This window comes from Zestomonas insulae (genome assembly GCF_016901015.1).
GTDB lineage: Bacteria > Pseudomonadota > Gammaproteobacteria > Pseudomonadales > Pseudomonadaceae > Aquipseudomonas > Aquipseudomonas insulae.
In genome coordinates this window covers 447,199-670,482 of record NZ_JAFEUP010000001.1, presented here as the reverse complement: position 1 = coordinate 670,482, position 223,284 = coordinate 447,199, and the positions used below count along the sequence as shown (strand labels likewise).

Here is a 223,284-nt window from a genome sequence, read left to right as displayed (position 1 = left end):
CCTGCTAAGCTCGCGGCTTCACTCGATAGCCCTGCTCGGGCGTACGGACAAGGAAACAGCATGAGACAGCATCGTTTGGCGGCGGCGATCGCCCTGGTCGGCCTGGTTCTCGCAGGTTGCGATAAGCAAGCCAGCGTGGAACTGAAGACCCCGGCGCAGAAAGCCTCCTATGGCATCGGCCTGAACATGGGCAAGAGCCTGGCCCAGGAAGGCATGGATGATCTCGATTCCAAAGCCGTCGCCCAGGGCATCGAAGACGCCATCGGCAAGAAAGAGCAGAAGCTCAAGGACGAAGAGCTGGCTGAAGCCTTCGCTTTCCTGCAGAAGCGTGCCGAAGAGCGCATGACCAAGCTCAACGAAGAAAGCGCTGCCGCTGGCAAGAAGTTCCTCGCCGAGAACGGCAAGCGTGAAGGCGTGGTAACCACTGCCTCGGGCCTGCAGTACGAAGTGGAGAAGAAAGCCGACGGCGCGCAGCCAAAGCCGACTGACGTGGTGACTGTTCACTACGAAGGCAAGCTGACCGATGGCAAGGTGTTCGACAGCTCCGTCGAGCGCGGTAGTCCGATCGATCTGCCGGTCAGTGGCGTGATCCCGGGCTGGGTGGAAGGTCTGCAGCTGATGCACGTCGGCGAGAAGTACAAGTTCTACATTCCTAGCGAGCTGGCCTATGGCGACCAAAGCCCGAGCCCGGCGATTCCGGCTAACTCAGTGCTGGTGTTCAACATCGAGCTGATCGGCATCAAGGACCCGGCCAAGGCGGAAGCGGCACAGCAGCCGTAAAAGCCAACGCGGTCTGCGCACAACGCCCCGTCTCGACGGGGCGTTGTCGTTTCTGGAGGGTAGAAAAGGCGAACCGGCTGGCGGTTGGCGCAGTCTCAATCGCGTGCGCGGGTGTTTCCAGTGTTACGGTTATGCACATTGCACGATCGTTTCGCATTTGGTTGGACCTACCCGTTCCACTTTTTTTCATTTTTCAATAAGTAATTGATTTTATTTGTATTTTTAAGCTGAATAAAAAATGGCCGATCTGTGTGGAAGGCCCGTGGGCCGGGCGTTTGCTTCACTCATCCAGTATTTGTCTACAAGGTTATCCACAGCTTCGGTGGATAACCGAGACGAGCCCTTTAGTGTGCGGTTTGGCGAGGTTTGGCGATGAGCGCTCCGTGGAAATTCAAGCGTTACCTCCCTATAGCGGAGCGTTTCCTCAGCCGTGGGCGGCTGCCTTTTTTACTCGCGGCAGTCGCTCGAAAGAATGCTCGGCAGGGTGGCCGACTCGCCGCGGTCAAGGACGATCTGCTGCTGTTGCAGGCGCTGTGTATGGCGTGGTGGCGTGGTGAGTATCGCGCGGTCAGTCGTGGCGCATTGGTAGCGGTGGTCGCGGCGCTGGTGTACTTCCTCTCGCCGCTGGACGCGATCCCGGATGTGTTGCTGGGGGTCGGCTATCTCGACGATATCGCGGTACTCACCTGGTTGATGCGCAGCTGGCGCCGCGAGCTGGACGCCTTTCGCGCCTGGCGTGACGCACAGTCGGCCGCCAAGCAGGCCGCTTTGCTGTTGCCGGCTCCATCGGATAAGCCGCTGCCATAGCCGCTGTACACCGCGAGCAGCCTGTTAAGATGGCGCGACGTCCGGTGAGAGATCGATGATGAACGTGCAAGTGATCAAGCGTGATGGTGAGGCCGAATACGCCGTGTTGCCCTGGGCCGAGTACCAGGAGCTGCTGCGCGCAGCTGGGCGGGCTGTGCCTGAGGTTGCCGCGACGCCGGCTGCAGCGCCGAGCAATCGGCCGATGCTCGCGCAGCTGGCTGCCTTGCGCGAGCAGAAAGGGCTATCCGCCGAGCAACTGGCGCGCGCTGTCGGGATCAGTCCGCATTACTTAGCTATGATCGAAAGAGGTGAGCGTCAGCCGGATGCAGCAATCCGGCGAGCCCTGTCATGGAATCTGGGCGTGGACGGTTGGGGAGACGAGATGTGAGCTTACGTATCAGCCGCCAGCAATGGCAGGCCTTGCTTCACGAGCTCGACGAGGCGCGGCGACAGCGCCACCTGTTGACTTACCGGGCGCTGATCGAGCGTCTGGAGCTTCCGACACCCGCGATGCAGACACTTACGGCGGCCTTGGAGCACCTGGCGGCGCTCGATGCGCGGGCCGAGCGCCCGCTGCGCAGTGCGCTGGTGATCAGCCAGGGTGCCAGCCGTCTGCCGCGCACCGGCTTCTTCGATATCGTTGTCCGTCTCGGGCGGTTTCCAGGTCCTTCGGATGGAGTCGCGGCTGCCTCGTGGCATGCGGCCGAGGTGGTGCGGGTCTTCGAGTTCAGTTACCCCGAGGACGTCTGAATGTGGCTTTGGCGCCTGCGTGCGCGTCTCGGCTACCTGTGCGCGCGGCGCATGCTGCATTGGTCCTGGTGCGTGCGTCAGCCGCGTGTCTGGCACTGGATGCAGGGCCAGTTCGCGCGAATGGCAGCGCTGGGAGATCCGGCGGTGCAATGCTTCTACGGTCATTTGTTGCTGTTTCGCGGTCAGGGCCTTGGCGCGCGCGAAGAAGGCATTCGCCTGCTGCGCTTGGCAGCCACGGCCGGCGATGCCAAGGCGGGTTATCAGCTGGGCGTGCTGAGCCTGGCCGGCGACAGCCGCCAGGCGCCGGATGGACTTGAGGCGGCGCGCTGGTGGCGGCTGGCCGCCGATGCCGGGCACCCGCTGGCAAGCAGGCGTCTGGCCGAGCTGTACCGCGACGGCGGCCACGGCCAGGCGGTCGACCCGACGCTGGCCGAACGCTACGCCGCACGGGCGCGTGAGTTGGGGCTCTAGGCCGAGAGCTTCTGCGTGTCGATGATGTGCAGGCTGTAGCCCGGTAGGTTCTTGGCGTAGCGCTTGGCTTCCGAGGCCAGGCTGGCCAGCTGTCCGGCGTCCAGCTGCGCGCAGGTGTCCGGATGCAGGCGCACCACGCCGACGGACAGGGACAGCAGCGGATACTCCTGGCGCTTGCCTTGCCGGTCCAAGGCCAGGATGCAACCCGCTTCGAGGTGTTCGCTGGTGTAGAAGCGCCGCGCCTGTCCTTGGAAGTCTTCCAGCAGCAGATTGAGCCGCGCGCGCCAGTCGTCCGAACCGAGCACCAGGAGGAAGTCGTCGCCGCCGATATGGCCGACGAAGTCGCAGGCCGGGTCGACGCGTTCGCTCAGGCACTGCGCCAGGCACAGCAGCACCTCGTCGCCTTTCGCATAGCCATACAGATCGTTGAACGGCTTGAAGCTGTCCAGGTCGACATAGCAGACCACCGCCTGGCGCTGCTGCTGCAACAACCGGGTCAGGCACTGCTGGATCGGCACGTTGCCCGGCAGCAGGGTCAGTGGGTTGGCATGCCGGGCCTGCTGGACCTTCAGCTCGGTGATCAGCTTGAGCACGTCGATGACCCGCCCGAGTCCCAGATAGTTGCCGTTGTGGGTGATGACGAAATCTTCCTCGATGCGCTGGCGGGCGCGACTGGTCAGCAGTCGGCTAGCGCGTTGTAGGGACTGGCCGATTTCCACGGCGAGGAAATCGCGGCTCATGATCCGGCTGACCGGCTTGCGTGCCAGCAGGTCGGTGGCGAAGGGTTTGAGCAGGGCTTCCGACAGCGAGTGGCGATGGACGACGCCCACCGGCTGCTGCTGTTCGTCGAGTACCGCCAAGGAGTTCAGGTTTGCCTGCGAGCGAAACGCCTCCAGCACTTCGGCGACGGGGCGGTCATGCTGCACCGCAGGTTGTTCGTTGAGCAGCGCGCTGAGATCGCAACCTTCTTCACCTAGGGGCGGGCTGTTGGCCTGCAGCTTGGGCAGCAGGTTGTGGGCGTCGCGCAGCGGCGTCTCCTGCGGGCGGCTGATCAGGTAGCCCTGAACCAGGTCGATGCCCATCTCGGCGAGCACCGCCAGTTCCTCGGGGCGCTCGATGCCTTCGGCAATCACCTCGGCCCGCGAGGCCTTGGCCATCTTGCGAATCGAATCGACAAACTCGCGCTTGACCGCGTCCTGGTGGATGCCGTCGATGAAATGCCGATCGATCTTGACGAAGTCGGGGCGCAGTTCGGACCACAAGCGCAGGCTCGAGTAACCGGCGCCCAGGTCGTCGAGGGCGATCGAGAAACCCATGGCGCGGTAGTGGTGCAGGGCGTTGTCGAGCAAGTCGAAGTCCTCCGTGGGGGATTGTTCGGTCAGTTCGATCACCACGCGGCTCGGAGCGATCCCGTAGTTCTGCAGCAGCTGCAGGGTGCGCCCGGGCTGGTGGCCGGGATCCAGCAGCGATTCCGGCGAGACGTTGAGAAACAGCCGCCCCTCCAGACGTTGCTCGCTGAAGCGGCGACAGGCGCTGCGCCGGCAAGCCAGTTCCAGTTCGCTCAGGCGTCCGGCGTGGCGGGCCACGCCGAACAGGTTGATGGGGGAGTGCAGGGGGCTGTTGGAGGGGCCACGGGTCAGGGCTTCATAGCCAATGATGCGCCGTTCACCGAGGGATACGATGGGTTGAAACAGGCTGTGCAAGTCGCCGTGAGCGAGGATCGAGTCCAGGGCGCTCAACTGCTCGGTGACGGTCATGAGGGGTCTCTTTCTGCATAAAAAAAGGGTTGATCCGCAGATCAACCCTCTCATTTGACGTCAGTTGCGTGACGCTCTTATGTCAGTGCTTGGCTACCGCCGAGCTGAGACCCAGGTAGTCGAGCATGATCTGCCCGGTTTCCACGAGGTAGGCGTCGTCTTCCGGCTTGAGTTTCTCATCCTCGACCGGCAGCGCGTCCTCGTCCTCCTTCTTCAGCTCCTTGAGCTGATCCTCACCCTTGGCCTTGCGGCGCACGTTCTCCATCGCCAGTTGCTTGGCTTCGATGTCGGCGTGCTGGGCGCGGCGCTTGGCTTCGTTGAGGCTCACGGTGGTCTCGTGCATCAGTTCCTGCGCCAGCGCCAGGCGGTCGCGGGTGAACACGAAGTCCGGGTTCTGTGCGATGCGCGCGTCATGGCGGGCCTTCAGCTCGACCAGGAACGGCTTGAACGGGTCGCTGTCCGGCTTGATCGCCGGGCGGATGCTGTCCCACGGCATAGCTTCGGGCAGCGCGCTTTCGCCGATTTCCTTGGTATCGACGACCGCCGGGTACTCGATGTCCGGAATCACACCCTGATGCTGAGTGCTTTGCCCGGAGACGCGATAGAACTTGGCCAGGGTGAGTTTCAGCTCGCCGTGGTTGAGCGGCTGGATGGTTTGCACGGTGCCCTTGCCGAAGGTCTGGCCGCCGAGAATCAGCGCGCGGTGGTAGTCCTGCATGGCGCCGGCGAAGATTTCCGAGGCCGAGGCCGACAGGCGGTTGACCAGCACGGCCAGCGGACCGGTGTAGTACGCACCGGTGCTCTCGTCGGCCAGCACGTCGACGCGGCCGTCGCTGTTGCGTACCAGCACGGTCGGGCCTTCGCCAATGAACAGGCCGGTCAGTTCGGTGGCTTCCTGCAGCGAGCCGCCGCCGTTGTTGCGCAGGTCGATGACGATGCCGTCGACCTTCTCTTTCTGCAGCTCGCCGATCAGGCGTTTGACGTCGCGCGTCGTGCTCTTGTAAGTCGGATCGCCGGCGCGGAACGCCTTGAAGTCGAGGTAGAAGGCCGGCACTTCGACCACGCCGAGGGTGTACGACTTGCCCTCATGGTCGAGCTTGAGGATCGATTTCTTCGCCGCCTGCTCTTCCAGCTTGACCGCCTCGCGGGTAATCCCCACCACCTTGCTGGTCTGGTCGTTGGGCGCGTTGCTCGCCGGAATCACTTCCAGGCGCACCAGCGAGCCTTTCGGACCGCGAATCAGCTTGACCACTTCATCCAGGCGCCAGCCGACCACATCGACCATTTCGCCGTTGCCTTGGGCCACGCCGATGATCTTGTCGGCCGGAGCGACCTGCTTGCTCTTCTCGGCCGGGCCAGCCGGCACTAGGCGGACGATCTTCACGTAGTCGTTGTCGTTCTGCAGCACCGCGCCGATGCCTTCCAGCGACAGACTCATGTTGATGTCGAAGTTCTCGGCGCTATCCGGCGACAGGTAGTTGGTGTGCGGGTCGTAGGACTGCGCGAAGGCGTTGATGTAGGTCTGGAAGATGTCTTCGCCGCGGGTTTGGTCCAGGCGTGCCAGCTGATTCTTGTAGCGCTTGGTCAGCTGTTCCTGAATGGCCTTGTCGTCCTTGCCGGCGATTTTCAGGCGCAGCACTTCGTCCTTCAGACGTTTGCGCCAGAGGTCGTCGAGCTCCGCCGAATTCTTCGCCCACGGCGCCTTCTCGCGCTCGGTTTCCAGGCTTTCTTCGGTGTTGAAGTCCATCTTGTCGACGCCTTTGTTCAGCTCGGCCAGGACAAAGTCAAGGCGCTGCTTGAGGCGATCGAGATGACGCTTGTAGATGATGAAGCCGGGGTCAAGGTCGCCGCTTTTCAGCAGGTCATCGAACTTGGTCTTCCACTGGTCGAATTCGGCGATGTCCGCGGCGGTGAAAAAGCTGCGGGTCGGGTCGAGCAGCTTCAGGTAGCCGTCATAGATGATCGCCGAGCGGGCATCGTTGAGCGGTGGCTTGCTGTAGTGGTGGCGTTTGAGCAGCTCCACCACGTTGAGGCTGGCGATCACCTGCTCGCGGTCAGGCTGAAGGTTGTCCCAGGAATTCCCAGCTTTGCTGGTGGCTAGCGCCGGCAGGGCGCTGAACCCGAGGACCAAGGCGAGGGCGGAGCAGGGGAGGATGCGCTTCATGCTGCTGATTCGACGTGGTGACCGTTGATAACGCATATTAGGCCGTCTTTGAGGGCGGCGGTTCAATGGGAATCCGTCGCGTAATACAAAAAGCCCGGCGGTGCAGACCGGGCTTGGTTTGAATTCACTATGGAGGCACCGTGAAGGCATTGCAAGGCGTGGAAGGACGCGTGGAATGGGGCGATCGGCCGAGTCCGAGCTGCGATGTCGGCCAGGTTCGCATCAAGGTCGCTGCCGCTGGACTCAACCGTGCCGATCTGCTGCAGCGGGCTGGTCTGTATCCGCCGCCACCGGGGGCCAGCGACATCCTAGGCCTGGAATGTGCCGGGGTGATCAGCGAGGTGGGCGCCGGCAGTCCGTGGCGGGTCGGCGAGCGGGTGTGCACTCTGCTGGCTGGCGGTGGCATCGCCGAGGAGGTGGTGGTCGACGCGCGGCACGTCCTGCCGGTTCCGGAAGGGCTGACACTGCAGGAAGCGGCGGTGCTGCCCGAGGTATATGCCACCGCCTGGCTCAACCTGTATCAGCTGGCGGCGCTGAAGCCTGGCGAGAAGGTGTTGCTGCACGCGGGCGCGAGCGGCGTCGGTTCGGCGGCGATCCAGCTGTGCAAGGCGTTCGGCAACCCGTGCTGGGTCAGTGTCGGTTCGGCCGAGCGGCTGGCCTACTGCGAGGCGCTGGGCGCGCAGGGCGGGGTGGTGCGCGGCGAGGATCTGCAGAGCCTGCGTGACTTCGCGCCCTTCGACGTGATCCTCGATCCGGTAGGCGGCAATTACGCCGCACTCAACCTCGAGTTGCTGGCGCGCGACGGACGCTGGGTGAATATCGGCCTGATGGGTGGTCGCAAGGCGGAACTCGACCTAGCGCTGCTGCTCGGCAAGCGCGTGCAGTTGCTCGGCTCAACCTTGCGCACCCGCGACGATCAGTTCAAGGCCGACCTGCTCGGCGATCTGCTGCAGCACGTCTGGCCGCTGTTCACCGAAGGTCGGCTGTCGCCGCGCCTGGAGCGCACCTTTGCCGTCGAGGACGCCGAGGCGGCGTTTGCCGAGCTGGCTGGCAACAATGTCTCCGGCAAGCTGGTGCTGGTCATCGACCCAGCGCTGAGCTGATTCGACGTACGCCGCCCGCCCGCTGGGTGCGGGCGGCCTCACGATCAGGGCAGGTCGTGGCTCGAATAGAAGGCGGCCAGCACCTTGACCAGATGGGCGAGGTCCTGGCTGCCGGCGAGTTCGCGGATCGAGTGCATGGCAAAGGTCGGCAGGCCGATATCCACGGTGCGCACGCCGAGCTGGCTGGCGGTGATCGGACCGATGGTCGAGCCGCAACCCATGTCGCTGCGCACCACGAAGCTCTGCACCGGCACCTCGTTTTCCAGGCACAGATGGCGGAAGAAGCCCGCGGTTTCGCTGTTAGTGGCGTAGCGCTGGTTGTTGTTGATCTTGATCACCGGGCCGGCGTTGAGCTTTGGGCCGTGGTTACCGTCGTGCTTCTCGGCGTAGTTCGGGTGCACGCCGTGGGCGTTGTCGGCGGACACCAGCAGGGATTTCTGCAGGGTGCGGGTGAAGCTGTCTTCTCCCTCGGAGAGCAGGCGGCGGAGGACCTGTTCGAGGAACGGGCCATCGGCACCGCAGGCCGAGCAGGAACCGACTTCTTCATGGTCGGTGCAGACCAGCACACAAGTTTCGTCACCATCGGCATGCAGCAGGGCTTGCAGGCCCGCGTAGCAGGACAGCAGGTTGTCCAGGCGTGCGCCGGCGATGAAATCACCGGTCAGGCCGATTACTGCGGCGCCCTGGGTGTCGTAGAAGCTCAGTTCGTAGTCCAGTACGGTGTCGGCGTTGAAGCCGTGTTCGCGGGTCAGCTGTTCGGCGAGCAGGGCGCGGAAGTCGTATGGCTCGGCCGCCGGCACCTGGGCGAGGATCGGCGGCAATTCATTCTGCGCGTTGATCGGCCAGCCCTGGTTGGCTTCCCGATTCAGGTGGATGGCCAGATTGGGAATGATGGCGATCGGCTGTTGGAAGTCGATCAGCTGACTTTCCACCTTGCCGTCGCGACGGAAGGTGACCCGGCCGGCCAGTGACAGGTCGCGGTCGAACCAGGGGGCGAGCAGGGTGCCGCCGTAAACTTCCACACCGAGTTGCAGGAAGCCTTGGCGCTGCAGCTCCGGGTGCGGTTTGACGCGCAGGCATGGGCTGTCGGTGTGGGCGCCCACCAGACGCAGGCCGCCATCCAGCGGCGCGCGTTTGCCGAGGCGCACGGCGATGATCGAGGAGTCGTTGCGAGTGACGTAGTAGCGTCCACCGGCTTCGGTTCGCCAGGTCTCGCGTTCATCGAGGTGCTGGAAACCGGCCGCTTCCAGGCGCTGGGCCAGGCTCGCGGTGGCGTGGAACGGGGTGGGCGAGGCCTTGAGGAAGTCGATCAGGCCTTGGTTCAGTTCGGCAGACATAGGTGACTCCAAGCAACGATGGCCCGAGTTTACCGCATCCGCCGAATCAGAACGGTGCCGGGCAGTCGAAACGCAGGCGCTCGCCGCTCTGTGGATGGCTGAAGGTGAGCATGCTGGCGTGCAGGCACAGGCGCTCGTGGGCGGCCAGGGCGTCGGCATGCGCATACAGGCGGTCGCCGAGCAGCGGATGACCGATCGACAGCATGTGCACGCGCAATTGATGGGAGCGGCCGGTGATCGGCGTCAGTTCGACCCGGCTGTAGTTGCCGCAACGCTCCAGTACCCGCCAGAAGGTCAGCGCATGGCGGCCGTGCTCGTGGCAGACCACGTGGCGCGGCTTGGTCGGCGGGTCGTAACGCAGCGGCAGGTCGATGCGCCCGCTGTCCAGCTCCGGTTCGCCCCAGCACAGCGCGGTGTAGGCCTTTTCGGTCTCGCGGTCGTGGAACTGGCGGGACAGCTCGCGATGGCTGTCGGCGTCGCGGGCGAGCAGGATCAGGCCCGAGGTTTCCCAGTCCAGGCGATGGACGATGCGCGCCTCCGGGTAGCCATTTTCCTGCAGACGGGTGATCAGGCAGTCCTTGTTGTCATCGGCGCGGCCGGGGACGGACAGCAGCAGGGTGGGCTTGTTGATCACCAGAATGGCAGCGTCTTGATGCAGGATTTCGACGTTCGACAGGGGCATGGGCGTTCCGCAAATGAAAACGGCGGCCTGGGCCGCCGTTTTCACGCGCCGGGATCTCAGCGATCCGGCAGGGTGATGTTGAGTTCGAGGATCGAGCAGCTGCCTTGGTTTTCCAACGCGACTTGCACCTGGTCGATATCGATGTTGACGTATTTGCGGATCACTTCGACCAGCTCTTTCTGCAAGTCCGGCAGGTAGTCTGGTTTGCTGCGCTGCCCGCGTTCGTGGGCGACGATGATCTGCAGACGCTCTTTCGCGACGGAAGCAGAGGACTGCTTCTTGCGTTCACGAAAGAAGTCAAAAATATTCATTCACGACCTCCGAACAGGCGTTGCAAGAGTCCTTTCTTCTGCACGTCGAGGAAGCGGTGCGCTACCTCTTTGCCGAGCAAGCGGTCGACGGCATCGCTGTACGCCTGACCGGCGTCGCTTTGGTCGTCGAGGATCACCGGTACGCCCTGGTTGGATGCCTTGAGCACCGCCTGGGATTCCGGGATTACGCCGAGCAGGCGGATGGCGAGGATTTCCTCGACGTCTTCGACGCCAAGCATTTCACCCTTGGTAACGCGCTCAGGGTTGTAGCGGGTCAGCAGCAGGTGTTCCTTGATCGGCTCTTCGCCTTTTTCGGCGCGGCGCGACTTGCTCGCCAGCAGGCCGAGCATGCGGTCGGAGTCGCGTACCGAGGAGACTTCCGGGTTGGTCACCACCACCGCTTCGTCGGCGAAGTACATGGCCAGGTGGGCGCCTTTCTCGATGCCCGCCGGCGAGTCGCAGACGACGTACTCGAAGTTCTCGCGCAGTTCGCTGATGACTTTCTCCACGCCTTCCTGGGTCAGCGCGTCCTTGTCACGGGTCTGGCTGGCCGCGAGAACGTAGAGGTTCTCCAGGCGTTTGTCTTTGATCAGCGCCTGGGTCAGCGTTGCTTCGCCGTTGATGACGTTGACGAAGTCATACACGACGCGACGTTCGCAGCCCATGATCAGGTCGAGATTACGCAGACCGACGTCGAAGTCGACGATGACAGTCTTGTGCCCGCGCAGGGCCAGGCCGGTGCCGAGGGCGGCGCTGGTGGTGGTCTTGCCCACCCCACCCTTGCCGGAAGTGACTACGAGGATCTTGGCCAAGGTGTTTCACCCCTAATGGAAGGATTTCTGGTCCTTGAAAATGAGCGGCAGTATCCGTTAAAGCCGGGTGATCTTCAACACGTCTCCCGACAGGCTGACGTGCACTGCGTCGCCCCAGTTCGGGTCGCGGCGCAGGTCCTCGGCAACCTTGTACTGACCGGCGATGGAGAGCATTTCCGCACCCATCTGCTGGCAGAAAATACGGGCCTTGACGTTGCCCTTGACCCCGGCCAGGGCACGTCCGCGCATCGGACCGTACACATGGATGTTGCCATCGGCGAGAAGTTCCGCGCCCGGGCTCACCGGCGCCAGGACTACCAGGTCGCCGCCTTCGGCGTAGACCTGCATGCCGCCACGTACCGGCGAGGTGATCACCTTGGTCGGCTTGACCTCGGGTTTCGGCGGCTCCGGCGGCTTTTCCGCCTTGCGCCGCGCTTCGGCGCTTTCCACCGGTTCGATCAGTTTTTCCCGGGCGCTCGAGGATGGCAGCACGGCGATGTCGCGCTCGTTGGCCAGGGCGATATGCGTCTCGCTGCTCGAGCGGATGGCCATGATGCGCAGGCCGTGTCGCTTGCACAGCGCCTGCAGCTCGTCGAGGTCGAGCTCGGCGTCGGCCGGCAGTTTGTCGAGGGCCAGGACCAGCGGGATGTTGCTGAAGAAGTTCGGCGCCTGGGCGACCTTGGCCAGCAGCTGCGAGTCGAGGCGGGCGAGGTCGGTGTGCACCAGTTCCAGCACGGTGATGGCGAGCATGCTGCCCTTGAGCTGGAACACGGGGTCTTGGTCGAGGAGGTCGGCTTGGCTCATTGGGGCCTGTGTGCGGGATGGTCTGAAGTAGCCCGGACTTATAGCGAGATCGCCGCAGGGTCGCAAGCCGCGTGCGCCGTGTAGAATGCCCGGCTGTATTCCTAGTCCGGAAGCTCTGATGGATCGTCCGCAATTTCGCGCCTACTTCCTGCACCCGCGCTTCTGGGTGCTGTGGCTGGGGCTTGGCCTGCTCTGGTTGATTGTCCAGTTGCCGTATCGCGTGCTGCTGCGTTTGGGCCGGCTGCTCGGCGCGCTGATGTACAGCCTGGCGGTGTCGCGCCGGCAGATCGCTGCGCGCAACCTGGAACTGTGCTTCCCCGCGTTGAGCGAAGCCGAGCGCAAGCGCCTGCTCAAGGAGAACTTCGCCTCGACCGGCATCGCCTTCTTCGAAATGGCGATGAGCTGGTGGTGGCCGAAGAAGCGCCTGCGCCCGTTGGCGCACATCGAGGGTCTGGAACTGCTCAAGCAGGCGCAGACCGAAGGGCAGGGTGTGATTCTCATGGCGGTGCACTTCACCACCCTGGAAATCGGCGCCGCATTGCTCGGTCAGCAGCACACCATCGACGGCATGTACCGCGAGCACGACAACCCGCTGTTCGACTTCATCCAGCGCAGCGGGCGCGAGCGCCACAACCTGGACGCCACGGCGGTCGAGCGCGAGGACGTGCGCGGCATGCTCAAGCTGCTGCGCGCCGGCCGGGCGATCTGGTATGCGCCGGATCAGGACTACGGCCGCAAGCAGAGTCTGTTCGTGCCGCTGTTCGGCATCCAGGCGGCCACCGTTACCGCGACCAGCAAGTTCGCCCGCCTCGGTCGTGCCCGCGTGCTGCCGTTCACCCAGCAGCGCCTGGCCGACGGCTCCGGTTATCGGCTGGTGATTCACCCGCCGCTGAGCGACTTCCCCGGCGAGAGCGAGGACGCCGACTGCCTGCGCATCAATCAATGGGTGGAAAGCGCCATTCGCGAGTGTCCCGAGCAGTACCTGTGGGCGCATCGCCGCTTCAAGACCCGCCCTGAGGGCGAGCCGGGGCTGTACCGCAAGCGCTAGACTCGGCAGAACCGCACAAGGAAGGCCGCATGCCCCCGATCGACCGTTTGCCGCAACCGATGACTGGTTTGATTCTCTCTGGCGGCGGGGCACGGGCGGCCTACCAGGTCGGCGTGCTGGCGGCGATTGCCGAGCTGTTGCCGAACGCCGAGTACAACCCCTTCCCGGTGATCGTCGGCACCTCGGCCGGGGCGGTGAATGCGGTCGGCCTGGCCTGCGGTGCGCTGCAGTTTCGCGAGGCGATCCAGCGCCTGACCAATGTCTGGCGCGCCTTCCACAGCAACATGGTGTATCGCAGCGACTGGAGCGGGGTAGTCGGTCAGGCCAGCCGCTTCATCGCCCAGCACATGCTCGGTTTCGCCGGGAGCGCGCCGGTGGCGCTGCTCGACAACCGCCCGTTGCGCGCGCTGCTCGAGCGCGAGCTGGATTTTTCCGGGATCGCTGCGGCCGTGCGCCAGCGCCAGCTGCACGCGGTGGCGATCACCGCGTTCGGTTACGAGTCCGGCCAGGCAGTGACCTTCTACCAGGGCCGCGCGACCATCGACCCGTGGTTTCGTCACCGCCGCGTGGGCGTGCCGACGCGCCTGAAGCTCGACCACCTGTTGGCCAGCGCATCGATTCCGCTGATCTTCCCGCCGGTCAAGGTCAACCGTGAGTACTTCGGCGATGGTGCGGTGCGCCAGGCGGCACCGATCAGTCCGGCGCTGCACCTGGGGGCGAGCCGCGTGCTGGTGATCGGCGTCAGCGGCAACCTGCAGCACGAGGACGCCAACGCCGTGGTGAGCCGGGTGCGCGGCGCCCAGCCGCCGAGTCTGGCGCAGATCGGCGGGCACATGCTCAACAGCACCTTCATCGACAGCCTGGAAAGCGATATCGAGTCGCTCGAGCGGATCAACTTGCTCAGCCGCTTGCTGCCGGACGTGGCACGGGCGCGCCTGGGCATTCGTCCGGTCGACGTGCTGGTGATCTCGCCGAGTCAGCCGCTCGACCAGATCGCCGCGCGCTTTCGCCACGAGCTGCCGCGGGCGGTGCGGCCGTTTCTCTACGGCTCAGGGGCAACCCGCTCCAGCGGTGGGGCGGTGCTCAGCTACCTGCTGTTCGAGCCGGGCTACTGCAACGCACTGATCGAGCTGGGCTACCAGGATGCGCTGGCCCAGCAGGCGGCGATTCGCCGCTTTCTCAACCTCGATGGCGCGCCGCCGGCGCCCTAAGCGAAGCGCGCCGGCAAGCGCGCGGTTGGCTCAGGCGGTCAGCCGGTCGTCCCGAAAGTCGCGCAGCGCCTGCTCGATTTCCTCGCGACTGTTCATCACGAACGGGCCGTACTGCACGATCGGCTCACCCAGCGGCTTGCCGGCGACCAGCAGCACCTTGGCGCCCGCCGCGCTGCGCAGCTGCAGCTCACCCTGATCGCCGAGGCGCACCAGGCGGCTGGTGCCGACCGTCTTGCCGTTGACCTGCAGTTCGCCGTCGTAGACGTAGAGCATCACCCGGTGACCGTCCGGCAGGCGCGGAGCAATCGCGCCTTCAGCCGGCAGGTGCAGGTCGAACAACTGCGGTTCGGTGTGCGGGCGCTGTACGGCGCCATCCTGCTGCAACTGGCCGTCGTCGAAACGTCCGGCAATCACTATTGCCTCGACACCGGCGGCGGTGTGCAGGCGCGGAATCTCCTGCGGCGCGTAGTCGCGGTAGGCGGGGTCGCCGAGCTTGTCCTTGGCCGGCAGGTTGAGCCACAGCTGGAAGCCGCGCATCACGCCTTCTTCCTGCTCGGGCATCTCGCTGTGAATCACCCCGCGCGCGGCGGTCATCCACTGCACGCCGCCGTTCTGCAACAGGCCGACGTTGCCCATGTGGTCTTTGTGGCGCATGCGCCCTTCGATCATGTAGGTGATGGTTTCGAAGCCGCGGTGCGGGTGCGGCGGGAAGCCGGCGATGTAGTCGTTCGGGTTGTCCGAGCCGAATTCGTCGAGCATCAGGAACGGGTCGAAGCGCTCGAGGCCGGCGCCGCCGATCACGCGGGTCAGGCGCACGCCGGCGCCGTCGGAGGCGGGTTGGCCGGGCTGGATGGCGAGGATGGAACGCAGGGTCATGGCGACAGCTCCTGTCAGGTGGATGTGGCCATGCTAGGGCAATTAATTGGATGGATGTACGCGAGTTTTGCGTAGTTAATATCGATTACGTAGATTGGTCTGGGTCTTGTAGGAGCGGTCCATGGCCGCGAAAAAGCGGTCTTTCGCGGCCATGGGCCGCTCCTGCAAAAAGGTTTGGCTACTCGGCGATCTGCAGCTTGCGTGCCTCGGTGTAGACGTAACGGATCTTCTCGTACTCGAAGGGCGAGTTGGTCTGGCCGTAGCGGAAGTTGGTGGTGTAGCGCTTGTCCACCGCGCGCAGCAGGGTGATCTCCGGGTGATCGCTGCTGGTTTCCGGGACGTTGAGGAAGTTGATCTGGTAGTCGGCGGCGAAATCCACCACCAGCCCGCCGGTGTCGCGCACGTTGGATGGCCCGAACAGCGGCAGCATCAGGTACGGACCATCCGGCACGCCGTAGAAACCGAGGGTCTGGCCGAAGTCCTCGTTCTGCTTGGGCAGGCCCATCTTGCTCGCCGGGTCCCACAGGCCGACTACGCCCAGGGTGGTGTTGAGCAGCAGGCGCCCGGTGATTTCCAGCGAGCGCTGGCCCTTGAACTGCAGCAGGCTGTTGAGCAGGTTGGGCACATCGCCGAGGTTGCTGAAGAAATTGCTCACCCCGCTGCGCACGAAGTGCGGGGTGACGTAGCGATAGCCGTGGATCACCGGAACGAATACCCATTCGTCGAAGCGGTAGTTGAAGTGGTAGACCCGGCGGTTCCACGACTCCAGCGGGTCGTAGACGTTGATCGCGTCGAAGGTCGAGCGCTCGAACTCGCGCTGGTCGAGGCCGGGATTGAACTGCAGCTGTTCCAGCGGCGTGGTGAAGCCGTCCTGGTCGGCGCGCGGTTCACCGGATTCGCCGTGGGCCAGCGCGCTGGAGAGCAGCAGGGCAAGCAGCAGGTGTCGGTTAGCCACGGAAGAACTCCAGCATGTTGAGGGCGTTGATGCGGTAATTCAGGTTGCCGCAGTGGCCCCCGTGGGGGTACAGGGTCAGGCGCTTGCCCATGGTGCGGCGCAGGAAGCCGAGGTCGCCGGGGCCGAGGATCACGTCGTCGGCGTTGTGCATCACGGCGATCTTCGGACTGTTCTTCAGGTAGTCCTCCAGGCCGTACAGGCTGACCTGATCGATCAGTTGCAGCAGGCTGCCGCCGCCGGTGCGCTTGCGCCACATCGGCACCAGTTGTTCAGCGATGTAGCAGTCGAAGTCGCACTGCAGGGCACGCTTGAAGAACGGTGTGAGGCTGGTGCCGTCGTTGATCGGGTAGTTCGGCGGGGTGATCAGCCCGCGGCGGTTGATCAGGTCGGAGGTGAAGGCGATGTCCGCCGAGGAGAAGCGGAACGAGGTGCCGATCAGCATCGCCATCTGCTCGTTGCTGAGGTGCTGCTTGGACTCCTGGAAGTCGTAGAGCAGGGCGTCGTTGAGGTCGATGTAGCCCTTCTGCTGGAAGTAACGAGTCAGCTTGCCGAGCACCAGTTGGTAGAAGGTGGTGTCGTTGTCGACGCCCTTGACCCGGGTTTCCACCAGGCGGTCGAGGTTGGTGATCGAGGTGTACAGGTTGACCGGCGGGTTGAGCAGCAACACGCGCTTGAAATTGAAGCTGCGCCGCGTCTCGTCGAGTTTGCTGACGAAGGCGGCGTCCAGCGCGCCGAGGCTGTAGCCGGTCAGGTAGTAGTCGGTGATCGGCAGGTCCGGGTGCTGCGCGCGCACGGCCTGCATGACCCGGTACAGGTCGTCGGCGTCCTCGGTCGATACCCCCGGCGTGGCATGCCGCGAGGCGGCGGCCATGAAGTCGTAGCTGGTCGGCGAGGACAGCTGCACGACGTGGTAGCCGTCGCTGTAGAACAGCTTCTTCAGGTACTCGGCCAGGCTGCTGGAGTAGGGCGCGCCGGTGCCGGCGATGATGAACACCAGCGGCGCGGGCTTGTCCTGGCGGGCCAGGCGGTAGTGCAGTTTGGTCACCGGCCAGAAGTTGGCCGGCAGCTCGAACTCGCGCTCCGGGCGCAACTTGACGGCGTAGTCGGCCTGCTTGATGTCCTCGTCGGCGGGCAGCTTGGGGCGCAGCTCGGGCGGCGTGGTGGCGATGGTGGCTTCGAAGGGGTTGGTCAGCGGATAGCCGTAACTGGTCGCGTCCAGATCGACGGCTGCCCACAACGGGGTGCTCAACAGGAGCCCGCCAAGGAGGGCGGCAAAGCGGGACAGGCCGGACATTGCAAAATCCCTTTAGGTGAAGTGTGCTGAGTGAAACCTGCGTTGGCGGCATCCGCAAGTAATTCGCACTCGGCCTTTCGAACGGTGGCCGGGCGAGAAGTTCGCCAAGTGCCCGGTTTGCCGATGAGGCTTGCATACCGCCGCTGGCGGATTATCCTGAGCGCCGCTTTTTCACCCCCTCGGAGCGCCACATGTCCCGCCGTACGTCCCTCGTTATCTTGCTGATTGCCCTGGCGCTCTGGTTGGCCGGCTGTTACGGGCTGCGTTTCGCCCTGATGGAGGACGGTAAGTGGGTCGGCCTGTGCGTCGATGAGGCGCAGCGCTGGGAATGCCAGGTGCGTGCCGGGCTGGGGCTGCTGATCCACTTCCGGGTGATCGCCTGGACGGCGCTGCTCGGCGCGCTGCTGGCGTTCTTCCTGCCGGGGCGTGCCGGCTGGCTGCTGGCGGTGGCGGCGCTGTTCGTCGCGCTGCCGGCACTGGTGCTGTATAGCGCCAGCCTGGCGGTGTTCGCTCTGGTGATCGCCGCGCTGCGTGCGGTGCGGGCGCCCCGCGTCGCCGTCTGATCGAACTGCGGGTCAACAAAAAGGGATGCCGCGGCATCCCTTTTTTATTGCGCGGTGAGGCGCCTTCAGTGGGCCTGGGCGGCGACCGCTGGCACGGGCGCCGCGGCGGTGACCCGCAGGCTGCGCCACAGGGCAGCGACCATCAGCGTGCCGACCGCGGCCCAGCCGATCGCCTGCACGTTGGACAGGGTTTCCTGCACCAGCTGCGGGACGATGCCAGCGGCAACGAACAGCGTCAGCACTGCGATCTCACGGCGCGGCGCGGCCACTGGGCGGCACAGGTAGACCAGCGCCGGCAGCAGCAGCGCGGCGCTCGGGAAGCTGCGATAGCGCGGGTCGAACACCAGCGCGGTCATCATCACCGCGGCGGCGAAGCCGGCGGCCAGCAGCCACCAGCTGGCGCGCGCTTCGAGCCAGGCGAACAGCCGCGCGCGCCAGCCTTGGCGCTGCGCCAGGGCCAAGGCGGCGTAGGCGAGGACGATCAGGTTGAGGCCGACCAGCAGCGCGGCCCACGCCCACTCGCCGACGTAGCGGCTGGTGACGCGCGCCAGCTCGCCCCACAGACCGATGCAACCGGCCCCCAGGGCGGCGAGCAGCGGCAGCGCCAGGGCGGCACGCGACGAGGCCGGGCGGCCGGCGAGCAGCAGGGTGAGCAGGAAGATCACGCCGCCGACGGCCAGCCACTGCGGCCACAACGGCAGGTTGCTGACCGGGCCGGCGAGCACGCCTTTCTCCTGGCGGTCGGCGTCGAACAGGCCCCAGTAGCCGCCCACCGCGCCTTCGCTTTCGCGCTTCCACGGCTGGTCGAAGGCCTCGATCAAGTTGTAGCGCCAGCCGTTCTGCTCGGCCATGGCGACGAAGCCGCGGATGAACTTGGCTTCGTTGACCCGGCTGGGCAGGGCGGTCTCGCGCTGGCGGCCTTCGCTCGGCCAGCCGGTTTCGCCGATCAGGATGTCCTTCGGCGCGAACTTGTTGCCGAACACCCGGCGGATCTCGCCGACATGTTCGAGCGCCGCGTCGATGCCGGTCGGATTGTCTTCCCAATAGGGCAGCAAGTGGATGGTCAGGAAGTCTACGGCCGGCGCCACTTCCGGGTGCTTGAGCCAGAACTCCCAGACGTCGGCGTAGGTCACCGGCTGGCTGACCTTGGCCTTCACTTCGCCGATCAGCTTGGCCAGTTGCGCGCCGGTGACTTCTTTGCGCAGCAGCGCCTCGTTGCCGACGATCACCCCTTCGACCACGTCCGGGTACTCGTTGGCGGCCTTGATCAGCGCGTCGACTTCCTTGCGGGTGTCGACCGGGTTGGCATTCACCCAGGCGCCGAGCAGCAGCTTGAGGCCGTGCTTCTGGGCCAGCGCGGGGATGCCTTCGAGGCCGGTCATCGAATAGGTGCGGATGCAGTGGAAGCGCGTGGCGAGCAGCGCCAGGTCGGCGTCCATGCGCTCTGGGCGCAGGGCGAACGGCGTGTCGAACGGCGACTGGTCCTTGTCGAACGGCGTGTAGGAGGCGCACTGCAGTTTGTGCGTCGGGGTTGCCGCGTCGGGCAGGGTCACGGGTTTGCCGAGGCCATACCAGAGCCCGGCGAGGGCCAGCACGGCAAGCAGGCAGGCGAAGATGTAGGGCAGAACCGGAAAGCGTGCGTGTGCGGTCATGAGGGCTGCGCGGCATGGACGATAAGGCCGCGCATCTTAGCGGATTCGCCCGCCGCTGCGGAACGCATCAGGCGTGGTGGTGCAGCCAGGCGTGCTTGGGAATCTCCGCTTGCGGTGCCTTATTGGTTTCGAAGCGTTTCCACAGCTTCTCGTGGAAGTAGAAACCCACCGAATTGCAAAGCGGCTCGACCGCGGCGACCAGGCCGCCGACGGCAATGCTGCCGGTCAGCGCGTAGGCGACGCTGAACGCGATGCAGAAGTGCATGACGGTGAAGGTGACGGTCTTGAGCATGATGGCTTTCTCCTACCTGAGAACGCTTCTTGGTTGTGCTCAGAGTAGGTGCTCGATCGATAGGGATAAAGCAGTGCTTTCTCATGGTTCTGATAGCCATGCTCAATCGATGGATGGGTGCCGCGCAGGTGCGATTCGGCCGCCCGCAGGTCTCTACGACCTTAGTCGCGAACCCCCGGCGAATACGACTAAGGTCGTCTGTCGTGGCGCTGGCGTCGCCCTACAGTTGGTCCACCAGCAACCCGTGCTGCTGTGGAGGACAACAACAAAATGAACGACAGCATCTACAAGCGGATTGACCAGAATCCGCGCTTCAAAGACCTGGTGGCCAAGCGCGAACGCTTCGCCTGGACACTCTCCTTTCTCATGCTTGGCCTGTACGTCGCCTTCATCCTGCTGATCGCCTTCGAGCCTCAGGTACTCGGCGCGCGCATCAGCGACGGCTCGCCCGTCACCTGGGGCATCCCGATCGGCGTCGGCCTGATCCTCTCCGCCTTCGTGCTCACCGGCATCTACGTGCGGCGCGCCAACGGCGAGTTCGACGAGATGAACAAGCTGATCCTCAAGGAGGCGCAACAATGATCGGGCGCATTCTTACCAGCCTCGGCCTGCTGGCCGTGGCGCCGACTCTCTGGGCGGCAGGCGCGATCGAAGGCGAGGTGCAGCGTCAGCCGCTCAACCTCTCCGCCATCGTGATGTTCGTCGCCTTCGTCGGCCTGACCCTGGGCATCACCTATTGGGCGGCCAAGCGCAGCAAGTCGACCTCCGACTTCTATTCCGCCGGCGGCCGCATCACCGGCTTCCAGAACGGCCTGGCGATCGCCGGCGATTACATGTCGGCGGCGTCGTTCCTGGGTATTTCCGCATTGGTGTTCGCCTCCGGCTACGACGGCCTGATCTACTCGATCGGCTTTCTGGTCGGCTGGCCGATCATCCTGTTCCTGATCGCGGAACGCCTGCGCAACCTCGGCAAGTACACCTTCGCCGACGTCGCCTCCTATCGCCTCGGCCAGGTGCAGATCCGCAGCCTGTCGGCGTGCGGCACCCTGGTGGTGGTGGCCTTCTACCTGATCGCGCAGATGGTCGGTGCCGGCAAGCTGATCGAGTTGCTGTTCGGCCTCAACTACCACGTCGCGGTGGTGCTGGTCGGCGTCCTGATGGTGCTCTACGTGCTGTTCGGCGGCATGCTGGCGACCACCTGGGTGCAGATCATCAAGGCCGTGCTGCTGCTCTCCGGCGCTTCGTTCATGGCGATTATGGTGTTGGCTCACGTCAACTTCGATATCAGCGCGCTGTTCAGCGAAGCCATCAAGGTCCACCCGAAAGGCGAGGCGATCATGAGCCCCGGCGGCCTGGTCAAGGACCCGATCTCGGCGATCTCGCTCGGCCTGGCGCTGATGTTCGGCACCGCCGGCCTGCCGCACATCCTGATGCGCTTCTTCACCGTCGGCGACGCCAAGGAAGCCCGCAAATCGGTGTTCTTCGCCACCGGCTTCATCGGCTACTTCTATATCCTGACCTTCATCATTGGCTTCGGCGCGATCCTTCTGGTCAGCACCAACCCGACCTTCAAGGACGCCGCAGGCGCACTGCTGGGCGGCAACAACATGGCGGCGGTGCACCTGGCCGACGCGGTGGGCGGCAGCCTGTTCCTCGGCTTCATCTCGGCGGTGGCCTTCGCCACCATCCTCGCGGTGGTCGCCGGCCTGACCCTGTCCGGCGCCTCGGCGGTGTCCCACGACCTGTATGCCAGCGTGATCAAGAAGGGCAAGGCGGTCGAGAAGGATGAGCTGCGCGTGTCGAAGATCACCACCGTGATCCTCGGTGTGCTGGCCATCGGCCTGGGCATCCTGTTCGAGAAGCAGAACATCGCCTTCATGGTCGGCCTGGCCTTCTCCATCGCGGCGAGCTGCAACTTCCCGGTGCTGATCCTCTCGATGTACTGGAAACGCCTGACCACCCGTGGCGCGATGATCGGCGGCTGGCTCGGCCTGCTCACCGCGGTGGCGCTGATGATCCTCGGCCCAACCATCTGGGTGCAGATCCTCGGCAACGCCAAGCCGATCTACCCCTATGAGTATCCGGCGCTGTTCTCGATGATCGTCGCGTTCGTCGGCATCTGGTTCTTCTCGGTCACCGACAAGTCCACCGCCGCCAACGAAGAACGCGGGCGCTTCTTCTCCCAGTTCGTCCGTTCGCAGACCGGCCTGGGCGCCAGTGGTGCCGTGGCCCACTGATCGACAACCGCTGGAGCAACGGGGCAGCCTTCGGGCTGCCCTTTTTCATGGCGCAAGAAAAAGCCCCGTCGAGCGGGGCTTTTTGCGTGGGGCGGGGCTATATCCTGCCAAGCAGGACCAGAATCAGGATGACGACCAGTACAACGCCGAGAATACCGGACGGCCCGTAACCCCAGCTGCGCGAGTGGGGGAAGACTGGCAGGCCACCAATCAGCAGCAGGATCAAGATGATGATCAGGATAGTGCCGAGGCTCATAGTGGAACTCCTTGTTCACAACTCTGTTTGGGATTGGTTCGGCATTGCCATCCGGTGGGGCAGAGTGATGGCACGCTTACTAGGTCCGACTGCGCCGTTCGGTAAAGATTCAGCCGGGTTGGCGCGCCGGGGCGGGGCATGGACGGCGGTCTGAGCTACCGGCTGCTCGCCGATGGCGTGGTGCTGGTGCATGGCCTGTTCATTCTCTTCGTCCTCGCCGGCGGTCTGCTGGTGCTGCGCTGGCGCAGGCTGGCCTGGCTGCACCTGCCGGCGGTGGCCTGGGGCATGCTGGTCGAGTTGATGCACTGGCGCTGCCCGCTGACGCCGCTGGAGAACCGCCTGCGCCTGGCCGCCGGCGAGGCGGGCTATCCCGGCGGCTTTGTCGAGCAGTACCTGATCCCGCTGATCTATCCGGCCGGGCTCACCGTGCAGATTCAGCTATGGCTGGGCCTCGTGGTGGTGCTGGTGAATGCCGCGGTGTACCTGTTCGTGCTGCGTCGCTGGCGTGCCTGAAGGGCGCGTGGGGCGAGGCATTTTTGCTCTGATCATTCAGCATTTTGATTGTGCGGCGGCCGCGACATTACCTTCGCTACACTGCGAGCAACTTCCCCCGCACATAAGAAAGGCAGCCTCATCCATGCAAAATCGCATCATGATTACTGGTGCTGGTTCCGGTCTCGGCCGGGAAATCGCCCTGCGTTGGGCCCGTGATGGCGCCCGACTGGCGCTGGCTGACGTCAACGAGGCGGGGCTGGCGGAAACCCTCAAGCTGGTGCGCGAAGCCGGCGGTGACGGCTTCACCCAGCGCTGCGATGTCCGCGATTACAGCCAGCTGACCGCTTTGGCGCAGTCCTGCGAGCAGCAGTTCGGCGGCGTCGACGTGATCGTCAACAACGCCGGCGTGGCCTCGGGCGGCTTCTTCGAGGAGCTGTCGCTGGAGGATTGGGACTGGCAGATCGCGATCAACCTGATGGGCGTGGTCAAAGGTTGCAAGGCCTTCCTGCCGCTGCTCGAGCGTAGCAAGGGCAAGATCATCAACATCGCCTCGATGGCGGCGCTGATGCAGGGCCCGGCAATGGCCAACTACAACGTCGCCAAGGCCGGTGTGGTGGCCCTGTCGGAAAGCCTGCTGGTCGAGTTCAAGCAGCGCGAAGTGGGTGTGCACGTGGTCTGCCCGTCGTTCTTCCAGACCAACCTGCTCGACTCGTTCCGCGGCCCGCACCCGGAAATGAAGTCGCAGATCGGCAAGCTGCTCGAAGGCTCGCCGATCAGCGCCGCCGACATCGCCGACTACATCCATGCCGAAGTGGCCAAGGGCGAGTTCATGATCCTGCCGCACGAAATGGGTCGCGCCGCCTGGAAGATCAAGCAGCAGAACCCGCAGGCGCTGTACGACGAAATGGCCTCGATGGCCGTGAAGATGCGCGCCAAGGCCAAGTAACCGGCCGCTGACCACTGTCCAGGTGGTCAGGTTTTGCACCGTCGGGGTTGCCCGACGGACGGCACGAGGGGTAGGGTGGCTGCCCCTCGGTCCGGTTGGAGCTGTCGTGAAACCACTGTCCCGCGTGCTGCTGTTGCTCGCGCTGTTGCTGGCGGCGATCAACCTGCGTCCTGGCATCACCTCCCTCGCACCACTGATCGAACGGATCGCCGCCGAACTCGGCCTGAGCCGCGGTCTGGTCAGCCTGACCACCGCGTTGCCGGTTTTGTGCATGGGCCTGCTCGCGCCGCTGGCGCCGCGGATTGCCCTGCGCTTCGGCCTGGAACGCACCATTCTCGTCTGCCTCGGGCTGATCGGCGTGGCCCTGGGCGTGCGTCTGGCCGGCCATTCGAGCCTGATCCTGATCGGCAGCTCGGTGCTGGTCGGCGCCGGCATCGCGGTAGCCGGGCCGCTGCTGTCCGGCTTCATCAAGCGTCATTTCGTCGGTCAGGTCGGTCGCGTGGTCGGCCTCTATTCGTTGTGCATGACGGTCGGCGGTGCAGCCGGCGCGGTGCTGACCACCCCGGCGATGCACCTGCTCGGCGACGACTGGGCTCACGGGTTGGCGTTCTGGGCGCTTCCGGCGCTAGGTGCGATGCTGCTCTGGCTGTTCGTCCCCAACACCCGCGAGAGTGCCAGTGAGGCGACGAGCGGCGGGCTGCCCTGGCGCGAACCGCGGGCCTGGCTGGTCACCGGCTTCTTCGCCATCCAGGCGGGGCTGTTCTACGCGCTGACCACCTGGCTGGTGGCGCGCTACCACGAGGCCGGCCTGAGCGCGCTGCACAGCAACGCGCTGTTCAGCAGCTTCATGCTGGTCGGCCTGGTCAGCGCCTACCTGCTGCCCTGGCTGGCGCAGCGTTATGACAACCGTTACCTGCTGCTGATGATCTGCGGGCTGTCCTCGGCCCTGTGCCTGACGCTGATCACCTTCGTGCCGACCTTCCTGCCGGACGTCTGGGCGGCGCTGCTCGGCCTCGGCCTCAGCGGCTCGTTCGCGCTGTCGCTGGTGCTGCCTTTATATGAAGCGCACACGCCGCTGGCGGTCAGCCGCTGGACGGCGATGATGCTGTTCGCCGGCTACTGCATCGGCTGTTTTGCGCCGGTGCTCACCGGCCTTGGTCGCGACCTAGCCGGCTCCTACCAATTGCCGTTCCTGGTGCTGAGCGTGCTGGCGCTGCTGATGAGCGGTTTGGCCTGGTGCCTCAGCCCGCGTGGCAAGGCGAGCGGGGCAGGGCCGGCCTGAGTGTTGCCGGGTTTTTCCCCGGCCGGCTCTGCGGTGCGGGATTGCGCGTGAGGCGCCAGGGAATTCGCGGCCCGCGCGGTGTTGAACGTGCGCTGGGGGTTTTCCCTGCTAGCTTTACCTGCCAGCGGTTTGTGGCTTTGTTCACGGCCTTTATCTGGCATAATCCCGCCCCCTTTTGACCGGGTCTAAACAACCTTATGTTCGATCTTCTCAGCGGCCTCGATGCCTGGGTGCTCGTCAGCCTCGTGCTCGCATTGGCCTTCGTGCTGTTCTTCGAGTTCATCAATGGTTTCCACGACACCGCCAACGCGGTGGCCACGGTCATCTACACCAAAGCGATGCCGGCGCATCTGGCGGTGATTCTCTCGGGGATCTTCAACTTCCTCGGCGTGCTGCTCGGTGGCGTCGGAGTGGCCTACGCCATCGTCCACCTGCTGCCGGTCGAGCTGCTGATCAACGTCAACACCGGTCACGGTCTGGCCATGGTGTTCTCGCTGCTGACGGCGGCCATCGCCTGGAACCTCGGCACTTGGTACTTCGGCATTCCGGCCTCCAGTTCGCACACCCTGATCGGTTCGATTCTCGGCGTCGGCCTGGCCAACGCGCTGATCACCGAAATTTCCCTGGCCGATGGGGTCAACTGGCAGAAGGCGATCGACATCGGCATCTCCCTGGTGGTCTCGCCGATGGCGGGCTTCGCGGTCGCCGCATTGATCCTGCTGGGCCTGAAGTGGTGGCTGCCGGCCTCGAAGATGCACAACACCCCGGAAAGCCGCAAAGAGGTCAAGGGCAAGAAGCATCCGCCGTTCTGGAACCGTCTGGTGCTGGTTCTCTCGGCCATGGCGGTGAGCTTCGTGCACGGCTCCAACGACGGTCAGAAGGGCATCGGCCTGATCATGCTGGTGCTGATCGGTATCGTGCCTGGCCTGTTCGTGCTCGATCTGAACAGCACCACCTACCAGATCGAACGGACCCGCGACGCCACCCTGCACCTCAGCCAGTTCTATGAGCGCAACAGCGATTCGCTCAGCGAGTACCTGGCGCTGGGCAAGACCAACGGTACGACCGACCTGCCCAAGCAGTTCCGCTGCGATCCCAAGCTGACCGAACCGACCATTGCCTCGCTGCTGTCCACCCTCAAGGGCGTGACCGACTACAACGCCTTGGACGCTGAAAAGCGCATCGAGGTGCGTCGTCACCTGCTCTGCCTGGATGACACCGCGAAGAAGGTCGGCAAGCTGGAAGGGCTGGCGGCGCGCGAGAAGGCCGACCTCGACAAGCTGCGCAAGGACCTCACCGCGACCACCGAATACGCACCGTTCTGGGTGATCATCGCCGTCGCCCTGGCGCTCGGCATCGGCACCATGGTCGGCTGGAAGCGCGTGGTGCTGACCGTCGGCGAGAAGATCGGCAAGCAGGGCATGACCTACGCCCAGGGCATGTCGGCGCAGATCACCGCGGCCTGCGCCATTGGCCTGGCCAACGTGTTCAGCCTGCCGGTGTCGACCACCCACGTACTGTCCTCCGGCGTCGCCGGGACCATGGTCGCCAACAAGAGCGGCCTACAGGGCGGCACCGTGCGCACCATCCTGATGGCCTGGGTGCTGACCCTGCCGACCTCGATGTGCCTGGCCGCCGGCCTGTTCTGGCTGGCCACGCGCTTCGTCGGCTGAGCATTCAGCCGCTGAACAAAGGCGCCGTAATGGCGCCTTTGTTTTGTCCGCGCCAACCTGTGCATGGTTTGCCGCGCTGACGGTTTCCCCTGGCCCAGGCCTGTGTTAGAAGGCTGCGTTCCTGTTGTGGAGTGATTGCGTGGAATCCGAGTCCCTCGTCTATGGCTGCATCCGCGATTGGCCCTCGGCCGATGCGGACGAGCGCCGCCTGCGCCGGGCCAGCAACCGCCGCGAGCTGGACAGCTTGCCGCGCGGCGACGCCTGGCCGTTTCTCGGCCGCGAGATGTTCTCCTTCTGCGAGCAGCCGGGTCAGGGTCTGTACCAGACCCAGCTGATTCATTTCGGTGCCAGCTACCGCGCGGTGGAGTACGAGTGGAAGCTGTGGGTCGAGCGCTTCGAGGAGCTGCTACGCCGCCTGTACTGGGCCAGCGCGGTGGTGCACCTGGAGACCGAACTGAACGGTACCCACACCTTCCGCTGGGAGTCGGAAAAAGGCTTCCACAGTCCGCAGGACAGCTTGCGCGTGCGCTGTGCCTGGGAACGTGAAGGCAACCTGCACGGGTAGGACTTCCTCATGCTCAATTACCTGTGGTTCTTCCTCGCCGCGCTGTTCGAGATCGCCGGCTGCTACGCCTTCTGGATGTGGCTGCGGCTGGGTAAGAGCGCCTGGTGGATGGCCCCCGGGCTGCTCAGCCTGACGCTGTTCGCCCTGCTGCTGACGCGCGCCGAGGCGGCGTATGCGGGGCGTGCCTACGCCGCCTATGGCGGCATCTATATCGTCGCGTCACTGCTCTGGCTGATGGCCATCGAGCGCACCCGCCCGCTGGCCAGCGACTGGCTGGGCGCGGCGCTGTGCGTGCTGGGCGCCAGCATCGTGCTGTTCGGGCCGCGCTTTTCGTCGAGCTGAACCGCTCGCGCTAGTCGTCCTGCTCCAGCCATTCCTTCGGCACGTCGCGCTTCATGGCCAGCTGGCACTGGCTGCTGTCGGCATCGAAGACGATTACCGCCTCGCCCTTGTCCAGCGCCCGGCGCACGCGTTCGACGCGCGTCTGCAGCGGCGTCTCATCGCCATTGTCGGTGCCGTCGCGGGTGACGAAATCCTCGATCAGGCGGGTCAGGGTGTCGGCTTCGAGCAGGTCGTGGGGAATCAGCATGGCGGTACTCCGTCGCGGGCGCCGATGCTATCACTCATTGGTCAGCGGTTGACCGATCAGGAAGCGGTCCAGCGTGGCGTAGAGCAGACCGCTGTCGAGCGGCTTGCCGAGGAAGTCGTCCATGCCGGCGGCGAGCCCCTGCTGGCGGTGCTCGTCGAGAATGTGCGCGGTCAGGGCGATGATCGGCACCGCGCTTAGACGTTCGCGCTGCTCAAGGCGGCGGATCTGCTGGGTGGCCTCGAAGCCGTCCATTTCCGGCATTTCGCAGTCCATCAGGATCAGGTCGATGCTGTGCGGATTGGCCTGGTACTCGTTGAGCGCCGCGCGGCCGTTGCTGACCAGGCGCACCTGATAACCGCGCTTCTTGAGGAAGCCCTGCACCACCATCTGGTTCACCGGGTTGTCCTCGGCGACCAGGATGCACGGGGCTTGGCCGCTTTCGCGAAGCGGGGCGACGACGCCAGGACGAGCTGCGCTGCGACGTTCCATGAAGAGCTCCAGCAGGGTTTCCCGCAGTGGCCGAAGAGTCAAGGGCAGGGTCAGGCCGAGCAGGCGCAGGTCGCGCCGATTCGGTAAGGGATGACTGTAGTCCGGTGGGCACAGGAGGAGAACCCGCTGGCCGCTTTCCAGGCTCGGGCTGAGGGTATCCAGCCAGTGCTCGGCGCTGCCTGGCCAGGGTGACATCAGCACCAGCAGCGGCGGGGTGGCGAAATCGTCGAAGCAGTCCAGCAGGTGCTCGGGGTTGCGGCAGCGCTCGACGCGCATGCCCCAGCGCAGCAGCAGACGCTCCAGGGCGTCCAGGCCGTGGCCGTCGACCGAGCAGAGCAGCGCGGTACGCCCGCGCAGCAGCGTGCCGAGCTCGTCCTCGCTGGCCTCGCCGCGGTCCAGCGGGATGTCGAAGCTGAAGCGCGTGCCCTGCTGGCTGCTGCTCTGCACCTCGATGCAGCCGCCCATCATCTCCACCAGCTCCTTGCTGATCGCCAGGCCCAAACCGCTGCCGCCGTAGCGGCGCGTGGTGCTGGAGTCGCCCTGGGCGAAGGATTCGAACAGCTGCAGCTGCGCGTGCTCGGGAATGCCAATGCCGCTATCGCTGACACTGAACACCAGGCGCTCGGCACCGTGCGAGCCGGCGCGGCGGCAGACGTTGATCGCCACGTGGCCCTCGGCGGTGAACTTCACTGCGTTGCTCAGCAGGTTCATCAGCACCTGCTTGAGGCGCGTCGGGTCGCCGCGCAAACGTTGCGGTACGCCGCCCTCGAGGCTGACGTAGAGGCGCAGGTTCTTGGCCAGTGCCTGGGCGGTGAACAGGCTGACGGTGTCGGACAGCAGGTCTTCGAGGTCGAACTCGATGTGTTCCAGGCTGAGCTTGCCGGACTCGATGCGCGCGTAGTCGAGGATGTCGTTGATCACCGCCATCAGCGAGCTGCCGGAGCTGGAGATGGTTTCCACGTAAAAGCGCTGGTTGCGGTCCAGCGGGGTTTCCTTGAGCAGGTGCAGCATGCCCAGCACACCGTTCAGCGGGGTGCGGATCTCGTGGCTCATCTTGGCCAGGAAGCGGCTCTTGGCCTTGTTCTCGCTGTCGGCCTGGATGGCCGCCTGGTGCGAGCGGAAACCTTCTTCCTTGAGCAGGTTGATGCGGTCGGCGAGGCCAATCGACAGGGTGATCAGCTCGATGATCACCCCAGTCTTGACCACCGAGGCGCCGAAGATGCCGAACAGCTCAAGGCCCAGTGAGTCAGTGGTGATCTGGATAAATGCGAACAGCAGGATGCCCCACGCCAGCATGTAGTAGAAGCCGTAGCGCAGGCCCTTGCGCCACACGTAGCCGCCGCACAGCAGCAGGTAGAAGGACGCCAGCAGGGTGGTCAGGCTGGCCAGCACGCTCCAGTGCTCCTGGCCGATCAGCGGGCCGGACAACACGGCGGCGAACACCAGTAGCATCAGCACGCGCAGGCTCAGGTCGAGCTGCGGGGCGAAGCGCTGGGTGTGCAGGAAGTGCCGGCTGAACTGCAGTGCCGCCAGGCAATGGCTGAACATGAAGAGGTAGATGCCGATCGCTTCCAGCTCCACCTGCTGGGGCAGCAGCTGAAACAGCAAGCCGTCGAAGCTGCTGGCCAGCAGGCCGACGTTGAGGATGTACACCAGGTACCAGAAGTAGCTGCGCTCGCGCAGGGAAATGAACAGGAACAGGTTGTAGAAGAACATCGCGAACAGCACGCCATAGAACGCGCCGTTGGCGCCCATCAGCACTTCCTGGGCGGCGGCGTTGGCGGCGTAGGTGCTGAAGTACAGCGGCAGGAACACCGTACTGGTGCTGTGTACGCGGATCAGCAGGGTCGAGGCGCCGGGCTCGAGTTGCAGCGGGAACCAGAAGTTGCGCACCTGCACGGCGCGCTGATCGAAGGGCTGCAGGTCACCGCCAGCCTGGTGGCTGACCCGTCCGTCCGGGCCGAGCAGATACAGCTGCAGGTCGTCGAGCAGTGGGTAGTTGATCTCCAGGTAGCCGGCTAGCTGGTGGGCGCGCAGGTTGTTGAGGCGCACCTTGAACCACCAGGTCGAGTGGTTCTTGCCGAGGTTGGCGTGCTCACCCTTGATCGGCGCGTAGGCGTCGTCGGGCAGGGCGCGTGCCTGGTCGAGATCGAGACTGCCGTCGCGATCTTCATAAACGCTCAGATAAGGCGCCAGCGACAGGCGCAGCTCCTCACGGTCCAGCGGCGCCAGGGGTGTGGACGCGGCCCAGTTCGGGAGTGCGCAGCAGAGCAACAGCAGGGCCAGACAGAGACGAGGCATCCATGCACCTCCGCGCATTTTTTAGTGGCACTTTGCGCCTCTGCCGGCCGGCCTTCAAGTTCCCTGATCGCGTTGCCCGACCACACTTTCGACGGGCGGTACGCGGGTATCGCTTTCCAGTTGCGCGTCGTGCTCCAGCTGGTGGCTGAAACTCTCCAGCGAATCGGGTGACGGGTGGGCGTCGCTGGCGAACACCGGCGGGCTCAGCAGGTAGCGCGCGAGCAGGCGGGTGAGGGCGGCCAGACTGTCGATGTGGGTGCGTTCGTAGCCATGTGTGGCATCGCAGCCGAACGCCAGCAGCGCGGTGCGGATATCGTGGCCGGCGGTCACCGCCGACTGCGCGTCACTGTGGTAGTAGCGGAACAGATCGCGGCGCACCGGGATCTCGTACTGCGCGGCGAGTTTCAGCAGATGGCGCGACAAGTGGTAGTCATACGGGCCGCCGGAATCCTGCATGGCCACGCTGACCGTGTGTTCGCTGGACTGCTGGCCGGGGGCGACCGGGGCGATGTCGATGCCGACGAACTCGCTGACATCCCACGGCAGCGTCGCCGCCGCGCCGGAGCCGACCTCCTCGGTGATGGTGAAGATCGGGTGGCAGTCGATCAGCGGCTGCAGCTTGGCTTCGCTGAGCAGCTTCAAGGCGCAGAGCAGGGCGGCGACGCCGGCCTTGTCATCCAGGTGACGCGCGCTGATGTGGCCGCTTTCGGTGTACTCCGGGAGTGGGTCGAAGGCGACGAAATCACCCACCGAGATGCCCAGCGTTTCGCAGTCGGCGCGGGTCGTGCAGTAGGCATCGACGCGCAGCTCGACGTGATCCCAGCTGATCGGCAGGGCGTCGACCTGGGTGTTGAAGGCATGCCCGGAGGCCATCAGCGGCAACACGCTGCCGCGCAGCACGCCGTTGTCGGTGAACAGGCTGACCCGGCTGCCCTCGGCGAAGCGGCTCGACCAGCAGCCCACCGGCGCCAGGCCGAGGCGGCCGTTGTCCTTCAGCTCGCGGACGATCGCGCCGATGGTGTCGAGGTGCGCCGACACCGCGCGGTCGGGGCTGGACTGGCGGCCCTGCAGCGTCGCGCGGATGTTGCCGCGACGGGTCAGCTCGAACGGCACGCCGAGCTCCTCGAGGCGCTCGGCGACGTAGCGCACGATGGTGTCGGTGAAGCCGGTCGGGCTGGGGATGGCGAGCATCTCGAGCAGTACGCGCTTGAGGTAGTCGAGGTCGGGTTCGGGCAGTTTGGGCATGGGAAACTCCTGGTATTTGTAGGAGCGAACTCATTCCCGATCCGCGTATCACTGCTTCGCGAATGAGTTCGCTCCTACCTCGTCCGGTCAGCCGACGCCTTGGCTCAACGGAAACAGCAGATCGATGAAGCGCTCGGCGGTCGGCTGCGGGTCGTGGTTGGCCAGCCCGGCGCGTTCGTTGGCTTCGATGAACACGTACTCCGGCTGGTCGGCGGCCGGCACCAGCAGGTCGACGCCGACCACCGGGATGTCCAGCGCCCGCGCGGCGCGGATCGCCGCCTCGGCCAGGCTCGGGTGGAGGATCGCGGTGACGTCCTCGAGGCTGCCGCCGGTGTGCAGGTTGGCGGTACGCCGCACGGCCAGGCGCTCGCCGTTGGCCAGCACCTTGTCGTAGTCGTAACCGGCGGCGCGCAGCGTGCGCTGGGTTTCGGCGTCCAGCGGGATGCGGCTCTCGCCGCCGGTGGCGGCCTGACGACGGCGGCTCAGCGCCTCGATCAGCGCGCCGACGCTGTGACGACCATCGCCGACCACTTCGGGCGGGCGGCGGATCGCCGCGGCGACCACCTCGAAGCCGATCACCACGATGCGCAGGTCGGCGCCGTCGTGGCAGCTTTCCAGCAGCACCCGGCTGTCGAAGTGGCTGGCCCGCTCGATGGCGGTCTCCAGTTCCTCCTCGGTGCGCAGGTCGACGGCCACGCCCTGGCCCTGTTCGCCGTTCACCGGCTTGACCACCAGGCGGCGGTGCTGGGCGAGGAAGTCGGCGTTGGCCGCCGCGCTGCCGGCCAGCTGCTGCGCCGGCAGCGCGATGCCGACGCGCGACAGGGTGCGGTGGGTCAGCTGCTTGTCCTGGCAGAGGGTCATGCTCACCGCGCTGGTCAGGTCGCTCAGCGACTCGCGGCAGCGCAGCCGGCGGCCGCCGTGGCTGAGGGTGAACAGGCCACCCTCGGCGTCGTCGATCTGCACCTCGATGCCGCGCCGGCGTGCCTCGTCGATGATGATCCGCGCGTAGGGGTTGAGCTCGGCCTCCGGGCCGGGGCCGAGGAACAGCGCCTCGTTGATCATGTTCTTGCGCTTGACCGCGAAGGTCGGCAGCTCGCGGAAGCCGAGCTTGGCGTACAGCGCCTTGGCGTGGCGGTTGTCGTGCATCACCGAGAGGTCGAGGTAGGCCAGGCCGCGGCCGATGAAGTGCTCGACCAGGTGGCGCACCAGCACTTCGCCGACCCCCGGGCGCGTGCAGTTCGGGTCGACCGCCAGGCACCACAGGCTGCTGCCGGCTTCCGGGTCGTTGAACGCCTTGCGGTGGTCGAGGCCCATCACGCTGCCGATCACCGCGCCGCTGTCCTCGTCCTCGGCCAGCCAGTACACCGGGCCGCCCTCGTGGCGCGGGGTGAGGCGCTCGGGTTTGATCGGCAGCATGCCGCGGCTCTGGTACAGGCCGTTGATCGCCCGCCAGTCGCTGTCGTGGTGCGCGCGGCGGATGCGGAAACCGCGGAAGGTGCGGGTCGCCTGGCGGTAGTCGCTGAACCACAGGCGCAGGGTGTCCGAGGGGTCGAGGAACAGCTGCTGCGGGGCGTAGGACAGCACCTTCTGCGGCGCGGCGACGTACAGGGCGATATCCCGCTCGCCGGCCTGCTCGTTGAGCAGTTCGCCGGCCAGGCTGCGCGCGTCGGGGAAGGTGTGGCCGATCAGCAGGCGCCCCCAGCCGCAGTGCAGGGCCAGCGGCTCGCCGGGCTGCTGGGTGCCGTCCTCGGCGAAGCGCGCCTGCAGGCGGGCGTAGGACGGCGTCTGGCCGCGCAGCAGGCGTTGGTTGATTGGCGGGTGGGCGCGCATCACGAGATTCCTTGTTCGCTGAGCCACAGGTTGAGGGCGGCGAGCTGCCACAGCTTGGAGCCGCGCAGCGGAGTGAGTTGGCCATGCGGATCGCTGAGCAGCCGATCGAGCATGCTCGGGTTGAACAGCCCGCGGTCTTGGCTGGGGTCGAGCAGCAGTTCGCGCACCCAGTCCAGCGTGGCGCCCTCCAGGTGCTTGAGGCCGGGCACCGGGAAGTAGCCTTTCGGGCGGTCGATCACCGCATGCGGGATCACCTGGCGGGCGGCGGCTTTGAGCACCTGCTTGCCGCCGTCGGGGAGTTTGAAGCGTGCCGGGATGCGCGCCGAGAGCTCGACCAGCTGGTAGTCGAGGAACGGCGTGCGAGCCTCCAGGCCCCAGGCCATGGTCATGTTGTCGACCCGTTTGACCGGGTCGTCGACCAGCATCACCGTGCTGTCCAGGCGCAGCGCCTTGTCCACCGCGGCGGACGCGCCGGGGCGGGCGAAGTGCTCGCGGACGAACGCCCCAGCGTGGTCGTCGGTCAGCCAGGCCTGCTGCACGCAGGCCGCGTAGTCGGTGTGCTCGCGGTCGAAGAACGCGCTGCGGTAGGCACTGAAGGCGTCGTCGGCGCCGTCCACCAGCGGGTACCAGTGGTAGCCGGCGAACAGTTCGTCGGCGCCCTGGCCGCTCTGCACCACCTTGCAGTGCTTGGCGACTTCGCGCGACAGCAGGTAGAAGGCGATGCAGTCGTGGCTGACCATCGGCTCGCTCATGGCGCGGAACGCTGCCGGCAGCTGGGTGAGGATTTCGCTCTCGGCGATGCGCAGCTGGTGGTGGCGGGTGGCGTAGTGCTCGGCGATCAGGTCGGAGTAGTGGAACTCGTCGCCGCGCTCGCCGCCGGCGTCCTCGAAGCCGATCGAGAAGGTCGACAGGCCTTGCACGCCGACCTCGCGCAGCAGGCCGACCAGCAGGCTTGAGTCCACCCCGCCGGACAGCAGCACGCCGACATCTACGGCGGCGCGCTGACGGATCGCCACCGCCTGGCGCAGGGCGTCGAGGGTCAGGTCGCGCCAGTCGTCCAGGCCGAAGCCGTGCTCGTCGGCGCGTGGGCCGTAGTCAAGCTGCCACCAGGTCTGCTGTTCGCGGCGGCCCTGGGCGTCGATGCGCAGCCAGCTGGCCGGCGGCAGCTTCTCGACGCCGGCGAGCAGGGTGCGTGGCGCCGGCACCACGGCGTGGAAGTTCAGGTAGTGGTTGAGGGCCACCGGGTCGAGGCAGGTGTCGACCCCGCCGCCTTGCAGCAGCGCCGGCAGGCTCGAGGCGAAGCGCAGGCGCTCGGCGGTCTGCGTCAGATACAGCGGCTTGACGCCAAGGCGGTCGCGGGCGAGGAACAGCTGTTGGGTGTCGCGTTCCCAGATGGCGAAGGCGAACATGCCGTTGAGCTTGGGCAGCAGCTCGGTGCCCCAGGCGTGATAGCCCTTGAGCAGCACCTCGGTGTCGCCGTCGGAGTGGAAGCGGTAGCCCAGTGCCTGCAGCTCGCTGCGCAGTTCCGGGTAGTTGTAGATCGCGCCGTTGAAGGCCAGTGCCAGGCCGTGGTCGCTGTCGATCATCGGCTGCGCCGAGGCATCGGACAGCTCCATGATCTTCAGCCGGCGATGCCCCAGGCCGATCGGCCCCTGGCTGTGAAAACCCCAGGCGTCGGGGCCGCGCGGCGCCATGTGGTGGGTGATGCGTTCAAGGGCGGCCAGGTCGGCCGGTTGATGGTCGAAACGTAACTCTCCAGCGATTCCGCACATAAGTCCTTACCGGTTTTGCCGTTGGGGAAAGCTGCCCGACAGGCAGGCAGTAAGTTTCCGACAGGCGATCAACCGGATCGTTTAGACCGATGAGTTATATGCGGCGAGGGTGGGGTGGGCGGCGCCGGTCAGGCGCCGCCGAACAGTTTCTGCGCGGCCAGTGACAGGCTGGTGGCCACCAGCAGCACGGCGAAGATGCGTTGCAGCACCGGGCCGCCGAGGCGGTGCGCCAGCTGGTTGCCGAGCAGCACGCCGAGCCCGCCGCCGAGGGCCAGGCCGCCGAGCAGCAGCGGTGACGGCTGCGCGGCACTCAGATAAAGCAGGAAGCCGCCGCCGGAGACCACCGCGATTACCGCCATCGACGTGGCTGTCGCGGCCAGCATGGACAGCGGGGTGAACCACAGCAGCGCCGGCACCACCAGGAAGCCGCCGCCCACGCCCATCAGCCCGGACAACAGGCCGACGCCGAGGCCGATGCCAACCAGCGGCAGGCTGCGCAACGGGCCCTGGCCGCCGCGCGGCAACGCGGCGCTGCGCCACATGCGCCAGGCCGACCAGAGCACCAGCAGGCAGAAACCGATGATCAGCAGCGCCTCGGGGACAAAGTGGCCGAGCCACTGCCCACAGGCGTTGCCCGGCAGGCCGCTGACGCTGAGCAGCAGCACCGAACGCCAGTGCACCTGGCCCTGACGGGCGCGCGGCACGGCGCCGATCAGTGCGGTGAGAGCGACCGCGGCGAGGCTGACGCCAATCGCGTCGCGCAGCGGCAGGTGCAGGCTGAGCAGCAGCGGCAGGGCGACCAGCGAACCGCCGGCGCCAGTCAGGCCGAGCAGCACGCCGAGCAGGGCGCCAATCGCCAGGGCTTCGACAATCAGTGGCGGCATCAGCGTGGCCGCCGCGGGGGTACAGCGTGGAATCGGGGCATGGAAACTCGCAGGTAAACGGTGCGCACCGTATGGCGGTCGCGCTGTCGTGGGCGACAGCCTGCCGGGGTCGCCGGCGCAGATCAATGCTTGCGGCGCGACTCTGCGACTGCGCTGGCGCCATTCAACTGCAGTGGTGGCCGGGCGTGCTGATCTCGATCAATGGCGCGTCACTCGGCGCGCGAGCGTTCGCCGCGAATCAGCCGGCGCAGCAGGAAGCGGTTCGGGTGGCAGGCTTCGGCGACTTCGCGTGGCAGCGGCAGCGGTTCGTCGTTGAGCCAGGCGGCGAGCAATTCGCCGGACAGCGGTGCGGTGATCAGCCCGCGCGAGCCGTGGCCGCTGTTGACGTACAGGCCGTCGAGCCAGGGGCAGGGGGTATCCGGGGTTTGCCGCGCATCCTTGGCCAGCGCGGCGTAGCGGTCGGCGAACGCTTCGGCATCGGCCAGCGGGCCGACGATTGGCAGGTAGTCGGGGCTGGTGCAGCGGAACGCGGCGCGCCCGGCCAGCTGTGCGCTGCTGAGCTGCTCGACCTGCAGGCGTGCGGCCAGGTCGGGGGATATTTCGGCGAGCAGGGCGAGGTTGCTCTGGTGCTCGGCGAGGGTCGGGGTCAGGTCGCTGCTGTGGAAGTCGAAGCTGGCGCCGAGGGTGTGTTCGCCGTCGCGCGCCGGGGCGACATAGCCCTCGGCGCAGACCACCGTGCGCAGCGCGGCGCTGGCGCTGGTCTTCGGCAGACGGGTGATCTGCCCGCGAATGCGCTTGAGCGGCAGCGCCGCCGCGGCGGCGAAGCGCTGCACCTCGGCGGCGCCGGCCAGCACCACCACCGGGGCGCTGGCGAGCAGCTGCGCGCCGTTCCAGGCCTGCCAGTCGGCGCCGTCACGGCGCAGCTCCAGCGCATCGCGATGGGTCAGCAGGCGGATGTTCGGGTGGTCGGCGAGGGCGCGGCACAGCGCCGGCGGGTGCACCCAGCCGGCGTCCGGATAGAACAGCCCGCCGCTGGGCAGGGCGACTCCGGCCTGGAGCTCGGCCTCGGCCTGCTCAAGCGGCTGCAGCAAGTCGGCGGGGAAGGCCGCGGCCAGCTTCGCCTGGCGCGCCTGCTCCTGGGCGTCGAAGGCCAATTGCAGCACGCCGCAGGCGTCCCAGGCGTCGCCGCGCGGCAGCGCTTCGAGCAGCCGACGGGTGTGGCCGAAGCCGCTGACGATCAACCGCGACAGCGCCGTGCCGTGCGCCGACAGCTTGAGGTAGAGCACGCCCTGCGGGTTGCCGGAGGCTTCTTGGGCCAGCTCGGCGTGGCGCTCCAGCAGGCTCACCTGCCAGCCGCGCGCCGCCAGGCTGGCCGCCGTGGCGCAGCCGGCCAGGCCGGCGCCGATCACCAGCGCGTGGCGCGGCGTAGCAGGGCGCAACGGGCGGGCGAACCAGGGCTTGCCTGGTGCCGGCGCGGCACCCTGGAACCAGCCGCGCGCCACTTCCCATTTCTTGCCGAGGCCGGGCATGCGTTTGATCTTGAAGCCGGCAGCGATCAAGCCACGCCGGACGAAGCCGGCGCTGGTGAAGGTGCCTAGCGTGGCGCCCGGAGCCGACAGCCGCGCCACTTCGGCGTACAGCGCGTCGTTCCACATCTGTGGATTCTTCGCCGGGGCGAAGCCGTCGAGAAACCAGGCATCGACCTGCGCGTCGAGCTGCGGCAGGCATTCAAGCGCTTCACCTATCAGCAGCGTCAGCACCACCCGGCCGCCGGCCAGGATCAGGCGCTGGAAGCCCGGATGGATGGCCCGGTACTGCGCCAGCAGCGGCTCGGAATAGGCGGCGAACTCCGGCCACAGGGCCAGGGCGCGCTGCAGATCGGCGTGGGTCAGCGGGTATTTCTCGACGCTGACGAAGTGCAGTTGCGCGCCCGGCGGCGCCACCTGGTCGAACAGCTGCCAGGCGCAGAGGAAGTTCAGGCCGGTGCCGAAGCCGGTTTCACCGATCACCAGGCGGCCGTCCGCCGGCAGCGCGGCGAAACGCGCCGGCAGGTCGTTGTTGGCGAGGAACACGTAACGGGTTTCGGCGAGGCCGTCGAGGCTGGAGAAGTACACGTCGTCGAACGCCGGCGAGTGCGGCAGGCCCTGGTCGTCCCAGGTGATCTGGGCGTGGCTGAAATTCTCGGACATGGTCGCTCTGACGGTTCTCGCGGGCGTGGGTGGCGCATTCTAGCCGATCCGCCGCACGCAGCCGGACGGCTTATCCGCTAGGCTGATCGGGTCCAGTCAGGGAGTGTCATATGTTCGAATCCGCAGAAATCGGTCATGCCATCGACAAGGAAACCTACGAGGCGGCGGTCGTCGCGCTGCGCGAGGCGTTGCTCGAGGCGCAGCTGGAGCTCAAGCAGCAGGCGCGCTTCCCGGTGCTGTTGCTGATCAACGGCATCGAGGGCGCCGGCAAGGGCGAGACGGTCAAGCTGCTCAACGAGTGGCTCGACCCGCGCCTGGTGCAGGTCGAGAGCTTCCTGCTGCCGACCGACGAGGAGCTGGCGCGGCCGCCGCAGTGGCGCTACTGGCGCAAGCTGCCGCCGAAGGGGCGGATCGGCATCCTGTTCGGCAACTGGTACAGCCAGATGCTGCTCGGCCGGGTCAACGGCCAGCTCAAGGACAGCGAGCTGGAGCAGGTCATCGAGGAGTCGGTACGCACCGAGCGAATGTTCAGCGACGAGGGCGCGTTGATCCTCAAGTTCTGGTTCCACCTGTCCAAGAAGCAGCTGAAGAAACGCCAGAAGGAATTGGAGGACGATCCGCGTCACAAGTGGCAGGTCAGCGTGCTGGATTGGAAGCAGGCCAAGGTCTACGACAAGATCGTCGACGCCGCCGAGCTGATCCTGCGCCGCACCAACCGCGACTTCGCGCCCTGGTACGTGATCGAGGGCGTCGATGCCTATTACCGCAGCCTGAGCGTCGGGCGCATCCTCCTGGAAAGCCTGCAGGCGGCGCTGAAGAGCAAGCGCGCCCGTGAGCCGAGTCCGCATGCGGCGCCGCTGGTGTCCAGCCTGGACAATCGCGGCCTGCTCGACAGCCTCGACCTGAGCCTCAGCCTGAGCAAGGACGACTACCAGCGGCAGCTGGCCAGCGAACAGGCGCGGCTGGCCAAGCTGATCGCCGACAAGCGCTTCCGCCGCCATGCGCTGGTCGCGGTGTTCGAGGGCAACGATGCGGCCGGCAAGGGCGGTGCGATCCGCCGTGTCACCGGGGCGCTCGATCCACGTCAGTACCACATTGTGCCGATCGCCGCGCCGACTGAAGAAGAGCGCGCGCAGCCCTACCTGTGGCGTTTCTGGCGACATGTGCCGGGCAAGCGGCAGTTCACCATCTTCGACCGTTCCTGGTACGGCCGGGTGCTGGTCGAGCGGGTCGAGGGCTTCTGCTCCGAGGCTGACTGGCTGCGCGCCTATGGCGAGATCAACGACTTCGAGGAGCAGCTGCGCGACTACGGCGTGGTGGTGGTGAAGTTCTGGCTGTCGATTGACCAGGAGACCCAGATGGCACGCTTCTCCGAGCGCGAGCAGATCGCCTTCAAGCGCTACAAAATCACCGAGGAAGACTGGCGCAACCGCGAAAAATGGGACCAGTACGTCGACGCCGTGGGCGACATGGTCGACCGTACCAGCACCGCGATCGCGCCGTGGACGCTGGTCGAGGCGAACGACAAGCGCTATGCGCGGGTCAAGGTGCTGCGCACCATCAACGACGCCCTGGAAGCGGCGTTCGAGCGCGGCTGAGCGCCCCTCGGATGGCTGCGCATATGCGTTATGAATGATCGTCGCAGGAATTCCGGCGTCGCGCTTATGATCGCCGTCGGTTTCCATTCATTGGCTCAAGAAGACAACAACGAGGTGTGCCATGCGTGAAGTGGTGATAGTCGACAGCGTGCGGACTGGCCTGGCCAAGTCCTTCCGTGGCAAGTTCAACATGACCCGTCCTGACGACATGGCGGCACACTGCGTCAACGCGCTGCTGGCGCGCACCGGCATCGATCCGGCGCTGGTCGACGACTGCGTGGTTGGCGCCGGCTCCAACGAGGGCGCCCAGGGCCACAACATTGGCCGCAACGTCGCGGTGCTGTCTGGTCTGGGCATCGGCGTGGCCGGCATGACCCTCAACCGCTACTGCTCCTCGGGCCTGCAGGCCATCGCCATCGCCGCCAACCAGGTGGCTTCCGGCTGCAGCGACATCATCGTCGCCGGCGGCGTGGAGTCGATCACCCTGACCGCGAAGAGCCAGAACCGCGACAACTTCGTCAACCCGCGCCTGCAACTCGAACACCCCGGCATCTACTACCCGATGGGCCAGACCGCCGAGATTGTCGCCCGTCGCTACAACGTGACCCGCGAGCAGCAGGACCTGTACGCCCTGCAGAGCCAGCAGCGCACCGCGCAGGCCCAGGCCGCCGGGCTGTTCAACGACGAAATCGTGCCGATGAACGTCAAGTATCAGGTTGAAGACAAGGCCACCGGCGAGAAGTCGATCCTCGACGGCGTGGTCGACCGTGACGATTGCAACCGTCCGGACACCACCATCGAAAGCCTCAATTCGCTGAAGCCGGTGTTCGCCGAAGACGGTTCGGTCACCGCCGGCAACGCCTCGCAGCTGTCCGACGGCGCCTCGATGACCCTGGTGATGAGTCTGGAGAAAGCCCTGGAACTGGGCCTCAAGCCCAAGGCGTTCTTCCGCGGCTTCACCGTCGCCGGCTGCGAGCCGGACGAAATGGGCATCGGCCCGGTGTTCTCGGTGCCGAAACTGCTCAAGGCCAAGGGTCTGCAGATCGCCGACATCGACCTGTGGGAGCTCAACGAAGCCTTCGCCTCGCAGTGCCTGTATGCCCGCGATCGCCTGGGCATCGACAACGCGAAGTACAACGTCAACGGCGGCTCGATCTCCATCGGCCACCCGTTCGGCATGACCGGCTCGCGCCAGGTCGGCCACATCGTCCGCGAACTGCAGCGCCGCAACCTGCGCTACGGCATCGTGACCATGTGTGTCGGCGGCGGCATGGGCGCCACCGGCCTGTTCGAGGCGGTGCGCTGAGTTAGCGCCGGCCACAAAAAACCGCGCCTCGGCGCGGTTTTTTTATGCCTGCGGGAGCGGCTCAGAAGCTGCGGCTTTCGATCAGCCCGGCGGCCTGCTGATAGCGCTGGATGTAGCGCTGAATCTCGCGCTCGACGTCGCCGCGATTGAAGTACGGGCCTTCCAGGGTGCCCTCGCGGGTGGCGAAGAAGAACTGGCCGTTGATCGAGCTGACGCGATCGCTGCGGTAATGCGTGGCGGCATTGAGGTCTGCTTCGCGTTGCCCGTACATGAGCGTTACTCCCGTGGAATGCTGCAAATCACTCTTGTTTGGAGTCTAACCGGGGTTGGCCGATTTGCCGGGTCTGGCGACAAGTGGCTGATTTTTAGTGGCTTATTGGTATCGAAAAACGCCGGTTTACGCCGATTTTCTGACGCGACCCGTACAGTTGCCTGCAACAGTACCGGCAACTGTCCCTGTGTCGATCTCCGGCAGCCGCCTAGAATGCGGCTTTACCGGATTTCCGGACCCGCCTGCTTCGAGACTGCCATGCACATTTCCTCCGGCCGTTGGCTTTACGGCTTCCTGCTCGCCCTGGTCACCGCCGTGCTCTGGGGCATCCTGCCGATCAAACTCAAGGAAGTGCTGCAGGTGATGGACCCGGTCACCGTCACCTGGTATCGCCTGCTCGTCGCCGGTTCGATCCTGCTCGGCTACCTCGCCGCGACGCGGCGCCTGCCGAGTTTCGCCGCGCTGGGTCGTAACGGCCGACGCCTGCTGGTGCTGGCGATCGCCGGGCTGACCGGCAACTACGTGCTCTATCTGTTCGGCCTCGAGCTGCTCAGCCCGGGCACCACGCAGCTGGTGATCCAGCTCGCCCCGGTGCTGTTTCTGATCAGCAGCCTGTTCATCTTTCGTGAGTCGTTCAGCGTCGGCCAGGCGATCGGTCTGCTGGTGATGCTGCTGGGCTTCGGCTTGTTCTTCAATCAGCGCCTGGATGAGCTGCTGTCGTCGCTGACCGCCTACACCACCGGGGTGCTGGTGGTGCTCGCAGCGGCGTTCGTCTGGACCTTCTACGGCCTGGCGCAGAAGCAGCTGCTGACGGTGTGGAACTCGGTGCAGGTGATGATGGTGATCTACCTGGCCTGCGCCGCCTTGCTGACGCCCTGGGCGCATCCGCAACAGGTGCTGGAGCTCAGTCCGCTGCAGGGCTGGCTGCTGCTGGCCTGCTGCCTGAACACCCTGGTCGCCTACGGCGCCTTCGCCGAGGCGCTGGCGCATTGGGAAGCGTCGCGGGTCAGTGCGACGCTGGCGATTACCCCGCTGGTGACCTTCGCCTCGGTGGCGCTGGCCGCCAGCCTGTGGCCGGAGCATGTGCAGCCGGAACTGATCAACACGCTGGCGTACATCGGGGCGGTGCTGGTGGTGCTCGGCTCGGCGTTCACCGCCATGGGCCCGTCGCTGCTCGCCGGGCTGCGCGCGCGGCGTGCAGCGACCGCCGGCTAGGCGCGACTGCCGAGCGCCTCGGCCTTGCGCAGCCAGTTCTGCCGCTGGGTTTCCGAGGAGGTGCGCACCGGCGAGAAGCTGGTCAGGCGCTGGGTCTTGATCCCGCAGGAGCCCAGCACCACGCGGACCATCTGCCGGTGCGCCGGCGCGCCGTACAGCCAGCGGAAGTACCAGCGCGGGGTGTCCAGGGTCACCAGCAGGTCGGCGGTGCGGCCGCTCAGCAGTTTCTCCCAGTGCGGCGAGCGCCCGCGGTACTTGAAGGCGAAACCGGGCATGAATACCCGGTCGAAGAAGCCCTGCAGCAGCGCCGGCAGGCCGCCCCACCAGACCGGGTAGACGATTACCAGATGCTCGGCCCAGTGGATCTGCCGCTGCGCTTCGAGCAAGTCGGCTTCAAGGTTCTGGTTGTGGTCGTAGCCACCGCGCAGCACCGGGTCGAAGTGCAGCTCGCCGAGCTTCAGCTGGCGCACCACGTGGCCTTCGCGCCGCGCGCCCAGCGCGTAGGCTTCGCCCAGCGCATGACAGAGCCCCTCGGCCTTGGGCGTGCCGAAGATCATCAGAATACGTTTGCCGTCGCCTTCCAGCGGCGTGGCGCCATGCTTCGCGGCTTCAGCCATGTTGACCGCTCTCCAGCATGTTCTCCGGGCGCACCCAGGCATCGAATTGCGCATCGTCGAGGTAGCCCAGCGCCAGCGCCGCGGCGCGCAGGGTGATGCCCTCGGTGTAGGCCTTCTTGGCGATCTCGGCGGCCTTGTCGTAGCCAATGTGCGGGTTCAGCGCGGTGACCAGCATCAGCCCGCGCTCGAGGTGCTCGGCCATCTGCCGGGCATCGGGCTCCAGGCCGGCGATGCAGTGCTGCTGGAAGTTGCGGCAGCCGTCGCCGAGCAGGCGGATCGACTGCAGCAGGTTGTGCACGATCACCGGCTTGAACACGTTGAGCTGCAGGTGGCCCTGGCTCGCCGCAAAGCCGATGCAGGCGTCGTTGCCCATCACCTGGCAGGCGATCATCGACAGCGCCTCGCACTGGGTCGGGTTGACCTTGCCGGGCATGATCGAGCTGCCCGGCTCGTTGGCCGGCAGCCTGACCTCGGCGAAGCCGGCGCGCGGCCCGGAGCCGAGCAGGCGCAGGTCGTTGGCGATCTTCATCAGCGCCACGGCGAGGGTCTTCAGCGCGCCGGCGAGGGTCACCAGCGGCTCGTGGCCGGCGAGGGCGGCGAACTTGTTCGGCGCGCTGACCAGCGGCAGGCCGGACAGCGCGGCCAGCTCGCCGGCCATGGCTTCGGCGAAACCGTGCGGGGCGTTGAGCCCGGTGCCCACCGCGGTGCCGCCCTGGGCCAGCTCGCTGACCGCGGGGAGGGCGGCGCGCAGGGCGCGCTCGGCGTAGTTGAGCTGGGCGACGAACGCCGACAGCTCCTGGCCGAAGGTCACCGGCGTGGCATCCATCATGTGCGTGCGGCCGGTCTTCACCAGCTGCGAGTGGCGCGCCGCCTGCTCGGCGAGGCCGCCGGACAGCTCGGCGATGGCCGGCAGCAGGTGGTGCTGCACCGCCTGCACGGCGGCGATGTGCATGGCGGTGGGGAAGCAGTCGTTGGAACTCTGCGAGCGATTGACGTGGTCGTTGGGGTGTACCGGGCTCTTGCCGCCGCGGCCCTTGCCGGCCAGCTCGTTGGCGCGCCCGGCGATCACCTCGTTGACGTTCATGTTGCTCTGCGTGCCGCTGCCGGTCTGCCAGACCATCAGCGGGAACTGTGCGTCATGCTCGCCGGCCAGTACCTCGTCGGCGGCCTGTTCGATCAGCCGGGCGACGTCCGCCGGCAGGTCACCGTTGCGGTTGTTGACCCGCGCGGCGGCTTTCTTGATCAGCGCCAGGGCGTGCAGCACGGCGAGCGGCATGCGCTCCTGGCCGATGGCGAAGTTGATCAGGGATCGTTGCGTCTGGGCGCCCCAGTACACGTCTTCGGCAACCTCGACGGGGCCGATGCTGTCGGTTTCGATGCGGCTCATGCTGATTCTCCGGATAGTCTTCCGGCAGTTTAGGCCGCCTGTTCCGCCGCGGGTTCCGGAGTGACGGAATTACCAGCGCGCGTCGGTGTGGCCGAGCCAGCCGAGCGCCCGATTGACCGGCACACGCTCGTCGTCCGGGCCACGCAACACGCCGTCGAAATGCCCGAACCACTGGCCGGTCGAGGCATGGAACGGCCCAAAGCTCGGGCGCGCCAGGTGGTGTTGGCGCGGGGTGAACTCCAGGTCGACGCGGCCGTCGTCGGTGCTCAGCTGCCAGGGTGCCAGCGGGCCGTGCGGCGCCTGCTCCAGGCGTATGGCGCTTTCCAGGTGCATCAGGTTGCCGCCGAACCACAGGGCGTTTTCCGAGAGGCCGCTGGCATCCGTCCAGCCCGAACCGAAGTTGCCGGCCACGCCACCCGGGGCGGCGAAGGCGGCACGCGTCCAGTTGCTGTGGAATGGCCAGATGCCGCGGCCGAAGTCCAGCGAGGCGAAGCTCTGCCCGGCCTCGCAGGTGTACTGCCGGTTGCCCAGCTGTACGCTGCCGGCGGTGGGCAGGCCGAGATGCCGCGAGGTGGCGTGAAAGCCCTTACCCTCGAACGGCACCACCAGGTTGACCGAGTCGAGGTGCGCCGGGCGCTGAATATCCAGCGCCACGTTCAGCGCCTGGCCACCGATATCCGGCGCCTGCACGATCAGGCGCAGGCGCCCGGGTTGCGCATCGGCGCGCAGTTGCAGGCGCGGATGGCAGAACGCATGGCTGGCCAGCGGTGTATCGGGCAGCTCGCAGCCACGGCCGAGGGCGCGCAATTGGGTGTGGGCGACCGCCTCACCGCTGCTCATGTCGAGGAAGTAGGCGGCGCCGTAGCTCAGGTAGTCGAGGTCGGCGACGGTCAGCGACAGCATCCAGCCCGGTGTGGTGATGCACCAGTGGTTCCAGCGCTTGCGCCGACCGAAGTGGCCGGGCAGGGCGCATTGCACGCGAGGGCGCGGCGACCAGCCGATCGCTTCGCGCAGCAGGTCGCCGTTGGCGTCACAAAGAGGCAGCAAGGGAGTAGCCGTGGGCGGGGTGAGAATACTGTTCATCGAGCACGTCCATGTGTGCGGTTTGCAGCCGGCGTTCATGCAACTTGACCATCATTGCGCGGTCGACTCATACGGGCGGCTAGCGCGATTGCACCAAAGCATGCCGCCCCGACCAAAGGATGGGCAAGTAATGGCCATTTGACAACGTAGGATTTTCAGGCGCCAAGCGCCTGGCGCCTGGCCTCCCGAGCGCACCGCTTGAGCGACACCCGGCGACGGCGCAGAATGGCTTCCCGCAAGACTTGTCCGCCATCCGCTTCTCCAATCACTAGGGAAATTACATGACTCCGATCCGCGCGTTCTGCACCGCCGTTCTTCTCGTCGGCTTGAGTGGCCAGGTTCTGGCGGACGCGGCCAGCCACGCCGCCAACGCCGAGCGCTTCCTCAAGCTGGCCCACGCCGACAAGCTGACCGTGCCGGTGTACGCCCAAGTGCAACAGATGTTCGCCCAGCGCTTCGCCCAGACCAAAGCGCCGGAAGCCAAGAAGCCGCTGCTCGAGAGCTACCAGGCCAAGGCCAACGCCGCCCTGGACAATGCGGTGGGCTGGGACAAGATCAAGCCGGACATGGTCAAGCTGTACACCGGCGCGTTCACCGAACAGGAGCTGAAGGACCTGCTGGCCTTCTACGACTCGCCGTTGGGCAAGAAGATGCTGGAGAAGATGCCGGGCCTGACCCAGCAGTCCGCCCAGCTGACCCAGTCCAAGCTGGAAGCCGCCGTACCGCAGGTCAACAAGCTGCTGTCCGACATGACCGCCGAGCTGGAGCCAAAAGCGGCACCGGCGAAGAAGAAGTAAGCGGAGTCCTGCATGTCCATGCGTGAACGTATCCAGACTGCGCTGGCCGCGCTCGAGCCCCAGCACCTCGAGGTGCAGGACGAGAGCCACATGCACAGCCGTGGCCTGGAAACCCACTTCAAGGCGGTGGTGGTCAGCCCGGTGTTTGCCGGGCTGAACGCGGTCAAGCGCCACCAGAAGGTCTACGCCAGCCTCGGCGAGCTGATGGGCCAGTTCCATGCCCTGGCGCTGCACACCTACACCCCAGAGGAATGGGCGGTGCAGGGGCAGGCGCCTGACTCGCCGACCTGTCGCGGCGGCAGCCAGCACGACCACTAGCCGTTTTGCCCGTGCGGCTCCCTGGGGTAGAATCCGCCAACGCCGGCTCGCAGCCGGCGTTGTCGTTTAACCGGTCCGCCCTTTGCGAGGGTGACCACTGGAAGGAAGTACCCGCATGACTCCGAACATAGTCGTGGCGGCGCTGTATAAGTTCGTCTCTCTGCCGGACTACCTCGCGCTGCGCGAACCCCTGCTGCAAACCCTGCTCGACCACGATATCAAGGGCACCCTGCTGCTCGCCGAAGAAGGCATCAACGGCACCGTTTCCGGCACCCGCGCGGGGATCGACGCGCTGCTGGCCTGGTTCAAGCTCGACGCACGCTTCGCTGATATCGACCACAAAGAATCCTATTGCGACGAGCAGCCGTTCTATCGCACCAAGGTCAAGCTGAAGAAGGAAATCGTCACCCTCGGCGTGCCGGGCGTCGATCCCAACCAGCAGGTCGGCACCTACATCGAGCCGCAGGACTGGAACGCGCTGATCAGCGATCCGGAAGTACTGCTGATCGATACTCGCAACGACTACGAAGTGGCGATCGGCACCTTCGACGGCGCCATCGACCCGCGCACCAAGTCGTTCCGCGAGTTCCCCGAGTACATCAAGGCCCACTTCGACCCGAGCAAGCACAAGAAAGTGGCGATGTTCTGCACCGGTGGCATCCGTTGCGAGAAGGCTTCCAGCTACATGCTCGGTCAGGGCTTCGAAGAGGTCTATCACCTCAAGGGCGGCATCCTCAAATACCTCGAGGAAGTGCCGCAGGCCGAGACCAAGTGGCGTGGTGACTGCTTCGTGTTCGACAACCGGGTCACCGTGCGCCACGACCTCAGCGAAGGCGACTACGACCAGTGCCACGCCTGCCGCAACCCGATCTCCATCGAGGACCGTCAGTCCGAGCACTACGCGGCTGGGATCAGTTGCCCGCACTGCTGGGATACCCTGTCGGAGAAGACCCGGACCAGCGCGCGCGAGCGCCAGCGGCAGATCGAGATCGCCAAGGCGCGTAACCTGCCGCACCCGATCGGGTACAACTACAAGGCTCTCGAAAGCTAAGGACTGAAGCGTGCGCGAAGCCCGTCTGCTGTATGTGATGGACCCCATGTGCTCCTGGTGCTGGGGCTTCGCCCCGGTGGTCGAGGCGCTCGCCGCGCAGGCAGCGGCGGCCGGCGTCGGCATCCAGCTGATCGCGGGCGGCTTGCGCACCGGCGGCGGCGCGGCGCTGGACCCGACCACCCGGCGCTACATTCTCGAACACTGGCACGAGGTGCTGCGCACCACCGGCCAGCCGTTCCGCTTCGAGGGCGCGCTGCCCGACGGCTTCGTCTACGACACCGAGCCGGCCTGCCGCGCGCTGGTCGCCGCGCGCAGCCTGGATGCGCAAAGCGTCTGGCCGCTGGTCAAACAGATCCAGCAGGCCTTCTACATCGAAGGTCGCGACGTCGGCCAACCCGGTGTGCTGGCGGAACTGGCGGAAGCGGCCGGATTGCCGCGCATGGTGTTCGTCGAGGCCTTCGACAGCGCCGAGCAGCGCGCGGCGACGGTCGCCGACTTCAGCTGGGTGCAGGACCTTGGCATCGCCGGCTTCCCCACGCTGCTGGCCGAGCGCGACGGGCAACTGGCCCTGCTCACCAACGGTTATCAGCCGCTGGACCAACTGGCGCCGTTGCTGGCGCGCTGGCTGGAGCGCGGCACCCATGTCTGATCGTCTGAGTTGGGCGGAAATCCGCCGTCTGGCCCTGCGCCACAAGCAGGCGCTGATCCTCGCCAACCTGGTCGCGGTGCTGGCCACCCTGTGCAGCGTGCCGATTCCCTTGTTGCTGCCCTTGCTGGTCGACGAAGTGCTGCTCAAGCAGGGCGACGCCGCGCTCAAGGTCATGGACCATTTCCTGCCCACCGCATGGCAGGGTGCGTTCGGCTACATCGGCCTGATGGTCGCGTTGACCCTGCTGCTGCGCAGCATGGCGCTGGTCTTCAACGTGCTGCAGGCGCGGCTGTTCGCGCGCCTGTCGAAGGACATCGTCTACCGCATCCGCATTCGCCTGATCGAGCGGCTCAAGCGCATCTCGCTCGGCGAGTACGAAAGCCTTGGCAGCGGCACGGTGACCACCCACCTGGTCACCGATCTGGACACCCTCGACAAGTTCGTCGGCGAAACCCTCAGTCGTTTCCTCGTCGCCGTACTGACCCTCACCGGCACCGCCGCCATCCTGATGTGGATGCACTGGCAGCTGGCGCTGCTGATCCTGCTGTTCAATCCGCTGGTGATCTACGCCACGGTGCAGCTGGGCAAGCGCGTCAAACACCTGAAGAAGCTGGAGAACGACAGCACCTCGCGCTTCACCCAGGCGCTCACCGAGACCCTCGAAGCAATCCAGGAAGTGCGCGCCGGCAACCGTCAGGGCTTCTTCCTCGGCCGCCTGGGCCTGCGCGCCCGTGAAGTGCGCGACTTCTCCGTCGCCTCGATGTGGAAGAGCGACGCCGCCGGGCGCGCCAGCGGCCTGCTGTTCCAGTTCGGCATCGACGTGTTTCGCGCCGCGGCGATGCTCACCGTGCTGCTCTCCGACCTGTCGATCGGGCAAATGCTCGCGGTGTTCAGTTACCTCTGGTACATGATCGGCCCGGTCGAGCAGCTGCTCAGCCTGCAGTACGCCTTCTACGCCGCGGGCGGCGCGCTGTTCCGCATCAACGAGCTGCTGGCCCGCGCCGACGAGCCGCAGCACGAGGGGCGCGTCGATCCGTTCAAGGGTCGCGAGACGGTTGGCGTCGAAGTGCGCGGGCTGACCTTCGCCTACCGCGACGAGCCAGTGCTGGCTGACCTGAACCTGTCCATCGCGCCCGGCGAGAAAGTCGCCATCGTCGGCGCCAGCGGCGGCGGCAAGAGCACTCTGGTGCAGCTGCTGCTCGGCCTGTACACGGCGCAGGCCGGTAACATCCGCTTCGGCGGCAGCAGCTTGGAGGAGATCGGCCTGGAACGGGTGCGCGACAACGTCGCGGTGGTGCTGCAGCATCCGGCACTGTTCAACGACAGCGTGCGCGCCAACCTGACCCTCGGCCGCGAGCGCGACGACGAGGCCTGCTGGCGGGCGCTGGAAATCGCCCAGTTGGCCGAGACCATTCGTGGCCTGCCGCAAGGCCTGGACAGCGTGGTCGGACGCTCCGGCGTGCGCCTCTCCGGTGGTCAGCGCCAGCGCCTGGCGATCGCCCGCATGGTCCTCGCCGAACCCAAGGTGGTGATCCTCGACGAAGCCACCTCGGCCCTCGATGCGGCCACCGAATATGCCCTGCACCAGGCGCTCGGGCGCTTCCTCAATGGCCGCACCACGCTGATCATCGCCCACCGCCTGAGTGCGGTGAAGCAGGCCGATCGCGTGCTGGTGTTCGATGGCGGGCACATCGCCGAGGATGGCGACCACCAACAGCTGATCGCCGACGGCGGCCTGTACGCCAAGTTGTACGGTCACCTGCAGCACTGATCCAGGCATAAAAAAACCGCCTCACTGAGGCGGCTTTTTTCGGCGACAACTAAGCCGTTACAGCGCCGGCCCGATCTGGCCGTCCTGCCAGCGCGTCTCGCTGTCGTTGAGCGATTGCGCGATGGTCTTCAGCTCGGTGGACGGCAGCTCGCCCGGCAGCGGGTCGAGGCCGACGCTGGCGAACAGCTGACCATAGCTGTTGCGCAGCTCGGCATAGGCCAGGTCGCGGCGCAGGTCGGCCTGCAGCGCGTTGAGTTCGCCCTGAATCAGGTCCAGTTCACCGATGCCCTGGGCCTCGCGGCGGTTGCGCAGCTGGCCGGCGATCTGGTTGTCGAGATCGGCCAGCTCCTGGCTGGTGGCGAACTGGCGCTTGGCTTCGTTGTAGTTGGCGTTGGCCACGTACAGCTGGGCCAGCACGGCCATCGACATGGCCTGGCGGCGCGCCGCAGCGACCTGCTCGCCGGCCTTGGCGACGTCGATCGCCGCCGGTGCGGAGAGCACGTTGAACAGGTTCCAGGTGACCTTCACGCCGTAGTCCGCCCAGCTCTGGTTGACCAGGAAGCTGTTGCTGTCGTAGTGCCCGCCGGCGGAGAACTCCAGGCCGGGGAGCAGGCGCAGCATGGCTTTGCGCGTCTCGGCGGCGCTGATGCGCGACTGGTAGTCCTGCTCGCGCAGTTCCGGGCGACTGGCCAGCGCCTGCTGTTCCATCTGGCTCATTTCGACCTTCAGCTCGGGCACCGCGTAGTCGCTCGGCGTGGCCAGGCTGAATTGCGTGCCGATCGGCAGATTGATCAGGGTGGCCAGCTCGGTCTTGGCCAGCGACAGGGCGCGGCGCTGCTCCTCCAGCTGGCGGCTGGCCTCGATCAGCGCGCGCTGATAGCCGAGCGCCTGCACCGGGTCGCCGATGCGCTGCTGGCTCATCTGCTGGCTGTCGCCACGCGCACGATCGACGCGCGCCATCAGGCCGTCGATCTGGCCGAGCAGGCGTTCGGCGGCGACGGCGCGCCAGTAGGCCGAGCGCACGTCCTGGATGATGGTCTGCACCACCTTGCGGCGGCGTTCCTGGATAATCAGGCGCTGATCGCCCTGCTGCTTGGCGCTGATGTAGCTGACGCCGAAGTCGAGCACGTTCCACACCATGGTCAGGTCGGCGACACCGCGGTCGCGATCCTGCGAGGTGGACGGTTCCAGAGACTGGGTGCCGGTCTCGACGCTCTGGCTGCTCGAGGCGCTGACGTTGTTGCGCCCGGCGTAGCCGGCTTCCAGGGCCATGCGCGGCAGCATGTCGAAGGTGGCGAGGTCGACCTGACGCTTGGCCAGTGCCTCCTCCATGACCTTGAGGCGCGCCTCGAGGTTGTACTTCACCGCGCGGGCCATGGCTTCGTGGAGGGTCAGCGGGCCGCTGAGCGGCTCCTGATCCTTGAACATCAACTGCAGGTCGTCACGCGCGCGTTGTTCGCTGGCGCTGCGCTCGATCGGCTGGCTGGTCACCGCGCAGCCGCTGATCGCCAGCGCGAGCAGGCTCACGCCGAGCAAAGTCGTCTTCTTGTTCATCCTTGGCCGCCCCCTGGTTACGGCTCCGTGCTGGTCTCAGTGCTAAGTGTGGTGGTGTCAGGACGGTGTTTGAGCTTGCGCGAGCTGCCCCAAAGCCCATGCCAGTTCGCGCAGCGGTTGTTGTTCCGTCTCGTGGATTTGCTGAAGTTGCTGGGTCAGGCTCGGCGCCCCGAAGATGCCGCGCAGACCTTGATCAATGTCGCCACTGCGCTGGTTGAACGCCTTCAGCGGTGCGGCGTCCTCGAAGCCATTGCTATCGAAGATGTTCGCCAGGCTGCTGCTGCCGAACACGCCGCCATCGCCGCCGCCGAAGCCGAGGAAGCCGGCTCCGCTGCCATCGCCGAAGCCATCACCGGCACCGCTGGCGAACACTTGGGCGATGAAGCTCGGTGCCGTGGCGCCGTTGTGGATGAAGATGCTGCTCACGCTCGGCAGGCCACTGCCCAGCGTCCGCTGCTCGAACAGTGGCGTTGGCAGCAGCGGCGAGTTGGTCGGTGGCAGTGGCAGTTCCGGCACGGCCGGTTGAAGCGGCGCGATGGCCGGCGGCGCCGGAAGAGGCGGCGGGTTGGCCTTGAACTGCGGATCGCCGTCGTTCAGCAAACCGAGGGTGTAGCTGCCGCCACTGAACGAGCCGCTCAGCGCATTGCCGGCGCTGTCGACGATGCCGCTGCCGGCGGCGTTCAGGGTGATGCCCAGGGAGCCTTGGCCGGTGACATTGCCAACTACTACCTGATAGGTCCGCGCATCGAGCTGGACCACCGACTGCACGCGGCCTCCGGCGCTGCCACTGGTGATCAGTGCGAAGTCGCCGGCATCCACACCGCTCACCGCTTCGTCGAAGGTCAGGGTGAAGTTCAGCGTGGTGTCAGCGGTCGGCGACGTGCCCGTCGGGACAAGGCTGATGGCGCTCGGCGCGACTGCATCAATCTGCACACCAGCGGTGCCGGCGACACTGTTGAGGGTGGTCACGACGTTGTTGCCGACGCCGTCGCGCAGGGTGCCACCGTTGTTTTCGATGCTGCTGCCGAGGCCGATCCCATTGCTGTCGAGCTGACCGTTGGCAACCGTCAGGCGGAACACCAAGGCGCCCGTTCCCGAGCCAGACAGGTAGTCGGCATACACGGTGCCGCCGGTATCCAGGGTGATGGCGATACGCGGTGTACCACCGGTGGTATCGACGTTGACGGCGTCGTCGAAAGTGACCGTGAAATCGAGGTTCTGCCCGGCGACGTAGGTGCCATTGGCGGGCACCGCGACCGAACTTACCGAGGGCGCCAGGGTGTCGATGGCGTAATTGTTCGAGTCGGTAGTGCCGGTGCCGGCGTTGCCTGCCAGGTCGGCGACGCCGGTGTTGTCCAGGCTGATCAGGTTCGCTGTGTCGTCGACATTGACGTCTGGGGTCAGCGTGGCGGTCCAGGTGATGCCGCCATCCCCGCTCGCCAATCCGCTAAGCGTGCCGTTGGCGACAGTAAAGTCGGTTGTGGTCAAGCCTGATACGGCTTCGCTGAAAGTGATGGTGACGGTGGAGGTCTCGCCGGCGGACAGCGCCGCATCGGCCACCACTATGCTGGCGGTGGGCCGCAGGGTGTCGATGGCGTAATTGTTGGAGTCGGTAGTGCCGGTGCCGGCGTTGCCTGCCAGGTCGGCGACCCCGGTATTGTCCAGGGTGATCAGGTTGCTGGTGTCTTCAACATTGGTGTCAGTAGTGAGGATGGCGATCCAGGTGATGCCGCCATCCCCGCTCGCCAACCCACTGAGTGTGCCGTTGGCGACGGTAAAGTCGGTTGTGGTCAAGCCTGATACGGCTTCGTTGAATGTGATGGTGACGGTGGTGGTTTCGCCGGCTGCCAAGGCAGTATCGGCCACGCTGACCGTTGCCGTCGGGCGCAGGGTATCAATGGCGTAGTTATTGGAGTCGGTGCTGCCGCTGCCGGCGTTGCCTGCCAGGTCGGTGACGCCGGTATTGTCCAGGGTGATCAGGTTGCTGGCGTCTTCGGTATTGACGGCCGGGGTCAGCGTGGCGGTCCAGGTGATGCCGCCATCCCCGCTCGACAAGCCGCTGAGTGCGCCATTGGCAACGGTAAAGTCGGCGGTAGTCAGGCCGGTGACAGCTTCGTTGAAGGTGATGGTGACGGTGGTGGTTTCGCCGACGGTCAGGGCTGTATCGGCGACCACGATGCCGGCAGTCGGGCGTATGCCATCGATGACCAGCGCCTTGTTGGCGCCCAATGAGCCGGCCGTGCCTGGAGTAGGCAGGGTCAGCACCGCGTCGGTGTCTGAACCATCGCGAATGGTGCCACCGTTGAGCGCGAGGGCTGTGCTGGAGAAATAGTCGAGGTCGGCAGAGCTATCCCCGGCCTGGATCGTGTAGCTGAACGTCAGCGTGTTGGTGCCCGAGCCAGACACGAAGTCGAGCGTACGGTCGGTCGTGCCGGTTTCCAATTGCAGAGTGGGAGTGCCGGTGACGAACACCGAAGTATCGAAGGTGACGGTGATCGTGACTGTATCGCCGATCTTGTAGGTGCCATTGGCGGTGCTGGACGACACAGCAGTCACCGTCGGCGCAATGGGCGCGGTCAGGGTGAGGTCGTTGCCGGTGCCGCCGATGTAGCTAGCGGTCAGCTCAGTACCGTTACCGCCTGCGGTCGTGGTGCCGCCCTCGGCGAGGCCGGAGAAGGTGCCAGTGACGCTGTCTGCGAGGTTATTGTTGATCAGCGTGTAGGTATCGCCCAACCCCGGGGTGTAGCCATGGTTCACGGCCAGCGTCGCACCCGAAACGTCGACGGCGCCGTTCACCACTACCTGGTCGTAGTCAGTGCCAGCCGTAGCGCCGTTGATGTCGATGGCGAGCGTACTGCCCGATGCCATGGTCAGGTTGCCGTTGACAGTCAGGGTACCAACTCCATTGGCACCAGGTGCGAGGGTGCCACCGCTGTTGACCGTGAGATTGGTTACGCTGCCTGTGCCGATGAGGGTTGCGCCAGACTCAACAGTGACCAATGAAGTACCGTTTAGCGCACCGGTGACCGACAGGGTGCCGACTGATACGGCAGTTGCACCGCCATAGGTATTCGTTCCAGACAGCGTAAGCGCACTGCTGCCGGTTTTGGTGAGACTGCCGCTACCGTTGATGGCACCCGACAGGATGGCTGCGGCAATGTTATTGATCGTGGCGCTACTGGTAAGGGATACGCTGTTATCAATCGTGGTGGTGCCGGTAATTGTCAGGATGCCGTTGTTTAGGCTCAGCGTGCCGGAGCCCAGATTGTCATCACTGGCCACACTCAGGGCGCCGCCCCCCGATATGGTTATGCCCCCCGTGAAGGTACCGCTGTTGCTCCCCGACAGCGTCAAGGTACCGCTGCCAGTTTTCGTGAAGCCGCCAGTGCCGCTGAGGGCGCCGGAGAAGGTGGTACTGTTGTTGTCACCGCCGGAAGTCAGCGTCGAGCTGCCTAAAATGACGTTACCTGAACCGGCCAAAGAGCCCAGGCTTTCGCTTGCGCTCAGTGAGAGCGTTGCGCCACTCGCTACGATGGTGGCACTGGAGTCGCTGATGGCGGCTCCACCGTTGAGCGTTAAGGTTCCGGCACTCACCGACGTGCTGCCGGTATAGGTATTGGCGCCTGACAGAGTGAAGGTGCCGCTGCCGGTCTTGGTAATCCCGTTACCGCTTCCGGAAATGACACCCGAGAAGGTTGTGCTGGTGTTGTTGCCGCCGGTGGTCAGCCCGGCGTTGAGCACCACGCTGCCGGTGCCGGCCAGTGAGCCGATGAACTCGGTGGTGGAGACGGTCAGCGTGGTGCTGGCCGACAGCGTCAACGCACTGTTGTTGCCGATGGCCGAACCACCGGTCAGGGTCAGCCCGCCGGCGGTGAGGTTGACACTGCCAACGTGGGTGTTGTTGCCGGACAGGGTCAGGGTGCTGGCACCGGTCTTGGTCAGGCTGCCGCCGCCACCCAGGCTGCCACTTAGCGTAGCGGTGGCGCCGTTGCTGATGGTCGAGGCAGAGGTCAGCCAGATCGCGTTATCGACTGTGGTAGCGCCGCTGATGCCCAGGGTGCCGCCGTCCAGCGTGATCAGGCCGGAACCCAGCTGATCGTCGTTGGAGATCGATAAGGTTCCGCCGGTGACGGTAGTGCCGCCGGTGAAACCGGCTTCGTTGCCGCTGTTGGAAAGGACCAGGGTGCCGCTGTCGGTCTTGTTCAGACTGGACGTACCACTCAGCGCACCGCTGATCGTCAGGGTACTGCCCGAGGCCGCGCTGATATTGGCGTCACTGCTCAGCATGACGGTGCCGCTGAGAGTCGAGGAGCCGGAAACCAGATGGATGGCGCCGTAGTTGACGCTGCTCACCTGCGTGCCGGTGCCGTTGACCAGAAGGTTCTCGGCGACGGTGAGGCCACCCGCCACGCGCAAAGTCGCACCGTTCCAGACCATAGTGCTGCCAGCAGTGGTACCCAGCGCATTGGCGTGGCCAAGGATCAGCGTTCCCGCCATGACGCTGGTGCCGTCGGTGTAGGTATTGTTGCCGTCGAGCTGGAGGATTCCCTGGCCGAACTTCAGCAAGGTGCCGCCGTCGCTGCCAGAAATTATGCCGCTCAAGGTCAATTGCGTAGCAGCGGTGCCCCCCACATCAATGATGCCGCCAATGCCGAGATTGATGGCGTTATCCACGGTAAAGGAGGCGTTATTGTTGGACAGGGTGCCACCGCTCAATACCAACGTGCCGGACGAGAGATTGTCATCGTCACTGATTTGCAAGGTGCCGTTGAAAGCTCGGATACCGCCGGACATATTGGCTTCGTTGTCAGTGCTGGTGAGGGCCAACGTTCCGGCACCTTGCTTAAGCAGCGTGCCACTGCCGGCCAGCGTGCTGCCGAGGGTGACTGTGCCGCTAGCGTGGGTGACGGTCTGGAAGGTCCCGCCACCGAGCGTAATGGTGCTGCCGGTAATGGTCAGGCCAGCGGCAGCATCGGCGTTGAAGGTCAGGCTCTCGCCGAGGCTGAGCCCGCTGCCGAGGTTGAGGGTCTGGTTGGCCAGATTGCTGCTGAAAATGATCGTCTGGCCACCGGTGGCGTCATTCGCGGCGATGGCGATGGCTTCACGGAGGCCGACGCCGTCACTCGCGTTGATCGTGGCGGTGTCGCTGGTGTTGGTGACGTAGATGGAATCGCTGGTCACCGTGATGTTGGCAGTGGTGCTGCTGGTGCCGTCGCTGAGGGTGAAGCGCATGTTCGCATCACCGGCCGGCGTGTCGTTGCGGTAGGTGATGTGCCGCGCCACGTCATTGACCAGCGCCGTAGTGGCGGCGGTGGCGCTACTGGTGAAGATCACCGTGAGCACGCCACCGCTATTGGTATAGGTGGCGAAGGTTTGTCCGTCCGATTGCAGGTTGCCGCTGGCGCTAGTGCCGCTGACGGTAAAGAGGCCGGAGGAAGCAAAACCCAAGATATCTGCGGGAACGGCTGTACTGCGTTGTACGGTCAGGCTTGCTCCGTTCCAGTCACCGTTGCCGCCGTTGAGCGCGCCAAGCTCGGCATCGGTGAGCGAGGCGTTGCCTCCGTTGTCGAGCGTCACCGTATTGCCTGGGCCGGCCCAGGCGACGCTCTCGCCGTTAAGGTTGGCGATCATCGGTGCCGAGTTAATGACATTGCTGACGGTAATGCCATTGCCAGTCAGATCGGCAACGGTCACCGCGGCATCTGCCCCCGCAGCCCAATCTTCCGCGGCAGCCAGGTTGTACGCGGTGCCGCCGATGGAGCTACCACCATTCTTGTTGAGCAGTAGGCCGATGGCGGTCTTGTCCGTGGCATTCAGCGTGATGGTGAAGCTGGTGCCGCTGGTTATTTCGACGTTGCTACTGGTCAGGGTATAGGGGCTGCCACCCTGTCCCACAATGCTGAGTTTGGATGCGACGATGTCGTTACTTGCCCCGGATCGCATGACCAAATTGCTACCGCTGACGACCAGCGTGCCCGTTGTAGCGTCGTAGGTCGCGCTGGTGATGCTGGGCGCGGCGACGTTGCTGGTGGTGATGGCGTTGGACGAGTCGGCGGGGGAGTAGCGAGAGGCGTTCCAATTATCCGAGGCGAACAGATTGAACGCTGTACCGCCGGTAGAGCTGGTGCCATTCTTGTTGAAGATCAGGTTGATAGCGGCCCTGTCCGTAGCATTCAGCGTGATGGAAAAGGCCGAGTCGCTGGTCAGGGTCACGTTCGCAGACGTCAGGGTGTAGGTGGCGCCGCCTTCGCCGCTCAGCGTTAAGCGCGAGACATCGATGCTGTTACCGGTGAACAGGTTGGTGCCGACGCCCTGGAGCACACCGGTGCTGGCGTCATAGGTCGCGCTGGTGATCGTCGAAGGTATAGGGGCTGCTGCGTTGGCGATGGAGAAGCTGTCGAAGAGGATGTTGGCTACGCCATACATGCTTTCAGCGTTCTGGAACTGAATATCGAACTTGGTGATGCCGGTAAAGCTTGTGTAGGTGCCTTGTGAGAAGGCGCCTGCGCTGGTGTCTTTGGTAAAACTCGTGGTGACGGTGCTGCCATCGGCTTTGTAACCGGTGATGGTGAACGAGTAACTACCGAAGCCGTTGAACTTGCTGAAGCCTATGGCTGTCAGGTCGAAGGTGCCAACAGTGCTGTTGTCAGCACTGACGGTAAAGTGTCCGACGAAACCAGGGTTGCCGCTGACGTTTAGGTACAGGCCTCCGGGCGTATCGGTTCCCACTGCATTGTTGGTCGACAGGGTAAAGCCTGGAATGAAATTACCCGGCGTGGTCGACGAAGTAACGTCCTGCATCCCGTTGGGTAACGCCAGCAACGTGTCTGCCTCAGGCTGAAGGGCGCGCGCCTCGATTGCTCCAACGCTTTGCTCCAACTCCCAATCGCCACCACGGGCGCTGCTGCCGGTTGCGTCGCTGGAAGCCGACACGTCTGCCCGCGTCGCGCGAGCCAGCCCATCGAGCAGGTCTCGACCACTCTGGTCGGCCGCGATATCACAGCCGTAGAGCAGAATATCTCCGTCGTTGCTCAGGGCGTTGCCGACCTCACTCAGTAACTGGCTATGTTGTTCGAGGTTGCCGGTGTTCAGGGTCAGGCTGCCCAAGTGCAGGGTGCCAGCACTGCCGTGCGAGAGCACGTGGATGGCGTCGATATCCTGACGGCCCTGCAGGTAGTCGGCGATCTGTTGCAGGCCATCTTTGCTGCCATCGATCAGCACAACTTCACTGCCGGGCTTCAGGCCGTCGGCCAGTTGCTGATAGTTCTGCACCTGACTGTCGATGAACACGATTTCATGGCGCTGATCGGCCGTCGCGGCCGGCGGGGTGGCGTCGTGGCTGTCCGTCGTGTGGCTATCGGTCGGCGCGTCAGTCGGGGCCTTGGCGGCTTCCGGCTGTGCGGCGTCGGTCACCGTGGCGGCGGCCGCGCCGTCGAACAGCATGCGCGGTTCGAGGGCCATGGCGAGGGGGGGGCGTTGGGCAGTGAAGCTATCGGTCTTACTGCGGAATAGGTCGAAGAACTTCACAGCGAACCTCCTTGTTACGGCTAAGGGCCAGGCGCTGATGGCGAAACGATATGTAAGGCGCGCAGTATTCCTGCAACGGGTACGTCAGTACAACTACCGTCTGACTGGCCGAGCCGTCAGAAACCGCTCTCCCGCACGCCAAGCGCGGCGACGCGCCGCCAGATGGCGCTGAGCAGCGATTCGCTGCGCGCCGCCAGCACCACTTCGCCGCGCAGCGGCTGGTCGAGTGTCAGGTCATCGTCCAGCACCGCCAGGCGTACCCCGTACTGCGCCTGTACCGGCTGCGCGCGGCCGTCGGCATTGCGTTGCACGGCGATCGGGCCTTGCCGGTCGGAGGCCAGGGCTTCCAGGTCGAGGTGCGCGGCGCCGGTGGCGTCCACCGAGTCGAGGCGCACCGCCAGGGCGGGGCGATTGGCGTCGTCGGCGATGAAGCGGCCGCTGTCTCCGGCCTGCACCCGCCACAGCGCCTGCTCGGCGAGGTAGCCGCGGGCTTTCACCCCCGGCTCGACGACCCGCGCCAGCACCGCGGTCGGCGACAACCAGCGGCCCGGTGCCAGTTCCGGCAGCAGGTCGCGCACCACACCGCTCTGCGGCGCACGGATCTGCAGGCGCTCGCGCTGGGCGGCGAGGCCGCGGTATTCGGCCACCGCCTCGGCCAGTTGCTGTTCGAGCACGCCGACGTCGGCAACTGTCTCGCTGCGCCCGGCCTGGCGGCGCAGTTGCAGTTGCAGGATCTCGATCTGCCGGCGGGCGATCTGCTGACGGGCGTCGAGGTCGGGCGATTCGAGGTCGAGCAGCACGTCGCCAGCGGCCACCGTTTGCCCGTCTTGCACCCGCAGCTGCTTGACCCGTGCGGCCAGCGGCGCATGCAGAGCAGTGACCCGCGAGGCCTCGATCATCGCCGGAATCTCGACACTGGTGCTCCACGGCACGCACAGCGCAATCAGCAGCAGCGCCAGGCCGCTGGCAGTCAGCAGCAGCCGACCGGGATGCGCCTGGTCGCGGCGCTTCCACCACTCCTTGGCTTCGTTCCAGATCGGCAGGCCGATGAACCAGACCAGTTCGACCAGCATCAGGAAGATGCCCAGCACCTTGAAGAACAGGTGGTAGACGGTCAACGCGATGCCGAGGAACAGCGCGGCACGCCACAGCCAGGAACCGTAGCCCCACGCCAGCAGGCGCCGGCGCAGGCCTTGCGGCCAGGGCTCGGGCATCGGGTCGCCATAGCCGAACAGCGCCTCGCGCAGGCGCCAGCGGCACAGGGCGAAGGCGCGGCCCTGCAGGTTGTCGACGCCCCACAGGTCGCTGAGCAGAAAGTAACCGTCGAAGCGCATGAACGGGTTGAGGTTGATCAGCAGCGTGGTGATCCAGGTGGCGCTGGCCAGCATGAAGGCGGCGGTGCGCGCCGGGCCGTCCGGCAGCAGCGACCAGGCGAGCAGGGCGATGCACGCCAGCAGCAGCTCGGCGAGCACACCGCCGGCGCCGATCAGCAGGCGCGAGCGGCGGTCGTTGACTCGCCAGGCATCGCTGACGTCGGTGTAGAACAGCGGCAGCATGACCATGAACGCCACGCCCATGCTCTGCACCCGGCAGCCGGCGCGCTTGGCCATGAACGCATGGCCGAATTCGTGGCAGAGCTTGGCGAACAGCAGCGCCGAGCCGAAGGCGAGGGCGCCACCGAGACTGAACAGGTGCGGGAAGGTGGCGAGGAAGCGGTCCCAGTCGCGCGCCACCAACAGCAGGCCGAGGCCCAGCGTCAGTGGCAGGCCGAAACCGAGCAGGCGCCGGCCATGCCGGGCCAGCCAGGGCCAGGTGCGATTGAGGAAGGCATCCGGTCGCCACAGCGGAATGCGGAAGAACAGGTACTGGTGCAGCAGACCTTTCCACAGCCCGTGGCGCTGCAGCGCGGCCTTTTGCGCATAGCTGTCGCGCTGCTCGCGGTCGGCGGGGCTGATCAGGTCCTGATTGCGCAGGAAGCCGAGCATCTGCAGCAGCTCGTTCTCGCCGAGCGGCTCACCCCCTTCGCGGTTGGCGGCCTGCAGCACCTGCGCGGCATCGCCCTGCGCCCAGTGGCGCAGCAGGCGCATGGCATCCTGGCCGAGCTTGAAGTAGCGACCGCGCAGCGGATCGGCCAGCGTCCACTGCGGCGCGCCATCCAGGGCGGGGGCGGCGGGCGACAGCTGCAGGTCGGCGCGCAGCGCCGGCAGCTGCATTTACAGGCCTACCGTCTGGCGCAGCGCCGCCAGTGGCCGGCGCAGCAGATAGAGGATCAGCGGGGCGCGGTCGCCGAACAGCTTGGCTGTGCCGCGCAGACCAATGCGTGGCGGTGCCTCGCTGAAGCGGGCGTCGAGCCGATAGGCCAGCTGGCCGCCGGCCACCGGCTGCGCCTCGTAGGCGGAGCGCAGCAGGCGGGCCGGGTGGCGGTGCAGCGGATCGCTGTCGAGGAACAGCAGCACCTCGGCGTCCGGCTCCAGGTGGATCACATTGTTCACCGCGAGGTCGATGCGCAGCTCGGCCTGCTGCGGGTCGGCGATCTCCATCAGTCGCTCGCCGGTCTGTACCGGCTTGCCGGTCCAGCGCTCGGCATCGGCGAACACCGCAATGCCGTCGCGCTCGGCGCGCACTTCGCTGCGCGCCAGCAGGTTGCGTGCATAGTCGCGCTCGGCGCGCTTTTGCTCGACGCGCGCGGCCAGCAGGTCGATGCGCGAGTTGGATTCGGCGTCGGAGAAGGCGCGCTGCGAGTTGGCCTTCAGCTCGGCTTCGGCGACGCCCAGGGTGCGCTCGGCGACATCGGCCTGCGCCTGCTGGGTGGTGGCGTCGAAGCGCAGCAGCAGCTCGCCGGCCTTGACCGCCTGGTTGGGCTTGACCAGGAACTCCTTGAGCACCCCGTCGAGCGGGGCGGCGACCACGCGTCCGCCGAGCGGCACCACTTCGGCGGGCGCCAGCACCGATTGGCGGATCGGCACCAGCAGCAACGCCAGCAGCCCGGCGCCGACCATCAGCAGGCGGCGTTTCGGCCAGCGCAGGCGCCACGGTGCGCGCGGCTGCAGGGCCAGCCAGGCGTGACCGTAGCTGTCCGCCAACTGGCTGAGCAGTGCTTGCTCGGCTTCGTTCCAGGCTTGTTCGCGGGCCAGCCAGAGGCCGCCGAACAGCTGCTGTTGGCGGTCGAGCAGTGGCAGCCAGAGGACCTGTCCGGCCGACAGCTGCTGCCAGTCGGCCTGCTGTTGCGGGCCCAGCTGGGCGATGTCGACCAGCTGCGCAGTGTTCAGGCCGTCGCCACGCTGCAACTGCGCGCAGGCCTGCTCGACGAAGGCGACGAACGGAGCATTCGGCTCGACCACGCTGACGCCGCTGAGAGCGCGGACCTTGCCGGCGATCAGCAGTGCGGCATGCCGGTAGCCGAACAGCGCCTGCGCGTCGTTGACCAGGTGGTAGGCGAGCTGCTCGAGCGTCTGCGCTGCGCGCGCCTGGCGTTCGAGGGCGAGGAATTGGGCGAAGACGCGCTCGGCGAGGCCGACCTGCGGGGCGTTCATGGTTGCGCCGCGAAGCGCGCGGTACCGCTCATTCCGGCCAGCAGGCCCTTGGCGTCGGCCGGCAGGTTGCCGATCAGCAGCAGGGTCTGACTGCCTTCATCGATGCGCGCGCCGAGGCGCTTGACCTCGACCTGCAGCGCCTGGCCGGTTTCGTCGGGGACGAAATCGAAGTGCTGGCCGGGTTTCAACCAGCTCAGCCAGGCCGAGGGCACCAGCAGGTGCACTTCGAGGGTGCTGTTGTCGACCACTTCCAGCAGTGGCGCGCCGCCGGCGACGCTTTCGTGCGGCTGCACCTTGCGTTGCACCACGCGCCCGGTGAATGGCGCCGGCACGCTGCAGCGCTTGACCTGCACCTGATACACCTGGGTTTCCGCGGCGGCCTTGGCCTGGCGGGCTTCGGCCAGGGCGACCTCGAAACGACCGACCGAGTTGAGCGCGGCCAGCTGCTTGTTGTGCACCAGTTCTTCGCGGGCGGCCTGGGCAGCAGCCTGGGCGGCATTCAGCTGCGCCTGGTAGGCGCTGCAGTCGAAGCGCACCAGCACGTCACCCTTCTTGAAGTCCTGGCCATCGGCGAACGGCATTTCGGTGATGCGTCCGGCCAGCTCGCTGGACAGCACCGCCTGGTTGCGCGCGCGCAGCACACCGCGCGCCTGGCGTTCGGCGCTCGCCGAGGTCGGGGTGTCGAGCAGCGGATCGCTGTCTGGAGTCACCGCTTGCGCCTGACCGAGGCACAACAGCGAGGCCGCGCAGGCCAAGCCGAGAATTCGCCACATTGGAACCACCCCTTTCCCCTGGAATCCGCGCAGTGTACGGAAGAAGGTGCACGGCGCAAATCACTGCTGGGCGGGCGCTCAGCCGTAGCGCAGCGCTTCGAGAAAGGCGATGCGATGGCCGATGTCATGCACCACGCGCGCGCTGGCGATCTCGTTGTAGTCGACGCCGAGGAGCAGATCGAGCAGCTGTTCATCGCGTCGGTAGTGCGGGCGCCAGTCGAGCAGACCCTCGAGATAGCCAATGTCAGCGATGCCTTTGCGCATGCCGCCGAGCAGCAGGCGGCCGCCGCGCCGGGTGGCCTTGAACAGCTGGCTGGCGAGCGTCACGCAGCTGGTGTCGTCGAGGTGATCGCACAGGCCACTGGAGTACACCAGGTCGTAACCGGCGAACGGTAACTGGCCGTCGAGCAGCTGCTCGAGGCTGCCGGTGCAGGTGCTGACGCCCTGCGCGGCATAGTCCGTGGCGACGACCCGCAGGTGCTCGGCATGGCTATCGAACACGCGCATTTCCGCGAAGCGGCCATGGCGGATCGCCTGGGACAGCTCGGCTTCACGGAAGTGGCCGCCGCTGATGCACAGGATGCGTGCCTGCGGGCCGACGCGCAGGCAGGTGTCGTCGATCGCCCGGGCGATCATCCGTCGCCGGCAGCGCAGGGCGCGGGCCGCTGGTGAGTTGACGGCGTAGTCGAACAGGCGCTGCAGGCGGCCGTCGGCGGCGGCGTCCAGCGCCGCGGTGTTGATGCCGAATAGATAGTCGAGCAGCACCGCATTGCCCAACGGGCGCTGCTCCGGGGGCTGGCGGCGGCGAAAGGGGAGGACGTTGCCGGTCTGCTCCGGCGCGGCTTCAGCCTGGATTTGCGGGGGCATGGTCTTGTCCATGACGGGTACCTGTCGCACTGACGTGAACTGCCTGGTCGGCACCAAGAGACACGCTAGAGCGTTGCGCCCGCTTTGCCATCATTCAGATGAATGAAGTGTCAGCTTTCCAGGCGCAGGAACAGGCTGACCAGCTCGGTCTGCCGTTCGGTACCGGTCTTGCGGAACAGCGCGCGCAACTGGCTGCGCACCGTGTTGATGCTGACGTTCAGCCGCGCGGCGCAGGTTTCCGGCGCCAGACCCTGGGCGAGCAGTTCGGCCAGCCGGCGTTCGGCGGCGGTGAGCTGGAACAGCTCGGCCAACAGCGCCCCGCGCGGCTGATTGCGCAGCAGGGCGACCAGCGCCAGCGGGCGCAGGCGCACATGGCGCTGGGCGACGTGCTCGGGCACCGGGGTGATCAGCAGCTCGGTCGGACTCGCCCCCGGCAGGCGCAGCCAGCCGGCGCGCGCCACGTTGCGCACGTCGGTGGCGCGGCGCAGCAGCGGCGTGAGCGGCTGGCTCTTGCAGCGCAACACGCCGTGGCTGGCCTGCAGCGGGCTGTCGGGTTCGCCCAGGCAGCGCTCGGCGGCGGCGTTCTGATGGACCACGCGGCCGTCGCCGTCGACCAGCCATTGCGGGGTGCGCTGTTGATCGAGGAGCAGGTCGCGGTGCTGGCGGTCGAGGAGCAGGCGATTGATCTGGCTGGCCATCTGGCCGACGCGCACCAGATGCGGGGTCAGGCGCTGCAGCAGTTGCAGTTGCTCGGCACTGGGCAGTTGCGCATCGCGCTGGGTCAGCAGGCTGAGGTAGCTGCCGAACTGGCCCTGCTCATGCAGCTTGAGGCAGGCGGTGCTGTGCAGGTTGAAGGGCCGATACAGCTCCTGGTAGTAGACGTCGCGGCGCATGCGCTCCGCGCCCAGGTCGCGCAGGTCGTGGTACCAGTGGCCCACGGGGCTGTCGGCGGTGAACACCAGGCCGGGATCGAGGCTGCAGTAATAGTTGTTGTAGGCGTCGACGCTGGCGGGATCGAGCAGGTTCACGCCGGTCAGCTGCGGGCCGGTCTGCTGCTGGTCCCAGAACATCAGGGTGCCTTGCTGATGACCGGTGGCGGCCATCAGCCGCTCCAGCAGCGGTTGCCAGCTGCCTTCATCCAGTACGCACTGATAACTCAGGCCGACCAACTCGTCATAGAGCTTTTCCTGGCGACTCATGGGGTCCCTCCGACTGCTGCCTACGCCGCGTCCACCTGGCTGACGGCCATCATTGCCAATGCCGGGCCGCTCTGCAATCTCCTGTCGGCGCGTGCAGGCCGCACTTTAGCGCGGCGGAGCGGATACCCGCCGGCAAGGGTTCGTACCACTGTGTAAGAAAATCGTTACGGGGTGGAGTGGCGCAGATGGCCTCGGCTGGCGCGCCGGGTTGCTGTAAGGAAAACCTGCCACTGCGTTCGGACGTCGACTCTTGAGCGGCGGCCCGGCCGCTTGTCGGCCCTGCGCGGCTCGGTTGTCATGAGGTCATGCTCATCGCCCTGCACGCTGCGGGCGCTGACCGAGCCGATAACGACAATCAGGAGGCTGAATGAACGCCGTGGCCAAGATCGAGCAGCACAATCCCATCGGTACCGACGGCTTCGAGTTCGTCGAATTCACCGCCCCGGACGCCACCGGCATCCAGCAGCTGCGTGAGCTGTTCAGCAGCATGGGCTTCACCGAGACCGCCAAGCACCGCTCCAAGGAAGTCTTCCTGTTCCAGCAGAACGACATCAACATCGTGCTCAACGGCAGCCCGACCGGCCACGTCCGCGAGTTCGCCAAGAAGCACGGGCCGAGCGCCTGCGCCATGGCGTTTCGGGTCAAGAATGCCGCGCAAGCGGCGGCCTACGTCGAGGCGCAGGGCGCCACCCTGGTCGGCAGCCACGCCAACTTCGGCGAGCTGAACATCCCCTGCGTCGAAGGCATCGGTGGTTCGCTGCTGTACCTGGTCGACCGCTTTGGCGACAAGAGCATTTACGACGTCGATTTCGAGTTCATTCCCGGCCGTTCGGCGCAAGATAACGCCGTGGGCCTGACCGCCATCGACCACCTGACGCACAACGTCAAACGCGGGCAGATGGACGTCTGGTCGGGCTTCTACGAGCGCATCGCCAACTTCCGCGAGATTCGCTACTTCGACATCGAAGGCAAGCTCACCGGCCTGTTCTCCCGGGCGATGACCGCGCCGTGCGGCAAGATCCGCATCCCGATCAACGAATCGGCGGACGAGAGTTCGCAGATCGAGGAGTTCATCCGCGAGTACCACGGCGAGGGTATCCAGCACATCGCGCTGACCACCGACGACATCTACGCCACCGTGCGCAAGCTGCGCGCCAACGGCGTGGATTTCATGGTGACCCCGGAGACCTACTACGAGAAGGTCGACAGCCGGGTTGCCGGGCATGGCGAGCCACTCGACGCGTTGCGCGAGCTGAACATCCTGATCGATGGGGCCCCTGGCGACGACGGCATCCTCCTGCAGATCTTCACCAACACGGTGATCGGCCCGATCTTCTTCGAGATCATCCAGCGCAAGGGCAATCAGGGCTTCGGCGAAGGCAACTTCAAGGCGTTGTTCGAATCGATCGAGGAAGATCAGATTCGCCGTGGGGTGCTCAAGGCCGACTAAGCTTTCTGCACAAGCCGGGGGCGAGGGAGCGCCCCGGCAGCGGAGACCGAGCCAATGCTGACCCTCTATTCCTACTGGCGCTCCAGCGCCGCCTACCGGGTGCGCATCGCACTCAACCTCAAGGGCCTGGGTTACAAACAGGTGCCGGTGCACCTGGTTCGCGATGGCGGCCAGCAGCATGCGCCGGAGTACCGCGCGCTCAATCCCCAGGGCCTGGTGCCGCTGCTGGTGGACAGCGGCAGCGGTGCCAGCGAGGTGCGCATCGCCCAGTCGCTGGCGATCCTCGAATACCTCGACGAAGTCTTCCCGGTGCCGGCGCTGTTGCCCGCCGAGCCGCCGCTGCGCGCCCAGGTGCGGGCGCTGGCGCTGCATGTCGCCTGCGACATCCACCCGCTGAACAACACCCGCGTGCTCAAGTACCTGACCGCCGAAGTGGGCGCCAGCGACGCCATCAAGGACGCCTGGTACCGCCACTGGGTCGAGCTCGGCCTGGGCGCCGTCGAGCAGGGCCTGGGGCGACTGCCCAGTCGTCTATCGCTTGGCCAGCGTCCAGGTTATCTGGAAGCCTGCCTGATTCCGCAGGTGTACAATGCGCGGCGTTTTAACTGTGACCTCTCGCCATACCCCCGCATCCTCGACCTCGTCGCCCGCTGTGAACCGCTGGACGCCTTCCGCAATGCGGCGCCAGAAGCCCAGCCCGACGCCGAATAGGTGCCAGGCTCATCCGCCTGATTGAATTCCGCCGCGTCACGAGCGCGGCGGGTCCCATTCGTCACAGCTAAGAACAACAAAGGGAAGCTGACGCAATGACCCAACAAGTCCTGCACCAGGGCGAACTCAAACGCGGCCTGAAGAACCGCCATATCCAGCTGATCGCCCTGGGCGGCGCGATCGGCACCGGGCTGTTCCTCGGCTCGGCGGGGGTACTCAAATCGGCCGGGCCGTCGATGATCCTCGGCTACGCGATCGCCGGTTTCATCGCCTTCCTGATCATGCGCCAGCTTGGCGAGATGATCGTCGAGGAGCCGGTCGCCGGCTCGTTCAGCCATTTCGCGCACAAGTACTGGGGCGGCTACGCCGGCTTCCTGTCGGGCTGGAACTACTGGGTGCTCTATGTGCTGGTCGGCATGGCCGAACTCACCGCGGTGGGCAAGTACGTCGAATTCTGGTGGCCGGATGTGCCGACCTGGGTCAGCGCGGCGGTGTTCTTCGTGCTCATCAACGCGATCAACCTGACCAACGTCAAAGTCTTCGGCGAGACCGAATTCTGGTTCGCGATCATCAAGGTGGTGGCGATCATCGGCATGATTTTGCTCGGCTGCTGGCTGCTGTTCAGCGGCACCGGCGGTCCGCAGGCGTCGGTCAGTAACCTGTGGAGTCATGGCGGCTTCTTCCCCAACGGCCTGACCGGCCTGGTCATGGCGCTGTGCTTCATCATGTTCTCGTTCGGCGGTCTGGAGCTGGTCGGCATCACCGCCGCCGAGGCCAGCGAGCCGAAGACGGTGATCCCCAAGGCGATCAATCAGGTGGTCTACCGCATCCTGATCTTCTACGTTGGCGCCCTGGCCGTGCTGCTCGCCCTGTACCCCTGGGACCAGCTACTGGCAACCCTTAACGCCTCCGGCGACGCCTACAGCGGCAGCCCGTTCGTGCAGATCTTCTCGCTGATCGGCAGCGACGTGGCCGCGCACATTCTCAACTTCGTGGTGCTCACCGCGGCGCTGTCGGTCTACAACAGTGGCGTGTACAGCAACAGCCGCATGCTCTACGGCCTGGCCGAGCAGGGCGACGCGCCGAAAGCGCTGCTGAAGGTCGACAAGCGCGGCGTGCCGGTGCGCGCGATCGCACTGTCGGCGGCAATCACCCTGCTGTGCGTGGTGGTCAACTATGTGGCGCCGGCCAAGGCGCTGGAGCTGCTGATGTCGCTGGTGGTCGCTGCGCTGGTGATCAACTGGGCAATGATCAGCTACTCGCACCTGAAATTCCGCCAGGCCATGCAGGCCCAGGGCACCGAGCCGTCGTTCAAGGCCTTCTGGTACCCGTTCAGCAACTACCTGTGCCTGGCCTGGGTGGCGCTGATCCTCGGCGTGATGCTGCTGATTCCGGGCATCCGCATCTCGGTCTACGCGATTCCGGTGTGGCTGCTGGTGATCTGGGCCTGCTACCGCCTGCGCGTGGCCCACGGCCCGGTGCGCCTCAGCGAGCGTTCGGCGGTCGAGTAAACCGCCCGCGCTAGGGGGCGCGTCGCCCCCCCTAGCGCTGCTCCAGTTCCCGCGCCCACTGCGCCAGCGGCACCGTCTGCCGCTCATCCCAAATCCGCGTCCACAGCAGGCGCAGCTGCGCCAGGTCGCCACGTTCGCTGGGCCAGCGGTTGACCACCGGCGCCAGCTGCCAGCCACCGCCGCGCCATTCGGCCATGACGAAGCGGAACGGGTGGTACCCGGTCATGCCCAGGCGCAGGTCGGTGACCACCAGCGCGGCGCCCAGTCGGTCATAGCGCAACACATCGCCGGTGAACCAGCGCAGCCGCTGCCACTGCGGCGAATCCGTCAGCGGCGCGGCCAGCGCAGTGCCCCTCGGTATGCGCTCGAGACGCGGCGGCTGCTCATCGAACCAGCTCACCAGCGCCTCGTGGTAGTCGTTGCCGTCGATCACCACCACGCGCCAGAGCAGGCTGTTGAACGGTGTCGGCGCGCTGAACAGCGCCTGCAGGCGGATGCCCTGCTGCGCCAGCAGCGGCTCCACGCGCGCCTCGGCCATCACCTTGCCGGCCACGGTAAACGCCAGGTACAGACAGGACAGGCCCAGCGCGGTCAGCGGCCAGACCGACGCGCGCCCGCGCAGCCCTTGCAGCAGGCCGATCGCGATCGCTGCCAACAGCGGCAGGGTGTACAGCGGATCGATGATGAACACTGTCGACCAGGCCACCGGCGGGCTGTTCAGCGGCCAGAAGAACTGCGTGCCGTAGCTGGTGAAGCAGTCCAGCAGCGGGTGGGTGACCAGCACCAGCCAGAGGGTCAGCAGCAGCCGTTGGGTGGAATAGCCGGCGTGCGGATAGCGCCGGCGCACCAGCCAGGTGAGCAGCGCCGCCAGGCCGCTGAGGAACAGCAGCGAGTGGCTGAAGCCGCGGTGATGGGTCATCCAGTCCACCGCGTCGCGGTAGTCGATCAGCACGTCGAGGTCGGGCAGGGTGCCGAGCAGCGCGCCGTAGAGCAGCGCCTTGCGGCCCTGCCAGCGGCCGAGCAGGGCGCCCTGCAGCGTGGCGCCGAGCGCCATTTGGGTGATCGAATCCATCGCGCGTCCCTCTGCCCATGCCGTCGGCAAGGTTAGGTCAGCACGCCGCTGCAGGCCGCCGGGAAATCGTCGCCGCAGATGTCCGTCGGCGGCTATGGGCGCCTGCGCGGGGCGGGGCTAGCATCAAGCTTTCTACCCGAGGAGCCCGAACATGCTTGCATACGACTTCCAGGTGGCCTGGGCCGACCTGGACTCCAACGCCCACGTGAAGAACTCGCGGTATCTGGACTACGTCTCGCAGGCGCGCTTCCTGTTCCTCGCCGAGTTCGGCTTCACCCCGCAGGCGTTCGCCGAGGCACGCCTGGGACCGGTGGTGCTCGAGGACCGCGTGCAGTACCGCCGCGAGATGCGCCTGCTGCAGAAATTCAAGGTGCAGATGAGCATCGGCGGGCTCTCCGAGGACGGCGCCAAGTTCATCATGGTCAACGAAGTGCTCAACGAGAAGGGCGAGTTGTGCGCCAAGGTGACCACCCAGGCCGCCTGGTTCAGCCTGGCGAGCCGCAAGATCACGCCGCCGCCGGCGGAGCTCAAGCAGGTCATGGAGGGCGCGCCGCGCACCGAGGATTTCCACTGGCTGTAAGCCGCCGGGCGGAGCGTCGGGTATCCTGCAGCTTTCCGCACTCAGGCGCGCCGCCATGCTGGTCATCTCCAACAGCGTTCATCTGCCCGACGACGAGGTCGAGCTGACCGCCATCCGCGCCCAGGGTGCCGGAGGGCAGAACGTCAACAAGGTCTCCAGCGCGGTGCACCTGCGCTTCGACAGCCAGGCCTCGTCGTTGCCGCCGTTCTACAAGGAACGCTTGCTGGCGCTGCGCGACAGCCGCATCACCGCCGACGGGGTGATCATCATCAAGGCCCAGCAGTACCGCACCCAGGAGCAGAACCGCGCCGATGCCCTGGAGCGCCTTGCCGAACTGATCCGCAACGCCGGCAAGACCGAGAAGGCGCGGCGCCCGACCAAGCCGACCTTCGGCTCCAAGCAGCGTCGCCTGGAAGGCAAGAGCAAGCGCGGCAACATCAAGGCCGGACGCGGCAAGGTCGACTACTAGTCACCGCCAGTCGGCTGCCGGTCGCGGCGCCGGGCCGCGCTTCTAGACTCTAGGCAAGCTCCGCTATGCGGCTCGTGCCATGTCCCGCCTCGTTTTCGCTCCGGCGATTCAGCGTCATGTCGCAGTCCCCGATCAAGAGATCGAGGCGCCGACAGTGCGCGCCGCGCTGGAGCAGGTGTTCGACGAGAAACCCGAGCTGCGTGGCTACCTGCTCGACGACCAGGGTCAGCTGCGCCGGCACATCGCCGTATTCGTCGATGGCGTGGCGGTGCGCGACCGCCTTCTCCTGAGTGACCGCCTTGCGCCCAGTGCCGACGTCTATGTGGTGCAGGCGCTGAGCGGCGGCTGAGCAACCTGCCGATGAACGATCGAGTGCTGGTGGCGACACGCAAGGGGCTGTTCATCCTGCAGCGCAGTGCGGCAGGGCAGTGGGAGCTGGCGCAGACCCATTTCCTCGGCGAGCCGGTGAGCATGGTGCTGGTCGATCCCCGCGACTGGACCCTGTACGCCGCGCTCAACCTCGGCCACTTCGGCGTCAAGCTGTGGCGCCGCGCGCTCGGCCAGGCCGACTGGCAGGCCTGTGGAGTGCCGGTCTATCCGCCGCAACCGGAGCCGCTGCCCGCGGCAACTGAGGGTCAGCCGGCGCCCGCACCTTGGAGCGTGCAGCAGATCTGGTCGCTGGAGGCCGGCGGCGTCGACGAGCCGGGCGTGCTGTGGGCGGGCACCATTCCCGGCGGGCTGTTCCGCTCCAGCGACGCCGGCGACAGCTGGGCGCTCAACCGGCCGCTGTGGGACGAGCCGGCGCGCGAGCAGTGGCTCGGCGGCGGTTACGACTACCCGGGCATCCATTCGATCTGCGTCGATCCGCGCGACAGTCGGCACCTGAGCGTGGCCATCTCCTGTGGCGGGGTATGGCAGAGCGCCGACGGTGGCGGCAGTTGGCGCTGCACCACGCAAGGCATGTACGCCGAGTACATGCCGCCGGAGCGGCGTGAAGAAGGCGCCATCCAGGACCCGCACCGGCTGGTGCAGTGCCCGGCGCAGCCTGCCTCCATGTGGGTGCAGCACCACAACGGCATCTTCCGCTCCAGCGATGGTGGCGAGCGCTGGCAGGCCGTCAGCGCGCAGCCGTCCAGCTTCGGCTTCGCCGTGGCGGTGCATCCGCGCCTGCCGGACACCGCCTGGTTCGTGCCAGCGATCAAGGACGAGTGCCGCGTGCCGGTCGACGCGCGCCTGCTGGTCAACCGCACCCGCGACGGCGGGCAGAGCTTCGAGGCGCTCACCGAGGGATTGCCGGCCACCCCGAGCTTCGACCTGATCTACCGCCACGGCCTGGACATCGATGCCAGCGGCGAGCGCCTGGTGATGGGCTCGACCACCGGTGGCCTGTGGTTGTCCGAGGATGGCGGCGAGCGCTGGCAGTGCGTGTCGGCGCGCTTGCCGCCGATCTATTGCGTGCGCTTCGGCTGATGACGGTAGGAGCGAATTCATTCGCGATAACGAGTGAGTGGCCGGCCAATCGCGAATGAATTCGCTCCTACAAAAGCTTGTCGAGCGCAGCGCAACCCATCAAGCGCGCGGCACCGCCTTACATCCGCACCCAGCGCTGGCGCACCCAGTTGCTCAACGCATCGACGCCGAACACCAGCACCAGCATGGCGAGGATCACCGTGCTGGCCTGGGCTTCCTGGAACAGGCTGAGGCTGACGTAGAGCATCTGCCCGAGGCCGCCGGCGCCGACGAAGCCGAGCACGGCGGCCATGCGGATGTTGTTCTCCCAGCGGTACAGGCTGTAGGCGAGCAGTTGCGGCCACAGGTTCGGCAGGCTGCCGTAGACGAACGCGGCGATCTGCCCGCCGCCGCCCAGGCGGATCGCCTCGGCTGGCTCGCGCGGGGTGTTCTCCAGCGCCTCGGCGAACAGCCGGCCGAGCACGCCGGCGGTGTGCAGCGCCAGCGCCAGGGTGCCGGCATTCGGGCCGAGGCCGGCGGCGAGCACCATCAGCGCCGCCCAGACCAGTTCGGGAATCGCCCGCAGCGCATTGAGCAGCAGCCGCGCCGCAGCCTGGGCGAGCGCACCGAAGCGCGCGGCGGCCGGCAGGGCGAGCAGCAGGCCGAGCAGCGCCGCGAGCAGCGTGCCGAGCGCCGACATCGCCAGGGTCTCTAGCGCGCCGCGCAGGATCGCCTGCAGGTGCTCGGCGCTGAGGTCGGGGTGGAGGAAGCGCACCGCGTAGGTGCTCATCTGCGTCAGGCTGTCGTGGCTGAACACGCCGGGCAGGTCGATCGCCAGGTAGGCGAACGAGGCCAGTACCGCAGCCACGCAGGCCAGCACCAGCAGCAGATCGACCAGGCGCTTCATCGCAGTCGCGCCCGCAGTAGGCGGCTGAGCTGGTCGGCGAGCAGCACCAGGGCCAGGAAGGTCAGCAGGATGCTGACCACCTCGCCGCCGGCGAACATGCGGATCGACAGGTCGATCTGCTGGCCCAGCCCGCCGGCGCCAACGAAGCCCATCACCACCGAGGCGCGGATCGCGCATTCCCAGCGGTACACGGTGTACGACAGCAGCTCCGCCGCGGCGTTGGGCAGGATGCCGTAGCCGAACGCGCCGAGCCGCCCCGCGCCGGCGAGCATCAGCGCGTGGGCCGGGCGCTGGTCGACCGATTCGAAGATTTCCGCGTAGACCTTGCCGAGCATGCCGCTGTAGGTGATGGCGATGGCCAACACCCCGGCAGTCGGGCCGAGGCCGACGGCGCGGACGAACAGCAGCGCCCAGACGATCTCCGGCACGCTGCGCAGGAAGATCAGCAGGGCGCGCACCGGCCAGCGCAACAAGCGCGCCCACCACACCGGCAGGCCGCCTCGCGGCAGCGCCGACAGCGACAGCGCGCGGCTCACCAACAACGCGGCGGGCAGCGCCAGGAGCAGGGCAAGGGCCATGCCGGCGGTGGCGATGGCCAGGGTCTGCAGGGTGGCGTCCGCCAGCAGGGCGAGGAACTCGTGGTCGTGCGCCGGTGGCCAGAAGCCGTCGAGGAAGCTGCGCATGGTCGCCGCGTTCTGCCCGTCGAACAGCACGCCGAGGTCCAGTTCGCTGAGGTGGATGCCCGGCCACAGCAGGGCCAGCGCCACCAGGGTCAGCAGCAGGCGCGACAGCGCCGCCGGATCGCGCCTGGCGCCACTCAGCATCGCGGCAGCTGCACCGCCACGGGTGCCGGCAGCGGCGGAGAGATCAGTTGCTCGTTGGCGTACAGCGCGTCGAGCAGCGTCGGGCTGATCTCGGCAGGCGCACGGTCGAAGACGATGCGTCCGTCGCGCAGGCCGATGATGCGCGGGAAGTGCGCCAGCGCCAGTTCCACCGCATGCAGGCTGGCGAGCAGGGTGATGCGTTGCTCGGCAGCATGCCGGCAGAGCACTGACAGGGTGTGCTCGGCGAGCACCGGGTCCATCGCCGAGACTGGTTCATCGGCCAGTAGCAGGTGCGGCGCCTGGTACAGCACGCGGGCGATGCCGACCCGCTGCAACTGGCCGCCGGACAGTTCATGGCACTGGGCGAAGAGTTTGTCGCCGAGGTCGAGCTTGTGCAGCGCCTGCTCGGCGCCGGCGATATCCAGCGGATGCAGCAGGTTGAGCAACGCCGTGGCCAGGTTCCATTCACCGATGCGTCCGGCCAGCACCGCGGTGACCACGCGCTGGCGCGCCGGCAGCGGCGGTGCCTGGTGGATCAGGCCGATGCGCGCGCGCAGGCGCTGGCGCTGGCGGCTGGACAGTCGCCACGGCTGCGCGTCGAGCACTTCGACGCTGCCGGTGGTGGGCCGCAGGCCGGTGGCGAGGAGGTTGAGCAGGCTGGATTTGCCGGCGCCGGACGGGCCGATGATCGCCACCCGTTCGCCCTGCTCGATGCGTAGATCGACATCGTGCAGGGCGCTGGTGCCATTGGCGTGGCGCAGGCTGGCCTGGCTCAGGCGCAGGGTCATTTCAACAGGCCGGCTTCACGCGCTGCCTGTTCGGTGCCCTGGTAGTTTTCCGGCTTGGTTTCGATGAAGCGGCTGGCCGTCTGCAGGTCGAGGATCGCCTTGTGCTCTGGATTGGCCGGGTCGAGGTCGAGGAAGGCCTTCTTGATCTTCGCCGTGAGCGCTGGGTCCAGGGTGCCGCGCACCGTCCAGTTGTAGTCGTAGTAGGTCGGCGTGGTCGCGAATACGTGAACCTTGCTGGTGTCGACCTTCTTGGCGTCGACCAGCTTCTGCCACACCGCGGCATTCAGCACCCCGCCGTCGACCTTGCCGGCCTGCACCCAGGCCACCGTGGCGTCGTGCGCGCCGGAGTAGGCCACGCGGCTGAAGAATTTCTCCGGGACGATGCCGTCCTTGGTCATGAAGTAGCGCGGCATCAGGCTGCCCGAGGTCGAGGAGATCGAACCGAAGGCGAAGCTCTTGCCCTTCAGGTCCTGCAGGCTCTTGATGTTGGGATCGGCGCTGATGAACTTGCTGGTGAACTTCTCGTCCTGCTCGCGCTGCACCAGCGGAATCGCGTTGCCGGTTTTCATGCGTACCTGGACGAAGGTGAAGCCGCCCAGCCAGGCCAGGTCGAGGCGGTCGGTGGCCAGCGCTTCGACCACCGCCGGGTAGTCGGCCACCGGAATGAACTGGACCTGCATGCCCAACTGTTTCTCGAGGTATTCGCCGAGCGGTTTGAACTTGCGCAGCAACTCGGTGGGTGCTTCGTCGGGAATGGCGGAAACCTTGAGCACGTCGGCGGCATGAGCGAGTACGGCGGAAGCGGTCAATGCAAGGCCGGCAGCAAGCGCCAGGGCACGTTTGAGCATGATGGAGTCTCCGTCCATTCGGTTATCAGGCACGCTGAGTATAGGAAGCAGTTTTTTCGCCTGCGCGACGCCGGCGTGCGAATTGGCGTTAACTAGACTTCGCAGTCAGTTCCCGGCCACGAGGTGCCTTCCGATGAGCGAACCGATTCGCCTGACCCAGTACAGCCATGGCGCCGGTTGCGGCTGCAAGATTTCCCCCAAGGTGCTCGACGTGATCCTCGCCGGCAGCGGCGCGCAGAGCCTCGACCCGCGGCTCTGGGTCGGCAACGCGTCGCGTGACGATGCGGCGGTCTACGCGCTGGACGAGGCGCGCGGCGTGGTATCGACCACCGACTTCTTCATGCCCATCGTCGACGACCCGTTCGACTTCGGCCGCATCGCTGCCACCAACGCGATCAGCGACATCTACGCCATGGGCGGCCAGCCGCTGCTGGCCATCGCCATCCTCGGCTGGCCGGTCAACGTGCTGGCCCCGGAGGTGGCCCGCGAGGTGGTCGCCGGCGGTCGCGCGGCCTGCGAGGCGGCGGGCATCCCGCTGGCCGGCGGGCATTCGATCGACGCGCCCGAGCCGATCTTCGGCCTGGCAGTCACCGGGGTGGTCGACAAGGTCCACCTGAAGCGCAACGACACCGCACGACTCGGCGACCGGCTGTACCTGACCAAGCCGCTCGGCATCGGCATCCTCACCACCGCCGAGAAGCAGGCCAAGCTGCGTCCGGAGGACGTCGGCCTGGCGCGCGACTGGATGTGCACGCTGAACACGCCGGGCACGCGCTTCGGCCGGCTCGCCGGGGTCAGTGCGATGACCGATGTCACCGGCTTCGGCCTGCTCGGCCACCTGATCGAGATGGCCGACGGCAGCGGCCTCACCGCGCGCCTGCAGTACGCGCGCGTGCCGCGGCTGCCCGGCGTCGAGCATTACCTGGCCGCCGGTTGCGTGCCGGGCGGCACGCACCGCAATTTCGACAGCTACGGCGACAAGCTGGCGCCGCTCGACGAGGCGCACAAGCTGCTGCTCTGCGACCCGCAGACCAGCGGCGGGCTGCTGGTGGCGGTGACGGCGGCGGGCGAGGCGGAGTTTCTTGGCGTGGCGACCGAGCTGGGCCTGGCGCTGCAGCCGATCGGCGAGTTGGTCGAGCGCCAGCGTTACGCGGTCGAGGTGGTCTGATGCGCACTGACACCGCCGACTACCGCGCCATCTTCCTCGGCGACCTGCCGATGATGGATGCCCGCGCACCGGTGGAGTTTCACAAGGGGGCCTTTCCCAGCGCCAGCAACCTGCCGCTGATGAACGACGCGGAACGCCAGCGGGTCGGCACCTGTTTCAAGAATCACGGTCAGCAGGCAGCCATCGAACTCGGCCACCAACTGGTCTGCGGCGCGACCAAGGCAGCGCGCCTGGACGCCTGGGCGGCCTTCGCCACGGCGCATCCGGACGGCTACCTGTACTGCTTTCGCGGTGGCCTGCGCTCGCAGATCGTCCAGCAGTGGCTGCGCGACGAGCGAGGCATCGACTATCCGCGGGTGACCGGCGGCTACAAGGCGATGCGCGGATTTCTCCTGCACAGCACCGAACAGGCCGTGGCGCAGTGCGACTTCGTCCTGCTCGGCGGGCTGACCGGTACCGGCAAGACCGACGTGCTGCACCAGCTCGCCAACAGCCTGGACCTCGAGGGTTTGGCCAACCACCGCGGCTCTAGTTTCGGTAAGCGCGCCAGCGGCCAGCCGGGGCAGATCGACTTCGAGAATCGCCTGGCCATCGACCTGCTCAAGCAGCGCGCGGCGGGGCGCGAGCGCTTCGTGGTCGAGGATGAAGGGCGCATGATCGGCAGCTGCGCGCTGCCGCTGCCGCTGTTCCAGGGCATGCGCGAGTTTCCCCTGGTGTGGCTGGAGGACAGTTTCGACGGGCGCGTCGAGCGCATCCTGCGTGATTACGTGGTGGGCCTGTGCGCCGAGTTCGTCGCCGTGCATGGCGATGAACCGGGTTTTGCGCTGTTCGCCGAGCGCATGCGGCAGAGCCTGGCGAATATCGTCAAACGCCTTGGCGGCGAACGCTACCAGCGCCTCGCTGCGCTGCTGCAACAGGCGCTCGATGAGCAGCAGCGCAGCGGGGCAATTGAACTGCACCGTGCGTGGATCGCCGGATTGCTCGGCGAATACTACGACCCGATGTACGCCTTCCAGCGCGACGCCAAGGCCGAGCGCATCGAGTTCAGTGGGACCCAGGCCGAGGTGCTGGCGTACCTGCGCGAGCGCGCGTTGCGCTGAGCTTGTGTGGGCGCTGCGGGTCGATTGGATCCCCGCCTGCGCGGGGATGACGGTGATCCCATGCAGAGCTCAGGGTGGTGCCGGCGCGTCGATCCCAAGCGGAGCTGACGGCGATGCTGCACTCTGCGTGTTGGCCTGGAGCGGCACGGCGACCAGCACGTCGTGGTACACCGGCACCTGCGCCACGTTGTTGCGGACAATGCTGATCGCGCGGTGTTTCCCTTTACCCCGTCATTCCCGCGAAGGCGGGAATCCAGCGCCGCCGCGCCGAAGCATCACGCTCACTGCTGCGCTGGCTGCTCACCCGCAAAATGCGCCACCTGCAGTGGATAGTCCGTGCCCATCAGCTTGCCGGCGCCGTACCAGAGCACCCCATGCTGATGCAGCAGCAGGCCATCGGCGCCGTATTCGAAGCGCACCTCCCGCGCGCCGGTGAAGGCGAATCCTTCGGCATCCAGGCGGGTCAGACGGTAGTTCGCAGCCTTGCCCGGCATCTGCTGTTTGACTCGCTGCAGATAGGTCGGCGCCAGGCGCGCGAACAGCTGGCTGGCCTGCTGGCGATACTCGTGAACGCTCAGCCCCGGCCGGCGCTGCAGGTCCACGGCAATCTGCGCGAAGATCTCCGCATTGGCCCGCGCCTCGGCGATTTTGATCGGCAGCACCTGGGCGAGGCGCGGCGCACTGGCTGGCTGGTCGGCTGCTGACGGCGCGGCGACGCTGGCGAGGAAGCTGTCGACCGCCACCGGCAACAGCGGCGCGGTGGCGAGGAACGCGGCGCAGGCAGTGGTCTGCGCCGCCTTGTCACCATTCACCAGCAAGGCCAGCGGATCACCGGAGTGGGGCAGCTGGGCCGGATCGACGCCCTGTTGGGCGAGCAGCGTGTTGACGTCCTGCTGGCTGATCTCGCCGGCGGCCAGCTGGCACACCTGCTCCATCACCGCGGTATTGCGCTGGCCATTGAACAGCGGCGACAGCGAGAACACCGCGTCCTGAATGATCGGCAGCGCCGGGGTGGCGATCCAGCCGTGCAGGCCGGCGGCGCCGGGCTGCTCGCTGCGGCAGCCGGCCACTGCCAGCAGGCCACAGAGCAGGACAATGGAGAGGGTTTTGCTGTTCATCTATACCGCCTGGAGCGGCGGTGCCGCTCGTGTCTGAAAGTCTTGCATGACTGGCTGCTTTACCACTGATAACCGATGCCGACCGACACGCCGGTTTCACCTTTCTCGCTGGCCGTGCCTTGCAGCTTGGTGACCCATTTGCCGTCGGCGGAGATGTGCGAGGCGCCCACCGCCAGTGCGGATTGGCCGCGGAAGTTGCCGACCCCCACTGAGGTCATGCTCGCGCCCGGCACATGCGGTTGCGGCAGGCTGGCCATGGCCATGGCGCCGGCAATCCCGGCGCTCAGCTCGTCGTCGAGCTCCTTGATGTCGTGGCGCAGCGTGTTGAACACCGAGTTGGTGTAGCCGTAGGCATCGGCGGCGACATCGGCGACGCTTTTGTTCAGTTGGGCGAGGTTCACCGCGTCGGTGTCCTGGGTGCCGGCGGCGACATTGGTGATCTGCCGCTCGTTGCCGGCCGCACCGACCGAGACACTGTTGGCGCGCTCGGCGACCGAGTTGGCGCCGAGTGCAACCGAGTTCTGTGCCGTTGCGCTGGCGCCGTGGCCGAGGGCGACGGCGTGTTCGGCCGAGGCCTTGGCGTGGGTGCCGATCGCCGTGCTGTTCGCCGCGGAAGCCACCGCGCCGACCCCACCGGCCACCGCATTGCTGCCGCTGGCCACGGGCTTGGCGCCGACCGCGCTGGTTTGGAACATGCCGTCCTGGCCGGTCTTGAGCTTGCCCACGTCACCTTCGACGTTGGTGACGCGGTTGCCCATGTTCTGCACATCGCCGTTGAGGGTGGTGACGGTGCTGTCGGTGTACTGCTTGGCGTCCGCCACCGCGCCGTCGAGCTGGCCCTTGTTCACCGCGTCGGTGGCGGCGGTGCCGGCGGCGACATTGGTGATCTGCCGTTCGTTGCCGGCCGAACCGACCGACACGCTGTTGTCGCGGTCGGCAACTGAACCGTCGCCCAGCGCCACGGCGTTGTTCCCCGTCGCCGAGGCCTGATTGCCAATCGCCGTGCTGTTGCTGCCGCTGGCACTCGCCTGACTGCCGACCGCGGTGCTATTGGCGCCGCTGGCGCTGGCCTGGTTACCCATCGCCAACGCGTTGCTGCCGCTCGCCTGCGCGGCGTTGCCGACTGCCGTGCTCTGCGCGCCGCTGGCCTGCGCTGCGGGACCGGCGGCGAGCGAGTCCGCGCCGCTGGCGACCGCATCGACTTTGCTCGAGGAAGCGTGGAAATACTTGATGCCGCCGCCGCTGGCGATGCTGCCGATGCTGGTTTCGATGGTCGTTACCCGGCCGTCGATGCTGTCCACGTCCTGGCCGAGTTCGAACAGCTGGGCGCCGTTCACGGCGTCGCTGGAAGTGGCGCTCACATCGCCGCGGGCCACGCCGGTGATCTTCGTCGCGTTGCCGTTGCGGCTGGCCTTGTAGGCACCCAGCGCGCTGTCCCAGAGCAGGGCATCGCTGCGTAGGCTGGCGAGATCCTGATTGGTGGCGTTCAGCTGCCGGCCGTTGACCGCCTGCTTGCTGGTGGTGCTGACCTCGCCATCGGCGACGTTGCCCAAGACGGTGCCGCTGGCGCCCTGCAGGGTCACCGAGGTCTTGCCGGCGTTGTCGTATTGCACGGCATTGGCGGTCGCCGCGGCAGTCACCGAGTTCAGCTGACTGAGGTTGACCGCGTCGGTGCTCTGTGTGCCGGCTTTCACGTTGGTGATCTGCCGCTCGCTGCCGGCCTTGCCCACCGATACGCTGTTGGTCCGGTCGGTGGTCGCGCCGTAACCCAGCGCGACGCTGCCCTGATGGTTGGCCTGCGCCTCGCGGCCGAGGGCCGTGCTGTTGGTGGCGGCGGCCTGCGCCTTGTAGCCGGTCGCGGTGCTGCCCACGGCCTTGGCGCTGGAATCCGCACCGAGCGCGGTGCTCCAGTCGGCGGCGGTACCGGCGCGGGTGCCGAGGGCGATGCTGTCGTAGCCGCGCGCCCAGGTTTCCGCACCGAGGGCGATGCTCGAGTCGCCATTGGCGTGCGCCTTGTAGCCGAAGGCCATGGCGTACTCGCGGTCGCTCTTGGCCAGATTGCCCAGCGCCAGGTTGCGGCCCAGTTTGTCCTGGCTGGCGGTGTCGATCAGGGTGCTGGCGCCGTTACCCATGGCGATGCTGTCTTTGGACTCGGCCTTGGCGTTGGGGCCGACGGCCAGGGAGTCGCTGCCGTTGGCGACGGAGCCAGTCCCGCTGGATTTGGCCTGGAAGTATTTGCTGCCGGCGGTGTTGAGCTTGCCGAGCGCGCTGTCGACTTTGGTGAAGCCGCTGGCCACGTTGTTCGCCGCGCCAGATGTGCCGGCGAGGGTGTTGGCATTGCTCAGCAGATAAGCCGGCGCCGCTACCGATTGAGTGCTGCTGTTGTAGCTGCTGCCCAGCGCGCTTGCGGTGCTGCTGCCGAGATTGTTGAGCTGGGCCAGGTTGACCGCGTCGGTGCCCGCAGAACCGGCTTTCACATTGGTTATCTGACGTTCGCTGCCAACGCCACCCACCGAAACGCTTTGCGCCCGATCGGCGACCGAGCCGCTGCCTAAGGCAACGCTATCAGTGGCGGTCGCAGACGCGCCGGCGCCGAGGGCTACGGCATTTGGCGCAGTGGTCGAAGTAGAAGCTCCCGTACCGATTACAACGCTGTCCTGGCCCTGCGCATCGGTGGCCGTTCCTACTGCAACAGTATCGCCGCCAGCCGCCGAAGCCTGAGCGCCGATTGCAACGCTCCACGAGCCGGACGCTTGAGCGGCATAGCCTGCCGCTAACGCGTTGGCGCCGCTGGCCACCGCACCCGTCCAGGTCGAATTGACCCGGAAGTACTTGGTGCCGAGGTTGTTGAGTTTGCCCAACGCGCTATCGACCTTGCTAAAGCCGGTGGCGACATCGGTCGCCGCACCAGTCGTGCCCCCAATGCCATTGGCATTGGTCAGCAGATAGGCCGGCGCGGCCACCGATTGAGTGCTGCTGTTATAGCTGCTGCCCAACGCGCTTGCGGCGCTACTGCCGAGCGCATTGAGTTGGCCCAGGGTGACCGCGTCGCTGTCCGTGGTGCCAGCCGCGACATTGGTGATCTGCCGTTTTGACCAAGTCGAGCCTACCGAGACGCTGTTGGTGCGGTCGGTCGAACTGTTGGCGCCGAGCGCGACGCTGTTGGAATGGCTGGCCAGCGCGTGCTGCCCGAGGGCCATGCCGTTGGAGGTGTTGCTCAGCACACGGGCGTAGGTGCCGAGGCTGATGCCGTAATCGGCGTTGTCGGCGATCTCGGCCCCGTAGCCGATGGCCACGCTGTCCCAGGAATTCTTGCCGACATGGCTACGGTCGCCGAAGGCGATGCTGCTGCTCGACTGCTCGCCGTCCACCAGCGCGTCGGCGCCGATGGCGATGCTCTTGTAGCTGTTATCGACCACTTGGGCGTTGCGGCCGATGGCGATGGAGTCATAGCTCGCCAAGTCGACCCGTGCGGCACTGCCGATGGCCACTGAGCCGCTGCCATTCGCCGCTCCTCCGCCGGCCTCGTAGGCATTCAAGCCGGCGCCGAGTAGCGTGGCCTGCAACAGTACCGGGCTGGGCGGCACGACCAGCAGTGTCGGTGCCGGCTCGTTCTTGTCCTCGTCGTCGATTGCCTCTGCTGCAATGGCTGCTGCCGGATCACTGAGCGCCGCCAGGGTCAACGCGACGCTGGCGGCGATGCCGCGGGTCGCACAGCCGGACTTGCCGGCCGATCGGGCAAACTCACTGGCGACGGCCCACGCCCGGCGGGCTTGGTTCCAGATCACACGGTACAGCTTGTTCATGGCGGATTTCCCAGAGACGCATCGGCGTCGCAATGGATGGCGAAAATCCGTAGGGGAGGCGTCGGCCTGCGGCGGCGATGGTGTCGTGCTGACGGGGCTGATCACCACCCTGCGGTGATGGTCAGGAGCCTATGCGCAGGCCTGGGCGGCAGGCTGTAGTGCGAATCTGCAGTTGCTGTAGTGGGGCTCTGACAGGGCTGGGCGGTCAGGGGGGCGAGTAGGCGGCGAGGCGGGTGTTGGGGAAGCGGGGCGCTTGGCGCCCCGGCGAGATCGATGCTGTGTGGTCAGTCGAGCACGTTGTGCAGCACTTCGTAGATCAGCCCTGTGGCGATCGCCACCAGCACCACGTCGGTGCCGACTTGCTGCCATTCGTAGCCGTCGTAGCGCGGCAGCTTGCCAAGCAGGCGGCTGTCGAAGCGCTTGGCGATGCCCGGCGGCAGCGGCTTGCCGCGGGCCAGGTTCTTCTGGATGCCTGGCGGCAGGCCCTTGACCGGGCCAATCAGCTCGCGGTTGTCGCCGAGGATGATGCGCACCTGGCCGATGTCGATGCTGGGCCCGCGCGGGTCGATGCGCACCGCATCGTCGGAATAGTTCTGACCGCCGCCCTTGTGCCCGGAATTGCCGTGCTCGCCCTTGGGCGCGGCCAGGGCCGGGGCGATGGCCGCGGACAGGGTGAGGGCGAGAAGGGTCGAAAGACACTGGCGCATACAGGCACTCCTTGGGGTGTTCCTTGAGATGCCTCCAGCCTAGCCCGGTTCCGTGCTGGCGGTCATGGCTGGCGGTGCGCCGCTGTGCGCTGCGTCAAGGCCGTCGGCGACTACTTGCGGCCTTCGGCACTGGCAGCGGCCACGTCTGTGCGGGCGGCGAGGATGAAGTCGTTGCGATGCAGGCCCTTCATCTCGTGGCTCCACCAGGTCACGGTGACCTTGCCCCACTCGGTGAGCAGCGCCGGGTGGTGGCCGGCTTCCTCGGCGATGGCGCCGATCGCGTTGGTGAAGGCCAGCGCGTGGCGGAAGTTCTTGAACAGGAACACCCGCTCCAGCTCCATGTGGCCGTCGCGTACTTCGATGTTCCAGTCGGGGATCTCACGGATCAGCTCGGCCAGCTCGGCTTCGCTCACATGGGGGGCGTCGGCGCGGCAGGCTTCGCATTGGGCTTGGGCGAGGGACATGGAGGTTCTCCCAGATATTCATGGTGTGAGTGTAGGAGCGGATTCATCCGCGATGGCCGGCGCCGCCGAGGTTGCACAGGAGACGAATCGCGAATGAATTCGCTCCTACGTGCTCAGTCTGGTTCAGGCCGCTTTGGGCGGAAACTTCGGCGTATGCAGGCCGAGCTGCATGGCCTGGTGGACCAGCGCCATGATGTCCTGATGGGCCAGCTCGAACAGCTGCTTGAGCTCGGGCAGCACGAAATAAAGCGGCTGCAGGATGTCGATGCGGTACGGCGTGCGCATCGCTTCCAGCGGGCTGAACGGCTGGTGTTCGGGTTGCTCGGACAGGCAGTACACGGTCTCCTTCGGCGAAGAGAGGATGCCGCCGCCGTAGATGCGCCGGCCCTGGGCGGTGTCGACCAGGCCGAACTCGATGGTCATCCAGTACAGCCGCGCCAGGTACACGCGCTCTTCCTTGCTGGCCTTGAGGCCGAGCTTGCCGTAGGTGTGGGTGAATTCGGCGAACCAGGGGTTGGTCAGCAGCGGGCAGTGGCCGAACACTTCGTGGAAGATGTCCGGCTCCTGCAGGTAGTCCAGTTCTTCCGGGCGGCGGATGAAGGTCGCGACCGGAAAGCGCTTGCTGGCCAGCAGCTCGAAGAAGGTCTGGAACGGAATCAGCGCCGGCACCCGCGCGACGTTCCAGCCGGTGGTGCGCTCCAGCACCCGATTGAGTTCGCCGAGCTGCGGGATGCGGTCGTGGGGCAGGGCGAGCTGCTCGATGCCATCCAGGTATTCCTGGCAGGCGCGGCCTTCGATCACCTTGAGCTGGCGGCTGATCAGCGTGTGCCAGACCTGATGCTCGGCCTCAGGGTAATGAATGAAACCGTCGGCATCGGGTTCCCGGGCGACATACAGCGAACTCTTCATCGCGACTCCTCAACGACCGGCGTTGTCATTGTTTGACCCACAGATACCGCGAATAGCGGGCCTGCGGGCGGCGCGAGGGGTGGTTTGCGGTGTCGGTACGGCGGCAAAATCGTAAAGAAAGGATTACGAGTGCCGGCGGGTCGCGCGAAATCGGCTTGGCGTCGAATGGCGTTGGCACATATTCTTTACGAAAATTGGCCCGGAAAACCAAAAAGTCGGCCGATACGCCCCCTTCTCGCGCCGCCGGGCGAGGGGATACAGCCACGTCGAGGAGCCTGCCCATGCGCATCAAAGTCCACTGCCAGAACCGCGTCGGCATCCTCCGCGACATTCTCAACCTGCTGGTCGAGTACGGCATCAACGTGCTGCGCGGCGAAGTCGGTGGCGACCAGGGCAACGCCATCTACCTGCACTGCCCGAACCTGATCAATCTGCAGTTCCAGGCGCTGCGACCGAAGCTGGAAACCGTACCTGGGGTGTTCGGCGTCAAGCGCGTCGGCCTGATGCCCAGCGAGCGGCGCCACCTGGAGCTCAACGCGCTGCTCGGCGCGCTGGACTTCCCGGTGCTGTCGATCGACATGGCCGGCAGCATCGTCGCCGCCAACCGCGCCGCCGCCCAGCTGCTCGGGGTGCGCGTCGACGAGGTGCCGGGCATTCCGCTGGCGCGCTACGCCGAGGACTTCGACCTGCCGGAGCTGGTGCGCGCCAACAAGGCGCGGATCAACGGCCTGCGGGTGAAAGTGAAGGGTGACATCTTCCTCGCCGACATTGCCCCGCTGCAGACCGAGCACGACGAGAGCGACGCGTTGGCCGGCGCGGTGCTCACCCTGCACCGCGCCGACCGCGTCGGCGAGCGCATCTACCACGTGCGCAAGCAGGAGTTGCGCGGCTTCGACAGCATCTTCCAGAGCTCGCGGGTGATGGCCGCGGTGGTCCGCGAGGCGCGGCGCATGGCGCCGCTGGATGCGCCGCTGCTGATCGAGGGTGAGACCGGCACCGGCAAGGAACTGCTGGCCCGTGCCTGCCACCTGGCCAGCCCGCGCGGCCAGTCGCCGTTCATGGCGCTGAACTGCGCCGGGCTGCCGGAATCCATGGCCGAGACCGAGCTGTTCGGCTACGGCCCCGGCGCCTTCGAGGGCGCGCGGCCGGAAGGCAAGCTCGGCCTGCTCGAGCTGACCGCCGGCGGCACGCTGTTCCTCGACGGGGTCGGCGAGATGAGCCCGCGCCTGCAGGCCAAGCTGCTGCGCTTCCTGCAGGACGGCTGCTTCCGCCGGGTCGGCAGCGACGAGGAGGTGTACCTCGACGTGCGGGTGATCTGCGCGACCCAGGTCGACCTCTCCGAACTCTGCGCGCGCGGCGAATTCCGCCAGGATCTCTATCACCGTCTGAACGTGCTCTCGCTGCACATTCCGCCGCTGCGCGAATGCCTGGATGGCCTGGCGCCGCTGGCCGAACACTTCCTCGATTCGGCCAGCCGGCAGATCGGCTGCCCGTTGCCCAAGCTGGCGCCGCAGGCCTTCGAACGGCTCAGCCGCTACCACTGGCCGGGCAACGTGCGGCAACTGGAGAACGTGCTGTTCCAGGCGGTTTCGCTGTGCGACGGCGGCACGGTCAAGGCCGAGCACATCCGCCTGCCAGACTACGGCGCGCCGCAGCCGCTCGGCGATTTCTCCCTCGACGGCAGCCTCGACGACATTGCCGGGCGCTTCGAGAAGGCGGTGCTGGAACGCCTCTACGCCGAGCACCCGAGCAGCCGCCAGCTGGGCAAGCGGCTTGGCGTGTCGCACACCACCATCGCCAACAAGCTGCGCCAGCACGGGCTGGGCAAGGAGTAGCGATCTACGACCTTGGTTGAATGGGCAGGCACCTGGCCCAGGCGTACAAAGGCGTTATCCAACCCTGCGTGGTTTGTGGATGTAGTGGATTCCATTCCTCTCCCCGGAATGATTTTGGGCGGCCGCCGAGGCCGCTTTTTTTTGCCTGCCGGAAAGCGCGGCACGGGTAGGTGAGGGCGGCACACGGCGTTAGACCATAGTCTGCTCGTGGTAAGACGATGGTCGAATGGTTGGGCAGACTGGGGCTGGCTACAAATGTCCCCACTCACAAGAACAACTGTCACCGAGGTCCCAACCATGAGTGCCGCTTCCCTGTATCCCGTGCGTCCCGAGGTCGCCGCCCACACGCTGACCGACGAGGCCACCTACAAGGCCATGTATCAACAGTCGGTGATCAACCCCGACGGATTCTGGCGCGAGCAGGCGCAGCGCATCGACTGGATCAAGCCGTTCACCAAGGTCAAGCAGACCTCGTTCGACGACCACCACGTCGATATCAAGTGGTTCGCCGACGGCAGCCTCAACGTCTCCGCCAATTGCCTGGACCGTCATCTGGCCGAGCGTGGTGACCAGGTGGCGATCATCTGGGAAGGCGACGACCCGTCCGAGCACAAGGAAATCACCTACCGCGAACTGCACGCGCAGGTGTGCAAGTTCGCCAACGCCCTGCGTGGCCAGGACGTGCACCGTGGCGACGTGGTGACCATCTATATGCCGATGATTCCCGAGGCGGTGGTGGCGATGCTCGCCTGCACGCGCATCGGTGCGATCCATTCCGTGGTGTTCGGCGGCTTCTCGCCGGAAGCGCTGGCCGGGCGGATCATCGACTGTAAATCCAAGGTGGTGATCACCGCCGACGAAGGCGTGCGCGCCGGCAAGAAGACGCCGCTGAAAGCCAACGTCGACGACGCGCTGACCAACCCGGAAACCAGCAGCATCCAGAAGGTCATCGTGTGCAAGCGCACCGGCGCGGACATCAAGTGGAACCAGCACCGCGACATCTGGTTCGAGGACCTGATGAAGGTCGCCAGCAGCACCTGCGCGCCGAAGGAAATGGGCGCCGAGGAGCCGCTGTTTATCCTCTACACCTCCGGCTCTACCGGTAAGCCCAAGGGCGTGTTGCACACCACTGGCGGCTACCTGGTGTACGCCGCGCTGACCCACGAGCGGGTGTTCGACTACCGTCCCGGCGAAATCTACTGGTGCACCGCCGACGTCGGCTGGGTCACCGGCCACACCTACATCGTCTACGGCCCGCTGGCCAACGGCGCGACCACCCTGCTGTTCGAGGGCGTGCCGAACTATCCGGACGTGACCCGCGTGGCGAAGATCGTCGACAAGCACAAGGTCAACATCCTCTACACCGCGCCGACTGCGATCCGCTCGATGATGGCCCAGGGCAAGGCCGCCGTGGAAGGCGCCGATGGCTCCAGCCTGCGCCTGCTCGGCTCGGTCGGCGAACCGATCAACCCGGAAGCCTGGCAGTGGTACTACGAGACTGTCGGCCAGTCGCGCTGCCCGATCGTCGACACCTGGTGGCAGACCGAAACCGGCGCCACGCTGATGAGCCCGCTGCCGGGCGCCCATGCGCTCAAGCCGGGTTCGGCGGCGCGGCCGTTCTTCGGCGTGCAGCCGGCGCTGGTCGACAACCTCGGCAACATTCTCGAGGGCGCGACCGAAGGCAACCTGGTGATCATCGATTCCTGGCCGGGCCAGGCGCGCACCCTGTACGGCGATCACGACCGCTTCGTCGACACCTACTTCAAGACCTTCCGCGGCATGTATTTCACCGGTGACGGTGCGCGGCGCGACGAGGACGGCTATTGGTGGATCACCGGCCGGGTTGACGACGTGCTCAACGTCTCCGGCCACCGCATGGGCACCGCCGAAGTGGAAAGCGCGATGGTCGCCCACCCGAAAGTCGCCGAGGCCGCCGTGGTCGGCGTGCCGCACGACATCAAGGGGCAGGGCATCTACGTCTACGTCACCCTCAACGCCGATGTGGAGTTCTCCGAGCAGCTGCGTCAGGAACTGAAGAACTGGGTCCGCAAGGAGATCGGTCCGATCGCCACCCCGGACGTTATCCAGTGGGCCCCGGGGCTGCCGAAGACCCGATCGGGCAAGATCATGCGCCGCATCCTGCGCAAGATCGCCACCGCCGAGTACGGCGCACTCGGCGACATCTCCACGCTGGCCGATCCTGGCGTGGTGCAGCACCTCATCGACACTCACCGCGACATGCAGGCCGCCTGACCGGCGCCTGTAGACAACGCCCCGTCCGGCCACAAGCCGGGCGGGGCGTTGTCGTTTCTGCGCGAGCAGAAGTGCTGGCGCGCGGCGTTACGGGCGAGCCGCACCCGAAGGTGGGCGCGCGGGTAACAAAGCGGTGCGCAGGTGGGGTGCGCGGGAACGCCGTGGTGCAGAATCTGCAACACTTGGCTGCGGGGTTTTTACGGGAATTCCCGTAATTGCGCGGTTTTGCCAGTGGTGGCGCGCTAATTGCGTTAAGTATCTGTTTGATTTATTGATCGCTGGCCCAGCTTTTTCCCCGCCTGTCAATGCTCGCACCCCTCGCTTCCGGTGCTTTTGTAATTAGTTGTCGCATTGAGGAAATAACGGCATTTGGCCTGTCGCTAGAATGCCGCTCACTCGGCCTGAACCCCTTGCAGTCCTGCAAAGGCGGAGAGTCTCTCTACAATTTCATGGCACGTATCGGGCGAATTTCCCCGCCGCCCGCCGAACCCGATCCCAGGAGTCACAAGATGAAGAAGATTGCACTTCTCGGCGCAATGGCGCTTTCCGTTCTGTCGGTATTCGCCATCGCGGACGATGCCAAGCCGCTGCGCATCGGCATCGAGGCGGCCTACCCACCCTTCGCCTCCAAGGCCCCGGACGGCAGCATCGTCGGCTTCGACTACGACATCGGCAACGCGCTGTGCGAAGAGATGAAGGTTCAGTGCAAGTGGATCGAGCAGGAGTTCGACGGCCTGATCCCGGCGCTGAAAGTGCGCAAGTTCGACGCCGTGCTGTCGTCGATGTCGATCACCGAGGAGCGCAAGCGCTCGGTCGACTTCACCGGCAAGTACTACGCGACCCCTGCCAAGCTGGCGATGAAGGCCGGCAGCAGCATGAACGACGTGGCCACCGACCTGAAAGGCAAGAAGATCGGCGTGCAGCGCTCCTCGGTGTATGACCGCTACGCCACCGACGTCTTCGCCCCGGCTGGTGCCGAGATCGTGCGCTACAGCTCGCAGAACGAAGTGTTCCTCGACCTCGCTTCCGGTCGCCTGGACGCCACCCTGGCCGACTCGGTGAACATCGACGACGGCTTCCTGAAAACCGACGCCGGCAAGGGCTTCGCCTTCGTCGGTCCGGACTTCACCGACGAGAAGTACTTTGGCGAAGGCCAGGGCATCGCGGTGCGCAAGGGTGACAAGGCGCTGCAAGAGAAGATCAGCGCGGCGATTCTGGCGATCCGTGCCAACGGCAAGTACAAGGCCATCCAGGACAAGTACTTCACCTTCGACGTCTACGGCAAGTGAGCCGCATGCCCTCTCCCGTGTGAGAGGGCTGGGTAGAGAGGCGGGCTGCGCCTCTCTCCATTCCTCCCCGGCGCAGCTTCCTTAACGCGAGGACTGACTCATGCTCCATGGCTACGGCTCGACCATCCTCGATGGTGCCTGGCTCACCCTGATGCTGGCGCTGCTGTCCATGGGCATGGCCATCGTCCTCGGCCTGCTGGGCGCGGCGTTCCGCCTGTCGCCGGTGCGCTGGCTGGCAATCCTTGGCGAAACCTACGCCACGGTGATTCGCGGAATTCCCGACCTGGTGCTGATTCTGCTGCTGTTCTACGGCGGCCAGGACATTCTCAACCGTGTCGCCCCGATGCTCGGCTATGAGGACTACATCGACCTCAACCCGTTCGCCGCCGGGGTGTTCACCCTGGGCTTCATCTTCGGCGCCTACCTCTCGGAAACCTTCCGCGGCGCCTTCATGGCGATCCCCAAAGGGCAGGGCGAGGCGGGTGCCGCCTATGGCATGAGCGGCGTGCAGGTGTTCTTCCGCATCCTCGTGCCGCAGATGATCCGTCTGGCGATTCCCGGCTTCACCAACAACTGGCTGGTGCTGACCAAGGCCACCGCGCTGATCTCGGTGGTCGGCCTGCAGGACATGATGTTCAAGGCGAAGAACGCCGCCGACGCCACGCGTGAACCGTTCACCTTCTACCTGGCCGTGGCCGCGCTGTATCTGGTGCTGACCACGGTTTCGCTGTTGGCCCTGCGCTACCTCGAGAAGCGCTACTCGGCCGGCATCAAAGTCGCCGACCTCTGATCCGGGAGAAACCGCATGATTCTCGACTTCTCCGTGATCTGGGACAGCCTGCCGTTGTACTTCGGCGGCGTGCTGGTGACCCTCAAGCTGCTCGCCATTTCCCTGGCCCTGGGCCTGCTCTCGGCGATTCCGCTGGCGCTGATGCGGGTCTCCAAGCAGCCGGCGATCAACTTCCCGGCCTGGCTGTACACCTACGTGATCCGCGGCACGCCGATGCTGGTGCAACTGTTCCTCATCTATTACGGCCTGGCGCAGTTCCCGGCGGTGCGCGAGAGCTGGCTGTGGCCGTACCTGTCCAACGCCACCTTCTGCGCCTGCCTGGCGTTCGCCATCAACACCAGCGCCTACACCGCGGAAATCCTCGCCGGTAGCCTCAAGGCCACCCCGCACGGCGAGATCGAGGCGGCCAAGGCGGTCGGCATGTCGCGCTTCAAGCTGTATCGGCGCATCCTGTTGCCTTCGGCGCTGCGTCGCGCGCTACCGCAGTACAGCAACGAAGTGATCATGATGCTGCACACCACCAGCCTGGCGTCGATCGTCACCCTGATCGACATCACCGGCGCGGCGCGCACGGTCAACTCGCAGTTCTATCTGCCGTTCGAGGCCTTCATCACCGCCGGCGCGTTCTACCTCTGCCTGACTTTCATCCTGGTGCGCCTGTTCAAGCTGGCCGAGCGCCGTTGGCTGGCCTATCTGGCCCCCCGCAAGCACTGAGCGAGAGCTGATCCATGAACAAACTCGAAGTCCAAGACCTGCACAAGCGCTACGGCGACCATGAAGTGCTCAAGGGCGTGTCGCTGGCGGCCAAGGCCGGCGACGTGATCAGCATCATCGGCTCCAGCGGCTCCGGCAAAAGCACCTTCCTGCGCTGCATCAACCTGCTCGAGCAACCCTACAGCGGCAAGATCCTGCTCAACGGCGAAGAGCTCAAGCTGGTCGCCAACAAGCACGGCGGACTCAAGGCCGCCGACGCCAAGCAGTTGCAGCGCATGCGCTCGCGGCTGTCGATGGTGTTCCAGCATTTCAATCTGTGGTCGCACATGAGCGCCCTGGACAACGTCGTCGAAGCGCCGGTGCACGTGCTCGGCGTACCGAAGAAGGAAGCCATCGAGAAGGCCGAGCATTACCTGGCCAAGGTCGGCGTCGCGCACCGCAAGGACGCCTACCCGGCGCACATGTCCGGCGGTGAGCAGCAGCGCGTGGCGATCGCCCGCGCGCTGGCGATGGAGCCGGAAGTGATGCTGTTCGATGAGCCTACTTCGGCGCTCGACCCCGAGCTGGTCGGCGAAGTGCTCAAGGTCATGCAGGACCTGGCCGTCGAAGGCCGCACCATGGTGGTGGTCACCCACGAGATGGGTTTCGCCCGCGAGGTGTCCAACCAGCTGATGTTCCTGCACAAGGGTGTGGTAGAAGAGCGCGGTTGCCCCAAGGAAGTACTGGCCAATCCGCAATCCGAGCGGCTCAAGCAGTTCCTTTCCGGCAGCTTGAAGTGAATCGGAACGACTAGACTGCTCGCCATGACTGCCCATCGAATCGCGTTTCTGGTTTGGCCTGGTACCAAGGCAATGACCCTGGCCCTGGCGGAGGAAGCGCTGCGTGTCGCCCAGCGTCTGCACCCCGACGTGGTCTACGACCTGCTGTTCCTCCAGGCCGAGCCGGCCGCCGAAGGTGCCTGGCGCCTGCCCGGCGAACCCTGGGCCGGCAAGCTGGAGGGTTGCCAGAAACTGTTCCTGGTCGCCGACGAGCCGCCGGCGGCCCTCGCGCCACCGCTCGGCAATGCACTCAAGCAGCTGGCGCGCAGCGGTTGCGTGCTTGGCGGACTGTCCGCCGGGGTCTACCCGTTGGCTCAGCTGGGTCTGCTCGACAGCTACCGCGCCGCAGTGCACTGGCGCTGGCAGGATGATTTCGGCGAGCGCTTCCCCAAGGTCATCGTCACCAGCCACCTGTTCGACTGGGATCGCGATCGCCTGACCGCCTGTGGCGGCCTGGCCGTGCTCGACCTGCTGCTCGCCGTGCTCGCCCGTGACCACGGCGCCGAACTGGCCGGCGCGGTCAGCGAGGAACTGGTGGTCGAGCGCATCCGCGAAGGCGGCGAGCGCCAGCGCATTCCGCTGCAGAACCGCCTCGGTTCCAGCCACCCGAAGCTCACCCAGGCGGTGCTGCTGATGGAGGCGAACATCGAGGAGCCGCTGACCACCGACGAGATCGCCCAGCATGTGTGCGTCTCGCGACGTCAGCTGGAGCGCATCTTCAAGCAGTACCTCAATCGTGTGCCGAGCCAGTACTACCTGGAGCTGCGCCTGAACAAGGCGCGTCAGCTGCTGATGCAGACCAGCAAGTCGATCATCCAGATCGGCCTGTCCTGCGGCTTCTCCTCCGGCCCGCACTTCTCCAGCGCCTACCGCAACTTCTTCGGCGCCACCCCGCGCGAAGACCGCAACCAGCGCCGCAGCGCCAGCCCCTTCGAGCTCAGCCCGGCAGTGGTCGAGCGCGGCTAGACGTCGTTTCCCTTCACAGCTTGAACTGCGCGGTCAGCGTGGTGCCCTGGCCGGGCACCGAGCTGACATGGAAGTGCCCGCCAAGCGCCTCGACCCGGTAGCGCATGCCGGCCAGGCCGAGGCGCGTGTTGCCCAAGCACTCGGCGAGCATATCGGCCTTGGCGATGCCCGGTCCGGCGTCGGCGACTTCCACGGTCAGCTGGCCGTTGCGGTACTGCGCGCTGACCCGCTGGCCCTGGCCGCCGGCGTGGCGATAGGCGTTGGTCAGGCCTTCCTGGACGAAGCGGTAGATGCAGAACTTCAGCGGCAGCGGCGCGTGGGCGGGCAGGCTGCCGAGCTCCAGGCGCACCTGGGTGCTGGTGCGCTGCTCGTGGCGCTGGGCGACCAGGTGCAGTTCCTCGTCGAGGGTCAGGTCGCCGATTTCCGGCAACACCAGGCCGCGGGAGATCGCGCGAATCTCGCGCAGGGCATCCGCAGCGGCGCTGCGCATCACCTCGTAGGTGCTGTCCTGGCTGTCGGTGACCGGCTCGCCGCGCTCCTTCTGCTGTTCGGCGAAGTCATCGAGCATCACCAGGATCAGGGTCAGCAGCTGCGCCGGGCCGTCGTGCAGGTCCGCGCCGATGCGCCGCATGGTCAACTCGTTGACCCGTGAGAACTCGTGGTTGGCGGTGTTGATGCGACGTTGCAGCACGGTGTTGCGCGCGTGCAGGCGGGCCTGTTCGCGTACCCGCTGGTGCAGCGCGGTTTGCTGCTGGTCGATGATCCGGTCGCCGCGCCGCACGATGACGAACAGCAGGATCAGCATGGCCAGGGTCGCCGCGCCGACCACCGCCCAGACCTGCCGGCGCACGTTGCTGATTTCCCGTTCGAGGGCCTCGGCCTGTTCATAGAACTCGCCCACGGCAAGAATCCGGCCGGTACCGAATTCGCGCAGCGGGGCGTAGATCTCGTACAGCGGGGTGTTGAGGCGGCGCTCGAACTGGTTTTCGTCCTCGTCGAGTTCCTCCAGGCCGGTGACGATGCGTCCGCGCAGCGCCTCGGCGATCTCGTCGGTGGCGAAGGTCTTGCCGACCATGGATTTATCGGTGCTGTAGAGCACCTTGCCGTCGGCGCGCCAGACCTTCACCGAGACCACGTGGCGGTTCAGCGAGCCGTTGACCATCAGCCGGTCGATCGCCTCGATGCTCTGCCGCGACAGTTCATTGGCGACCACCAATTCCTGCACGAACGGTTCGAGGAACGCCTCCATATACACCGCACCGGCTTCCGCGGCGCTTTGCACCGCGGCGCGCTCGACCGTGGTGCTGACCACCTGGCCGACCAGGGTCATGGTCAGGCCGAGGATGATGCTGGCGGCCAGGACGAACTGCGTCGAGCGGCTGATGCGGCGACGGGGCGGGCGCTGCCCGGGCTGCTGCGCGGGCGCTTCGGGTTCCGAGGTCATGGGCGCGCTGCCGGACCCTGGGGGCGGGGGCGATTCGCTGTGAGTGTCGAGGGGCATCCGCGCAACTCCTGTAAACGCCAGGCTGGGCCTGGGCGGTGTCCGAACCAGAAATGCGGATTACCTGATTGCGTATCGTGAATTAAAGCGCTTCGGCGCGTGGCGAATCCTATGATTTCGTTCTACCGGCAGGCCGTTTTCCTATCATTCGGATCGACCCGATCGTGGGGGGCAGAGCGTCTAGCGCCTGGCTTCGTCACCGCAGCCGGGCAAGGAAATTTCCCCGGCAAATACCGCTTGCCGCCCGCTCAGCGTTTAAACTGCGCAATTCCGACGCTTTTCGTCGCATCGACGCAAAGCCCGGAAATTCACGGGTGGGCGCTGTAAGAAGTTGTCGCATCGCGGCAAGGTCCATCCGGGATCAGTCCCTACAATCCTTTTCAGTACTCGCCAGTCAAGGCAGTGCGCTTCTTACCAGGAGAGCTTCGATGTCCGTTCAGCACGAGCCGGTGCAACGCGCCGATTTCGACCAGTACATGGTGCCCAACTACGCCCCCGCCGCCTTTATTCCGGTGCGTGGCCAGGGTTCGCGAGTCTGGGACCAGAGCGGTCGAGAGCTGATCGACTTCGCTGGCGGCATCGCCGTGAACTCCCTGGGCCATGCGCACCCGGCGCTGGTGCAGGCGCTGACCGAGCAGGCCAACGCGATCTGGCACGTGTCCAACGTGTTCACCAACGAGCCGGCCCTGCGCCTGGCCAAGAAGCTGGTCGAGGCGACCTTCGCCGAGCGCGTGTTCCTCGCCAACTCCGGCGCCGAGGCCAACGAGGCGGCGTTCAAGCTGGCCCGCCGCTACGCCCATGACGTTCATGGTCCGGAGAAATTCGAGATCATCGCGGCAAGCAACAGCTTCCACGGTCGCACCCTGTTCACCGTCAGCGTCGGCGGCCAGCCGAAGTATTCCGACGGTTTCGGGCCGAAGATCGAGGGCATCACCCATGTCCCGTTCAACGACCTCGACGCGCTGAAGGCGGCGATTTCCGACAAGACCTGCGCGGTGGTGCTCGAGCCGGTGCAAGGCGAGGGCGGCGTACTGCCGGCCGACCAGGCCTACCTGGAAGGCGCCCGTGCGCTGTGCGACCAGCACAAGGCGCTGCTGGTGTTCGACGAAGTGCAGAGCGGCATGGGCCGCAGCGGCGAGCTGTTCGCCTACCAGCACTACGGCGTGGTCCCGGACATCCTCTCCAGTGCCAAGAGCCTGGGCGGCGGCTTCCCGATCGGCGCGATGCTGACCACCAGCGAAATCGCCAAGCACCTGGCGGTCGGCACCCACGGCACCACCTACGGCGGCAACCCGCTGGCCAGTGCGGTTGCTGGTGCAGTGCTGGACGTGATCAACACCCCGGAAGTGCTCGGCGGCATCAAGACCAAGCACGAGCGCTTCAAGGCGCGTCTGCTGGCGCTGGGCGCCAAGTACGGCATCTTCACCGAAGTGCGTGGCCTCGGCCTGCTGATCGGTGCGCAACTGGCCGACGCCTGGAAAGGCAAGGCCAAGGACGTGCTCAACGCGGCCGAGAAGGAAGCGGTGATGGTCCTGCAGGCCGGCCCGGACGTGGTGCGTTTCGCGCCCAGCCTGGTGATTCCGGATGCCGACATCGACGAAGGCCTGGATCGCCTGGAACACGCCATCGTCAAGCTGACTCAGCAGTAATCGCAGTGGGCACTTGGACGTGCCCCTGCCTCAGTTCTGTGTGCACCGTGGCAAACCCTCGCCACGGTTTTCTCTGAGCGGTTCAGCGCGAACGGCTCGGAGCTTTTCTTCAGAGGAGTGACACCCATGCTGGTGATGCGTCCCGCGCAAATGGCCGATCTGGCGGAAGTACAGCGCCTCGCTGCGGACAGCCCGGTGGGTGTGACCTCGCTACCCGATGATGCGGCACGACTGAGCGAGAAGATCGCTTACTCGGAAGCCTCGTTTTCGGCGGAAGTCAGTTTCAACGGCGAGGAAAGCTACTTCTTCGTCCTCGAGGACAGCGCCACCGGCCGCCTGGTCGGCTGCTCGGCGATCGTCGCCTCGGCCGGCTACTCCGAGCCGTTCTACAGTTTTCGCAACGAGACCTTCGTGCACGCCTCGCGCGAGCTGAAGATCCACAACAAGATTCACGCCCTGTCGCTGTGCCACGACCTGACCGGCAACAGCCTGCTGACCAGCTTCTACGTCGAGCGGCCGCTGGTCGACAGCGTGTTCGCCGAGCTCAATTCGCGGGCCCGCCTGCTGTTCGTCGCGAGCCACCCTGAGCGCTTCGCCGATGCGGTGGTGGTGGAGATCGTCGGCTACAGCGACGAGCACGGCGACTCGCCGTTCTGGGATGCGGTGGGGCGCAACTTCTTCGACATGAACTACACCGAAGCCGAGCGCCTCAGTGGCCTGAAGAGCCGCACCTTCCTCGCCGAGCTGATGCCGCATTACCCGATCTACGTACCGTTGCTGCCGGACGCCGCCCAGGAAGCCATGGGCCAGGTGCATCCGCGCGCGCAGATCACCTTCGACATCCTCATGCGCGAAGGCTTCGAGACCGACCACTACATCGACATCTTCGACGGTGGGCCGACCCTGCATGCGCGCACTTCGGGCATCCGTTCGATCGCCCAGAGCCGCATGGTGCCGGTACGCGTCGACGACAGCGTGACCAGCCTGCGTGGCGGCCGCCAGTACCTGGTGTGCAATGGCCAGCTGCAGGATTTCCGCGCCGCGGTGGTCGAGCTCGACTGGGTTCCCGGCAAGCCGGTCAGCCTGACCGCGGCGGTCGCCGAAGCGCTGGGCGTCGGCGAAGGCGCCAGCGTGCGTCTGGTCGCGGTCTGAATTTCGATCCTTCTCCCGCAGGGAGGAGGTGGCCCGTCAGGGCCGGATGAGGGAAGGCCCTCACCGCCAGCCCGTTCCCCGTGGAGGGAAGGGTGACTTTTGGAGGATCTATGATCGTTCGTCCCGTCCGCAGCGCCGATTTGCCGGCTCTGCTTGAGCTCGCCCGCAGTACCGGCGCCGGCCTGACCACGCTGCCGGCCAACGAGGAGCGCCTGGCGCACCGGGTCGGCTGGGCGGAGAAGACCTTCCGCGGTGAGGCCGAGCGTGCCGATGCCGATTACCTGTTCGTGCTGGAAAGCGACGACGGCCAGGTGGTGGGGATTTCCGCGGTGGCCGGCGCGGTCGGTCTGCGTGAGCCCTGGTACAACTACCGGGTCGGCCTGACGGTCAGCGCCTCGCAGGAGCTGAAGATCCACCGCGAGATTCCCACCCTGTTCCTCGCCAACGACCTGACCGGCAACTCCGAGCTGTGCTCGTTGTTCCTCCACGCCGGGCACCGCAGCGGCCTCAACGGTCGTCTGCTGTCGAAGGCGCGCATGCTGTTTATCGCCGAGTTCCGTTCGCTGTTCAGCGACAAGGTGATCGCCGAGATGCGTGGCCTGTCCGACGAGGACGGTCGCTCGCCGTTCTGGGAAAGCCTCGGCCGGCACTTCTTCAAGATGGAATTCAGCCAGGCCGACTACCTGACCGGGGTCGGCAACAAGGCCTTCATCGCCGAGCTGATGCCCAAGTTCCCGCTGTACACCTGCTTCCTCTCCGAGGCGGCGCGCAACACCATCGGCCGCGTTCACCCGAACACCGAACCGGCGCTGGCCATGCTCAAGGCCGAGGGCTTCGGTTATCAGGGCTACGTCGACATCTTCGACGCCGGTCCGGCCATCGAGGCGGAAACCGACAAGATTCGTGCAGTGCGCGACAGCCAGGTGCTGGTGCTGGCCATCGGCACGCCCGGCGAGGACGCCGCGCAGTACCTGGTGCACAACCGCAAGCTGCAGGACTGCCGTATCACCGCCGCGCCGGCGCGCCTCGCCGCCGGCACCCTGGTGGTCGACGCGCAGGCCGCCAAGCGTCTCAATCTGCGCGCGGGCGACCAGGTTCGTGCGGTGCCGCTGTCGGCCAAGGAGAGCAACTGATGAGTCTGTACATCGCCGGCCGCTGGCTGGACGGTCAGGGCGAGGCCCTGGAATCGCTCAATCCGGTCACTCAGGCGGTGATCTGGAACGGTCGCGCCGCCAGCGCCGCGCAAGTCGCTGCCGCTGTGGCCAGCGCCCGCAGCGCCTTTCCGGCCTGGGCGCGGCGTCCGCTGGAAGAGCGCATCGCCATTCTCGAACGCTTCGCCGAGGCCCTGAAGGCGCGCAGCGACGAGCTGGCGCGCTGCATCGGCGAGGAAACCGGCAAGCCGCTGTGGGAGTCGGCCACCGAGGTGACCAGCATGGTCAACAAGGTCGCCATCTCGGTGCAGGCGCACCGCGAGCGTACCGGCGAGAAGAGCGGCCCGCTGGGCGACGCCAACGCCGTGCTGCGCCACAAGCCGCATGGCGTGGTGGCGGTGTTCGGCCCGTACAATTTCCCCGGTCACCTGCCCAACGGGCATATCGTCCCGGCGCTGCTGGCCGGCAATACGGTGATCTTCAAACCCAGCGAGCTGACCCCCAAGGTCGCCGAGCTGACCGTGCAGTGCTGGGCCGCTGCGGGTCTGCCGGACGGCGTACTCAACCTGCTGCAGGGCGCGCGCGATACCGGCGTGGCGCTGGCCGGGCATGCCGACATCGACGGCCTGTTCTTTACCGGCTCGAGCCGCACCGGCAATCTGCTGCACAGCCAATTCGCTGGCCGTCCGGACAAGATCCTCGCCCTGGAAATGGGGGGCAACAACCCGCTGGTGGTCGATGAGCTGCAGGACGTCGACGCGGCGGTCTACACCATCATCCAGTCCGCGTTCATCTCCGCCGGACAGCGCTGCACCTGCGCGCGCCGTCTGCTGATGCCGCAGGGCGCCTGGGGCGATGCGCTGCTGGCGCGTCTGGTGGCGGTCAGCGCGACCATCAAGGTCGGCGCGTTCGACGAGCAGCCGGCGCCGTTCATGGGCTCGGTGATTTCCCTGGCGGCCGCCGAGCACCTGCTCAAGGCGCAGCGCCAGCTGATCGCCCACGGCGCCGTGCCGCTCCTGGAAATGACCCAGCCGCTGGCCACCGCCGCGCTGCTCACCCCGGGCATCCTGGATGTCAGCAAGGTCGCCGAGCGCCCGGACGAGGAGTTCTTCGGTCCGCTGCTGCAAGTGGTGCGCTATGCCGATTTCGATGCCGCCATCGCCGAGGCCAACGCCACGCAATACGGCCTGGCCGCCGGGCTGCTGTCGGATTCGCGCGAACGCTTCGAACAGTTCTGGCTGGAAAGCCGCGCCGGCATCGTCAACTGGAACAAGCAGCTCACCGGAGCCGCCAGCTCGGCGCCGTTCGGCGGCGTCGGCGCGTCCGGCAACCACCGGCCGAGTGCCTACTACGCGGCCGATTACTGCGCCTATCCGGTCGCTTCGCTGGAGAGCGATAGCCTGAGCCTGCCTGCCACCCTGACTCCGGGAGTGTCTCTGTGATGTCCGCCTATGAAATGAACTTCGACGGCCTGGTCGGCCCGACCCATAACTATGGCGGTCTGTCGTACGGCAACGTCGCCTCGCAGAGCAACAGCCAGGCGGTCTCCAGCCCGCGTGAGGCGGCGCTGCAGGGCCTGACCAAGATGAAGGCGCTGCTCGACATGGGCTTCAAGCAGGGCGTGCTGGCCCCGCAGGAGCGTCCAGACGTCGCTGCGCTGCGCGCCCTGGGTTTCTCCGGCAGCGACGCGCAGGTGGTCGAGAAGGCCGCCAAACAGGCGCCGGCGCTGCTCACTGCGTGCAGTTCGGCGTCCAGCATGTGGGTCGCCAACGCTTGCACGGTCAGCCCGAGTGCCGACACCGCCGATGGCCGCGTGCACTTCACCGCCGCCAACCTCAACTGCAAGTTCCACCGCAGCATCGAGCACCCGACCACCAGTCGCGTGCTCGCCGCGATGTTCAACAACGAACAGCATTTCGCCCACCACCCGGCCTTGCCGCCGGTGGCGCAGTTCGGCGACGAAGGCGCGGCCAACCACACGCGCTTCTGCAAGAGCTACGGCGAGGCCGGCGTGGAGTTCTTCGTGTTCGGTCGCAGCGCCTTCGATAGCTGTTTCCCGGCGCCGCAGCGCTACCCGGCGCGGCAGACCCTGGAAGCCTGCCAGGCGGTCGCCCGTCTGCACGGCCTGGATGACGCCGGGGTGGTCTACGCCCAGCAGAATCCGGCGGTGATCGATCAGGGCGTGTTCCACAACGACGTGATCGCGGTCGGCAACGGCGAAGTGCTGTTCCACCACCAGGACGCCTTCCTCGACACCGAGCAGGTGCTCGCCGAGTTGCACGACAAGCTGGGCCGCCGCGGCGGACGCTTCCGCGCTGTGTGCGTGCCGCGCGATGCGGTTGGCGTCGAGGACGCGGTGCAGTCCTACTTGTTCAACAGCCAGTTGCTGACCCGCGCCGACGGCAGCATGCTGCTGATCGTGCCGGACGAGTGCCGGCAGAACGAGCGCGTCTGGCAGTACCTGTCGCAGCTCACCGCCGAAGACGGGCCGATCCGCGAAGTGAAGGTCTTCGACCTCAAGCAGAGCATGCAGAACGGCGGCGGCCCGGCGTGCCTGCGCCTGCGCGTGGCCCTCAAGGACAACGAGTTCCAGGCGGTCAATCCGGGCGTGGTGATGAGCGCCACGCTGCATGACACGCTGGTCGCCTGGGTCAACAAGCACTACCGCGACCGCCTCACCGAGAGCGATCTCGGCGACCCGCAACTGTTGACCGAATGCCGCACGGCCTTGGATGAGCTGACCGGCATCCTTAAACTGGGCTCGGTCTACCCTTTCCAAATCGATTGAGAGCACCCACATCATGTCCGACGCCCTGCAACTCGTTCTAGAAGACACCGACGGCACCCAGCTGGAAACCTCGTGCACCCGCTTCGCCGTGATCTGGCAAGGCAAGGAAGTGTGGGTTCAGGCGGTCGGCGGCCAACTGCTAATCGGCGTGGACGTGGAGGAGGGCGATACCGAGTACGCCAACCTGCTGCTGCGCCCGCAGGCGACCAACCTGGTCAGCCTGGAGCTGGAGATGGAACCGATCGAAGCCGATGACGACGATCACGTGCATGGCCCGGATTGCAACCACGATCATTGAGGTAACGCGATGCTAGCCCTCGGCAAGTTGCTTGAAATGACCCTGGCCGACCACGAGCCGGCGGCCAAGATCCAGCTGACTGCCGAGGGTGCCCGCCTGCGCTGGCTGGCGCCCGGTGCGCTTGAAGTGACGCCGCCGGCCGAGCTGGATAGCGGCCTCGACCTGCTCCTCTCCGCCGGCATTCACGGCAACGAGACCGCGCCGATCGAACTGCTCGACCGGCTGCTGCACGACATCGCCCGCGGCACGCTCAAGCCGCACGCCCGCCTGCTGTTCCTGTTCGGCAACCCCGAAGCGATGCGCCGCGGCGAGCGCTACATCGAGCAGGACATCAACCGCCTGTTCAATGGCCGCCACGAGCAGAGCAGCGGACCGGAAGCGCTGCGCGCCGGCGAGCTGGAGCGGCTGGCGGCCAACTTCTTCGCCCAGGCGCAACGCACGCGCCTGCACTATGACCTGCATACCGCGATTCGCGGCTCGAAGATCGAGCAGTTCGCCCTCTATCCCTGGGCCGAAGGCCGCCAGCACTCCGCCCGCGAACTGGCGCGCCTGCGTGCCGCCGGCATCGACGCGGTATTGCTGCAGAGCAAGGCGTCGATCACTTTCAGTTCCTACACCTACGCCAAGCTCGGCGCCGAGGCGTTCACCCTCGAACTGGGCAAGGCGCGGCCGTTCGGCCATAACCAGGCGGTCAACCTCGACCTGCTGGAGGCGCGCCTGCGCGCCTTGATCGACGGCAGCGAACCGGCGGTGGCGGTCGGCGAGCTGGACGGCTTGCAGCTGTTCGCCGTGTCCCGCGAGGTGATCAAGCGCAGCGACGCGTTCCGTCTACACCTGCCGATGGATGTCGAGAACTTCAGCGAGCTGGCGCAAGGCTATCTGCTCGCGGAAGACATCGCCGGCACGCGCTGGGTGGTGGACGAGGCGGGGGCGCGGATCATCTTCCCCAACCCGAAAGTGCAGAACGGCCTGCGCGCGGCAATCATCGTCGTGCCCGCCGATCGCCAGGCGTTGCTCGCCCAGAGCTGACCGCATGCTGCGCTTATGCCGCAAATAGCGGCGTTTCCGCGGCGTATAGTGGCTTTCTATCGTACAAACACTCTGTACCCGCGGCGCAGGGCCGATATAATGCGGCCCTTTGCCGGCGAACCGTGCGGCGGTTGCGAAACCCTGCGTTCGTCGTGGTCGAGCGAATAGAAAAGGTCGGTCCAGGCCTGTCGCTCCGGGGCAGTCAGCTGTTTTCCTCCTGCACCCGTCTGACCGCGGCTTCGCCCGTGACGTTTTGCAATCGCCTAAATGGCCGCAGTTTCCTGAGAAAAGCCTATGAAAAGCGCAGAAATCCGTGAAGCCTTCCTCCGCTTCTTCGAAGAGAAGGGACATACCCGCGTCGCCTCCAGCTCGCTGATCCCGGCGAACGACCCGACCCTGCTGTTCACCAACGCCGGGATGAACCAGTTCAAGGACTGCTTCCTCGGTCTGGAAAAGCGCGCCTACACCCGCGCCACCACCAGCCAGAAGTGCGTACGGGCCGGCGGCAAGCACAACGATCTGGAAAACGTCGGCTACACCGCGCGTCACCACACCTTCTTCGAAATGCTGGGTAACTTCAGCTTTGGCGACTATTTCAAGCGCGATGCCATCCATTTCGCCTGGGAGTTCCTCACTTCGGACAAGTGGCTGAACCTGCCGCAAGAGAAGCTGTGGGTCACCGTCTACGCCACCGACGACGAGGCCTATGACATCTGGAACAAGGAAGTCGGTGTGCCGGCCGAGCGGATGATCCGCATCGGCGACAACAAGGGCGCGCCGTACGCTTCCGACAACTTCTGGGCGATGGGCGACACCGGCCCGTGCGGCCCGTGCACCGAGATTTTCTTCGATCACGGCGAGCACATCTGGGGCGGCCCACCCGGCTCGCCGGAAGAGGATGGCGACCGCTACATCGAGATCTGGAACAACGTGTTCATGCAGTTCAACCGCACCGCGGACGGCGTACTGCACGCCTTGCCGGCGCCGAGCGTGGACACCGGCATGGGCCTCGAGCGCATCAGCGCGGTGCTGCAGCACGTCAACTCGAACTACGAGATTGACCTGTTCCAGAGCCTGCTGGCCGCTTCGGCCAAGGCCATCGGCTGCAGCAACGACGGCCAGGCGTCGCTGAAAGTGGTCGCCGACCACATCCGTTCCTGCGGCTTCCTGATCGCCGACGGCGTCACCCCGTCCAACGAAGGCCGTGGTTACGTGCTGCGCCGCATCATTCGCCGCGCCTGCCGTCACGGCAACAAGCTGGGTGCCAAGGGCAGCTTCTTCTACCAGATCGTCGCCGCGCTGGTCGCCGAGATGGGTGAAGCCTTCCCTGAGCTGAAACAACAGCAGGCGCACATCGAGCGCGTACTGAAGACCGAAGAAGAGCAGTTCGCCAAGACCCTCGAGCAGGGCCTGAAGATCCTCGAGCAGGACCTGGCCGGCCTGCAGGGCAAGGTGATCCCGGGCGACGTGGTGTTCAAGCTGTATGATACCTACGGCTTCCCGGTCGACCTGACTGGCGACATCGCCCGCGAGCGCGAGCTGAGCATCGACGAGGAAGGCTTCGAGCGCGAAATGGAGGCGCAGCGTGAGCGCGCCCGTTCCGCCAGTGCCTTCGGTCTGGACTACAACAGCCTGGTCAAGGTCGACAGCGATACGCGCTTCCTCGGTTACGAAGGCACCTCGGGCAGCGGCAAGATCGTCGCGCTGTTCAAGGCCGGCGCGGCAGTCGATTCGCTGGGCGAAGGCGAGGAGGGCGTGGTCGTCCTCGACCAGACGCCGTTCTACGCCGAATCCGGCGGCCAGGTCGGTGATGGCGGTTACCTGGAAGGCGCCGGCGTGCGTTTCGACGTGCGCGACACCACCAAGGCCGGCGGTGCGCACCTGCACCACGGCGTGGTTGCCAAGGGCAGCCTCAGCGTGGGTGCTTCGGTCAAGGCCGAGGTGGACGCCTCGGTACGTCAGGCCACCGCACTCAACCACTCCGCCACCCACCTGCTGCACGCCGCGCTGCGCCAGGTGCTCGGCGAGCACGTGCAGCAGAAGGGTTCGCTGGTCGACAGCCAGCGCCTGCGCTTCGACTTCAGTCACTTCGAGGCGATCAAGCCGGAACAGCTGAAGGCCCTGGAAGAGCTGGTCAACGCCGAGATTCGCAAGAACAGCGAAGTCGAGACCGAAGAGACCGACATCGAAACTGCGAAGCGCAAAGGCGCGATGGCACTGTTCGGTGAGAAGTATGGCGACGAAGTGCGCGTGCTGAGCATGGGCGGCAGCTTCTCCGTCGAGCTGTGCGGCGGTACCCACGTGGCACGTACCGGCGACATCGCCCTGTTCAAGATCACCAGTGAAGGCGGCGTGGCTGCTGGCGTGCGCCGTATCGAGGGCGTCACCGGCGCCGCAGCGCTGGCCTATCTGAACGCTGCGGAAGAGCAACTGAAAGAAGCCGCGGCGCTGGTCAAGGGCAGTCGCGACAACCTGATCGACAAGCTCGGCGCGGTGCTCGAACGCAACCGCCAGCTGGAAAAGGAGCTCGAGCAGCTCAAGGCCAAGGCCGCCAGCGTCGCGGGCAACGATCTGGCCGGCTCGGCCGTCGAGGTCAAGGGCGCCAAGGTGCTTGCTGCGCGCCTGGATGGTGTGGACGGCAAGGGCCTGCTGGCGCTGGTCGACCAGTTGAAGAACAAGCTGGGCAGCGCAGTGATCCTGCTCGGCGGCGTGCAAGACGATAAGGTGGTGCTGGTCGCCGGTGTGACCCAGGATCTGACCGGCAAGCTCAAGGCTGGCGACCTGATGAAGCAGGCGGCTGCGGCGGTTGGCGGCAAGGGCGGCGGTCGTCCGGACATGGCGCAGGGGGGCGGCACCGATGCTGCCGCGGTCGAGACTGCGCTGGCGCTGGCGGTGCCTTTCGCCGAGCAGCAGCTGTAATCGAAAGCCCGGCCCGCCGCGCGCCCGGCGGGCCTTGGCAGTCTTTCGCGTTAACTGTTTAATGGGCGCCCTTCGCGGGCTGAGGCAGTTTTGAAATGGCTTTGATCGTACAGAAATTTGGGGGCACTTCCGTCGGCACCGTCGAGCGTATCGAGCAGGTGGCCGAGAAGGTGAAGAAGTTCCGCGAGGCGGGCGACGACATCGTCGTCGTGGTCTCGGCGATGAGTGGCGAAACCAACCGCCTGATCGACCTGGCCAAGCAGATCAGTGATCAGCCGGTGCCGCGTGAACTGGATGTGATGGTGTCGACCGGCGAGCAGGTGACCATCGCCCTGCTGGCCATGGCGCTGATCAAGCGCGGCGTGCCGGCGGTGTCCTATACCGGCAACCAGGTGCGCATCCTCACCGACAGTGCGCACAACAAGGCGCGAATCCTGCAGATCGACGATCAGAAGCTGCGCACCGACCTCAAGGCCGGTCGTGTGGTCGTGGTGGCTGGTTTCCAGGGCGTCGACGAGCACGGCAACATCACCACCCTCGGCCGCGGCGGCTCCGATACCACCGGTGTGGCGCTGGCCGCAGCGCTGAAAGCCGACGAGTGCCAGATCTACACCGACGTCGACGGGGTCTACACCACCGACCCGCGTGTGGTGCCGCGTGCGCAGCGTCTGGACAAGATCACCTTCGAAGAAATGCTGGAAATGGCCAGCCTCGGTTCGAAAGTGCTGCAGATTCGCTCGGTGGAGTTCGCCGGCAAGTACAACGTCCCGCTGCGCGTGCTGCACAGCTTTCAGGAGGGGCCGGGCACCCTCATTACCCTTGATGAAGAGGAATCCATGGAACAGCCGATCATTTCCGGCATCGCCTTCAATCGCGACGAAGCCAAGCTGACCATCCGTGGCGTGCCGGACACCCCCGGCGTGGCCTTCAAGATCCTCGGCCCGATCAGTGCCGCGAACATCGAAGTGGACATGATCGTGCAGAACGTGGCGCACGATAACACCACCGACTTCACCTTCACCGTGCACCGCAACGACTACCAGAATGCCCTGCGCATCCTCGAGCAGACCGCGCGGGAAATCGGCGCGCGCGAAGCGGGCGGCGATATCGATATTGCCAAGGTGTCGATCGTCGGTGTCGGCATGCGCTCGCACGCCGGTGTCGCCAGCCGCATGTTCGAGGCGCTGGCCAAGGAAAGCATCAACATCCAGATGATCTCGACGTCGGAAATCAAGGTCTCCGTGGTCATCGAGGAGAAGTACCTGGAGCTCGCCGTGCGGGCTCTGCATACGGCCTTCGAGCTGGATGCGCCTTCGCCGCAAGGCGAGTAGGTTGGAAGGTAAAAGGCGCGGACTACCGCGCCTTTTATCGTTTGGGCCGTCGGGGCGGAACTTTCTTTCTGCTCGCGCTAGTCAATACTCTGGTGAAGGCGCCTAGCCCTTGATAAGTGTGAACGCAGTCACCATTTTAATTTTGCAGACTGATTTGCTGTTCTGAACTGTTATCCGTGAGGAGAAAGGAATGCTGATTCTGACTCGACGGGTCGGAGAGACCCTGATGGTGGGTGACGATGTCACCGTCACCGTGCTGGGAGTGAAGGGTAACCAAGTGCGCATCGGGGTCAACGCTCCGAAGGAAGTTGCCGTGCACCGGGAAGAGATTTACCAGCGCATCCAAAAAGAGAAAGACCAAGAACCAAGCCACTAATTTTTCTGAGATTTTTGGCTTTGCAAACGGGGAAAACATGGTTATCATGCGCCCCGTGTTGCGGAGAGGTGGCCGAGTGGCCGAAGGCGCTCCCCTGCTAAGGGAGTACACCTCACAAGGGTGTCGGGGGTTCGAATCCCCCCTTCTCCGCCATGTTTTGTGTTGTAGGGTTGATGTTCGTTAGTCCGATAAGTTGTTGAAAATAATCGGATTGGCACTTGAACAAAGCAATTCACTCCCTATAATGCGCACGCTCAGCGCACTCATAGCTCAGCTGGATAGAGTACTCGGCTACGAACCGAGCGGTCGGAGGTTCGAATCCTCCTGAGTGCGCCATATAAAAGTTGGTTTTTAGCGATAAAGATCGACACGTTTCAACCAGTGGTGATCTGGTCTATCAAGCGCCGACACGCACTCATAGCTCAGCTGGATAGAGTACTCGGCTACGAACCGAGCGGTCGGAGGTTCGAATCCTCCTGAGTGCGCCATATCGAAAAGGGCCTGCAGCAATGCAGGCCCTTTTTCTTTGTCCGCTATTTGGCTTTATTGCCGCGCACGCAGCCATTTTCGTCGAAGCTCACGCTGCGGCTGCGGCCTTTGGTGTCGCGGTACTGATAACGGGTCTGACCGTTCTGGCTGCTGACCTTGCCCGGCTTACCGAGCGCGTTTTCGACATCCGCACGCGTCATGCCGGTGTGCATTTCCTGTTGGATGATCGCCTTGCGGCGTGCGCTGGCGGCGAGCTGGCTGCCGCAGGCGTCCTGTGGTTCAGCGATGCCGGTCACCTTCTGTTCGGAGTGTCCTCGCGCATCCGATTTCTCTTTATGTTTACCGACTTTTGCCATCGGCACGGGTTTGCCGCTGCCTGGCGTCGGATTGTCTGCGCTTTGCAGTAGCTGCTGCTGTTCCGTGGGGCAGCCATGTAACGTGAAGGTGACTTTGCCGTTGCGGTCTTCGCAACGAAACACTGTGGCAGCCTGTGCGACTTGCTGGAAGGTGAGGGTGTGCAGCAGGCATGCGCATAGGCATGCCGGGATAGGTTTGAGCATGGCGACGTCCTCCTTGACGGTCGCGGGCGAGCTTAATCGGCGATTTGCCGGCTGCGCCACTTGTGTCCTTTTTATTGTGCTTCGCGTCGCAGTCAGTGGGCGTGGATTACGCTCAACTTTGCTGTGCAACTGCTTGTTCTTGCCAAGATTTTGTCGCGTGTGATGAGGCGGTCGGTGGTATTATCTTGGCCGTCTGCCCCGCCGGGGCTTGTTGGGCACCATCATGGACTTACCCAGTAGTTACTCGAACCCTCGATTGTCTGATTACAACCTGACCGTCTGAATCCCCTATGGTGTGCGCCGCCGCTGGGGGTGGAGCGCGCCATGACTGAAGTAGAAGCCAAGAAGCCGCAAGAAAGCCTGCAAGATCGCCTCGCCCAGGTGGTCGAGCTATTGCATCGTCACAAGCTGGTCGAGGACCTCGCGCACCGCCAGGAAGGCGAGAATCGCGAGCGAGTCGAAAATCTCGTCCATCGCCAGAATCTGGCGGAGCTGCAGCGCAAGCTCGATGAGCTGCACTCGGCTGACGTCGCCCACATCCTCGAAGCGCTTCCCCTCGATGACCGCCTGACCGTCTGGCAGCTGGTCAAGGCCGAGCGCGACGGCGACATTCTCCTCGAAGTTTCCGACGCAGTTCGAGAAACGCTGATCGCCGACATGGACGATCACGAGATTCTCGCGGCCACCAAGGACATGGACGCCGACGAGCTGGCCGACCTTGCGCCAGAACTGCCGCGCGACGTTGTTCATGAGCTGATGGAATCGCTCGACGCCCAGCAGCGCGAACGCGTGCGTTCGGCCCTGTCCTACGAAGAGGACGAAGTCGGCGCGCTGATGGACTTCGAGATGGTCACCATCCGCGAAGACGTCACGCTTGAGGTGGTGCTGCGCTACCTGCGCCGCCTGAAAGAGTTGCCGGGGCATACCGACAAGCTATTCGTGGTCGACTACGACGGCATCCTCAAGGGTGTGCTACCAATCAAGCGCCTGCTGGTCAACGATCCGGACAAACAAGTCGCCGAAGTGATGGCCAGCGATCCGGTGAGCTTCCATCCCGACGAGAACGGCTATGACGCGGCGCAGGCATTCGAGCGCTACGACCTTATTTCCGCGCCGGTAGTGGACAAGAGCGGCAAGTTGATCGGTCGTCTGACCATCGACGAGATGGTCGACCTCATTCGTGAGGAGAGCGAAAGCGAAGTGCTGAGCATGGCGGGTCTGCGCGAGGAAGAAGACATCTTCGCCTCGGTATGGAAGTCGGTTCGCAACCGCTGGTCCTGGCTGGCCATCAACCTGGTGACGGCGTTCATCGCTTCCCGGGTGATCGGCGTGTTCGAAGGCTCCATCGAGAAGCTGGTGGCGCTCGCTGCACTCATGCCGATTGTGGCGGGTATTGGCGGAAACTCGGGCAACCAGACCATCACCATGATCGTGCGCGCCATCGCGCTGGATCAGGTGGGTACCGGCAATACCAGCCGGCTACTGCGCAAGGAACTCGGCGTTTCGCTGATCAACGGCCTGCTGTGGGGCGGGGTGATTGGTGGGGTCGCCTGGTGGCTGTATGGCAGCTGGTCGCTGGGTGCGGTGATGACCGGGGCGATGACCCTGAACCTGCTTCTCGCGGCATTGATGGGCGTGCTGATTCCCATGACCCTGCTGCGCACTGGGCGTGATCCGGCGATGGGCGCCAGTGTGATGATCACCGCCATGACCGACAGTGGCGGCTTCTTCATCTTCCTCGGATTGGCGACCTTGTTCCTACTATGAAGTAGGGCGCAATAAAAAAGCCGGTCGCGAGACCGGCTTTTTTATTGATGCTGCGTGCGGAGATCAGGCCTCTTCGGCGTTCATCTCGACGTCGTGGGCAATCAGAGAAATCAGAGCGTTCTGCTGACGGCGGGAAAGCTGGCGGAATCGCTGCAGCAGTTCGCGCTCATGCAGGGATAGCTCCGGGCGGTCGTGGTTCAGGCTCAGATCATCATCGAGGGCGCCTTCTTGCAGCATGCTTTGCTCAAGACGGGCGATGATTTCCGAGTTCATGCTGCGATGATGGTTGCGCGCGATATCAGCGATACGCTCGCGCATACCTTCAGGTAAGCGGACCACGAATTTGTCAGCCGTGCGGCTGGAGTAAATAGCCTGTTTCATAGGGCGCATACGTTAAACCGGTTAGTTCAAGGGAGCGATACTGGCATTAAGCAGCCAGATTGTCATTATTCGACAGTCTATGGCGCTGGCCGGTTCCACCGATGTCTCAATTTGTCGTCGGCACTGCACTCAGATATTTGACGCCAATTACGTGTCACATTTTGGCTGGTAAGCAGGCGTTTTGCCAGTACCGGATGTCTGAAATGCGTCGTACTGGGCAAAACACAGGTAATTCCGTATTTCGATAGCGGCGACAGCCCACTAAAGTCGTTTGCGGTTCTTCGAGGAAACCAAGCACTTCTATGGCCGGCAGACTGCTCTATCTCATGGGCGCCTCAGGTGTGGGCAAGGATAGCCTGTTGTTGGCGGCGCGCGATTTTCTACTGGCGCGTGGCTGCCATATCGTGCGGCGGGTGGTGACACGTTCCGGCGAGGCGGCGGGCGAGGATGCCATCGCCGTCAGTCATGCGCAGTTCGCCGAGATGGAGCAGCAGGGCGCGTTCGCCTTGAGCTGGCGCGCGCATGGCCTGGCCTACGGCATTCCGGCGGAGATCGACGGTTGGTTGGCGCAGGGCGACGATGTCGTGGTTAACGGCTCACGCGGCCACTGGGCCAAGGTGCGCCAGCGCTATCCAGATGCCTGCGGAATACTGCTGCAAGTCGCCCCGGACGAGTTGCGCCGTCGGCTGCTGGCGCGTGGGCGTGAGAGCGCAGCGGAAATCGAGAAGCGCCTGGCGCGCAACCGGCTGTTCGAAGCCGGATTCGATGATGTGCTGCGACTGGACAACTCCGGGCCGCTGGAGCAGACGGTACAGCGCCTGCTGGCGCTGCTCGCCGACCGCGGCATGACAAACGACGCTCCGCTCGCTAACATGCCGGCCGGTTCGCAATGAACCAAATGTCCCAGTAGCTCAATTGGATAGAGCATCCCCCTCCTAAGGGGAAGGTTGGAGGTTCGACCCCTCTCTGGGACACCAAGCTCCCCCTGTTTTTCACCGCTCCCCCGACAACTGCTTTGGTGCTCGACCCTGTGCGCTGGTCTTGCTGTGCGTGCTCGACGCGCAATCTGGCGTCCCTGCGCATGCGATCTGGCGCCCTAGAGCACCTGCGCGGAAACGCGCACGGCTACCCTGCGGACGACTGCAAGCGAGCCGCAGGTGCTCGCCTGGCCCCAATCCTTCGCAAGGTGAGTTGACGATGTCCAAGGCTGCGCTGACGCTCAAGTGGTTCGCTGTTTACCTGGCCCTGCTCGGGCTGATTCTGGTGCTGGTGCCCAACCTCCCGCTGCAGCTGATGGGCATGACACTGACGCACGAGGTGTGGATTCGCGTGGTCGGCGTGCTGGCGTTCAACATCGGCCTCTACTACTGGTTCGCGGCCGGCAGCGAGTCGCGCGCGTTCTTCCTCGCCACCGTGTATTCGCGAGCGCTGGTGTTGGCCGCCTTCGCCGGGTTCGTGGCGTTTCAGCTGGGCGAGCCGCTGCTGATCCTGTTCGGCGCCATCGATTGCCTGGGCGGGCTGTGGACGTTGCGCGCAGTGCGCCAGGACGACCAGACGCGCCTCGCCCTGGCGCGCTAAGCAGGGGTGTTTGGCGCCTCTGCGCATGGCAAATGGCGCCCGCCAGCAGGCCGGGCTTCCTGTGCCTGGCTAACCTGCCAGCCATTCAAATAACAACAGAGGTACAGCTGGCAATGAACAATGATCTGCTTGGACGGGTAATTGCGGTGACGGGCGCGTTCGGCAGCCTGGGGCGGGCGATTGCCGCCGCGGCACTGGCGCGCGGCGCGAGCGTGGTGATGCTCGATCGCGCCACAGCACCGACGGAAGCGCTACTGGATGCCCCGGAGCGCGTGCTGCTGCTAGGTGGAACCGACCTTACCGATGGTGACGCCACGCAGCGGGCCATGGCGCAGATCCACCGGCACTTCGGCCGCCTGGATAGCCTGGTCAATGCGGCCGGCGGCTTTCGCTGGGAAACCCTGGAGGAGGGCGACCTGCTGAGCTGGGACTTCCTCTACCAGATCAACCTGCGCACCACGGTGACTGCCTGCAAGGCGGCGTTGCCGGCGCTGCGCCAGTCGCCCGCCGGACGCATCGTCAACATCGGCGCGGCGGCTGCCAGCAAGGCGGGTTGCGGCATGGGTGCCTATGCCGCGTCCAAGGCCGGGGTCGCGCGCCTCACGGAAAGCCTCGCCGATGAACTGAAGGACGCTGGCATCACGGTGAATGCGGTGCTGCCGAGCATTCTCGATACGCCGCCCAATCGCCAGGACATGCCGGACGCCGACTTCAGCCGCTGGGTGACGCCGGCGGCCCTCGCCGCGGTGGTGATGTTCCTGCTCTCGGATGCGGCCAGCGCGGTGACTGGCGCCTGCCTGCCGGTGGTCGGGCGCGTCTGAGCGGAGCGGTGGCTGGTCAGTTTCGCGGCGGCTTTGTTAGATTCCGCGTAGACAAGAAAGGACCGGTTCAGGCCCTTCACCGAATTTGAGACCGCCCCGCAATGCACCCTGCCACCGTCAGTGCCGCCTTTATCTCGCATATCCTCGATGTCGCCGAACGGCACGGCTGCAACGCGGCGCAACTGTTGGCGGAGATCGGCCTGGACGCCGAGCAGCTCAGCGACCCGATCCGGCGGATTCCCATGCAGCGCATGCGCGAGCTGCTCGCCGCGGCCTGCCGCGCCAGCGGTATCGCGCATTTCGGCCTGCTGGTGGGCGCCGCGGTACGGCCGGGCAGTTACGGCGGGCTGGGCTACGTGACCATGACCAGCCCGACGATTCGCGACTCGATGTCGATGATCCGCCGCTTTGGCAAGATCGTCTTCGACAGCCCGTCGAGCCGCACCTTCATCACCGTGGCCGATGGCCTGGTGACCCTCGAAGATCGGCGCATCACCGACCTCGAGCCCTACTGCATCAGCCAGGTGGAACTGGTGCTGGCCGGTTGGACCGCCTACGGGCGCTGGCTGGCCGGCTTCGACGGGCCGCTGGTCGAGGTGTGGATGATGCACGCCGACCCTGGGACCGCCGAGGCGTGCGAGCGCTTCTTCGGCTGCCCGGTGCACTTCAACCAGCCGACCAATGCGGTGCGGTTTGCCGAGTCGATTCTCGATCTGCCGATTCAGGGCGCTGACCTGCGTGCGCACAAGAGCATGTTGCTCGAGGCGGAGCAGCAGCTGGGGCATTCCTACGCGCCGTTCTCCACCATCGGCCGGGTGCGTTCCTTTCTCATCGAGCAGTTGCCCGAAGGCGAGGTTTCCCTGGAGGCGGTGGCCAGCAAGCTGGCCATGTCGACCCGCACCCTGCAGCGCAAGCTGGCGGCCGAAGGAGAGAGCTTCTCCACGGTGCTGGATGCGGTGCGCATGGAGCTGGCCGACTACTACCTGCGTTCCACCGACCTGAGCATCATGAACATCGCGCTGACCCTGGGCTTCTCCCATTCCAGCGCGTTCAGCCACGCCTTCCGCCAGCTGCGCAGCGTTTCGCCGGCGGACTATCGCAAGGCCGAGCGCGACAAGCTCACCACCTGACACGCCAGATTGGCGCCATGCCGCACCAAGTGTGGCGCCAAACAGCACGCCGCCTGCGGCGGGGAAAAGTAGCCTCCTGACAACAAAAAGAGGAGCTGCTACATGCCCAATGCCATCGTCTACGCCATCCCCATTTTCATCCTGTTGCTATTGCTCGAACTGGCCTGGAGCGGATGGCGGCGTCGGCAGACCTTCGCCCTGAGCGACTCGCTGTCGAGCATCTCGCTCGGCCTCAGCGGCCAGGTGTTCAACGTCTTCGTCAAATTCCTCAACCTCGGTATCTACCTGCTGGCCTACGAGCACCTGGCGTTCTTCGACCTGTCGGCTTCGGTCTGGTGGGTGTGGGTGATCGGCCTGATGGGCTACGACTTCTGCTACTACTGGCACCACCGGATGGGCCACGAGGTGAACCTGATGTGGGCCTCCCACGTGGTTCACCACTCCAGCGAGGAGTTCAACTACTCGACGGCGATGCGCCAGACCAGCACCGGCTTCCTCACCAACTGGATGTTCTACTGGCCGTTGGCGCTGCTCGGCGTGCCGCCGAGCGTGTTCATCGTCAGCGGCGCGGTGGTGCTCGGCTACCAGTTCTGGATTCACACCCGCCACATCGGCCGGCTCGGCTGGTTCGACCACTGCTTCGCGTCGCCGTCCAACCATCGTGTGCATCACGGCCAGAACGAATACTGCGTGGACCGCAACTACGGTGGCGTGCTGATGCTCTGGGACCACCTGTTCGGCAGCTACGCCACCGAGCGACCGGAGCATGAGGAACCGATCATCTATGGCATCCACGGGCAGCTGAAGACCTTCGATCCCGTGCGCAGCAACCTGCACAAGTTCCAGGACCTGTGGCACGACTTCCGCCTCGCCGATACCTGGACGGATCGCCTGCGGGTGTGGGTCTCGCCGCCCGGCTGGCGGCCGCGCGCGGCGCTGGAGCGGGCGCCGAAGCCGGCCCACGACATCAGCAAGTTCCGCATCTATCGGCCGCAGATTTCGCCGGTTACCGCCGCCTATTGCACGCTGCAGATGCTCCTTGTGATGGTCTTCGGGCTGGGCTTCATCGGTTTCTCCTATGCCTGGCCGCTGGCCTGGAAGCTGCTTGGCGCCGTCTGGGTGTGGGGCTCGTTCTGGGTGCTGGGGCGGACCCTGGAAAACGGCCGCGGTGTGCGCGGCTGGCAGCTTGCCTGGCTGGCTTCGCTGGCGGTGCCGGCGTTCGTCGCCCATCAGCAGTGGGGCCTGCCGCTGACCTGGATGGTTGTGCCGGTGCTGGGCGTGGCGGCGGCGCTGCTGTTCCTGCTGCGCGACAGCGCGCGCCGTCAGCTCGCCTCGGAGGTCTGAGATGCCGCTGAACGTGCTCTGCGAACTGCTGCTCTGCACGGCCTGCCTATGGGCCGCGTACGGCGCGCTGCGCGCCAGCCAGACCTGGCGGCTGCTCGGTTTCCTGCTGATCGGCGCGGCGGCGCTGCTCGGCGCCGTGCACTACGCCGGCGTGGAACAGGTCGCCACCGCCCACCAGCAGCTTTCCGCAGTTTCCGGACGCCTGAGCCTGCTGTTGATCGCCCTCGGCGCGGTGCGTGGCGTGCGCCGTCAGGCGCTGGTGCTGGCCCTCGGCGCGCTGATGCTCGGCCTGCCCGAGCAGGCGGCGCTGTTCGGCAACCTGCTGGCGCTACTGGCGATCGGCTGGCCCGGTCGCTCGCAACGCTGGGCCCTGGCCTGCACCGGTTGCCTGCTGTTTCTCTGCGCCGGCCTGGCGGTCGGCACCCGGGGGGAGTGGCTGGGCATCGCGCGCCTGGATCTGTTCCACCTCACGCTGCTGGCTGCCGTGCTGTGCTGGTCGTTCGCCGGACTGTGCGGCACCCGCTGGGCCTGGCCCTGGCGGCCGCTGCCGGCCAACTGAACCCACGGCCCGGCGAGGAGGACGGGCCGTTTATTGCGTTACCGCTGCACCGAGTGCTTCCAGCCACCGGCCCCCTTTGCCGCATTGCGGCCCCCACTGCCCGGGGAGCGGGGCTGGGTTGGCTGGGCAATACCAACAATAAGAATTCGCTGTCGGAGTAACCCTCAATGCAACTCAACTTCCGCACGCCTGGCCTGCCAGCCCGGTCCGCGTTCGCCTGCCTCTTTCCGTTGATGATCGCCGCCCAGTCCGAGGCGGTCGAATTCAGCCTCGCTGACAACCAGATCACCGGCTCGCTGGACACCACCCTGTCGTACGGCCGGCTCTGGCGGGTGCAGTCCCAGGACGGCAGCAACAACGACGTCAACAGCAATGACGGCAACCGCAACTTCAGCCCGGGCCTGGTCTCGGAGGTCTACAAGATCACCTCGGACCTTGAGGCCACCTACCAGAACTACGGGGCCTTCGTGCGCGGCTCGGGGTTCTACGACACGCAGATCATGGACAAGCGCAACGACTACTACGACAACAACCAGCCGTTGCAGCCGAGCCAGAACTACCCGCAGAACGACCGCTTCACCCAAGGCACCCGCGACACCGCCGGGCACCACGCGGAGCTGCTCGATGCCTACCTGTACGGCAACTGGGATGTCGCCGAGCGGCCGCTGACCGTGCGCGTGGGCCGCCAGGTGTTCAACTGGGGCGAGGGGCTGTTCTACCGGGGCGGGGTCAACACCACCAACCCGGTCGACTCGGCGCGCTTTCGCCTGCCCGGCGCCGAGCTCAAGGAAGTCCTGCTGCCGGTCGAGGCACTGAACTTCAACATCGGCCTGACCGACAACCTGTCGATGGACGCCTTCTACCAGTGGAACTGGAAGGAAACCCGTCTCGACCCGGTGGGCACCTTCTTCTCGGAAACCGACCTGTTCGCCGAGGGCGGCAGCACCGGCTACACGCGGGTCGCAGGGTTCGCCAACCCGCAGTTCCAAACCCTCTACCCGCAGCTGTCGGCGACCCATTTCGCCGGTCTGCAGGGCACCCAGTACCTCGACCAGAGCGGCATGTTCAAGGTTTCCGACATCGGCCAGGACATCAACGCCCGCGACGATGGCCAGTTCGGCGTGGCGTTCCGCTACATCGCCGAGGAGCTGAACGCCACCGAGTTCGGCTTCTACTTCGTCAACTACCACAGCAAGGACCCGGTGATCTTCTCGGAGATTGCCTCCAGCTACGCCGGCCTGAACATCGACCAGCTCGCCGGCCTGGGCGGCGCGCCGAACTACGACGCGCTGGTGGCCGCCGCGCGGGGTGGCAACGCTGCGGCGGCGCAGGCGCTGGGCCTGGTGAACGGCGCGGCGGCGGTGGACCTGGCCAACCAGGTGACCGCGCGCCGCGAGTACGGCGAGGACATTCGCATGTACGGGCTGAGCTTCAACACCACGCTCGGCGATGCCTCGGTGTTCGGTGAGCTGGCCTACCGGCCGAACCTGCCGATCGGCGTCGCCACCACCAACGACCTGCTCGGCGACATGCTCGCCCAGGCCGCGGCGTTGGCCGGTGGCCGGCCAGTCCTGATCGGTGGCCAGCAGGTCTCGCTGGGCGGCCAGATCCACGACTACGAGCGGGTCGAGGCGTACAACAGCTCGCTGGGCACGCTGTACAACTTCGGCCCTCGGCTGTCCTTCGACGCCCTGATGGGGGTGGCCGAACTGGCTTCCGAGCACGTGCGCGGCAGCAGCCTGACCTACACCGTCTATGACGGCTCGGTACGCCACTACGCGGGCCGCTCCAACGGCGCCTACGTGTCCGGCTTCGACCGCAGCGATCAGCTGACCCGCGATGCCTACGGCTACACGCTGCTGCTCAGCGGTACCTGGAACGACGTGTTCGCCGGGGTCAACCTGTCGCCGTACGGGGTCTACAAGGAAGACTTCTCCGGCAACTCGCACCAGTCGGGCAACTTCATCGCCGGGCGCCGCGCCTACACCGTGGGCCTCAAGGCCAGCTACCTGAACAGCCTGGAAGCCGAGTTGCAGTACACCGAGTTCTCCGGCGCGGGACAGGAAAACGCCGCCCGCGACCGCGACAACATCGGTTTCAACGTCAAGTACTCCTTCTAATGCCTGCGCGCCGGCCCGCCCGTTGCGCGGCCGGCGCCCGATTGTCCCGGAGAGTTTCCATGCGCAACTTGCGATCGCTTGTCGGCCTGACCGTGGCCCTGACCCTCACCTGTGGCCATGCCCTGGCCGCTGTCTCCGCCCAGGAGGCCGCCCGCCTGCAGAGCGAACTGACCCCGCTGGGCGGTGAACGCGCCGGCAACGCCGCCGGCAGCATTCCCGCCTGGAGCGGCGGCATCACCCAGCCGCCGGCCGGCTACCGGCCGGGCTTGCACCACGTCGATCCGTTCGCCGCGGACCAGCCGCTGTTCACCATCACCAAGGCCAATCTCGAGCAGTACAAGGCCAATCTCACGCCCGGGCAGATCGCCCTGTTCAACAATTACCCGGACAGCTACCAGATGCCGGTCTACCCCAGCCGGCGCAGCGCCTCGGCGCCGCAGTGGGTGTACGACAACACCGCGAAGAACGCGGTCAGCGCCAAGCTGGTGGAGGGCGGCAACGGCTTCGCCGACGCCTACGGCGGCATTCCCTTCCCGATTCCGCAGAGCGGCGTGGAGGCGGTGTGGAACCACATCGCCCGCTACCGCGGCACCTTCATCGTGAGGCGCGCCGCCGAGGCCGCGGTGCAGCGCAACGGCGATTACTCGCTGGTGGTGGCGCAGCAGGAGGCGCTGTTCAAGTTCTACCGCCAGGGCGGCAGCGCCGCCGAACTGGGCAACGTGCTGTTCTACTTCATGAACCTGACCCGCAGCCCGGCGCGCCTGGCCGGTGGCGCGGCGCTGGTCCACGAGACCCTCGACCAGGTGCAGCAGCCGCGTCAGGCCTGGGCCTACAACGCCGGACAACGCCGGGTGCGTCGCGCGCCGAGCTTGGCCTACGACACGCCGATCGCCTCGTCCGATGGCCTGCGCACGGCCGACGACACCGACATGTACAACGGCGCGCCGGATCGCTACGACTGGAAGCTGCTCGGCAAGCGCGAGGTGTACATCCCCTACAACAGCTACAAGCTGTCCAGCGGCGAGTTGACCTACAAACAGCTGCTCACCCCGAACCACCTCAACCCGGCGTTCACCCGCTACGAGCTGCACCGCGTCTGGGTGGTGGAGGGCACGCTGAAGGCCAGCGCGCGGCACATCTATTCCAAGCGCACGCTGTTCCTCGACGAGGACAGCTGGGGCGCCGCCGAAGTCGATCAGTACGACGGCCGCGGCGAGCTGTGGCGGGTGTCGCTGGCCTACCTGAAGAACTACTACGAGCTGCCGACCACCTGGACTTCGCTCGATGTGTTCCACGACCTGCAGGCGCGTCGCTACGACGTGATGAACCTCGACAACGAGGAAGCCACCAGCATCGACTTCGCCCAGCCGTTGCCGGACAACGACTACTTCAGCCCCTCCGCACTGCGCCGCCGCGGCACCCGCTGAGGCCGCGCACAGCCAGGCCGGTGCTTCGCGTCAGTCGACAAGAATCACCGGCGGTTTGTTGGCGTCCTTGAGCAGGAACACCAGGAACTTGGCCGGCTTCTCCTGGCTGGCGTTGCGGCCCACCGTGTGCAGGTCCTGCGGGCCTTCGTGGAAGCTCTGTCCGGGCGTCAGGGTGACCTCCTTGCCGCCGGCCACGCCCATCACGATGGTGCCCTCGAGCACATAGATGAAGCCATGCGCATCGTGGCGATGCACGGGGTCGGCGCCGCCGGGCGGGTACTCCACGGTGATCATTAGTACTTCCTTGCCGGGGTATTCGGGCAACGCCTGGACCATCACCGGCGTCACCGTCGGTGGTGGGGCGGCGGGCGGCTTGTCCGCGGCCAGGGCGGCCGCGCTGCTCAACAGGCCAAGCGAGACGAACAGGGGAGCGATGTGCATGGGGCAGTCCTCAACGGGAGTTCGCGGTAGCCAATCGGCGGCGCCGCGCGGCCGTCAGCGGTCGCTGGCAACGGCGTGCGGCGGCGGGTCAGCGCGGCGGCGCGGCGTTCTTCAGCCAGGTCGCGAAGTGCGTCGCGCCGAGGGTCGGATCGTCGCCGGGAGTCAGTGAGCGATCGTCGATGACCGCACCGAAGTAGCCGGCCTGCGGATCGCCGATCACCTCGCGTGGGTCGCCGTTGTGCTGCAGGTAGGTTCTGGCGAACTCGACCAGCGGCTGGCGATCGGGGCCGGCGACTTCGGTGATGCGATTGTGCGGGTCCTGCTCGGCGACCTTGGCCAGGGCCGCAGCGACGTCGGCCGAGGCGATCGGCTGCAGCGCCGCCGTCGACAGGCGGATGCGTTCGCCGTCGGCGCCGGATTGCGCGATGGCGCCGATGAACTCGAAGAACTGCGTGGCGCGCAGGATCGAGTAGGGCACGCCGGAGGACTTGATCAGCTTCTCCTGGGCCATCTTGGCGCGGAAGTAGCCGCTTTCCAGCATCCGCTCGGTGCCGACTACCGAGAGCGCGACGTGATGGCTGACCCCGGCGGCTTTCTCCGCGGCGGCCAGGTTGCGCCCGGCGCTCTCGAAGAAGGCCAGGGCGGCGGCGTCTTCGAACGACGGCGAGTTGGCGACGTCGACCACCACCTGGGCGCCCTGCAGCGCCTCCTGCAGTCCTTCGCCGGTGACCGCGTTGACCCCGGTGTTCGGCGAGGCGGCGATCACCTCGTGGCCGCGCAAGCGCAGGTTGTTGCACACCTGGGTACCGATCAGCCCGGTACCGCCAATCACGACAATCTTCATGGAAAAACCTCCACGTGCAGGGTGCACCGCGAGGTGCACCTGTCGGTTGGTGACGAGCGACCGGCCACGCCGGCCTAAACTCGCGGATGGCTGCGGCAGATTGGGCACTGCCGCTGCGCAGGACTGTCACGTTAGGTCCGGCGCCCACTGCGGCCAAGGACATAGATCGTGGGATTTCCGCCATGCACCGTCATATCGGTTTTCTGGTCTACCCAGGCTTCGTGCTGCTGGATCTGAGCGGGCCGCTCGAGGCGTTTTCCAACGTCCGCCACTACTCAACCGGTGGTTATCGGCTCAGCGTCGTCTCGATGACCGGCGGCGAGGTGCGCAGCGCCTGCGGGCTGTCGGTGATCACCGAGGTGTTGCGCGCCGAGGCGTTCGACACCCTGCTGGTGGTCGGTGCCCCCGAGCCGCCGGAGGGCGCCTGGGTGATGGAGCTGGCCACGGCGATCCGCCGCCTGGTCGGCGACACCCGGCGCACCGCCAGCGTGTGCACCGGCGCCTTTCTGCTGGCGGCCAGCGGCCTGCTCGACGGCCGCACGGCGACCACCCACTGGTACTACGCGGCGCAGTTGCAGGCGCGCTACCCGGCGGTGCGTGTCGATGGCGACCGGATGTGGAGCGAGGACCAGGGCATCTGGACCTCGGCAGGCATGTCCGCCGGCATCGACATGAGCCTGGCGATGATCGAGCAGGACCTCGGCAAGCAGGTGGCGCTGGCGGTGGCGCGCATGCTGGTGGTGTATTACCGGCGCCCGGGCGGGCAGTACCAGTTCTCCTCGCTGCTGGATTGCGACCCGGGCTCGGATCGCATCCGCAGCACCCTGAGCTTCGCCCGCGAGCACCTGCGCGACAAACTGTCGGTTGAGCGCCTGGCCGAAGTGGCCAACCTCAGCGTGCGCCAGTTCGGCCGCGCGTTCGCCTCGTCGACCGGGATGACCCCTGCGCGCGCGGTCGAGCGCCTACGCGTGGAGGCGGCGCGCCCGCAGATCGAGGGCGGCCGGCAGACGTTCGAGGAGATCGCCCGGCTGAACGGCTTCATCGATGCCGGACGCATGTGCCAGAGCTTCCTGCGGGTGATCGGCCGGACGCCGCAGGAACTGCGCCGCGGCGCCCGTGAGGTGGACGCGCTGCCGCTCCCGGCGCGGCTGGAGCCGGCGCCGCGCGCCCCGTATCGCAAAGCGGGGCGCTGAGCGCGCTCAGATATGCAGGGCGTGCCCCAGCGCGCGCAGGGCGGTTTCCTGCACCGCTTCGCCGAGGGTCGGGTGGGCGTGGATGGTGCCGGCGATGTCTTCCAGGCAGGCATTCATCTCCAGCGACTGGACGAACGCCGTGGACAGCTCCGAGACCGCCTTGCCCACCGCCTGCCAGCCGAGGATCAGGTGGTTGTCGCGGCGCGCCACCACGCGGACGAAGCCGTCGCTGGACTCCAGAGTCATCGCCCGGCCGTTGGCGGCGAACGGGAAGCTCGCCACGATGCAGTCCAGCCCGGCGGCCTTGGCCTGTTCCGGGGTCTGGCCGACCACCACCACTTCCGGGTCGGTGAAGCACACCGCGGGGATCGCCGTCGGCGCGAATTCGCGGCGCTTGCCGGCGATCAGTTCGGCGACCATCTCGCCCTGGGCCATGGCGCGGTGCGCCAGCATCGGTTCTCCGGCCAGGTCGCCTATCGCCCAGACGTTGCGCATCGAGGTACGGCACTGCGCGTCGACCTTCACCGCGCGGCCGTGCATGTCCAGGTGCAGGGCTTCCATGTTCCAGCCGCTGGCATTGGGGTGGCGGCCGACGGCGAGCAGCACCTGGTCGGTCTCGATCACCCGCTGCGCGCCTTGGTCGTCGCGTACGCGCAGGCCGTGGCCGCCCGGTTCCAGGCCCATCACGCTATGGCCGAGGTAGAGCTCGATGCCCAGTTTGCGCAGCGCGGCGGCGACCGGCTTGGTCAGCTCCTCGTCGTAGCTGGGCAGGATGCGCGGCTGCGCTTCCACCACCGTGACCTCGACGCCCAGCTTGCGGTAGGCGGTGCCGAGCTCCAAGCCGATGTAGCCGCCACCGACCACCGCCAGGCGCTTGGGCAGCGACTTGGGCGCCAGCGCCTCGGTGGAGGAGATGACGTTGCCGCCGACCGGCAGGAACGGCAGCTCCACCGACTTCGAACCGGTGGCCAGCAGCATGTGTTCGCAGTGGATCTGCTGCGTGCCGCCCGCGGCGAGATCGACTTCCACGGTCTTGCCGTCGACGATCTTCGCCCAGCCCTCCACCACGCTGACGCCGTGCTTCTTCAGCAGCGCGGCGACGCCGGTGGTCAGGCGGTCGACAATGCCGTCCTTCCATTCCACGGTGCGCTGGATGTCGATGCTCGGCGCCTGCACGCTGATGCCCAGCGCCGAGTGGCCGGCGAATTCGCGGGCCTTGAGGTATTCCTCGGCGGCGTGGATCAGTGCCTTGGACGGGATGCAGCCGATGTTCAGGCAGGTGCCGCCGAGGGCGGCGCCTTCCACCAGCACGGTGCGGATGCCGAGCTGGCCGGCGCGGATCGCGGCGACGTAGCCGCCGGGGCCGCCGCCGACGATCAGTAGCGTGGTTTCAGTGACGTGAGCCATCGACGCTTACTCCAGGAACAAGGTGGCGGGGTGTTCGAGCAGGCCGCGCACGGCCTGGATGAAGGCTGCCGCGTCCATGCCGTCGACCACCCGGTGATCGAAGGAGGAGGACAGGTTCATCATCTTGCGCACCACGATCTGGCCATTGACCACCATAGGCCGCTCGACCATGCGGTTGACCCCGACGATCGCCACTTCCGGGTGGTTGATCACCGGCGTGCTGGCGATGCCGCCCAGCGCGCCGAGGCTGCTCAGGGTGATGGTCGAGCCGGACAGCTCCTCGCGGCTGGCCTTGCCACTGCGCGCGGCCTCGGCCAGGCGCGCCACTTCCGCGGAATTGCCCCATAGGTCGCGGGATTCGGCGTTGCGCAGCACCGGCACCATCAGGCCGTTGTCGCTCTGCGTGGCGACGCCCAGGTGTACCGCGCCGTAGCGGGTGACCACGTCGGCCTCGTCGTCGTAGCGGGCGTTGAGCTGCGGGAACTCGCGCAGGGCGACCACCATCGCGCGGGCAATGAAGGGCAGCAGGGTCAGCTTGCCGCGCGCCGCGCCGTACTTGGCGTTGAGGTGCTGGCGCAGGGCCTCGAGGTCGGTGACGTCGATTTCCTCGACATAGCTGAAGTGCGGAATGCGCCGCTTGGCCTCGGCCATCTTCTGCGCGATCTTGCGGCGCAGGCCGATCACCGGAATCTTCTGCTCGTCGTGGCGCGCGGCGTAGCCGGAGGCCACGGTGGCGCCGCCGTGGGTCAGGTAGTGCTCCAGGTCGTCGGGGAGGATGCGCCCGGCGGGGCCGCTGCCCTGCACGAACTGCAGCTCGACGCCCAGGTCGCGGGCGCGCTGGCGGATCGCCGGGGAGGCCAGCGGCTTTTCTCCCGGCGCACGGCGCACCGCCGGCGTCGCCGCCGGGCGGGCTGCCGGGGCGACCACCTTGAGTTCGACGCGGGGCTGCTCGGGCTTGGTTGGTTGCGGGGCGGCTTGCGCGGCGGTTGCGGGCTTGGCTGCCGGCTGGGCCGGCGCGGCCTCCTCGGCCTGCGTCGGCGCGGCTTCCTTGAGGTTGCCCTGGCCTGCCACTTCCAGGCGGATCAGTTCACCGCCGACCGCCAGCACCTGGCCTGGCACCCCGCCCAAGGCGAGGATCTTGCCGGCCACCGGCGAGGGGATTTCGACCGTGGCTTTGTCGGTCATGACTTCGGCCAGCACCTGGTCCTCATGCACCTCGTCGCCGACCTGCACGTGCCACTCCACCAGCTCGACTTCGGCGATGCCTTCGCCGATATCCGGCATCTTGATGACGTGAATGCCCATTCAGACCTCCATGGCACGCTTGAATGCGGCGCCGACGCGCGCCGGCCCGGGGAAGTAGTCCCATTCCTGAGCGTGCGGGTAGGGGGTGTCCCAGCCGGTCACGCGCGCGATGGGCGATTCGAGGTGGTGGAAGCAGTTCTCCTGGACCAGCGACATCAGCTCGGCGCCGTAGCCGCAGGTGCGGGTGGCCTCGTGAACGATGACGCAGCGGCCGGTCTTCTTCACCGACGCGACGATGGTGTCCAGGTCCAGCGGCCAGAGGCTGCGTAGGTCGATGATCTCGGCGTCGATACCGGTCTCCGCGGCCGCGGTCTGCGCCACGTAGACGGTGGTGCCGTAGGTCAGCACGGTGAGTTCGCTGCCTTCGCGGGCGATCACCGCCTTGTCCAGCGGCACGCTGTAGTAGCCATCCGGCACCTGGCTGGCCGGGTGCTTGGACCAGGGCGTCACCGGGCGGTCGTGGTGGCCGTCGAACGGGCCGTTATACAGGCGCTTCGGTTCGAGGAAGATCACCGGGTCGTCGTTCTCGATGCAGGCGATCAGCAGGCCCTTGGCGTCGTAGGGGTTGGACGGCATCACCGTGCGCAGGCCGCAGACCTGGGTGAACATCGCCTCCGGGCTCTGGCTGTGCGTCTGCCCGCCGTAGATGCCGCCACCGCAGGGCATGCGCACCACCATCGGCACGATGAAGTCGTTCACCGAGCGGTAGCGGATGCGCGCGGCCTCGGAGACCAGCTGGTCGGTGGCCGGGTAGACGTAGTCGGCGAACTGGATTTCCACCACCGGGCGCAGGCCGTAGGCGCCCATGCCGACGGCGGCACCGATGATGCCGCTCTCCGAGATCGGCGCGTCGAACACCCGCGAGCTGCCGTACTTCTTCTGCAGGCCCTCGGTGCAGCGGAACACGCCGCCGAAGTAGCCGACGTCCTGGCCGAACACCACGACGTTGTCGTCGCGCTCGAGCATGACGTCCATCGCCGAGCGCAGCGCCTGGATCATGGTCATGCTGGTTACTGCCTGGGCGTTTTCCGTTTGCGGGTTCATGGCATTCATACCCCGAGCTCCTGACGCTGCCGGCGCAGATGCTCCGGCAGGTCCTTGTAGACGTCCTCGAACATGCTGGCGGCGCTGAACACGTGGCCGTCGACCAGCGAACCGTGGCGTTCGGCTTCCTTCTGCGCGGCGATCACTTCCGCCTCCAGTTCCTTGTGCAGCGCCTCGTGCTGCTCCTCCGACCAGATGCCGAGGGCGACCATGTGCTGCTTCAGGCGGGCGATCGGGTCGCCGAGCGGAAAGTTGGTGTAGTCGTCGGCCGGGCGGTATTTCGACGGATCGTCGGAGGTGGAGTGTGGGCCGGCGCGGTAGGTGACCCATTCGATCAGGCTCGGGCCGAGGTTGCGCCGCGCGCGTTCGGCGGCCCATTGCGAGGCGGCGAACACGGCGAGGAAGTCGTTGCCGTCGACGCGCAGCGAGGCGATGCCGCAGCCGACGCCACGGTTGGCGAAGGTGGTGCCTTCACCGCCGGCAATGGCCTGGAAGGTGGAGATCGCCCACTGGTTGTTGACGACGTTGAGGATCACCGGCGCGCGGTAGACGTGGGCGAAGGTCAGGGCGGTGTGGAAGTCCGCTTCCGCGGTGGCGCCGTCGCCGATCCACGCCGAGGCGATCTTGGTATCGCCCTTGATCGCCGAGGCCATGCCCCAGCCGACCGCCTGGATGAACTGGGTGGCGAGGTTGCCGGAAATCGAGAAGAACCCGTACTCGCGGCTGGAATACATGATCGGCAGCTGGCGGCCCTTGAGCGGGTCGGCCTCGTTGGAGAGCAGCTGGCAGATCATGTCCTTCAGCGGGTAGTTGCGCGTGATCAGGATGCCCTGCTGGCGATAGGTCGGGAAACACATGTCGCCGTCCTTCAGCGCCATGGTGTGGGCGGTGGCGATGGCCTCTTCGCCCAGGCACTGCATGTAGAAGGACATCTTCTTCTGCCGCTGCGCGGTGGTCATGCGCGCGTCGAAGATGCGCGTCTTGAGCATGGCGCGCAGGCCGGTTTCCAGCTGCTCGTGGCTCAGCTGCGGGTTCCAGTCGCCGCATGCCTGGCCGTCGTCGTCGAGCACCCGCACCAGGCTGTAGGCGAGGTCGCTGGTCTGCGCCGGCTCCACGTCGATGGCCGGCTTGCGCACGGTGCCGGCGGGAGACAGGTGCAGGTAGGAGAAATCGGTCTTGCAGCCAGGACGCCCGGTGGGTTCCGGGACGTGCAAGCGCAGCGGAGCGTAATCGGTCATGGCGTGCCTCCGGCCTTTGCGGCCCAAGGAAGGGGTCGGAAAGGGCTCAGCGAACAGGCGCGGCGGCGAACGGACTGGGCGGGTGCAACCCGGGTTGGGCAGCGGCGAAAAAATGGCGCGCGCGGACGCGGCGGAGGAGCGGGGTGTGCGTGACGTCACTCATGGTGAGGTCCTCGTCGTTTGTTCTTGTGAATTCAGTATATGCCTCGGTAGATGGTTTTTTGCTCCAAATTGACTCGCTTAAGCGACAGTGATTAGTATGTTTGAACTAACAAAAACCAAAACAGTAGAACAGCTCACCATGGCCGAACTCGATCGCATCGACCTCAAGATTCTCCGCGCCCTGGCCGAGGATGGCCGCCTGAGCTGGCGCGACCTGGCCCTCAAGGTGGGCCTGTCGCTGACCCCGACGCTGCGTCGGGTGCGCCGCCTGGAGGAGGAGCACTACATCCAGGGCTACTTTGCGCGCCTCGACGAGGAGCGTCTGTCCGGGGCGATGAGCGTGTTCGTCTCCGTCTCCTTAGAAAAGCAGACCGGCGATTACCTCGCCCGGTTCGAGGAGCGCATCGTCGACGCACCGCAGGTGATGAGCTGCTTCCAGATGACCGGCGATGCCGACTACATGCTGCGGGTGGTGGTCAAGGACCTCGCCGCCTACCAGGCCTTCCTCACCAACACCCTGACCTGCATCCCCGGGGTTGCCGGCATCAAGTCGGCGTTCGCCCTGAAGTCGGTGATGCTGCGTTCCGCACCACCGATCTGAGTCGCTGACAGCGCGGGCGTTGGCGCGGAAAAAATGCGATCTTTGCCGCGATCGGTGGCCCGTGCGCGTCTGCGCGCACCGGTTCGGCTAGGCTGAATATCGGGTCGCCGTCGTCCCATCGCATTAAGGAGAAATCGATGTTGGAACAACGTCCCATTGAGCGACCGGTCTCGCGGGAACTACTGGATGTACTGATCCGTGCCGGCTTGGTGGCCGCGCTGGTGGTCACCTGCTACACGATTTTCCATCCCTTCCTGAACCTGATGCTGTGGTCGCTGATCATGGCGGTGACCCTGTATCCGCTGAATTCGCTGCTCGCCGCGCGCCTTGGTGAGCGGCGCGGACGTGCGGCGTTCGTCATCGTGCTGCTCGGCCTGCTGCTGTTGATGATGCCGCTGGCCTTGCTCGGCGGCTCGATCGTCGATTCGGTGCAGGTCGGCAAGCAGATGCTTGAGCAGGGTGGTGGCCTGCGTATTCCGCCGCCGCTGCCGTCGGTGGCGACCTGGCCGATCATTGGCGAGCCGCTGTTCAAGTTCTGGGAGCACGCCTCCAGCGACATGAGCTGGTTGTTGCATCAGGTCGGCCCGCACATCCAGGGCACGCTCAAGTTGATCCTCGGCAAGCTGGCCGGTGCCGGCATGGGCTTGATGATCTTCATCTTCGCGCTGGTGATCGCCGGCATCATCATGGCCAATGGCGAGGCGGGCACCCGCTCGGCATACGCCATCGCCACGCGCATCTCCGGCCCGGAGCGTGGCCCGCAGATCGCCGAGCTGTGCACCTCGACCATTCGTGCGGTGGCTCAGGGGGTGGTGGGGATCGCTTTCATCCAGATGCTCCTGGTCGGCGTCGGCCTGGTACTGATGGGCATCCCCGGTGCCGGTTTGCTGGCGCTGGCGGTGCTGCTGCTCGGCATCATGCAGCTGCCGATCGCACTGATCACCCTACCGGTGATCGCCTATGCGTTCGCGGTGCATGGCGTCTCGGTGGCCAGCGTGGTGTTTGCCGTGTGGACCTTCGTCGCCGGTCTGGTCGACAACTTCCTCAAGCCGCTGCTGCTCGGCCGTGGCGTCGCGGTGCCGATGCCGGTGGTGCTGATCGGCGCGCTGGGCGGGATGGTTGCCAACGGCATCATCGGCCTGTTCATCGGCCCGGTGCTGTTGGCGGTCGGCTACAAGCTGTTCATGTCCTGGGTCTATCAGTCCCCGGGCGGGGCACCGGTAGCTGCGCCGGGGCCGGTGGAGCAGCTACCCCCCGGCCCGACGAGCTGACGTCGGTTCAGCCTTGCAGCTGGGTGTCGATGCGAATCTCGCCGCTCAGCAGCTTGTGGATCGGGCAGGCGTTGGCGATTTCCAGCAGACGCTGACGCTGCGCCGCGTCGAGTTCGCCGTGTAGGGTCACGCGCCGCTCGATCTGCGTCAGCGCCGGCGGCGTCAGCTGTTCGGCGCTGATGAACAGCTCGACGTCGAGGCCGGTCAGCGGCAGTTCCTTGCGCCGCGCGTACATGCTCACGGTGATCGCCGTGCAGGCGCCCAGCGCGGAGAGCAGCAGCTGGTGCGGCGAGGGGCCGCTTTCACCGCCGCCGAGGCTCTGTGGCGCATCGCCGAACCACTGGTGGGCGCCTTCGGACAGCGTGACGCGATAAGGTATGGCGCCGATGCTGGCGCTGACGATTTCCTGGCTCATGCGATGTATTCCCCCGGGGATGTGAAGCGCTAACGGTAGCAGGCCGAGCGGCGCGCTGGCACGGCACGCTCAGCATTCGATGATGTTGACGGCCAGGCCGCCACGGGCGGTTTCCTTGTACTTGCTCTTCATGTCGGCGCCGGTCTGGCGCATGGTGCGGATCACCTTGTCCAGCGAGACATAGTGTTTGCCGTCACCGCGCAGGGCCATGCGCGCGGCGTTGATCGCCTTCACCGAGCCCATCGCATTGCGCTCGATGCACGGCACCTGGACCAGGCCGCCAATCGGGTCGCAAGTCAGCCCGAGGTTGTGCTCCATGCCGATCTCGGCGGCGTTCTCCACCTGTTGCGCGGTGCCGCCGAGCACTTCGCAGAGCGCCCCGGCGGCCATCGAACAGGCCACGCCTACCTCGCCCTGGCAGCCGACTTCGGCGCCGGAGATCGAGGCGTTCTCCTTGTACAGGATGCCGATGGCCGCCGCGGTGAGCAGGAAGCGTTCGACGCCGTCGGCATTGGCTCCGACGATGAAGCGCGTGTAGTAGTGCAGCACAGCGGGAATGATCCCGGCGGCGCCATTGGTGGGCGCGGTCACCACGCGGCCACCGCTGGCGTTCTCCTCGTTGACTGCCAGGGCGTACAGGTTGACCCAGTCGAGCACAATGAGGTTGTCGCGCAGGTTGGCTTCCGGGTGTTCGCTGAGCTGGCGGTACAGCGCCGCGGCGCGGCGTTTGACCTTCAGGCCGCCGGGCAGGATGCCCTCGCTGTGGCAGCCATTGGTCACGCACTCCTGCATGACGCTCCAGATTTCCTGCAGCTTCGCCGAGGTCTCCTTGGCCGGGCGCCAGGCCTTTTCGTTCTCGCGCATCAGGTCGCTGATCGCCAGCTCGTGCTGCGCGCAGTGTTCGAGCAGCTGCTTGGCGGTGGTGAAGGGGTAGGGCAGTTCGGTGCGGTCGGCGACGATGCGATCCAGTCCGGCGGCATTCTCATCGACGACGAAGCCGCCGCCGACCGAGTAGTACTCGCGGCTGCGCAGCTGCAAGCCGGCGCTGTCGAAGGCGCGGAAAATCATGCCGTTGGGGTGGAAGGACAGCGGCTTGCGGATGAACGCCAGGTGCTCCTTCTCGTTGAAGGCCACGGCCTTACGTCCCAGCAGTTGCAGCTCGCCGCTGCTGCGGATGGTCTCCAGTCGTGCCGGGATGCCCTGGGTGTCGACGCGGTCCGGTTGCTCGCCTTCCAGACCGAGGAGCACCGCCTTGTCGCTGCCGTGGCCCTTGCCGGTGGCGCCCAGCGAGCCGTACAGCTCGACCTTGACGCTGGTGGTGGCCTGTAATAGGTCGTCGCGCTGCAGGCCTTCGGCGAAGCGCAGCGCGGCGCGCATCGGCCCCACGGTGTGCGAGCTGGACGGGCCAATACCAATCTTGAACAGGTCGAAGACGCTGAGTGCCATGGCGCAGGATGTCTGGCGGAGGGTTCTCTCAGCTTAGCTGGGTGCGCGTCGGGGCAGCACTGGTCGGACAAGGTGCGGGGCGGGCAGCGCGTTGCCGGGCGAAACGGCAAGGACGGTTTCAGATCTCGTCGCGGCGGGCTTCGCGCTGCAGCTGATAGACGAAGCGCTCGATCTGCCGCTGCTCCAGGCCGCTCATGCGGTGGAAGCGGGTGCCGGCGAAGCTGATGTCGAGCTTCTCGTCGTAGATCACGTGGCGCAGCTCGACCGAGGTAGTCATCGCGCCGAACGGCAGGTGTGCGGTGAAGCGCTCGTAGACCTGACCGCTTTGCAGCTGCTTGCTGACGTCGCCAGGGAAGCGCAGCTTGCAGCCGGTGGCGGAGATGTCCAGCAATTGGCCCTTCAGGCCGGCTTTCAGGCGCTCGCCTGCCAGCTCGACGCTGACCAGCTGGGCCTGCTTCAAGGGCGCACGGAAGGCATTGCGACGCTGGTGGTAGAGCACTTCGGTGGGCAGCAGGCTCCAGTAGCAGCGGTGCCCTTCGAACTCGCCGATCTGCACCGGTTGATGGCATTCCCAGGCGATGCGTACACCGTCGTGGAAGCCTTCGACCTTGAAGCTTTCACCGCCCACCAGGAAGCGCTCGCCGTCGTTGGGCACCAGCTCGTCGAACGCCAGGTAGCCGCGTTCGCGGTTGATTTCGATCAGGTAGCTTTGAAAGCGCTGGCTGCGTTCGTGGAACGTGATCACCAGCGGGTCGTGATGTTGGTGCAGTTGGCGCAGGTTGGCGAAGATCTCTAGCGGCGCTTTGAGGGTCTTGGGTGGCTGCGGGCCATTATCCGCGTTGAAGGGGTTGGACACGGTCCACAAATCTCCGAGCTAACTCTGGCGCTAGCATACTGGCGTTCTGCCGGCATGTCCGTTGCCTTTCTTGTTCTGATCTTGCCCCGATCTCGCTGGCGACGTGCCTGGGTGGGCGGTTTCGTCGAGCGGGCCGGGCGTCAGGCCTGGCTCAAGGGGCGCTGCGAGGCGATTTTAGCGGCGCCGCCACGGCTGTCATAGAGGTTCGGAGTATCACTGCCGCCGCGCAGGATGCCCAGCACGCTGCGTACCGAGGCCTGGCTGGTGTGCACGACGCGGCCGTTGCGCAGGTTGGCGTTCTGGCATTGTTCCAGCAGGGCGGTGAGTTCGTCGCTACGTGCTAGCAGGTCTGCGCCATGCACCGAGCGCTCGGCGAGCGCCTCGAGCCCACTGCGATCGGGGCTGAGCTGCAGTTTGAGCATGATCTGGCTGCGTTCGCTGCCGTGCTGGGAGAGTTGTGCGAGCAGCGGCTGCTTTTCGCCGAGCAGCTGCTCGAGGCGTGGCAGGTCGCGGTCGCTCAGGGCTTGGAATTCCGCATCGATCAGCTCAAGCAGACGCTGCATGGTGCCGATATCGTCAGTGAGAAGGCGCAGCAAGGTAACGTCGAGCATGGCAGGCCCTGGGAGTTAGCAGGCACGAGGCCTGGGTTGCGTCCAACGCCCCAGCGCAGCCAGTGGACTAGCGCTGGGACTCGAAGTCGAGCAGTTTGCCGGCGACGCGCTGGCTGTCGACCTGGTAACTGCCGTCGGCAATCGCTTGTTTGAGGCGCTCAACACGCGCCTTGTCGACAACTGGCTGGTCGCCCAGCTTTTCGGTGATCTTCTGCAACTGCTGGGCCTCCTGGCTGAGCTGCACGGATTCACCCGCTTTCGGAGCCGGCGCGGGAGTAGCTGGCGCTGGCGTCGAAGTGGTCTGGTTGGCGCCGACGGCATCGCCACGAGCACCAGACTGAGTGCCGGCAGCCCGCCCAGTGGTGCTGGGGGTAGCGGCATTGTTGGGCCGGTTGAAGTCGATGACCATGATGCAAAAACCTCTGAAGGTGTTGGACGCTTGCCTAGCTTTTCGGCCATGCCTGAGAAAACTTTAGAAGAAAATCTCGCCTTTCTTCTTTCAGCTTCGAGTGGCCGGACCTCGCCATGTTCCTTGGCGCTCGGCAAATCCATCGATCAGAGCAGTTTAGGGATATTGGGCGCGTCGGCGCCACCAGAAAAATGCCGCTACATGGCAACCTCGACCACCCCGGGAGCGGCCACGCGGGCCTTGATCACGCGCTGCGAACTGAGGTTGCGCACGCGAATCTGTTCGCCTTCGGTGCCGTCGGACAGCGCTTCGCCGTTCATATGTACGTTGATCTTGTTGCTGCGCACGTTGATCTGCACCTGGTCGCCTTTGCGCACCATCTCCGCCTGCTGCAGGAAGGTCGGGGTGAGGATCTGGTCCGGCTGCACGGGGCGGGTGACTTTCTTGCCTAGCGCCTGCTCGGGTTCGGTGAGGTAGCCCTGGCTGAGCAGGCCGACGTCGCGTTCGACCAGGCTGATGTCGCCTTCCCCGAGCACCGTGCTGCGCTTCAGCGGTCGGCTGGCGATCAGTACCTCGCGGTACAGCTTGACCTGAGCCGGAATGAAAATGGTCCACGGCGTCGCGCCTTCGCAGCGCACCCGCACGGTGACGCGCCCGAGCGGCTTGGCCGGACTTTCCAGTGAGGCCGTCAATTCCCTGTCGCACTGCGGCATGCGCAAGCGCGAGTCGAGGTCGTTGACCTGGATTTCGTAGCGGCCGGGAATCGCGCTCTGCTGCAAATAGTCTTCGACGGTGAACTCAAGAAATCCCTGGGTCACGCCGATAAGTTGCTCAGGCGGGGTGATGTCGGCGAGGCTGGCAGCGCTATAGCCAAAACATGGCAGAATCAGGCAGAAGGCCTGGCATTGTGCCAGTAGGCGCCGAGAATATGTCGTTAGCAGTTTCATGACGGCTTGAGTAGCAAGGCCCGTGCCGCCTTCAGGCAACGGCGCTAATAGAGAGGAGGCAGGGCATGGCCGGTGTGATGGATTCAGTTAACCAGCGGACGCAACTGGTCGGGCAGAACCGGCTGGAGCTGCTGCTGTTTCGCCTGGATGGCCGACAGCTGTACGGAATCAACGTGTTCAAGGTGAAGGAGGTGCTGCAGTGCCCCAAGCTCACCCTGATGCCGAAATCGAGCCCGGTGGTGCGCGGTGTCGCCAACATCCGTGGCGGCACCATCCCGATCATCGATCTGGCGCTGGCCACCGGCCGGCGCGGTCTCGAAGACCTGACCAACAGCTTCGTGATCATCACCGAGTACAACACCAAGGTGCAGGGCTTCCTGGTGCGTTCGGTGGAGCGCATCGTCAACATGAATTGGGAAGAAATCCTGCCGCCGCCAAAGGGCACCGGCCGTGAGCACTACCTGACCGCGGTCGCGCAACTCGACCAGCAGCTGGTGGAAATCATCGACGTGGAGAAGATCCTCGCCGAAGTGGCGCCGACCTCCGAAGTGATTTCCGAAGGCGTGATCGACGCCGTCACCCAGAGCAAGGCGGTGCACAAGCACGTGCTGATCGTCGACGACTCGTCGGTGGCGCGTAAGCAGGTGGTGCGTTGCCTGCAGACCGTTGGCGTGGAAGTCACCGCGCTGAACGACGGCCGCGAGGCGCTGGAATACCTGCGCAACATGGTTGATTCGGGCAAGAACCTCGACGAGGAACTGCTGATGCTGATTTCCGACATCGAGATGCCGGAAATGGATGGCTATACCCTGACTGCCGAGATTCGCCACGATCCGCGCATGCAGAAGCTGCATATCCTCCTGCATACTTCGCTCTCCGGCGTATTCAATCAGGCTATGGTGAAGAAAGTCGGCGCTGACGACTTCCTCGCCAAATTCCGTCCTGACGATTTGGCGTCGCGCGTGGTCGAACGCATCAGAGTGGCAGACGGGGGCTGATCCTTGGCCTTTGAAGAATTTCCCAGTTGGGTGAGGCGGTCCTAGTGTCTTCAGGTGATTTGGGTTTCGAGCAATTCCGGACATTCCTGGAAAAGGCCTGTGGCATCCTGCTGGGCACCAACAAGCAGTACCTGGTCTCCAGCCGGTTGAACAAGCTGATGGACCAGAACAGCATCAAGAGCCTCGGGGAGCTGGTTCAGCGCATGGAATCGATGCCGCGCAGCGGGCTGCGCGAGCAGGTGGTCGATGCCATGACCACCAACGAAACCCTGTGGTTTCGCGATACCTATCCGTTCGAGGTGCTGAAGAGCCGCGTCCTGCCGGAACTGCTCAAGGAAACGCCGAACCAGCGCATCCGCATCTGGTCGGCGGCGGCCTCGTCCGGCCAGGAGCCGTTCTCGCTGTCGATGGCCATCGACGAATACGAGCGCAGCAACCCGGGCATGTTGCGCGGTGGCGCGCAGATTCTCGGCACCGACCTTTCCAGTTCGATGCTGCAGGCCTGCCGCGCCGGCGAGTACGACAGCCTGGCAATCGGCCGTGGTCTGTCGCAGGAGCGCCTGCAGCGCTTCTTCGACAACAAGGCGCCGGGCCGCTGGGGCGTCAAACCGGCGATCAAGAGCCGCGTCGAGTTCCGCGCGCTGAACCTGCTGGACAGCTACGCCACGCTGGGCAAGTTCGACATCGTGTTCTGCCGCAACGTGCTGATCTATTTCTCCGCCGAAGTGAAGCGCGACATCCTGCTGCGCATTCATGCCACGCTGCGCCCGGGCGGCTACCTGTTCCTCGGCGCTTCCGAAGCGCTGAACGGCCTGCCCGATCACTATCAGATGGTCCAGTGCAGCCCAGGGATCATCTACAAGGTGAAGTGAGCCAAGGGGTGACGAGAAGGGAGGCGCAAGCCTCCCTTTTTTATTGCCTGCCAGTTTGCCGGCGCCGGCAAAAGCGGCGGCGTTTTGGCGGCAAGCACGACGGTCGCCATTGCCTTAGGGCGGAAAGGGCTTGCCGCTGGCGGCGGCAATTTGGCGCTGACAAATAGTTAAGTCATTGAAATTAAACGAAATAAAAATATGGCATGTGCTTTGCTTTATGGCTGACAGGCAAATCAGACCGGCAAGGTTCGTTGACCATGAGCATCAACTTCGACTCCGCCCTCGGCATCCACGAAAAAGCACTCAGCTTCCGCGCGCAGCGTTCTGAGGTGTTGGCCAACAACATCGCCAACGCCGACACGCCGAACTACAAGGCCCGTGACCTGGACTTCGCTTCGGTGCTGGCGCAGCAGAGCGAGAAGACTCAGCGCGGCACCTTCCAGATCAGCCGCACCAACAGCCAGCACATTGCCGTCGATGGCCTCGACATCGGCGACGCCACGCTGCAGTACCGCAACCCGAACCAGGCCTCGATCGACAAGAACACCGTCGATCCGCAACTCGAGCAGGCCAGCTTCGCGGAGAACTCGGTGCAGTTCCAGGCCAGCTTCACGCTGCTCAACAGCAAGTTCAAAGGGCTGATCAGCGCCCTGCGCGGCGAATAACGGAGAACCCCAGCCATGTCCCTGTCCAGTGTCTTCAACATTGCCGGAACCGGCATGAGTGCCCAGACCACCCGTCTGAACACCATCTCCAGCAACATCGCCAACGCCGAGAGCGTGTCGTCGAGCGTCGACCAGACCTACCGTGCGCGGCATCCGGTGTTCGCCACCATGATGGCCAACGCGCAGAGCGAAACCGGCGACCGCGGTTCGCTGTTCGCCGATCAGGATCAGGCCGGTGTCGGCGTGCAGGTGCTCGGCGTGGTCGAGGACCGGAGCACCCTGACCCCGCGCTACGAGCCGAACCATCCGGCGGCCGACGAGAACGGCTACGTCTACTACCCGAACGTCAACGTGGTCGAGGAAATGGCGGACATGATCTCCGCCAGCCGTGCCTTCCAGACCAACACCGAAATGATGAACACCGCCAAGCAGATGATGCAGAAAGTGCTGACCCTGGGTCAGTAAGGCAAGGATGAGGACTCACCATGGCCATCGATAGCACCAGCTCCACCAGCTCCGTTCTTGATCAGTACCAGATCAAGAACCAGACCGGCACCACGAAGAAGGAAGAGCTGGGCAAAGACGCCTTCCTCAACCTGCTGGTCGCGCAGATGAACAACCAGAACCCGCTGGAGCCGCAGGGCAACAGCGAGTTCGTTGCCCAGCTGGCGCAGTTCAGCCAGGTCGAGGGCGTGCAGCAGCTGAACGACAGCATGAGCACGCTGCTCTCCGGCTATCAGTCCTCGCAGGCGCTGCAGGCCTCGTCGCTGGTCGGTCGCAAGGTCATCGTGCCGACCGAGAAGGCGGTGGTCGACACCAGCGAAACCTTCAAGGCCAGCCTGGTCCTGCCGGTCTCCAGCAGCAACGTGTACGTCAACGTCTACGACAGCAACGGCGCCACGGTGAACCGCATCAACCTCGGCACCCAGGCGGCTGGCAACGTCAGCTTCATGTGGGACGGCAAGGACGCGTCCGGCAACCTGATGCCGCCGGGCACCTACAAGTTCGAGGCGCAGGCGAGCTACGCCGACGGCACCAAGGGTCTCTACACCCTGCTGCCGGCCAACGTCGACAGCGTCACCCTTGGGCAGAGCGGCAGCGAGCTGCAGCTCAACCTGGCGGGCATCGGCAGCGTGCCGCTGTCGCAAGTGCAGATCATCGGTCAGTAACCCACCGGACAACTACCGCCGGTTGTCCCGGCAAAGGAGACTTCCATGTCGTTCAACATCGGTCTCAGCGGCCTGCGTGCCGCGACCAAGGATCTCAACGTTACCGGCAACAACATTGCCAACGCCGGTACCGCAGGCTTCAAGCAATCGCGTGCCGAGTTCGCCGACGTGTACGCCGCCTCGGTGGTGGGCTCCGGCTCCAACCCGACCGGCAGCGGCGTGCTGCTGTCCAACGTGTCGCAGATGTTCAACCAGGGCAACATCAACTACACGCAGAACTCGCTGGACCTGGCGATCAACGGCAACGGTTTCTTCGTCACCAGCAACAACGGCGACATCAGCTACACCCGTGCGGGCTATTTCGGCACCGATCGCGAAGGCAACCTGGTCAACAACTTCGGCTACAAGCTGCAGGGCTACCCAGTCGACGGCAACGGCAACCTGCAGAACGGCGTGGTCAGTGACCTGACCATCTCGACCAGCAACCAGGCGCCGAAGTCCACCACGCAGATCGCCCAGAAGTTCAACCTGAACTCGGCGACCAAGGCTCCGACCAACACCCCGTTCAACCCGAGCGACCCGACCACCTACACCTCGTCGACCTCGGTCAACATCTACGACTCGCAGGGCAACGCCCATGTGATGACCCAGTACTTCATCAACAACTCCGACCCGACGGCCACTCCGGCGGTGACCAACAACTGGACGATGAACGTGCTGATCGACGGGCGTAACCCGGCCAATCCGGTAGCCGATCCAGGTGACCCGGCCGCAACTCCGCCCGTTCCGCCGACCACCGGCACCGAGCCGTACAGCATCAACCTGATGTTCAACTCCGACGGTTCGCTGAACACTACTGGCATGGCTGCCGGTGGCGACCTCAACTTCGATCCGGACACCGGCCTGATGACTCTCGACGACTGGGTGCCGGCCACCTCCGACGGCGGCACGCCAGCGACCTGGGCACCGAACGGGGCGAACAACCCGGTGGTGCCGATGCAGATCGACCTGCGCGGTTCGACCCAGTACGCCAGCGCGTTCGCGGTCAACAGCGTCAGTCAGGATGGCTACACGACTGGCCAGTTGTCCGGTCTGGAAATCGACGACACCGGGGTGATCTTCGCCCGCTACACCAACGGTCAGTCCAAGGTGCAGGGCCAAGTAGTGCTGGCCAACTTCGCCAACGTGCAGGGCCTGACGCCGATGGGCAAGACCGCCTGGACGCAGTCCTTCGATTCCGGCGAGCCGGTGATCGGCACGCCGAGTTCCGGCACCCTCGGCGCCCTGCAGTCCGGCGCGCTGGAGGATTCCAACGTCGACCTGTCCGACCAGCTGGTCAACCTGATCGTCGCCCAGCGCAACTACCAGGCGAACGCCAAGACCATCGAAACCGAAAGCGCCATCACCCAGACCATCATCAACCTGCGTTGACGGTCGGGGCGGGAGGGCTGGCGCCAGCGTCAGCTTTCCCGCAGCGGCGCTTGCCGCAAGCGGCAATCTTCCGCCGCCAGCTTTTCGCAAAGGCCCCGCTTGGGGCCTTTTTGTTTTATAAAGTCTTTATATATCAGTCTCTTGCGTGAATTTTTCGGAAGTGGCACGGGCTTTGCTGCATGACTGGCAACAGAGCAGCGGGCCGTCGCCCATCCTCGGAGAGAATCATGGACAAGATGCTGTACGTCGCCATGAGCGGAGCCAGCCAGACCACGCTGGCGCAGCGCGCGCATGCCAACAACCTGGCGAACATCTCGACCAGCGGCTTCCGTCGCGATTTTGAACAGGCGCGGGCCATGCCGGTGTTCGGTGACGGATTTCCGTCGCGGGTCTACGCCATGAGCGAGCGCCCGGCCACCGACTTCACGCCCGGCACCCTGCAGGAAACCGGCAACAACCTGGACGTCGCGGTGAGCGGTGACGGTTGGCTGGCGGTGCAGGCTCCAGACGGCAGCGAGGCCTACGTGCGTACCGCCAGCCTGAAGATCGATGCGCTCGGCCAGCTGCGTACCGGCAACGGCATGCCGGTGATGGGCAATGGTGGGCCGATCGCCATTCCGCCGGAGCAGAAGGTCGAGATCGGTCAGGACGGCACCATCAGCATCCGTGCCCTCGGCGAAGCGCCCAACGTGGTCGCCGAGGTGGACCGCCTGAAGCTGGTCAATCCGGATCTCAAGCAGATGGAGAAGGGCACCGACGGCCTGATTCGCTACAAGGGCGCCGGCCCGGTACAGGCCGACAACACCGTGCAGGTGACCTCCGGCTTCCTCGAGGCGAGCAACGTCAACGCTGTCGAGGAGATGACCTCGATCCTCTCGCTGTCTCGCCAGTTCGAACTGCAAGTCAAGATGATGCGTACCGCCGAAGACGATGCCGCAGCCGTGGCACGGGTCATGCAACTCAGCTAATCACCAAGTGCGAGGTGCCGTAAAACCGGCGCCCGAGGAGAACGAATATGCTTCCGGCTCTGTGGGTCAGCAAGACGGGCTTGACCGCCCAGGACATGAACCTGACCACCATTTCCAACAACCTGGCCAACGTCTCGACCACCGGCTTCAAGCGCGATCGCGCCGAATTCGAAGACCTGCTGTACCAGATCCGTCGTCAGCCCGGCGGCCAGAACAGCCAGGACAGCCAACTGCCGTCCGGCCTGCAGCTGGGTACCGGTGTGCGCGTCGTCGGTACCCAGAAGGTGTTCACCGCCGGCAGCCTGCAGACCACCGACCAGCCGCTGGACATGGCCATCAACGGCCGCGGTTTCTTCCAGGTGATGATGCCCGACGGCACCATCGGCTATACCCGTGACGGCACCTTCCACCTCAACTCCGACGGCCAACTGGTCACCGCCAACGGCTTCTCGCTCGAGCCGGCGATCACCCTGCCGACCGAAGTGAAGACCTTCACCGTGGGCGAAGACGGCACCGTCTCCGTGACCACCGCCGGCAATCCGCAACCGCAGGTGCTGGGCAGCATCCAGACCGCCGACTTCATCAACCCGGGCGGCCTGGAAGCGATCGGCAACAACCTGTTCATGGAAACCGCCGCCAGCGGCGCGCCGCAGGTCGGCACCCCGGGCCTCACCGGTCTCGGCACCGTGCAGCAGAACACCCTGGAGAACTCCAACGTCAGCGTGGTCGAGGAGCTGGTGAACATGATCACCACCCAGCGGGCGTACGAGATGAACTCCAAGGTGATCTCCACCGCCGACCAGATGCTTGGTTTCGTCACCCAGAACCTTTGATTTTGTAGGTGGGCTCGGCCGCGTCGCGGCATGAGCCGCCAGCGTCGCCTGAAACACCGCGAGGTACGTGCAATGAATCGGCTGTCTCTTCTCCCGCTGCTTGGCGTCGTCGTCCTGGCCGGCTGCATGTCGCCGCCGCCGAAGCCGAACGACCCCTATTACGCGCCGGTGCTGCCGCGCACGCCGCTGCCGACCGCGCAGAACAACGGGGCGATCTTCCAGCCGGGTTTCGAGAACAACCTGTACACCGATCGCAAGGCCTTCCGCGTGGGTGACATCATCACCATCACCCTCAACGAGCGCACCCAGGCGAGCAAGAACGCCAACTCGCAACTGCAGAAGGACAGCAGCGCGAATATCGGCCTGACCTCGCTGTTCGGCGCCACGCCGTCGACCAACAACCCGCTCGGCAGCGGCCAGCTGGACCTCAGCGCCGAATACAGCGCCAGCCGCGACACCAAGGGCGACGCTCAGGCGGGGCAGAGCAACAGCCTGTCCGGCTCGATCACCGTCACCGTCTCGGAAGTGCTGCCCAACGGCATCCTCGCTGTGCGCGGCGAGAAGTGGATGACCCTGAACACCGGCGACGAACTGGTGCGTATCGCCGGCATGGTACGCGCCGACGACATCGCCACCGACAACACCGTGGCCTCGACCCGCGTCGCCGATGCGCGCATCACCTACTCCGGAACCGGTTCGTTCGCCGATGCCAGCCAGCCGGGTTGGTTCGATCGCTTCTTCATGAGCCCGCTGTTCCCGTTCTGATGAGGCCGACCATGAAACGACTGATTTCCGCCCTCTGTCTGCTGCTTGTCGCCGGCGCCGTCCAGGCCGAGCGCCTCAAGGACCTGGCCAGCATCCAGGGCGTGCGTTCCAACCAGCTGATCGGCTACGGCCTGGTGGTCGGCCTGAATGGCAGCGGCGACCAGACCACGCAGACGCCGTTCACCCTGCAGACCTTCAACAACATGCTCGCCCAGTTCGGCATCAAGGTGCCGGCCAGCGTCGGCAACGTGCAGCTGAAGAACGTCGCCGCGGTGTCCATCCATGCCGACCTGCCGGCGTTCGCCAAGCCGGGGCAGACCATCGACATCACCGTGTCGTCGATCGGCAACGCCAAGAGCCTGCGCGGCGGCAGCCTGCTGATGACCCCGCTGAAAGGCATCGACGGCAACGTCTATGCGGTCGCCCAGGGCAACCTGGTGGTCGGCGGCTTCGACGCCGAAGGCAGCGACGGCTCGAAGATCACCGTCAACGTCCCGTCGAGCGGGCGGATTCCTGCCGGCGCCACGGTCGAGCGCCCGGTGCCGAGCGGTTTCGACCAGGGCAACAGCCTGACCCTCAACCTCAATCGCCCGGACTTCACCACGGCGAAGAACATCGTCGACCACATCAACCAGCTGCTCGGCCCAGGCGTCGCCCAGGCCATCGACGGCGGGTCGGTGCGGGTCAGCGCGCCGCTCGATCCGAACCAGCGCGTCGACTACCTGTCGGTGCTCGAGAACCTCGAGATCGAAGCCGGCCAGGCGGTCGCCAAAGTGATCATCAACTCGCGCACCGGGACCATCGTGATCGGCCAGAACGTGCGCGTGCAGCCGGCCGCGGTGACCCACGGCAGCCTCACCGTGAGCATCACCGAGGACCCGATCGTCAGTCAGCCGAACGCCTTCTCCGGCGGCCAGACCGCCGTGGTGCCGCGCTCCAAGGTTGACGCCACGCAAGAAACCAAGCCGATGTTCAAGTTCGCGCCGGGCACCAGCCTCGACGAGATCGTCCGTGCGGTGAATCAGGTCGGCGCTTCGCCGTCGGACCTGATGGCCATCCTCGAAGCCCTCAAGCAGGCCGGCGCGTTGCAGGCCGAGCTGATCGTGATCTGAGGACGCGGCCATGGATACTCGACTCGGAGTTGGGGGCGGCACCGTGGACAGCGGCGCCTATACCGATCTCAACCGCCTCAACCAGTTCAAGGTCGGTGGCGATAGCGAAGGCAACCTGCACAAGGTCGCTAAGGAATTCGAGTCGCTGTTCCTCAACCAGATGCTCAAGGCCATGCGCTCGGCGAACGACGTGTTCGCCGAAGGCAACTTCACCAGCAGCAACGAAACCAAGATGTACCAGGACATGTACGACCAGCAGCTGGCCGTGAGCATGTCCAAGGACAAGGGTATGGGCCTGGCCGACGTGCTGGTGCGCCAGCTGTCGCAGCTGAAGAAGGGCAGCCAGCGGCCCAACCCGTTCGCCCAGACCGGTGCCGAAGCGGCTGGCAGCATCACCGCCAGCGCCGGGCAGAGCAGTGCCAGCGACAGCGCGCGTGACGACTCCAAGCTGATCAACCAGCGTCGCCTGTCGCTGCCCGGCAAGCTTACCGACCGTCTGCTGGCCGGCATCGTGCCGACCGCCGCGAGCAGCGCCGCCGAAGGCCAGCCGCTGGCGCAGAACGACTGGCTGCCGGCGCAGAGCTACCCGGCGCCGGAAAGCAAACTCGGCGAGACGCCGGCCGTCGATGCCTTCAAGGGCCGCCGTCTGGCGCAGCCGCCGCTGGCGCCGGGCAAGTCCGAGTTCGCCTCGGCCGACGAATTTATCGCCACCATGATGCCGATGGCCAAGGAAGCCGCGGACAAGATTGGCATCGACCCGCGCTACCTAGTGGCCCAGGCCGCCCTGGAGACCGGCTGGGGCAAGTCGATCATCCGTCAGCAGGACGGCTCCAGCAGCCACAACCTGTTCGGCATCAAGGCCCACGGCTGGGGAGGCGACTCGGCGCGCGTGCTGACCACCGAGTACGAGAACGGCAAGGCGGTCAAGGAAACCGCGTCGTTCCGCGCGTACTCCTCCTACCAGCAGAGCTTCCACGACTACGTGGATTTCCTGCAGAACAACGACCGTTACGACGACGCGCTGGATGTCACCGCGACGCCGGAGCGCTACGTCAAGGAACTGCAACAGGCCGGCTACGCCACCGACCCGAACTACGCGCGCAAGGTGGCGCAGATCGCCAAGCAGATGCAGACCTACCAAACCATCGCCGCCGCTGGCAGCGTGCCTTCGAGCTGATGAGACCACGTCATGGCTGATCTTCTTAACATCGGATTGTCGGGACTCTCGGCGAGCAAGACGCAACTCAGCGTCACCGGCCACAACATCACCAACGTCAACACCGCGGGCTATAGCCGGCAGAGCGTGGTGCAGGGCACCCGCACGCCGCAATTCAGCGGCGCCGGCTACATCGGCGCGGGCGCCCAGGTGGTCGACGTGCGCCGTCTGGCGAGCAGCTTCATGACCGAGCAGCTGCGCAGCGCGACCAGCCAGAACATGGAGCTGAACACCTTCAAGAGCCAGATCGAGCAGCTCGATTCGCTGCTCTCGGACAGCACCACCGGGATCACCCCGGCGCTGCAGAGCTTCTTCGCCTCGCTGCAGACTGCCGCGCAGAACCCGTCTGGCAGCGAAGGCCGCGAGGCGCTGCTGGCTCAGGCGCAGGGCCTGTCGAAGACCTTCAACACGCTCTACGATCAGCTCGACAAGCAGAACACCCTGATCAACCAGCAGCTCGGCTCGCTGGCCACCCAGGTCAACAACCTGGCCAGCAGCGTCGCCAGCTACAACGACGCGATCGCCAAGGGTCGCGCCTCCGGCGTCGAGCCGAATGACCTGATCGACGCGCGCGAAGAAACCGTGCGGCAGATTTCCGAGCTGATCGGCGTGCAGGCGGTGAGCCAGGACGACGGCAGCATGAGCCTGTTCATCGGCACCGGCCAACCGCTGGTGGTCGGCACCACCGTATCGACCCTGCGGGCGATGCCGGGCGCCAACGACCCAGGCCGCTATCAGATGGAGCTGGTCAGCGGCAACTCGGTGCAGAACGTCACCGCGCAGATCAGCGGCGGCCAGGTCGGCGGTTTGCTGGCGTACCGCGACACCGCGCTGGACAACAGCTACAACCGGCTTGGCCAGCTGGCGCTGACCTTTGCCGATACCGTCAACCAGCAACTGGGCCAGGGTCTGGACCTGTCGGGCAAGGCGGGCAGCAACCTGTTCGGCGACATCAATGATCCGAGCATCACCGCCTTGCGTGTGCTCGGGCGGCTCGGCAACAGCAGTGCGGTGAGCAGCGCCAACCTCAACATCACCGACACCAGCAAGCTGAACACTAGCGACTACCGCCTGGATTTCGACGGCACCACCTTCACTGCGCGGCGCCTGAATGACAACGCGCCACTGACTATTAACGTTAGCGGCGCAGGGCCGTACACCCTGAGTTTTGCCTACGCAGATACATCTACCACGCCAGCGACGATGATCGACCAGGGCTTCGAGCTGACCCTCGACGCGCTGCCGAGCGCCGGCGACAGCTTCACCCTGCAGCCAACTCGGCGCGGCTCGGCAGACATCAGCACCACGCTGACCCACGCCGACCAACTGGCCTTCGCCGGCACCGCGCGCGCCGAAGCCACCCTGAACAACCGCGGCACCGGCAGCATCGGCCAGCCGGCGCTGGTCTCCGGGCCGTCTCCCGTCGACGTCAACGTGCTGAAGGCTGCCTTCGGCAGTGGCCTGTCGCTCAGCGCGACGGTCACCGGCAGTACCTACACACTGACCTCGCCACTGCCGGCTGGCTGGAGTTATGTCGATGCCAATGGCAATGCGCTCGGCGGTAGTCCGACTCTGAACAGCGGCGAGACGAACTCGGTGCGTCTGGCCTATACCGGCGCTGGTCAGACTTACACCTACGAAATGACCATGAGCGGTGCGCCGCAGCAGTCCGACAGCTTCACCGTCGCCTTCAACGACAAGGGCATTTCCGACAACCGCAACGCGCTGGCGCTTTCCGGCCTGCAAACCAAGGGCACGGTCGGCAACGGCGCGTCCGGGGTGACCTACAACGAGGCCTACAGCGGCCTGGTCGAGCGGGTCGGCAGCCTGACCGCGCAGGTGCGCACCAACAGCGAAGCGGCCACCTCCGTGCTCAAGCAGGCGCAGGACAACCGCGACTCGCTGTCCGGGGTCAACCTCGACGAAGAGGCGGCCAACCTGATCCAGTTCCAGCAGTACTACAGTGCCTCGGCGCAGGTGATTCAAGTTGCCCGCACCTTGTTCGATACCCTGATTGGCGCGTTCCGCTAAGAGAGAGCCCGAGCATGCGAATTTCCACCATCCAGGCCTACAACAACTCCGTCAGCGGCTTGCAGCGCAACTACTCCAACGTCACCACGACCCAGGAGCAGATCAGCACCGGCAAACGCCTGCTCACCCCGGCCGACGACCCGGTCGCCTCGGTGCGCCTGCTGCAGCTCAGCCAGGAACAGGCGCTCAACGACCAGTACAAGAGCAACATCACCGCGGCGAAGAACAGCTTGAACTCCGAGGAGTCGATTCTCGACTCGGTCGGTACGGTCATTCATCGCATCCGCGAAATCGCCGTGCAAGCTGGCAACGGCGCCCTCGACTCCTCCGACAAGAACGCCCTGGCCACCGAACTGGCTCAGCGCGAGGACGAGCTGCTCAGCCTGCTCAACAGCAAGGACGCCAGCGGTAAGTACCTGTTCTCCGGTTCGCAGGGCGAGAAGCAACCGTTCGTGCGTAACGCGGACGGCAGCTACACCTATCAGGGTGACGAAGGCCAGCGGCAGCTGCAGATTTCCAGCAGCACGCTCGTGCCGATTAGCGACAGCGGCAAGGAGTTGTTCGAGAACGTCTTCAACGCCAACCGGGTAACGACCGTGCAGCCGGCGACCAATACCGGCAGCGGGCGTATTTCCGTGGGCCAGGTGGAAGACAAGGCTGCCTACGATTCGACCTTCCCATCCAGCTCGCCGCCGGCCGCCACTGATGGGATTGGTATCCGCTTCCTCGACAATAAGAACTACGAGGTCTACGAGCTCAGTGATCCGGCGCTGCCTGGGTCGTACACGCCGCGGGCGAGCGGCGCGATCGACGAGAACACGCAGACCAATGACTTCATCCGCTATGGCGGGGTCAAGGTGCAGCTCGACGGTACGCCGGCAACGGGCGACACCTTCACCATCAATCGCGATCCGAGCCAAGAGAAGAAAGGTTTGCTCAATGTGGTTGCTGACCTGCGCGTGGCGCTGAGCACCGCAGCCGATGATCAGGAAGGCAGCTATGCAATCCGCGACGCCACGGGCGTGGCGCTGAGCAATCTCGACGCAGTCAGTACCCAGATGCTGACGGGCCAAGGGCGCGTCGGTGCACGACTGAACACCCTCGAGTCCACGGAGACCTTCATCGACGACGTCAAATTGGTCAACATCGGCGTGATGTCGGACCTGGAAGACCTTGACTATGCAGAGGCCCTGTCGCGTTTGTCGCTGCAGTCAACCGTGCTGCAGGCGGCACAGCAAAGTTATGTGAAGATCAGCGGCCTCAATCTGTTCAGCCTGATGCGCTAACGGTTTGCAGAGCGGCTTAGCAAATGGCCCACGTTGGTCGCCTATGTACATACGTCACGGATTCTGAGAATTGATGAAATTGGGCACGCAGGAAAATACCGAGTGGGTGGTTGATCTCTTCCGTGGGCAGGCGCGACTGGCCTTCGAGGAAGGCGATTACACCCGCATCCAGCAGTGCTGCGATCAGCTGCTGACCTATGTGCCGGACGACCTCGAGGCTTGGCAGTTGCTCGGCGAAGCGGCGCTTGCCAGCCAGGACTACGCCACTGCAGTACGCAGCTACGAGCAGCTGCTCGACCTTCAGCCACAGGAACCGGCCTATGCCGTGCAGCTGGGCAAGGTGTTTGTCCAGCTCAAAGCTTGGGACGCGGCGGCCGCGGCCCTGCGCCAAGCGCTGCAGTTGGCTCCCGGTGACGAGCAGGCGGTCCATTTTCTCGCCCTGGTCGAACGCATGCGGGCGATTCGTGACCTGCTCGACCAGAGCGCGCCACCGGTCCCGGGGCGTAACGACCCGTGCAGCTGTGGCAGCGGCCAGAAGTACAAGAAGTGCTGCCTGCAAAAGAGCACCGACGACACCTGGCGCCAGCTACTCGCCGAGGCCGCACAGGCCGAGGACTGGCTGGGCGTGTTGGCGGCTGTCGGTCAGCAACAGACGGTGACCGCGGAAAGCCGTCGTGCCGAGGCCGTGGCGCAATTTCACCTGGGCCGCCGGCACCTGGCACGGCCGCTGATTGAGGCCAGCCTGGAAGGCTTCGCTACGGACACCGAGCTGCTAGCCATGTACGGCGACCTGCTGCTCGATGACAACAACCTAGTCAAGAGCGAAGCGCTGGCCCGCCAGGCACTGGGCCTGGACTCGCGGCACTGGCGCGCCCGTCTATTGCTTGCGGTCTGTCAGATACGCCGTAGCGAGCATGCCCAGGCCGAGCAGACTCTGCGCGAACTAGTTGAGCTGGTGCCCGAATGCCGGCCTGGCTGGGAGCGTCTCAGCGACCTGCTGTGGACCCAGGGCCGCGGCGAAGAGGCGGTGGAGGAACTGGAACGCTGGACCCGCCGTGAGCCAGGGAATCCCGATGCCTGGTTCCGCCTCGGCTTTCTCAAAATCCGCCAGGAGCGCAGTGCGCAGGAGGCCGCGCTGGCCTTCGAGCAGGCCTTGGCTCTCAAGCCCGATCACCACGAGGCGTTGTGCTGGCTGGGCCACTGCCGGCGTTTCGGCGGCGATCTGCAGGGAGGGCAGCAACTGATCCTGCAGGGCCTGCAGCTCAAGTCCGACTACGCCATGGGCTGGGATCTGCTCGGTCAGCTGTACCATCAGCATGGCCAGCAGTACGAGGCGAAGAGTTGCTTCAACCGCATGCTAGCGGTCAATCCGTACCGCTCCGAAGCCTGGGATAATCTCGGCAACGTGTTCATGACCCTGGCCCAGATGGACGTGGCAGAGCGCTACGAGCGCCAGGCGCTACGCCTGAACGGCCGTAACGTATCCGCCTGGAACAACCTCGGTGGCATCCTCAATGCCGCGCGGCGCATCAGTGAGGCCATGGAGTGTTTTCAGACTGCCAGTCGCTTGGATCCACGAGCCATTGATCCCAAGGTCAACTACGGGACCGTGCTGTCCAGCTTCGCCCGTTTCGACGAAGCGATCGAAATGCTTGAGCCGCTATGCGAGCATAATCAGACCGCTCGCTCGAACGTCCTGTTCGTGGTCAACTGTCACCCCGACTGGTCCGGTGAGCGCATCTACCGCTTCTACCGCGAACAGATCGCTCCGCATTTCCCGGCGCGCCAGTATTTCGCCTACGCCAACGAGCGCAGTCCGGCCCGCCGCCTGCGGGTGGGCTACATCTCGCCGGATTTCCGCGATCATGTGGTCAGTCACTTCTTCCGTCCGCTGCTGAACAACCACGATGCCAGCCAGGTCGAGCTGTTCGCCTACTCAGAGGTGCGCCGCGAAGATGGCATCACCGCGCAGATCAAGGAACGCTTCGATCATTGGCGCTCCACCGTCGGTTTGAGCGATCAGCAGCTCGCCGAACAGATCCGCGCCGATGGCATCGACATCCTCGTCGACCTCGCCGGTTATACCGAGCACAACCGCATGGCCACCTTTGCCCTGAAGCCGGCACCGGTGCAGGTGATGTACTGGATCGGCATCGGTTACACCTCCGGGCTCGACAGCATGGATTACTTCCTCGCCGACGACGAACTGGCGCCGGAAGGCAGCGAGGCGGTGTTCGCCGAAACGCCCTGGCGCCTGCCGTGCCCGTCGATCGCCTACCAGGCGCGGTCAGACATGCCGGAAATCAACGCACTGCCGGCGCGGCGCAATGGTTACATCACCTTCGGCTCGCTGACCCGTTCGATCCGCCTCAACCACAAGGTGGTGCGTGCTTGGGCCGAACTGCTGAATCGGGTGCCCGATTCACGCCTGCTGCTCAACAGTGCGCAGTTCGACGATGCCGGCGTGCGCGAGCACTTCGCCGCCGAGTTCGCCCGTCACGGCATCGCCCGCGAGCGCCTGGAGATGGCCTACACCTCGCCGCCCTGGTCGGTGCTGGCGCAGACCGACGTCACCCTCGACTGCTTCCCGCACAACTCCGGGACCACCTTGTTCGAGAGCCTGTGGATGGGCTTGCCCTACGTCACCCTGCGCGATCGTCCCTCCATGGGCCGCATCGGTTCTGAGATCCTCCGCGGCCTGGGCCGAGAGGAGTGGATTGCCGACTCCGAAGCGGAGTACATCGACAAGCTGGTGGCCCTGGCCAGTGACATCGGCGCGCTGGAGCGGATTCGCCTCGGCCTGCGTGAGGAAATGCGCCAGTCGGACCTGTGCAACGGGCCGTTGCTCGCCGGGCGCGTCGAAGCCGCCTACCGCGGCATGTGGCAACGCTATTGCGAACAAGGAAACGAGGCATGAAAGCAGTCATCCTGGCCGGCGGCCTGGGTACCCGGATCAGCGAGGAGTCGCACCTCAAGCCCAAGCCGATGATCGAGATCGGCGGCAAGCCGATCCTCTGGCACATCATGAAGAGCTACTCGGCCCATGGCATCCACGACTTCGTGATCTGTCTGGGCTACAAGGGCTACGCGATCAAGGACTTCTTCGCCAACTACTTCCTACACACCTCGGATGTCACCTTCGACATGCAGAAGAACCGCATGGAAGTGCACCAGAACTACAGCGACCCCTGGCGGGTGACCCTGGTCGATACCGGCGAGGAGACCATGACCGGCGGCCGCCTGAAGCGCGTCGGTCGCTACCTGGAAGACGAGGAAGCCTTCTGCTTCACCTATGGCGACGGCGTCTCCGACCTCAACATCGGCGCCCTGGTCGACTTCCACCGTCAGCACGGCAAGCTCGCCACGGTCACCGCGGTGCAGCCGCCGGGCCGTTACGGCGCGCTCGACCGGGTCGGTGACCGGGTGGCGGGCTTCGTCGAGAAGCCGCGCGGTGACGGTGGCTGGATCAATGGCGGCTTCTTCGTGCTGTCGCCCAAGGTGCTGCCCTACATCGCCGAGGACAGCACGCCCTGGGAAGTCCAACCGCTGACCCGTTTGGCCCATGAAGAGCAGCTGATGGCCTTCGAGCACAACGGCTTCTGGCATCCGATGGATACCCTGCGCGACAAGAACTACCTCGAGCAGCTGTGGCAGACCGGGGAGGCGCCGTGGAAGCAGTGGCGCTGAACCCTGAGTTCTGGCGCGGCAAGCGCATACTGCTGACCGGCCACAGCGGCTTCAAGGGTGGCTGGCTGACGCTGTGGCTACAAAGCTGGGGCGCACAGGTCAGCGGCTTCGCATTGGCCCCTGCAACCTCGCCCAGCCTGTTCGACTTGGCTCGAGTGGGCAAGGGCATCGATAGCCACATTGGTGATTTGTGCGACTTGTCGGCTGTGCAGCGCGTGATGGCGGAGGTACGTCCCGAGATCGTCCTGCACCTGGCGGCGCAGCCGCTGGTGCGCGAAGGCTATCGCGATCCAATTGGCACCTATGCCAGCAATGTGATGGGCACCTTGCATGTGCTGGAAACGATCCGCCAAGTCGGTGGGGTGCGCGCCTGCGTAGTGGTGACCACCGACAAGGTCTACGCCAATCAGGAATGGCAGTGGCCCTATCGTGAGAACGAAGCCCTTGGCGGCCACGATCCTTACAGCAGCAGCAAGGCTTGCTGCGAGCTGGTTGCCCAGTCCTTTGCCGCATCCTATTTCCCGGCGACGCGCTATGCCGAACACGGCCTGGCGCTGGCTACCGCGCGCGCGGGCAATGTGCTCGGTGGTGGCGATTTTGCGGCTGATCGGCTGGTCCCCGATGTGTTGGCCGCCTGGTCGCGCGGCGAGCCGGTGACCCTGCGCTATCCGCAAGCCGTGCGGCCTTGGCAGCATGCTCTGGAGCCGTTGGCGGGTTATCTGCAACTGGCCCAGGGCCTGTATGAGCAGGGCACTGCGGTGGCCGGGGCGTGGAATTTCGGTCCCGCTGATACCGACATGTGCAGCGTCGGCGAAGTGGTCGAGCGCCTCGCGGCGCGTTGGCCGCAAGCGCCGGGTTTACAGATCGAACCGAGCGAACTGCATGAGGCCGGCCTGCTGCGCCTGGACAGCAGTCGCGCCCGTCAGCTGTTGGGCTGGCGGCCGTGCTGGTCGCTGGACCAATGCCTGCAACAGACCCTGGATTGGCACCTGGCCTGGCAGCGCGGCGAAGACATGCGCGCGGTGACCCAGGCGCAGCTCGCGGCCTACTGGAGCCGTGCATGAGCGATCTGCGTTTGCATGAGCTGCCGCTGGTCGGCCTGTTCGCCCTTGAGCACAAAGTGCATGGCGATGAACGCGGTCGTTTTGCCCGGCTGTTCTGCGCCGGCAGCCTGGCGGCGTGCGGCCAGCCCTTGGCGATCCGCCAGATCAATCATTCCATCAGCCGCCAGCGCGGCACGGTGCGCGGCCTGCATTTCCAGCGTCCACCGCACAGCGAAGCCAAGTTGATCACCTGCCTGCGCGGCGCCGTTTGGGATGTCGCGGTGGATGTGCGTGCCGGCTCGCCGACCTTCCTACACTGGCATGCCGAGCACCTGGAAGCTGGCGACGGGCGCAGTCTGTTGCTGCCACCGGGCTTCGCCCACGGCTTCCAGGCGCTCAGCGACGACGCCGAACTGCTCTACCTGCACAGCGCCGACTACAGCCCCGAATACGAGGCGGGTTTGTCCGTGCACGATCCGCGCTTGGCCATCGCCTGGCCGCTGCCGATCGAGAATCTATCGCCGCGCGATGCCAGCCATCCGCTGCTGAGTGACCAGTTTCAAGGAGTGCGTCTATGAATTGCCGAGGCTGCGGCTCGCCGTTGCATTTGCCGCTGATCGACCTAGGCACGGCGCCGCCTTCCAACGCCTACCTGACTGCCCAGCAACTCGATCAAGCCGAGCAGTGGGTACCGCTGCGGGTACTGGTGTGCGACAGCTGCTGGTTGGTGCAGACCGAGGATTACCGCGCAGCAGAAAGCCTGTTCGACGCCGAGTACGCCTACTTCAGTTCCTACTCCAGCAGTTGGCTAAGCCATGCCGAGCGCTACGTAGCGCAGATGGTCGAGCGCTTCGATCTGGGCGCGCAGAGCCGTGTGGTGGAAATCGCCGCCAACGATGGTTACCTGCTGCAATACGTCGCTCGTCGCGCCATTCCATGCCTGGGCATCGAGCCCACCGCCAGTACCGCAAGAGCGGCCCGCGAGAAAGGGCTGGAGATTCGCGAGGTGTTTTTCGGCGAGGCTAGTGCCAGGGTGCTGGTCGAGGAGGGCTGGAGCGCCGACCTGATGGCCGCCAACAACGTGTTGGCCCATGTGCCGGACATTAATGATTTTCTCAAGGGCTTCGCCGCACTACTCAAGCCGACTGGCGTGGCGACCTTCGAGTTTCCGCATCTGTTGCGGTTGATGGCCGAGCATCAGTTCGACACGCTCTATCACGAGCACTATTCCTACCTGTCGTTGATTGCCGTGCAGAGTCTCTGCACGCGTAACGGCTTGGCCATTTTCGATGTCGAGGAGCTGCCGACCCACGGTGGTTCGTTGCGTGTCTTTGTCCAGCGTACGGATGGCGCACGTGCGGTTACTCCGGCAGTCCCCGCGTTGTTGGCCAGCGAGAAGGCGGCAGGTGTCGAAACCGCTGCCTATTACGCCAGCCTGGCGCCGGCCGCCGAGCGCATCAGGCATGAGCTGCTGCGTTTCCTGCTGCAGGCCAAGGCCGAAGGCAAGCGTGTGGTGGCCTATGGCGCAGCAGCCAAGGGCAACACCTTGCTGAACTTTGCCGGTGTGCGGTCCGACTTGCTGGCCTGGGTGGCCGACGCCAACCCGCACAAGCAGGGCAAGTTCTTGCCGGGCAGCCGCATTCCCATCGTCGCGCCGGCGCGGATCGCCGAGGAACGTCCCGATTATCTGCTCGTGCTGCCGTGGAACCTGCTCACCGAGGTGCGTCAGCAGCAGGCGCGGATCAGCGCCTGGGGTGGCCGTTTCGTAGTCGCCGTGCCGACGCTGCAAGTGCTCTGAGGAGATCACCATGACCCTGGCCTTGCACCCCGACGCGCGCATTTCCGCGCTGGCCGACATCGAGGACTCCATGCGGGGCAGCCTGATTCAGGTCGGCGCCGGCTCGCTGATCGACAGCTTCGTCAAGATCAAGCCGGCCGGCGGCAGCGGCGATCTGTTGATCGGCGAGCGCACCGTTATCAATTCCTGCTGCGTGCTCTATACCGGCAACGGCATCCGCATCGGCAATGACGTGGCGATTGCCGCCAACTGCGTGTTCGCCCCTGTCAATCATGAGTACCGCTCGCGCGACCAGCTGATCCGCGAGCAGCGATTCCGGCCGAGCAAGGGCGGCATCTTCATCGAGGATGACGTGTGGATCGGTGCCGGCTGCGTGATTCTCGACGGAGCCATCCTGCGCAAGGGCTGCGTGATCGGCGCTATGTCGCTGGTGCGCGGTGAGGTGCCGGCCTACAGCGTCAACGCCGGCAACCCGTTGCAGCTAATGGGCTGGCGCGAGTGAGCCGCTTCACCGTGCTCGGCGCCGGCGGTTTCGTCGGCGCCCATCTGGTCGAGCATTTGCGTCGCCAGGGGCACGAGGTGTACGCGCCGGACCGGCATGATGACAGCTGGCTGGAGCAAGACCTCGGCCTGGTCTGCTACTGCATCGGCCTGACCAACGACTATTACGCGCGCCCCTTTGCCACCGTCGAGGCGCACGTGTCGTTGCTGGCCCGGCTGCTGCAACAGGGCCGCTTCCAGCGCCTGGTCTACCTATCGTCGACTCGCCTGTACGATTCGCTGCTGGCAGCGGTGGGCGAGGAGGCGGCCAGCCTCCAGCTCGACCCGGTCAGCCCGCGCCATCTCTACGACCTGTCCAAGGCGCTGGGCGAGAACCTTTGCCTGACCCAAGCGGGTGGCCGTGCCTGTGTGGCGCGGTTGTCGTGCGTGTACAGCGACACGCTGGAGGAGGGCGGCTTCCTCGCCCAGGTGCTGCCGCCGGCCGCCGCCGGGCAGGACCTGACCCTCGACAGCTCGCCGCATTTCGCCCGTGACTATGTGCATATCGAGGATGTGGTGAGCCTGCTGCAGGCCCTTCTGCAAGGCGCAGAGCCGGCGATCTACAACCTCGCGGCCGGCAGCAACACCAGCAACGGCGAACTGTTCGCCGCGCTGCAGGCGCTCACCGGCGTGCACGTCAGTTGCACGCGGCAAGAGTGTCAGCCTGCGCCGCGCATCTCGATCGACAAGGCCGCGCAGGCCTTCGGCTTCCAGCCGAAGTCGCTGCTGGAGCGCTTGCCGATCATCCTCGAGACATTGAAAGCGAGGCACCATGGAGCTTAAAGCAACCGATCGCAGCGGCCTGCTGACCTACCTGTGTCGGCAACTGGAGGCCTTCTTCCCCGATGGCCAGGACGTGCGCGGGGAACTCGATCGTTATCTCGACCAGGGCCTTGCCCGCGTGCGCCACTGCATCAACGGTGTGCGAATCTGGCGGCCGGAGTCGTTCGACTACCTGCACTCGAGCCAGTACACGCTGTTTCTCTATTACCTGGCCAACTCGATCTGGCGCGACGGCGGCGATCTGCGGCTGTGCACCAAGCTGTTCTATCTGAACAAGACGCTCAATGGCATCGACCTGTTCTACGAGATCGCCATGCCCAAGGTGTTCTTTATCGGCCATTCGGTGGGCATCGTGCTGGCCAAGGCCACCTACGGCGAATACCTGGTGCTCTACCAGAACTCCACGGTCGGCAAGAACCATGGCGTTGCCCCGGTACTGGGTGATGGCGTCATCCTCTATCCGAACACCGCGGTGATCGGTCGCTCGACCCTCGGCCCGCGCAGCTACATCTCGCAGGGCGTCAGCGTCATCAACAGCGACACGCCCGGTGACTGCTATGTCTACCAGGGCGAGGCCGGTGGCCTGGTGATCAAGCCGCCCAAGCACGACATCCTCAGCGACTTCTTCCGCCTGTAAGTAAGCCCTGCGCGCGGTCCCGCTGACTGCGCCATGCCCCGACGGTTTTGCCGTTTCTTTCGTAAAGCTCATTTTTTTGCGCCGACTGTCGACAAAATGATGGCCAGGAGCATCTCAGTGCGCTTGGTCGGGATTCACTAGTTGTTTGATTTAAAAGAAAAAATAGCGCTACAAAAAACTTGAAAAAAGTTGCCTAAAGTTGCGCGGGCCGGCGCCGATACAGAAATCGAATGCGAACTTTAAGGGTGCCTGGGCACTGCCCACCCAAGGTCGCAAGCTCAGGCAAATACGCTAGTCCTCGGAGGACACCATCATGGCCTTGACTGTCAATACCAACATTGCGTCCCTCAATACCCAACGCAACATGACCAACACGTCCAACGCGCTGAGCACCTCTCTGGAGCGACTGTCGACTGGTTCGCGCATCAACAGCGCTAAAGATGACGCTGCAGGTTTGCAGATTTCCAATCGCCTGAGCAGCCAGATCAGCGGCCTCAATGTGGCGACCCGCAACGCCAACGACGGTATCTCCCTGGCGCAGACCGCTGAAGGTGCGCTGCAGCAGTCCACCAGTATCCTGCAGCGTATGCGTGACCTGGCTCTGCAAGCAGCTAACGGCAGCAACGACGCTACTGACCGCACTGCCCTTCAAAAGGAAGTGGGCGCCCTGCAGAGCGAATTGACCCGTATCGCTGATACCACCACTTTTGGTGGTCGCAAGCTGCTTGACGGCTCCTTCGGCTCCACCGCGTTCCAGGTCGGCGCCAACGCCAACGAGACCATCGATGTGTCGCTGGGCAACGCCAAGGCCAGCAGCATCGGTGCCTTCATCTCCGACAAGGCTGGTACTGCCAGTAGCGGCTTCGGTACCGCTAGTTCGGCTGCTGCCACCGCCGCGATGACTGACCTAAAAGTTTCCGCCAACGGTAAGCAGTACAGTGTGGGTTCGATCGGTGCGAACGACACCGCCTCGGAAATCGTCAAGAAGGTCAATTCTGCCGGCTCGCCGGTCAAGGCCAGTGCTCGCACTGATGCGGTCATCACCAACACTGCGACAGTGGGTCGCTTCGACCTGAAGATCGAAGTGTCCGGCAGCAGCAGCGGCACCGTTGATTCGACTATCGATCTGAAGACTTTGACCGATTTCGACCAGGCCGTAGATGCCATCAACTCCAGCGGTGCCGGCATCTCCGCCAAGAAGAATACCGACGGTACCCTGGAGATCAGCTCTACCAGCGGTGCGACTCTGAAGATCACCGGCGCAGCCTATGACAGTGCTGGCGCCACCGTCGCCGGTACTAACATGACCATGCAGGTACGTACCGCAGAAGACGCCAACAACGACAACGTTGGCGACCTCAGCGCTGCGATCAATATCGGTGGTAGCGGCTCCACCGTTGGTTTTGCCAACGGCTCCATTAAGTTTAGCTCATCGGCCGCCTTCTCCATGTCTTCGGCGACTTCCGCCGCCAGCCTGGCCAAGGTCACCGGAGAAGCCGCGGGCGTGAAGACCACCGTCAGCGACGTCGACGTTTCCACCGCTTACGGCGCTCAGGATGCCATCAGCGTGATCGACGCCGCGATCGCCTACATCGACTCCCAGCGCTCGGATCTCGGTGCGGTACAGAACCGTTTCGACAACACCATCAACAACCTGCAGAACATTTCGGAGAACGCTTCGGCTGCTCGCAGCCGGATCAAGGACACCGATTACGCTGCAGAAACTGCCAATCTGTCGAAGCAGCAAGTACTGCAGCAAGCCGGTACTGCGATCCTCGCTCAGGCCAAGCAACTGCCGCAGGCTGTGCTGTCCCTCCTGCAGTAATCAGGCAGTATTGAGGTAACAACAAGGAGGAAGGGGTGACCCTTCCTCCTTTTCCTCTTGGGAGGTAGAAGATCATGGACATTTCAAAGTTGTCTTTGGGCTCGGCTCCGGTGTTTTCTGGACGAGAGTCCGCGCGTGCGAATGTTGTCGGGGGGGGGGGTGCTGAAGCGTCGTCTGCTTCGAAGTCTGTCCAGGATGCCGTTGATCCGGGCATGAAGGACAGCCTTGGCGCGGCGGTGGCGAATATGTCGTCCTTTGCCCAGAGCGTGCAGCGCAATCTCAACTTCAGCATCGATGATGCGAGTGGTGAGGTTGTGATCAAGGTAATGGATCGCGACTCTGGCGAGATGGTTCGGCAGATTCCCTCGGAGGACGCTTTGCGCTTGGCCGAGCAGCTGGAAGAATTGCGCAGTTTAATGTTCGAGGCGCGTGCGTGATGGCACGCTTCTTGTTGTAGTGCTGGTTATGCGCTGAACTGCGGTCGTTTAAGACGAATTATTGACGGGGGGTGGGCAATGGCAGGTATTACCGGTATCGGTTCCGGCATGAATATCGATAGCATGGTGACGGCCATGGTAACTGCCGAGCAAACCCCAAAGCAGAATCAGCTGAAGACGCTGGAAAACAAGACCACTACACAATTGACCAGCCTGGGGCAGCTCAAGGGGGCGATCAGTAGCCTGCAAACTGCGCTGGCTGAGTTAAACAGCCCGTCGAAGTTCCTCGCCCGTACCGCTGGGTCGTCGGACACTAAAGTCCTCACCGCCACGGCGAGCCAGAGTGCTCCTGCAGGGGCTTATCAGCTCAACGTGACTCAGTTGGCCGCCAGTAGCAAGGTTGCGCTGGCTGCTGTGCCATCGGGCGATGACAAGAAATTGTCTACCGGCACGCTGACGATCAACGTGGGCTCCACCAAGGCGGTGGAGGTCAAGGTCGACTCGACCAACAATACCCTCGCTGGTGTTCGAGATGCGATCAATAAAGCCGGCGGCGGGGTAACCGCCAGTATCGTTACCGACAACCAGGGCTCCCGCTTGGTGCTCGCCAGCAGCAAGGCGGGCGATGGTAACGACATTACCGTCGCAACCACTGTCGATGTTGCTGGCGGCGACATCTCGCTGGAGGAACTCGAGTTTTCTGGTGGTCTGACACCGCCCAATGTCGATGACTACTCCGGCGGGGCCGCAAGTGATGACTACAAGGCTGCTTTGCAAGCTTTCAATGACAGTGCCGATGGCAAGGCCATCACTAAAGCGCAAAGCGCAAAACTGACCATCGACGGCCTGAGCATTACCCGGGACTCGAACAGCATCACCGGGGCGATCGATGGACTCAGCATCGATCTGAAGAGCGTGGGTTCCAGCACGCTCACAGTTGCCAAGGACGAAGCGGGCGTCAAAGCCAATATACAAAAATTTGCGGATGCCTATAACACGCTGATTAGCTTCATTAATACCGAAACCAAGGTGACGGTGGTGAATGACACCAGTGCTCCAGTTGCCGGTGCGCTGGTTGGTGACAGTTCGGTGCGTTCGCTGGTTAACACGGTGCGCAACGAGCTGGTTGCGGTGCAAGGGGAAGGCACAGTGCGTGTTCTGGCAGATCTCGGCTTGACCTCGCAGAAAGACGGCACTTTGAGTGTCGATTCGACCAAGCTGGATAAGGCAGTCAAGAGCGACTTCGAGGGGGTCGCGGCGTACTTCACTGGTGACAAAGGCCTGGCTGCTCGTCTGGGTGATAAGCTGAAGGTATATACCGTCGGCGACGGCATTTTGGAGCAGCGAACCGACGCGCTCCAGGCGACGCTTGATAAGGTCGATAAGCAGAACGAAGACTTGGCAACACGCATGGCTGCACTCAGCGAGCGACTGTACAAGCAGTTCAACGCGATGGACGCTTTGGTTGGTCAGCTGAAAAGTACTAGCGATAGCCTGACCTCGTTGTTCGACAACATGCCGGGCTTCGTCAGCAGCAAGGACTGAACACGGCGAGCTTGAGCTTCCGTACCAAAATTCCCGTAAAGTTGCGCTCTTCGTTGCCGATACAAGTATCAGTAGCGATTAACGAGGAGCCCTGTCATGAACGCGATGCTGGCCATGAAGCAGTACCAACGAGTGAGTGTCCAAAGCGAAGTGTTCGAGGCCAGCCCGCACCGTCTGATCCAGATGTTGATGCAAGGTGGTCTTGAGCGTATCGCCCAGGCTCGTGGGGCCATCGAGCGCAATCTGGTGGCGGAAAAGGGCGAGCTGATCGGCAAGGCCATTTCCATTATCGGTGGTCTGCGCGAGCCGCTCGATCACGCAGTGGGTGGCGAGCTGTCGCAGAATCTCGACAAGCTATACGAGTACATGGTCATGCGCCTGCTCGAAGCCAATCGTCAGAGCGATATCGCTTGCCTCGACGAGGTCAGCGGGCTGCTGCGCGAAGTCAAATCGTCCTGGGACGCCATTGCGCCGGCGGCGTAATCCGAGGAGATATCCATGAGTGCCTCCATGCAGTTCCTCGAAGAGACCGGTAGCGCATTGCGTAACGCGTTGGCCAATCAGGACTGGGCCGCCATCGGCGAGTTGGACCTGCAATGCCGCCAGGCTGTGGAAGATGCCATGGTCGAGCCAGTGCGTGATGAAGAGCAGTTGCGCGCACGCATGGGCGAGCTGCTGGAGCTGTACCGTGAGTTGGTCGCCGTGTGCCAGGGCGAGCAGTCGCGTCTGGCCGGTGAATTGCTCCAGTTGAACCAGTCCCGACAAGGCGCCAAGGTCTATCAGCTGTTCGGTTGAAGGCCTCCCCAAGGCGACCCTCGAGGGTCGCCTTGGTCGTTTTTATTCCCTTATTTACGCATTGCCCCTTGGCGTTACTCGTCGGGATGTTCAGAATAATCACGCCATAAATTTGACTCTTCGGCGATTTTTGACTTTACTAGTGGCTAAATGATGGCGCTTTCCGGGGATTTCACCGGCGTGCTTGTTCCTTTCCTTCGCGAAAAAAGATCAGAGAACGATGTGGCGTGAAACCAAAATCCTGCTGATTGACGACAATAGCGAGCGCCGCCGGGACCTGGCGGTCATCCTGAATTTCCTGGGGGAAGAGCACATAGCCTGTGATTGCCGCGATTGGCGATCGGCGGTGCAGGATTTTTCCTCGTCGCGGGAAGTGCTCAGCGTGTTGCTGGGGGATGTGGACGCCAAGGGCGGCGTGCTGGAGCTTCTCAAACAACTGGCCACCTGGGACGACCAGCTGCCGATCCTGCTGATCGGTGAGTCGGCCGCACAGGATTGGCCGGAAGACCTGCGCCGCCGCGTACTGGCCAGCCTGGAAATGCCGCCCAGCTACAACAAGCTGCTCGATTCGCTGCACCGTGCCCAGGTCTATCGCGAGATGTACGACCAGGCTCGCGAGCGCGGTCGTTCACGCGAACCCAACCTGTTCCGCAGCCTGGTCGGCACCAGCCGAGCCATCGGCAACGTGCGGCAGATGATGCAGCAGGTCGCCGACACCGACGCCAGCGTGCTGATCCTCGGCGAGTCGGGGACCGGCAAGGAAGTGGTCGCGCGCAACCTGCACTACCACTCCAAGCGTCGCGATGCGCCATTCGTGCCGGTCAACTGCGGGGCGATTCCCGCGGAGCTGCTGGAGAGCGAACTGTTCGGCCACGAGAAGGGCGCTTTCACCGGGGCCATCACCAGCCGTGCCGGACGTTTCGAGCTGGCCAACGGCGGCACGCTGTTCCTCGACGAGATCGGCGACATGCCGCTGCCGATGCAGGTCAAGTTGCTGCGCGTGCTGCAGGAGCGCACCTTCGAGCGGGTCGGCAGCAACAAGACGCAGAGCGTCGACGTGCGCATCATCGCCGCCACGCACAAGAACCTCGAGCAGATGATCGAGACCGGGACCTTCCGCGAGGACCTGTACTACCGACTCAACGTGTTCCCCATCGAGATGGCGCCGCTGCGCGATCGCGTCGAGGACATCCCGCTGCTGCTCAACGAGCTGATTTCGCGGCTGGAAGTGGAGAAGCGCGGCTCGATCCGCTTCAACTCCGCAGCGATCATGTCGCTGTGCCGGCACGACTGGCCGGGCAACGTGCGCGAGCTGGCCAACCTGGTGGAGCGCATGGCGATCATGCATCCCTATGGGGTGATTGGCGTGTCCGAGTTGCCAAAGAAGTTCCGTCATGTCGACGACGAGGACGAGCAACTGGTCAGCATGCGCGACGAGTTGGAAGAGCGCTCGGTCATCGTTGCCGGTTCGCTGCCAGGGCTCAACGGCTCGGCGATGCTGCCGCCTGAGGGGCTCGACCTCAAGGACTACCTGGGTAACCTGGAGCAGGGCCTGATCCAGCAGGCACTCGATGACGCCAGTGGCGTGGTCGCGCGTGCCGCCGAGCGCCTGCGCATTCGTCGCACCACCCTGGTGGAGAAGATGCGCAAGTACGGCATGAGCCGCCGCGAAGACGAGCTCGAGCAGGACTGAGTGATACGGCTCAGCGGGTTGTCGGCGGCAAGCGCCGCAACCCGCTGACATAAAGCCGAAGTTTTGACGCCCAATCTCTAACCTACTGTTATTTAAGCCTAAAATTTTTAGGCACGGTGCTTGCTATGTCTCCGTCGACTCAACCGTTTCCTGACGGTTCGCGACAGAGAGAAGAGCATGAGCCACGTCGTCCGCCATCCCGCCGTATCCCTCGCTGGTGAATCCGCAGGCCCAGCCTCCGCGGAAGCGGGCAGCCGTGCCGGCTTGGAGCAGACCTTCGCGCTGTTCAGCCAGATGTCCAGCCAGATCAGCGAGTCGTACAACCTGATGGAGGCGCGGGTCGCCGAGCTGAAAGGGCAGCTGGCCCTGGTCAGCGCGCAGCGCATGCAGGAGCTGGCGGAGAAGGAGCGCCTCGCCCATCGCCTGCAGAGCCTGCTCGACCTGCTGCCCGGCGGCGTCATCGTCATCGACGGGCAGGGCGTGGTGCGCGAAGCCAACCCGGTGGCCGTGGGCCTGCTCGGCAAGCCGCTGGTGGGCATGCTCTGGCGCCAGGTGATCGCCCGTTGCTTCGCCCCGCGCGAAGACGACGGCCACGAAATCTCCCTCAAGGATGGCCGTCGGCTGTCCATCGCCACCCGTTCGCTGTCCGGCGAACCGGGTCAGTTGGTGTTGCTCAATGACCTGACGGAAACCCGCCGTCTGCAGGATCAGCTGGCGCGCAACGAGCGTCTGTCCGCGCTGGGGCGCATGGTCGCCTCGTTGGCTCACCAGATCCGCACGCCGCTGTCGGCGGCCATGCTGTATGCCGGCCACCTCAGCGAGCAGGTGCTGGAAGTCGAGCAGCAGCAGCGCTTCGCCGGACGCCTCAAGGAGCGCCTGCACGAGCTGGAACACCAGGTGCGCGACATGCTGGTGTTCGCCCGTGGCGACTTGCCGCTGCCGGATCGGCTGGCGCCGAAGGCGTTGCTCGACGCCGTGCGCGCCGCCGCCGAGCCGCACCTGGCCGGCATGCAGGTGCGCTGGCAGCTCGACGCCCATGATGGTGAGCTGCTGTGCAACCGCGACACCCTGGTCGGCACCGTGCTCAACCTGATCGACAACGCCATCCAGGCCGGCGGCCGCGAGGCGTCGCTGAAGGTGCATCTGTATCGCCGCGGCGACACGCTGCGCCTGTGCATCAGCGACAACGGTCCGGGCATCGACGCGGCGACTCTCGCGCGCCTTGGCGAACCGTTCTTCACCACCAAGACCACCGGAACCGGGCTCGGCCTGGCCGTGGTCAAGGCCGTGGCGCGTGCGCACCGCGGCGAGCTGCAGCTGCGCTCGCGGCCGGGGCGCGGCACCTGCGCCAGCCTGCTGCTGCCGCTGCTTCCCGCGGCGCGATTGATTCAGGAGTAACGCCGATGACCGCCAAGATTCTGCTGGTCGAAGACGACCGCGCGCTGCGCGAGGCGCTGGCCGACACCCTGTCGCTCGGCGGCCATCCCTACCTGGCAGTCGACTGCGCCGAGGCGGCGCTGGTCGCGCTGGAGCGCGAGTCGTTTGGACTGGTGGTCAGCGACGTCAACATGCCGGGCCTGGACGGCCATCAGCTGCTGGCCTGCATCCGCAAGCGTCAGCCGCAGCTGCCGATGCTGCTGATGACCGCGTTCGGCACCGTGGCCCGTGCGGTCGACGCGATTCGCCAGGGCGCCGCGGACTACCTGGTCAAACCCTTCGAACCCAAGGCGCTGCTCGACCTGGTCGCCCGCCATGCCCTCGGGCGCGTGGCAGCCAGCGAAGGCGACGGCCCGGTGGCGCGCGAAGCGGCCAGCTTGCAGTTGCTCGAACTGGCCGCCCGCGTGGCGCGCAGCGACTCGACTGTGTTGATCACCGGCGAGTCCGGCACCGGCAAGGAAGTGCTGGCGCGCTATATCCACCAGCAGTCGCCGCGCGCCGCGCAGCCGTTCATTGCGATCAATTGCGCGGCGATCCCCGACAACATGCTCGAGGCCACCCTGTTCGGCCACGAGAAGGGTGCCTTCACCGGCGCCATCAGCGCGCAGCCGGGCAAGTTCGAGTTGGCCGAGGGGGGCACCATCCTCCTCGACGAAGTCTCGGAAATGCCGCTGGGCCTGCAGGCCAAACTGCTGCGCGTGCTGCAGGAGCGCGAAGTCGAGCGCGTCGGCGCACGCAAGCCGATCAATCTGGATATCCGCGTGCTGGCCACCAGCAACCGCGACCTGGCCGGAGAAGTCGCCGCCGGGCGTTTCCGCGAAGACCTCTACTATCGCCTGTCGGTATTCCCGCTGGCCTGGCGTCCGCTGCGCGAGCGGCCCGCCGACATTCTGCCGCTGGCCGAGCGCCTGCTCGCCAAGCACGCCAAAAAAATGAATCAGAGTGGCGTGCGCTTGTCCGTCGAGGCGCAGCACTGCCTGGTCAGCCACGCCTGGCCGGGCAACGTGCGCGAGCTGGACAACGCCATCCAGCGCGCGCTGATCCTCCAGCAGGGTGGGCAGATTCAGGCGCTAGACCTGTGCCTCACCGCGCCGATCGGCCTGGCGCCGCTCAGTGTGGCGCCGGCGCCGGCAATGCCTGTGGCGGCGCAGTTCAGTGCGCCGGCGGAAGCTTCGGTCGGGGAGGAGAGCGGTCTCGGCGAAGACATGCGTCGCCTCGAGTACCAGAAGATCATCGACACCCTGCGTGCCGAGCGTGGTCGGCGCAAGGAAGCCGCCGAGCGCCTGGGCATCAGCCCGCGCACCCTGCGATACAAGCTGGCGCAGATGCGTGATGCCGGCATGGATGTCGAGGCCTACCTGTTCGCCAGCTGAGGCGAGGGCAGGGCGCGGCATTAACGAAAAAGCCCCGGCGTCGGTCCGGGGCTTTTTGCATTTGTGCGCGGCTTAAGGCTTTCCCTTCGCCGGTCGCTTCTACTTGGCACCCTAGTTGCAGATACCCCTTCAAAGCGCCACGCGGTGTCAAAAAACCGCTCGCGGGAGGAAGTATGAGCCAGGGTATCGAATTCAATCGTCTGATGTTGGAAATGCGCTCCATGCAGATGGAGGCGATGGCGCGCAACAAGCCCGCCGCCGTGGCGCCGGTCGCCGGCGCGCCGAGCTTTTCCGACATGCTCGGCCAGGCGGTCAACAAAGTGAACGAGACCCAGCAGGCCTCCAATCAGTTGGCCACCGCCTTTGAAATCGGCAAGAGCGGCGTCGATCTGACCGACGTAATGATCGCTCAGCAGAAAGCCAGCGTTTCCTTCCAGGCCATGACCCAGGTGCGGAACAAGCTGGTTCAGGCCTACCAAGACATCATGCAAATGCCGGTTTGAGACAGGACTGATCCATGTCTGACGCAGTGATCGCCACCGTCCCCGCCAAGGCGGACGCCCCGGAAAAGAAGCCGTTGTTCGGCCTGTCGTTCCTGGAAAACCTCTCGCAGATGAGCATGCTGCGGCAGATCGGCCTGCTGGTCGGCCTGGCCGCCAGTGTCGCCGTCGGTTTTGCCGTGGTGCTGTGGTCGCAACAGCCGGATTACCGCCCGCTGTTCAGCAGCCTGTCGGGCATCGACGCCAATCAGGTCACCGAGACGCTGGCGGCGGCTGACATCAAGTACACCATCGAGCCGAATTCCGGCGCCCTGCTGGTCAAGGCCGACGACCTGGCCCGTGCGCGGATGAAGATGGCCAGCTCCGGCATCGCCCCGCAGGACAGCAACATCGGCTTCGAGATCCTCGACAAGGATCAGGGCCTAGGCACCAGCCAGTTCATGGAAACCACCCGCTACCGTCGCGGCCTGGAAGGCGAGCTGGGGCGCACCGTGGCCAGCCTCAACAACGTCAAGGGTGCACGCGTGCACCTGGCGATTCCGAAGAGCTCGGTGTTCGTCCGCGACGAGCGCAAGCCGACCGCCTCGGTGCTGGTCGAGTTGTACCCGGGCCGTTCGCTGGAGCCGAGCCAGGTCATGGCGATCGTCAATCTGGTCGCCACCAGCGTGCCGGAACTCGACAAGTCGCAGGTCACCGTGGTCGACCAGAAGGGCAACCTGCTGTCCGATCAGCAGGAACTGTCCGAGCTGACCATGGCCGGCAAGCAGCTCGATTACACCCGCCGTCTGGAAGGCACGCTCGGCCAGCGCGTCGACAATATCCTGCGCCCGGTACTGGGCAGCGACCGCTACAAGGCCGAGGTCTCCGCCGACGTCGACTTCAGCGCGGTGGAATCCACCTCGGAGATGTTCAACCCGGACCAGCCGGCCCTGCGCAGCGAGCAACGGGTCAACGAAGAACGCCAGAGCAGCCTACCGCCGCAAGGCGTGCCTGGCGCGCTGTCCAACCAGCCGCCGGCCGCCGGCGCCGCGCCGGAAAAGGCCACCGCCGCCGCGCCGAGCCCGTCCGGCCCGATCGCCGCCGGCCAGCCGCTGCTCGACGCCAATGGCCAGCAGATCATGGACCCGGCCACCGGCCAGCCCAAGCTGGCGCCGTACCCGGCGGACAAGCGCGAGCAATCGACGCGCAACTTCGAGCTGGACCGCTCGGTGAGCTACACCAAGCAGCAGTCCGGCCGTGTGCGTCGGCTTTCTGTCGCGGTGGTGGTCGATGACCAGGTCAAGGTCGACGCCAAGACCGGCGAAACCACCCATGTGCCGTGGAATGCCGCGGAGATCGCCCGTCTGACCCGCCTGGTGCAGGACGCGGTGGGCTTCGACGCCAGCCGCGGTGACAGCGTCAGCGTGATCAACACGCCGTTCACCGCGCACCAGGGCGAGGAAGTCATCGACATCCCGTTCTACACCCAGCCGTGGTTCTGGGACATCGTCAAGCAAGTGCTCGGCGTGCTGTTCATCCTGGTCCTGGTGTTCGGCGTGCTGCGTCCGGTGCTGAACAACATCAGCGGCAGCAAGAGCCGCGAGCTGGCGGTCGGCGGTGCCGGCGGCGATCTGGAGATGGGCGACATGGCCGGCCTGGACGGCGAATTGTCGGCCGACCGGGTGAGCCTGGGCGGGCCGCAGCGTATCCTGCTGCCGAGCCCGACCGAGGGTTATGAAGCGCAACTGAACGCGATCAAGAGCCTGGTCGCCGATGACCCGGGCCGCGTGGCCCAAGTCGTGAAAGAGTGGATTAACGCCGATGAGTGAGAATCGCGTCGCCCCCAAACTGAACAAGGTCGACAAGGCCGCCGTACTGCTGCTGTCGCTCGGCGAGACCGACGCCGCGCAGGTGCTGCGCCACCTCGGCCCGAAGGAAGTGCAGCGCGTCGGCGTGGCGATGGCGCAGATGCGCAACATCCAGCGCGAGCAGGTCGAGCAGGTGATGGGCGAGTTCGTCGACATCGTCGGCGACCAGACCAGCCTCGGCGTCGGCGCCGACAGCTACATCCGCCGCATGCTCACCCAGGCGCTCGGCGAGGACAAAGCCGGCAACCTGATCGACCGCATCCTGCTCGGTGGCAGCACCAGCGGCCTGGACAGCCTGAAATGGATGGAGCCGCGCGCCGTGGCCGACGTGATCCGCTACGAGCACCCGCAGATCCAGGCCATCGTGGTCGCCTACCTTGATCCCGACCAGGCCGGCGAAGTGCTCGGCCACTTCGACCACAAGGTGCGCCTCGACATCGTCCTGCGCGTCTCCTCGCTGAATACCGTGCAGCCGGCGGCGCTCAAGGAACTCAACCTGATCCTCGAGAAACAGTTCTCCGGCAACGCCAACACCTCGCGGGCGACCATGGGTGGGGTCAAGCGCGCGGCGGACATCATGAACTTCCTCGACAGCTCGATCGAAGGCCAGTTGATGGACTCGATCCGCGAGATGGACGCCGATTTGTCGACGCAGATCGAAGACCTGATGTTCGTCTTCGACAACCTCGCCGACGTCGACGACCGCGGCATCCAGGCGCTGATGCGCGAAGTCTCCTCCGACGTGCTGGTGCTGGCCCTCAAGGGCTCGGACGATGCGGTCAAGGAGAAGGTGTTCAAGAACATGTCCAAACGCGCCGCCGAACTGCTGCGCGACGACCTGGAGGCGCGCGGCCCGGTGCGGGTCAGCGAAGTCGAGGCGGCGCAGAAGGAAATCCTCACCATTGCCCGGCGCATGGCCGAAGCCGGCGAGATCGTGCTCGGCGGCAAGGGTGGCGAGGAAATGCTCTAGGCCGCGCCACCGCTCGCCCGCAGCGGCCGCACCACGCGGCCGGTTCCCTCTCCACCGGGAGAAGGGTAGGGTGAGGGCCGTTTCATCCGCCTATCCAGATTCGAGCGAAGCCAGTCATGTCGAGCAAAGACAATCCCAGCGAACTGATCCGCGCCAAGGACGTCAGCGTCTTTGACCGTTGGGCCTTGCCGAGCTTCGACGCCGGCGGCGCGCTGCTCGGCGACGCAGAGCCGCTCAGCGAGCCGGCCCCGGCACCCGAGCCCGAGCCGCAGCCGAGCGAAGAAGTGCCGGTCGAGACCGTCATGCCGTTCACCCTCGAGGAACTCGAGGCGATTCGCCAGGAGGCCTACAACGAAGGCTTCGCCACTGGCGAGAAGGACGGTTTCCACGCCGGCCAGCTGAAGGCCAAGCAGGAATCCGACCAGGCCCTGGCGCTCAAGCTGGACAGCCTCGAGCGGGTGCTCGGCCAGCTGATGGAACCGATAGCCGAGCAGGATCGCCAGCTCGAACACGCCATGGTCACCCTGGTCGGCCACGTCACCCGCGAGGTGATCCAGCGCGAGCTGGCGCTGGATTCCAGCCAGGTGCGTCACGTGCTGCGCGAATCGCTCAAGCTGCTGCCGATGGGCAGTGCCAACGTGCGCATCCACGTCAATCCGCAGGACTTCGCAGTGGTCAAGGCGCTGCGCGAACGCCACGAAGAGAACTGGCGCATCCTCGAAGACGAAGCCCTGCTGCCCGGCGGTTGCCGAGTGGAAACCGAACACAGCCGCATCGACGCCAGTGTCGAGACGCGCCTGAGCCAGGCGATCAAGCAACTGTTCGAGCAGCAGCGCGAACAGGCGGTGCATCCGCTCGGCAGCGACATCAGCATCGACCTCGACCCGCCGAGCGCGCCCCATGCGTCTTGAGCGCACCAGCTTCGCCAAGCGCCTGGCCGGCTACACCGAGGCGGTACACCTCCCCGAGCAGCCGGTGGTGGAAGGCCGCCTGCTGCGCATGGTCGGCCTGACTCTGGAGGCCGAAGGTCTGCGCGCCGCGGTCGGCAGTCGCTGCCTAGTGATCAACGACGGGGAATACCACCCGGTGCAGGTCGAGGCCGAGGTGATGGGCTTCTCCGGCAGCAAGATTTTCCTCATGCCGGTCGGCAGCCTGGCCGGCATCGCCCCAGGTGCGCGTGTGGTGCCGCTGCCGGACACCGGGCGCCTGCCGATGGGCATGAGCATGCTCGGCCGGGTGCTCGACGGCGCCGGCAACGCGCTGGACGGCAAGGGCCGCATGCGGGCCGAAGACTGGGTGCCAATGGACGGACCGACCATCAACCCGCTCAACCGCGACCCGATCAGCCAGCCGCTGGATGTCGGCATTCGCTGCATCAACGGATTGTTGACGGTCGGCCGCGGCCAGCGTCTCGGTCTGTTCGCCGGTACCGGCGTCGGTAAGTCGGTGCTGCTTGGCATGATGACGCGCTTCACCGAGGCGGAAATCATCGTCGTCGGCCTGATCGGCGAACGGGGTCGCGAGGTCAAGGAATTCATCGACCACATCCTTGGCGAGGAAGGCCTGAAGCGCGCCGTGGTGGTCGCCTCGCCGGCCGACGATGCGCCGCTGATGCGCCTGCGCGCGGCGATGTACTGCACGCGCATCGCCGAATACTTCCGCGACAAGGGCAAGAACGTCCTGCTGCTGATGGACTCGCTGACCCGTTACGCCCAGGCCCAGCGCGAAATCGCCCTGGCCATCGGTGAGCCGCCGGCGACCAAGGGCTATCCGCCGTCGGTGTTCGCCAAGCTGCCCAAGCTGGTCGAACGTGCCGGCAATGCCGAGGCCGGCGGCGGCTCGATCACTGCCTTCTACACCGTGCTCTCGGAAGGCGACGACCAGCAGGACCCGATCGCCGACTCGGCGCGCGGCGTGCTCGACGGCCACTTCGTGCTGTCGCGGCGCCTGGCCGAGGAGGGCCATTACCCGGCCATCGACATCGAACAGTCGATCAGCCGGGTCATGCCGCAGGTGGTCAGCGAAGAACACATGCGCCAGGCGCAGCGCTTCAAGCAGCTGTGGTCGCGCTACCAGCAGAGCCGCGACCTGATCAGCGTCGGCGCCTACGTGGCCGGCGGTGACCCGGATACTGACCTGGCGATCGCCAAGCTGCCGGCCATGCAGCAGTACCTGCGCCAAGCCCTGCGTGCCAGCGAGGGGCTGACCCAGAGTTCGGCGCAGCTGGCCACGGTGTTCGGTCAGTGACGGCGACGGATAAGCGCCGATGACCCTCAGTCGCGCCAAACGCCTGGCCCCGGTAATCGATATGGCGGAGAAGGCCGAGCGCGAGGCGGCGCGTCAGCTCGGGCATTTCCAGGGCCTGGTCGGCCAGGCCGAAGGTAAGCTCGGCGAACTCGAGCGCTATCGCTCGGACTACCAGCAGCAGTGGCTCACCGAAGGCCGCAACGGCGTGTCCGGGCAATGGCTGATGAACTACCAGCGCTTCCTCTCGCAACTGGAGGGCGCCATCGGCCAGCAGATGCGCAGCGTCGCCTGGCACCGCCAGAATCTCGACAAGGCGCGCGCCGTCTGGCAGGAGCGCTATGCGCGCCTCGAAGGCCTGCGCAAGCTGGTGCAGCGTTACCAGGATGAAGCGCGGCTGGCCGCCGACAAGCGCGAGCAGCGCCTGCTCGACGAGTTGTCGCAGCGGCTGCGGCAACAGGAGTCGTAGCGCGAGTTTTTCTGGCACGAAGCCATCTCCGCCTGTTGCCGCTGCCGACGGCGGGTGCTACATCTTCACCTTTCGCAGCAAGACGTACTTTAAGGAGCAGGGCATGGCGATCACCGCGCAACCGTCGGCCGATGGTCAGGAACTCACCATTTCGATTCAGGGACGATTCGATTTCGGCGCGCACCAGGAATTTCGCGACGCCTACGAGCGCGTCGGCAGCTCGCCGAAGCGCTACGTGATCGATCTCGACGGCACCACCTACCTCGACAGCTCGGCACTTGGCATGCTTCTGCTGCTGCGCGATCACGCCGGCGGCGACCATGCGCAGATCAGCCTGGTCAACTGCAACCCCGACGTGCGCAAGATCCTCGCGATTTCCAACTTCGGGCAGCTGTTCCAGATCGCCTGACGGCCATGCCCAATAGACTTTCCGTGCTGATCGCCGAGGACAACCCGGCCGATCGCATGCTGCTGTCGACCATCGTCAACCGCCAGGGCCATCGCGTGCTGACTGCCAGCAATGGCCTGGAGGCCGTGGCGCTGTTCGAGCAGGAACGCCCGCACTTGGTGTTGATGGATGCGCTGATGCCGGTGATGGACGGCTTCGAGGCCGCGCGCCGCATCAAGCAGGTGGCCGGCGAGGAGTTGGTGCCAATCATCTTCCTCACCTCGCTGACCGAGAGCGAAGCGCTGGTGCGCTGCCTCGAGGCCGGCGGCGACGACTTCCTCGCCAAGCCCTACAACCGGGTGATCCTTGAGGCCAAGATCAAGGCCATGGACCGCCTGCGTCGCCTGCAGGCGACCATCCTCGAACAGCGCGACCTGATCGCCCGGCACAACGAGCACCTGCTGACCGAGCAGCGCGTGGCCAAGGCGGTGTTCGACAAGGTCGCGCATTCCGGCTGCCTCGACGCGCCGAACATCCGCTACCTGCAATCGCCCTACGCGCTGTTCAACGGCGACCTGCTGCTGGCCGCCTACAAGCCGTCCGGCGGCATGCACGTGTTGCTCGGCGACTTCACCGGCCACGGCTTGCCGGCGGCGATCGGCGCCATGCCGCTGGCCGAAGTGTTCTATGGCATGACCGCCAAAGGGCACTCGATGACCGAAATCCTTCGCGAGATGAACGCCAAGCTCAAGCGCATCCTGCCGCTCGGGGTGTTCTGCTGCGCCACGCTGGTCAACATCAGCTTCCAGCGCCGCACGCTCAAGGTATGGAACGGCGGTCTGCCCGACGGCTACCTGCTACGCGGCGGTGAGCGGGAGCCGCTGGTGTCGCGCCATCTGCCGCTCGGCGTGCAGGAGCCGGAGCTGTTCAACGACACCTGTGAAGTCTTCCCGCTGAGCCCCGGCGATCGGCTGTTCCTGCTTTCCGACGGCGTGCTCGAGGCGAAGAATGCCGAGCAGCAGCTGTTCGGCGAACAGCGCCTGCTTAAGGTGTTCGACGCCAATCGTCAGCCGGAGCGGCTGTTCGAAGAGATCCAGCAGGCGCTCGGGCGCTTCCGCGGCGCCGCGCAGGACGACGTGAGCATGATCGAGATCGACATGGTCGAGGAGGACGCGCTGCCGCATCCGCCGCTGGCCTTCGTCGACAGCGGACAGAACAGTCCGCTGGACTGGTCGGCCAGCTACGAATTCCGCGGCGACACGCTGCGCGACTTCAACCCGCTGCCGTTCCTCTTGCAGCTGCTGCTCGAGGTGCGCGGCCTGCGCGCCCAGGGCGGCGCGCTGTACAGCGTGCTGGCCGAGCTGTACTCGAACGCCCTGGAACACGGGGTGATGGGCCTGGATTCGGCGCTCAAGCGCGACGCCATCGGCTTCGGCGACTACTACCGCGAACGCAGCGAACGGTTGGCCCAGCTCGACAGTGGCTTCGTGCGCTTTCACCTGCAGGTGCAGGGCGACGGGCATGGCGGGCGCCTGCAGATCAAGGTCGAGGACAGTGGCGGCGGTTTCGACGTCGAGCGGGTGCTTGCCGAACAGGCGGCGCTGGACTGTTTCAGCGGCCGTGGCCTGAGCCTGGTCCGCGAGCTGAGCGAGCGCTGCGCCTGGCAGGACGGCGGGCGCCTGGCCTGCGTCGAGTTCGCCTGGCCCGCCTAGCTCCGGCCCACGCGGCAAAAAACCGGCGCGGGGCTGCCGTTCAGGCATAATCCAGCGACTACCTTCAGGGAGAACAACGGTGGTCGAAGAGCATCTGGACAGCGCCGTGCTGCTGGCCTTGCAAGACGTCATGGAGGACGAGTATCCGCTGCTGCTGGATACCTTCCTGGCGGACTCCGACGAGCGCCTGCGCTCGCTGCAGGGCGCGCTGCAACAGGCGGATGCCCAGGCCGTGCGCCTGGCCGCGCACAGCTTCAAGGGCAGCTGCAGCAACATGGGCGCCACGCGCCTGGCGGTACTCTGCCGCCAGCTCGAGGAACTCGGCCGCCACGAGCAGTTGCAGCCGGCGCCGGAGCTGCTGGCGCGCATCGAGGCCGAGTTCGCCATCGTCCGCATCCTGCTCAAGAGCGAGCGGCAGCGCTACCTGTTCCGCACCTGAACGGACTTTCTCCAGCACTTGCCGCAAAACTGGCCCGCGCCTTGCTATGTCTCCGGCACGATCCAGCCAGAACGGAGAGAGTCCATGGCCATTGCCACCGACCCCTTGCTCAACTCGGCGCCCGAGCTGAAGCCCCGGGCGCCTGCGGCCAAAGCCCCGAGCGCTGCCGCCGAGCCGCGCAAGAACGAGGCCTCCAGCTTTGCCAATGTGTATGCCCGCGAGCGTCAGGCGAAAGCCGCCGAGCGTCAGGATGCCGTCGCGAAGAACCGTCAGGAGCAACGCCCCGACGAAACCGCGCGACCCACTGACGGCGACACCGCGGTTGCCGCCAAGGACGCCGAGGTTGCCGATAGCGGCAAAGCCTTGCCGGACGACGAAGCCGATCCGGGTACCCCCGATCCGGCGCTGCTGCTGGCGATGAGCGGGCAATTGCCGGCCGCCGAGGGCGAAACCGATGCAGCCCAGCTGACCGCGCAGGACGCCGATCCGGCGCTGCTGCTCGGCTTCTCCGGGGTCAGCCTGAGCGGTTCGGGGCCGGCCAGCCTGACCGAGGCGAGTCACGACCCGCAGGTCGATGCGCTGAACGAGGCGAACAACCTCGGCCTGACCCTGGGTCTCGACGGCAAGCCGCAGCTCGGCCCGTCGGCGCAGGCCAACGCGGCCGCCGCGCAGCAGGCCGGCAGCGGCAAGGCGCCGGACTTCGCGGCGGCCATGGCCGCCCTCGGCGAGCCGGGCAAGTCGCAGGATCAGCTGCAACTTGAGGCGGAGCTGCCCGGCAGTGACCTCGGTGAGGGGCTTGGCGAAGGCCAGGACAGCGCGGTCGGCGAGGTGCGCAACGACGCCCTGGTCAGTCGCCTGACTACCCTCAATCACGCCATCCAACAAGTCCAGCCGGCGCCGCGCGCCGCCGAGATTCCCGGCCAGCCGTTGTCGCTGCAGCAGGGCAATATCAGCGAGGCGCTGGTCGACAAGGTCATGTGGCTGTCCAGTCAGAACCTCAAGTCGGCGGAGATCCAGCTGCACCCGGCCGATCTCGGTCGTCTCGACGTGCGCATCAACATGGTCGACGACCAGGCCCAGGTAACCTTCAGCAGCCCGCATGCCGGCGTGCGCGATGCGCTGGAAGGGCAAATGCACCGCCTGCGCGAAATGTTCACCCAGCAGGGCATGAACATGGACGCCAACGTCTCCGACCAGTCGCTCAACCGTGGCTGGCAGGGTCAGCAGCAGGGCCAGAGCGACAGCGGTCGTGGCGCTTCGCCGTTCCGCGGCGGCACTGAGCGCTTTGGCGGCGACGAGGAAGTGACCCTCGGCGTCAGCGAAATTCGCTCCAACGCCGGCGGCGGTGGACGCAGTCTGGTCGATTATTACGCCTGACGATTCCTGCGTTTGCGTCGACGCCCGGCCGGGTCGAACCGGCCGGGCGTTGTCGTTTCAGATGACAAGTGCCGGCAGGCCTGATATATCCGCTGGCCTCCGGGAACGAGCTGGCATAACACTTGCTCAAGCCCTTGCAGTTTCCGCACAGACCTCGAATAACGACGGATTATTGGCATGGCGAAGAATCAACCGGCACCTCCTTCCGGGCTCCCCGGCGAAGAGAGCAAGCCGGCAGGCAAACTCAAGCTCATCATCGTGATCGTCGTGGCGCTGCTGCTGGCGATCGGCTCGTCCGTTGCCGGCACCTGGTTCGTCTTGCACAAGAGCAGCGGTGCGGATGAAAAGCCCGCCGAAGCCGCCGCCGAAGCCGGCGCGCCGGTCAAGCAACCGGCCATCTACGAGGTGCTGGCGCCGGCCTTCGTGGTCAATTTCAGCGAGGGCGGCCGGCAGCGTTACATGCAGGTCAGCATCGCCCTGATGGCCCGCGACCAGGCCAAGCTCGACGCCCTCAAGGTGCACATGCCGGTGCTGCGCAACCGCCTGGTGATGCTGTTCTCCGGGCAGGACTTCAATAACCTGGTGACTCCGGTTGGCAAGGAAATGCTCCGCCAGCAGGCCACCGCCAGCGTCCAGGAATTGGCGCAGAAAGAAGTCGGCAATACCGTGGTCGAACAGGTGCTGTTCACCAATCTCGTGATGCAGTAGGAACAGGGGGCACCCATGGCTGTACAGGATCTGCTCTCCCAGGACGAAATCGACGCGCTGTTGCACGGCGTCGACGACGGCCTGGTCGAAGCCGATGACGTCGGCGAAGTCGGCGGCATCAAGAGCTACGACCTCTCCAGTCAAGATCGCATCGTCCGCGGACGCATGCCGACCCTGGAGATGATCAACGAGCGTTTCGCCCGCTACACCCGCATCAGCATGTTCAACCTGCTGCGCCGCTCGGCCGACGTCGCGGTCGGTGGCGTGCAGGTGATGAAGTTCGGTGAGTACGTGCATTCGCTGTACGTGCCGACCAGCCTCAACCTGGTGAAGATGAAGCCGCTGCGCGGCACCGGGCTGTTCATCCTCGACGCCAAGCTGGTGTTCAAGCTGGTCGACAACTTCTTCGGCGGCGACGGTCGTCACGCCAAGATCGAGGGTCGCGAATTCACCCCTACCGAGCTGCGGGTGGTGCGCATGGTCATCGACCAGGCGTTCGTCGACCTCAAGGAAGCCTGGCACGCGGTGATGGACGTCAACTTCGAGTACATCAACTCGGAAGTGAACCCGGCGCTGGCCAACATTGTCAGCCCCAGTGAGGTGGTGGTGGTGTCCACCTTCCACATCGAGCTGGACGGCGGCGGCGGCGACCTGCACATCACCTTGCCGTATTCGATGATCGAGCCGATCCGCGACATGCTCGACGCCGGCGTGCAGTCCGACGTCGACGATCAGGACGAACGCTGGGTCAAGGCGCTGCGCGAGGACATCCTCGACGTGCGCGTGCCGCTGGCCACCACCGTGGCGCGTCGTCAGCTCAAGCTGCGCGACATCCTGCACATGCAGCCGGGTGACGTGATTCCGGTGGAGTTCGCCGACGACATGGTGATGCGCGCCAACGGCGTACCGACCTTCAAGGTCAAGCTCGGCGCGCACAAGGGCAACCTGGCCCTGCAAGTGCTCGATCCGATCGAGCGTCAACGCTAATTTCCGTTCAGAGCCAGCCGAGGACATCCCATGGCAGAAGAAAATACCACCCCCGAGGAACAGGCGCTGGCCGACGAGTGGGCCGCGGCGCTGGCCGAATCGGGCGACGACGCCAACCAGGACGACATCGACGCCATGCTGGCGCAGAGCGAGGCCCGGCCCGCTGCGCCGCGCGCACCGATGGAAGAGTTCCCCGGCGCGCCGAAGAACAACGTGCCGGTCAGCCTCGACGGGCCGAACCTCGACGTGATTCTCGACATCCCGGTGTCGATCTCGATGGAAGTCGGCAACACCGAAATCTCCATCCGCAATCTGCTGCAGCTCAACCAGGGCTCGGTGATCGAGCTCGATCGCCTGGCCGGCGAACCGCTCGACGTGCTGGTCAACGGCACGCTGATCGCCCACGGCGAAGTGGTGGTGGTCAACGAGAAGTTCGGTATCCGCCTGACTGACGTGATCAGCCAGAGCGAACGCATCAAGAAGTTGCGCTGATATGCGGGCCCTGTTCTTCGTCCTGTGCGGCTTGCCGCTGAGCGTGCTGGCCGCCGAGCCGGCGAAGACCGTCGCCCCGGTGGCGCCGATGGCCAGCACCGGGATGGCCGGTCAGCTCGGTCAGCTGCTGTTCGGCCTGCTGCTGGTGGTCGGCCTGATCTTCCTGCTTGCCTGGCTGCTGCGCCGCGTGCAGCAGATCACCCCGCGCGGCAACCAGGCGATTCGCATCATCGCCAGCCAGGCTCTCGGTCCGCGCGACCGCCTGGTGCTGGTCGAGGTCGGCCATGAGCAGGTGTTGCTTGGCGTCAGCGCCGGACGCATCAACACCCTGCATGTGCTGAACGAGCCGGTGGAAACCGCCAGCGGCGAGTCGGCCACCCCGGAATTCGCCCAGCGCCTGATGGAGCTGCTGGGGCGCGACCACAAGGGCAAGTCCTGATGAACCCATTGCGTCTTGGCTTGGCGCTCCTGCTAGTGCTGGCCGCTCCGTTGGCGCTGGGCGCCGACAACCCGCTGTCGATCCCGGCGATCACCTTGAGCACCAACCCGGAAGGGCAGCAGGAGTACTCGGTCAGCCTGCAGATCCTGCTGATCATGACGGCGCTGAGCTTCATCCCGGCGTTCGTCATGCTGATGACCAGCTTCACGCGGATCATCATCGTGTTCTCCATCCTGCGTCAGGCGCTCGGCCTGCAGCAGACGCCGTCGAACCAGATCCTGATCGGCATGGCCTTGTTTTTGACTCTGTTCATCATGGCGCCGGTGTTCGAACGGATTAACAACGACGCGCTGCAGCCGTATCTCAATGAGCAGATTCCGGCGCAGGAGGCGATCGCCAAGGCCGAGGTGCCGCTCAAGGACTTCATGCTGGCGCAGACGCGCAGTTCCGACCTCGAGCTGTTCATGCGCCTGTCCAAGCGCACCGACATCGCCAGCCCGGATCAGGCGCCGCTGACCATCGTCGTCCCGGCGTTCATCACCTCCGAGCTGAAGACCGCGTTCCAGATCGGTTTCATGATCTTCATCCCGTTCCTGGTGATCGACCTGGTGGTGTCCAGCATCCTCATGGCGATGGGTATGATGATGCTCTCGCCGCTGATCATTTCCCTGCCGTTCAAGATCATGCTGTTCGTCCTGATCGATGGCTGGGCGCTGATCATCGGCACCCTGGCCGGCAGTTTCGGCGGCGTATAGCGAGGTTCGCAGCATGACTCCCGAAGTAGCGGTGGACATCTTTCGCGAAGCGCTGTGGCTGACCTCGGTGATGGTCGCCATCCTGGTGGTGCCCGGCCTGCTGGTCGGCCTGGTGGTGGCGATGTTCCAGGCGGCGACGCAGATCAACGAACAGACCCTGAGCTTCCTGCCGCGTCTGCTGGTGATGCTGGTGACCCTGATCGTCCTCGGTCCGTGGATGATCCAGAAGCTCATGGAGTACACCACCACGCTGATCCAGAACATCCCGCAGGTGATCGGCTAGCCGTGCTCGAGCTGACCAACGCACAGATCGGCGGCTGGGTCGGCGGCTTCCTGCTGCCGCTGTTCCGCGTCTCCGCACTGCTCATGGTGATGCCGATCTTTGGTACCCAGCTGGTGCCGATGCGCGTGCGCCTGTACCTGGCGCTGGCCATCGTGGTGGTGATCCTGCCCGGCCTGCCACCGGCACCGCAGGTCGAGGGCATCAGCCTGCAGGCGGTGTTGCTGATCGCCCAGGAAGTGCTGATCGGCGCCATGCTCGGCTTCGCCCTGCAGCTGTTCTTCCATGCCTTCGTGGTCGCCGGGCAGATCATCGCTACGCAGATGGGCCTCGGCTTCGCCTCGATGATCGACCCCACCAACGGCATCTCCACGGCGGTGATCGGCCAGTTCTTCACCATGCTGGTGACCCTGCTGTTCCTCGCCATGAACGGCCATCTGGTGGTCATCGAGGTGCTCACCGAGAGCTTCGTGACCCTGCCGATCGGCGGCGGATTCCTGACGGATCAATACTGGGAGCTGGCCAACAAGCTCGGCTGGGTGCTCGGCGCCGGGCTGATGCTGGTGCTGCCGGCGGTCACCGCGCTGCTGGTGGTCAACCTGGCGTTCGGCGTGATGACCCGCGCGGCGCCGCAGCTGAACATCTTCTCGATCGGTTTTCCGCTGACCCTGGTGGTCGGCATGGTCATCGTCTGGATCGGCATGGCCGATATCCTGGCGCTCTACCAAGCGCTGGCCAGCGAGGCGCTGCAGTGGCTGCGCGACCTGGCGGAGGTGCGCTGACGTGGCAGAGAGCGAAAGCGGCGCTGACAAAAGCGAGGAACCCACAGAGAAACGCTTGCGCGAGTCCCGCGAGCAGGGACAGATCGCGCGATCCCGCGAGCTCAATACCCTGGCCATCCTGCTGGCCGGCATCGGCGGCCTGCTAGCCACCGGCGGCAAGCTGGCGGAAGCGATGATGCAGATCATGCGCATGAACTTCAGCCTGCCGCGCGAGGCGCTGTTCAGCGAACAGAACATGGCCGTGTGGCTGCTGGCCTCGGGGCGCATCGCCCTGGATGCGCTGGTGCCGCTGTTCATCACCCTGTTGATCGCCGCCATCGTCGGGCCCATCGCGCTCGGTGGCTGGCTGTTCTCCGCCGGGGCCATGGCGCCCAAGTTCAGCCGCATGAACCCGCTGGCCGGGCTCAAGCGGATGTTCTCCACCAAGGCGCTGGTCGAGCTGCTCAAGGCCCTGGCCAAGTTCCTGGTGGTCCTGCTGGTGGCGCTGGCGGTGCTCTCCAGCGACCGCGACGATTTGCTGGCGATGGCCCACGAACCACTGGAAATGGCCATGCTGCACAGCGTCCAGCTAGTCGGCTGGAGCGCCCTGTGGATTTCCTGCGGGATCATCCTGATCGCGGCGGTCGATGTGCCGTTCCAGCTCTGGGACAACAAGCAGAAGCTGATGATGACCAAGCAGGAGGTCAAGGACGAGTACAAGGACAGCGAGGGCAAGCCCGAGGTCAAGGCGCGCATCCGCCAGATGCAGCGCGAGATATCCGAGCGGCGGATGATGGCCGCGGTGCCGCAGGCCGATGTGGTGATCACCAACCCGACGCACTTCGCCGTGGCGCTGAAATACGACCCGGACAAGGGCGGGGCGCCGATGCTGCTGGCCAAGGGTGGCGACTTCGTGGCGCTGAAGATTCGCGAGATCGCCAGCGAGCACAAGGTCATGCTGCTCGAATCGCCGGCCCTGGCGCGGGCGGTGTACTACTCCACCGAGCTTGACCAGGAAATTCCCGCCGGCCTGTACCTGGCGGTCGCCCAGGTGCTGGCCCACGTCTACCAGCTGCGCCAGTTCCAGTCCGGCAAGGGCAAGCGCCCGGCGCCGCTCAACGACCTGCCGATTCCGCCGGATTTGCGCCGCGACGAGTAAACCCGGCAGCCTTCCTGCTGAGTAGAACTCGGCGCCGTCAGCGCTCTCCAGGCGTCCGCTGCGCTAGGCGTTGCGCCCTCGCGCAGGCCGTCTAGTTCGCCGCCGCCACAAAGTTGGAATGCTTCTTGCCACTACCCCGGTAAAGCGCCTCTAGGCGTCAAAAGATTGGACCATCGGGGTAGGGAAGTGGCAGTAGATCGCTCTCAGTTGATCGGCAACATGCGCAACGGGCTGCTCGGCCTGCGGCAGGGCAGCCTCGGCGTGCCACTGTTGCTGCTCGCGATGCTCGGCATGATGATGTTGCCGGTGCCGCCGTTCCTCCTCGACGTACTGTTCACCTTCAACATCGCCCTGTCCATCGTCGTCCTGCTGGTCAGCATCTACGCGCTGCGGCCGCTCGACTTCGCCGTATTCCCGACCATCCTGCTGGTCGCCACGCTGCTGCGCCTGGCGCTCAACGTCGCTTCCACCCGTGTCGTGCTGCTGCACGGCCAGGATGGACACGACGCCGCCGGTAAGGTGATCCAGGCGTTCGGTGAGGTGGTGATCGGCGGCAACTACGTGGTCGGTATCGTGGTGTTCGCGATCTTGATGATCATCAACTTCGTGGTGGTCACCAAGGGTGCCGGGCGTATCTCCGAAGTCAGCGCGCGTTTCACCCTCGACGCCATGCCCGGCAAGCAGATGGCCATCGACGCCGACCTCAACGCTGGCCTGATCGACCAGCCGGAAGCCAAGCGTCGGCGCAGCGAAGTGGCCCAGGAGGCCGACTTCTACGGCTCGATGGACGGTGCCTCGAAGTTCGTCCGCGGTGACGCCGTCGCCGGCCTGCTGATCCTGTTCATCAACCTGATCGGTGGCGTGGCCATCGGCATCCTCCAGCACCAGATGAGCTTCGCTGACGCCGGCAAGGTCTATGCCCTGCTGACCATCGGTGACGGTCTGGTCGCGCAGATTCCCTCGCTGCTGCTGTCCACCGCCGCGGCGATCATGGTGACCCGCGTGTCCAGCTCCGAGGACATGGGTCAGCAGGTCAGCCGGCAGATGTTCGCCTCGCCCAAGGCGTTGGCAGTGTCCGCGGCGATCATCATCGCCATGGGCCTGGTGCCCGGCATGCCGCACGTGTCGTTCCTCAGCCTCGGCCTGCTGGCCGCCGGCGGCGCTTACTGGATCATGCACCGGCAGAAGCAAGCCAAGCAGCAGGCCGAACAGGAAGTGGTCCGCCAGCAGGAACTGCTGCCGGCACAGCGTGCCCAGGAAGTCAAAGAGCTTGGTTGGGACGACGTCACTCCGGTGGACATGGTTGGCCTGGAAGTTGGCTACCGGCTGATTCCGCTGGTCGACCGCAACCAGGGTGGTCAGTTGCTCGCGCGGATCAAGGGGGTGCGCAAGAAGCTCTCTCAGGAACTCGGTTTCCTCATGCCCTCGGTGCACATCCGCGACAACCTCGACCTGTTGCCCAACGCCTACCGCTTGACGCTGATGGGCGTCAGCGTCGCCGAAGCCGAGGTCTACCCGGACCGCGAGCTGGCGATCAACCCGGGGCAGGTGTTCGGCAGCCTCAACGGCGTTGCCGCCAAAGATCCGGCGTTCGGTCTCGAGGCGGTGTGGATCGAAGTCAGTCAGCGCGACCAGGCGCAGTCGCTCGGCTACACCGTGGTGGATGCCAGTACGGTGGTCGCCACGCACCTCAACCAGGTGCTGCACAAGCATGCCCACGAGCTGATCGGCCACGAAGAAGTCCAGCAACTCCTGCAATTGCTGGCGAAATCCTCGCCGAAGCTCGCCGAAGAGTTGGTTCCCGGCACCGTCTCGCTGTCGACCCTGCTCAAGGTGCTGCAGGCGCTGTTGCAGGAGCAGGTACCGGTGCGCGACATCCGCAGCATCGCCGAAGCCATCTCCAACGTCGCCGCCAAGAGTCAAGATCCCGCCGCCATGGTTGCCGCGGTACGCGTCGCGTTGGCCCGCGCAATCGTGCAAAGCATTGTGGGGCTTGAGTCTGAGCTGCCTGTGATCACTCTGGAATCAAGGTTGGAACAGTTATTGCTCAATAGCCTGCAGAAGGCCGGACAAGGTAGCGAGGAGGGCATCCTCCTCGAGCCGGGAATGGCCGAAAAGCTGCAGCGCTCTCTGGTGGAAGCGGCGCAGCGCCAGGAAATGCTTGGCAAGCCGGCGATTCTGCTGGTGGCCGGTCCGGTTCGAGCGATGATGTCGCGCTTCGCCCGGTTGGCCGTACCGAACATGCATGTCCTGGCGTACCAGGAAATTCCAGACAACAAGCAGGTGACCATCGTTTCGACGGTGGGCCAGAACTGAGGTCCATAGGCCATGCAAGTCAAACGCTTTTTCGCTGCCGATATGCGTCAAGCCATGAAGCTGGTCCGCGACGAGCTGGGCGCCGATGCCTCGATCATCGGCACTCGCCGGGTCGCCGGTGGCGTCGAGCTGACCGCCGCGCTGGACTATCAGGCGCCGGCCGCGCCGGTGCAGGCCAATCCGGCGCTGGAAGCCGAGCTGCGCAAGACCCAGGCGAAGATCGCTTCGGCCCAGGCCGACCTGGCCTACCGCGAAGAAGGCGAGAAGAACCGTCAATTGTTCGCCAACGAATCGCTGGTCGCCCCTGAGCTGCCGGCGTCTACCGTGCAGGCGACCCGCCCGGTCGCTCCGGTGGCCGCCAAACCGGTCGCCGAGCCAGGCGTCGATCCGCGCGCCCTGGAAGCCATGCGCTCCGAGCTGCACGGTCTGCGTGAGCTGATCGAAGGCCAGCTGGGCTCGATGGCCTGGGGCCAACTGCAGAGCCGCCGTCCGCAACAGGCCAACCTGTGGCGCCGCCTGCAGCGCATGGGCCTGCCGGCCGAGCTGTCGAGCAGCCTGCTGGAGAAGGTCGCCAACATCAATGAACCCCGCCAGGCCTGGCGCATGCTGCTGGCGCACCTGGCCCAGGCGATCCGTACGCCGAAGGAAGAGCCGCTGGAGCAGGGCGGGGTGATTGCCCTGGTCGGTCCTGCCGGCATGGGCAAGACCACCACGCTGGCCAAGCTCGCCGCTCGCTATGTGCTTAAGTACGGCGCGCAGAATGTCGCTCTGGTGAGCATGGACAGCTTCCGTATTGGTGCTCAGGAACAACTGAAAACGCTGGGTCGGATTCTTGACGTGGCGGTGGTGCAGGTTGCGCCGGACCAGCCGCTGACCCAAGCGCTGGCGCCGCTGCTGCGCAAACGCGTGGTGCTGGTCGATACCGCTGGTCTGCCGGCCAACGATCCGGCCCTGCGTGTACAGCTCGAAGCGCTGGCCAGTCGCGCCATCCAGGCCAAGAATTACCTGGTCATGGCGGCAACTAGCCAGAGCCAGGTGCTCAAGGCGGCCTACCATAGTTACAAGCGCTGCGGCCTGTCCGGCTGCATCATCACCAAAGCGGACGAAGCCGCGAGTCTGGGTGAGGCGCTGGGGCTGGCTATCGGCCAGCATCTGCCGGTAGCCTATCTCACCGATGGGCCGCGCATTCCGGACGATCTGCAGGTGCCGCGGGGCCATCAACTGGTCAGCCGCGCGGTCAGTCTGCAAGCGCCGGAAGACCCGAGCGAAGAGGCGATGGCCGAGATGTTTGCCGGTCTGTATCAGGGCTCCACACGGCGTGCCGGTTGATCGGCGCACCTGCGAGCAAGCTGCCAAATGAATGACAAGGTTGAATGACATGGGAATGCACCCTGTACAGGTGATCGCGGTAACCGGTGGCAAGGGCGGAGTCGGGAAGACCAACGTATCGGTCAACCTGTCGCTGGCTCTCGCCGACCTCGGCCGCCGGGTAATGCTGATGGACGCCGACCTTGGCCTGGCCAACGTCGACGTGCTGCTCGGGCTGACGCCCAAGCGCACGCTGGCCGATGTGATCGCCGGCGATTGCGACCTGCGTGACGTGATCATCCAGGGACCCGGCGGCATCCGCGTGGTCCCCGCGGCGTCCGGCACGCAGAGCATGGTGCAGCTGACGCCCATGCAGCACGCCGGCCTGATTCAGGCGTTCAGCGACATCAGCGAAAGCATCGACGTGCTGATCGTCGACACCGCGGCGGGCATCAGCGATGCGGTGGTCAGCTTCGTACGCGCCTCGCAGGAAGTGCTGGTGGTGGTCTGCGACGAGCCGACCTCGATCACCGACGCCTATGCGCTGATCAAGCTGCTCAACCGCGACTACGGCATCAGCCGCTTCCGCGTGCTGGCGAACATGGCCCACACCCCGCAGGAAGGCCGCAACCTGTTCGCCAAGCTGACCAAGGTCACCGACCGCTTCCTCGACGTGGCGCTGCAGTATGTCGGCGCCGTGCCGTACGACGAGGCGGTACGCAAGGCCGTGCAGAAACAGCGCGCGGTGTACGACGCCTTCCCCCGTTCGAAGTGCGCCCTGGCGTTCAAGGGAATTGCCCAGAAAGTCGATGGATGGCCGCTGCCGGCCAACCCGCGCGGCCACCTGGAGTTTTTCGTCGAACGCCTGGTCAAACAACCTACCGCCGACTCGGCCGTATGACAGCGGCCACTGGACTTCGTATGTACACCAAGGCACAGCCGCGTGATGCCCAGCACCAGTTGATCGAGCGCTATGCCCCGTTGGTCAAGCGCATCGCTTACCACTTGCTTGGCCGCTTGCCGGCCAGCGTGCAGGTCGAGGATCTGATTCAGGCCGGGATGATCGGCCTGCTCGAAGCCGCGAAGAAATACGATTCCAGTAAAGGCGCCAGTTTCGAGACATTCGCCGGCATTCGCATCCGCGGATCGATGCTCGACGAGGTCCGCAAGGGCGACTGGGCACCGCGTTCGGTGCACCGCAACAGTCGCATGGTCAGCGACGCAATTCGGAAAATTGAAGCGCGAACGGGTCGTGACGCTAAAGATCACGAGGTTGCGGCCGAACTCCAATTGAGTCTGGAAGATTACTACGGCATTCTTGGCGACACTTTGGGCAGCCGCCTGTTCAGCTTCGACGACCTGTTGCAGGACGGCGAGCATGGTGGTCTGGCTGAAGACGCCGAGCATTCCCATTCCCCTGCACACGAACTGGAAGACCAGCGCTTCCAGGGGGCACTGGCGGACGCCATTGCCAACTTGCCGGAGCGTGAGAAGTTGGTGCTGTCGCTGTATTACGACGAAGAGCTGAACCTCAAGGAGATCGGCGAAGTGCTGGGGGTCAGCGAATCGCGGGTCAGCCAGTTGCATAGCCAATGTGCCGCGCGCCTGCGAGCACGCTTGGGTGAGTGGCGCGCGCACTGAAACGCTACGGCTAGTAGTTGCAGATTATTTGAGCGCTTCCCCGGGGCGGGGAGTGTTTTCGGACTGACCGGAGGTCGATTTGGACAAAAACATGAAAATCCTCATCGTTGACGACTTTTCGACGATGCGACGGATCATCAAGAACCTCTTGCGTGACCTGGGCTTCACCAATACCGCAGAAGCCGACGACGGCACCTCGGCACTGCCGATGCTGCAGAGCGGCAACTTCGATTTTCTCGTGACGGACTGGAACATGCCGGGCATGACGGGCATCGACCTGCTGCGCGCGGTGCGTGCCGATGAGCGCCTGAAGACCCTGCCGGTGCTGATGGTGACTGCCGAAGCCAAGCGTGACCAGATCATCGAGGCCGCGCAGGCCGGGGTGAATGGCTACGTCGTCAAACCGTTCACCGCTCAGGTGTTGAAGGAAAAGATCGAGAAGATCTTCGAGCGCGTCAACGGCTGATCTCCGCCGCGAGGGCACTATGGATCACAACGATTCCCTGCTGGGTGACCTCGAGTCGACCCTGAAAAACAACGCCCGCGAACTGGTCGATAGCCTGGAAAAAGGCAACTTCGGCGAGGCCGTGCAGCTTATCCACGAGCTCAACAAGGCCCGCGATCGCGGCCTGTACCACGAGATCGGCAAGCTGACCCGCGAGCTGCACACCGCCATCGTCAACTTCCAGATCGATCCGCGTACGCCGATCGCCGAGGAGGTCTCGCAGATCACCGACGCCACCGAGCGGTTGAACTACGTGGTGACGATGACCGAGAAGGCGGCCAACCGGACCATGGATCTGGTTGAGCAGAGCGCGCCGCTGGTCAACGACCTGAGCGACGAGGCACAGCAGCTGAAAGGCGACTGGGCCCGCTTCATGCGCCGCGAGCTGGGCGCCGATGCGTTCCGCGAGCTGGCCAAACGCATCGAGCTGTTCCTGGCGCGCAGCGAGCGCGACACGCAGAAGCTCTCCGGCCACCTCAACGACATTTTGCTGGCGCAGGACTACCAGGACCTCACTGGTCAGGTGATCAAGCGTGTGACCCAGCTGGTAACCGAAGTCGAGCGCGATCTGGTCAAGCTGATGCTGATGGCCAGCAGCGTCGACCGCTTCGCAGGCATCGAGCACAACCTCGACGACCTCCGTTCGGAACAAAAACAACAAAAAGAACCATCCCGGGGTGAAGGTCCGCAGATTCATGCCGATAAGCGTGAAGACGTCGTATCCGGTCAGGATGATGTCGACGATCTGCTATCCAGCCTGGGTTTTTAGGGAGCACACGAATGAGCTTCGGCGCCGATGAAGAAATCCTCCAGGACTTCCTGGTAGAGGCCGGCGAGATTCTCGAGCAACTGTCCGAGCAACTGGTCGAGCTGGAAAGCCGGCCGGACGACGCGGACCTGCTCAATGCGATCTTTCGAGGGTTCCACACCGTCAAGGGTGGGGCCGGCTTCCTGCAGCTCAACGAGCTGGTGGAGTGCTGCCACATTGCCGAGAACGTCTTCGACATCCTGCGCAAGGGTGAGCGCAAGGTCGATGCCGAACTGATGGATGTGGTGCTTGCTGCGCTGGATGCGGTGAACGGCATGTTCACCGAAGTGCGCGAGCGCACCGACCTGACGCCAGCCTCGCCGGAGCTGCTCGCCGCGCTGTCGCGCCTGGCCGAGCCGCAAGGCGCCGACGAGGCTCCGCAGGCTGCTGCCGTTGCAACGGCGAGCGTCGCGGAAGCCGCCGACGGTGACATCACCGATAGCGAATTCGAACAACTGCTGCAGGCCCTGGGCGACGAGCCCGCGGCCAGCCCGGAACCGTCTGCGGGCGGCGAGGGCGATGAAATTTCCGACGACGAATTCGAGTCACTGCTCGACCAGTTGCACGGCAAGGGCCAGTTCAGCGCCGGTGCGATGGCGGCGGCGAGTTCCAGCGCTGCGGCTGCCGAGGCGGAGGACAGCGATGTCGCCGTGGCGGACAGCGACGAGATCAGCGACGACGAGTTCGAAGCGTTGCTCGATCAGCTGCACGGCAAGGGCCAGTTCAAAGGCACCGCCGAGGCTGCTCCGGCCGCCGTCGAACCTGTCGCCGAGGCGGCGGTTGCCGCATCGGCTGGCGCTGGTGAACTGATCACCGACGACGAATTCGAAGCGCTGCTCGATCAACTGCACGGCAAGGGCAAGTTCGTTGCCGAGGCGGCTCCGGCTGCCGACGCCGCACCGGTAGCCGCGCCTGCGCCGGCCAAGGCGGTCGCCAAGCCGGCGGCCAAGCCCGAGCCGATCGCCGAAGCCAAGCCGGTCGCACCGCGTGCTGCACCGGCCGCCGACAAACCGGCCGCCGCCGCCGATGCGGAAACCACGGTGCGTGTCGATACCGCGCGCCTGGACGAGATCATGAACATGGTCGGCGAACTGGTGCTGGTGCGTAACCGCCTGGTGCGTCTGGGCGCCAACAGCGCCGACGAGGCGATGGCCAAGGCGGTGTCCAACCTCGACGTGGTGACCGCCGACCTGCAGACCGCGGTGATGAAGACCCGCATGCAGCCGATCAAGAAGGTCTTTGGGCGCTTCCCGCGCCTGGTCCGCGATCTGGCGCGCAACCTGAAGAAAGAGATCAACCTCGAGCTGGTGGGCGAGGAAACCGACCTCGACAAGAACCTCGTCGAGGCGCTTGCCGATCCGCTGGTCCACCTGGTGCGCAACTCGGTCGACCACGGCATCGAGATGCCCAACGTGCGCGAAGCCAATGGCAAGAACCGCACCGGACGCATCGTGCTGTCGGCCCAGCAGGAAGGCGACCACATCCTGCTGTCGATCACCGACGACGGCAACGGCATGGACCCCGACGTGCTGCGCGCCAAGGCGGTGGAGAAAGGGCTGCTGGACAAGGATGCCGCCGACCGCCTGAGCGAGTCGGAGTGCTACAACCTGATTTTCGCCCCGGGCTTCTCGACCAAGACCGAGATTTCCGACGTGTCCGGCCGCGGCGTCGGCATGGACGTGGTGAAGACCAAGATTTCCCAGCTCAACGGCACCATCGACATCCGCTCGAGCAAGGGCCAGGGCACCGTGATCGCGATCAAGGTGCCGCTGACCCTGGCGATCATGCCGACGCTGATGGTCATGCTCGGCGAGCAGGCGTTCGCCTTCCCGCTGGTCAACGTTAACGAGATCTTCCACCTCGACTTGTCGCGCACCAACGTGGTCGACGGCCAGGAGGTGGTGATCGTCCGCGACAAGGCCTTGCCGCTGTTCTACCTCAAGCGCTGGCTGGTCAAGGACGCCGCTTACGACACGCCCCGCGAAGGGCATGTGGTGATCCTCTCGGTCGGCACCCAGCGCATCGGCTTCGTGGTCGACCAGCTGGTCGGTCAGGAAGAGGTGGTGATCAAGCCGCTGGGCAAGATGCTGCAGGGCACGCCGGGCATGTCCGGTGCGACCATCACCGGCGACGGCCGGATCGCCTTGATTCTCGATGTGCCGAGCATGCTCAAGCGCTACGCGCGGCGCGGTTGATTGATCGGACGCCGGCTGATGTCGCCGGCGATCCGCAGGAGTGTTTATGGCAATCAAGGTCCTGGTGGTCGATGACTCCGGCTTCTTCCGCCGGCGGGTCTCGGAGATTCTCTCGTCCGATCCCAGCATCCAGGTAGTCGGCACCGCCACCAACGGTCGCGAAGCGATCGATCAGGCCCTGGCACTGCGCCCGGACGTAATCACCATGGATTACGAGATGCCGATGATGGATGGCATCACCGCGGTGCGGAACATCATGCAGCGTTGTCCGACGCCGGTCCTGATGTTCTCCTCGCTGACCCATGAAGGCGCGCGCGTCACCCTCGACGCGCTCGACGCCGGGGCCACGGATTTCCTGCCGAAGAATTTCGAGGACATCTCGCGCAACCCCGACAAGGTCAAGCAGCTGCTCTGCGAGAAGGTCCACAGCATCGCGCGCAGCAACCGGCGCTACAGCCATTTCAGTGCACCGGCGGCCACCCCGGCGCCGCAACCGGCTACGGTCAGCAGTCACCGCCCGCTCGCGCACAGCCCCGAGCGCGCCGCGGCGACGCCTGCCGCCCCGGCGGCGTCGAGCCCGAACAGCCCTGCGCCCCGACGCAAACCCTACAAGCTGGTGGCGATCGGCACCTCGACTGGCGGTCCGGTGGCGCTGCAGCGCGTGCTGAGCAAACTGCCAGCGAGTTTTCCGGCGCCGCTGGTGCTGATCCAGCACATGCCGGCGGCCTTCACCAAGGCTTTCGCCGAGCGCCTCGACAAGCTCTGCCAGATTCGCGTCAAGGAAGCCGAGGACGGCGACCTGCTGCGCCCCGGCCTGGCCCTGCTGGCCCCAGGCGGCAAGCAGATGATGGTCGACGGGCGCGGCGCGGTGAAGATTCTCCCCGGTGATGAACGCCTCAACTACAAGCCCTGCGTGGACGTCACCTTCGGCTCGGCGGCCAAGTCGTTCGGCGACAAGGTGCTCGCCGTGGTGCTCACCGGCATGGGCGCCGACGGCCGCGAAGGCGCACGCATGCTCAAGCAGGGCGGCAGCCAGGTGTGGGCCCAGGACGAGGCCAGCTGTGTGATCTACGGCATGCCGATGGCGGTGGTGAAAGCCAACCTCGCCGATGCGGTGTACAGCCTCGACGACATCGGTGCGCACATCGTGGAGGCCTGCAGCTGATGGATGTGCTGAGCCTCATCGGGGTCATCCTTGCGTTCGTCGCCATCCTCGGCGGCAACTACCTGGAAGGCGGCAGCGCCAGTGCGCTGCTCAATGGCCCGGCGGCTCTGATCGTCATCGGCGGCACCCTTGGCGCGTCGTTCCTGCAGACGCCGGTGACCATCTTCAAGCGCGCTTTGGTGATGGTGCGCTGGATCATTTTTCCGCCGCGGGTCGACCTGATTGGCGGCATCAATCGGGTGGTTGGCTGGAGCATGACCGCGCGCAAGGAAGGCCTGCTCGGCCTCGAGGCGGTGGCTGACGTCGAGCCCGATGCCTATGCGCGCAAGGGCCTGCAGCTGCTGGTCGACGGCGCCGAGCCGGAAACTATCCGCAGCATTCTCGAAGTCGATTTGTACACCCAGGAAGGCCGCGACCTGCAGGCCGCCAAGGTGTTCGAAAGCATGGGCGGCTACGCGCCGACCATCGGAATCATCGGCGCGGTAATGGGCCTGATCCATGTGATGGGCAACCTTGCCGACCCGGCCATGCTCGGCAGCGGCATCGCCGTGGCATTCGTCGCCACCATCTACGGCGTCGGCTTCGCCAACCTGCTGCTGCTGCCGGTGGGCAGCAAGCTCAAGGCCGTGGTGCAGCGCCATTCGCGTTACCGGGAAATGCTGTTGGAAGGCATCCTGTCCATTGCCGAGGGGGAAAACCCGCGGTCCATCGAATTGAAGCTGCAAGGCTTCATGGACTGACGGAGCAGCCCCGTGGCACGCAGACGCCATCCCGAGGAGCACGAGAACCACGAGCGTTGGCTGGTCTCCTATGCCGACTTCATCACCCTGCTGTTCGCGTTCTTCGTGGTGATGTACTCGATTTCCTCGATCAACGAGGGCAAGTACAAGATCCTCTCGGAAACCCTGGTCGGCGTGTTCAACCAGCCGGACCGCGCGATCAAACCGATCCCGGTCGGCGACGAACGCCCGCTGACCACCGCTCCCGAGCGTCAGCCGGACCAGGACGAACCTGCAGGCAAAGATCCCAGCGCGCAGGCGCTGCAGGACATCGCCGAGAGCATGCGCGCGGCACTGGGCGACCTGATCAAGACCGGCCAGGTGACGGTACGTGGCAACGAGCTGTGGGTGGAGATCGAACTGAGCTCCGCGCTGCTGTTCCCGAGTGGCGACGCCTTGCCGCATAACCAGGCGTTCGCCATCGTCGAGAAAGTCGCCAAGGTTCTGGCGCCGTATCGCAACCCGGTACACATTGAAGGTTTCACCGACAACCAGCCGATCCGCACCGCGCAGTTCCCGACTAACTGGGAGCTGTCCTCGGCGCGCGCTGCCAGCGTGGTGCGCATGCTGGCGATGGACGGGGTGGACGCCTCGCGGCTGGCGGCGGTCGGCTATGGCGAGTTTCAGCCGGTGGCCGACAACGCCACCGTCGAGGGCCGGGCGCGCAATCGCCGGGTGGTGCTGGTGGTGTCGCGCAATCTCGACGTGCGCCGCAGCGTGACCGGTATGGGCAGCGGCAAGGCGCAGCCCGATGCGACCCTGCAGCGCGCTGGCATGCAAACTGCACCTCCGCCGACAGCGCTGGCTCCTGTTGCAGGGGTCGTCAATTCTCCGTCGCTGGCCCAATGAGGCCGGCACCTGATCTCGGTAAGGCGCACCGCACGCCGGGAGGACGTACGCAATGAGAGTTTGGGCAATCGCCAATCAGAAAGGTGGTGTCGGCAAGACCACCACCACCGTCAGTCTGGCCGGCCTGCTGGCCGACGCCGGCAAGCGCGTGGTGGTCGTCGACCTCGACCCGCACGGCTCGATGACCAGCTATTTCGGCCATGACCCGGATGCCCTGGAGCGCAGCTGCTTCGATCTGTTCCTGCATCAGGGCAGCGTGCCGCAAGGCCTGCCGCGCGAGCTGCTGCTGCCGACCAGCCACGAGAAGATCGCCTTGCTGCCGTCGAGCACCGCACTGGCCACCCTCGAGCGCCAGTCGCCGGGCCAGAACGGCCTCGGCCTGGTGGTCTCCAAAGCGCTCAGCCAACTCTGGGAAGACTTCGATTTCGCCCTGATCGACAGCCCGCCGCTGCTCGGTGTGCTGATGGTCAATGCGCTGGCGGCCAGCCAGCAGCTGGCGGTGCCGGTGCAGACCGAGTTCCTCGCGGTGAAAGGCCTGGAGCGCATGGTCAGCACGCTCGGCATGATCAACCGTTCGCGCAAACAGGCGTTGCCCTACAGCATCGTGCCGACCCTGTTCGATCGTCGTACCCAGGCCTCGCTGAGCACCCTGCGCTTGCTGCGCGACAGCTATCCAGAACAGCTGTGGCCAGCCTACATTCCGGTCGATACGCGCCTGCGCGATGCCAGCCGGGCCGGCCTCACGCCGTCGCAGTTCGATGACAACAGCCGCGGCGTAATCGCCTACCGGGCGTTGCTCAAGCACATGCTGGCGCTGGTGCCGGCGAGCCAGGTAGCGTGATGCGCCGGCGCTCAAGTCCTGCCACCGTCCTGCCGATAGCTAGGTCAGTGCCTCTTTTCAGGTTTTCGTCATGAGTCGAACCGTCGCCACCGCTACCCGCCCTCAGCTGGCCCTGCAGTCCTATCTGGACGGCCTGCTGCAGGAGGCTGCGAACGAACTGGCCGAATCGGTCAGCCTCGAGGAGTTCGAGGCTGCAGTGCTGGAAGAGCAGGTCCGCGATGCGCGCTCGGTGATTGTGCCGCTGCCGGCCGAGGTTGTAGTGCCGGTGGCGCCGGTCGTCGTTGAAGTGGCCGCGGTCGAGCCACCGCCCGCGCCGGTCGTGGCGCCGGTGGTCGATGCGATCACCGTGCCGCCGGTGGCGGAGCTGCAAGGCGCTGATGCGCCGGCGCCGCTGCTGACGCTGACTGCCGACGGTCGACCGAGCTGGGCTGAAGAGCCGTTCGAGTGCCTGCTGTTCGACGTCGCCGGGCTGACCCTGGCGGTGCCGCTGGTGTGCCTCGGCTCGATTTACCCGTTGGGCGAGCAGGAGCTGACTCCGCTGTTCGGTCAGCCTGATTGGTTCCTTGGCTTGCTGCCGAGCCAGGCGGGCAACCTCAAGGTGCTGGATACCGCGCGCTGGCTGATTCCCGATCGTTATCGCGACGATTTCCGCCAGGGCCTGCAGTACGTGATTTCGGTGAACGGCTACGAGTGGGGACTGGCGGTGCATCAGGTCAGCCGCTCGATCCGTCTCGATCCGGCCGAGGTCAAGTGGCGCGGCCAGCGTGCCCAGCGCCCGTGGCTGGCCGGCACCGTGATCGAACACATGTGCGCCTTGCTGGATGTCGCGGCGCTCGCCGAGCTGATCGCCAGTGGCGGCGCCAAGCGCCTGGCCGAAGGCCGGCTGAACTGATTGAAAGCGTCTCGCCGTGGGGCGGGACTCTGTGTTAATAACAGCGGGCTGACCCGCGCGTACCGCCGCTAGCGGGTTTGGATGAGGCTAGGAAATGAAGAAAACGGCGATGCAAGGCTCCGAAGATCCCATTCTGCAGTGGGTCACCTTCCGTCTGGACAATGAGACCTACGGCATCAACGTGATGCAGGTCCAGGAAGTACTGCGCTACACCGAAATCGCGCCGGTCCCGGGTGCGCCGAGCTACGTGCTGGGCATCATCAACCTGCGCGGCAACGTGGTGACGGTGATCGACACCCGTCAGCGCTTCGGCCTGGCCCCGGCGCCGGTCAGCGACAACACCCGCATCGTGATCATCGAGGCGGACAAGCAAGTGGTCGGCATCCTCGTCGACAGCGTCGCCGAAGTGGTTTACCTGCGGCAGTCCGAGGTGGAAACCGCACCGAACGTCGGTAACGACGAGTCGGCCAAGTTCATCCAGGGCGTCTGCAACAAGAACGGCGAACTGCTGATCCTGGTCGAGCTGGACAAGATGATGACCGAGGAAGAGTGGTCGGAGCTGGAGGCCATCTGAGTTGTTGATCGAGGTCGCGCTGCTCGTTCTTGCCCTGGCCTGCATCGGCCTGGCGGCCACCTGCGTGCGGCTGGCTGGCCGGCTGCGCACGCAGGCGGCGGAGCAGGCCAAGCGCGACGCGCAACGCGACCAGCGCATCAAGGAGCTGGGCAAGCGCCTGGACACCTACCTGGCCGGCAGCATTCGCATGGGCGAGGAACTCTACGAGCTGCGCCGCACCGTGGCGCCGCTGCCGGACAAACTGCAACAGATCGAACAGCGCGATCCTACCAGCCTGTCGTTCACCCAGGCCGCGCGCCTGGTCGGCCTGGGCGCCAGCGTCGATGACCTGACCCAGTCCTGCGGCCTCAGTCGCGCCGAAGCCGAGCTGGTCAGCAAGCTCAATCAGGGCCGGCCGAAGGCCTGAGATTCTCCACCGTCAGACTCCTGCATCGGCGTGCCCGCGACACTTCGCGCGGCGCGGGCGACACGTCGTGTCAGGCCGATTTCGGTCCTTCGAGCAGCGGCAGCTCGGCGCCGCCGCGCGCATGCGGGTCGAAGCCACTCGGGTACTTGCCCTTGAGATGCCAGGCGAAGGCAATGATTTCGGCGATGCAGCGGTACAGCGCCTCGGGGATCGCCTCGCCAAGTTCCAGGCGCGCCAGCAGGCCGACCAGTTCGGCGTTCTCGTAGATCGGCACTTCGTACTCGCGGGCGAGGGCGAGGATCGCCTCGGCCAGTTCGTCGTCGCCCTTGGCGCTGAGGGTTGGCGCGCTCTGCCCGTCGTAGGTGAGGGCAATGGCCTGGCGGGGGGCTTGGCGTGTCATGCGGTTTCGTCGACCCAGCGTTGTTCGAGGTTGGTGCGCGGGCCTTGCGGCGGAATGCCCTGGCGACAAGCCAGGTCGCCGACGGTCAGACCGGCGTCGAGCAGGCGCTGGCGCAGGTTGGTCAGCTCGCTGTCGATCAATCGCGCGGTATCCAGGCGCTCGGCCCACATCTGGCTGGATAGGCTGCCATAGGCGAGTTGCGCTTGGACCTGCAGCGGACCCAGCGGCGCCAGGTCGAAGGCCAGCTCGATGCGCCAGAGCGTTTCCGCCTGTTCCTGCTTGCCGCGCTTGGCCTGTTCCTCGCGTTGCACCTTGAGCTGCAACGGTACCAGCTCCTGCTGGTTGCGCATCGGCAGTTCCAGTTGCCAGGTGGTCAGCAGGTGGCCTTCGGGCGTGGTCTGGCTCTGCGCCAGGCTGGCGAGCTGATGGGTCTGCAGGCGCGAGACCGCAGCGGCGGCCAGCTTGAGCAGGGTTTCCAGATCGGCTTCGCCTTCCTCGAAGGCCTGCTGCAGGCGTGGCGGCAACGGGAAGCCGAGCGCCTGCTGGCGGCCGCCGCTCTGTCCGAGCGCGCCAAGGGTGTTGCGCGCGAAGGTCGGCAGGGCTTGCGCCAGGGTACCGACCACCGCGGCGGTCAGCGGCGTGGCATTCGGCAGCTGCGGCGACAGTTGGGCGATCAGGCGCAACAGGTTGGCCTTCAGGTCCTGCGGCAAGGCGCCGGCCTGGCCGCCGAGCAGGCGTGCCTCGAGCAGCATGCCGCTGTTTTCCAGGGCCTTGGCCAGGCCCTTGGCGTCGCTGAGCTGGGCGAGGTCGGGCAGGCCGGCCAGCAGCTTGTCGATGCTGCCGCGCAGCCCGTCGGGCAGGTCGGCGCCGGCCAGACCCTGCAGGGCGCCAAGCAGGGCGTCGAGCGAGCCCTGACGGCTGCCCTGCGCCTGCAATTGCTGGCCGATGGCCAATTGATCGAGGCGCCCGCTCAGCGGCAGGAAACTCAATGCCTGGCCGCCCTGTACCTGGGCGGTGAGCAAGCTGCCGACGGGCAGCGCCATGTGCGTTTCCACGTTCAGCTTGCTGCCGGCCAGCGGCGTGTTGAGCAGGTTGACAACCACCCGATAGAGCGTCTGCTGCGCCTTGAGCTGGGCGATCTGTTCACGGGCTTCGACCTTGCCCTGGATCAGCGTGCCGACCGGCAGCAGGCTCAGGTCCAGCTTGCTCAGCGCCCGTTCGCCGACATTCTGCAGGCTCAGCGCCAGGCGCGTGTCGGACAGCGCGGTGACGTTCAGCAGGTTGCCCTGGGCCAGCGGCTGGCTGCTGGTGGCTTGCACGGTGGTCTGCGCACCGCTGGCCAGGGTCAGGCGCAGCAGCACCTGGAAGCTCTGCGCCACCGCTTCGCGCACGGCGATCACTTCGGCCTTGGCGGTTTCTCCGGTCGCCAGCGCGCCGTCCAGCGGCTGCAGCAGCTTGAGGGCCTGGTCGATGGCCTGGCTGGTGCGTGTCGGTGGGGGAGTGGCGGGGAGCGGGCGAGAGCCGCTGATTTCGGTCATGGACGGGTTACAACCTGTTGAAAATGGCCGCTGCGGCTTGCCGAGCCGGGTATGTATAATGCCGCCCGTTTCCCGCTCTCGCGCTATCCGCTCTGGCCGGCCGGACAGCCGGCGTATGCCAGTATAGCGGCCGACCCCCTGCCGACTTGAATGCCTGTGGACCCGCATGCCGTGACCAGTCCAGTACTCGAAACCGTGGCACTCGCCTGTGAGCGTGATTGGCGCCTGCTGTTCGAGGGGCTCGACCTGAGTTTGCACGGCGGCGACATGCTGCAGGTCAGCGGGCCGAACGGCAGCGGCAAGACCAGCCTGCTGCGCCTGTTGTCCGGGCTGATGCGCCCGACCTCCGGCGAGGTGCGCCTGAACGCCCAGCCGCTGGACAAGCTGCGTGGCGAGCTGGCGCGCAACCTGTTGTGGATCGGTCATGCCGCCGGGATCAAGGGCCTGCTCACCGCCGAGGAGAACCTCGCCTGGCTGTGCGCCCTGCACGAGCCGGCCGAGCGCGCGGCGATCTGGCAGGCGCTGGAGGCGGTCGGTCTGCGCGGCTTCGAAGACGTGCCGTGCCACACACTGTCCGCCGGCCAGCAGCGCCGTGTCGCGCTGGCACGCCTGTACCTCGACGCGCCGCCGCTGTGGATTCTCGACGAGCCCTTCACCGCCCTCGACAAGCAGGGCGTCGCCCAACTCGAGGCGCACCTGGCCCGCCACTGCGAGCAGGGCGGCCTGGTGGTGCTGACCACCCACCACACGCTGGCCCTGACGCCGAGCGGCTATCGCGATCTTGACCTGGGGCGCCGCGCGGCATGAGCAACGTCTTTACCCTGCTGGTCGCCCGCGAAGCTCGTCTGCTGTTCCGCCGTCCGGCGGAATTGGCCAACCCGCTGGTGTTCTTCGCTATCGTGGTGGCGCTGTTCCCGCTCGCCGTTGGCCCGGAAACTCAATTGTTGCAGACCTTGTCACCGGGCCTGGTCTGGGTAGCGGCGCTGCTGGCCGTGCTGCTGTCGCTGGACGGCCTGTTCCGCAGTGATTTCGAGGACGGCTCGCTGGAGCAGTGGGTCCTTTCGTCGCACCCGTTGCCCCTTCTGGTGTTGGCCAAGGTGCTGGCACACTGGCTGTTTTCCGGGCTGGCGCTGGTGGTGCTGGCGCCGGTGCTGGCGCTGATGCTGGGCCTGCCGGCGCGCTGCCTGCCGGTGCTGCTGCTGTCGCTGCTGCTCGGCACGCCGGTGCTGAGCCTGCTCGGCGCGGTCGGTGCGGCGCTGACGGTCGGCCTGAAGCGCGGCGGCCTGCTGCTGGCGCTGCTGATTCTGCCGCTGTACATCCCGGTGCTGATTCTCGGCAGCGGTGCGTTGCAAGCTTCCCTGCAAGGACTGCCGGCGCTCGGCCACCTGTTGTGGCTGGCCAGCCTCACCGCCCTGGCGGTGACCCTGACACCCTTTGCCATCGCCGCCGGCCTGACTATCAGCGTCGGCGAATAACTAGAGTCACCGTGATGAATTGGTCCTGGTTTCACAAATGGGGTTCGCCCAAGTGGTTCTACGAAAAGAGCGGGCGCTGGCTGCCCTGGCTGGCGATTGCCGCCGCGCTGCTGCTCGCCGTTGGTCTGGTCTGGGGCCTGGCGTTCGCGCCGCCGGACTACCAGCAGGGCAATAGCTTCCGGATCATTTACATCCACGTGCCGGCGGCGATCCTCGCCCAGTCCTGCTACATCATGCTGGCGGTGGCCGGGGTGGTCGGGCTGGTGTGGAAGATGAAGCTGGCCGATGTATTCCTCCAGCAGGCCGCGCCGTTCGGGGCCTGGATGACAGTGATCGCACTGCTCACTGGGGCCATCTGGGGCAAGCCGACCTGGGGTTCGTGGTGGGTCTGGGATGCCCGACTGACCTCGATGCTGATCCTGCTGTTCCTGTATTTCGGTGTGATCGCCCTCGGCCAGGCGATCAGCAACCGCGACAGCGCCGCCAAGGCCTGCGCGGTGCTGGCCATCGTCGGGGTGATCAACATCCCGATCATCAAGTACTCGGTGGAGTGGTGGAACACCCTGCACCAGCCGGCCACTTTCAAGCTCACCGAGAAACCGGCGATGCCGGTGGAAATGTGGCTGCCGCTGCTGGTCATGGTGCTCGGCTTCTACTGCTTCTTCGGCGCCGTACTGCTCATGCGCATGCGCCTCGAAGTGCTCAAGCGCGAGGCGCGTAGCAGCTGGGTCAAGGCCGAGATCGGCAAGCAGCTGGGAGGCGTAAAATGAGCTTCGCATCCTTCGCCGATTTCCTCGCCATGGGCCACCACGGCCTGTACGTGTGGACCGCCTACGGCATCAGCCTGAGCGTGCTGCTCCTCAACGTCGCGCTGCCCTGGCTGGCGCGGCGTCGTTATCTGCAAGAAGAGGCGCGTCGTCTGCGCCGGGAGAACAAGTCGTGAATCCGCTGCGCAAGAAGCGTCTGATCATCATCCTCGGCATCCTCGCCGGTTTCGGCGTGGCCGTGGCCCTGGCGCTGAGCGCCCTGCAGCAGAACATCAACCTGTTCTACACGCCGACCCAGATCGCCAACGGTGAAGTGCCGCACGACACCCGCATCCGTGCCGGCGGCATGGTCAAGAAGGGCTCGCTGGAGCGCTCGCCGGATTCTCTGGTGGTGCGCTTCGTGGTCACCGACTTCGCAAAGGACGTGACCATCCAGTACCAGGGCATCCTCCCCGACCTGTTCCGCGAAGGGCAGGGCATCGTCGCGCTCGGCAAGCTGGACGCCGAGGGTGTGCTGATCGCCGATGAAGTCCTCGCCAAGCACGACGAGAAGTACATGCCGCCGGAAGTCACCAAGGCGCTGAAGGACAGCGGCAAGCTGCCCGACGGCAGCACGCCGCCCGCGAAGAAGGAGGGTTGAGCATGAATGCCATGCTGCTGGTGCCCGAACTGGGCCACCTGGCGATGATTCTCGCCCTGTGCTTCGCCATCGTGCAGGCCAGTTTGCCGCTGATCGGCGCCTGGCGCGGTGATCGGCACTGGATGGGTCTGGCGCAGCCGGCCGCCTGGGGCCAGTTCGCCTTCCTGGTGTTCGCCTTCGCCTGCCTGACCTGGGCGTTCATGGTCGACGATTTCTCGGTGCGCTATGTGGCGAGCAACTCCAACAGCGCGCTGCCCTGGTACTACAAGTTCAGCGCCGTGTGGGGCGCCCACGAAGGCTCGCTGCTGCTCTGGGCACTGATCCTCGGTGGCTGGACCTTCGCGGTGTCGATCTTCTCCCGTCAGCTGCCTCAAGCCATGCTGGCCCGCGTGCTGGCGGTAATGGGCATGATCAGCATCGGCTTCCTGCTGTTCCTGATCGTTACCTCCAACCCCTTCGAGCGCCTGCTGCCCAACACCCCGGCGGACGGCAACGACCTCAACCCGCTGCTGCAGGACATCGGCCTGATCATCCACCCGCCGATGCTGTACATGGGCTACGTGGGCTTCTCGGTGGCCTTTGCCTTCGCCATCGCCGCCTTGCTCGGCGGGCGCCTGGACGCCGCCTGGGCGCGCTGGTCGCGGCCGTGGACCATGGTCGCCTGGGCGTTCCTCGGCATCGGCATCACCCTCGGCTCCTGGTGGGCCTATTACGAACTGGGCTGGGGCGGCTGGTGGTTCTGGGACCCGGTGGAAAATGCCTCGTTCATGCCCTGGCTGGTCGGCACCGCGCTGATCCATTCGCTGGCAGTGACCGAGAAGCGCGGCGTGTTCAAGAGCTGGACCGTGCTGCTGGCCATCGCAGCGTTCTCGCTGTCGCTGCTCGGGACCTTCCTGGTGCGTTCCGGGGTACTGACGTCGGTGCACGCGTTCGCCTCCGACCCGGCGCGTGGCGTGTTCATCCTCGCCTTCCTGCTGCTGGTGGTCGGCGGTTCGCTGACCCTGTTCGCCATCCGTGCGCCGGTGGTCAAGAGCCAGGTCGGCTTCGGCCTGTGGTCGCGTGAGACCCTGCTGCTGGTCAACAACTTGGTGCTGGTGGTGGCTGCTTCGATGATCCTGCTCGGCACCCTGTATCCGCTGGTGCTCGACGCACTGACCGGCGCCAAGCTGTCGGTCGGCCCGCCGTACTTCAATGCGCTGTTCCTGCCGCTGATGGCGATCCTCATGCTGGTGCTGGCGGTCGGCGTGATCGTGCGCTGGAAGGACACCCCGCTGAACTGGCTGCTCGGTATGCTCGGCCCGGTGCTGATTGCCAGCGTGGTGCTCGGTGGCGTGGCCAGCTTCCTGCTCGGCGACTTCCACTGGGGTGTGCTGGCAGCCTGCCTGCTGGCCGCTTGGGTGGTGTTCGCCGGAGTGCGCGACCTGCTCGACAAGACCCGCCACACCGGCCTGCTCAAGGGTATGCGCAAGCTCAACAGCAGCTACTGGGGCATGCAACTGGCGCACTTCGGCATCGCCGTCTGCGCCCTCGGCGTGGTGCTGTCCAGCCAGGGCAGCGCCGAGCGCGACCTGCGCCTGGCACCCGGCGAGTCGGTCGAACTGGCCGGCTACCGCTTCGTCTTCGAGGGCGCCGCGCACTTCGAGGGGCCCAACTTCACCTCCGACAAGGGCACCGTCCGCGTCCTGCAGGGCGACCGTGAAGTGACCGTGCTGCACCCGGAGAAGCGCCTCTACTCCGTGCAGCAATCGGTGATGACCGAGGCCGGCATCGATGCCGGTTTCAGCCGCGACCTCTACGTGGCCCTCGGCGAGCCGCTGGGCAATGGCGCCTGGGCGGTCCGCGTGCACGTCAAACCCTATGTGCGCTGGATCTGGTTCGGCGGCCTGCTGACCGGTTTCGGCGGCCTGCTCGCGGCGCTCGACCGGCGCTATCGGGTCAAGGTAACCACCCGCGTGCGTGAAGCGCTCGGTCTGGCTGGAGCGCAAGCATGAAGCGGTTGGTGCTGTTGATTCCCCTGGCGATCTTCCTCGGCGTCGCCGTGTTCCTTTACAGCGGCCTGTTCAAGGACCCGTCGCTGCTGCCGTCGGCGCTGATCGGCAAGCCGGTGCCGGCCTTCTCGCTGCCCAGCGTGCAGGGCGACAAGACCCTCACCCAGGCCGACCTGCAGGGTCAGCCGGCGCTGCTCAACGTCTGGGCGACCTGGTGCATCTCCTGCCGCGTGGAGCACCCGGTGCTCAACAAGCTGGCCGGGCAGGGCGTGCGCATCGTCGGGGTCAACTACAAGGACGACAACGCCGCCGCGCTGAAATGGCTGCAGGAGTTCCACAACCCCTACCAACTCAACATCAATGACGCGCAGGGCAGCCTCGGCCTCGACCTCGGCGTGTACGGCGCACCGGAAACCTACCTGGTCGACCGCAAGGGCGTGATCCGCGACAAGTACGTCGGAGTGATCGACGAAACGGTCTGGCGCGAGAAGCTCGCCCCGGCCTACCAGGCCCTGGTGGACGAACAATGAAGCGCCTGCTCGCCGCCGCGGCGCTGACCCTTGGCCTCTACGGCATCGCGCAGGCCGCCATCGACACCTACGAGTTTGCCAACGACGCGCAGCGCGAGCGCTTCACCCAGCTGACCAAGGAACTGCGCTGCCCGAAGTGCCAGAACCAGGACATCGCCGACTCCAACGCGCCGATCGCCGCCGACCTGCGCCGCGAGATCCATCGCATGCTCGGCGAAGGGCAGAGCAACCAGCAGATCGTCGAGTTCATGGTCGACCGCTACGGCGATTTCGTGCGCTACAAGCCGCCGGTCAATGCACGCACCTGGCTGCTCTGGTACGGCCCGTACGTGCTGCTCGGCGGCGGCCTGCTGGTGCTCGGGGTGATCGTCCTGCGCCGGCGCCGGGTGGAGAACGCCGCGGTTGCCGACGTCCAGCTTTCCGAGCAGGAGCGCGCCCGTCTCGACGCCCTGCTGAATTCCACCTCCGCGGAAAAAACCTCGAATGATTGATTTCTGGCTCGCCGCCGGCCTGTTGTTGCTGGTGGCCCTGGCATTCCTGCTGATTCCGGTGCTGCGTGGTCGTCGCGTACAGCGCGAAGAAGACCGCACGGCGCTCAACGTGGCGCTCTACGAAGAGCGCTTGGACGAGCTGACTGGCCAGCACGCGGCCGGCGTGCTGACTGCCGAGCAACTTGAAGGCGGCCGCGCCGAAGCCGCGCGCGAACTGCTCGCCGATACCGAAGGCACCGAGGCCGCACGCAGTTCGCGGCTCGGTCGCGCGGTGCCGCTGGTTGCCGCGCTGCTGGTGCCGGTGCTCGCGCTGGGCCTGTACCTGCACTGGGGCGCCAGCGACAAGGTCGAACTGACCCGCGAATTCAGCCAGATGCCGCGCAGCATCGAAGACATGACTGCGCGCCTGGAACAGACCGTCAAGGCCCAGCCGGACTCCGCTGAGGCCTGGTACTTCCTCGGTCGCACCTACATGGCCCAGCAGCGCGCGGCGGACGCGGCCAAGGCTTTCGAGCATGCCGCGCTGCTCTCCGAGCACCAGCCGGAAGTGCTCGGCCAGTGGGCGCAGGCGCTGTATTTCGCCGGCGAACGCAAGTTCTCGCCGCAGATCCAGGCGCTGACCGACGAGGCGCTGAAGAAGGACGCCGAGGAAGTCACTAGCCTTGGCCTGCTCGGCATCGCCGCCTTCGAGGACCAGCGCTTCAAGGACGCGATCGGCTACTGGGAGCGGCTGATCGCCGTGCTGCCGGCCGAGGACCCTTCGCGGGCCGCGATCCAGGGTGGCGTGGAGCGCGCCCGCGCGCGTCAGCAGCAGGTCGGCGGCGTCGAGCCCGCACCGCCGCAAGTGGCGCAGCCATCGCCGCCGGCGGTTGCCGCGAGCACTGACGGCGCTACGCTGAAAGTACGGGTCAACCTGGCGGCCAGCCTCAAGGACAAGGTCCAGCCGGGCGACAGCGTGTTCGTCTTCGCGCGTGCCAGCAACGGTCCGCCGATGCCGCTGGCGGTCAAGCGCATGACGGTTGCCGACCTACCGGCCGAGGTGGAACTCAGCGATGCCGACGCGATGATGCCGCAGCTGAAACTTTCCGCCTTCCCGCAGGTTCAATTGGTGGCGCGCGTCTCGCGCTCCGGCAAGGCCACCGACGGCGAATGGATCGGCCGCAGCCAGCCGCTGGCCAGCAGCACGCGTGACCTGCAGCAGCTGAGCATCGACAGCCCCGACCAGTAACGGAGCAACGCCATGAAACCGACCGTGCAATTTCTCGCTGTAGGGCTGCTGGTCGGTCTGGCCGGCTGCACCTCGCAACGCCCCGCGCCGGACTATCCGGCGCCGCTGCCGCAAACGCCGGCACCGGCGCCGAGCACCCAGACCCCGACGCCGCGGCCGCCGATGCCGACCATTCCGTCGACGCCGAAACCGCCGACCACCATGAAGGCGCACCCGCGCTACGCGCCGCCGCCGGGCGGCAACTGCCACTGGGACACCGGCCTCGGCGTCTACGTGCTGGAGAAGGTGCCGGACGTTTATTACCGCGAGCGCACCTACTACCGCTGGGACGGCGGCTGGTTCTGGTCGAACGGCCCGCAGGGGCCCTGGCAGGAAACCGACAGCAGCGGCGTGCCGCCGGGCCTGTCGCGGCGCTACGCGCAGTAAGGCTCAGTGGAAATCGCGGCTGCGCACGTCGAGGCTGTTCGTTTAGCGCATCCTGCGTGAGCAGCACTCCGATCCGGCTTGCCAATCCAGAATAATTTGGAGCTTCTGCTCGCGGGCTGCCATTAACATCCGGGCTTGAGTGCTTGTTCCTCATTCCTTTGGGCGTCGCTTTTCCGCGGTGACAGGTCGCAGCAGCTTCTGGTCAGCGAAAGTTTATAGGGCTTGCCGAAGATGATTTGCGGGTATATACACCTATCCATGCTGACCACTCATTGCCTCTGCACCAAACTGCGCCGCGCGGCGCGGACGGTGACCAAACTGTACGACGACGCGCTCGCCGAGGTCGGCCTCAACGCGGCGCAGTACTCGTTGCTGCGCCACCTGGAGCGGCTCGACCAGCCGAGCATTTCCGACCTGGCCGAGGCCATGGGCCTGGATCGCAGTACCCTCGGTCGCAACCTGCGCGTGCTCGAAACGGCGGGGCTGCTCAGCCTCGACGGCGGCACCGATCAGCGTCATCGCCTGGTGCATCTCACGCCGCACGGCGCGCAGACTTTCGCCCGCGCCAAGCTGGCCTGGGCGCAGGCGCAGACGCAGATGAGCCAGCGCCTCGGCGAGTCGAAGCGCGAAGCGCTGATGCTGCTGCTCGACGATCTGGAAACCATCGACTGATTTTTTCGCGATAAAACGGGTACCTACCCGGAAAGGAAGATTCTTATGACTTCGCTCTGGCGTGCTAGCGGTTGGGTTCTCTTGGGGGCGGCGCTGATCCTCGCGCTGTCGCTCGGCATTCGCCATGGATTCGGTTTGTTCCTCGCACCGATGAGCGCCGACTTCGGCTGGGGCCGCGAGGTGTTCGCCTTCGCCATCGCCCTGCAGAACCTGATCTGGGGCCTCGCCCAGCCGTTCGCCGGGGCGCTGGCCGACCGCTTTGGGGCGACCCGCACGGTGATCGTCGGCGGTGTGCTGTATGCCCTGGGACTGGCGCTGATGGGCTCTGCCGATTCGGCCTGGTCGCTGTCGCTGAGCGCCGGGCTGTTGATCGGCATCGGCCTGTCCGGCACCTCGTTCTCGGTGCTGCTCGGCGTGGTCGGCCGCGCGGTGCCGATCGAGAAGCGCAGCATGGCCATGGGTATCGCCGCGGCCGCCGGCTCGTTCGGCCAGTTCGCCATGCTGCCCGGCACCCTGGGTCTGATCAGCTGGCTCGGCTGGTCGGCGGCACTGCTCGCGCTCGGCTTGCTGGTAGCGCTGATCGTGCCGCTGGCTGGTCTATTGAAGGACCAGCCAATGCCCGCCGTGGCCGGCGAGCAGACCCTCGGCGAGGCGCTGCGCGAGGCGGTCGGCCATTCCGGCTTCTGGCTGCTGGCGCTGGGCTTCTTCGTCTGCGGCTTCCAGGTGGTGTTCATCGGCGTGCACCTGCCGGCCTACCTGGTCGACCAGCACCTGCCGGCCTCGGTCGGCACCACGGTGCTGGCGCTGGTCGGCCTATTCAATATCTTCGGCACCTACCTGGCCGGTTGGCTCGGCGGGCGGATGTCCAAGCCGCGCCTGCTCACCGCGCTATACCTGCTGCGCGGGGTGGTGATCGTCGCCTTCCTCGCCGTGCCGCTGAGCGTGTGGAGCGCCTATGCGTTCGGCATCGCCATGGGCCTGCTGTGGCTGTCCACCGTGCCGCTGACCAACGGCACGGTGGCCACCCTGTTCGGCGTGCGCAACCTGTCGATGCTCGGTGGCATCGTGTTCCTCTTCCACCAGCTGGGTGCCTTCCTCGGCGGCTGGCTGGGCGGCTACCTGTATGACCACACCGGCAGCTACGACCTGGTCTGGCAGATTTCCATCGGCCTCAGCCTGATGGCCGCGGTGCTCAACTGGCCGGTGCGCGAGCGGCCGGTGGCGCGTCTGCAGATGGCCGGCGGTGTCGCATGATCGCCAAGCACGGAGGCCTGCTCGCCGTGCTGCTGGTCGGCCTAGTGGTGCTGGCGCTGATCTGGTGGGGCTGGCAGCGCGGCGGCCTGGCGCTGATGCAGTTGGGCATGGGCGCCTGCTGATTGCCGTGACGGGTGACTGCGCGTAGCGTTAGTCGATCATCATCTGCACAGGATTTGCGCCATGAAGTCGTCCCGTCTGTTCGCCGCGTTGCTGCTCGCCGCCGTTGCCGGCCCGGTGTTGGCGGAGTGTCCCGCCTTGCTGCAGGGCGAGCTGCCCAAGCTGCGCGCCAAGGAAAGCGTCGACCTGTGCGAGCGCTTTGCCGGCAAGCCGCTGCTGATCGTCAACACTGCCAGCCACTGCGGTTTCGCCCCGCAGTTCAAGGGCCTCGAGACGCTGTACAAGCAGTACCAGGGGCAGGGCCTCGAAGTGCTGGGCGTGCCGTCCAACGACTTCAAGCAGGAAGCCGCCGACACCGCCGAGACCGCCAAGGTCTGCTACGCCAACTACGGCGTAACCTTCACCATGACCGAACCGCAGGTGGTCACCGGCGAGCAGGCGATTCCGCTGTTCAAGCAGCTCGCCGAACAGAGCGGTGCGCCGCGCTGGAACTTCTACAAGTATGTGGTCGACCGCCAGGGCAAGGTGGTGGCGAGCTTTTCCAGCCTGACCAAGCCGGACAGCGACAGCCTGCGCGAAGCCCTGGAGCAGGCGATCGCCTCGCAACCCTGACTGCCGCGCCACCCGTTCGGGGTTAGTGGGGGTGGCGGTGCTGTGGCAGGCTCGGGCGCTATCGCTGCTGCCATGACGAGGCCCGCATGTCCCTTTCCGACCGCGTTTTGCTGGGTGGTGCGCTGGTCCTGGCCGGTGCCTGTATCGCCGTAACGCTGCTGCTGCGCTGGCCGGATGTGCAACCCGCAGTTCAGGTCAGCGCGGCGGCGAACGGCGTGGCCCCCGCACCGCTGCGTCCCGCGGCGGCGGTCGCGGCGGCGGTCGCGGCGGCGCCCGCCACGCCCACAACCAAGCAGACCGCGTCAGCCAATCAGGGGGACGCGCCGCGCACCGATGCCCAAGGCAATCTGCTGATCGAGCGCGGCCTGCGCGACTACTTCGATGGCTATCTGGCCAAGACCGAAGAGCAGGGGCTGGATGCCAGCGTGCGGGCCTTGGTCAGCGATGCCGGCACGCGCCTCAAGGAGCCGGCGCTCGGTCAGCTGTCGCAACTGCTCAGCGGCTACCTCGCCTACCTGCAGGCGACCTTGCAGGAGCCGGCGCCAGCGGTGCCGCTGGACGGCGCGCCGGATCACCAGCTGCAAGTGTTGCGCGATGGTCTGGAACGCAAGGTCAGCCTGCGCCGTGAACGGTTGGGGCCGCTGGCGGCCGCGGCGTTCTTCGCCGCGGAAGAGGCGCAGGAACGCTTCACCCTCGACAACCTGTCCCTGGAGTTGCGCGATGATCTTTCGCCGGAGGCGCGCGCGGCTGCCGCACAGGCCTTGCGCGAGGGTTTGCCGGCGGCCGAACAGGCGCGCCTGCAGGAGGCGCAAGCCGAGCGCGAGGAGCAGGATGAGCTGCGCCGGCTGCTCAGCGACGGGGCTGACGAGGTGCAGGTGCGCGAGTTGCTGGCGCGTCGGCATGACGCCGGCGAGGTCGAGCGCCAGCTTGCCGAACAGCGCGAGGCGCGCGTCTGGCAGCAGCAATACGCGGACTATCGTCAGGAGCTGCAGTCGTTGCTCGGCAGCGGCTTGCCCACTGCGCAGCAACAGACGGAAATTCTGGCGTTGCGCGAGCGCCGCTTCGCCGCCGCCGAGCAGTTCAAGGTGCAGGCCCTCGACGCCCGCGCCGACTTCCTCGAGCAGCGTGGCGCGAGCCGCTGAGCGGCGCTAGAAACGCCACGGGCCAGCGCAAGGCTGGCCCGTGGTGCATAACGCAGAAGCTTAGAAGCGGTAGGTCAGCTGTGCGCCGAGGCCGTGTGCGCTGTTCTCGTAGGTCGCACGGTAGGCGCCCTTGCCAGCTTTCACGTCGTTGATCTTGGCGTCGTCCTCTTGCAGGTAGGAGTAGGCCAGGTCGACGGTGATGTCCTCGTTCGGGCTCCACGCCGCGCCCAGGCTGAACGCCTTGCGGTCGTTGCTGGGAATGCGTGGCGAGCGATCCTGGTTGTTGACCGGCGACTGGTCGAAGGCCAGACCGGCGCGCAGCACCCACTCGGGGTTCAGCTTGTAGGCCGCGCCCACGGCGTAGGACCAGGTGTCGTGCCAGTTCTGCTCTTCGGTGATGGTGCCGAAGGTTGCCGAGGCCGGGCCGGCGCGCACGCCTTCGTTCTCGACGGTGATGTCCTTCAGGCGGCTCCAGCGGGTGAAGGTGCTGCCGGCATACACGGTCCAGCGCTCGTCGATGTCGTGGGTCAGCGACAGGTCGACCGATTCCGGGGTGGTCAGGTCCAGCGAGGCGTCGTACTTGCCGTAGGCGCCGATGCCGAAGTTGCCTAGCGCCGGGTTGTTGCCGCTGATCTTGGTGTCGCCTTCCAGGGTGTAGTCGACCTTGGAGTGGTAGGTCAGGCCGGCGCGGGTCTGCGGGGTGAACTCGTAGAGCACGCCGATGTTGTAGCCGACCGCCGTGTCGTCGCCCTTGATCTTCACACGGCTTTCCGCGCCACCGGGGATCGGCGAGGCGACCGCGCTTTCCAGCTTGCCATCGATGCGGTTGATGGTCAGGCCGAGGCCCAGCGACAACTGGTCGTTGAAGCGGTAGCTGACGGTCGGCTGGGTGGTGATCACCCGCACTTCGCTGTAGTCGCCGTAGAAGCGGCCCTGGAAGCCGCCTTCGTAGTCGGTGATCAGGCCGAACGGCACGTATACGCCGAGGCCGAAGGCCCACTGGTCGTCGATCGGCTTGACGTAGTAGCCCATCGGCACGGCGGTGAACGGCACCATGTCGCCGTCGTTGCTGCCGGCAAACGTGCCGCTGGCGTGGTCGATGTCGGTCTTGGCGATGATCGCCGCGGCGCCGAAGCTGACCTGCTCGCGCTTCAGACGCGACATCCCGGCCGGGTTGCCGAACACGGTGGAAGCATCGTCAGCAGACGACGAACGGCCGGCGTAGGAAGTGCCCATGCCGCTGATGCTTTGTTCGTTGATGGCAAAGCCACCCGCCAGGCTATAGGTGGAGAGAGCGCTGATGGTCAGGGCGAGGGTGGACTTGAACCAAACTTGTTTCATGAAGGACTCCAGGGACGGAAAGCGGGGCGAAAACTAGCAGGATTCAGAGGGGCTTTCCACAATTGATATTGCTGGATTGTCTGACAAATAACGGCACTTTGATGGCATCTTGCGGGGAATTTGCGAATGTCTTTCGCCCCGAAACAGCCCCTCTAGGCGACGTGGCTGAGGTGGCCGATGCAATGCCGCCAGGCGTTCAGAAAATCGCGCACCTGGCCCTGCGGCTGGAACACCTGACGCCAGATCTGCGCCAGGCCGATCAGGTCGTCGGGCGGCGGCAGCGGTGTTTCCTCGACCTGCACCAGCAACCAGGCGATAGCGGTGGCATAGCGCAGGTTGACGGTCAATTCGAGGTGCGGCGCCGAAAGGAAGGCGTGCTGACTGGCTAGACCGCGCACTCGGCTGGCGAGTTCCGGGTCGAGCGCGAGGTGATGGTCCCAAAGCAAACGGTGGCGAACGTCGCCGATCCGGTAGAGGCCGTGGCCTTGCGAGTCGTCGAGGGCGGAGCCGAGCGCCGACTGACAGGCGGCGGTGCCGAGCAGCAGGGCTTCCGCGCTCGCGGAATGACAGCCCAGGTAGAGGAGGGTAGGGCGGATCACGTGTTGGGTAAGTTCACTGGCTGCGATGCCCATACCGACCTCGTGGAAAGGGTGCCGGTGAGGCCGGGGCGCATGGCAGCTTTTTTTACTGTTCTCGGAAAGGCCCCACCGGAAGCGGGGTTAGCCGCTCATGTTGAAGTGTAGTGGGATGTTTTTACTGTAAAGGCCTGTTTTTAAATCAATTACACATTTAAGGCATAACCCATATAGCCCTGAATGCTTAAAGAGCGGCTGTTCAGTCGACGTGCAGCCGGCGCCAGAGACCGCGTAGCAACGGCGTCAGCAGCCCAGCCGTTGTCGCCGGCATGGCTCAGTGGCGGCCAGCCGGCTGCCAATAGGGGGATGGTCGAGATGCCGAAGCCACCGCGCGGCGACTCGGGCCGCGCGGAGGTGCTAGTGAGCCGCCGTCGCTCAATCGCCGGTGGCGACGGGCCGCGCCGGATCGGTGATCCACTCGCTCCACGAGCCGGCGTACAGCGGCGCCAGCGGGTAGCCGGCGAGGCTCAGGGCGAACAGGTTGTGGCAGGCCGTGACGCCGGAGCCGCAGTAGGCCACCAGCTGCTCGGCCGGCTGGCCAGCGAGCAACCCGGCGAAGCGCTGCTGCAGTTGCGCGGCGGGGAGGAAGCGCCCGTCGCTGCCGAGGTTGTCGGTGAAGGCGGCGCAGCGCGCGCCGGGAATATGCCCGGCAACCGGGTCGATCGGTTCGACTTCGCCGCGAAAGCGCGGCAGGCCGCGGGCGTCCAGCAAGGTCAGCGCCGGCTGGCCGAGGCGTGCCTGCAGCTCGGCGGCGCTGAGCACCAGGCCGGCATCCGGGCTGCCCTGGAAGCTGCCGCGCGGCGCGGCCAGGACGTCATGTGTCAGCGGCAGGCCGGCGGCGCGCCAGGCGTTCAGCCCGCCATCGAGAAGGAACACGCCGTCGCGCTTGCCGAGCCACGCCAGCAGCCACCAGGCACGGGCGGCGAAAGCGCCGGGGCCGTCGTCGTAGAGGACGATGTCGCTGGTGTTGTCGATGCCCCAGTCACGCAGCCGCTCGATCAGGCGAGCCGGCTCCGGCAGTGGGTGGCGGCCGCTCACGCCTTTGCGCACTGGCCCGGAGAGGTCGTGTTCCAGGTCGGCGAACTGCGCGCCGGGGATATGCGCTTCGGCATAGCTGCGCTGCCCGTAACTGATGTCTTCCAGCGCGAAGCGGCAGTCCAGCAGCACCAGCCCGGGTTGCTGCAGGCGGGCGGCGAGTTGCTCCGGGGTGATCAGTTGCGCGAGCGGCATGACGAACTCCTGTGTCGTTTGAAAGTCAGTGGGCATCATAGTCTCGACGATAAGAAGAGAGGGGAGCATTCGATGCTGCGCCTGCAACCTGTCACCGAAACCGCCACCCTGGCCCGCCGTCTCGGCGTGGTGCTGGGTTCGCTGCTGGTGACGCTGTATTACTGCCTGAAAGTCATTGGCCGGGCCGTGGTCGGCCGCCTGCGTCGCCAGGACGTCGATGGCTACACGCGGCGCTGGTCGGCCGCATTGCTGCGCCTGGTGCGCATGCAACTGAGCGTGGACGGCAGCCTGCCGGACTTCAACGACGGCCGCCGCTACCTGATCCTCTGCAGCCATTCCAGCCACTACGACATCCCGGCCACGTTCGTTGCGCTGCCCGGGTCGATCCGCATGCTGGCGAAGAAGGAGCTGTTCCGCATTCCGTTCCTCGGCCGGGCCATGCGCGCCGCCGAATTCCCATCGCTCGACCGCCACAACCGCCAGCAGGCCCTGCTTGACTTGGCCCGCGCCCGGCAGATGATGGAAAGCGGCATCGTGCTGTGGGCCGCGCCGGAGGGCACGCGTTCGGCGGATGGCCAGTTGCTGCCGTTCAAGAAGGGCTGCTTCCACCTGGCCGTGGACACCGGCGCGGTGATCATTCCGGTGGCCATCAGCGGCATCCACAACGTGCTGCCGGCGCGCACCTGGCGCTTCAACCTGGGCCAGCCGGTGCACCTGTGGGTCGGCGAGGCGCTGGATGCTAGCCGCTACGACGTCGAGCAACTCGAGGCGCTGATGGGCGAGACCCGCGTGCGCATGCAGGCGCTGCTCGACAGTGCGCCACAACCCGCGCCAGTCGGCGAGCCGTTGCCGCACGCCGGTTGCGCCTGAGCCGTTCGGCCAAGAAAAAGCCCGCCGATTGGCGGGCTTCTTTGTGCGTGCAGCGCTTAGTTGATCTTCAGCTTGCCGATCCGGTCGTTCTCCAGACTGCCGAGGTACAGGTAGTCACCCACCGGCTTGACCGAGGTGATCATGCGTAGGTGGCTGCCGCTGGTGTCATGCAGGCTGCGTACGATCTTGCCGTTCTCGTCGATGGCGATGGCCAGGCCGTAGGGAATCGCCTTCGGCCACAGCGCGCGCGGCAGCTTGGCGATCTGCGCCTTGAGCCACGGATGGCGGTGCAGGAAGTCGGCGTCGGACTTGCGCGGCGAGGGCAGGGCGACCCAGAAGGTGCCGGCGTGGTCGCCTTGCAGGTTGTCCGGCAGGCCGGGCAGGTTGTCGATGAAGATGTCGTGCTGGCCGGCCTTGTCGCCCTTCAGCCAGTAGCGGGTGATGCGGTAGCGGTAGGTTTCGTTGATCAGCACGAAGTCTTCGTTGGCCGACAGCGCCACGCCGTTGCCGAAGTACAGGTCCTTGAGCAGGGTTTCGGTCTTGCCGGTGGCCGGGTCGTAGCGCAGCAGGCGGCCGTGCGGGCGCGCTTCGAGCAGGTCGAGCAGGTAGTCCGGTTGCTCGAAGGTCGAGGCGTCGCTGAAGTAGATGCGCCCGTCGCGGGCGATGTCCAGGTCGTCGGTGAAGCGGAACGGCACACCGTCCGCCTCGTGGCTGAGCACGCTGATGTTGCCCTGCGGGTCGATGCGCAGCAGGCCTTTATAGGAGTCGGCGACGATCAGGTTGCCCTGCGCGTCGAACTCCATGCCCAGCGGGCGGCCACCGGTGTCGGCGAAGGTTTCCGCCTTGCCGTCGGCGCCGATGCGCACCACCTTGCCGTTGTGCAGGCCGGCGTAGACGCGGCCCTGGCTGTCCACCGCGGTGTCTTCCGGGCCGTGGATCTGCCCCTGGCCGAGCAGTTCGGCCTTCATCAGCGTGTCGTTGGGTTCCATGACGCCGGTCATCGGCGGGGCGGCGGGCGCTTCCCAGGCCAGCGGGTCGATCGGACTGGGGATCAGCAACAGATAGCCGGCGAGCGCGGCCAGGACCAGGACAACGAGTCCAAGAAGCTTTTTCATGACATTCCTTTATTCTGATTTTTGTCGGACAAGCGCGAGCAGCATAGGAATACCGGCCTGGGCGAACAAGCCGTGAATATCCGTGCATTGCCGGGGTGGATATACTGCGCGCCTTCGCAAAGGAGAGCCCTGTGGCTATCGATATCACCTGGATCCGCGACGATGCCAGCCTGGCGCAGCATTGCGCCGCCTGGCAGCAGTTGCCGTACGTCGTACTGGACACCGAGTTCGTGCGGGTCGACACCTTCTTCCCGCAGGCCGGTCTGGTGCAGGTCGGCGACGGCCGCGCCGCCTTCCTGATCGACCCGTTGCTGATCGGCGACTGGCAGCCGTTCGCCGCGCTGCTGGAGAACCCGGCGGTGGTCAAGGTGCTGCACGCCTGCAGCGAGGACCTCGAGGTGTTCCTGCGCCTGACCGGCGCCTTGCCGGCGCCGCTATTCGACACCCAGCTGGCCGCCGCCTACCTCAACCTGGGCTTTTCCATGGGCTACTCGCGCCTGGTCCAGGAAGTGCTCGGCGTCGAACTACCCAAGGGCGAGACGCGCTCCGACTGGCTGCAGCGGCCGCTGTCGCCGACTCAGGTCAGCTACGCCGCGGAAGACGTGCTGCACCTCGCGGAAGTCTACGAAGCGCTGCTGGCCAAGTTGTCCGCCGAGAAACTCGCCTGGCTGCTGGAAGATGGCGATGAACTGGTCGCCAACCAGCGCCGCGTGACGCCGGCCGAAGAGGCCTACCGCGACGCCAAGCTGGCCTGGAAACTGGCCCCGGCGCAGCTCGCGGTGATGCGCGCGCTGTGCACCTGGCGCGAGCAGCAGGCCCGCGAGCGCGACCTGCCGCGCAACCGCGTGCTGCGCGAGGCCTCGCTGTGGCCGCTGGCGCGTTTCCAGCCGAGCGACCTGGTCAGCCTGGCGCGCATCGAGGACATGCATCCGCGCACCGTGCGCCAGGATGGCGAGTTCATCCTGCAGCTGGTCAGGGACGCCGCCGCGCTGCCCAAGCAGGACTGGCCCGAGGCCCTGCCCGAGCCGCTGCCCTTGGAGGCCTCCGCGCTGCTGAAGAAGCTGCGCAGCGTCGGTCAGCGTGAAGCCGAACGCCTGGCAATGGCGCCCGAGCTGATGCTGCGCAAGAAAACCCTCGAAGCCCTGCTGAAAACCGGCTTCCCCAACGGTCCCTACCATCTGCCCGAGTCGCTGCGCGGCTGGCGGCGCGAGCGCATGGGCCAGGCCCTGCTCGATACCTTGGCCGGCGCTGTGCCGGGAGAACAGGCATGAAACGTATCTGCTCCATCTACAAGAGCACCCGCAAGAACGAAATGTACCTCTACGTGCTCAAGGCCGACGCCCTGAAGCGCGTACCGCCGGCGCTGCTCAGCGCGTTCGGCACGCCGCAGCACGCCTTCGACCTGGTCCTCAGCCCGGAGCGCCAGCTGGCCCGCGAGGACATCCACCAGGTGCTGGACAACCTCGACAAGCAAGGCTTCCACCTGCAGATGCCGCCGGCGGAAGAAGAATACATCGAGCACCTGCCGGACGAGCTGCTGCGCCGCAACGACCCCGTCTGACCTAGCCTTTCCCTGTCGATTCCACGCCCGGCCGCGCTCAGCGCGCCCGGGCCGAGCTGTGCCATGCCGATTTTGATTGCCGAACACGACCACGCCCGCTATGCCGCGCTGCTGCGCGCCGCGCAGCCCGATCTGGAGCTGATCGCCACCGATGACCCCGCCGAACTGGCGCAGGCGGCCGGCGCCTGCGCGATCTGGCTGGGCCAGCCGGACCTGGTCGCCACCCTGTTGCGCCAGGGCCTCAAACCGCAGTGGCTGCAGTCGACCTGGGCCGGCATCACCCCGCTGCTGGCCCCGAGCCTGCCGCGCGACTACCGGCTGAGTCGCGCGGTGGGCATCTTCGGCCAGGTGATGGCCGAGTACGTGCTCACCTATGTGCTCAACCACGAGCGCGAGGTGCTGGCGCGGCTGACCAGCCAGGTGGTGCGCGAATGGCACAATCAGCCGCCGCACAGCCTGGCCGGGCGCCGTGTGCTGATCGTCGGCTGCGGTGACATCGGCCAGAGCGTGGCGCGCTTCCTCGCGCCGTTCGGCATGCAGTTGTTCGGTATCGCCCGCGAGCCGCGCGAGCTGGCGCCTTTCCAACGGGTGGCGGGGCTCGAGGCGCTCGGCGAGTGGGTCGGCGAGGCCGACTACGTGGTCAACCTGCTGCCCGACACGCCGGCCACCGAGGACATCTACGACGCGGCGCTGTTCGCCCGCTTCAATCCCCATGCGCTGTTTATCAATGCCGGGCGCGGCAGTGCGGTGGTCGATGCCGACCTGGTCGCCGCGCTGCGCGACGGCGAGCTGGCCGGCGCGGTGATCGATGTGTGCCGCCAGGAGCCGCTGCCATCGCGTCATCCGTTCTGGACCGCCTACGGGCTGTTGCTCACCGGGCACAGTTCGGCGCCGACCCAGCCGCCGCTGATGGCCGAGCTGTTCCTCGGCAACCTGCGGCGCTTCGCGAACGGCGAACGGCTGCACGGCGAAGTGGATTTCGCCCGCGGCTACTGAGCCGCGCGCCGCGCCATTCGGCGCGCCAGCCTTGGCCGGCGGGTCGTGCGGCGCTAGACTGCCGCCCTTTTCCGAGACCGTCCTCCACGCACCATGGCCGCTAAAGTCCAACCCTTCTGGAAACGCAAAACCCTCGCCGAACTCGACCGCGACGAGTGGGAGTCGCTGTGCGACGGGTGCGGCCTGTGCTGCCTGCAGAAGCTCGAGGACGAGGAGGACGGCAGCGTCTACTACACGCGCATCGCCTGCAAATTGCTTGACCTGAACACCTGCCGCTGCAGCGACTACGCCAACCGCCGCCAGTTCGTCCCCGACTGCATCCAGCTCACCCCCGGCCAGGCCAGCGAATTTCGCTGGCTGCCGCCGACCTGCGGCTACCGCCTGGTCGCCGAAGGCCTCGACCTGCCGCCCTGGCACCCGCTGGTCTGCGGCGATCCGCAAGCGGTGCACAAGGCGGCGATTTCCCAGGTCGGCAACATGCTCAGCGAGAACGCCGTCGCCGAGGATGACTGGGAAGAGCACATGATCTTCCGCGCGGGCTAGCCAGTTCCCGTCTAATTTCTGGATGCGGGTTGGGAGCAGGGCTGCGTCTCTCATCCGTTGTAGGAGCGAATTTATTCGCGATCCGTGCAAGCGCGGGCTAATCGCGGATGAATCCGCTCCTGCAGGTGAGATGATTGCTTCGTGCAGAAAACTCACCGACAACTTGCTTGTCCAAGCGGCTCTGGCATTAGGTCCGGTCCCGCGCGGCGGGCGTATGGACAGAACATTTCAAGGAGCCGTCAGCGTGCAAGCCTTCCGCACATCCCTCGCCTTTGCCCTCGCAGCCTCGCTGTGTGCCCCGGTCTGGGCGGCGAAGAAGATCGACCTCGACTACCAGGTGCGCTTCGTCCCGGAGGCCGACCAGGCCGAAGTCAGCCTGACCCTGGAAGACGGCAAGGCGGTGCGCAGCCTGCGCTTCGACCTTGGCGACAAGGGTTACTACAGCGACTTCAAGGCCGACGGCCACTGGCAGCAGGACACCGACGGCCTGCATGGCACGTGGAATCCGGCCGACGGCAAGAGCCGCCTGAGCTACCGGGTGAAGGTCAGCCACCCGCGTGACAACGGCCGTTTCGATGCGCGGATGACGCCGGACTGGGCGCTGCTGCGTGGCGACGACCTGGTGCCGAGCGCCGAGTTGGATCAGGCGCAGGGCACCGAACTGGTGTCGCGCCTGCAGTTCGAGCTGCCGAAAGGCTGGAAGAGCGTGGAAACCGGCTGGCCGCGGGTCGGCAAGAACCGCTTCCGCATCGACAACCCGTCGCGCCTGCTCGACCGGCCGACCGGCTGGATTCTCGCCGGCCAGCTCGGCACGCGTCGCGCACGCCTCGGCGAAACCGAGGTCACCGTCGCCGCGCCGGTCGGCGAGGGGCTGCGGCGCATGGACGTGCTGACCCTGCTGACCTTCGTCTGGCCGGAAGTGCAGGCGGTGTTCCCGCGCGATCCTGGCAAGTTGCTGGTGGTCGGCGCGGGCAACCCGATGTGGCGTGGTGGGCTGTCCGGGCCCAACTCGCTGTTCATGCACGCCGACCGGCCGCTGGTCAGCGAGAACGGCACCAGTTCGCTGGTGCACGAGCTGGTCCACGTGTTCAGCGGTATCCGCGATACCGACGGCAGCGACTGGGTCAGCGAGGGTATCGCCGAGTACTACGCCATCGAGCTGCTGCGCCGCGCCGGCGGGATGAGCGAGGACCGCTACCAGCAGGTGCGCGAATCGCTCGGCAAATGGAGCCGCAAGGTCACCAGCCTGCGCGGCGAACAGGCCAGCGGCCCGGTCACTGCGCGCGCGGTGCTGCTGTTGCAGGACCTCGACCGGGAGATTCGCCAGCGCAGCCAGAAGCGCTATTCGCTGGACGACGTCGCCCGTGGCCTGATGCGCCTGGACAAGGTGTCGACCAAGGAATTCATCGAGATCAGCGAAGACCTGATGGGCGGGCCGTCGAAGGTGCTCGACACGCCGCTGCTGAAGTAGCGATGCGCCGCCTGCCGTCCCTCACTGCCCTGCGTACCTTCGAGTGCGCCGCGCGGCACGCGCATTTCGGCCGCGCCGACTTCGGCGAGCGCCACCTGCAGATCACCCTGCACCTTTACGAGCAGCCGGTGCTCGGTGCTCGGCGAGGAGATCGACCTGGCGATCAGCTACGGCACCGAGCCACTGTGCTGACCGCCAACTCCAGGCTTGCTGCGATCTGACGGTAAGTCTGGCGTGTCTGTCATAGGGCGATGATGTGCTCGATGACTGTTTGCGCCATGGCATGGGGGGCAATGAGCGGGGCGCTAGGAGCGATCCATCAGGCCAGGCTTGCCTTCTTCCCGGAAACACTTGAGCCATTTGTAGACGGTTCGAACGCTCACACCATCGGCCTGGGCCACGCAAGCCACATTGGATGCGTTCGATCAAAAGGGTTCGACCACGTGGGGTAAGGCGGACATTTTTATGCAGGTTCATCCGGGGCTCCTGGAAGGCTTGGTTGGTCGCACTTCCAGAATTCCGGGGATGCCCGGATGAACAACCTACTGAGAGATCACCGCTAGACCAGCTGCCAGCACGTCGTCGTGCTCACGGATCAGTTCGTGGGGGGGGGGGCATGGCAACCATGCCGCCGCTCTGGCCATTGCCAGGCTGTCGGCGGTACTTGAATTGCGATTCCTGCAGGCCGATGGCCAGCTAATATCACCTCAGCCTGCAGGCTTTCCATGCGCGCAGGTAACAACAGGAACGCAGGCCCGATGGCCCGCTCTCGGTTTCAGAGAGGGTCATGGGATTCTCCAGGCATGGCTCTATATCGATATGCGGGGTCGTTCTCAGCGTGATATCAATGCCGTATCATTCGGCACGCCAGTACAGGCAGCACGGACTAATAAAAATAAGCCAATCAAGGAATGTCATGACAAGTAACTTCAAATCTTCAGTAGTTGCCAACGAGCAACTTCTGCCTGCGATTCATGGGCTCAGAGGGCTTGCTGCAGTAGCAGTTGTCTTGTATCACCTTCCTCGACTTGTCGATATACAAACTCCGGAAAGATTTTTATTTATTTATCATTATTTTGGATATTCGGTCCACCTGTTTTTTGTTCTCAGTGCGTTTTCACTAATGCACACGACAGAGAAGAGGATAACCGAGAAAGGCTGGTGTCATGACTATGCGATAAAGAGGTTCTTTAGGATTGCCCCGCTATTTTACTCATTCCTAGCGTTCGAGATCATTAGGCAGGTGATGACTTGGAAACTCATTGCCAGCACAAACGACATACTTCTGAACTTGTCTTTCACTTTCGGATTCGTGCCTTTCTCTGGAATAGTGTGGGGAGGCTGGTCAGTTGGTGTTGAGATGATATTCTATGCGTTACTCCCAGGCTTGATGCTCCTCACAAGTACACATCGATCTGCACTTCTCTTGATGATAGCCAGTATCGTCGTATGCTACTCTATTCGATATAGCCTGCAGGATGCATATTTAAGCGCTTCGTCCAGGCCGCAATGGAGTTGGTCATATTTTTCTTTCGCCTCCAATTTCTGCTACTTCGCAATGGGGATTTATGCGTATCGTGCCAGCAAGTTTTTCAAGAAAGGCACAAATATCTGTAGGGTGATAATACCTCTGGCAACTTCTGCGCTACTGGTATCACTATGCTTCTTCAAGCTTGGTGAGCTTGTAATCGATAACGGGAGGTTGGATATAATCCTATGGGGAATAGGATTCACAGGGCTGGTGATATGGCAAACGCACTACCCAAGCAGAGTGCTTGCCAACAAAGCATTCGAATTCCTGGGGGAAAGAAGCTTCAGCATCTATCTAAGTCATCCCGTCATAATCGAATGCCTGAAGGGACCACTTCTCTCCATGTATGGCGCTGTAGCTGCGTATGTCGGAACTTACGCATTCTTCCCATGTGCAGCATTTCTGCTCATCACTGTACTTCTTGTCTCCGAGGTCACCTATCGGCTAATTGAGGTTCCTGGGATCCGACTTGGGCGCAGTCTGATAAATAGACGGAAGTCCGCACAAGCCGCAGTGACGGTCGCTTAGTGATGGACGGTCACTCCGGCCACCCATCATCGAGCATCACTGCGGTATAGGCCAACGCATAAACGACGTATTGTCGATCCGCCTCAGCGAAATTCGGATAAGGGGGCGTTCGTGCAGAAGAGGACCAAGGCCAAGTTGGTAGTGACTATGACGCCGGATCTTGAGCAGGTCATAGCTAATGCAAAGGCTTTGCCGAGGAGAATACGCAGATGATCCTGTTCTGCTCCCGAGCAGGGAAGCCGGTCAGCCACGATACGGTCAAGGTCGCGTTCAATAAGCTCAGAAAGAAAACTGGGATCGAGGACGTGACAATTCACGATATCCTCGCGAAGTCCCTTACCGACGCAGACGCCGAAGGGCAAGAGTGCTCAAGCCTTGGGCAGTCACTCCGATCTCAGGATGACCGCACGATACCTCAGGGGGCGGTTGCCGAAGATCGCCCTGCCCCCGAAATGCCGATTCAGGCACGCTGAGTATTAGACAGACCACCCCATGTCAAATAGACAGACCTTCCTGGAACCAAGCGAAATCACGCTTTCGGTTCACACCCCGATGATGCCGCAGTACTGGAAGCTGGCAGGGAACGTAGGATGGGGCGAGGAGCGTAGCAACGATACCCATCGAGCGATGCTGCCGGGCAGCACTTCGCTCGACCCAGCCTACGCCTTGGCGGTCTTGCCCAGTTCCGCCAGACGCCTGCCGGCGGCATCCAGTTCGCTGCGGATCTGTTCCAGTTCGGCGCGGGTTTCCGCCAGGTAGCGTTTGGCCGGGCACTGCCCGGTGATGCCGCGGAACAGGCTGACGCCGCCGATGGCGAGCTCCAGAGCGCCGATCAGGCCGCCGCGGCGCAAACCCTTGCCGATCAACAGGGCGCCGCTGCCGAGGCAGGCGGCGCGTTCCCAGCCGTGCACGTTGGGCGCGTGGTCGGTGGCCAGGCGGTTCAGGGGGGGGGCGGCGTCGCTCATGGTGGAATCTCCGGATAGTCCTTGTCTTATCAGGGACCGCGCCGCCGCGCCGGCGTTCAGCCGATGTCGTCCTTGCCCTTGAGCAGGTCGGCGAGGCTGCCGAAGGCCTTGTAGGTGGTCTTCGGCGCCAGCGGGCTGGCGGTCGAGCCTTCGGCGAAATACTGCTGGTCGGTGTAGCGGGCGTGCTCGTTGTCGTGGCAGTAGAGGCACAGCAGCTCCCAGTTGGAACCGTCCTCGGGGTTGTTGTCGTGGTTGTGGTCGCGGTGGTGCACGGTCAGCTGGCTGAGGTTCTTGCCGGAGAACTCGCGCGCGCAGCGGCCGCAGACCCAGGGGTACATCTTCAGCGCTTTCTCGCGGTAACCCTCCTCGCGGCGGCGTTGGGTGCCGGAGGAGGTCTTCGGGTTGTTCATGGCGTACCTGGCGATCATCGGTTGGCTGGTGTGGACAGTTTAGCCCGCGGGTCGGCTCGGGCGCCCGGCCGCGCGGGGTGGGATAAGCTGGTGGTGGGTTTCCTGTCGGGAGAAGGCTCATGCGCATGCGTCACGTGGCACTGCTCCTCGCCCTCGCGGGCCTGCCGGCCCTGGCCGCGCCGCCCGGCTCGCCGGGCACGCCGACACCGACACCCTTCGGCCAGCCGGTGCCGTACCAGGCGCCGCAGGGCATCTCGCCCAGCCATCCGCCGCTGCTCAACAACGGCAACACCCGCCTGCCGACCAGCGTCACCCCCAACCCGCGCGACCAGGACCTGCCGTTGCTCAAGGAACAGCTGCGGCGCAACAGCCAGGGCGAGGAACCGGAGCGACCGAAGAAGCGCGAGGAGTAGTTGGGGTAGGGTGGAAAATCGCGCAGCGGAGCGCCGTCCGGTGTTTTCCGCCAAGAGCAGTGGGTAGGATGGTTCGAGGTCCAGGTTAATTCCGCCCCTCACCCCAGCCCTCTCCCGGAGGGAGTCATCGAGGTTCGTTCCTGGCAGTGAGCGTTGACACAGCCCGTAGGGTGGATAACCGCGAAGCGTTATCCACCACAGCGCGGTGGCTGTGCAAGGCGCCATCCCCCCTACGCCGGGCTGTTCAGCACCTTGAGCAGAAACGCATACTCCAGCGCCACATCCTTGAGCGCCTGATAGCGCCCGCTCATGCCGCCATGCCCGGCGCCGAGGTCGGTCTTGAGCAGCAGCAGGTGCGCATCGGTCTTGCTGGCGCGCAGCTTGGCCACCCACTTGGCCGCTTCCCAGTACTGCACGCGGCTGTCGTTGTAGCCGGCCACGGCGAGGATCGCCGGGTAGGCCTGGGCGCGCACGTTCTCGTAGGGCGCGTAGCCCTGGATGCGGGCGAACACCTCGGGGTCGTTGGGATCGCCCCATTCGTCGTACTCGGTGACGGTCAGCGGCAGGTCGGGGTTCTGCATGGTGTTGAGCACGTCGACGAAC

General features: G+C 65.5%; 215 protein-coding genes and 4 tRNA genes (1 of these 219 only partly in view). 153 read left to right on the top strand and 66 right to left on the bottom strand.

Going from position 1 to position 223,284, the window contains the following annotated elements; translation table 11 throughout:
* Window positions 1-60 precede the first annotated feature (60 nt).
* From bamJ to JQX08_RS03200, 5 genes are all read left to right on the top strand, one after another.
* Complete coding sequence (bamJ, locus tag JQX08_RS03220) at window positions 61-780, top strand: BamJ family beta-barrel-assembly machinery protein (RefSeq protein WP_204914673.1); 720 nt, start codon at window positions 61-63, stop codon at window positions 778-780.
* 372 nt (window positions 781-1,152) lie between these two features.
* A complete protein-coding gene (locus tag JQX08_RS03215; RefSeq protein ID WP_204914672.1) occupies window positions 1,153-1,587 on the top strand; it encodes a YkvA family protein in 435 nt (144 codons plus the stop codon).
* A 58-nt stretch (window positions 1,588-1,645) separates the two neighbouring features.
* Window positions 1,646-1,975 carry a helix-turn-helix domain-containing protein gene (locus tag JQX08_RS03210; protein WP_204915320.1) on the top strand — a complete coding sequence of 110 codons (330 nt, stop codon included), beginning with the start codon at window positions 1,646-1,648 and terminating at the stop codon, window positions 1,973-1,975.
* Window positions 1,972-2,337 (top strand): hypothetical protein, encoded by a 366-nt coding sequence (locus JQX08_RS03205; protein ID WP_204914671.1) that lies wholly within the window; start codon window positions 1,972-1,974, stop codon window positions 2,335-2,337. The genes JQX08_RS03210 and JQX08_RS03205 overlap by 4 nt, the downstream gene beginning before the upstream one ends.
* Complete coding sequence (locus tag JQX08_RS03200; RefSeq protein WP_204914669.1) at window positions 2,338-2,808, top strand: tetratricopeptide repeat protein; 471 nt, start codon at window positions 2,338-2,340, stop codon at window positions 2,806-2,808.
* Here JQX08_RS03200 and JQX08_RS03195 read toward each other — a convergent pair.
* Together JQX08_RS03195 and JQX08_RS03190 are read right to left on the bottom strand one after the other, a co-directional pair.
* On the bottom strand, window positions 2,805-4,565 hold the full coding sequence (locus JQX08_RS03195) for a bifunctional diguanylate cyclase/phosphodiesterase (protein ID WP_204914667.1): 1,761 nt from the start codon (window positions 4,563-4,565) through the stop codon (window positions 2,805-2,807). The two genes, JQX08_RS03200 and JQX08_RS03195, sit on opposite strands and share 4 nt — an antisense overlap.
* Window positions 4,566-4,647: 82 nt before the next feature.
* Entirely contained in the window at window positions 4,648-6,729 is a 2,082-nt protein-coding gene (locus JQX08_RS03190; RefSeq protein ID WP_204914665.1) for a carboxy terminal-processing peptidase, read from the bottom strand.
* Window positions 6,730-6,869: 140 nt separating this feature from the next.
* Here JQX08_RS03190 and JQX08_RS03185 point away from each other — a divergent pair, with 140 nt between their 5' ends.
* Window positions 6,870-7,832 carry a zinc-binding dehydrogenase gene (locus tag JQX08_RS03185; protein ID WP_204914663.1) on the top strand — a complete coding sequence of 321 codons (963 nt, stop codon included), beginning with the start codon at window positions 6,870-6,872 and terminating at the stop codon, window positions 7,830-7,832.
* A 44-nt stretch (window positions 7,833-7,876) separates the two neighbouring features.
* Here the strand turns inward: JQX08_RS03185 and JQX08_RS03180 are convergent, their stop codons facing one another.
* Genes JQX08_RS03180 through minC form a run of 5 tightly spaced genes read right to left on the bottom strand, consistent with a single transcriptional unit; the run spans window position 7,877 to window position 11,778 of the window.
* The gene (locus JQX08_RS03180; protein WP_204914661.1) at window positions 7,877-9,169 is read right to left on the bottom strand and encodes a M18 family aminopeptidase; all 1,293 of its coding nucleotides are present in this window, start codon (window positions 9,167-9,169) and stop codon (window positions 7,877-7,879) included.
* Window positions 9,170-9,215: 46 nt separating this feature from the next.
* Window positions 9,216-9,851, bottom strand: coding sequence for an RluA family pseudouridine synthase (locus JQX08_RS03175; RefSeq protein ID WP_204914659.1), 636 nt, complete (start codon window positions 9,849-9,851; stop codon window positions 9,216-9,218).
* Between the two features lie 56 nt (window positions 9,852-9,907).
* Window positions 9,908-10,162 carry a cell division topological specificity factor MinE gene (gene minE / locus JQX08_RS03170; RefSeq protein WP_204914658.1) on the bottom strand — a complete coding sequence of 85 codons (255 nt, stop codon included), beginning with the start codon at window positions 10,160-10,162 and terminating at the stop codon, window positions 9,908-9,910.
* The gene (gene minD, locus JQX08_RS03165) at window positions 10,159-10,974 is read right to left on the bottom strand and encodes a septum site-determining protein MinD (protein ID WP_204914656.1); all 816 of its coding nucleotides are present in this window, start codon (window positions 10,972-10,974) and stop codon (window positions 10,159-10,161) included. The genes minE and minD overlap by 4 nt, the downstream gene beginning before the upstream one ends.
* Window positions 10,975-11,031: 57 nt before the next feature.
* Window positions 11,032-11,778 (bottom strand): septum site-determining protein MinC, encoded by a 747-nt coding sequence (gene minC / locus JQX08_RS03160; RefSeq protein ID WP_204914654.1) that lies wholly within the window; start codon window positions 11,776-11,778, stop codon window positions 11,032-11,034.
* Between the two features lie 118 nt (window positions 11,779-11,896).
* On the opposite strand from minC, the gene JQX08_RS03155 reads away from it, so the two are divergent.
* Complete coding sequence (locus JQX08_RS03155; protein WP_204914653.1) at window positions 11,897-12,826, top strand: lipid A biosynthesis lauroyl acyltransferase; 930 nt, start codon at window positions 11,897-11,899, stop codon at window positions 12,824-12,826.
* 29 nt (window positions 12,827-12,855) lie between these two features.
* Window positions 12,856-14,037: a patatin-like phospholipase family protein gene (locus JQX08_RS03150; protein ID WP_204914651.1), complete on the top strand. Its 1,182-nt coding sequence runs from the start codon at window positions 12,856-12,858 to the stop codon at window positions 14,035-14,037.
* Between the two features lie 30 nt (window positions 14,038-14,067).
* On the opposite strand, the gene JQX08_RS03145 is transcribed toward JQX08_RS03150, so the two are convergent.
* The 3 genes from JQX08_RS03145 to JQX08_RS03135 form a co-directional block, all read right to left on the bottom strand.
* The gene (locus JQX08_RS03145; RefSeq protein ID WP_204914650.1) at window positions 14,068-14,913 is read right to left on the bottom strand and encodes a pirin family protein; all 846 of its coding nucleotides are present in this window, start codon (window positions 14,911-14,913) and stop codon (window positions 14,068-14,070) included.
* A gap of 178 nt (window positions 14,914-15,091) precedes the next feature.
* Entirely contained in the window at window positions 15,092-15,850 is a 759-nt protein-coding gene (locus JQX08_RS03140) for an MlaA family lipoprotein (RefSeq protein ID WP_430472506.1), read from the bottom strand.
* A 10-nt stretch (window positions 15,851-15,860) separates the two neighbouring features.
* Window positions 15,861-17,162, bottom strand: a complete 1,302-nt coding sequence (locus tag JQX08_RS03135) for an alpha/beta fold hydrolase (protein ID WP_204914648.1) — start codon at window positions 17,160-17,162, stop codon at window positions 15,861-15,863.
* Between the two features lie 191 nt (window positions 17,163-17,353).
* On the opposite strand from JQX08_RS03135, the gene JQX08_RS03130 reads away from it, so the two are divergent.
* Entirely contained in the window at window positions 17,354-17,725 is a 372-nt protein-coding gene (locus tag JQX08_RS03130; protein WP_204914647.1) for a hypothetical protein, read from the top strand.
* Between the two features lie 65 nt (window positions 17,726-17,790).
* Here JQX08_RS03130 and JQX08_RS03125 read toward each other — a convergent pair whose 3' ends face one another.
* Together JQX08_RS03125 and JQX08_RS03120 are read right to left on the bottom strand one after the other, a co-directional pair.
* Window positions 17,791-19,377 (bottom strand): glycoside hydrolase family 17 protein, encoded by a 1,587-nt coding sequence (locus tag JQX08_RS03125; protein WP_204914646.1) that lies wholly within the window; start codon window positions 19,375-19,377, stop codon window positions 17,791-17,793.
* Between the two features lie 67 nt (window positions 19,378-19,444).
* Window positions 19,445-19,669 (bottom strand): DUF2061 domain-containing protein, encoded by a 225-nt coding sequence (locus tag JQX08_RS03120; protein WP_204914644.1) that lies wholly within the window; start codon window positions 19,667-19,669, stop codon window positions 19,445-19,447.
* A gap of 270 nt (window positions 19,670-19,939) precedes the next feature.
* Here JQX08_RS03120 and JQX08_RS03115 point away from each other — a divergent pair, with 270 nt between their 5' ends.
* Both JQX08_RS03115 and JQX08_RS03110 read left to right on the top strand, forming a co-directional pair.
* Entirely contained in the window at window positions 19,940-20,251 is a 312-nt protein-coding gene (locus JQX08_RS03115; protein WP_204914642.1) for a DUF485 domain-containing protein, read from the top strand.
* A complete protein-coding gene (locus JQX08_RS03110) occupies window positions 20,248-21,906 on the top strand; it encodes a cation acetate symporter (protein ID WP_204914640.1) in 1,659 nt (552 codons plus the stop codon). The genes JQX08_RS03115 and JQX08_RS03110 overlap by 4 nt, the downstream gene beginning before the upstream one ends.
* A 97-nt stretch (window positions 21,907-22,003) precedes the next feature.
* Here the strand turns inward: JQX08_RS03110 and JQX08_RS03105 are convergent, their stop codons facing one another.
* The gene (locus tag JQX08_RS03105; protein ID WP_204914638.1) at window positions 22,004-22,162 is read right to left on the bottom strand and encodes a DUF3309 family protein; all 159 of its coding nucleotides are present in this window, start codon (window positions 22,160-22,162) and stop codon (window positions 22,004-22,006) included.
* A gap of 150 nt (window positions 22,163-22,312) precedes the next feature.
* On the opposite strand from JQX08_RS03105, the gene JQX08_RS03100 reads away from it, so the two are divergent.
* From JQX08_RS03100 to JQX08_RS03075, 6 genes are all read left to right on the top strand, one after another.
* Complete coding sequence (locus JQX08_RS03100; protein ID WP_204915319.1) at window positions 22,313-22,675, top strand: DUF2784 domain-containing protein; 363 nt, start codon at window positions 22,313-22,315, stop codon at window positions 22,673-22,675.
* Window positions 22,676-22,799: 124 nt separating this feature from the next.
* Window positions 22,800-23,603, top strand: a complete 804-nt coding sequence (locus tag JQX08_RS03095; RefSeq protein ID WP_204914636.1) for an SDR family oxidoreductase — start codon at window positions 22,800-22,802, stop codon at window positions 23,601-23,603.
* Window positions 23,604-23,709: 106 nt separating this feature from the next.
* Entirely contained in the window at window positions 23,710-24,885 is a 1,176-nt protein-coding gene (locus JQX08_RS03090) for an MFS transporter (RefSeq protein ID WP_204914635.1), read from the top strand.
* A gap of 197 nt (window positions 24,886-25,082) precedes the next feature.
* Window positions 25,083-26,558 carry an inorganic phosphate transporter gene (locus JQX08_RS03085; protein WP_204914634.1) on the top strand — a complete coding sequence of 492 codons (1,476 nt, stop codon included), beginning with the start codon at window positions 25,083-25,085 and terminating at the stop codon, window positions 26,556-26,558.
* A 139-nt stretch (window positions 26,559-26,697) separates the two neighbouring features.
* Entirely contained in the window at window positions 26,698-27,123 is a 426-nt protein-coding gene (locus tag JQX08_RS03080) for a hypothetical protein (protein ID WP_204914633.1), read from the top strand.
* 9 nt (window positions 27,124-27,132) lie between these two features.
* Complete coding sequence (locus JQX08_RS03075; RefSeq protein WP_204914632.1) at window positions 27,133-27,465, top strand: YnfA family protein; 333 nt, start codon at window positions 27,133-27,135, stop codon at window positions 27,463-27,465.
* A gap of 10 nt (window positions 27,466-27,475) precedes the next feature.
* Here JQX08_RS03075 and JQX08_RS03070 read toward each other — a convergent pair whose 3' ends face one another.
* From JQX08_RS03070 to mnmC, 7 genes are all read right to left on the bottom strand, one after another.
* Window positions 27,476-27,712, bottom strand: a complete 237-nt coding sequence (locus JQX08_RS03070; protein ID WP_204914631.1) for a YheU family protein — start codon at window positions 27,710-27,712, stop codon at window positions 27,476-27,478.
* Between the two features lie 30 nt (window positions 27,713-27,742).
* A complete protein-coding gene (locus JQX08_RS03065) occupies window positions 27,743-30,502 on the bottom strand; it encodes a hybrid sensor histidine kinase/response regulator (protein ID WP_204914630.1) in 2,760 nt (919 codons plus the stop codon).
* A gap of 54 nt (window positions 30,503-30,556) precedes the next feature.
* Window positions 30,557-31,747, bottom strand: a complete 1,191-nt coding sequence (locus tag JQX08_RS03060; protein WP_204914629.1) for an osmoprotectant NAGGN system M42 family peptidase — start codon at window positions 31,745-31,747, stop codon at window positions 30,557-30,559.
* A gap of 87 nt (window positions 31,748-31,834) precedes the next feature.
* Window positions 31,835-33,577 carry an N-acetylglutaminylglutamine synthetase gene (gene ngg, locus JQX08_RS03055; RefSeq protein ID WP_204914627.1) on the bottom strand — a complete coding sequence of 581 codons (1,743 nt, stop codon included), beginning with the start codon at window positions 33,575-33,577 and terminating at the stop codon, window positions 31,835-31,837.
* Entirely contained in the window at window positions 33,577-35,349 is a 1,773-nt protein-coding gene (locus tag JQX08_RS03050) for an N-acetylglutaminylglutamine amidotransferase (RefSeq protein ID WP_204914626.1), read from the bottom strand. Before JQX08_RS03050 ends, ngg begins: the two co-directional genes overlap by 1 nt.
* 128 nt (window positions 35,350-35,477) lie before the next feature.
* Window positions 35,478-36,233, bottom strand: a complete 756-nt coding sequence (locus JQX08_RS03045) for a sulfite exporter TauE/SafE family protein (RefSeq protein WP_204914625.1) — start codon at window positions 36,231-36,233, stop codon at window positions 35,478-35,480.
* Window positions 36,234-36,442: 209 nt separating this feature from the next.
* Window positions 36,443-38,422, bottom strand: a complete 1,980-nt coding sequence (gene mnmC / locus JQX08_RS03040; RefSeq protein ID WP_204914624.1) for a bifunctional tRNA (5-methylaminomethyl-2-thiouridine)(34)-methyltransferase MnmC2/FAD-dependent 5-carboxymethylaminomethyl-2-thiouridine(34) oxidoreductase MnmC1 — start codon at window positions 38,420-38,422, stop codon at window positions 36,443-36,445.
* Between the two features lie 110 nt (window positions 38,423-38,532).
* Between mnmC and pap the strand changes: the two genes are divergently transcribed.
* Both pap and JQX08_RS03030 read left to right on the top strand, forming a co-directional pair.
* Complete coding sequence (gene pap, locus JQX08_RS03035; protein ID WP_204914623.1) at window positions 38,533-40,020, top strand: polyphosphate:AMP phosphotransferase; 1,488 nt, start codon at window positions 38,533-38,535, stop codon at window positions 40,018-40,020.
* Between the two features lie 121 nt (window positions 40,021-40,141).
* On the top strand, window positions 40,142-41,326 hold the full coding sequence (locus JQX08_RS03030; RefSeq protein WP_204914622.1) for a thiolase family protein: 1,185 nt from the start codon (window positions 40,142-40,144) through the stop codon (window positions 41,324-41,326).
* Between the two features lie 61 nt (window positions 41,327-41,387).
* Here the strand turns inward: JQX08_RS03030 and JQX08_RS03025 are convergent, their stop codons facing one another.
* The gene (locus JQX08_RS03025; protein ID WP_204914621.1) at window positions 41,388-41,597 is read right to left on the bottom strand and encodes a DUF6316 family protein; all 210 of its coding nucleotides are present in this window, start codon (window positions 41,595-41,597) and stop codon (window positions 41,388-41,390) included.
* 258 nt (window positions 41,598-41,855) lie between these two features.
* On the opposite strand from JQX08_RS03025, the gene JQX08_RS03020 reads away from it, so the two are divergent.
* Window positions 41,856-42,812 (top strand): DMT family transporter, encoded by a 957-nt coding sequence (locus JQX08_RS03020; RefSeq protein WP_204914620.1) that lies wholly within the window; start codon window positions 41,856-41,858, stop codon window positions 42,810-42,812.
* Here JQX08_RS03020 and JQX08_RS03015 read toward each other — a convergent pair.
* The 3 genes from JQX08_RS03015 to JQX08_RS03005 all read right to left on the bottom strand — a co-directional run bounded on the left by JQX08_RS03015 (window position 42,809) and on the right by JQX08_RS03005 (window position 45,899).
* A complete protein-coding gene (locus JQX08_RS03015) occupies window positions 42,809-43,429 on the bottom strand; it encodes an NAD(P)H-dependent oxidoreductase (protein WP_204914618.1) in 621 nt (206 codons plus the stop codon). The genes JQX08_RS03020 and JQX08_RS03015 overlap by 4 nt on opposite strands.
* On the bottom strand, window positions 43,422-44,816 hold the full coding sequence (locus JQX08_RS03010; protein WP_204914617.1) for a class II fumarate hydratase: 1,395 nt from the start codon (window positions 44,814-44,816) through the stop codon (window positions 43,422-43,424). Before JQX08_RS03010 ends, JQX08_RS03015 begins: the two co-directional genes overlap by 8 nt.
* 69 nt (window positions 44,817-44,885) lie before the next feature.
* Window positions 44,886-45,899: a DUF2804 domain-containing protein gene (locus JQX08_RS03005; protein ID WP_204914616.1), complete on the bottom strand. Its 1,014-nt coding sequence runs from the start codon at window positions 45,897-45,899 to the stop codon at window positions 44,886-44,888.
* A gap of 281 nt (window positions 45,900-46,180) precedes the next feature.
* On the opposite strand from JQX08_RS03005, the gene JQX08_RS03000 reads away from it, so the two are divergent.
* The 5 genes from JQX08_RS03000 to JQX08_RS02980 all read left to right on the top strand — a co-directional run bounded on the left by JQX08_RS03000 (window position 46,181) and on the right by JQX08_RS02980 (window position 50,485).
* Window positions 46,181-46,696 carry a DUF2059 domain-containing protein gene (locus JQX08_RS03000; protein ID WP_204914615.1) on the top strand — a complete coding sequence of 172 codons (516 nt, stop codon included), beginning with the start codon at window positions 46,181-46,183 and terminating at the stop codon, window positions 46,694-46,696.
* A 12-nt stretch (window positions 46,697-46,708) separates the two neighbouring features.
* Window positions 46,709-47,014, top strand: a complete 306-nt coding sequence (locus JQX08_RS02995; RefSeq protein WP_204914614.1) for a BolA family protein — start codon at window positions 46,709-46,711, stop codon at window positions 47,012-47,014.
* Window positions 47,015-47,129: 115 nt separating this feature from the next.
* A complete protein-coding gene (gene trhO, locus JQX08_RS02990) occupies window positions 47,130-48,065 on the top strand; it encodes an oxygen-dependent tRNA uridine(34) hydroxylase TrhO (protein ID WP_204914613.1) in 936 nt (311 codons plus the stop codon).
* A 10-nt stretch (window positions 48,066-48,075) separates the two neighbouring features.
* Window positions 48,076-48,714: a DsbA family protein gene (locus tag JQX08_RS02985; protein ID WP_430472493.1), complete on the top strand. Its 639-nt coding sequence runs from the start codon at window positions 48,076-48,078 to the stop codon at window positions 48,712-48,714.
* Complete coding sequence (locus JQX08_RS02980; protein ID WP_204914612.1) at window positions 48,707-50,485, top strand: ABC transporter ATP-binding protein; 1,779 nt, start codon at window positions 48,707-48,709, stop codon at window positions 50,483-50,485. The genes JQX08_RS02985 and JQX08_RS02980 overlap by 8 nt, the downstream gene beginning before the upstream one ends.
* Before the next feature lie 57 nt (window positions 50,486-50,542).
* Here JQX08_RS02980 and JQX08_RS02975 read toward each other — a convergent pair whose 3' ends face one another.
* The 7 genes from JQX08_RS02975 to JQX08_RS02945 all read right to left on the bottom strand — a co-directional run bounded on the left by JQX08_RS02975 (window position 50,543) and on the right by JQX08_RS02945 (window position 65,938).
* Window positions 50,543-52,039 (bottom strand): TolC family protein, encoded by a 1,497-nt coding sequence (locus JQX08_RS02975; RefSeq protein ID WP_204914611.1) that lies wholly within the window; start codon window positions 52,037-52,039, stop codon window positions 50,543-50,545.
* 57 nt (window positions 52,040-52,096) lie between these two features.
* Entirely contained in the window at window positions 52,097-59,566 is a 7,470-nt protein-coding gene (locus JQX08_RS02970) for an Ig-like domain-containing protein (RefSeq protein WP_346727572.1), read from the bottom strand.
* Between the two features lie 116 nt (window positions 59,567-59,682).
* The gene (locus tag JQX08_RS02965; protein ID WP_204914610.1) at window positions 59,683-61,779 is read right to left on the bottom strand and encodes a site-2 protease family protein; all 2,097 of its coding nucleotides are present in this window, start codon (window positions 61,777-61,779) and stop codon (window positions 59,683-59,685) included.
* Window positions 61,780-63,099: an efflux RND transporter periplasmic adaptor subunit gene (locus JQX08_RS02960; protein ID WP_204914609.1), complete on the bottom strand. Its 1,320-nt coding sequence runs from the start codon at window positions 63,097-63,099 to the stop codon at window positions 61,780-61,782.
* On the bottom strand, window positions 63,096-63,872 hold the full coding sequence (locus JQX08_RS02955) for an efflux RND transporter periplasmic adaptor subunit (RefSeq protein WP_204914608.1): 777 nt from the start codon (window positions 63,870-63,872) through the stop codon (window positions 63,096-63,098). The genes JQX08_RS02960 and JQX08_RS02955 overlap by 4 nt, the downstream gene beginning before the upstream one ends.
* A gap of 78 nt (window positions 63,873-63,950) precedes the next feature.
* Window positions 63,951-64,739: a class I SAM-dependent methyltransferase gene (locus JQX08_RS02950; protein WP_204914607.1), complete on the bottom strand. Its 789-nt coding sequence runs from the start codon at window positions 64,737-64,739 to the stop codon at window positions 63,951-63,953.
* Between the two features lie 110 nt (window positions 64,740-64,849).
* A complete protein-coding gene (locus JQX08_RS02945; RefSeq protein WP_204914606.1) occupies window positions 64,850-65,938 on the bottom strand; it encodes a helix-turn-helix transcriptional regulator in 1,089 nt (362 codons plus the stop codon).
* Between the two features lie 367 nt (window positions 65,939-66,305).
* Here JQX08_RS02945 and hppD point away from each other — a divergent pair, with 367 nt between their 5' ends.
* From hppD to JQX08_RS02930, 3 genes are all read left to right on the top strand, one after another.
* Entirely contained in the window at window positions 66,306-67,388 is a 1,083-nt protein-coding gene (hppD, locus tag JQX08_RS02940; RefSeq protein ID WP_204914604.1) for a 4-hydroxyphenylpyruvate dioxygenase, read from the top strand.
* 54 nt (window positions 67,389-67,442) lie between these two features.
* Window positions 67,443-68,099 (top strand): maleylacetoacetate isomerase, encoded by a 657-nt coding sequence (maiA, locus tag JQX08_RS02935; RefSeq protein ID WP_204914602.1) that lies wholly within the window; start codon window positions 67,443-67,445, stop codon window positions 68,097-68,099.
* Between the two features lie 95 nt (window positions 68,100-68,194).
* The gene (locus JQX08_RS02930) at window positions 68,195-69,610 is read left to right on the top strand and encodes an amino acid permease (RefSeq protein ID WP_204914600.1); all 1,416 of its coding nucleotides are present in this window, start codon (window positions 68,195-68,197) and stop codon (window positions 69,608-69,610) included.
* A 31-nt stretch (window positions 69,611-69,641) separates the two neighbouring features.
* Here JQX08_RS02930 and JQX08_RS02925 read toward each other — a convergent pair whose 3' ends face one another.
* Window positions 69,642-70,682 carry a metal-dependent hydrolase gene (locus JQX08_RS02925; RefSeq protein WP_204914598.1) on the bottom strand — a complete coding sequence of 347 codons (1,041 nt, stop codon included), beginning with the start codon at window positions 70,680-70,682 and terminating at the stop codon, window positions 69,642-69,644.
* A gap of 151 nt (window positions 70,683-70,833) precedes the next feature.
* On the opposite strand from JQX08_RS02925, the gene JQX08_RS02920 reads away from it, so the two are divergent.
* The 4 genes from JQX08_RS02920 to JQX08_RS02905 all read left to right on the top strand — a co-directional run bounded on the left by JQX08_RS02920 (window position 70,834) and on the right by JQX08_RS02905 (window position 73,201).
* Window positions 70,834-71,262, top strand: coding sequence for an acyl-CoA thioesterase (locus tag JQX08_RS02920; RefSeq protein WP_204914596.1), 429 nt, complete (start codon window positions 70,834-70,836; stop codon window positions 71,260-71,262).
* Between the two features lie 55 nt (window positions 71,263-71,317).
* Window positions 71,318-71,731: an alternative ribosome rescue aminoacyl-tRNA hydrolase ArfB gene (arfB, locus tag JQX08_RS02915; RefSeq protein WP_204914594.1), complete on the top strand. Its 414-nt coding sequence runs from the start codon at window positions 71,318-71,320 to the stop codon at window positions 71,729-71,731.
* 79 nt (window positions 71,732-71,810) lie between these two features.
* Window positions 71,811-72,080, top strand: a complete 270-nt coding sequence (locus JQX08_RS02910) for a MoaD/ThiS family protein (RefSeq protein WP_204914593.1) — start codon at window positions 71,811-71,813, stop codon at window positions 72,078-72,080.
* A gap of 11 nt (window positions 72,081-72,091) precedes the next feature.
* Complete coding sequence (locus JQX08_RS02905; protein WP_204914591.1) at window positions 72,092-73,201, top strand: WD40/YVTN/BNR-like repeat-containing protein; 1,110 nt, start codon at window positions 72,092-72,094, stop codon at window positions 73,199-73,201.
* A 118-nt stretch (window positions 73,202-73,319) separates the two neighbouring features.
* On the opposite strand, the gene phnE is transcribed toward JQX08_RS02905, so the two are convergent.
* From phnE to JQX08_RS02885, 4 genes are read right to left on the bottom strand one after another with little or no spacing between them, the layout of a single operon-like run.
* The gene (gene phnE, locus JQX08_RS02900) at window positions 73,320-74,087 is read right to left on the bottom strand and encodes a phosphonate ABC transporter, permease protein PhnE (RefSeq protein WP_204914589.1); all 768 of its coding nucleotides are present in this window, start codon (window positions 74,085-74,087) and stop codon (window positions 73,320-73,322) included.
* Window positions 74,084-74,911, bottom strand: coding sequence for a PhnE/PtxC family ABC transporter permease (locus JQX08_RS02895; RefSeq protein ID WP_204914587.1), 828 nt, complete (start codon window positions 74,909-74,911; stop codon window positions 74,084-74,086). The genes phnE and JQX08_RS02895 overlap by 4 nt, the downstream gene beginning before the upstream one ends.
* Window positions 74,905-75,699, bottom strand: a complete 795-nt coding sequence (locus tag JQX08_RS02890) for a phosphonate ABC transporter ATP-binding protein (RefSeq protein ID WP_204914585.1) — start codon at window positions 75,697-75,699, stop codon at window positions 74,905-74,907. The genes JQX08_RS02895 and JQX08_RS02890 overlap by 7 nt, the downstream gene beginning before the upstream one ends.
* Window positions 75,696-76,547, bottom strand: coding sequence for a putative selenate ABC transporter substrate-binding protein (locus tag JQX08_RS02885; RefSeq protein ID WP_204914583.1), 852 nt, complete (start codon window positions 76,545-76,547; stop codon window positions 75,696-75,698). The genes JQX08_RS02890 and JQX08_RS02885 overlap by 4 nt, the downstream gene beginning before the upstream one ends.
* 133 nt (window positions 76,548-76,680) lie before the next feature.
* Between JQX08_RS02885 and selD the strand changes: the two genes are divergently transcribed.
* A complete protein-coding gene (gene selD, locus JQX08_RS02880) occupies window positions 76,681-77,715 on the top strand; it encodes a selenide, water dikinase SelD (protein WP_204914581.1) in 1,035 nt (344 codons plus the stop codon).
* Window positions 77,715-78,815: a tRNA 2-selenouridine(34) synthase MnmH gene (gene mnmH / locus JQX08_RS02875; protein ID WP_204914579.1), complete on the top strand. Its 1,101-nt coding sequence runs from the start codon at window positions 77,715-77,717 to the stop codon at window positions 78,813-78,815. The genes selD and mnmH overlap by 1 nt, the downstream gene beginning before the upstream one ends.
* A gap of 281 nt (window positions 78,816-79,096) precedes the next feature.
* Here mnmH and JQX08_RS02870 read toward each other — a convergent pair whose 3' ends face one another.
* The 5 genes from JQX08_RS02870 to phhA form a co-directional block, all read right to left on the bottom strand.
* Window positions 79,097-79,933: a hypothetical protein gene (locus JQX08_RS02870; RefSeq protein WP_204914577.1), complete on the bottom strand. Its 837-nt coding sequence runs from the start codon at window positions 79,931-79,933 to the stop codon at window positions 79,097-79,099.
* 59 nt (window positions 79,934-79,992) lie between these two features.
* Window positions 79,993-83,739, bottom strand: coding sequence for a YadA-like family protein (locus JQX08_RS02865; protein ID WP_204914575.1), 3,747 nt, complete (start codon window positions 83,737-83,739; stop codon window positions 79,993-79,995).
* A 284-nt stretch (window positions 83,740-84,023) separates the two neighbouring features.
* Window positions 84,024-84,446: an anti-virulence regulator CigR family protein gene (locus JQX08_RS02860; protein WP_204914573.1), complete on the bottom strand. Its 423-nt coding sequence runs from the start codon at window positions 84,444-84,446 to the stop codon at window positions 84,024-84,026.
* Window positions 84,447-84,556: 110 nt separating this feature from the next.
* On the bottom strand, window positions 84,557-84,910 hold the full coding sequence (locus tag JQX08_RS02855) for a 4a-hydroxytetrahydrobiopterin dehydratase (RefSeq protein ID WP_204914572.1): 354 nt from the start codon (window positions 84,908-84,910) through the stop codon (window positions 84,557-84,559).
* 123 nt (window positions 84,911-85,033) lie between these two features.
* Window positions 85,034-85,819, bottom strand: a complete 786-nt coding sequence (phhA, locus tag JQX08_RS02850; RefSeq protein ID WP_204914571.1) for a phenylalanine 4-monooxygenase — start codon at window positions 85,817-85,819, stop codon at window positions 85,034-85,036.
* Between the two features lie 281 nt (window positions 85,820-86,100).
* On the opposite strand from phhA, the gene JQX08_RS02845 reads away from it, so the two are divergent.
* The 7 genes from JQX08_RS02845 (at window position 86,101) to argR (ending at window position 94,484) form a co-directional block, all read left to right on the top strand.
* Entirely contained in the window at window positions 86,101-87,654 is a 1,554-nt protein-coding gene (locus tag JQX08_RS02845) for a sigma-54-dependent transcriptional regulator (protein ID WP_204914570.1), read from the top strand.
* A 297-nt stretch (window positions 87,655-87,951) separates the two neighbouring features.
* Entirely contained in the window at window positions 87,952-89,907 is a 1,956-nt protein-coding gene (gene acs / locus JQX08_RS02840; RefSeq protein ID WP_204914569.1) for an acetate--CoA ligase, read from the top strand.
* 509 nt (window positions 89,908-90,416) lie between these two features.
* Window positions 90,417-91,196 carry an ABC transporter substrate-binding protein gene (locus JQX08_RS02835; protein WP_204914568.1) on the top strand — a complete coding sequence of 260 codons (780 nt, stop codon included), beginning with the start codon at window positions 90,417-90,419 and terminating at the stop codon, window positions 91,194-91,196.
* Window positions 91,197-91,296: 100 nt separating this feature from the next.
* On the top strand, window positions 91,297-91,986 hold the full coding sequence (locus JQX08_RS02830; RefSeq protein ID WP_204914566.1) for an ABC transporter permease: 690 nt from the start codon (window positions 91,297-91,299) through the stop codon (window positions 91,984-91,986).
* A 15-nt stretch (window positions 91,987-92,001) separates the two neighbouring features.
* Window positions 92,002-92,700, top strand: coding sequence for an ABC transporter permease (locus tag JQX08_RS02825; protein WP_204914564.1), 699 nt, complete (start codon window positions 92,002-92,004; stop codon window positions 92,698-92,700).
* 14 nt (window positions 92,701-92,714) lie between these two features.
* Complete coding sequence (locus JQX08_RS02820) at window positions 92,715-93,479, top strand: ABC transporter ATP-binding protein (protein WP_204914562.1); 765 nt, start codon at window positions 92,715-92,717, stop codon at window positions 93,477-93,479.
* A gap of 24 nt (window positions 93,480-93,503) precedes the next feature.
* Window positions 93,504-94,484, top strand: coding sequence for a transcriptional regulator ArgR (gene argR / locus JQX08_RS02815; protein WP_204914560.1), 981 nt, complete (start codon window positions 93,504-93,506; stop codon window positions 94,482-94,484).
* A gap of 13 nt (window positions 94,485-94,497) precedes the next feature.
* Here the strand turns inward: argR and JQX08_RS02810 are convergent, their stop codons facing one another.
* Entirely contained in the window at window positions 94,498-95,928 is a 1,431-nt protein-coding gene (locus JQX08_RS02810; RefSeq protein WP_239481954.1) for a sensor histidine kinase, read from the bottom strand.
* A gap of 485 nt (window positions 95,929-96,413) precedes the next feature.
* On the opposite strand from JQX08_RS02810, the gene JQX08_RS02805 reads away from it, so the two are divergent.
* The 13 genes from JQX08_RS02805 to JQX08_RS02745 all read left to right on the top strand — a co-directional run bounded on the left by JQX08_RS02805 (window position 96,414) and on the right by JQX08_RS02745 (window position 109,166).
* Window positions 96,414-97,634: an aspartate aminotransferase family protein gene (locus JQX08_RS02805; RefSeq protein WP_204914557.1), complete on the top strand. Its 1,221-nt coding sequence runs from the start codon at window positions 96,414-96,416 to the stop codon at window positions 97,632-97,634.
* Between the two features lie 126 nt (window positions 97,635-97,760).
* The gene (aruF, locus tag JQX08_RS02800) at window positions 97,761-98,786 is read left to right on the top strand and encodes an arginine/ornithine succinyltransferase subunit alpha (RefSeq protein WP_204914555.1); all 1,026 of its coding nucleotides are present in this window, start codon (window positions 97,761-97,763) and stop codon (window positions 98,784-98,786) included.
* Between the two features lie 110 nt (window positions 98,787-98,896).
* Window positions 98,897-99,919 carry an arginine N-succinyltransferase gene (gene astA / locus JQX08_RS02795; RefSeq protein WP_204914553.1) on the top strand — a complete coding sequence of 341 codons (1,023 nt, stop codon included), beginning with the start codon at window positions 98,897-98,899 and terminating at the stop codon, window positions 99,917-99,919.
* Complete coding sequence (gene astD / locus JQX08_RS02790) at window positions 99,919-101,379, top strand: succinylglutamate-semialdehyde dehydrogenase (protein ID WP_204914551.1); 1,461 nt, start codon at window positions 99,919-99,921, stop codon at window positions 101,377-101,379. Before astA ends, astD begins: the two co-directional genes overlap by 1 nt.
* Window positions 101,379-102,725, top strand: coding sequence for an N-succinylarginine dihydrolase (gene astB, locus JQX08_RS02785; protein ID WP_204914549.1), 1,347 nt, complete (start codon window positions 101,379-101,381; stop codon window positions 102,723-102,725). Before astD ends, astB begins: the two co-directional genes overlap by 1 nt.
* A 13-nt stretch (window positions 102,726-102,738) precedes the next feature.
* Window positions 102,739-103,023, top strand: a complete 285-nt coding sequence (locus tag JQX08_RS02780; RefSeq protein WP_204914547.1) for a topoisomerase II — start codon at window positions 102,739-102,741, stop codon at window positions 103,021-103,023.
* A gap of 9 nt (window positions 103,024-103,032) precedes the next feature.
* Window positions 103,033-104,052, top strand: coding sequence for a succinylglutamate desuccinylase (astE, locus tag JQX08_RS02775; protein WP_204914545.1), 1,020 nt, complete (start codon window positions 103,033-103,035; stop codon window positions 104,050-104,052).
* Window positions 104,053-104,346: 294 nt separating this feature from the next.
* Window positions 104,347-106,971, top strand: coding sequence for an alanine--tRNA ligase (gene alaS, locus JQX08_RS02770; protein WP_204914543.1), 2,625 nt, complete (start codon window positions 104,347-104,349; stop codon window positions 106,969-106,971).
* Window positions 106,972-107,066: 95 nt separating this feature from the next.
* Window positions 107,067-108,302, top strand: coding sequence for an aspartate kinase (locus JQX08_RS02765; protein ID WP_204914542.1), 1,236 nt, complete (start codon window positions 107,067-107,069; stop codon window positions 108,300-108,302).
* Between the two features lie 190 nt (window positions 108,303-108,492).
* A complete protein-coding gene (gene csrA / locus JQX08_RS02760; protein WP_003283978.1) occupies window positions 108,493-108,678 on the top strand; it encodes a carbon storage regulator CsrA in 186 nt (61 codons plus the stop codon).
* Window positions 108,679-108,740: 62 nt separating this feature from the next.
* Window positions 108,741-108,831 (top strand) — tRNA-Ser (locus JQX08_RS02755).
* 106 nt (window positions 108,832-108,937) lie between these two features.
* Window positions 108,938-109,014, top strand: a tRNA-Arg gene (locus JQX08_RS02750).
* Window positions 109,015-109,089: 75 nt separating this feature from the next.
* Window positions 109,090-109,166: transfer RNA gene (locus JQX08_RS02745), tRNA-Arg, on the top strand.
* Between the two features lie 45 nt (window positions 109,167-109,211).
* Here JQX08_RS02745 and JQX08_RS02740 read toward each other — a convergent pair.
* On the bottom strand, window positions 109,212-109,727 hold the full coding sequence (locus JQX08_RS02740) for a DUF4124 domain-containing protein (protein WP_204914541.1): 516 nt from the start codon (window positions 109,725-109,727) through the stop codon (window positions 109,212-109,214).
* A 324-nt stretch (window positions 109,728-110,051) separates the two neighbouring features.
* On the opposite strand from JQX08_RS02740, the gene mgtE reads away from it, so the two are divergent.
* The gene (gene mgtE, locus JQX08_RS02735; protein WP_204914540.1) at window positions 110,052-111,494 is read left to right on the top strand and encodes a magnesium transporter; all 1,443 of its coding nucleotides are present in this window, start codon (window positions 110,052-110,054) and stop codon (window positions 111,492-111,494) included.
* Window positions 111,495-111,557: 63 nt separating this feature from the next.
* Here mgtE and JQX08_RS02730 read toward each other — a convergent pair whose 3' ends face one another.
* A complete protein-coding gene (locus tag JQX08_RS02730; RefSeq protein ID WP_204914539.1) occupies window positions 111,558-111,884 on the bottom strand; it encodes an Arc family DNA-binding protein in 327 nt (108 codons plus the stop codon).
* A 293-nt stretch (window positions 111,885-112,177) separates the two neighbouring features.
* Between JQX08_RS02730 and phnN the strand changes: the two genes are divergently transcribed.
* From phnN to JQX08_RS02685, 9 genes are all read left to right on the top strand, one after another.
* Complete coding sequence (phnN, locus tag JQX08_RS02725) at window positions 112,178-112,768, top strand: phosphonate metabolism protein/1,5-bisphosphokinase (PRPP-forming) PhnN (protein ID WP_204914538.1); 591 nt, start codon at window positions 112,178-112,180, stop codon at window positions 112,766-112,768.
* Window positions 112,769-112,775: 7 nt separating this feature from the next.
* Window positions 112,776-112,852 (top strand) — tRNA-Arg (locus tag JQX08_RS02720).
* A 220-nt stretch (window positions 112,853-113,072) separates the two neighbouring features.
* Entirely contained in the window at window positions 113,073-113,453 is a 381-nt protein-coding gene (locus JQX08_RS02715) for a hypothetical protein (protein WP_204914537.1), read from the top strand.
* A 113-nt stretch (window positions 113,454-113,566) separates the two neighbouring features.
* Window positions 113,567-114,274, top strand: a complete 708-nt coding sequence (locus tag JQX08_RS02710) for an SDR family NAD(P)-dependent oxidoreductase (RefSeq protein WP_204914536.1) — start codon at window positions 113,567-113,569, stop codon at window positions 114,272-114,274.
* 101 nt (window positions 114,275-114,375) lie between these two features.
* A complete protein-coding gene (locus JQX08_RS02705; RefSeq protein ID WP_204914534.1) occupies window positions 114,376-115,404 on the top strand; it encodes an AraC family transcriptional regulator in 1,029 nt (342 codons plus the stop codon).
* 102 nt (window positions 115,405-115,506) lie between these two features.
* Window positions 115,507-116,748, top strand: coding sequence for a sterol desaturase family protein (locus JQX08_RS02700; RefSeq protein ID WP_204914532.1), 1,242 nt, complete (start codon window positions 115,507-115,509; stop codon window positions 116,746-116,748).
* A gap of 1 nt (window position 116,749) precedes the next feature.
* Window positions 116,750-117,307 carry a hypothetical protein gene (locus tag JQX08_RS02695; protein ID WP_204914530.1) on the top strand — a complete coding sequence of 186 codons (558 nt, stop codon included), beginning with the start codon at window positions 116,750-116,752 and terminating at the stop codon, window positions 117,305-117,307.
* Window positions 117,308-117,474: 167 nt separating this feature from the next.
* The gene (locus JQX08_RS02690) at window positions 117,475-119,427 is read left to right on the top strand and encodes a DUF1302 domain-containing protein (protein WP_204914528.1); all 1,953 of its coding nucleotides are present in this window, start codon (window positions 117,475-117,477) and stop codon (window positions 119,425-119,427) included.
* Window positions 119,428-119,486: 59 nt separating this feature from the next.
* Window positions 119,487-120,854, top strand: a complete 1,368-nt coding sequence (locus tag JQX08_RS02685) for a DUF1329 domain-containing protein (RefSeq protein ID WP_204914526.1) — start codon at window positions 119,487-119,489, stop codon at window positions 120,852-120,854.
* A 30-nt stretch (window positions 120,855-120,884) separates the two neighbouring features.
* Here the strand turns inward: JQX08_RS02685 and JQX08_RS02680 are convergent, their stop codons facing one another.
* Together JQX08_RS02680 and JQX08_RS02675 are read right to left on the bottom strand one after the other, a co-directional pair.
* Entirely contained in the window at window positions 120,885-121,295 is a 411-nt protein-coding gene (locus JQX08_RS02680) for a cupin domain-containing protein (protein WP_204914524.1), read from the bottom strand.
* Window positions 121,296-121,383: 88 nt separating this feature from the next.
* On the bottom strand, window positions 121,384-122,139 hold the full coding sequence (locus JQX08_RS02675) for an SDR family oxidoreductase (RefSeq protein WP_204914522.1): 756 nt from the start codon (window positions 122,137-122,139) through the stop codon (window positions 121,384-121,386).
* Between the two features lie 182 nt (window positions 122,140-122,321).
* Here JQX08_RS02675 and JQX08_RS02670 point away from each other — a divergent pair, with 182 nt between their 5' ends.
* Window positions 122,322-123,332, top strand: a complete 1,011-nt coding sequence (locus JQX08_RS02670) for a GlxA family transcriptional regulator (RefSeq protein WP_204914520.1) — start codon at window positions 122,322-122,324, stop codon at window positions 123,330-123,332.
* A gap of 6 nt (window positions 123,333-123,338) precedes the next feature.
* Here the strand turns inward: JQX08_RS02670 and lpdA are convergent, their stop codons facing one another.
* The 4 genes from lpdA to JQX08_RS02650 are packed head-to-tail and all read right to left on the bottom strand — an operon-like array spanning window position 123,339 to window position 128,326.
* The gene (gene lpdA / locus JQX08_RS02665) at window positions 123,339-124,739 is read right to left on the bottom strand and encodes a dihydrolipoyl dehydrogenase (protein WP_204914518.1); all 1,401 of its coding nucleotides are present in this window, start codon (window positions 124,737-124,739) and stop codon (window positions 123,339-123,341) included.
* A 6-nt stretch (window positions 124,740-124,745) separates the two neighbouring features.
* A complete protein-coding gene (locus JQX08_RS02660; RefSeq protein ID WP_204914515.1) occupies window positions 124,746-126,044 on the bottom strand; it encodes a dihydrolipoamide acetyltransferase family protein in 1,299 nt (432 codons plus the stop codon).
* Window positions 126,045-127,097, bottom strand: a complete 1,053-nt coding sequence (locus JQX08_RS02655; RefSeq protein ID WP_204914514.1) for an alpha-ketoacid dehydrogenase subunit beta — start codon at window positions 127,095-127,097, stop codon at window positions 126,045-126,047. It abuts the gene before it with no gap.
* Entirely contained in the window at window positions 127,094-128,326 is a 1,233-nt protein-coding gene (locus tag JQX08_RS02650; RefSeq protein WP_204914511.1) for a 3-methyl-2-oxobutanoate dehydrogenase (2-methylpropanoyl-transferring) subunit alpha, read from the bottom strand. The genes JQX08_RS02655 and JQX08_RS02650 overlap by 4 nt, the downstream gene beginning before the upstream one ends.
* A gap of 301 nt (window positions 128,327-128,627) precedes the next feature.
* Between JQX08_RS02650 and JQX08_RS02645 the strand changes: the two genes are divergently transcribed.
* Window positions 128,628-129,089, top strand: coding sequence for an Lrp/AsnC family transcriptional regulator (locus JQX08_RS02645; protein ID WP_204914509.1), 462 nt, complete (start codon window positions 128,628-128,630; stop codon window positions 129,087-129,089).
* 137 nt (window positions 129,090-129,226) lie between these two features.
* Complete coding sequence (locus JQX08_RS02640) at window positions 129,227-130,360, top strand: AI-2E family transporter (RefSeq protein WP_204914507.1); 1,134 nt, start codon at window positions 129,227-129,229, stop codon at window positions 130,358-130,360.
* A gap of 7 nt (window positions 130,361-130,367) precedes the next feature.
* Here the strand turns inward: JQX08_RS02640 and JQX08_RS02635 are convergent, their stop codons facing one another.
* From JQX08_RS02635 to flgA, 6 genes are all read right to left on the bottom strand, one after another.
* Window positions 130,368-130,775, bottom strand: coding sequence for an OsmC family protein (locus tag JQX08_RS02635; protein WP_204914505.1), 408 nt, complete (start codon window positions 130,773-130,775; stop codon window positions 130,368-130,370).
* A gap of 69 nt (window positions 130,776-130,844) precedes the next feature.
* Window positions 130,845-132,221, bottom strand: a complete 1,377-nt coding sequence (locus JQX08_RS02630) for an L-serine ammonia-lyase (RefSeq protein WP_204914503.1) — start codon at window positions 132,219-132,221, stop codon at window positions 130,845-130,847.
* A 118-nt stretch (window positions 132,222-132,339) separates the two neighbouring features.
* A complete protein-coding gene (locus JQX08_RS02625) occupies window positions 132,340-133,077 on the bottom strand; it encodes a flagellar regulator YcgR PilZN domain-containing protein (RefSeq protein ID WP_204914501.1) in 738 nt (245 codons plus the stop codon).
* A gap of 140 nt (window positions 133,078-133,217) precedes the next feature.
* The gene (locus tag JQX08_RS02620) at window positions 133,218-133,688 is read right to left on the bottom strand and encodes a flagella synthesis protein FlgN (RefSeq protein ID WP_204914499.1); all 471 of its coding nucleotides are present in this window, start codon (window positions 133,686-133,688) and stop codon (window positions 133,218-133,220) included.
* Between the two features lie 67 nt (window positions 133,689-133,755).
* A complete protein-coding gene (gene flgM / locus JQX08_RS02615; RefSeq protein WP_204914497.1) occupies window positions 133,756-134,097 on the bottom strand; it encodes a flagellar biosynthesis anti-sigma factor FlgM in 342 nt (113 codons plus the stop codon).
* 197 nt (window positions 134,098-134,294) lie between these two features.
* Window positions 134,295-135,044, bottom strand: coding sequence for a flagellar basal body P-ring formation chaperone FlgA (gene flgA, locus JQX08_RS02610; RefSeq protein WP_204914495.1), 750 nt, complete (start codon window positions 135,042-135,044; stop codon window positions 134,295-134,297).
* Window positions 135,045-135,109: 65 nt separating this feature from the next.
* Here flgA and JQX08_RS02605 point away from each other — a divergent pair, with 65 nt between their 5' ends.
* From JQX08_RS02605 to JQX08_RS02305, 61 genes are all read left to right on the top strand, one after another.
* A complete protein-coding gene (locus JQX08_RS02605; protein ID WP_204914493.1) occupies window positions 135,110-136,042 on the top strand; it encodes a chemotaxis protein CheV in 933 nt (310 codons plus the stop codon).
* A gap of 44 nt (window positions 136,043-136,086) precedes the next feature.
* Window positions 136,087-136,914, top strand: a complete 828-nt coding sequence (gene cheR, locus JQX08_RS02600) for a protein-glutamate O-methyltransferase CheR (protein ID WP_204914491.1) — start codon at window positions 136,087-136,089, stop codon at window positions 136,912-136,914.
* A gap of 257 nt (window positions 136,915-137,171) precedes the next feature.
* Window positions 137,172-137,579, top strand: a complete 408-nt coding sequence (gene flgB, locus JQX08_RS02595) for a flagellar basal body rod protein FlgB (RefSeq protein ID WP_204914489.1) — start codon at window positions 137,172-137,174, stop codon at window positions 137,577-137,579.
* Window positions 137,580-137,594: 15 nt separating this feature from the next.
* Window positions 137,595-138,044 carry a flagellar basal body rod protein FlgC gene (flgC, locus tag JQX08_RS02590; protein ID WP_204914487.1) on the top strand — a complete coding sequence of 150 codons (450 nt, stop codon included), beginning with the start codon at window positions 137,595-137,597 and terminating at the stop codon, window positions 138,042-138,044.
* Window positions 138,045-138,064: 20 nt separating this feature from the next.
* Window positions 138,065-138,748: a flagellar hook assembly protein FlgD gene (gene flgD, locus JQX08_RS02585; RefSeq protein ID WP_204914485.1), complete on the top strand. Its 684-nt coding sequence runs from the start codon at window positions 138,065-138,067 to the stop codon at window positions 138,746-138,748.
* A gap of 45 nt (window positions 138,749-138,793) precedes the next feature.
* Window positions 138,794-140,179, top strand: coding sequence for a flagellar hook protein FlgE (gene flgE, locus JQX08_RS02580; protein WP_204914484.1), 1,386 nt, complete (start codon window positions 138,794-138,796; stop codon window positions 140,177-140,179).
* Between the two features lie 227 nt (window positions 140,180-140,406).
* The gene (gene flgF / locus JQX08_RS02575) at window positions 140,407-141,147 is read left to right on the top strand and encodes a flagellar basal-body rod protein FlgF (protein ID WP_204914482.1); all 741 of its coding nucleotides are present in this window, start codon (window positions 140,407-140,409) and stop codon (window positions 141,145-141,147) included.
* Window positions 141,148-141,194: 47 nt separating this feature from the next.
* Window positions 141,195-141,980: a flagellar basal-body rod protein FlgG gene (gene flgG / locus JQX08_RS02570; RefSeq protein ID WP_204914480.1), complete on the top strand. Its 786-nt coding sequence runs from the start codon at window positions 141,195-141,197 to the stop codon at window positions 141,978-141,980.
* 72 nt (window positions 141,981-142,052) lie between these two features.
* Window positions 142,053-142,745: a flagellar basal body L-ring protein FlgH gene (gene flgH / locus JQX08_RS02565; protein WP_204914478.1), complete on the top strand. Its 693-nt coding sequence runs from the start codon at window positions 142,053-142,055 to the stop codon at window positions 142,743-142,745.
* Window positions 142,746-142,756: 11 nt separating this feature from the next.
* Complete coding sequence (locus JQX08_RS02560) at window positions 142,757-143,857, top strand: flagellar basal body P-ring protein FlgI (RefSeq protein ID WP_204914476.1); 1,101 nt, start codon at window positions 142,757-142,759, stop codon at window positions 143,855-143,857.
* 10 nt (window positions 143,858-143,867) lie between these two features.
* On the top strand, window positions 143,868-145,034 hold the full coding sequence (gene flgJ / locus JQX08_RS02555; protein ID WP_204914474.1) for a flagellar assembly peptidoglycan hydrolase FlgJ: 1,167 nt from the start codon (window positions 143,868-143,870) through the stop codon (window positions 145,032-145,034).
* Between the two features lie 12 nt (window positions 145,035-145,046).
* Window positions 145,047-147,104: a flagellar hook-associated protein FlgK gene (gene flgK, locus JQX08_RS02550; protein WP_204914473.1), complete on the top strand. Its 2,058-nt coding sequence runs from the start codon at window positions 145,047-145,049 to the stop codon at window positions 147,102-147,104.
* 14 nt (window positions 147,105-147,118) lie between these two features.
* The gene (gene flgL, locus JQX08_RS02545) at window positions 147,119-148,390 is read left to right on the top strand and encodes a flagellar hook-associated protein FlgL (RefSeq protein ID WP_204914471.1); all 1,272 of its coding nucleotides are present in this window, start codon (window positions 147,119-147,121) and stop codon (window positions 148,388-148,390) included.
* A 73-nt stretch (window positions 148,391-148,463) separates the two neighbouring features.
* Window positions 148,464-151,307 carry an O-linked N-acetylglucosamine transferase family protein gene (locus JQX08_RS02540; RefSeq protein WP_204914470.1) on the top strand — a complete coding sequence of 948 codons (2,844 nt, stop codon included), beginning with the start codon at window positions 148,464-148,466 and terminating at the stop codon, window positions 151,305-151,307.
* Window positions 151,304-152,077, top strand: coding sequence for a glucose-1-phosphate cytidylyltransferase (rfbF, locus tag JQX08_RS02535; protein ID WP_204914469.1), 774 nt, complete (start codon window positions 151,304-151,306; stop codon window positions 152,075-152,077). Before JQX08_RS02540 ends, rfbF begins: the two co-directional genes overlap by 4 nt.
* Entirely contained in the window at window positions 152,068-153,141 is a 1,074-nt protein-coding gene (rfbG, locus tag JQX08_RS02530; protein ID WP_430472505.1) for a CDP-glucose 4,6-dehydratase, read from the top strand. Before rfbF ends, rfbG begins: the two co-directional genes overlap by 10 nt.
* Window positions 153,138-153,698, top strand: a complete 561-nt coding sequence (locus tag JQX08_RS02525; protein WP_204914467.1) for a dTDP-4-dehydrorhamnose 3,5-epimerase family protein — start codon at window positions 153,138-153,140, stop codon at window positions 153,696-153,698. Before rfbG ends, JQX08_RS02525 begins: the two co-directional genes overlap by 4 nt.
* On the top strand, window positions 153,695-154,918 hold the full coding sequence (locus JQX08_RS02520) for a class I SAM-dependent methyltransferase (protein WP_204914466.1): 1,224 nt from the start codon (window positions 153,695-153,697) through the stop codon (window positions 154,916-154,918). The genes JQX08_RS02525 and JQX08_RS02520 overlap by 4 nt, the downstream gene beginning before the upstream one ends.
* 10 nt (window positions 154,919-154,928) lie before the next feature.
* Window positions 154,929-155,420: an acyltransferase gene (locus JQX08_RS02515; protein ID WP_204914465.1), complete on the top strand. Its 492-nt coding sequence runs from the start codon at window positions 154,929-154,931 to the stop codon at window positions 155,418-155,420.
* Window positions 155,417-156,241 carry an NAD-dependent epimerase/dehydratase family protein gene (locus JQX08_RS02510; RefSeq protein WP_204914464.1) on the top strand — a complete coding sequence of 275 codons (825 nt, stop codon included), beginning with the start codon at window positions 155,417-155,419 and terminating at the stop codon, window positions 156,239-156,241. Before JQX08_RS02515 ends, JQX08_RS02510 begins: the two co-directional genes overlap by 4 nt.
* Window positions 156,231-156,878, top strand: coding sequence for an LbetaH domain-containing protein (locus tag JQX08_RS02505; RefSeq protein ID WP_204914462.1), 648 nt, complete (start codon window positions 156,231-156,233; stop codon window positions 156,876-156,878). Before JQX08_RS02510 ends, JQX08_RS02505 begins: the two co-directional genes overlap by 11 nt.
* Before the next feature lie 313 nt (window positions 156,879-157,191).
* Entirely contained in the window at window positions 157,192-158,703 is a 1,512-nt protein-coding gene (locus JQX08_RS02500) for a flagellin (protein ID WP_204914461.1), read from the top strand.
* A gap of 74 nt (window positions 158,704-158,777) precedes the next feature.
* Window positions 158,778-159,140, top strand: coding sequence for a flagellar protein FlaG (locus JQX08_RS02495; RefSeq protein ID WP_204914460.1), 363 nt, complete (start codon window positions 158,778-158,780; stop codon window positions 159,138-159,140).
* A gap of 78 nt (window positions 159,141-159,218) precedes the next feature.
* Window positions 159,219-160,685: a flagellar filament capping protein FliD gene (fliD, locus tag JQX08_RS02490; RefSeq protein WP_204914459.1), complete on the top strand. Its 1,467-nt coding sequence runs from the start codon at window positions 159,219-159,221 to the stop codon at window positions 160,683-160,685.
* A 96-nt stretch (window positions 160,686-160,781) separates the two neighbouring features.
* The gene (gene fliS / locus JQX08_RS02485; RefSeq protein ID WP_204914458.1) at window positions 160,782-161,168 is read left to right on the top strand and encodes a flagellar export chaperone FliS; all 387 of its coding nucleotides are present in this window, start codon (window positions 160,782-160,784) and stop codon (window positions 161,166-161,168) included.
* Between the two features lie 15 nt (window positions 161,169-161,183).
* The gene (locus JQX08_RS02480) at window positions 161,184-161,480 is read left to right on the top strand and encodes a flagellar protein FliT (protein WP_204914457.1); all 297 of its coding nucleotides are present in this window, start codon (window positions 161,184-161,186) and stop codon (window positions 161,478-161,480) included.
* Between the two features lie 220 nt (window positions 161,481-161,700).
* A complete protein-coding gene (locus tag JQX08_RS02475; protein ID WP_204914455.1) occupies window positions 161,701-163,173 on the top strand; it encodes a sigma-54 dependent transcriptional regulator in 1,473 nt (490 codons plus the stop codon).
* A 177-nt stretch (window positions 163,174-163,350) separates the two neighbouring features.
* The gene (locus JQX08_RS02470) at window positions 163,351-164,571 is read left to right on the top strand and encodes a sensor histidine kinase (RefSeq protein WP_204914454.1); all 1,221 of its coding nucleotides are present in this window, start codon (window positions 163,351-163,353) and stop codon (window positions 164,569-164,571) included.
* Between the two features lie 5 nt (window positions 164,572-164,576).
* Window positions 164,577-165,983 carry a sigma-54-dependent response regulator transcription factor FleR gene (fleR, locus tag JQX08_RS02465; protein ID WP_204914452.1) on the top strand — a complete coding sequence of 469 codons (1,407 nt, stop codon included), beginning with the start codon at window positions 164,577-164,579 and terminating at the stop codon, window positions 165,981-165,983.
* Between the two features lie 173 nt (window positions 165,984-166,156).
* The gene (gene fliE / locus JQX08_RS02460; protein ID WP_204914450.1) at window positions 166,157-166,486 is read left to right on the top strand and encodes a flagellar hook-basal body complex protein FliE; all 330 of its coding nucleotides are present in this window, start codon (window positions 166,157-166,159) and stop codon (window positions 166,484-166,486) included.
* 14 nt (window positions 166,487-166,500) lie between these two features.
* Window positions 166,501-168,291, top strand: a complete 1,791-nt coding sequence (gene fliF, locus JQX08_RS02455; protein ID WP_204914448.1) for a flagellar basal-body MS-ring/collar protein FliF — start codon at window positions 166,501-166,503, stop codon at window positions 168,289-168,291.
* A complete protein-coding gene (fliG, locus tag JQX08_RS02450) occupies window positions 168,284-169,300 on the top strand; it encodes a flagellar motor switch protein FliG (protein ID WP_204914446.1) in 1,017 nt (338 codons plus the stop codon). The genes fliF and fliG overlap by 8 nt, the downstream gene beginning before the upstream one ends.
* Before the next feature lie 116 nt (window positions 169,301-169,416).
* Entirely contained in the window at window positions 169,417-170,211 is a 795-nt protein-coding gene (gene fliH / locus JQX08_RS02445; RefSeq protein WP_204914444.1) for a flagellar assembly protein FliH, read from the top strand.
* Complete coding sequence (fliI, locus tag JQX08_RS02440; RefSeq protein ID WP_204914442.1) at window positions 170,201-171,547, top strand: flagellar protein export ATPase FliI; 1,347 nt, start codon at window positions 170,201-170,203, stop codon at window positions 171,545-171,547. The genes fliH and fliI overlap by 11 nt, the downstream gene beginning before the upstream one ends.
* 19 nt (window positions 171,548-171,566) lie before the next feature.
* Window positions 171,567-172,013 carry a flagellar export protein FliJ gene (gene fliJ, locus JQX08_RS02435; RefSeq protein ID WP_204914441.1) on the top strand — a complete coding sequence of 149 codons (447 nt, stop codon included), beginning with the start codon at window positions 171,567-171,569 and terminating at the stop codon, window positions 172,011-172,013.
* Between the two features lie 103 nt (window positions 172,014-172,116).
* Window positions 172,117-172,422 (top strand): STAS domain-containing protein, encoded by a 306-nt coding sequence (locus JQX08_RS02430; protein ID WP_204914440.1) that lies wholly within the window; start codon window positions 172,117-172,119, stop codon window positions 172,420-172,422.
* A 5-nt stretch (window positions 172,423-172,427) separates the two neighbouring features.
* Window positions 172,428-174,113, top strand: coding sequence for a fused response regulator/phosphatase (locus tag JQX08_RS02425; protein WP_204914439.1), 1,686 nt, complete (start codon window positions 172,428-172,430; stop codon window positions 174,111-174,113).
* Between the two features lie 130 nt (window positions 174,114-174,243).
* Window positions 174,244-174,552 carry an Hpt domain-containing protein gene (locus JQX08_RS02420; RefSeq protein WP_239481999.1) on the top strand — a complete coding sequence of 103 codons (309 nt, stop codon included), beginning with the start codon at window positions 174,244-174,246 and terminating at the stop codon, window positions 174,550-174,552.
* Between the two features lie 84 nt (window positions 174,553-174,636).
* Window positions 174,637-175,929 carry a flagellar hook-length control protein FliK gene (locus JQX08_RS02415; RefSeq protein WP_204914437.1) on the top strand — a complete coding sequence of 431 codons (1,293 nt, stop codon included), beginning with the start codon at window positions 174,637-174,639 and terminating at the stop codon, window positions 175,927-175,929.
* Between the two features lie 177 nt (window positions 175,930-176,106).
* Window positions 176,107-176,637, top strand: a complete 531-nt coding sequence (fliL, locus tag JQX08_RS02410; RefSeq protein WP_204914435.1) for a flagellar basal body-associated protein FliL — start codon at window positions 176,107-176,109, stop codon at window positions 176,635-176,637.
* A 15-nt stretch (window positions 176,638-176,652) separates the two neighbouring features.
* Entirely contained in the window at window positions 176,653-177,624 is a 972-nt protein-coding gene (gene fliM, locus JQX08_RS02405; protein ID WP_204914434.1) for a flagellar motor switch protein FliM, read from the top strand.
* Window positions 177,625-177,654: 30 nt separating this feature from the next.
* Window positions 177,655-178,116 carry a flagellar motor switch protein FliN gene (gene fliN / locus JQX08_RS02400; RefSeq protein WP_204914433.1) on the top strand — a complete coding sequence of 154 codons (462 nt, stop codon included), beginning with the start codon at window positions 177,655-177,657 and terminating at the stop codon, window positions 178,114-178,116.
* Window position 178,117: 1 nt separating this feature from the next.
* Window positions 178,118-178,555 (top strand): flagellar biosynthetic protein FliO, encoded by a 438-nt coding sequence (gene fliO / locus JQX08_RS02395; protein ID WP_204914432.1) that lies wholly within the window; start codon window positions 178,118-178,120, stop codon window positions 178,553-178,555.
* A complete protein-coding gene (gene fliP, locus JQX08_RS02390) occupies window positions 178,555-179,310 on the top strand; it encodes a flagellar type III secretion system pore protein FliP (protein WP_204914431.1) in 756 nt (251 codons plus the stop codon). Before fliO ends, fliP begins: the two co-directional genes overlap by 1 nt.
* A 13-nt stretch (window positions 179,311-179,323) precedes the next feature.
* Window positions 179,324-179,593 (top strand): flagellar biosynthesis protein FliQ, encoded by a 270-nt coding sequence (fliQ, locus tag JQX08_RS02385; RefSeq protein WP_204914430.1) that lies wholly within the window; start codon window positions 179,324-179,326, stop codon window positions 179,591-179,593.
* Between the two features lie 2 nt (window positions 179,594-179,595).
* Window positions 179,596-180,372, top strand: a complete 777-nt coding sequence (gene fliR, locus JQX08_RS02380; protein ID WP_204914429.1) for a flagellar biosynthetic protein FliR — start codon at window positions 179,596-179,598, stop codon at window positions 180,370-180,372.
* Window position 180,373: 1 nt separating this feature from the next.
* A complete protein-coding gene (gene flhB, locus JQX08_RS02375) occupies window positions 180,374-181,510 on the top strand; it encodes a flagellar biosynthesis protein FlhB (RefSeq protein ID WP_204914427.1) in 1,137 nt (378 codons plus the stop codon).
* A gap of 219 nt (window positions 181,511-181,729) precedes the next feature.
* The gene (gene flhA / locus JQX08_RS02370) at window positions 181,730-183,826 is read left to right on the top strand and encodes a flagellar biosynthesis protein FlhA (RefSeq protein ID WP_204914425.1); all 2,097 of its coding nucleotides are present in this window, start codon (window positions 181,730-181,732) and stop codon (window positions 183,824-183,826) included.
* 12 nt (window positions 183,827-183,838) lie between these two features.
* Entirely contained in the window at window positions 183,839-185,155 is a 1,317-nt protein-coding gene (gene flhF, locus JQX08_RS02365) for a flagellar biosynthesis GTPase FlhF (RefSeq protein ID WP_204914423.1), read from the top strand.
* A gap of 40 nt (window positions 185,156-185,195) precedes the next feature.
* Entirely contained in the window at window positions 185,196-186,035 is an 840-nt protein-coding gene (fleN, locus tag JQX08_RS02360) for a flagellar synthesis regulator FleN (RefSeq protein WP_204915316.1), read from the top strand.
* Complete coding sequence (gene fliA / locus JQX08_RS02355; RefSeq protein ID WP_204914421.1) at window positions 186,032-186,775, top strand: RNA polymerase sigma factor FliA; 744 nt, start codon at window positions 186,032-186,034, stop codon at window positions 186,773-186,775. The genes fleN and fliA overlap by 4 nt, the downstream gene beginning before the upstream one ends.
* A 91-nt stretch (window positions 186,776-186,866) precedes the next feature.
* Complete coding sequence (locus tag JQX08_RS02350) at window positions 186,867-187,241, top strand: chemotaxis response regulator CheY (RefSeq protein WP_204914419.1); 375 nt, start codon at window positions 186,867-186,869, stop codon at window positions 187,239-187,241.
* 19 nt (window positions 187,242-187,260) lie between these two features.
* Window positions 187,261-188,049 carry a protein phosphatase CheZ gene (locus JQX08_RS02345; RefSeq protein ID WP_204914417.1) on the top strand — a complete coding sequence of 263 codons (789 nt, stop codon included), beginning with the start codon at window positions 187,261-187,263 and terminating at the stop codon, window positions 188,047-188,049.
* 11 nt (window positions 188,050-188,060) lie between these two features.
* Window positions 188,061-190,283, top strand: a complete 2,223-nt coding sequence (locus tag JQX08_RS02340) for a chemotaxis protein CheA (RefSeq protein WP_204914416.1) — start codon at window positions 188,061-188,063, stop codon at window positions 190,281-190,283.
* A 46-nt stretch (window positions 190,284-190,329) separates the two neighbouring features.
* Window positions 190,330-191,448, top strand: coding sequence for a protein-glutamate methylesterase/protein-glutamine glutaminase (locus tag JQX08_RS02335; RefSeq protein ID WP_204914415.1), 1,119 nt, complete (start codon window positions 190,330-190,332; stop codon window positions 191,446-191,448).
* The gene (locus tag JQX08_RS02330) at window positions 191,448-192,188 is read left to right on the top strand and encodes a flagellar motor protein (protein WP_204914414.1); all 741 of its coding nucleotides are present in this window, start codon (window positions 191,448-191,450) and stop codon (window positions 192,186-192,188) included. The genes JQX08_RS02335 and JQX08_RS02330 overlap by 1 nt, the downstream gene beginning before the upstream one ends.
* Before the next feature lie 12 nt (window positions 192,189-192,200).
* Entirely contained in the window at window positions 192,201-193,076 is an 876-nt protein-coding gene (gene motD, locus JQX08_RS02325) for a flagellar motor protein MotD (RefSeq protein ID WP_204914413.1), read from the top strand.
* Window positions 193,077-193,128: 52 nt separating this feature from the next.
* Entirely contained in the window at window positions 193,129-193,917 is a 789-nt protein-coding gene (locus tag JQX08_RS02320; protein WP_204914412.1) for a ParA family protein, read from the top strand.
* Window positions 193,918-193,987: 70 nt separating this feature from the next.
* Window positions 193,988-194,809: a CheW domain-containing protein gene (locus tag JQX08_RS02315; protein WP_204914411.1), complete on the top strand. Its 822-nt coding sequence runs from the start codon at window positions 193,988-193,990 to the stop codon at window positions 194,807-194,809.
* A 94-nt stretch (window positions 194,810-194,903) separates the two neighbouring features.
* Complete coding sequence (locus tag JQX08_RS02310) at window positions 194,904-195,383, top strand: chemotaxis protein CheW (protein WP_204914410.1); 480 nt, start codon at window positions 194,904-194,906, stop codon at window positions 195,381-195,383.
* A 4-nt stretch (window positions 195,384-195,387) separates the two neighbouring features.
* The gene (locus JQX08_RS02305; RefSeq protein ID WP_204915315.1) at window positions 195,388-195,789 is read left to right on the top strand and encodes a DUF2802 domain-containing protein; all 402 of its coding nucleotides are present in this window, start codon (window positions 195,388-195,390) and stop codon (window positions 195,787-195,789) included.
* 70 nt (window positions 195,790-195,859) lie between these two features.
* On the opposite strand, the gene JQX08_RS02300 is transcribed toward JQX08_RS02305, so the two are convergent.
* Together JQX08_RS02300 and fliK are read right to left on the bottom strand one after the other, a co-directional pair.
* Window positions 195,860-196,189, bottom strand: coding sequence for an EscU/YscU/HrcU family type III secretion system export apparatus switch protein (locus JQX08_RS02300; protein WP_204914409.1), 330 nt, complete (start codon window positions 196,187-196,189; stop codon window positions 195,860-195,862).
* Entirely contained in the window at window positions 196,186-197,727 is a 1,542-nt protein-coding gene (gene fliK, locus JQX08_RS02295; protein ID WP_204914408.1) for a flagellar hook-length control protein FliK, read from the bottom strand. The genes JQX08_RS02300 and fliK overlap by 4 nt, the downstream gene beginning before the upstream one ends.
* Window positions 197,728-197,898: 171 nt before the next feature.
* Between fliK and ccmA the strand changes: the two genes are divergently transcribed.
* The 15 genes from ccmA to JQX08_RS02225 all read left to right on the top strand — a co-directional run bounded on the left by ccmA (window position 197,899) and on the right by JQX08_RS02225 (window position 209,072).
* The gene (gene ccmA, locus JQX08_RS02290) at window positions 197,899-198,534 is read left to right on the top strand and encodes a cytochrome c biogenesis heme-transporting ATPase CcmA (protein ID WP_430472492.1); all 636 of its coding nucleotides are present in this window, start codon (window positions 197,899-197,901) and stop codon (window positions 198,532-198,534) included.
* On the top strand, window positions 198,531-199,202 hold the full coding sequence (ccmB, locus tag JQX08_RS02285) for a heme exporter protein CcmB (protein ID WP_204914405.1): 672 nt from the start codon (window positions 198,531-198,533) through the stop codon (window positions 199,200-199,202). The genes ccmA and ccmB overlap by 4 nt, the downstream gene beginning before the upstream one ends.
* 11 nt (window positions 199,203-199,213) lie before the next feature.
* Window positions 199,214-199,972, top strand: coding sequence for a heme ABC transporter permease CcmC (locus JQX08_RS02280; RefSeq protein ID WP_204914404.1), 759 nt, complete (start codon window positions 199,214-199,216; stop codon window positions 199,970-199,972).
* Window positions 199,969-200,145: a heme exporter protein CcmD gene (gene ccmD, locus JQX08_RS02275; protein ID WP_204914403.1), complete on the top strand. Its 177-nt coding sequence runs from the start codon at window positions 199,969-199,971 to the stop codon at window positions 200,143-200,145. The genes JQX08_RS02280 and ccmD overlap by 4 nt, the downstream gene beginning before the upstream one ends.
* Entirely contained in the window at window positions 200,142-200,609 is a 468-nt protein-coding gene (gene ccmE / locus JQX08_RS02270; RefSeq protein ID WP_204914402.1) for a cytochrome c maturation protein CcmE, read from the top strand. Before ccmD ends, ccmE begins: the two co-directional genes overlap by 4 nt.
* A 2-nt stretch (window positions 200,610-200,611) precedes the next feature.
* Window positions 200,612-202,600, top strand: a complete 1,989-nt coding sequence (locus JQX08_RS02265) for a heme lyase CcmF/NrfE family subunit (protein WP_430472491.1) — start codon at window positions 200,612-200,614, stop codon at window positions 202,598-202,600.
* Complete coding sequence (locus tag JQX08_RS02260) at window positions 202,597-203,127, top strand: DsbE family thiol:disulfide interchange protein (RefSeq protein WP_204914401.1); 531 nt, start codon at window positions 202,597-202,599, stop codon at window positions 203,125-203,127. Before JQX08_RS02265 ends, JQX08_RS02260 begins: the two co-directional genes overlap by 4 nt.
* Window positions 203,124-203,618 carry a cytochrome c-type biogenesis protein gene (locus JQX08_RS02255; RefSeq protein ID WP_204914400.1) on the top strand — a complete coding sequence of 165 codons (495 nt, stop codon included), beginning with the start codon at window positions 203,124-203,126 and terminating at the stop codon, window positions 203,616-203,618. Before JQX08_RS02260 ends, JQX08_RS02255 begins: the two co-directional genes overlap by 4 nt.
* Complete coding sequence (gene ccmI, locus JQX08_RS02250; RefSeq protein WP_204914399.1) at window positions 203,611-204,846, top strand: c-type cytochrome biogenesis protein CcmI; 1,236 nt, start codon at window positions 203,611-203,613, stop codon at window positions 204,844-204,846. Before JQX08_RS02255 ends, ccmI begins: the two co-directional genes overlap by 8 nt.
* Before the next feature lie 12 nt (window positions 204,847-204,858).
* Window positions 204,859-205,272, top strand: coding sequence for a hypothetical protein (locus JQX08_RS02245; protein WP_204914398.1), 414 nt, complete (start codon window positions 204,859-204,861; stop codon window positions 205,270-205,272).
* Between the two features lie 258 nt (window positions 205,273-205,530).
* Entirely contained in the window at window positions 205,531-205,944 is a 414-nt protein-coding gene (locus JQX08_RS02240; protein ID WP_204914396.1) for a MarR family winged helix-turn-helix transcriptional regulator, read from the top strand.
* A 45-nt stretch (window positions 205,945-205,989) separates the two neighbouring features.
* Window positions 205,990-207,198, top strand: a complete 1,209-nt coding sequence (locus JQX08_RS02235) for an MFS transporter (protein ID WP_204914393.1) — start codon at window positions 205,990-205,992, stop codon at window positions 207,196-207,198.
* Window positions 207,195-207,320, top strand: a complete 126-nt coding sequence (locus tag JQX08_RS22330; RefSeq protein ID WP_283246496.1) for a hypothetical protein — start codon at window positions 207,195-207,197, stop codon at window positions 207,318-207,320. The genes JQX08_RS02235 and JQX08_RS22330 overlap by 4 nt, the downstream gene beginning before the upstream one ends.
* A gap of 61 nt (window positions 207,321-207,381) precedes the next feature.
* Window positions 207,382-207,930: a glutathione peroxidase gene (locus JQX08_RS02230; RefSeq protein ID WP_204914392.1), complete on the top strand. Its 549-nt coding sequence runs from the start codon at window positions 207,382-207,384 to the stop codon at window positions 207,928-207,930.
* Window positions 207,931-208,016: 86 nt separating this feature from the next.
* The gene (locus JQX08_RS02225) at window positions 208,017-209,072 is read left to right on the top strand and encodes a lipase secretion chaperone (protein WP_204914391.1); all 1,056 of its coding nucleotides are present in this window, start codon (window positions 208,017-208,019) and stop codon (window positions 209,070-209,072) included.
* Between the two features lie 60 nt (window positions 209,073-209,132).
* Here the strand turns inward: JQX08_RS02225 and JQX08_RS02220 are convergent, their stop codons facing one another.
* From JQX08_RS02220 to JQX08_RS02210, 3 genes are all read right to left on the bottom strand, one after another.
* Window positions 209,133-210,413 carry an OmpP1/FadL family transporter gene (locus JQX08_RS02220; protein ID WP_204914390.1) on the bottom strand — a complete coding sequence of 427 codons (1,281 nt, stop codon included), beginning with the start codon at window positions 210,411-210,413 and terminating at the stop codon, window positions 209,133-209,135.
* A gap of 152 nt (window positions 210,414-210,565) precedes the next feature.
* Window positions 210,566-211,045 carry a hypothetical protein gene (locus JQX08_RS02215; protein ID WP_204914389.1) on the bottom strand — a complete coding sequence of 160 codons (480 nt, stop codon included), beginning with the start codon at window positions 211,043-211,045 and terminating at the stop codon, window positions 210,566-210,568.
* 378 nt (window positions 211,046-211,423) lie between these two features.
* On the bottom strand, window positions 211,424-212,278 hold the full coding sequence (locus JQX08_RS02210) for a sulfurtransferase (RefSeq protein WP_204914388.1): 855 nt from the start codon (window positions 212,276-212,278) through the stop codon (window positions 211,424-211,426).
* A 72-nt stretch (window positions 212,279-212,350) separates the two neighbouring features.
* On the opposite strand from JQX08_RS02210, the gene JQX08_RS02205 reads away from it, so the two are divergent.
* Window positions 212,351-213,148 carry a lysophospholipid acyltransferase family protein gene (locus tag JQX08_RS02205; protein WP_204914387.1) on the top strand — a complete coding sequence of 266 codons (798 nt, stop codon included), beginning with the start codon at window positions 212,351-212,353 and terminating at the stop codon, window positions 213,146-213,148.
* Window positions 213,149-213,204: 56 nt separating this feature from the next.
* On the opposite strand, the gene JQX08_RS02200 is transcribed toward JQX08_RS02205, so the two are convergent.
* Window positions 213,205-214,263: an SMP-30/gluconolactonase/LRE family protein gene (locus JQX08_RS02200; RefSeq protein ID WP_204914385.1), complete on the bottom strand. Its 1,059-nt coding sequence runs from the start codon at window positions 214,261-214,263 to the stop codon at window positions 213,205-213,207.
* Window positions 214,264-214,394: 131 nt separating this feature from the next.
* Between JQX08_RS02200 and rnd the strand changes: the two genes are divergently transcribed.
* The 6 genes from rnd to JQX08_RS02170 all read left to right on the top strand — a co-directional run bounded on the left by rnd (window position 214,395) and on the right by JQX08_RS02170 (window position 219,055).
* Window positions 214,395-215,534: a ribonuclease D gene (gene rnd / locus JQX08_RS02195; protein ID WP_204914384.1), complete on the top strand. Its 1,140-nt coding sequence runs from the start codon at window positions 214,395-214,397 to the stop codon at window positions 215,532-215,534.
* A complete protein-coding gene (locus JQX08_RS02190; RefSeq protein ID WP_204914382.1) occupies window positions 215,531-215,824 on the top strand; it encodes a YcgL domain-containing protein in 294 nt (97 codons plus the stop codon). The genes rnd and JQX08_RS02190 overlap by 4 nt, the downstream gene beginning before the upstream one ends.
* A gap of 63 nt (window positions 215,825-215,887) precedes the next feature.
* A complete protein-coding gene (locus JQX08_RS02185; protein WP_204914381.1) occupies window positions 215,888-216,820 on the top strand; it encodes a D-2-hydroxyacid dehydrogenase in 933 nt (310 codons plus the stop codon).
* A 93-nt stretch (window positions 216,821-216,913) separates the two neighbouring features.
* The gene (locus JQX08_RS02180; protein ID WP_204914380.1) at window positions 216,914-217,363 is read left to right on the top strand and encodes a YcgN family cysteine cluster protein; all 450 of its coding nucleotides are present in this window, start codon (window positions 216,914-216,916) and stop codon (window positions 217,361-217,363) included.
* Window positions 217,364-217,607: 244 nt separating this feature from the next.
* Window positions 217,608-218,834 (top strand): hypothetical protein, encoded by a 1,227-nt coding sequence (locus JQX08_RS02175; protein ID WP_430472490.1) that lies wholly within the window; start codon window positions 217,608-217,610, stop codon window positions 218,832-218,834.
* Between the two features lie 2 nt (window positions 218,835-218,836).
* Window positions 218,837-219,055: a hypothetical protein gene (locus tag JQX08_RS02170; protein ID WP_204915346.1), complete on the top strand. Its 219-nt coding sequence runs from the start codon at window positions 218,837-218,839 to the stop codon at window positions 219,053-219,055.
* Between the two features lie 84 nt (window positions 219,056-219,139).
* Here JQX08_RS02170 and JQX08_RS22440 read toward each other — a convergent pair whose 3' ends face one another.
* Window positions 219,140-219,217, bottom strand: coding sequence for a leucine zipper domain-containing protein (locus tag JQX08_RS22440; RefSeq protein WP_430472504.1), 78 nt, complete (start codon window positions 219,215-219,217; stop codon window positions 219,140-219,142).
* A gap of 533 nt (window positions 219,218-219,750) precedes the next feature.
* Between JQX08_RS22440 and JQX08_RS02160 the strand changes: the two genes are divergently transcribed.
* Both JQX08_RS02160 and JQX08_RS02155 read left to right on the top strand, forming a co-directional pair.
* Window positions 219,751-220,893: an acyltransferase family protein gene (locus JQX08_RS02160; protein ID WP_204914378.1), complete on the top strand. Its 1,143-nt coding sequence runs from the start codon at window positions 219,751-219,753 to the stop codon at window positions 220,891-220,893.
* A 209-nt stretch (window positions 220,894-221,102) separates the two neighbouring features.
* Window positions 221,103-221,366 carry a site-specific integrase gene (locus tag JQX08_RS02155; protein ID WP_204914377.1) on the top strand — a complete coding sequence of 88 codons (264 nt, stop codon included), beginning with the start codon at window positions 221,103-221,105 and terminating at the stop codon, window positions 221,364-221,366.
* 186 nt (window positions 221,367-221,552) lie between these two features.
* On the opposite strand, the gene JQX08_RS02150 is transcribed toward JQX08_RS02155, so the two are convergent.
* Window positions 221,553-221,858: a YgaP family membrane protein gene (locus JQX08_RS02150; protein ID WP_204914376.1), complete on the bottom strand. Its 306-nt coding sequence runs from the start codon at window positions 221,856-221,858 to the stop codon at window positions 221,553-221,555.
* 56 nt (window positions 221,859-221,914) lie between these two features.
* Complete coding sequence (locus JQX08_RS02145; RefSeq protein WP_430472489.1) at window positions 221,915-222,286, bottom strand: YajD family HNH nuclease; 372 nt, start codon at window positions 222,284-222,286, stop codon at window positions 221,915-221,917.
* A gap of 101 nt (window positions 222,287-222,387) precedes the next feature.
* Here JQX08_RS02145 and JQX08_RS02140 point away from each other — a divergent pair, with 101 nt between their 5' ends.
* Window positions 222,388-222,681, top strand: coding sequence for a hypothetical protein (locus JQX08_RS02140; protein ID WP_204914375.1), 294 nt, complete (start codon window positions 222,388-222,390; stop codon window positions 222,679-222,681).
* Between the two features lie 230 nt (window positions 222,682-222,911).
* Here JQX08_RS02140 and JQX08_RS02135 read toward each other — a convergent pair whose 3' ends face one another.
* Window positions 222,912-223,284 carry the 3' end of a S9 family peptidase gene (locus JQX08_RS02135; RefSeq protein ID WP_204914374.1) on the bottom strand. Its footprint extends 1,667 nt past the window's final position, so the window shows 373 of its 2,040 coding nt (coding positions 1,668-2,040); its start codon lies beyond the right edge, outside the window; the stop codon is at window positions 222,912-222,914.

What these genes read in the sequence shown, in the direction of transcription:
- JQX08_RS03120 (WP_204914644.1), bottom strand. Translation starts at nt 19,669, where the DNA reads ATGCTCAAGACCGTCACCTTCACCGTCATGCACTTCTGCATCGCGTTC.
- JQX08_RS02540 (WP_204914470.1), top strand. Translation starts at nt 148,464, where the DNA reads ATGAAATTGGGCACGCAGGAAAATACCGAGTGGGTGGTTGATCTCTTC.
- fliI (WP_204914442.1), top strand. Translation starts at nt 170,201, where the DNA reads ATGCGTCTTGAGCGCACCAGCTTCGCCAAGCGCCTGGCCGGCTACACC.
- JQX08_RS02705 (WP_204914534.1), top strand. Translation starts at nt 114,376, where the DNA reads ATGCACCCTGCCACCGTCAGTGCCGCCTTTATCTCGCATATCCTCGAT.
- fliS (WP_204914458.1), top strand. Translation starts at nt 160,782, where the DNA reads ATGAACGCGATGCTGGCCATGAAGCAGTACCAACGAGTGAGTGTCCAA.
- JQX08_RS03110 (WP_204914640.1), top strand. Translation starts at nt 20,248, where the DNA reads ATGATCGGGCGCATTCTTACCAGCCTCGGCCTGCTGGCCGTGGCGCCG.
- JQX08_RS02345 (WP_204914417.1), top strand. Translation starts at nt 187,261, where the DNA reads ATGGATCACAACGATTCCCTGCTGGGTGACCTCGAGTCGACCCTGAAA.
- JQX08_RS02630 (WP_204914503.1), bottom strand. Translation starts at nt 132,221, where the DNA reads ATGGCACTCAGCGTCTTCGACCTGTTCAAGATTGGTATTGGCCCGTCC.
- JQX08_RS02975 (WP_204914611.1), bottom strand. Translation starts at nt 52,039, where the DNA reads ATGAACAAGAAGACGACTTTGCTCGGCGTGAGCCTGCTCGCGCTGGCG.
- JQX08_RS02680 (WP_204914524.1), bottom strand. Translation starts at nt 121,295, where the DNA reads ATGCACATCGCTCCCCTGTTCGTCTCGCTTGGCCTGTTGAGCAGCGCG.
- flgM (WP_204914497.1), bottom strand. Translation starts at nt 134,097, where the DNA reads ATGGTCATCGACTTCAACCGGCCCAACAATGCCGCTACCCCCAGCACC.
- astD (WP_204914551.1), top strand. Translation starts at nt 99,919, where the DNA reads ATGAGTCTGTACATCGCCGGCCGCTGGCTGGACGGTCAGGGCGAGGCC.
- arfB (WP_204914594.1), top strand. Translation starts at nt 71,318, where the DNA reads ATGCTGGTCATCTCCAACAGCGTTCATCTGCCCGACGACGAGGTCGAG.
- JQX08_RS02765 (WP_204914542.1), top strand. Translation starts at nt 107,067, where the DNA reads ATGGCTTTGATCGTACAGAAATTTGGGGGCACTTCCGTCGGCACCGTC.
- JQX08_RS02930 (WP_204914600.1), top strand. Translation starts at nt 68,195, where the DNA reads ATGACCCAACAAGTCCTGCACCAGGGCGAACTCAAACGCGGCCTGAAG.
- fliN (WP_204914433.1), top strand. Translation starts at nt 177,655, where the DNA reads ATGGCAGAAGAAAATACCACCCCCGAGGAACAGGCGCTGGCCGACGAG.
- flgH (WP_204914478.1), top strand. Translation starts at nt 142,053, where the DNA reads ATGAATCGGCTGTCTCTTCTCCCGCTGCTTGGCGTCGTCGTCCTGGCC.
- JQX08_RS02685 (WP_204914526.1), top strand. Translation starts at nt 119,487, where the DNA reads ATGCGCAACTTGCGATCGCTTGTCGGCCTGACCGTGGCCCTGACCCTC.
- fliF (WP_204914448.1), top strand. Translation starts at nt 166,501, where the DNA reads ATGTCTGACGCAGTGATCGCCACCGTCCCCGCCAAGGCGGACGCCCCG.
- mgtE (WP_204914540.1), top strand. Translation starts at nt 110,052, where the DNA reads ATGACTGAAGTAGAAGCCAAGAAGCCGCAAGAAAGCCTGCAAGATCGC.
- JQX08_RS03215 (WP_204914672.1), top strand. Translation starts at nt 1,153, where the DNA reads ATGAGCGCTCCGTGGAAATTCAAGCGTTACCTCCCTATAGCGGAGCGT.
- JQX08_RS03000 (WP_204914615.1), top strand. Translation starts at nt 46,181, where the DNA reads ATGACTCCGATCCGCGCGTTCTGCACCGCCGTTCTTCTCGTCGGCTTG.
- phnN (WP_204914538.1), top strand. Translation starts at nt 112,178, where the DNA reads ATGGCCGGCAGACTGCTCTATCTCATGGGCGCCTCAGGTGTGGGCAAG.
- flgG (WP_204914480.1), top strand. Translation starts at nt 141,195, where the DNA reads ATGCTTCCGGCTCTGTGGGTCAGCAAGACGGGCTTGACCGCCCAGGAC.
- fliE (WP_204914450.1), top strand. Translation starts at nt 166,157, where the DNA reads ATGAGCCAGGGTATCGAATTCAATCGTCTGATGTTGGAAATGCGCTCC.
- fliM (WP_204914434.1), top strand. Translation starts at nt 176,653, where the DNA reads ATGGCTGTACAGGATCTGCTCTCCCAGGACGAAATCGACGCGCTGTTG.
- maiA (WP_204914602.1), top strand. Translation starts at nt 67,443, where the DNA reads ATGCTGACCCTCTATTCCTACTGGCGCTCCAGCGCCGCCTACCGGGTG.
- JQX08_RS02945 (WP_204914606.1), bottom strand. Translation starts at nt 65,938, where the DNA reads ATGAGTCGCCAGGAAAAGCTCTATGACGAGTTGGTCGGCCTGAGTTAT.
- JQX08_RS03020 (WP_204914620.1), top strand. Translation starts at nt 41,856, where the DNA reads ATGCACATTTCCTCCGGCCGTTGGCTTTACGGCTTCCTGCTCGCCCTG.
- JQX08_RS02805 (WP_204914557.1), top strand. Translation starts at nt 96,414, where the DNA reads ATGTCCGTTCAGCACGAGCCGGTGCAACGCGCCGATTTCGACCAGTAC.
- acs (WP_204914569.1), top strand. Translation starts at nt 87,952, where the DNA reads ATGAGTGCCGCTTCCCTGTATCCCGTGCGTCCCGAGGTCGCCGCCCAC.
- JQX08_RS02160 (WP_204914378.1), top strand. Translation starts at nt 219,751, where the DNA reads ATGACAAGTAACTTCAAATCTTCAGTAGTTGCCAACGAGCAACTTCTG.
- phnE (WP_204914589.1), bottom strand. Translation starts at nt 74,087, where the DNA reads ATGAAGCGCCTGGTCGATCTGCTGCTGGTGCTGGCCTGCGTGGCTGCG.
- fliL (WP_204914435.1), top strand. Translation starts at nt 176,107, where the DNA reads ATGGCGAAGAATCAACCGGCACCTCCTTCCGGGCTCCCCGGCGAAGAG.
- flgF (WP_204914482.1), top strand. Translation starts at nt 140,407, where the DNA reads ATGGACAAGATGCTGTACGTCGCCATGAGCGGAGCCAGCCAGACCACG.
- JQX08_RS03010 (WP_204914617.1), bottom strand. Translation starts at nt 44,816, where the DNA reads ATGAGCCGCATCGAAACCGACAGCATCGGCCCCGTCGAGGTTGCCGAA.
- JQX08_RS02350 (WP_204914419.1), top strand. Translation starts at nt 186,867, where the DNA reads ATGAAAATCCTCATCGTTGACGACTTTTCGACGATGCGACGGATCATC.
- JQX08_RS03135 (WP_204914648.1), bottom strand. Translation starts at nt 17,162, where the DNA reads ATGTCCGGCCTGTCCCGCTTTGCCGCCCTCCTTGGCGGGCTCCTGTTG.
- JQX08_RS02925 (WP_204914598.1), bottom strand. Translation starts at nt 70,682, where the DNA reads ATGGATTCGATCACCCAAATGGCGCTCGGCGCCACGCTGCAGGGCGCC.
- JQX08_RS03045 (WP_204914625.1), bottom strand. Translation starts at nt 36,233, where the DNA reads ATGCCGCCACTGATTGTCGAAGCCCTGGCGATTGGCGCCCTGCTCGGC.
- JQX08_RS02415 (WP_204914437.1), top strand. Translation starts at nt 174,637, where the DNA reads ATGGCCATTGCCACCGACCCCTTGCTCAACTCGGCGCCCGAGCTGAAG.
- ccmI (WP_204914399.1), top strand. Translation starts at nt 203,611, where the DNA reads ATGATTGATTTCTGGCTCGCCGCCGGCCTGTTGTTGCTGGTGGCCCTG.
- flgJ (WP_204914474.1), top strand. Translation starts at nt 143,868, where the DNA reads ATGGATACTCGACTCGGAGTTGGGGGCGGCACCGTGGACAGCGGCGCC.
- JQX08_RS03210 (WP_204915320.1), top strand. Translation starts at nt 1,646, where the DNA reads ATGAACGTGCAAGTGATCAAGCGTGATGGTGAGGCCGAATACGCCGTG.
- ccmB (WP_204914405.1), top strand. Translation starts at nt 198,531, where the DNA reads ATGAGCAACGTCTTTACCCTGCTGGTCGCCCGCGAAGCTCGTCTGCTG.
- JQX08_RS02215 (WP_204914389.1), bottom strand. Translation starts at nt 211,045, where the DNA reads ATGGGCATCGCAGCCAGTGAACTTACCCAACACGTGATCCGCCCTACC.
- JQX08_RS02965 (WP_204914610.1), bottom strand. Translation starts at nt 61,779, where the DNA reads ATGCAGCTGCCGGCGCTGCGCGCCGACCTGCAGCTGTCGCCCGCCGCC.
- minE (WP_204914658.1), bottom strand. Translation starts at nt 10,162, where the DNA reads ATGAATATTTTTGACTTCTTTCGTGAACGCAAGAAGCAGTCCTCTGCT.
- JQX08_RS02825 (WP_204914564.1), top strand. Translation starts at nt 92,002, where the DNA reads ATGATTCTCGACTTCTCCGTGATCTGGGACAGCCTGCCGTTGTACTTC.
- JQX08_RS02645 (WP_204914509.1), top strand. Translation starts at nt 128,628, where the DNA reads ATGGCCGAACTCGATCGCATCGACCTCAAGATTCTCCGCGCCCTGGCC.
- JQX08_RS03065 (WP_204914630.1), bottom strand. Translation starts at nt 30,502, where the DNA reads ATGCCTCGTCTCTGTCTGGCCCTGCTGTTGCTCTGCTGCGCACTCCCG.
- JQX08_RS03150 (WP_204914651.1), top strand. Translation starts at nt 12,856, where the DNA reads ATGCCCCCGATCGACCGTTTGCCGCAACCGATGACTGGTTTGATTCTC.
- JQX08_RS02515 (WP_204914465.1), top strand. Translation starts at nt 154,929, where the DNA reads ATGACCCTGGCCTTGCACCCCGACGCGCGCATTTCCGCGCTGGCCGAC.
- ccmD (WP_204914403.1), top strand. Translation starts at nt 199,969, where the DNA reads ATGAGCTTCGCATCCTTCGCCGATTTCCTCGCCATGGGCCACCACGGC.
- JQX08_RS02240 (WP_204914396.1), top strand. Translation starts at nt 205,531, where the DNA reads ATGCTGACCACTCATTGCCTCTGCACCAAACTGCGCCGCGCGGCGCGG.
- JQX08_RS03050 (WP_204914626.1), bottom strand. Translation starts at nt 35,349, where the DNA reads ATGTGCGGAATCGCTGGAGAGTTACGTTTCGACCATCAACCGGCCGAC.
- flgC (WP_204914487.1), top strand. Translation starts at nt 137,595, where the DNA reads ATGTCCCTGTCCAGTGTCTTCAACATTGCCGGAACCGGCATGAGTGCC.
- flgL (WP_204914471.1), top strand. Translation starts at nt 147,119, where the DNA reads ATGCGAATTTCCACCATCCAGGCCTACAACAACTCCGTCAGCGGCTTG.
- JQX08_RS02715 (WP_204914537.1), top strand. Translation starts at nt 113,073, where the DNA reads ATGTCCAAGGCTGCGCTGACGCTCAAGTGGTTCGCTGTTTACCTGGCC.
- astE (WP_204914545.1), top strand. Translation starts at nt 103,033, where the DNA reads ATGCTAGCCCTCGGCAAGTTGCTTGAAATGACCCTGGCCGACCACGAG.
- JQX08_RS02890 (WP_204914585.1), bottom strand. Translation starts at nt 75,699, where the DNA reads ATGACCCTGCGCCTGAGCCAGGCCAGCCTGCGCCACGCCAATGGCACC.
- JQX08_RS02420 (WP_239481999.1), top strand. Translation starts at nt 174,244, where the DNA reads ATGGAGGACGAGTATCCGCTGCTGCTGGATACCTTCCTGGCGGACTCC.
- JQX08_RS02780 (WP_204914547.1), top strand. Translation starts at nt 102,739, where the DNA reads ATGTCCGACGCCCTGCAACTCGTTCTAGAAGACACCGACGGCACCCAG.
- JQX08_RS02655 (WP_204914514.1), bottom strand. Translation starts at nt 127,097, where the DNA reads ATGAATGCCATGAACCCGCAAACGGAAAACGCCCAGGCAGTAACCAGC.
- JQX08_RS03125 (WP_204914646.1), bottom strand. Translation starts at nt 19,377, where the DNA reads ATGACCGCACACGCACGCTTTCCGGTTCTGCCCTACATCTTCGCCTGC.
- JQX08_RS02210 (WP_204914388.1), bottom strand. Translation starts at nt 212,278, where the DNA reads ATGCCGCTCGCGCAACTGATCACCCCGGAGCAACTCGCCGCCCGCCTG.
- fliD (WP_204914459.1), top strand. Translation starts at nt 159,219, where the DNA reads ATGGCAGGTATTACCGGTATCGGTTCCGGCATGAATATCGATAGCATG.
- JQX08_RS02235 (WP_204914393.1), top strand. Translation starts at nt 205,990, where the DNA reads ATGACTTCGCTCTGGCGTGCTAGCGGTTGGGTTCTCTTGGGGGCGGCG.
- astA (WP_204914553.1), top strand. Translation starts at nt 98,897, where the DNA reads ATGATCGTTCGTCCCGTCCGCAGCGCCGATTTGCCGGCTCTGCTTGAG.
- JQX08_RS03030 (WP_204914622.1), top strand. Translation starts at nt 40,142, where the DNA reads ATGCGTGAAGTGGTGATAGTCGACAGCGTGCGGACTGGCCTGGCCAAG.
- JQX08_RS02180 (WP_204914380.1), top strand. Translation starts at nt 216,914, where the DNA reads ATGGCCGCTAAAGTCCAACCCTTCTGGAAACGCAAAACCCTCGCCGAA.
- JQX08_RS02810 (WP_239481954.1), bottom strand. Translation starts at nt 95,928, where the DNA reads ATGACCTCGGAACCCGAAGCGCCCGCGCAGCAGCCCGGGCAGCGCCCG.
- JQX08_RS02225 (WP_204914391.1), top strand. Translation starts at nt 208,017, where the DNA reads ATGTCCCTTTCCGACCGCGTTTTGCTGGGTGGTGCGCTGGTCCTGGCC.
- JQX08_RS02150 (WP_204914376.1), bottom strand. Translation starts at nt 221,858, where the DNA reads ATGAGCGACGCCGCCCCCCCCCTGAACCGCCTGGCCACCGACCACGCG.
- flgD (WP_204914485.1), top strand. Translation starts at nt 138,065, where the DNA reads ATGGCCATCGATAGCACCAGCTCCACCAGCTCCGTTCTTGATCAGTAC.
- JQX08_RS03195 (WP_204914667.1), bottom strand. Translation starts at nt 4,565, where the DNA reads ATGACCGTCACCGAGCAGTTGAGCGCCCTGGACTCGATCCTCGCTCAC.
- JQX08_RS02620 (WP_204914499.1), bottom strand. Translation starts at nt 133,688, where the DNA reads ATGCTCGACGTTACCTTGCTGCGCCTTCTCACTGACGATATCGGCACC.
- JQX08_RS02335 (WP_204914415.1), top strand. Translation starts at nt 190,330, where the DNA reads ATGGCAATCAAGGTCCTGGTGGTCGATGACTCCGGCTTCTTCCGCCGG.
- flgK (WP_204914473.1), top strand. Translation starts at nt 145,047, where the DNA reads ATGGCTGATCTTCTTAACATCGGATTGTCGGGACTCTCGGCGAGCAAG.
- JQX08_RS02170 (WP_204915346.1), top strand. Translation starts at nt 218,837, where the DNA reads ATGCGCCGCCTGCCGTCCCTCACTGCCCTGCGTACCTTCGAGTGCGCC.
- JQX08_RS03085 (WP_204914634.1), top strand. Translation starts at nt 25,083, where the DNA reads ATGTTCGATCTTCTCAGCGGCCTCGATGCCTGGGTGCTCGTCAGCCTC.
- JQX08_RS02885 (WP_204914583.1), bottom strand. Translation starts at nt 76,547, where the DNA reads ATGCTCAAACGTGCCCTGGCGCTTGCTGCCGGCCTTGCATTGACCGCT.
- JQX08_RS02145 (WP_430472489.1), bottom strand. Translation starts at nt 222,286, where the DNA reads ATGATCGCCAGGTACGCCATGAACAACCCGAAGACCTCCTCCGGCACC.
- JQX08_RS03200 (WP_204914669.1), top strand. Translation starts at nt 2,338, where the DNA reads ATGTGGCTTTGGCGCCTGCGTGCGCGTCTCGGCTACCTGTGCGCGCGG.
- lpdA (WP_204914518.1), bottom strand. Translation starts at nt 124,739, where the DNA reads ATGGCTCACGTCACTGAAACCACGCTACTGATCGTCGGCGGCGGCCCC.
- JQX08_RS02300 (WP_204914409.1), bottom strand. Translation starts at nt 196,189, where the DNA reads ATGACACGCCAAGCCCCCCGCCAGGCCATTGCCCTCACCTACGACGGG.
- JQX08_RS03060 (WP_204914629.1), bottom strand. Translation starts at nt 31,747, where the DNA reads ATGCCCAAACTGCCCGAACCCGACCTCGACTACCTCAAGCGCGTACTG.
- JQX08_RS02905 (WP_204914591.1), top strand. Translation starts at nt 72,092, where the DNA reads ATGAACGATCGAGTGCTGGTGGCGACACGCAAGGGGCTGTTCATCCTG.
- JQX08_RS03145 (WP_204914650.1), bottom strand. Translation starts at nt 14,913, where the DNA reads ATGACCCTGCGTTCCATCCTCGCCATCCAGCCCGGCCAACCCGCCTCC.
- JQX08_RS02695 (WP_204914530.1), top strand. Translation starts at nt 116,750, where the DNA reads ATGCCGCTGAACGTGCTCTGCGAACTGCTGCTCTGCACGGCCTGCCTA.
- JQX08_RS22330 (WP_283246496.1), top strand. Translation starts at nt 207,195, where the DNA reads ATGATCGCCAAGCACGGAGGCCTGCTCGCCGTGCTGCTGGTCGGCCTA.
- flhF (WP_204914423.1), top strand. Translation starts at nt 183,839, where the DNA reads ATGCAAGTCAAACGCTTTTTCGCTGCCGATATGCGTCAAGCCATGAAG.
- JQX08_RS02635 (WP_204914505.1), bottom strand. Translation starts at nt 130,775, where the DNA reads ATGAGCCAGGAAATCGTCAGCGCCAGCATCGGCGCCATACCTTATCGC.
- JQX08_RS02340 (WP_204914416.1), top strand. Translation starts at nt 188,061, where the DNA reads ATGAGCTTCGGCGCCGATGAAGAAATCCTCCAGGACTTCCTGGTAGAG.
- JQX08_RS02320 (WP_204914412.1), top strand. Translation starts at nt 193,129, where the DNA reads ATGAGAGTTTGGGCAATCGCCAATCAGAAAGGTGGTGTCGGCAAGACC.
- JQX08_RS02310 (WP_204914410.1), top strand. Translation starts at nt 194,904, where the DNA reads ATGAAGAAAACGGCGATGCAAGGCTCCGAAGATCCCATTCTGCAGTGG.
- JQX08_RS02425 (WP_204914439.1), top strand. Translation starts at nt 172,428, where the DNA reads ATGCCCAATAGACTTTCCGTGCTGATCGCCGAGGACAACCCGGCCGAT.
- JQX08_RS02495 (WP_204914460.1), top strand. Translation starts at nt 158,778, where the DNA reads ATGGACATTTCAAAGTTGTCTTTGGGCTCGGCTCCGGTGTTTTCTGGA.
- argR (WP_204914560.1), top strand. Translation starts at nt 93,504, where the DNA reads ATGACTGCCCATCGAATCGCGTTTCTGGTTTGGCCTGGTACCAAGGCA.
- JQX08_RS02220 (WP_204914390.1), bottom strand. Translation starts at nt 210,413, where the DNA reads ATGAAACAAGTTTGGTTCAAGTCCACCCTCGCCCTGACCATCAGCGCT.
- fliO (WP_204914432.1), top strand. Translation starts at nt 178,118, where the DNA reads ATGCGGGCCCTGTTCTTCGTCCTGTGCGGCTTGCCGCTGAGCGTGCTG.
- JQX08_RS02260 (WP_204914401.1), top strand. Translation starts at nt 202,597, where the DNA reads ATGAAGCGGTTGGTGCTGTTGATTCCCCTGGCGATCTTCCTCGGCGTC.
- JQX08_RS02140 (WP_204914375.1), top strand. Translation starts at nt 222,388, where the DNA reads ATGCGCATGCGTCACGTGGCACTGCTCCTCGCCCTCGCGGGCCTGCCG.
- ngg (WP_204914627.1), bottom strand. Translation starts at nt 33,577, where the DNA reads ATGCGCGCCCACCCGCCAATCAACCAACGCCTGCTGCGCGGCCAGACG.
- JQX08_RS02675 (WP_204914522.1), bottom strand. Translation starts at nt 122,139, where the DNA reads ATGAAGATTGTCGTGATTGGCGGTACCGGGCTGATCGGTACCCAGGTG.
- JQX08_RS02870 (WP_204914577.1), bottom strand. Translation starts at nt 79,933, where the DNA reads ATGAACAGCAAAACCCTCTCCATTGTCCTGCTCTGTGGCCTGCTGGCA.
- JQX08_RS02255 (WP_204914400.1), top strand. Translation starts at nt 203,124, where the DNA reads ATGAAGCGCCTGCTCGCCGCCGCGGCGCTGACCCTTGGCCTCTACGGC.
- fliA (WP_204914421.1), top strand. Translation starts at nt 186,032, where the DNA reads ATGACAGCGGCCACTGGACTTCGTATGTACACCAAGGCACAGCCGCGT.
- JQX08_RS03130 (WP_204914647.1), top strand. Translation starts at nt 17,354, where the DNA reads ATGTCCCGCCGTACGTCCCTCGTTATCTTGCTGATTGCCCTGGCGCTC.
- JQX08_RS02605 (WP_204914493.1), top strand. Translation starts at nt 135,110, where the DNA reads ATGGCCGGTGTGATGGATTCAGTTAACCAGCGGACGCAACTGGTCGGG.
- flhA (WP_204914425.1), top strand. Translation starts at nt 181,730, where the DNA reads ATGCGCAACGGGCTGCTCGGCCTGCGGCAGGGCAGCCTCGGCGTGCCA.
- JQX08_RS02265 (WP_430472491.1), top strand. Translation starts at nt 200,612, where the DNA reads ATGAATGCCATGCTGCTGGTGCCCGAACTGGGCCACCTGGCGATGATT.
- JQX08_RS02330 (WP_204914414.1), top strand. Translation starts at nt 191,448, where the DNA reads ATGGATGTGCTGAGCCTCATCGGGGTCATCCTTGCGTTCGTCGCCATC.
- JQX08_RS02995 (WP_204914614.1), top strand. Translation starts at nt 46,709, where the DNA reads ATGTCCATGCGTGAACGTATCCAGACTGCGCTGGCCGCGCTCGAGCCC.
- JQX08_RS02830 (WP_204914566.1), top strand. Translation starts at nt 91,297, where the DNA reads ATGCTCCATGGCTACGGCTCGACCATCCTCGATGGTGCCTGGCTCACC.
- trhO (WP_204914613.1), top strand. Translation starts at nt 47,130, where the DNA reads ATGACTCCGAACATAGTCGTGGCGGCGCTGTATAAGTTCGTCTCTCTG.
- JQX08_RS02190 (WP_204914382.1), top strand. Translation starts at nt 215,531, where the DNA reads ATGAAACGTATCTGCTCCATCTACAAGAGCACCCGCAAGAACGAAATG.
- JQX08_RS02700 (WP_204914532.1), top strand. Translation starts at nt 115,507, where the DNA reads ATGCCCAATGCCATCGTCTACGCCATCCCCATTTTCATCCTGTTGCTA.
- alaS (WP_204914543.1), top strand. Translation starts at nt 104,347, where the DNA reads ATGAAAAGCGCAGAAATCCGTGAAGCCTTCCTCCGCTTCTTCGAAGAG.
- JQX08_RS03105 (WP_204914638.1), bottom strand. Translation starts at nt 22,162, where the DNA reads ATGAGCCTCGGCACTATCCTGATCATCATCTTGATCCTGCTGCTGATT.
- mnmH (WP_204914579.1), top strand. Translation starts at nt 77,715, where the DNA reads ATGCGCACTGACACCGCCGACTACCGCGCCATCTTCCTCGGCGACCTG.
- JQX08_RS03015 (WP_204914618.1), bottom strand. Translation starts at nt 43,429, where the DNA reads ATGGCTGAAGCCGCGAAGCATGGCGCCACGCCGCTGGAAGGCGACGGC.
- minC (WP_204914654.1), bottom strand. Translation starts at nt 11,778, where the DNA reads ATGAGCCAAGCCGACCTCCTCGACCAAGACCCCGTGTTCCAGCTCAAG.
- flgA (WP_204914495.1), bottom strand. Translation starts at nt 135,044, where the DNA reads ATGAAACTGCTAACGACATATTCTCGGCGCCTACTGGCACAATGCCAG.
- JQX08_RS02865 (WP_204914575.1), bottom strand. Translation starts at nt 83,739, where the DNA reads ATGAACAAGCTGTACCGTGTGATCTGGAACCAAGCCCGCCGGGCGTGG.
- JQX08_RS02955 (WP_204914608.1), bottom strand. Translation starts at nt 63,872, where the DNA reads ATGTGGCGAATTCTCGGCTTGGCCTGCGCGGCCTCGCTGTTGTGCCTC.
- JQX08_RS02920 (WP_204914596.1), top strand. Translation starts at nt 70,834, where the DNA reads ATGCTTGCATACGACTTCCAGGTGGCCTGGGCCGACCTGGACTCCAAC.
- fliJ (WP_204914441.1), top strand. Translation starts at nt 171,567, where the DNA reads ATGACCCTCAGTCGCGCCAAACGCCTGGCCCCGGTAATCGATATGGCG.
- JQX08_RS02860 (WP_204914573.1), bottom strand. Translation starts at nt 84,446, where the DNA reads ATGCGCCAGTGTCTTTCGACCCTTCTCGCCCTCACCCTGTCCGCGGCC.
- JQX08_RS02205 (WP_204914387.1), top strand. Translation starts at nt 212,351, where the DNA reads ATGCTGCGCCTGCAACCTGTCACCGAAACCGCCACCCTGGCCCGCCGT.
- bamJ (WP_204914673.1), top strand. Translation starts at nt 61, where the DNA reads ATGAGACAGCATCGTTTGGCGGCGGCGATCGCCCTGGTCGGCCTGGTT.
- JQX08_RS02845 (WP_204914570.1), top strand. Translation starts at nt 86,101, where the DNA reads ATGCGCATCAAAGTCCACTGCCAGAACCGCGTCGGCATCCTCCGCGAC.
- JQX08_RS03175 (WP_204914659.1), bottom strand. Translation starts at nt 9,851, where the DNA reads ATGCCCCTGTCGAACGTCGAAATCCTGCATCAAGACGCTGCCATTCTG.
- JQX08_RS02690 (WP_204914528.1), top strand. Translation starts at nt 117,475, where the DNA reads ATGCAACTCAACTTCCGCACGCCTGGCCTGCCAGCCCGGTCCGCGTTC.
- JQX08_RS03155 (WP_204914653.1), top strand. Translation starts at nt 11,897, where the DNA reads ATGGATCGTCCGCAATTTCGCGCCTACTTCCTGCACCCGCGCTTCTGG.
- JQX08_RS02500 (WP_204914461.1), top strand. Translation starts at nt 157,192, where the DNA reads ATGGCCTTGACTGTCAATACCAACATTGCGTCCCTCAATACCCAACGC.
- phhA (WP_204914571.1), bottom strand. Translation starts at nt 85,819, where the DNA reads ATGAAGAGTTCGCTGTATGTCGCCCGGGAACCCGATGCCGACGGTTTC.
- fliP (WP_204914431.1), top strand. Translation starts at nt 178,555, where the DNA reads ATGAACCCATTGCGTCTTGGCTTGGCGCTCCTGCTAGTGCTGGCCGCT.
- JQX08_RS02315 (WP_204914411.1), top strand. Translation starts at nt 193,988, where the DNA reads ATGAGTCGAACCGTCGCCACCGCTACCCGCCCTCAGCTGGCCCTGCAG.
- astB (WP_204914549.1), top strand. Translation starts at nt 101,379, where the DNA reads ATGTCCGCCTATGAAATGAACTTCGACGGCCTGGTCGGCCCGACCCAT.
- JQX08_RS03025 (WP_204914621.1), bottom strand. Translation starts at nt 41,597, where the DNA reads ATGTACGGGCAACGCGAAGCAGACCTCAATGCCGCCACGCATTACCGC.
- JQX08_RS03115 (WP_204914642.1), top strand. Translation starts at nt 19,940, where the DNA reads ATGAACGACAGCATCTACAAGCGGATTGACCAGAATCCGCGCTTCAAA.
- JQX08_RS03005 (WP_204914616.1), bottom strand. Translation starts at nt 45,899, where the DNA reads ATGAACAGTATTCTCACCCCGCCCACGGCTACTCCCTTGCTGCCTCTT.
- JQX08_RS02855 (WP_204914572.1), bottom strand. Translation starts at nt 84,910, where the DNA reads ATGTCCCTCGCCCAAGCCCAATGCGAAGCCTGCCGCGCCGACGCCCCC.
- JQX08_RS02670 (WP_204914520.1), top strand. Translation starts at nt 122,322, where the DNA reads ATGCACCGTCATATCGGTTTTCTGGTCTACCCAGGCTTCGTGCTGCTG.
- JQX08_RS03180 (WP_204914661.1), bottom strand. Translation starts at nt 9,169, where the DNA reads ATGTCTGCCGAACTGAACCAAGGCCTGATCGACTTCCTCAAGGCCTCG.
- JQX08_RS02740 (WP_204914541.1), bottom strand. Translation starts at nt 109,727, where the DNA reads ATGCTCAAACCTATCCCGGCATGCCTATGCGCATGCCTGCTGCACACC.
- JQX08_RS02475 (WP_204914455.1), top strand. Translation starts at nt 161,701, where the DNA reads ATGTGGCGTGAAACCAAAATCCTGCTGATTGACGACAATAGCGAGCGC.
- JQX08_RS02245 (WP_204914398.1), top strand. Translation starts at nt 204,859, where the DNA reads ATGAAACCGACCGTGCAATTTCTCGCTGTAGGGCTGCTGGTCGGTCTG.
- JQX08_RS02520 (WP_204914466.1), top strand. Translation starts at nt 153,695, where the DNA reads ATGAATTGCCGAGGCTGCGGCTCGCCGTTGCATTTGCCGCTGATCGAC.
- fliK (WP_204914408.1), bottom strand. Translation starts at nt 197,727, where the DNA reads ATGACCGAAATCAGCGGCTCTCGCCCGCTCCCCGCCACTCCCCCACCG.
- JQX08_RS03075 (WP_204914632.1), top strand. Translation starts at nt 27,133, where the DNA reads ATGCTCAATTACCTGTGGTTCTTCCTCGCCGCGCTGTTCGAGATCGCC.
- JQX08_RS02525 (WP_204914467.1), top strand. Translation starts at nt 153,138, where the DNA reads ATGAGCGATCTGCGTTTGCATGAGCTGCCGCTGGTCGGCCTGTTCGCC.
- JQX08_RS03095 (WP_204914636.1), top strand. Translation starts at nt 22,800, where the DNA reads ATGCAAAATCGCATCATGATTACTGGTGCTGGTTCCGGTCTCGGCCGG.
- rfbF (WP_204914469.1), top strand. Translation starts at nt 151,304, where the DNA reads ATGAAAGCAGTCATCCTGGCCGGCGGCCTGGGTACCCGGATCAGCGAG.
- JQX08_RS02430 (WP_204914440.1), top strand. Translation starts at nt 172,117, where the DNA reads ATGGCGATCACCGCGCAACCGTCGGCCGATGGTCAGGAACTCACCATT.
- JQX08_RS02200 (WP_204914385.1), bottom strand. Translation starts at nt 214,263, where the DNA reads ATGAAAAAGCTTCTTGGACTCGTTGTCCTGGTCCTGGCCGCGCTCGCC.
- fleR (WP_204914452.1), top strand. Translation starts at nt 164,577, where the DNA reads ATGACCGCCAAGATTCTGCTGGTCGAAGACGACCGCGCGCTGCGCGAG.
- JQX08_RS02980 (WP_204914612.1), top strand. Translation starts at nt 48,707, where the DNA reads ATGTCTGATCGTCTGAGTTGGGCGGAAATCCGCCGTCTGGCCCTGCGC.
- JQX08_RS02155 (WP_204914377.1), top strand. Translation starts at nt 221,103, where the DNA reads ATGATCCTGTTCTGCTCCCGAGCAGGGAAGCCGGTCAGCCACGATACG.
- JQX08_RS02910 (WP_204914593.1), top strand. Translation starts at nt 71,811, where the DNA reads ATGTCCCGCCTCGTTTTCGCTCCGGCGATTCAGCGTCATGTCGCAGTC.
- JQX08_RS02660 (WP_204914515.1), bottom strand. Translation starts at nt 126,044, where the DNA reads ATGGGCATTCACGTCATCAAGATGCCGGATATCGGCGAAGGCATCGCC.
- JQX08_RS02960 (WP_204914609.1), bottom strand. Translation starts at nt 63,099, where the DNA reads ATGAACGCCCCGCAGGTCGGCCTCGCCGAGCGCGTCTTCGCCCAATTC.
- JQX08_RS02950 (WP_204914607.1), bottom strand. Translation starts at nt 64,739, where the DNA reads ATGCCCCCGCAAATCCAGGCTGAAGCCGCGCCGGAGCAGACCGGCAAC.
- selD (WP_204914581.1), top strand. Translation starts at nt 76,681, where the DNA reads ATGAGCGAACCGATTCGCCTGACCCAGTACAGCCATGGCGCCGGTTGC.
- fliG (WP_204914446.1), top strand. Translation starts at nt 168,284, where the DNA reads ATGAGTGAGAATCGCGTCGCCCCCAAACTGAACAAGGTCGACAAGGCC.
- flgB (WP_204914489.1), top strand. Translation starts at nt 137,172, where the DNA reads ATGAGCATCAACTTCGACTCCGCCCTCGGCATCCACGAAAAAGCACTC.
- JQX08_RS02560 (WP_204914476.1), top strand. Translation starts at nt 142,757, where the DNA reads ATGAAACGACTGATTTCCGCCCTCTGTCTGCTGCTTGTCGCCGGCGCC.
- flgE (WP_204914484.1), top strand. Translation starts at nt 138,794, where the DNA reads ATGTCGTTCAACATCGGTCTCAGCGGCCTGCGTGCCGCGACCAAGGAT.
- JQX08_RS03070 (WP_204914631.1), bottom strand. Translation starts at nt 27,712, where the DNA reads ATGCTGATTCCCCACGACCTGCTCGAAGCCGACACCCTGACCCGCCTG.
- hppD (WP_204914604.1), top strand. Translation starts at nt 66,306, where the DNA reads ATGAACGCCGTGGCCAAGATCGAGCAGCACAATCCCATCGGTACCGAC.
- JQX08_RS02230 (WP_204914392.1), top strand. Translation starts at nt 207,382, where the DNA reads ATGAAGTCGTCCCGTCTGTTCGCCGCGTTGCTGCTCGCCGCCGTTGCC.
- JQX08_RS02710 (WP_204914536.1), top strand. Translation starts at nt 113,567, where the DNA reads ATGAACAATGATCTGCTTGGACGGGTAATTGCGGTGACGGGCGCGTTC.
- JQX08_RS02470 (WP_204914454.1), top strand. Translation starts at nt 163,351, where the DNA reads ATGAGCCACGTCGTCCGCCATCCCGCCGTATCCCTCGCTGGTGAATCC.
- aruF (WP_204914555.1), top strand. Translation starts at nt 97,761, where the DNA reads ATGCTGGTGATGCGTCCCGCGCAAATGGCCGATCTGGCGGAAGTACAG.
- JQX08_RS02505 (WP_204914462.1), top strand. Translation starts at nt 156,231, where the DNA reads ATGGAGCTTAAAGCAACCGATCGCAGCGGCCTGCTGACCTACCTGTGT.
- JQX08_RS02820 (WP_204914562.1), top strand. Translation starts at nt 92,715, where the DNA reads ATGAACAAACTCGAAGTCCAAGACCTGCACAAGCGCTACGGCGACCAT.
- JQX08_RS02730 (WP_204914539.1), bottom strand. Translation starts at nt 111,884, where the DNA reads ATGCGCCCTATGAAACAGGCTATTTACTCCAGCCGCACGGCTGACAAA.
- csrA (WP_003283978.1), top strand. Translation starts at nt 108,493, where the DNA reads ATGCTGATTCTGACTCGACGGGTCGGAGAGACCCTGATGGTGGGTGAC.
- JQX08_RS02650 (WP_204914511.1), bottom strand. Translation starts at nt 128,326, where the DNA reads ATGACCGATTACGCTCCGCTGCGCTTGCACGTCCCGGAACCCACCGGG.
- JQX08_RS02480 (WP_204914457.1), top strand. Translation starts at nt 161,184, where the DNA reads ATGAGTGCCTCCATGCAGTTCCTCGAAGAGACCGGTAGCGCATTGCGT.
- JQX08_RS02895 (WP_204914587.1), bottom strand. Translation starts at nt 74,911, where the DNA reads ATGCTGAGTGGCGCCAGGCGCGATCCGGCGGCGCTGTCGCGCCTGCTG.
- fliH (WP_204914444.1), top strand. Translation starts at nt 169,417, where the DNA reads ATGTCGAGCAAAGACAATCCCAGCGAACTGATCCGCGCCAAGGACGTC.
- JQX08_RS02640 (WP_204914507.1), top strand. Translation starts at nt 129,227, where the DNA reads ATGTTGGAACAACGTCCCATTGAGCGACCGGTCTCGCGGGAACTACTG.
- fliQ (WP_204914430.1), top strand. Translation starts at nt 179,324, where the DNA reads ATGACTCCCGAAGTAGCGGTGGACATCTTTCGCGAAGCGCTGTGGCTG.
- pap (WP_204914623.1), top strand. Translation starts at nt 38,533, where the DNA reads ATGTTCGAATCCGCAGAAATCGGTCATGCCATCGACAAGGAAACCTAC.
- JQX08_RS02835 (WP_204914568.1), top strand. Translation starts at nt 90,417, where the DNA reads ATGAAGAAGATTGCACTTCTCGGCGCAATGGCGCTTTCCGTTCTGTCG.
- JQX08_RS03190 (WP_204914665.1), bottom strand. Translation starts at nt 6,729, where the DNA reads ATGAAGCGCATCCTCCCCTGCTCCGCCCTCGCCTTGGTCCTCGGGTTC.
- JQX08_RS02185 (WP_204914381.1), top strand. Translation starts at nt 215,888, where the DNA reads ATGCCGATTTTGATTGCCGAACACGACCACGCCCGCTATGCCGCGCTG.
- mnmC (WP_204914624.1), bottom strand. Translation starts at nt 38,422, where the DNA reads ATGTCCGAGAATTTCAGCCACGCCCAGATCACCTGGGACGACCAGGGC.